The sequence below is a fragment of the Sediminicola sp. 1XM1-17 genome, assembly GCF_037203765.1.
Classification (GTDB): domain Bacteria; phylum Bacteroidota; class Bacteroidia; order Flavobacteriales; family Flavobacteriaceae; genus Sediminicola.
On record NZ_JBBCAS010000005.1, the window covers coordinates 115,343 to 303,782 of the forward strand.

At 42.1% G+C, this 188,440-nt stretch carries 185 protein-coding genes and 2 tRNA genes (1 of these 187 only partly in view); 78 read left to right on the plus strand and 109 right to left on the minus strand.

Annotation, left to right across the window (positions count from 1 at the left end; all coding sequences use genetic code 11):
- From WAA86_RS08985 to WAA86_RS09025, 9 genes are all read right to left on the minus strand, one after another.
- Window positions 1-621: the 5' portion of a hypothetical protein gene (locus WAA86_RS08985; RefSeq protein WP_337300670.1), read on the minus strand. 108 nt of this gene lie to the left of the window's left edge; the window shows 621 of its 729 coding nt (coding positions 1-621); the start codon lies at window positions 619-621; its stop codon lies beyond the left edge, outside the window.
- A 414-nt stretch (window positions 622-1,035) separates the two neighbouring features.
- Entirely contained in the window at window positions 1,036-2,046 is a 1,011-nt protein-coding gene (locus tag WAA86_RS08990; RefSeq protein WP_337300671.1) for a 2-hydroxyacid dehydrogenase, read from the minus strand.
- Window positions 2,027-2,683, minus strand: coding sequence for a hypothetical protein (locus tag WAA86_RS08995; protein ID WP_337300672.1), 657 nt, complete (start codon window positions 2,681-2,683; stop codon window positions 2,027-2,029). Before WAA86_RS08995 ends, WAA86_RS08990 begins: the two co-directional genes overlap by 20 nt.
- A gap of 51 nt (window positions 2,684-2,734) precedes the next feature.
- The gene (locus WAA86_RS09000) at window positions 2,735-3,154 is read right to left on the minus strand and encodes a hypothetical protein (protein ID WP_337300673.1); all 420 of its coding nucleotides are present in this window, start codon (window positions 3,152-3,154) and stop codon (window positions 2,735-2,737) included.
- Window positions 3,155-3,228: 74 nt separating this feature from the next.
- Window positions 3,229-4,599 carry an MBL fold metallo-hydrolase gene (locus WAA86_RS09005; RefSeq protein WP_337300674.1) on the minus strand — a complete coding sequence of 457 codons (1,371 nt, stop codon included), beginning with the start codon at window positions 4,597-4,599 and terminating at the stop codon, window positions 3,229-3,231.
- A gap of 9 nt (window positions 4,600-4,608) precedes the next feature.
- Window positions 4,609-5,436 carry an ATP cone domain-containing protein gene (locus WAA86_RS09010; protein ID WP_337300675.1) on the minus strand — a complete coding sequence of 276 codons (828 nt, stop codon included), beginning with the start codon at window positions 5,434-5,436 and terminating at the stop codon, window positions 4,609-4,611.
- A gap of 12 nt (window positions 5,437-5,448) precedes the next feature.
- Entirely contained in the window at window positions 5,449-6,357 is a 909-nt protein-coding gene (locus tag WAA86_RS09015; protein WP_337300676.1) for a mechanosensitive ion channel family protein, read from the minus strand.
- 36 nt (window positions 6,358-6,393) lie between these two features.
- Window positions 6,394-6,801 carry a hypothetical protein gene (locus WAA86_RS09020; RefSeq protein WP_337300677.1) on the minus strand — a complete coding sequence of 136 codons (408 nt, stop codon included), beginning with the start codon at window positions 6,799-6,801 and terminating at the stop codon, window positions 6,394-6,396.
- 6 nt (window positions 6,802-6,807) lie between these two features.
- On the minus strand, window positions 6,808-7,659 hold the full coding sequence (locus WAA86_RS09025) for a universal stress protein (RefSeq protein WP_337300678.1): 852 nt from the start codon (window positions 7,657-7,659) through the stop codon (window positions 6,808-6,810).
- A gap of 160 nt (window positions 7,660-7,819) precedes the next feature.
- On the opposite strand from WAA86_RS09025, the gene trxA reads away from it, so the two are divergent.
- Window positions 7,820-8,122, plus strand: a complete 303-nt coding sequence (gene trxA / locus WAA86_RS09030; protein WP_337300679.1) for a thioredoxin — start codon at window positions 7,820-7,822, stop codon at window positions 8,120-8,122.
- A gap of 64 nt (window positions 8,123-8,186) precedes the next feature.
- Here trxA and WAA86_RS09035 read toward each other — a convergent pair whose 3' ends face one another.
- The 3 genes from WAA86_RS09035 to WAA86_RS09045 all read right to left on the minus strand — a co-directional run bounded on the left by WAA86_RS09035 (window position 8,187) and on the right by WAA86_RS09045 (window position 11,434).
- On the minus strand, window positions 8,187-9,035 hold the full coding sequence (locus WAA86_RS09035; RefSeq protein WP_337300680.1) for a universal stress protein: 849 nt from the start codon (window positions 9,033-9,035) through the stop codon (window positions 8,187-8,189).
- Between the two features lie 111 nt (window positions 9,036-9,146).
- On the minus strand, window positions 9,147-10,199 hold the full coding sequence (locus WAA86_RS09040; protein ID WP_337300681.1) for a response regulator: 1,053 nt from the start codon (window positions 10,197-10,199) through the stop codon (window positions 9,147-9,149).
- Window positions 10,196-11,434 carry a PAS domain-containing sensor histidine kinase gene (locus WAA86_RS09045; RefSeq protein ID WP_337300682.1) on the minus strand — a complete coding sequence of 413 codons (1,239 nt, stop codon included), beginning with the start codon at window positions 11,432-11,434 and terminating at the stop codon, window positions 10,196-10,198. The genes WAA86_RS09040 and WAA86_RS09045 overlap by 4 nt, the downstream gene beginning before the upstream one ends.
- Window positions 11,435-11,645: 211 nt before the next feature.
- Here WAA86_RS09045 and WAA86_RS09050 point away from each other — a divergent pair, with 211 nt between their 5' ends.
- Window positions 11,646-13,034, plus strand: coding sequence for an exonuclease domain-containing protein (locus WAA86_RS09050; protein ID WP_443217578.1), 1,389 nt, complete (start codon window positions 11,646-11,648; stop codon window positions 13,032-13,034).
- A 595-nt stretch (window positions 13,035-13,629) separates the two neighbouring features.
- Here WAA86_RS09050 and WAA86_RS09055 read toward each other — a convergent pair.
- From WAA86_RS09055 to WAA86_RS09090, 8 genes are all read right to left on the minus strand, one after another.
- Window positions 13,630-13,836, minus strand: coding sequence for a YgaP family membrane protein (locus tag WAA86_RS09055; protein WP_337300683.1), 207 nt, complete (start codon window positions 13,834-13,836; stop codon window positions 13,630-13,632).
- 287 nt (window positions 13,837-14,123) lie between these two features.
- The gene (locus WAA86_RS09060) at window positions 14,124-15,533 is read right to left on the minus strand and encodes an MBL fold metallo-hydrolase (RefSeq protein WP_337300684.1); all 1,410 of its coding nucleotides are present in this window, start codon (window positions 15,531-15,533) and stop codon (window positions 14,124-14,126) included.
- Between the two features lie 105 nt (window positions 15,534-15,638).
- Complete coding sequence (locus WAA86_RS09065; RefSeq protein ID WP_337300685.1) at window positions 15,639-17,369, minus strand: SulP family inorganic anion transporter; 1,731 nt, start codon at window positions 17,367-17,369, stop codon at window positions 15,639-15,641.
- Window positions 17,370-17,435: 66 nt separating this feature from the next.
- Window positions 17,436-17,774, minus strand: a complete 339-nt coding sequence (locus WAA86_RS09070; RefSeq protein ID WP_337300686.1) for a cupin domain-containing protein — start codon at window positions 17,772-17,774, stop codon at window positions 17,436-17,438.
- Between the two features lie 5 nt (window positions 17,775-17,779).
- A complete protein-coding gene (locus tag WAA86_RS09075) occupies window positions 17,780-18,559 on the minus strand; it encodes an aldose epimerase family protein (RefSeq protein ID WP_337300687.1) in 780 nt (259 codons plus the stop codon).
- Between the two features lie 3 nt (window positions 18,560-18,562).
- Window positions 18,563-19,861 carry a M20/M25/M40 family metallo-hydrolase gene (locus tag WAA86_RS09080; protein ID WP_337300688.1) on the minus strand — a complete coding sequence of 433 codons (1,299 nt, stop codon included), beginning with the start codon at window positions 19,859-19,861 and terminating at the stop codon, window positions 18,563-18,565.
- Between the two features lie 28 nt (window positions 19,862-19,889).
- Window positions 19,890-20,870 carry a PLP-dependent cysteine synthase family protein gene (locus WAA86_RS09085; RefSeq protein WP_337300689.1) on the minus strand — a complete coding sequence of 327 codons (981 nt, stop codon included), beginning with the start codon at window positions 20,868-20,870 and terminating at the stop codon, window positions 19,890-19,892.
- 170 nt (window positions 20,871-21,040) lie between these two features.
- Window positions 21,041-22,282: an ABC transporter permease gene (locus tag WAA86_RS09090; protein WP_337300690.1), complete on the minus strand. Its 1,242-nt coding sequence runs from the start codon at window positions 22,280-22,282 to the stop codon at window positions 21,041-21,043.
- Between the two features lie 3 nt (window positions 22,283-22,285).
- On the opposite strand from WAA86_RS09090, the gene WAA86_RS09095 reads away from it, so the two are divergent.
- Window positions 22,286-23,524, plus strand: a complete 1,239-nt coding sequence (locus WAA86_RS09095) for an exo-beta-N-acetylmuramidase NamZ family protein (RefSeq protein WP_337300691.1) — start codon at window positions 22,286-22,288, stop codon at window positions 23,522-23,524.
- Between the two features lie 6 nt (window positions 23,525-23,530).
- Here WAA86_RS09095 and WAA86_RS09100 read toward each other — a convergent pair whose 3' ends face one another.
- Together WAA86_RS09100 and WAA86_RS09105 are read right to left on the minus strand one after the other, a co-directional pair.
- Entirely contained in the window at window positions 23,531-24,382 is an 852-nt protein-coding gene (locus WAA86_RS09100) for a sterol desaturase family protein (protein WP_337300692.1), read from the minus strand.
- A 52-nt stretch (window positions 24,383-24,434) separates the two neighbouring features.
- Entirely contained in the window at window positions 24,435-24,932 is a 498-nt protein-coding gene (locus WAA86_RS09105; protein ID WP_337300693.1) for a YkgJ family cysteine cluster protein, read from the minus strand.
- A gap of 63 nt (window positions 24,933-24,995) precedes the next feature.
- Between WAA86_RS09105 and WAA86_RS09110 the strand changes: the two genes are divergently transcribed.
- Window positions 24,996-25,712 carry a class I SAM-dependent methyltransferase gene (locus WAA86_RS09110; RefSeq protein ID WP_337300694.1) on the plus strand — a complete coding sequence of 239 codons (717 nt, stop codon included), beginning with the start codon at window positions 24,996-24,998 and terminating at the stop codon, window positions 25,710-25,712.
- Window positions 25,713-25,776: 64 nt separating this feature from the next.
- Complete coding sequence (locus tag WAA86_RS09115) at window positions 25,777-26,592, plus strand: hypothetical protein (protein ID WP_337300695.1); 816 nt, start codon at window positions 25,777-25,779, stop codon at window positions 26,590-26,592.
- A 76-nt stretch (window positions 26,593-26,668) separates the two neighbouring features.
- Here the strand turns inward: WAA86_RS09115 and WAA86_RS09120 are convergent, their stop codons facing one another.
- Window positions 26,669-27,301, minus strand: a complete 633-nt coding sequence (locus WAA86_RS09120) for a 7-carboxy-7-deazaguanine synthase QueE (RefSeq protein ID WP_337300842.1) — start codon at window positions 27,299-27,301, stop codon at window positions 26,669-26,671.
- 256 nt (window positions 27,302-27,557) lie between these two features.
- Here WAA86_RS09120 and WAA86_RS09125 point away from each other — a divergent pair, with 256 nt between their 5' ends.
- The 10 genes from WAA86_RS09125 to WAA86_RS09170 all read left to right on the plus strand — a co-directional run bounded on the left by WAA86_RS09125 (window position 27,558) and on the right by WAA86_RS09170 (window position 36,650).
- Window positions 27,558-27,851: an HU family DNA-binding protein gene (locus WAA86_RS09125; RefSeq protein WP_337300696.1), complete on the plus strand. Its 294-nt coding sequence runs from the start codon at window positions 27,558-27,560 to the stop codon at window positions 27,849-27,851.
- Window positions 27,851-28,237, plus strand: coding sequence for a hypothetical protein (locus WAA86_RS09130; RefSeq protein ID WP_337300697.1), 387 nt, complete (start codon window positions 27,851-27,853; stop codon window positions 28,235-28,237). Before WAA86_RS09125 ends, WAA86_RS09130 begins: the two co-directional genes overlap by 1 nt.
- 100 nt (window positions 28,238-28,337) lie before the next feature.
- The gene (locus WAA86_RS09135) at window positions 28,338-30,182 is read left to right on the plus strand and encodes a hypothetical protein (protein WP_337300698.1); all 1,845 of its coding nucleotides are present in this window, start codon (window positions 28,338-28,340) and stop codon (window positions 30,180-30,182) included.
- A 120-nt stretch (window positions 30,183-30,302) separates the two neighbouring features.
- On the plus strand, window positions 30,303-30,977 hold the full coding sequence (locus WAA86_RS09140; protein ID WP_337300699.1) for an SIMPL domain-containing protein: 675 nt from the start codon (window positions 30,303-30,305) through the stop codon (window positions 30,975-30,977).
- Window positions 30,978-31,074: 97 nt separating this feature from the next.
- Window positions 31,075-31,521: a DUF2059 domain-containing protein gene (locus WAA86_RS09145; RefSeq protein WP_337300700.1), complete on the plus strand. Its 447-nt coding sequence runs from the start codon at window positions 31,075-31,077 to the stop codon at window positions 31,519-31,521.
- A gap of 72 nt (window positions 31,522-31,593) precedes the next feature.
- Entirely contained in the window at window positions 31,594-32,415 is an 822-nt protein-coding gene (locus WAA86_RS09150) for a DUF6624 domain-containing protein (RefSeq protein WP_337300701.1), read from the plus strand.
- Window positions 32,416-32,533: 118 nt separating this feature from the next.
- A complete protein-coding gene (locus tag WAA86_RS09155; RefSeq protein ID WP_337300702.1) occupies window positions 32,534-33,100 on the plus strand; it encodes an REP-associated tyrosine transposase in 567 nt (188 codons plus the stop codon).
- A gap of 404 nt (window positions 33,101-33,504) precedes the next feature.
- Entirely contained in the window at window positions 33,505-35,217 is a 1,713-nt protein-coding gene (ggt, locus tag WAA86_RS09160) for a gamma-glutamyltransferase (RefSeq protein WP_337300703.1), read from the plus strand.
- 75 nt (window positions 35,218-35,292) lie between these two features.
- Window positions 35,293-36,135, plus strand: a complete 843-nt coding sequence (locus tag WAA86_RS09165; RefSeq protein WP_337300704.1) for an aldo/keto reductase — start codon at window positions 35,293-35,295, stop codon at window positions 36,133-36,135.
- Window positions 36,136-36,206: 71 nt separating this feature from the next.
- Window positions 36,207-36,650, plus strand: coding sequence for a hypothetical protein (locus WAA86_RS09170; protein WP_337300705.1), 444 nt, complete (start codon window positions 36,207-36,209; stop codon window positions 36,648-36,650).
- Between the two features lie 83 nt (window positions 36,651-36,733).
- On the opposite strand, the gene ypfJ is transcribed toward WAA86_RS09170, so the two are convergent.
- A complete protein-coding gene (gene ypfJ / locus WAA86_RS09175; RefSeq protein ID WP_337300706.1) occupies window positions 36,734-37,633 on the minus strand; it encodes a KPN_02809 family neutral zinc metallopeptidase in 900 nt (299 codons plus the stop codon).
- Window positions 37,634-38,197: 564 nt separating this feature from the next.
- On the opposite strand from ypfJ, the gene WAA86_RS09180 reads away from it, so the two are divergent.
- From WAA86_RS09180 to WAA86_RS09195, 4 genes are all read left to right on the plus strand, one after another.
- Window positions 38,198-40,048 carry a PLP-dependent transferase gene (locus tag WAA86_RS09180; protein WP_337300707.1) on the plus strand — a complete coding sequence of 617 codons (1,851 nt, stop codon included), beginning with the start codon at window positions 38,198-38,200 and terminating at the stop codon, window positions 40,046-40,048.
- 77 nt (window positions 40,049-40,125) lie between these two features.
- The gene (locus WAA86_RS09185) at window positions 40,126-40,695 is read left to right on the plus strand and encodes a hypothetical protein (RefSeq protein WP_337300708.1); all 570 of its coding nucleotides are present in this window, start codon (window positions 40,126-40,128) and stop codon (window positions 40,693-40,695) included.
- Window positions 40,696-41,403: 708 nt separating this feature from the next.
- A complete protein-coding gene (locus WAA86_RS09190) occupies window positions 41,404-42,408 on the plus strand; it encodes an NAD(P)-dependent alcohol dehydrogenase (protein ID WP_337300709.1) in 1,005 nt (334 codons plus the stop codon).
- Window positions 42,409-42,508: 100 nt separating this feature from the next.
- On the plus strand, window positions 42,509-42,772 hold the full coding sequence (locus WAA86_RS09195; RefSeq protein WP_337300710.1) for a hypothetical protein: 264 nt from the start codon (window positions 42,509-42,511) through the stop codon (window positions 42,770-42,772).
- Between the two features lie 196 nt (window positions 42,773-42,968).
- On the opposite strand, the gene WAA86_RS09200 is transcribed toward WAA86_RS09195, so the two are convergent.
- Together WAA86_RS09200 and WAA86_RS09205 are read right to left on the minus strand one after the other, a co-directional pair.
- Window positions 42,969-43,553, minus strand: a complete 585-nt coding sequence (locus tag WAA86_RS09200; RefSeq protein ID WP_337300711.1) for a porin family protein — start codon at window positions 43,551-43,553, stop codon at window positions 42,969-42,971.
- Between the two features lie 231 nt (window positions 43,554-43,784).
- On the minus strand, window positions 43,785-44,333 hold the full coding sequence (locus tag WAA86_RS09205) for a hypothetical protein (protein ID WP_337300712.1): 549 nt from the start codon (window positions 44,331-44,333) through the stop codon (window positions 43,785-43,787).
- A 358-nt stretch (window positions 44,334-44,691) separates the two neighbouring features.
- On the opposite strand from WAA86_RS09205, the gene WAA86_RS09210 reads away from it, so the two are divergent.
- The 10 genes from WAA86_RS09210 to WAA86_RS09255 all read left to right on the plus strand — a co-directional run bounded on the left by WAA86_RS09210 (window position 44,692) and on the right by WAA86_RS09255 (window position 54,037).
- Window positions 44,692-45,153, plus strand: coding sequence for an SRPBCC family protein (locus WAA86_RS09210; RefSeq protein ID WP_337300713.1), 462 nt, complete (start codon window positions 44,692-44,694; stop codon window positions 45,151-45,153).
- A 151-nt stretch (window positions 45,154-45,304) separates the two neighbouring features.
- On the plus strand, window positions 45,305-45,724 hold the full coding sequence (locus tag WAA86_RS09215; protein WP_337300714.1) for a hypothetical protein: 420 nt from the start codon (window positions 45,305-45,307) through the stop codon (window positions 45,722-45,724).
- Window positions 45,725-45,773: 49 nt separating this feature from the next.
- Window positions 45,774-46,328: a VanZ family protein gene (locus WAA86_RS09220; RefSeq protein ID WP_337300715.1), complete on the plus strand. Its 555-nt coding sequence runs from the start codon at window positions 45,774-45,776 to the stop codon at window positions 46,326-46,328.
- A 109-nt stretch (window positions 46,329-46,437) separates the two neighbouring features.
- Complete coding sequence (locus WAA86_RS09225) at window positions 46,438-48,264, plus strand: DUF885 domain-containing protein (protein ID WP_337300716.1); 1,827 nt, start codon at window positions 46,438-46,440, stop codon at window positions 48,262-48,264.
- An 82-nt stretch (window positions 48,265-48,346) separates the two neighbouring features.
- Entirely contained in the window at window positions 48,347-48,613 is a 267-nt protein-coding gene (locus WAA86_RS09230) for a zinc ribbon domain-containing protein (protein ID WP_337300717.1), read from the plus strand.
- A 39-nt stretch (window positions 48,614-48,652) separates the two neighbouring features.
- Entirely contained in the window at window positions 48,653-49,537 is an 885-nt protein-coding gene (locus WAA86_RS09235) for a hypothetical protein (protein WP_337300718.1), read from the plus strand.
- 5 nt (window positions 49,538-49,542) lie between these two features.
- On the plus strand, window positions 49,543-50,085 hold the full coding sequence (locus WAA86_RS09240; protein ID WP_337300719.1) for a DUF4287 domain-containing protein: 543 nt from the start codon (window positions 49,543-49,545) through the stop codon (window positions 50,083-50,085).
- 56 nt (window positions 50,086-50,141) lie between these two features.
- Window positions 50,142-51,068, plus strand: coding sequence for a TolB family protein (locus tag WAA86_RS09245; protein WP_337300720.1), 927 nt, complete (start codon window positions 50,142-50,144; stop codon window positions 51,066-51,068).
- A 46-nt stretch (window positions 51,069-51,114) separates the two neighbouring features.
- Window positions 51,115-51,573, plus strand: coding sequence for an FKBP-type peptidyl-prolyl cis-trans isomerase (locus tag WAA86_RS09250; RefSeq protein ID WP_337300721.1), 459 nt, complete (start codon window positions 51,115-51,117; stop codon window positions 51,571-51,573).
- A 283-nt stretch (window positions 51,574-51,856) separates the two neighbouring features.
- Window positions 51,857-54,037 carry an amino acid permease gene (locus WAA86_RS09255; protein ID WP_337300722.1) on the plus strand — a complete coding sequence of 727 codons (2,181 nt, stop codon included), beginning with the start codon at window positions 51,857-51,859 and terminating at the stop codon, window positions 54,035-54,037.
- Window positions 54,038-54,050: 13 nt separating this feature from the next.
- On the opposite strand, the gene WAA86_RS09260 is transcribed toward WAA86_RS09255, so the two are convergent.
- Both WAA86_RS09260 and WAA86_RS09265 read right to left on the minus strand, forming a co-directional pair.
- Entirely contained in the window at window positions 54,051-56,609 is a 2,559-nt protein-coding gene (locus WAA86_RS09260) for an ABC transporter permease (protein WP_443217579.1), read from the minus strand.
- Entirely contained in the window at window positions 56,606-57,292 is a 687-nt protein-coding gene (locus tag WAA86_RS09265) for an ABC transporter ATP-binding protein (protein ID WP_337300723.1), read from the minus strand. The genes WAA86_RS09260 and WAA86_RS09265 overlap by 4 nt, the downstream gene beginning before the upstream one ends.
- Window positions 57,293-57,365: 73 nt before the next feature.
- Here WAA86_RS09265 and WAA86_RS09270 point away from each other — a divergent pair, with 73 nt between their 5' ends.
- The 5 genes from WAA86_RS09270 to corA all read left to right on the plus strand — a co-directional run bounded on the left by WAA86_RS09270 (window position 57,366) and on the right by corA (window position 61,401).
- Window positions 57,366-58,058, plus strand: a complete 693-nt coding sequence (locus WAA86_RS09270; RefSeq protein WP_337300724.1) for an arylesterase — start codon at window positions 57,366-57,368, stop codon at window positions 58,056-58,058.
- Window positions 58,059-58,130: 72 nt separating this feature from the next.
- The gene (locus WAA86_RS09275; RefSeq protein ID WP_337300725.1) at window positions 58,131-58,601 is read left to right on the plus strand and encodes an SRPBCC family protein; all 471 of its coding nucleotides are present in this window, start codon (window positions 58,131-58,133) and stop codon (window positions 58,599-58,601) included.
- 26 nt (window positions 58,602-58,627) lie between these two features.
- Window positions 58,628-59,404 carry an agmatinase gene (speB, locus tag WAA86_RS09280; RefSeq protein ID WP_337300726.1) on the plus strand — a complete coding sequence of 259 codons (777 nt, stop codon included), beginning with the start codon at window positions 58,628-58,630 and terminating at the stop codon, window positions 59,402-59,404.
- 36 nt (window positions 59,405-59,440) lie between these two features.
- Window positions 59,441-60,247, plus strand: a complete 807-nt coding sequence (locus WAA86_RS09285; RefSeq protein WP_337300727.1) for a hypothetical protein — start codon at window positions 59,441-59,443, stop codon at window positions 60,245-60,247.
- A gap of 89 nt (window positions 60,248-60,336) precedes the next feature.
- Window positions 60,337-61,401 (plus strand): magnesium/cobalt transporter CorA, encoded by a 1,065-nt coding sequence (gene corA, locus WAA86_RS09290; RefSeq protein ID WP_337300728.1) that lies wholly within the window; start codon window positions 60,337-60,339, stop codon window positions 61,399-61,401.
- A 55-nt stretch (window positions 61,402-61,456) separates the two neighbouring features.
- Here corA and WAA86_RS09295 read toward each other — a convergent pair whose 3' ends face one another.
- Window positions 61,457-61,906: a RidA family protein gene (locus WAA86_RS09295; protein WP_337300729.1), complete on the minus strand. Its 450-nt coding sequence runs from the start codon at window positions 61,904-61,906 to the stop codon at window positions 61,457-61,459.
- Window positions 61,907-61,996: 90 nt separating this feature from the next.
- Here WAA86_RS09295 and WAA86_RS09300 point away from each other — a divergent pair, with 90 nt between their 5' ends.
- The 5 genes from WAA86_RS09300 (at window position 61,997) to WAA86_RS09320 (ending at window position 65,855) form a co-directional block, all read left to right on the plus strand.
- Window positions 61,997-63,517: a helicase HerA-like domain-containing protein gene (locus tag WAA86_RS09300; protein WP_337300730.1), complete on the plus strand. Its 1,521-nt coding sequence runs from the start codon at window positions 61,997-61,999 to the stop codon at window positions 63,515-63,517.
- Between the two features lie 6 nt (window positions 63,518-63,523).
- Window positions 63,524-64,075, plus strand: a complete 552-nt coding sequence (locus tag WAA86_RS09305) for a hypothetical protein (protein ID WP_337300731.1) — start codon at window positions 63,524-63,526, stop codon at window positions 64,073-64,075.
- 106 nt (window positions 64,076-64,181) lie between these two features.
- Window positions 64,182-64,544 (plus strand): cupin domain-containing protein, encoded by a 363-nt coding sequence (locus WAA86_RS09310; protein ID WP_337300732.1) that lies wholly within the window; start codon window positions 64,182-64,184, stop codon window positions 64,542-64,544.
- Window positions 64,545-64,558: 14 nt separating this feature from the next.
- Window positions 64,559-65,398, plus strand: a complete 840-nt coding sequence (locus WAA86_RS09315; RefSeq protein WP_337300733.1) for an alpha/beta hydrolase — start codon at window positions 64,559-64,561, stop codon at window positions 65,396-65,398.
- A gap of 31 nt (window positions 65,399-65,429) precedes the next feature.
- Window positions 65,430-65,855: a VOC family protein gene (locus WAA86_RS09320; RefSeq protein WP_337300734.1), complete on the plus strand. Its 426-nt coding sequence runs from the start codon at window positions 65,430-65,432 to the stop codon at window positions 65,853-65,855.
- Window positions 65,856-65,890: 35 nt separating this feature from the next.
- Here WAA86_RS09320 and WAA86_RS09325 read toward each other — a convergent pair whose 3' ends face one another.
- Window positions 65,891-66,346 carry a GNAT family N-acetyltransferase gene (locus WAA86_RS09325; RefSeq protein WP_337300735.1) on the minus strand — a complete coding sequence of 152 codons (456 nt, stop codon included), beginning with the start codon at window positions 66,344-66,346 and terminating at the stop codon, window positions 65,891-65,893.
- A 15-nt stretch (window positions 66,347-66,361) separates the two neighbouring features.
- Entirely contained in the window at window positions 66,362-68,092 is a 1,731-nt protein-coding gene (locus tag WAA86_RS09330) for an alpha/beta hydrolase-fold protein (protein WP_337300736.1), read from the minus strand.
- A gap of 205 nt (window positions 68,093-68,297) precedes the next feature.
- On the opposite strand from WAA86_RS09330, the gene WAA86_RS09335 reads away from it, so the two are divergent.
- Window positions 68,298-68,444 carry a hypothetical protein gene (locus tag WAA86_RS09335; RefSeq protein ID WP_337300737.1) on the plus strand — a complete coding sequence of 49 codons (147 nt, stop codon included), beginning with the start codon at window positions 68,298-68,300 and terminating at the stop codon, window positions 68,442-68,444.
- Window positions 68,445-68,472: 28 nt separating this feature from the next.
- Here the strand turns inward: WAA86_RS09335 and WAA86_RS09340 are convergent, their stop codons facing one another.
- The 3 genes from WAA86_RS09340 to WAA86_RS09350 form a co-directional block, all read right to left on the minus strand.
- Window positions 68,473-69,357 carry a bifunctional 5,10-methylenetetrahydrofolate dehydrogenase/5,10-methenyltetrahydrofolate cyclohydrolase gene (locus WAA86_RS09340; protein ID WP_337300738.1) on the minus strand — a complete coding sequence of 295 codons (885 nt, stop codon included), beginning with the start codon at window positions 69,355-69,357 and terminating at the stop codon, window positions 68,473-68,475.
- 45 nt (window positions 69,358-69,402) lie between these two features.
- Entirely contained in the window at window positions 69,403-70,740 is a 1,338-nt protein-coding gene (gene ffh, locus WAA86_RS09345) for a signal recognition particle protein (RefSeq protein WP_337300739.1), read from the minus strand.
- Between the two features lie 139 nt (window positions 70,741-70,879).
- Window positions 70,880-72,637, minus strand: coding sequence for a hypothetical protein (locus WAA86_RS09350; RefSeq protein ID WP_337300740.1), 1,758 nt, complete (start codon window positions 72,635-72,637; stop codon window positions 70,880-70,882).
- A 108-nt stretch (window positions 72,638-72,745) separates the two neighbouring features.
- Between WAA86_RS09350 and WAA86_RS09355 the strand changes: the two genes are divergently transcribed.
- From WAA86_RS09355 to WAA86_RS09365, 3 genes are all read left to right on the plus strand, one after another.
- The gene (locus WAA86_RS09355; protein WP_337300741.1) at window positions 72,746-73,258 is read left to right on the plus strand and encodes an RNA polymerase sigma factor; all 513 of its coding nucleotides are present in this window, start codon (window positions 72,746-72,748) and stop codon (window positions 73,256-73,258) included.
- Window positions 73,259-73,400: 142 nt separating this feature from the next.
- Window positions 73,401-74,315: a FecR family protein gene (locus tag WAA86_RS09360; RefSeq protein WP_337300742.1), complete on the plus strand. Its 915-nt coding sequence runs from the start codon at window positions 73,401-73,403 to the stop codon at window positions 74,313-74,315.
- Window positions 74,296-76,857: a TonB-dependent receptor gene (locus WAA86_RS09365; RefSeq protein WP_337300743.1), complete on the plus strand. Its 2,562-nt coding sequence runs from the start codon at window positions 74,296-74,298 to the stop codon at window positions 76,855-76,857. The genes WAA86_RS09360 and WAA86_RS09365 overlap by 20 nt, the downstream gene beginning before the upstream one ends.
- Here the strand turns inward: WAA86_RS09365 and WAA86_RS09370 are convergent.
- Window positions 76,841-77,656: a zinc-dependent peptidase gene (locus WAA86_RS09370; protein WP_337300744.1), complete on the minus strand. Its 816-nt coding sequence runs from the start codon at window positions 77,654-77,656 to the stop codon at window positions 76,841-76,843. The two genes, WAA86_RS09365 and WAA86_RS09370, sit on opposite strands and share 17 nt — an antisense overlap.
- 62 nt (window positions 77,657-77,718) lie before the next feature.
- Window positions 77,719-78,618 (minus strand): Brp/Blh family beta-carotene 15,15'-dioxygenase, encoded by a 900-nt coding sequence (locus tag WAA86_RS09375; protein ID WP_337300745.1) that lies wholly within the window; start codon window positions 78,616-78,618, stop codon window positions 77,719-77,721.
- An 87-nt stretch (window positions 78,619-78,705) separates the two neighbouring features.
- On the opposite strand from WAA86_RS09375, the gene WAA86_RS09380 reads away from it, so the two are divergent.
- Window positions 78,706-79,434, plus strand: coding sequence for a bacteriorhodopsin-like (locus WAA86_RS09380; protein WP_337300746.1), 729 nt, complete (start codon window positions 78,706-78,708; stop codon window positions 79,432-79,434).
- Between the two features lie 63 nt (window positions 79,435-79,497).
- On the opposite strand, the gene argS is transcribed toward WAA86_RS09380, so the two are convergent.
- Window positions 79,498-81,288 (minus strand): arginine--tRNA ligase, encoded by a 1,791-nt coding sequence (argS, locus tag WAA86_RS09385; RefSeq protein WP_337300747.1) that lies wholly within the window; start codon window positions 81,286-81,288, stop codon window positions 79,498-79,500.
- A 149-nt stretch (window positions 81,289-81,437) separates the two neighbouring features.
- Between argS and WAA86_RS09390 the strand changes: the two genes are divergently transcribed.
- From WAA86_RS09390 to WAA86_RS09400, 3 genes are all read left to right on the plus strand, one after another.
- On the plus strand, window positions 81,438-81,863 hold the full coding sequence (locus WAA86_RS09390) for a hypothetical protein (protein WP_337300748.1): 426 nt from the start codon (window positions 81,438-81,440) through the stop codon (window positions 81,861-81,863).
- Window positions 81,864-81,930: 67 nt separating this feature from the next.
- The gene (locus tag WAA86_RS09395; protein WP_337300749.1) at window positions 81,931-83,355 is read left to right on the plus strand and encodes an SDR family oxidoreductase; all 1,425 of its coding nucleotides are present in this window, start codon (window positions 81,931-81,933) and stop codon (window positions 83,353-83,355) included.
- A gap of 59 nt (window positions 83,356-83,414) precedes the next feature.
- A complete protein-coding gene (locus tag WAA86_RS09400) occupies window positions 83,415-84,869 on the plus strand; it encodes a BCCT family transporter (RefSeq protein ID WP_337300844.1) in 1,455 nt (484 codons plus the stop codon).
- A 40-nt stretch (window positions 84,870-84,909) separates the two neighbouring features.
- Here WAA86_RS09400 and ctlX read toward each other — a convergent pair whose 3' ends face one another.
- A complete protein-coding gene (gene ctlX, locus WAA86_RS09405; protein ID WP_337300750.1) occupies window positions 84,910-85,842 on the minus strand; it encodes a citrulline utilization hydrolase CtlX in 933 nt (310 codons plus the stop codon).
- A 109-nt stretch (window positions 85,843-85,951) separates the two neighbouring features.
- Between ctlX and WAA86_RS09410 the strand changes: the two genes are divergently transcribed.
- Window positions 85,952-86,209 carry a CBU_0592 family membrane protein gene (locus WAA86_RS09410; protein WP_337300751.1) on the plus strand — a complete coding sequence of 86 codons (258 nt, stop codon included), beginning with the start codon at window positions 85,952-85,954 and terminating at the stop codon, window positions 86,207-86,209.
- On the opposite strand, the gene WAA86_RS09415 is transcribed toward WAA86_RS09410, so the two are convergent.
- From WAA86_RS09415 to rpsL, 37 genes are all read right to left on the minus strand, one after another.
- Window positions 86,199-87,113, minus strand: a complete 915-nt coding sequence (locus tag WAA86_RS09415) for a dimethylarginine dimethylaminohydrolase family protein (RefSeq protein ID WP_337300752.1) — start codon at window positions 87,111-87,113, stop codon at window positions 86,199-86,201. The genes WAA86_RS09410 and WAA86_RS09415 overlap by 11 nt on opposite strands.
- A 94-nt stretch (window positions 87,114-87,207) precedes the next feature.
- On the minus strand, window positions 87,208-88,494 hold the full coding sequence (locus WAA86_RS09420) for a citrate synthase (RefSeq protein WP_337300753.1): 1,287 nt from the start codon (window positions 88,492-88,494) through the stop codon (window positions 87,208-87,210).
- A gap of 145 nt (window positions 88,495-88,639) precedes the next feature.
- Entirely contained in the window at window positions 88,640-90,181 is a 1,542-nt protein-coding gene (locus WAA86_RS09425) for a glycogen synthase (RefSeq protein WP_337300754.1), read from the minus strand.
- Window positions 90,182-90,320: 139 nt separating this feature from the next.
- Entirely contained in the window at window positions 90,321-91,610 is a 1,290-nt protein-coding gene (gene eno, locus WAA86_RS09430; RefSeq protein WP_337300755.1) for a phosphopyruvate hydratase, read from the minus strand.
- Between the two features lie 119 nt (window positions 91,611-91,729).
- On the minus strand, window positions 91,730-92,842 hold the full coding sequence (gene carA / locus WAA86_RS09435; RefSeq protein WP_337300756.1) for a glutamine-hydrolyzing carbamoyl-phosphate synthase small subunit: 1,113 nt from the start codon (window positions 92,840-92,842) through the stop codon (window positions 91,730-91,732).
- A 95-nt stretch (window positions 92,843-92,937) separates the two neighbouring features.
- Window positions 92,938-93,462: a 50S ribosomal protein L17 gene (gene rplQ, locus WAA86_RS09440; RefSeq protein WP_337300757.1), complete on the minus strand. Its 525-nt coding sequence runs from the start codon at window positions 93,460-93,462 to the stop codon at window positions 92,938-92,940.
- A gap of 56 nt (window positions 93,463-93,518) precedes the next feature.
- Complete coding sequence (locus WAA86_RS09445) at window positions 93,519-94,511, minus strand: DNA-directed RNA polymerase subunit alpha (protein WP_337300758.1); 993 nt, start codon at window positions 94,509-94,511, stop codon at window positions 93,519-93,521.
- Window positions 94,512-94,529: 18 nt separating this feature from the next.
- Window positions 94,530-95,135, minus strand: coding sequence for a 30S ribosomal protein S4 (gene rpsD / locus WAA86_RS09450; protein ID WP_337300759.1), 606 nt, complete (start codon window positions 95,133-95,135; stop codon window positions 94,530-94,532).
- A 98-nt stretch (window positions 95,136-95,233) separates the two neighbouring features.
- Entirely contained in the window at window positions 95,234-95,626 is a 393-nt protein-coding gene (gene rpsK / locus WAA86_RS09455; RefSeq protein WP_337300760.1) for a 30S ribosomal protein S11, read from the minus strand.
- A gap of 13 nt (window positions 95,627-95,639) precedes the next feature.
- A complete protein-coding gene (gene rpsM / locus WAA86_RS09460; RefSeq protein ID WP_337300761.1) occupies window positions 95,640-96,014 on the minus strand; it encodes a 30S ribosomal protein S13 in 375 nt (124 codons plus the stop codon).
- 2 nt (window positions 96,015-96,016) lie between these two features.
- Window positions 96,017-96,133 (minus strand): type B 50S ribosomal protein L36, encoded by a 117-nt coding sequence (ykgO, locus tag WAA86_RS09465; RefSeq protein WP_013621733.1) that lies wholly within the window; start codon window positions 96,131-96,133, stop codon window positions 96,017-96,019.
- A gap of 9 nt (window positions 96,134-96,142) precedes the next feature.
- Window positions 96,143-96,358, minus strand: coding sequence for a translation initiation factor IF-1 (gene infA / locus WAA86_RS09470; protein ID WP_013305172.1), 216 nt, complete (start codon window positions 96,356-96,358; stop codon window positions 96,143-96,145).
- Window positions 96,359-96,361: 3 nt separating this feature from the next.
- Window positions 96,362-97,705 carry a preprotein translocase subunit SecY gene (secY, locus tag WAA86_RS09475; RefSeq protein ID WP_337300762.1) on the minus strand — a complete coding sequence of 448 codons (1,344 nt, stop codon included), beginning with the start codon at window positions 97,703-97,705 and terminating at the stop codon, window positions 96,362-96,364.
- A gap of 10 nt (window positions 97,706-97,715) precedes the next feature.
- Window positions 97,716-98,168, minus strand: coding sequence for a 50S ribosomal protein L15 (gene rplO / locus WAA86_RS09480; protein ID WP_337300763.1), 453 nt, complete (start codon window positions 98,166-98,168; stop codon window positions 97,716-97,718).
- Window positions 98,169-98,182: 14 nt separating this feature from the next.
- Entirely contained in the window at window positions 98,183-98,362 is a 180-nt protein-coding gene (gene rpmD / locus WAA86_RS09485) for a 50S ribosomal protein L30 (RefSeq protein WP_062055736.1), read from the minus strand.
- Between the two features lie 12 nt (window positions 98,363-98,374).
- Complete coding sequence (gene rpsE / locus WAA86_RS09490) at window positions 98,375-98,899, minus strand: 30S ribosomal protein S5 (protein WP_337300764.1); 525 nt, start codon at window positions 98,897-98,899, stop codon at window positions 98,375-98,377.
- A 6-nt stretch (window positions 98,900-98,905) separates the two neighbouring features.
- Window positions 98,906-99,262, minus strand: a complete 357-nt coding sequence (gene rplR / locus WAA86_RS09495) for a 50S ribosomal protein L18 (protein WP_337300765.1) — start codon at window positions 99,260-99,262, stop codon at window positions 98,906-98,908.
- A gap of 11 nt (window positions 99,263-99,273) precedes the next feature.
- Window positions 99,274-99,816 carry a 50S ribosomal protein L6 gene (gene rplF, locus WAA86_RS09500; RefSeq protein WP_337300766.1) on the minus strand — a complete coding sequence of 181 codons (543 nt, stop codon included), beginning with the start codon at window positions 99,814-99,816 and terminating at the stop codon, window positions 99,274-99,276.
- A gap of 20 nt (window positions 99,817-99,836) precedes the next feature.
- Window positions 99,837-100,235, minus strand: a complete 399-nt coding sequence (rpsH, locus tag WAA86_RS09505; protein WP_337300767.1) for a 30S ribosomal protein S8 — start codon at window positions 100,233-100,235, stop codon at window positions 99,837-99,839.
- A 70-nt stretch (window positions 100,236-100,305) separates the two neighbouring features.
- A complete protein-coding gene (gene rpsN / locus WAA86_RS09510) occupies window positions 100,306-100,575 on the minus strand; it encodes a 30S ribosomal protein S14 (protein WP_337300768.1) in 270 nt (89 codons plus the stop codon).
- 1 nt (window position 100,576) lies between these two features.
- Window positions 100,577-101,128, minus strand: coding sequence for a 50S ribosomal protein L5 (rplE, locus tag WAA86_RS09515; protein ID WP_337300769.1), 552 nt, complete (start codon window positions 101,126-101,128; stop codon window positions 100,577-100,579).
- A 2-nt stretch (window positions 101,129-101,130) separates the two neighbouring features.
- Window positions 101,131-101,445, minus strand: coding sequence for a 50S ribosomal protein L24 (gene rplX / locus WAA86_RS09520; RefSeq protein ID WP_337300770.1), 315 nt, complete (start codon window positions 101,443-101,445; stop codon window positions 101,131-101,133).
- A 13-nt stretch (window positions 101,446-101,458) separates the two neighbouring features.
- Window positions 101,459-101,827, minus strand: coding sequence for a 50S ribosomal protein L14 (gene rplN / locus WAA86_RS09525; protein ID WP_062055750.1), 369 nt, complete (start codon window positions 101,825-101,827; stop codon window positions 101,459-101,461).
- 2 nt (window positions 101,828-101,829) lie between these two features.
- A complete protein-coding gene (gene rpsQ / locus WAA86_RS09530; RefSeq protein WP_337300771.1) occupies window positions 101,830-102,087 on the minus strand; it encodes a 30S ribosomal protein S17 in 258 nt (85 codons plus the stop codon).
- A gap of 13 nt (window positions 102,088-102,100) precedes the next feature.
- The gene (gene rpmC / locus WAA86_RS09535) at window positions 102,101-102,292 is read right to left on the minus strand and encodes a 50S ribosomal protein L29 (RefSeq protein WP_062055754.1); all 192 of its coding nucleotides are present in this window, start codon (window positions 102,290-102,292) and stop codon (window positions 102,101-102,103) included.
- An 18-nt stretch (window positions 102,293-102,310) separates the two neighbouring features.
- Window positions 102,311-102,730, minus strand: coding sequence for a 50S ribosomal protein L16 (gene rplP, locus WAA86_RS09540; protein WP_337300772.1), 420 nt, complete (start codon window positions 102,728-102,730; stop codon window positions 102,311-102,313).
- A gap of 20 nt (window positions 102,731-102,750) precedes the next feature.
- Complete coding sequence (rpsC, locus tag WAA86_RS09545) at window positions 102,751-103,473, minus strand: 30S ribosomal protein S3 (protein ID WP_337300773.1); 723 nt, start codon at window positions 103,471-103,473, stop codon at window positions 102,751-102,753.
- Between the two features lie 10 nt (window positions 103,474-103,483).
- On the minus strand, window positions 103,484-103,891 hold the full coding sequence (gene rplV, locus WAA86_RS09550) for a 50S ribosomal protein L22 (RefSeq protein ID WP_337300774.1): 408 nt from the start codon (window positions 103,889-103,891) through the stop codon (window positions 103,484-103,486).
- A gap of 3 nt (window positions 103,892-103,894) precedes the next feature.
- Complete coding sequence (gene rpsS, locus WAA86_RS09555; protein WP_337300775.1) at window positions 103,895-104,173, minus strand: 30S ribosomal protein S19; 279 nt, start codon at window positions 104,171-104,173, stop codon at window positions 103,895-103,897.
- A 13-nt stretch (window positions 104,174-104,186) separates the two neighbouring features.
- The gene (gene rplB / locus WAA86_RS09560; RefSeq protein ID WP_337300776.1) at window positions 104,187-105,011 is read right to left on the minus strand and encodes a 50S ribosomal protein L2; all 825 of its coding nucleotides are present in this window, start codon (window positions 105,009-105,011) and stop codon (window positions 104,187-104,189) included.
- 9 nt (window positions 105,012-105,020) lie between these two features.
- Entirely contained in the window at window positions 105,021-105,311 is a 291-nt protein-coding gene (rplW, locus tag WAA86_RS09565; protein WP_337300777.1) for a 50S ribosomal protein L23, read from the minus strand.
- A gap of 7 nt (window positions 105,312-105,318) precedes the next feature.
- Window positions 105,319-105,948, minus strand: coding sequence for a 50S ribosomal protein L4 (gene rplD, locus WAA86_RS09570; protein ID WP_337300778.1), 630 nt, complete (start codon window positions 105,946-105,948; stop codon window positions 105,319-105,321).
- Window positions 105,948-106,565: a 50S ribosomal protein L3 gene (gene rplC / locus WAA86_RS09575; RefSeq protein WP_337300779.1), complete on the minus strand. Its 618-nt coding sequence runs from the start codon at window positions 106,563-106,565 to the stop codon at window positions 105,948-105,950. Before rplC ends, rplD begins: the two co-directional genes overlap by 1 nt.
- A 163-nt stretch (window positions 106,566-106,728) precedes the next feature.
- Window positions 106,729-107,034, minus strand: a complete 306-nt coding sequence (gene rpsJ, locus WAA86_RS09580; protein ID WP_062055772.1) for a 30S ribosomal protein S10 — start codon at window positions 107,032-107,034, stop codon at window positions 106,729-106,731.
- Between the two features lie 11 nt (window positions 107,035-107,045).
- Window positions 107,046-109,172: an elongation factor G gene (gene fusA / locus WAA86_RS09585; RefSeq protein ID WP_337300780.1), complete on the minus strand. Its 2,127-nt coding sequence runs from the start codon at window positions 109,170-109,172 to the stop codon at window positions 107,046-107,048.
- Window positions 109,173-109,183: 11 nt separating this feature from the next.
- Entirely contained in the window at window positions 109,184-109,660 is a 477-nt protein-coding gene (gene rpsG / locus WAA86_RS09590) for a 30S ribosomal protein S7 (protein WP_337300781.1), read from the minus strand.
- A 23-nt stretch (window positions 109,661-109,683) separates the two neighbouring features.
- Window positions 109,684-110,058 carry a 30S ribosomal protein S12 gene (gene rpsL / locus WAA86_RS09595; RefSeq protein WP_013305196.1) on the minus strand — a complete coding sequence of 125 codons (375 nt, stop codon included), beginning with the start codon at window positions 110,056-110,058 and terminating at the stop codon, window positions 109,684-109,686.
- A 410-nt stretch (window positions 110,059-110,468) separates the two neighbouring features.
- On the opposite strand from rpsL, the gene WAA86_RS09600 reads away from it, so the two are divergent.
- The 6 genes from WAA86_RS09600 (at window position 110,469) to rlmB (ending at window position 119,292) form a co-directional block, all read left to right on the plus strand.
- Window positions 110,469-113,723 (plus strand): SusC/RagA family TonB-linked outer membrane protein, encoded by a 3,255-nt coding sequence (locus tag WAA86_RS09600; protein WP_337300782.1) that lies wholly within the window; start codon window positions 110,469-110,471, stop codon window positions 113,721-113,723.
- Between the two features lie 26 nt (window positions 113,724-113,749).
- Window positions 113,750-115,396 (plus strand): SusD/RagB family nutrient-binding outer membrane lipoprotein, encoded by a 1,647-nt coding sequence (locus WAA86_RS09605; RefSeq protein ID WP_337300783.1) that lies wholly within the window; start codon window positions 113,750-113,752, stop codon window positions 115,394-115,396.
- 10 nt (window positions 115,397-115,406) lie between these two features.
- On the plus strand, window positions 115,407-116,390 hold the full coding sequence (locus WAA86_RS09610) for a hypothetical protein (RefSeq protein ID WP_337300784.1): 984 nt from the start codon (window positions 115,407-115,409) through the stop codon (window positions 116,388-116,390).
- Between the two features lie 408 nt (window positions 116,391-116,798).
- Complete coding sequence (locus tag WAA86_RS09615) at window positions 116,799-117,530, plus strand: hypothetical protein (protein ID WP_337300785.1); 732 nt, start codon at window positions 116,799-116,801, stop codon at window positions 117,528-117,530.
- 156 nt (window positions 117,531-117,686) lie between these two features.
- Window positions 117,687-118,490, plus strand: coding sequence for a hypothetical protein (locus WAA86_RS09620; protein WP_337300786.1), 804 nt, complete (start codon window positions 117,687-117,689; stop codon window positions 118,488-118,490).
- Between the two features lie 58 nt (window positions 118,491-118,548).
- The gene (rlmB, locus tag WAA86_RS09625; protein WP_337300787.1) at window positions 118,549-119,292 is read left to right on the plus strand and encodes a 23S rRNA (guanosine(2251)-2'-O)-methyltransferase RlmB; all 744 of its coding nucleotides are present in this window, start codon (window positions 118,549-118,551) and stop codon (window positions 119,290-119,292) included.
- A gap of 2 nt (window positions 119,293-119,294) precedes the next feature.
- Here the strand turns inward: rlmB and WAA86_RS09630 are convergent, their stop codons facing one another.
- Complete coding sequence (locus WAA86_RS09630; protein ID WP_337300788.1) at window positions 119,295-120,047, minus strand: rhomboid family intramembrane serine protease; 753 nt, start codon at window positions 120,045-120,047, stop codon at window positions 119,295-119,297.
- 92 nt (window positions 120,048-120,139) lie between these two features.
- Here WAA86_RS09630 and WAA86_RS09635 point away from each other — a divergent pair, with 92 nt between their 5' ends.
- Window positions 120,140-121,417 (plus strand): replication-associated recombination protein A, encoded by a 1,278-nt coding sequence (locus WAA86_RS09635; protein WP_337300789.1) that lies wholly within the window; start codon window positions 120,140-120,142, stop codon window positions 121,415-121,417.
- Here the strand turns inward: WAA86_RS09635 and WAA86_RS09640 are convergent.
- The 7 genes from WAA86_RS09640 to WAA86_RS09670 form a co-directional block, all read right to left on the minus strand.
- Complete coding sequence (locus tag WAA86_RS09640; RefSeq protein WP_337300790.1) at window positions 121,414-122,271, minus strand: hypothetical protein; 858 nt, start codon at window positions 122,269-122,271, stop codon at window positions 121,414-121,416. The genes WAA86_RS09635 and WAA86_RS09640 overlap by 4 nt on opposite strands.
- 13 nt (window positions 122,272-122,284) lie before the next feature.
- A complete protein-coding gene (locus WAA86_RS09645) occupies window positions 122,285-123,715 on the minus strand; it encodes a DUF5723 family protein (protein ID WP_337300791.1) in 1,431 nt (476 codons plus the stop codon).
- Entirely contained in the window at window positions 123,712-124,251 is a 540-nt protein-coding gene (locus tag WAA86_RS09650) for a hypothetical protein (protein ID WP_337300792.1), read from the minus strand. Before WAA86_RS09650 ends, WAA86_RS09645 begins: the two co-directional genes overlap by 4 nt.
- A 73-nt stretch (window positions 124,252-124,324) precedes the next feature.
- A complete protein-coding gene (locus tag WAA86_RS09655; protein WP_337300793.1) occupies window positions 124,325-125,014 on the minus strand; it encodes a YjjG family noncanonical pyrimidine nucleotidase in 690 nt (229 codons plus the stop codon).
- Window positions 125,007-126,302, minus strand: a complete 1,296-nt coding sequence (locus WAA86_RS09660) for a polysaccharide deacetylase family protein (RefSeq protein WP_337300794.1) — start codon at window positions 126,300-126,302, stop codon at window positions 125,007-125,009. Before WAA86_RS09660 ends, WAA86_RS09655 begins: the two co-directional genes overlap by 8 nt.
- A gap of 51 nt (window positions 126,303-126,353) precedes the next feature.
- On the minus strand, window positions 126,354-127,052 hold the full coding sequence (gene radC, locus WAA86_RS09665) for a RadC family protein (protein WP_337300795.1): 699 nt from the start codon (window positions 127,050-127,052) through the stop codon (window positions 126,354-126,356).
- Between the two features lie 79 nt (window positions 127,053-127,131).
- Window positions 127,132-128,490 (minus strand): UDP-N-acetylmuramate--L-alanine ligase, encoded by a 1,359-nt coding sequence (locus tag WAA86_RS09670; RefSeq protein WP_337300796.1) that lies wholly within the window; start codon window positions 128,488-128,490, stop codon window positions 127,132-127,134.
- A 145-nt stretch (window positions 128,491-128,635) separates the two neighbouring features.
- Here WAA86_RS09670 and WAA86_RS09675 point away from each other — a divergent pair, with 145 nt between their 5' ends.
- The 4 genes from WAA86_RS09675 (at window position 128,636) to WAA86_RS09690 (ending at window position 136,456) form a co-directional block, all read left to right on the plus strand.
- Window positions 128,636-128,953 carry a cupin domain-containing protein gene (locus tag WAA86_RS09675; protein WP_337300797.1) on the plus strand — a complete coding sequence of 106 codons (318 nt, stop codon included), beginning with the start codon at window positions 128,636-128,638 and terminating at the stop codon, window positions 128,951-128,953.
- Window positions 128,954-128,955: 2 nt separating this feature from the next.
- Complete coding sequence (locus WAA86_RS09680; protein ID WP_337300798.1) at window positions 128,956-129,741, plus strand: SDR family oxidoreductase; 786 nt, start codon at window positions 128,956-128,958, stop codon at window positions 129,739-129,741.
- Between the two features lie 197 nt (window positions 129,742-129,938).
- Complete coding sequence (locus WAA86_RS09685) at window positions 129,939-136,010, plus strand: alpha-2-macroglobulin family protein (protein WP_337300799.1); 6,072 nt, start codon at window positions 129,939-129,941, stop codon at window positions 136,008-136,010.
- A gap of 71 nt (window positions 136,011-136,081) precedes the next feature.
- Window positions 136,082-136,456 (plus strand): DoxX family membrane protein, encoded by a 375-nt coding sequence (locus WAA86_RS09690; RefSeq protein ID WP_337300800.1) that lies wholly within the window; start codon window positions 136,082-136,084, stop codon window positions 136,454-136,456.
- A 139-nt stretch (window positions 136,457-136,595) separates the two neighbouring features.
- Here WAA86_RS09690 and WAA86_RS09695 read toward each other — a convergent pair whose 3' ends face one another.
- From WAA86_RS09695 to WAA86_RS09705, 3 genes are all read right to left on the minus strand, one after another.
- The gene (locus tag WAA86_RS09695; RefSeq protein WP_337300801.1) at window positions 136,596-137,117 is read right to left on the minus strand and encodes a DUF4136 domain-containing protein; all 522 of its coding nucleotides are present in this window, start codon (window positions 137,115-137,117) and stop codon (window positions 136,596-136,598) included.
- A 57-nt stretch (window positions 137,118-137,174) separates the two neighbouring features.
- The gene (obgE, locus tag WAA86_RS09700; RefSeq protein WP_337300802.1) at window positions 137,175-138,176 is read right to left on the minus strand and encodes a GTPase ObgE; all 1,002 of its coding nucleotides are present in this window, start codon (window positions 138,174-138,176) and stop codon (window positions 137,175-137,177) included.
- A 75-nt stretch (window positions 138,177-138,251) separates the two neighbouring features.
- Complete coding sequence (locus WAA86_RS09705) at window positions 138,252-139,358, minus strand: adenylate kinase (RefSeq protein WP_337300845.1); 1,107 nt, start codon at window positions 139,356-139,358, stop codon at window positions 138,252-138,254.
- A gap of 136 nt (window positions 139,359-139,494) precedes the next feature.
- Between WAA86_RS09705 and WAA86_RS09710 the strand changes: the two genes are divergently transcribed.
- From WAA86_RS09710 to WAA86_RS09720, 3 genes are all read left to right on the plus strand, one after another.
- The gene (locus tag WAA86_RS09710) at window positions 139,495-140,649 is read left to right on the plus strand and encodes a 5-(carboxyamino)imidazole ribonucleotide synthase (RefSeq protein ID WP_337300803.1); all 1,155 of its coding nucleotides are present in this window, start codon (window positions 139,495-139,497) and stop codon (window positions 140,647-140,649) included.
- A gap of 15 nt (window positions 140,650-140,664) precedes the next feature.
- Entirely contained in the window at window positions 140,665-141,153 is a 489-nt protein-coding gene (gene purE / locus WAA86_RS09715; protein WP_337300804.1) for a 5-(carboxyamino)imidazole ribonucleotide mutase, read from the plus strand.
- A 110-nt stretch (window positions 141,154-141,263) separates the two neighbouring features.
- Window positions 141,264-143,282, plus strand: a complete 2,019-nt coding sequence (locus WAA86_RS09720; protein WP_337300805.1) for a M3 family metallopeptidase — start codon at window positions 141,264-141,266, stop codon at window positions 143,280-143,282.
- Window positions 143,283-143,353: 71 nt separating this feature from the next.
- On the opposite strand, the gene WAA86_RS09725 is transcribed toward WAA86_RS09720, so the two are convergent.
- Complete coding sequence (locus WAA86_RS09725; protein ID WP_337300806.1) at window positions 143,354-143,707, minus strand: rhodanese-like domain-containing protein; 354 nt, start codon at window positions 143,705-143,707, stop codon at window positions 143,354-143,356.
- Between the two features lie 79 nt (window positions 143,708-143,786).
- Between WAA86_RS09725 and WAA86_RS09730 the strand changes: the two genes are divergently transcribed.
- Window positions 143,787-144,341, plus strand: coding sequence for a sigma-70 family RNA polymerase sigma factor (locus WAA86_RS09730; RefSeq protein WP_337300807.1), 555 nt, complete (start codon window positions 143,787-143,789; stop codon window positions 144,339-144,341).
- A gap of 3 nt (window positions 144,342-144,344) precedes the next feature.
- Complete coding sequence (locus WAA86_RS09735) at window positions 144,345-144,581, plus strand: hypothetical protein (RefSeq protein WP_337300808.1); 237 nt, start codon at window positions 144,345-144,347, stop codon at window positions 144,579-144,581.
- Here WAA86_RS09735 and WAA86_RS09740 read toward each other — a convergent pair.
- A complete protein-coding gene (locus WAA86_RS09740) occupies window positions 144,555-145,379 on the minus strand; it encodes a hypothetical protein (RefSeq protein WP_337300809.1) in 825 nt (274 codons plus the stop codon). The genes WAA86_RS09735 and WAA86_RS09740 overlap by 27 nt on opposite strands.
- Before the next feature lie 141 nt (window positions 145,380-145,520).
- Between WAA86_RS09740 and gcvP the strand changes: the two genes are divergently transcribed.
- The 4 genes from gcvP (at window position 145,521) to WAA86_RS09760 (ending at window position 151,009) form a co-directional block, all read left to right on the plus strand.
- A complete protein-coding gene (gene gcvP, locus WAA86_RS09745; protein ID WP_337300810.1) occupies window positions 145,521-148,370 on the plus strand; it encodes an aminomethyl-transferring glycine dehydrogenase in 2,850 nt (949 codons plus the stop codon).
- A gap of 171 nt (window positions 148,371-148,541) precedes the next feature.
- Window positions 148,542-149,597: a 3-oxoacyl-ACP synthase III family protein gene (locus WAA86_RS09750; RefSeq protein ID WP_337300846.1), complete on the plus strand. Its 1,056-nt coding sequence runs from the start codon at window positions 148,542-148,544 to the stop codon at window positions 149,595-149,597.
- Between the two features lies 1 nt (window position 149,598).
- Window positions 149,599-150,135 carry a methyltransferase gene (locus tag WAA86_RS09755; RefSeq protein WP_337300811.1) on the plus strand — a complete coding sequence of 179 codons (537 nt, stop codon included), beginning with the start codon at window positions 149,599-149,601 and terminating at the stop codon, window positions 150,133-150,135.
- 19 nt (window positions 150,136-150,154) lie between these two features.
- On the plus strand, window positions 150,155-151,009 hold the full coding sequence (locus WAA86_RS09760; RefSeq protein ID WP_337300812.1) for a glycosyltransferase family 2 protein: 855 nt from the start codon (window positions 150,155-150,157) through the stop codon (window positions 151,007-151,009).
- A 68-nt stretch (window positions 151,010-151,077) separates the two neighbouring features.
- On the opposite strand, the gene pafA is transcribed toward WAA86_RS09760, so the two are convergent.
- Entirely contained in the window at window positions 151,078-152,754 is a 1,677-nt protein-coding gene (gene pafA, locus WAA86_RS09765; RefSeq protein ID WP_337300813.1) for an alkaline phosphatase PafA, read from the minus strand.
- Between the two features lie 113 nt (window positions 152,755-152,867).
- On the opposite strand from pafA, the gene WAA86_RS09770 reads away from it, so the two are divergent.
- Window positions 152,868-153,605, plus strand: a complete 738-nt coding sequence (locus tag WAA86_RS09770) for an MlaE family ABC transporter permease (RefSeq protein ID WP_337300814.1) — start codon at window positions 152,868-152,870, stop codon at window positions 153,603-153,605.
- Complete coding sequence (locus tag WAA86_RS09775) at window positions 153,605-154,372, plus strand: ABC transporter ATP-binding protein (RefSeq protein ID WP_337300815.1); 768 nt, start codon at window positions 153,605-153,607, stop codon at window positions 154,370-154,372. The genes WAA86_RS09770 and WAA86_RS09775 overlap by 1 nt, the downstream gene beginning before the upstream one ends.
- Here the strand turns inward: WAA86_RS09775 and WAA86_RS09780 are convergent, their stop codons facing one another.
- From WAA86_RS09780 to porV, 9 genes are all read right to left on the minus strand, one after another.
- Entirely contained in the window at window positions 154,373-155,833 is a 1,461-nt protein-coding gene (locus WAA86_RS09780; RefSeq protein ID WP_337300816.1) for a DUF389 domain-containing protein, read from the minus strand.
- A 2-nt stretch (window positions 155,834-155,835) separates the two neighbouring features.
- Window positions 155,836-156,915, minus strand: a complete 1,080-nt coding sequence (locus WAA86_RS09785; protein ID WP_337300817.1) for a mannose-1-phosphate guanylyltransferase — start codon at window positions 156,913-156,915, stop codon at window positions 155,836-155,838.
- Window positions 156,916-156,926: 11 nt separating this feature from the next.
- The gene (locus WAA86_RS09790) at window positions 156,927-157,529 is read right to left on the minus strand and encodes a SprT-like domain-containing protein (protein WP_337300818.1); all 603 of its coding nucleotides are present in this window, start codon (window positions 157,527-157,529) and stop codon (window positions 156,927-156,929) included.
- On the minus strand, window positions 157,530-158,210 hold the full coding sequence (locus tag WAA86_RS09795; protein WP_337300819.1) for an SDR family NAD(P)-dependent oxidoreductase: 681 nt from the start codon (window positions 158,208-158,210) through the stop codon (window positions 157,530-157,532).
- Window positions 158,210-159,244 carry a M28 family metallopeptidase gene (locus WAA86_RS09800; protein WP_337300847.1) on the minus strand — a complete coding sequence of 345 codons (1,035 nt, stop codon included), beginning with the start codon at window positions 159,242-159,244 and terminating at the stop codon, window positions 158,210-158,212. The genes WAA86_RS09795 and WAA86_RS09800 overlap by 1 nt, the downstream gene beginning before the upstream one ends.
- Before the next feature lie 83 nt (window positions 159,245-159,327).
- Window positions 159,328-160,971, minus strand: coding sequence for a pyruvate dehydrogenase complex dihydrolipoamide acetyltransferase (locus WAA86_RS09805; RefSeq protein ID WP_337300820.1), 1,644 nt, complete (start codon window positions 160,969-160,971; stop codon window positions 159,328-159,330).
- 4 nt (window positions 160,972-160,975) lie between these two features.
- Window positions 160,976-161,974, minus strand: coding sequence for a pyruvate dehydrogenase (acetyl-transferring) E1 component subunit alpha (pdhA, locus tag WAA86_RS09810; RefSeq protein WP_337300821.1), 999 nt, complete (start codon window positions 161,972-161,974; stop codon window positions 160,976-160,978).
- A 163-nt stretch (window positions 161,975-162,137) separates the two neighbouring features.
- The gene (gene cdd, locus WAA86_RS09815) at window positions 162,138-162,623 is read right to left on the minus strand and encodes a cytidine deaminase (protein ID WP_337300822.1); all 486 of its coding nucleotides are present in this window, start codon (window positions 162,621-162,623) and stop codon (window positions 162,138-162,140) included.
- 68 nt (window positions 162,624-162,691) lie between these two features.
- Window positions 162,692-163,837 carry a type IX secretion system outer membrane channel protein PorV gene (porV, locus tag WAA86_RS09820; protein ID WP_337300823.1) on the minus strand — a complete coding sequence of 382 codons (1,146 nt, stop codon included), beginning with the start codon at window positions 163,835-163,837 and terminating at the stop codon, window positions 162,692-162,694.
- Window positions 163,838-164,267: 430 nt separating this feature from the next.
- On the opposite strand from porV, the gene gldJ reads away from it, so the two are divergent.
- The 4 genes from gldJ to WAA86_RS09840 all read left to right on the plus strand — a co-directional run bounded on the left by gldJ (window position 164,268) and on the right by WAA86_RS09840 (window position 168,901).
- The gene (gene gldJ, locus WAA86_RS09825) at window positions 164,268-165,929 is read left to right on the plus strand and encodes a gliding motility lipoprotein GldJ (RefSeq protein WP_337300824.1); all 1,662 of its coding nucleotides are present in this window, start codon (window positions 164,268-164,270) and stop codon (window positions 165,927-165,929) included.
- 758 nt (window positions 165,930-166,687) lie between these two features.
- Window positions 166,688-166,858, plus strand: coding sequence for a DUF6747 family protein (locus WAA86_RS09830; RefSeq protein ID WP_337300825.1), 171 nt, complete (start codon window positions 166,688-166,690; stop codon window positions 166,856-166,858).
- A 357-nt stretch (window positions 166,859-167,215) separates the two neighbouring features.
- Window positions 167,216-167,386, plus strand: a complete 171-nt coding sequence (locus tag WAA86_RS09835) for a DUF6747 family protein (protein WP_337300826.1) — start codon at window positions 167,216-167,218, stop codon at window positions 167,384-167,386.
- Window positions 167,387-167,626: 240 nt separating this feature from the next.
- On the plus strand, window positions 167,627-168,901 hold the full coding sequence (locus WAA86_RS09840; RefSeq protein WP_337300827.1) for a UDP-N-acetylmuramoyl-tripeptide--D-alanyl-D-alanine ligase: 1,275 nt from the start codon (window positions 167,627-167,629) through the stop codon (window positions 168,899-168,901).
- A 167-nt stretch (window positions 168,902-169,068) separates the two neighbouring features.
- On the opposite strand, the gene WAA86_RS09845 is transcribed toward WAA86_RS09840, so the two are convergent.
- Window positions 169,069-169,143: transfer RNA gene (locus tag WAA86_RS09845), tRNA-Val, on the minus strand.
- A gap of 385 nt (window positions 169,144-169,528) precedes the next feature.
- Between WAA86_RS09845 and WAA86_RS09850 the strand changes: the two genes are divergently transcribed.
- The gene (locus WAA86_RS09850) at window positions 169,529-170,512 is read left to right on the plus strand and encodes a carbohydrate kinase family protein (protein WP_337300828.1); all 984 of its coding nucleotides are present in this window, start codon (window positions 169,529-169,531) and stop codon (window positions 170,510-170,512) included.
- Window positions 170,513-170,614: 102 nt separating this feature from the next.
- Here WAA86_RS09850 and WAA86_RS09855 read toward each other — a convergent pair whose 3' ends face one another.
- The 9 genes from WAA86_RS09855 to WAA86_RS09895 form a co-directional block, all read right to left on the minus strand.
- Entirely contained in the window at window positions 170,615-172,009 is a 1,395-nt protein-coding gene (locus WAA86_RS09855) for an NAD-dependent succinate-semialdehyde dehydrogenase (RefSeq protein WP_337300829.1), read from the minus strand.
- 42 nt (window positions 172,010-172,051) lie between these two features.
- The gene (locus tag WAA86_RS09860; protein WP_337300830.1) at window positions 172,052-172,792 is read right to left on the minus strand and encodes an SDR family oxidoreductase; all 741 of its coding nucleotides are present in this window, start codon (window positions 172,790-172,792) and stop codon (window positions 172,052-172,054) included.
- A gap of 438 nt (window positions 172,793-173,230) precedes the next feature.
- Window positions 173,231-173,305 (minus strand) — tRNA-Val (locus WAA86_RS09865).
- Window positions 173,306-173,410: 105 nt separating this feature from the next.
- Window positions 173,411-174,622 carry a bifunctional folylpolyglutamate synthase/dihydrofolate synthase gene (locus tag WAA86_RS09870; protein WP_337300831.1) on the minus strand — a complete coding sequence of 404 codons (1,212 nt, stop codon included), beginning with the start codon at window positions 174,620-174,622 and terminating at the stop codon, window positions 173,411-173,413.
- A gap of 3 nt (window positions 174,623-174,625) precedes the next feature.
- Window positions 174,626-175,465 (minus strand): energy transducer TonB, encoded by an 840-nt coding sequence (locus tag WAA86_RS09875; protein WP_337300832.1) that lies wholly within the window; start codon window positions 175,463-175,465, stop codon window positions 174,626-174,628.
- Window positions 175,465-175,851, minus strand: coding sequence for an ExbD/TolR family protein (locus WAA86_RS09880; protein ID WP_337300833.1), 387 nt, complete (start codon window positions 175,849-175,851; stop codon window positions 175,465-175,467). Before WAA86_RS09880 ends, WAA86_RS09875 begins: the two co-directional genes overlap by 1 nt.
- Window positions 175,852-175,860: 9 nt before the next feature.
- On the minus strand, window positions 175,861-176,553 hold the full coding sequence (locus WAA86_RS09885) for a MotA/TolQ/ExbB proton channel family protein (RefSeq protein WP_337300834.1): 693 nt from the start codon (window positions 176,551-176,553) through the stop codon (window positions 175,861-175,863).
- A gap of 49 nt (window positions 176,554-176,602) precedes the next feature.
- Window positions 176,603-177,934: a sodium:proton antiporter NhaD gene (nhaD, locus tag WAA86_RS09890; protein ID WP_337300835.1), complete on the minus strand. Its 1,332-nt coding sequence runs from the start codon at window positions 177,932-177,934 to the stop codon at window positions 176,603-176,605.
- A 16-nt stretch (window positions 177,935-177,950) separates the two neighbouring features.
- A complete protein-coding gene (locus WAA86_RS09895; RefSeq protein WP_337300836.1) occupies window positions 177,951-179,177 on the minus strand; it encodes a Glu/Leu/Phe/Val dehydrogenase dimerization domain-containing protein in 1,227 nt (408 codons plus the stop codon).
- Between the two features lie 319 nt (window positions 179,178-179,496).
- On the opposite strand from WAA86_RS09895, the gene WAA86_RS09900 reads away from it, so the two are divergent.
- The 3 genes from WAA86_RS09900 to WAA86_RS09910 all read left to right on the plus strand — a co-directional run bounded on the left by WAA86_RS09900 (window position 179,497) and on the right by WAA86_RS09910 (window position 186,950).
- On the plus strand, window positions 179,497-180,639 hold the full coding sequence (locus WAA86_RS09900; RefSeq protein WP_337300837.1) for an acyl-CoA dehydrogenase: 1,143 nt from the start codon (window positions 179,497-179,499) through the stop codon (window positions 180,637-180,639).
- Between the two features lie 327 nt (window positions 180,640-180,966).
- Entirely contained in the window at window positions 180,967-185,475 is a 4,509-nt protein-coding gene (gene gltB / locus WAA86_RS09905) for a glutamate synthase large subunit (protein ID WP_337300838.1), read from the plus strand.
- 8 nt (window positions 185,476-185,483) lie between these two features.
- Window positions 185,484-186,950, plus strand: coding sequence for a glutamate synthase subunit beta (locus tag WAA86_RS09910; protein WP_337300839.1), 1,467 nt, complete (start codon window positions 185,484-185,486; stop codon window positions 186,948-186,950).
- A 71-nt stretch (window positions 186,951-187,021) separates the two neighbouring features.
- On the opposite strand, the gene WAA86_RS09915 is transcribed toward WAA86_RS09910, so the two are convergent.
- Window positions 187,022-188,272 (minus strand): MFS transporter, encoded by a 1,251-nt coding sequence (locus tag WAA86_RS09915; protein WP_337300840.1) that lies wholly within the window; start codon window positions 188,270-188,272, stop codon window positions 187,022-187,024.
- Between the last annotated feature and the right edge of the window lie 168 nt (window positions 188,273-188,440).

Genomic DNA, 188,440 nt, shown 5'->3' on the forward strand with positions numbered 1-188,440 from the left:
CATATCTGTGGAACCCCTTCTTTCAGGCAGGTCCAAAGCTCCCTGAACATACGAACTCCAATCGAAAAGTTGGTATCCCAGACCATGGTCTATGCATATAAGATCATTGTTGAAATTTACCTCATCGGCATAGTCATCATTGAGCATTTTAAAAATATTGCCCAACAACTGTGAGGTGTTTTTTGTGGTGTAGGTTGTAATTTGTCCCAATTCACGGCCCATTACCCCTATTTGCGCATTGTAAGGCAAATTCAAGAACAATATGGGTTTGTTTTTTTCTTCTGCTTCCGTGCTAATGGTAACCACATAGGTTCTATTTTCCTTCTTCTTGAACATACTGAAAAATGTGGGCTTTGAAGAAAAAGGAGTCTTGCTTTTACGAAAGCGGAACTCCACTTTCACATCCATTAATTCCGGATAATAGGACAAGGCAGTGGCTACCTGTTCGGTAATTTCGGTTGGTATGTCTTTATTGGTCAGGTATTGGGCGTACATGGTAGCATCCAAGGTGTGCTCTTTGAATTCCTTTGTGGGCACCTGTGCCTGTAAAAAGACGGTACATGACAAGGTTACAAGGCTCAAGGCCCAAAATTTCCTTGATATATTCATTTTTAGTTTCATGTTATGCTGTTTTAAAGGCATCCATGTCAAAAGGGTGTTGAAGCGGATGACCATTTTCATCCATACCCTATTTCACATTGAAGACACCTTCCCGCACACTTCCTCATGGTATCTCAGCTATTACAATAAAGTCTGTTCACTGGTATCACGAGAATGTTGCTTTTAAAACATAACGCTTCAAAGTAATGATTGGTATAAATTACAGGCCCAAATTTCTTCTAGGAGCCAATTAAGGCTGTCATCCAATAGGCTATTCCTGTGATGTTTAGATGCTCCTATAAGAAAATCCGAGGAACATTTTGGCTGTATTCCCAATAGTATATTCCTCAAAATATATGGGGTGTTGAAGGATGCAAAAAACGCTATATTCCTCGATCAGTAGGTTCCAAAAATCAATTCCCGTCAACTTTGGACTTAGGAAATTAACGTTTCGTAACCAAGTTCGTTTTTGGATTCCATCCCTTTTGCCCAACAATCTATATTGTAAAACGTGATATCCGCAATATTGGCCAAGGCCTCTTTGGTGACAAAAGCCTGATGCGGGGTAAGCAATACATTGTCCAACGCAAGAAGCTGTTTCAAGAGTTCATCCTTTATATCTCCAGTTCTGGAATGATCCTTAAAGAACACTCCTTTTTCTTTTTCATAAACATCGGTGGCATACCCCGCAATTTCCTTTTTCTTCAGGGCATTGACCAATGCCTTTGTATTGACCACGGCACCACGGGCGGTATTGATCAAAAGGGCACTTTTTTTCATGACCTTTAACTGCATGGCATCAATCAAATAGTGGGTTTCGTGTGTTAAGGGCACATGCAGACTAACCACGTCCGATTTTTTTAGTAATTCTTCCAAAGCCACATATTTAACCCCATAATCCTTGATCAAAGCGGTATCGTGAACAAGGTCATTGGCCAAAATGGTGCATCCGAAACCATGCATTATTTTTACCATGATTGCACCTATACCCCCCACACCGATAACCCCTACCGTTTTTTTGTTCAGGTCAAAACCCAAAAGGTCATCTTGTAAAAAGTTATATTGGTGCACCTGTGTATTGGCCAAAACAATCTTTCTGTTTATGGCCAACAAAAGGGCCACGGCATGCTCTGCAATCGCATAGGGCGAATAGTCAGGGGCATTGGCCACTTTAAACCCAAACCGTTTGGCGCATTTGATATGGATATTGTTGTAACCTGCAGATCGCAAACTGATGAACTTGACCCCAAAATCCCTTAACTTCTCCAGAACTGTGAGGGAAGCATCGTCCCCGGAAAATATGGAAATTGCCTCAAATCCGACTGCCTGGTGGGCAGTTTCTGAATCCAGGGCATTGTGGGTGAAGACCACATGATGGCTATTTTTGTTTGCCTTTTCCAAAAAAGGAACTTCAAATTCCTTTGCACTATAAACCAGTAATTTCATTTTTTCCTTCCTTTCTAAATATGATATCTTGTTCTTCCAAAGCCAATACGATCAATTTTATATAATCATCAATGGTTTTATTGATGTCCTGAGGATCTGTAATGTCTATAGTGCCCCGCCAGATCAGCTGGCGTTCCTTGCCCACGCAAATACAGTACAGGGAAGTCTCTGCATGGTAAACCATAAAATCATCATAGTAATCGTCCCTGTAATAAATATCCTGATGCTGCAGGTAGTCGTCCCGAAACCTGCCGTAAATTCCATCTACCTCGGACATTCTCTTGCGAAATGTCTTTTTGTTTTCATAGCCGGTTACTTTGGTAAACAGGATAGCGTCGAAATCGCGCTCTATCAGCAGGTCCTCCACAGCATCTATCTCTTCTTCCGATTTTTCGGAGGAGGTGAATTCCACATCAAAAAGGTCCAGACTTCGCATGGCCTCAATATCCCTTTTGGTAAATTCCTTGGTCAATTTGGTCTCAAAATCCACTCTTGCCTTTTCATTCTGTGTCATTCCCACCACCAGTACCTTGTTGGCATCGAAGATGACTATATCCGGACTTTTCCAATTTTCCACCAATTGAATGGAGGAACAACTGGTCAGCACCAATCCTAAAACTATGATTAACTTTTTCATCTGTATTTTTTTATTGGAAACAAAAGCGGCGGAAGCGGGCAGTTCCCTTTCCTAAGGTTTTCTCTTTTTCATAATTCCTCCGGCATAATTGAATATCTCCGATTTAAGCAACTGGAACTTCTCCAAAAAATCCACTACCTCTGCCTTGATGGCCTCGTGTTTTTGAAAATAGCCCAAATCACAGGCGTAATCTGTACACTCCAACATACCGCCCAAATCTTTCTGGTGCCTATCAATGGAATCCATGACCATGATCTTGCGCTCCTTGTTCTTTTCTATCCGGGTCTCATAGTTTTGTAAACGCTCAAATAGATTGGGGGTATTGGGTTCAAAAAGATAGGAATTCAATAGGTTTTCTATAAATGACACCTCGTCACTGACTAGATACAGGGACGATTTCCAATTCAGGGATTCCGTATGCAGTTGCTCTACCTTCTTTTCTTGTTCTGGTCTAATTTTGCTCTTTTCCATGGTTAACATCTAATCTAGAGCCAAGATATTACCCAAGTGTCGTTATAAAAATGACAAAGGTCATGCCCCAAAACTTAGATCACAATTTCCATGACCTCGTTTAATTTGGGGATATGCACATTCCATCCATAGGTGTCCCGTACTTTATTTCTAAAGACATCCAGAGCGGTAGGTTCCCCGTGTACCAAGAAGACTTTTTCTGGAATATTTTTGATATCCTTAAGCCAATCCATCAGTTCCTGCTGATCAGCATGGGCAGAAAGACTTTCCAAATGGGCCACTGTTGCCTTAACGGGATGGTATTTGCCAAAAAACTTAAGTTCATGGGCCCCTTCCAACAACTGTCTTCCCCGGGTTCCCTCTGCCATATAACCTACCAAAAGGACCGTGGTGGAGGGCTCATCTATCAATTGTTTCAAATAGGTCAGAACACGACCTCCCGTGACCATGCCGCTACCGGCGATAACAATCTTAGGCCTGGGGTCATCTATGGTTTTCCAGGTATCCTTATAAGAGGCTATAATGTTCACATGATTGCACATGGCCTTATATTCATTCATGGGCAGTTTATGCCAATGCGGATAACTTTCAAAGACCGAAAGCACGTTGTTACCCATTGGGCTATCCACAAAAATGGGAATATTGGGAATGCGGTTTTTCTTGTACAATGTCCAGAGCAGATGCATCAAGGACTGCAACCTTTCCACGGCAAATGATGGAATAATGAGGGTCCCCTGTTGCTGTATGGTCCTTTCTATGAGTCCCACGATCATATCATCCACATACTCCTGGGGATGCAATCTATTGCCATAGGTACTTTCCATAAAAAGGTAGTCGGCCCAATCCGGTCTTTCAGGGTCTTCCATAATGCTATCCCCTTTTCTTCCGATATCTCCGGAGAAGACAAACATTTTGCCAAAAATTTCCAATTCAATAAAGGTGGCCCCAATGATATGCCCATTGTACCGGAACCTACATCTTATATTTTCGGATAGGGATATCCATTGGTCCCGTTCTTCGGCCTTAAAGAGTTCTATGGCCTTTTCAGCTTCCTCCACGGTATAAAATGGCAATGCCGGATCATGGGTGCTATACCCCAATTTATTGGCCTGTTCGGCCTCTTCCTCATGTATTTTGGCACTGTCCCTCAAGATGATTGCCGTAATGGAAAGTGTCGGTGCAGTTCCTATGATGTTGCCTTTGAACCCTTCTTTGACCAATCTCGGTAGATATCCCGTATGGTCCAGATGTCCGTGTGTAAGCAAAACAGCATTCAATTGATCTGCCCTGATGGGCAAGCGTTCCCAATTGCGCAATCGCAGTTCCTTGATCCCTTGGAACACTCCACAGTCGATCATCAAATTCAACTCTGGGGTTTCCAGATAGTATTTGGAACCGGTCACAGTGCCCGAGGCCCCCAAAAAATGTAGTTTTACAATGGCCATTTTTCCTGATTACGGATTGCACAATAGTTTGATCTCCTTCATGATTCTAACCTTTCGCGACTCGGAAACCCCCAAGTGGTCCAGGAAAAATTTATCGTGTAGTAACTGCTGACAAAGTACCACCTCCCTACTGAGGAGAAACTGCTTTTCGCGTGAACTGAGCAGGGTGGATACGGTAATGGGATAGAGGCCCAATCTGTCTATGCGGTCTTTGAGTCCGTTGTCCTTGGGATAGTCCCAGCTCAACAGATAGAGTCCGGCACATTTACCGTACAGGATGGCATCTTCCGTAAAACGCGTATTGGTGGCCACCCAACCAACATCAAAATCCAATACGTTATCTGCCTTGGTGTCCCAATGTTTTTTTACGTCCACATATCTGGAATGAATGTACAGGGGCACTTTCACGTTACAGTTCCTCCCTTCCTGACTGTGGAACTTGCACTCTATAATGGTAACCTTACCATTTTTTTTGGCAAAGACATCTATTTCATGGTCTACACATATACCGGTCATCACCTTTCCTACCTCGGTATCATATCCCGAGTACCTTAAAATGGCGCTCACGAATTTTTCAAACGGATAGCCCGTTGGACCAAGTTCATAAATGGCCTTCTTCAGTTTGTATTTGGAGGCATAAATAGCTTGTTTCTTTTTTAGGATAGCGAACGCCCTATTGTAAATTTCCTTGGTACTGATGCCCTGGTAGAGCTCATCCCGCACCCTATCTACAATAAGATTGACCAGTTCATCGTCTGCCCCACTGTGTTTCAAGGATTTTCGCAATTTGGACATTGAAAACTTGACCCTTTCCCCAGAAGATTTAACTATTTCCATACCGCCTTGCTTTTATAGGTTATCATGAATCCGAACATCCACCTCAGGTATTTTCAATAACTGTAAGGTGGCCGATGCCAATGTCACTTTTCCATCGGTTTGCAGGATATGCTTTTGGATACTGTCGAATAATTTGTGTTTTGTGCCCCTTCTCAACTTAAAATCTGTGATATATCTCACGTTCAGCACTATCCAGTTATCGGTCAGTTTGATGGCAATGGTAGGTTCCAGAAGGGCATTTTCAATGTAGTAGCGCTCCACCAACTCCGCCCATTTGGACTTGCTGCCCTCCGCATAAGCCGAGAGAAGTTCATTGGAGGTATCCAGGACAATTTTTTTTGCCAGTTCCACATCAGAACTATAGGTGACCAAAATATCCAGCTCGTCCCACACAAAAGGGAAATCCATGGAATAATTTTTTATGGGTCCCTTAAAAACAAAGGCATTGCTGATCTTGACGATCCTACCCGAATAGTTATCGCTACTGACCCATTCCCCCATTTCCATAATGGTGGTATAAATACTGTCAATATCGATGACATCGCCCTTGATCCCGTTAATTTCTATACGGTCACCGGGAGTGTAGACCCTTACCGCAAAGATGTAAAAGGAACCTGCAATGCTCAATATCAGTTCTTGTAAGGTAAAGGTGATGCCCGCGGTGAAGAGCCCAATGATGAGGGAGTAATCTTTAATGTTGCCCGCCGTAAAAAATACCAGGAACAGGATCACGATCATGACATATCCTACTACCTCTATCCCTTTTTGGGTCTTATACCTAAAACCCACATTGTCTATCCTATTTCGGGCAATCTTTCGTAAAAAGCCTATCCCAACAATAATGATCAAAATCCAAAACAACAATCGCAATATGCTCACCAAAAAAGGTTGTTGTTCCAAGAAGTCGTATAGCTGTTGCATCGTTATAATTTGAATGAATGTTGGGCACAGCCTGTTTTAGTTCTTATAAAAGTCCCGAATCAAAGCTTTGATCTGATTGTCGGTCATACTATCTTGTTTGGATACTACTTTTATTTTGGAGGCGAGGGCAGGATACCTGTCGATCAGTTCTTTACCAAATTTCTCTCTGGTGATCGCCGGACCAAAAATGGCTATGGCATCTACCTCCCCAACGATATCCACTAAATTTTTAAAATAATTTCTCAGCTGTTGTTTCTCCCGTTCCATATAGCCACTTTCCCGAACCACGTCCTGTGTACCGCCCCATTTGAAGGGAGCTCTCCCACCCCCTGAAGGATGGAAAAATTCTACCTCTGATTTCAATGTCAGAAATTCTTCCTTTCCATTGGACAGCTTTAATATTTTTGCTTGTTTCTTATCTAACCAAATGCCTACCCTTTCCATATTTTCCTATTTTGAATAATCGTTTAATACCAAAACTGGGATTCTCGCATGATACCCAATTTCCTTTACCAGAGGTTTGGTGAACATGATGCCTAAAAAACTGTGCTTTTTATTCAGAAATGCTATCATATCACTACCTCTACTTTCTATAAATATGCCAATCCCTTTATGGACCTTGGTATCCTCCAGGGTATGGAAACTACATTCGACATTCTCAAAAATAGTTTCCAATAGTTCTTTGTTTGCTTCTTGTGTTTTGGACAATTTGGATTCCTCCATAATATGTAGAACACGAATGGGGGTTCCGTGCATCTTTGAAATATCCAACAAATGGTTTAGCTCCCTTCTCTTGAAGTTGGTCTTATAATCTGTTGGAAATACAATTTCCACAGGGGGGGAGAACCTAAAATCCTGGGGCACGGAAAGCACGGGACAACCGGTCACGGCTTCCATGGCCGCCACGGTATTGGTGCCAAAGATTACACCTTTGGAGCCTGTGGCACCTTTGGTACCCATGACTACGATATCTATATCCTTTTTTGCAACGGTGTCATTGATCGCATCAATAAGCAGGTTATAGGTTGATATGGTGTGGTAGGTATGTTTGGGATTGCCAATGTGGAGTTCCAAAATATCCAACAGTTTCTGAAAACCTTCCTCAGAATGTTTCCTGGCCGCATCATAGGCCTTGTTACCGGGTTCCGGCACCATCATATTATCCAGAGAATACCCATCTACCTGAAACACATTCAACAGGTAAAAATCGCACTGCTGATTCTTGTACATATCCAGCGCATACCGAATGGCATTGAGGGCATTTTTAGAAAAATCTGTGGGCAATAATACTCTTTGATTCATAATGTTGGCTGCTGATTTATTTCATACTAAAAATAGAATCAATGCAAAAAATAATCTATGATATATATCAGTCTTAAAAAAGTGTAAAAAATAAGGGGCAGATGAAAGTCGGTTTTCATTTTTTTGTATTTTACTGACTCCATGGGCAAAAACACAACAGATGAAGCGTAGTTTCAACGACATTATTACCTCGGAGACACCTGTATTGGTCGATTTTTATGCAGACTGGTGCGGCCCTTGCAAAATGTTGGCCCCTATCCTAAAAGAGGTCAAAGATGAATTGGGGGATGCCATCAAGGTGATCAAGATCGATGTGGATAAAAACCAGGCACTAGCGGGCAGATATCAGGTACGTGGCGTACCCACTATGATGTTGTTCAAAAATGGAAAGCAGCTTTGGAGGCAATCCGGGGTACTGCAGAAAAATGAATTGGTAGCAACCATTAAATCGTACGAAAATTAGACGTTAAACCAGCCTAGTGTTCCCTATAGATCAGACGGCATTTTTATTTTGGCCATGGCCTCAATTATTCGTGGATCACCAAAAAAGGAACCTTGGTGTGAAAGCTTATTTTTTCCACTTTGGAGTTGAACAAAATCTGTTGTAGAAAATTTAAGTTTTTGGCCACCATGACCAGTAGGTCTATATTTCTACTTTCCACAAAACACTGAACGGCGGAGGTTACATTTTTATTGGTAATACAGTGGAAACTATTCTTGTCCTCAAAGGTTTCGTTTAAATAATCTTCCAAATATTCCTTGTTCTGCAATTGGGATTCCGTTAGGATCTGCCCTGTTTTTGATGCGTGCATCACCCGCATATAGGATTGGTTATGCTCCAAAAGCTCGGAAATGGCAGAAAGTATGCGGGCCGAATAAAAAATATTGTAATCTGTTGGAAATGCAATTTCTTCCAGCTTTCCGAAAATAGCTTTTGCGGGAACGGCCAAGGTATTGCATTTGACCTTGGTGATCACATCCCCGGTATTGCTACCAATAACATGGCCTAAGGCCCCTGAGGCCCCTTTGGTGCCCATAACTATAAGGTCAATCTTACGTTCTTCCACATGGCGTCTGATACAGTCGATAAAAAATCCTTGATCGTAAATGGGATAAAAATGATGCCCATGGTCAATGCCTATTTTTTCTACTTTTTTAAGAAAAACATGAAGTTTCTTTTTGGCAGAGACGATCACATCCTTTACGATCACTTCGGGCGCCGAGGCATAGCTCAAACCTTGAAAAGCATAACCGCTCATATCATTCACATGGAGCAAATAAAAGTTACAGGGGCTGTTTTTCAACAATTCCAAGGCGTAGGTCACGGCATTCAGAGCATCTTTCGAAAAGTCTGTGGGAACTAATATATTCTTCATTGTGCGCAATTCTTACAACAAAAGTATTGGTACAATGCCTGCCATAAAATGACAATAATCAGTTTTGAAAAACAAGGATCACTATTTTGGGACGAACCTTTTTCAAAGCAATCAGTTCATGCGTTGCAACATATTGATATCCAGTATTTTGATATTTCTACCATCAATATCTATGATCCCTTCTTTTTTAAAACTGGAGAGGGTCCTTATAAGGCTTTCAGTAGCAATGCCGGCCACACTGGCAAGATCACTCCTAGATACCTTGATGGGCTTATCCCCAGATTTGTTCAAGAGATCTGCAAACTGCATCAATGTTTGGGCCGTTTTTTTACGAACGGAACTATAGGCCATCTGCAGTAACTGCTGTTTGATCTCCGAAAGGTTTTTGGAGAGTAGCCCCATCAGCTCCAAGGAAACCTGGTTGTTCTTTTGGAGGATGGATTTCAAAAGATCCTTGGACACCCCTACCAATTCCACATCCTCAACGGCCACGGCCGATTCTTCATAGGGAATGTTGTCCATAAAGGAGGTAAAACCAAGAAAATCGTCGGCTGGGTGCAGGGAGGTGACCAGCTCTTTGCCATCGCTATCCATTTTATAGCACTTGACGGCTCCTTTTAAACTTAGGTATATTTTGTTGGAATGGTCCCCTTCCTTATAAATGGTCTCCCCATTTTTGAAGGTAAATACTTCCCCATGGTCATCAAAAAAATTTTTCAGTTCATTTAGGTTGCGCAGTACCTCATGATCTTCGGCAGTATCCTCGTGCCCGTTGTTTTTAATCTGTGCCAGGATCTGTGCCTTTGCCAATCTACTTTCTATGGCACTGTACAGGTCATCCTCCTCAAAAGGTTTGGTCAGATAATCATCGGCACCCAAATCCATCCCCTTGCGTATTTCCTTGTGTTCGGTCTTGGCAGAAAGAAAAATAAAGGGAATATGGTTGGTCTTTTCATTGGTGGTCAAAGCTTCCAGCACGCCATAGCCATCTATTTCGGGCATCATAATATCACACACCACAATATCCGGTATGTTTTTCAAAGCATATTCTATTCCCAATTTTCCATCTGGGGCAGTTATTACGTTGTAATTGGCAAGCTCCAATAGTTCTTGCGTATTTTCACGTAATGCGAGATCGTCTTCGATTAAAAGTACCGTTTTCATGTCAATTTCATATTTTGTAGTACGGGTAACTGTATGTTAAAGGTGGAGCCCCTATTTTCTTCACTAGTAAAACTAATTGAGCCTCCTAGATTTTCCAAATGGCCTTTCACGATGTTCAGGCCAATTCCCGTTCCCTGGGTGAGCAAGGCATTTTCGGCCCTAAAATACCGATTGAATATATGTTTTTGTTCCGCCTTGGGGATTCCCATGCCCTGGTCTATTACCTTTAAGGTAATCATTTTTTTGTTATGCTCTACCTGAATATCGATAGGGGAATACTCAGGGGAATATTTTATGGCATTATGAATCAAGTTCGACAGAATCAACTCCAGGATCTTCTCATCGAAATCGATGATCACGTCGTCTATATTATCCGGATAATGTATATTCTGACCTGTTTTTAGGAGCATGTTGGCATCATAGATCACTTCGTTCACCAATCTGCTCAAGGGAAAGGTAGTAAACTTGTAATTCACCTTTCCAGATTCCAATCGCTCTACGGAAAGGAAATCGGTCAGGATGGTATCCAGGTATTTGACCTTGTTTTTTATGGTGTCCAAATGTTTGTCCCTTTTGGCCTGTTGTTCGGTTAGTTCGTATTTGGATATCAGGGTAGCGGAGGTAAGGATACTGCTCAAAGGGGTCTTGAATTCATGGGATACCAAAGAAAGGAATTTTGTTTTGAGCTCATTGAGTTCACGTTCTTTCTTCAAGGCCATCTTGGCCTTGCTTTCCGCTTCTTTCCTCAGGGTCACTTCTCCCCTGAGTTCCAGAACGATATCCTTCAATTCTTTGGTACGCTGTTCTATTTTTGCCTCCAATTGTGAATTGAGCTCACCGATCTGGCGCTCCTGTTGTTTTCTTTGGGTAATATCTATGACCAGGGCCATGACATAGATGGCTCCATCTACTTCAAATGGGTTCAACCCGGCCTCCACAGGGAATTCCTCCCCATTTTTCCGCATCCCGTAAAGATCACGGCCCTGCCCCATTTGGCGTTTGCCACTCTTCTCCATAAAGCCGGCAAAATGGTTACCGTGGTTATGGTGGAATTTTTGGGGAATCAAAGTATTCAAGGGCTTTCCAATCAGGGCCCCATTGCTGTACCCAAACATTTCATTGGCAGAATTATTGGTGGCAACAATCAATTGTTCCCTGTTCACCACAATAATCCCTTCGGAAATGGCACTGGAAAGCAGGTTAAAAATATTGCCCTTTTCCTTAAAAAACTTCATATTCCAAAGTTAACTCATTTACAAATTGCTCAACTGAACCTACAGCATATAAACCGCTATGGAAATATACTTCATTCTCCATGAATATCAAATTAATGCTCTGGGATTATTCTTTTCCGACCCAACAAAAGAATTACCCTTTCCGTTTGGCCGCCTTGCCCATTTTCAAGTAAATTTATAGGCTCAAAACTAGCGGGAGGAATTACAGGGCATGTTGTATACGGTAATTGATATAGAGACTACGGGGAATGGCGTAAAAGGGAACAGGATCACAGAAATCGCCATCTTTAAGTACGATGGGGATACCATTGTGGATGAATTCACTTCATTGGTGAACCCGGAGTGTGAGATACCCTTTTTTATCACCGGGTTAACGGGCATTGACAATAGCATGGTCCGCAATGCGCCAAAACTTAGGGAGATCACGGATCAAATATTGGAGATCACCAAGGACACCATTTTTGTGGCCCATAACGTCAATTTTGATTACAATATCATAAAAAACCAGTTCCAGGCCTTGGGAATTGCCTTTTCCAGAAAGAAACTCTGTACCATTCGTCTGTCCCGAAAATTAATTCCGGGGCTCCACTCCTATAGTTTGGGGAAACTCTGTACCGCTCTGGACATTCCCCTCACCGATAGACATAGGGCCAGGGGCGATGCCCATGCCACGGTACTGTTATTGGAACGACTCCTCCATACGGACGGTGCGCAACCCGTAGTGCAGGGTTTTTTAAATTCCCGATCCCAGGAGGCTACCCTGCCCCCCGCCCTGTCCAAGATCAATTTCGATTCATTGCCTACTTCCAGTGGGGTATATTACTTTAAAAACTCCAAAAAGAAGATCATCTATGTAGGCAAGGCCAACAACATCAAAAAAAGGGTATTGGGGCATTTCTACGACAAATCTTCCAAAGAAGTGGTCATGTGCCAGGAAACGGCCCATATAGACTTTGAACTTTCTGGAAGTGAACTGCTAGCCCTTTTAATGGAATCGGCAGCCATTAAACACCACTTTCCCGAATACAACCGTTCCCAGAAGAAAACCACCCAGCAATATGGGATCTTTATCTATGAGGACAGAAACGGTATCATGCATATGGCGTTCAATAAGCTAAAACTGGCCCCCAATGCCATTGTGACCTTCAACACCGTTACCGAATGTAGGGCCTATCTGGAACAGGTATGCATCGATTTTTCTTTATGTCCCAAATACTGCCATCTACAAGAAAACGTGGCCGCCTGCTCCCATTACAAGATCATCACTTGCGAAGGCATCTGTAGGGACAAGGAGCCTGTTGAAGCCTACAATAAGAAAGTACAGGCCGCTGTAACGCACATCATTGCCAAAAGTGATGACATCATCATCAAGGAAAAAGGACGACATACAGACGAAGATGCTATTGTGCTGATAAAAAACGGACAATACGCGGGATATGGGTTTATAGCAAAGGAGCGCAGTATTTCTTCCTTGGAAGATATAGACGCTTTTATCAATCCTCAGAACGATAATCTGGATACGCAGCGCATCCTTAAATCTTATCTAAGTAGAAACACCATGAACGTTATTCCCCTCATGGAGTTGTTTGATGCCAATTAAGGGTGAAATGGGTAGAAAAAAGTCTTGAAATGGACCTATTTGTTCATTTTGGAGTACATCCTCATCACAAAAAGAAGCCAGACAACAAATATGATGCCCACAACAATGGAGTATATATAGATAAAGTCCATTACTTTTTGTGCTTTAAGTAGTTCATAAAACCTAAAATGGTCGGTGCCCAGAAGGCGATAAAAATACCATCTAGTTTGTCCCCGTTAAGGAAATGGTATTCTGAAACAATTATGATGGATAAAACCACTAGGAGCATAATACAATTCATGACCCCTATTCTTTCAATAAAATTTTTTATCATTTTAACAAAAATACTTCAGTTCAATATAAGAAAATACAACAAGCCCCAGACAACGAGCTTAAGATTTTATTAACATTTACAAACCACTCCATGATTGTTACAAATATAACTCAAACAAAGGGTCTCCACTTTACCTGGACCTATTGTTATTTATTATGCTACAATTGTCTATGCTTATGGCAGGTCTCCATTGATTTTCTATGCGAAAAGCGTCACATTAGGGCATAAAAAAATCCAACCATTTCGGCTGGATATCCAAGAGCAATTCTCCTCTAATTCCACTTATCTTTTCTGACTAAAGGTATTCCACCCCAATACGGCGTAAAAGGGACAAAAGCCCACCAGACTGGTAAGGGCAAAAATACCGATGATTGCCAACAAAATATAGGATATGACACCACCAACAACGTCATAATAGATCAGAAGACCCATGACCAAGGCCAACAAAAAGCGTATCATCCTATCCAGATTGCCCATATTTGTTTTCATACCTAACTTTTTATCCGTTCAAATATTGAACGAGATATATGATGAAGTTGATAAGCCCTGCTATGGCCATCAAAAGTAAAAATCCTATCACGAATTTTCCGAGATAAATCGTTTTCATAATATCCTCTTATAATGTTCTCGTGATAAATATACCAAGGCTATTGGGCAAATACCATGATCTAGATCAGGGGAGCTCCATTTTGTGGAAGGTCGGCTATTGAAACACTCTAAAAAAATAAAAAAAACCCCACCGATATGGTGAGGTCTTAAAACTGAATACAATCCTATTATAGGGTTGTCGGACAGACATAATCCGTCACCGGAACTCCCGATTCCTTTAGGGCAGCAAAACCACCTGCAATATCTATCAGGTTGTGAATACCCCTGCTTTTTAATATAGATGCTGCTATCACAGACCTATACCCTCCGGCACAGTGAACGTAAAACGTTTCTTCTTTGGGGAACTCGGCCATATGGTCGTTCAGAAAATCCAGTGGTGTGTTTTCCGCATCCAAGACGTGCTCCGATAGGTATTCACTCTCTTTCCTCACATCATATACCGGTGCTTTTGTAGGAGCTTCCATCCTTTTGAATTCTTCTGCTGGGATAGAGGTAATGGTATCATAGTCCTTTCCTGCTTTTTTCCAAGTTTCAAAGCCGCCTTCCAAATACCCCATGGTACCGTCAAATCCTACTCGCGACAGGCGTGTTACCGTCTCTTCTTCCCTACCCTTGGGGGCAATCAATAATATAGGCTGTTTTACATCGGCAATCAGGGCTCCTACCCAAGGGGCAAAACCACCATCCAGACCAATAAAGATCGATTGTGGGATATGGCCCTTAACAAATTCGTTCTGATGCCTTACATCCAAGACCACTGCCCCTGTCTCATTGGCAGCTTCCTCAAAATCATCGGGGGCAAGGGCAATGGTTCCCCTCTCGATGACCTCTGAAATATCATCGTATCCCTCCTTGTTCATCTTCACGTTCAATGGGAAATATTTCGGCGGTGGCAAGAGTCCGTCCGTAACTTCTTTTATAAACTCTTCCTTGGTCATATCGGCCCTAAGGGCGTAGTTCATACTCTTTTGGTTGCCCAGGGTATCCACGGTCTCCTTCATCATATTCTTGCCACAGGCAGAACCTGCTCCGTGGGCAGGATAAACGATCACATCATCGGCCAAGGGCATAATCTTGTTTCGCAGACTATCGAACAATAGACCGGCAAGATCCTCCTGAGTCATACTAGCTGCCTTCTGAGCCAGATCGGGCCGTCCTACATCCCCTAAAAATAGGGTGTCCCCAGAAAATATGGCATGGTCCTTTCCATTTTCATCCCGCAACAAATAGGTGGTGCTTTCCATGGTGTGCCCTGGCGTATGCAATACCTTAATGGTAATATCCCCCAATTTAAATTCCTGTCCGTCTTTGGCGATAATGGCCTCGAAAGACGGATTCGCATGGGGGCCATAAATAATAGGTGCCCCCGTTTCTTTGGAAAGGGTAACATGGCCACTCACAAAATCGGCATGGAAATGGGTTTCCAGAATATATTTTATTTCGGCCTTATCGGCTTTGGCCCTTTTTAGGTATGGCTCTACCTCCCGTAAGGGATCAATAATGGCTACCTCTCCCTTACTTTCAATATAGTAGGCCCCTTGTGCCAAACATCCTGTATAAATCTGCTCTATGTTCATCTTCAATTATCTTTGGTTATACGTTCTCCCACAACTAAATAGGAGGTTATTTATATTTTAATTCTTTTACAAATTTAGCGCTTAACTTACACATTCACAGTAACATTAGTTACCGATTACCCTATTCTGATAGGCCACATTCTTACCTAAAAGCGATATGTTAGCCGGATCATCAAAATACTTTACAGCTTCCGTGATCCTAACAAAAAGGCATTCCTTGTGCAGCACATCTATAATGCCCGAGGTAAAAATAATATCCCTGGTCGGACCTATGGCGCCCGCGATATAAAATTCTATTTCCCGCTTGTGGATCTCATCTATTACCTGGACCAACATTTTGGCGGCGGTAGAATCTATATAATTGATGGCCTCTGCATTCAAAATGATCAATTTCAGACCTGGACCTTTTGCTTCTATCTGCTTAAAGAGCTGGGTCTTGAAAAAATTGGTGTTCCCAAAATACAATTGGGCATCGAAGCGCACAATCAGGATATCGTCCCTTACGATCACCTCTTTCTCAAAACGGTATATATTCCTATAATAATCGGTACCCCTAATATTTCCCAAAACTGCAAAATGGGGCTTGGAAGTCCTATAGACCATCACTAATAAAGATACCAAAACTCCCACTAATATCCCCTCTTTGATCCCTATGAACAAAGTCACCAAAAAAGTAATGACCAACACCCAAAATTCATCTTTTCTATGTTTCCAAAGATTTTGTGGATAGGGGATATCGATAAGCCCAAAGACCGATACCATGATAATGGAGGCCAGGGCCGCATTGGGCAAAAAGTAGAACAAGGGGGTCAGGAACAACAAGGTGATCACCACCAACAGCACACTGAATACTTGTGCCACTGTAGATTTTGCCCCCGATTCCGCATTGATGGCCGATCTTGAAAAACTTGAGGTTACGGGATAGGATTGAAAAAAGGAGCCCACCATATTGGAGGTTCCCAAGGCCACCAGTTCCTGATTGGCGTCTATGGTTTCCTTATCGCTCTTTTCTTCCAAGGCCTTGCCTATGGAAATGGTCTCCAAATAGCCCACCAAGGCCAAGGCCAGTGCGATGGAAAAAATTTCGGATGCCCTACCCATCCCGAATGCAGGCATGGTAAACGACGGAAGACCCTCCGGTACAACCCCTACCACATTGACTCCATAGCCTTCCAGACCTAAAAAATATACGGCGAAGCCTCCCAAGAGCACTACCAAAAGCACGGACGGGAACTTCTTGTTCCATCGCTTTAAAAGCACAATGATCAGGATCCCCATAATACCAATGGCCAGATCGTACAGGTTGGTTGTTGAAATATTTTGAAAAGCGTTCACGATCATCTGGTGAAACTGGTTGCTATTGGGAATATTGGCCCCCAACAGATGTTTCAGCTGACTGAAGATAATGGTGAGTGCCGCTGCCGAGGTAAACCCGCTGATGACAGGTTTGGACATAAAATTTACGAGAAAGCCCATCCTCAAAAGGCCCAGGGTCAGCTGAATGGCCCCTACCATAAAGGCCAGGAATACGGCCATAATGATGTATTCTTCCATGCTAGTAATGGCCAAAGCCCCCAGTCCGGCCGCTACCAAAAGGGAATCCATGGCCACGGGCCCAATGGCCACCTGCCGGGATGTTCCCATTAGGGCATAGATCAAAATAGGGAAGAGGGAAGCATACAGCCCATAAACGGGTGGCAATCCCGCAATCATGGCATAGGCCATCCCTTGTGGAATCAGGATCACACCCACGGTGAATCCGGCAACGAGGTCACTGCCCAAAAATTTCTTTTGGTATTTTGGCAACCAATCCAGAAAAGGGAAAAATTTACGCATGGGTCAAATTTAACATTTTTAGGATAGGCTTAAAGTAACATTTGCTACAATAGGGTATATTAATGATCAATCCGTGGCAATCCCAAAATATACCCATTCCACATGCTCCCCATAGGGGTTGCTTTGGGAGTGCCATTCTCCTGGTTCAATGGTGATACAGTCCCCAACGCCCAAAACCACCTTTTCCTGGTTCACAACAAATTCTGCCCTTCCCTTCAGGATATAGAAAACCTCGTACATGGTGGGGTGATTATGGGTTTCTACAGCCTGCCCCGGTGCAAAAACCGCCGAACTGAAATTCATCAGTTGCGGGACGGTTCCTTTTTCCAAAAGCACCTTCTTTTTAACGGATGCGTCATGGCTTACCCCTACCTCAGCTACCTCTTGGGAACGGACTAATTTCATACGGCTTATGACGCTGGGATTAGGGTCACGGAACACACTTTGGGGTCCTTGCCCAACAATTGGAATCCGGTTGACAATCGTTGCTGTGTCACTTCGTAGGGATAGAAGGTAATGGGTTCTATACAGACCATATTGGGTACCTCAGTCCATAACATAAAGTTGCCAAAGCCCTCGCTCTTGATGGTAAGTTCTTTTTTATCCTTTAAAGTAATGGAATCGCTGTCCTTCACTTCCAAGGCCCTACTGCCCACGGCCAGTACTTCCTCCAGGGTTATCTTTTTTGTTCCGGTATCAATGATGGGCCCATTGGTATGGAGATAAAAAGCGGGATGGTAGCCCAACATATAGGGCATCCCTTCTTCCCCAACAATGGTAAAAGTAATTTCCAGGGTATCATTAAGCAGTTCGTACTTCTTTTCAAAACCAAAATCATAGGGCCAGGTCAAAAAAGCGGCACTCGATTTTTCAGGGAATTTTGAATTTTTGATCTCCGTACCCGCATTGTATTTTTTTTGATAAACCACTTGGGTATCGGATTGGGATACCAGCTCATAGGCCAGTTCCCGCAATAGCCCATGCTGGTCCTGCACCGCCATCCCCTTAGGGGTTTCTACCATAAAATCGGCCTCATTGGTGGGTCCGATTATGGGAAACATTTCCGTATCCGCATTGCGCCAACCGGGATTGCCCTTTTGGTGGATATACTCATGGCGTCCTACCTTGAAACTTACCAGTTCCCCAGCATCTACCTGCACCTTGGAACGGTCAGAAGTTAATTTTTCCATCGTTTATTGATTGATAAGTCTATATATAAAAATGGCGGTACGTTTGGTAAGGTCCTCAAAGGTATTGAGGTTTACGGTCTCCTGTGGGGTATGTGCCCCACTGCCCATGGTTCCCAGTCCGTCCAAACAATCCACATATTCCGCCACAAAGGAGATATCGGCAGCCCCTCTTTTTCCGGGGTCGTAGCCCAAAACCTCCCCATAGCCCAGATCTTGACTCACTTGGCTCAGTTCTTTCAACAACCTTTCGTTGCCGGGAGTTGGGCCCATGGCCGGATAGCTGTCCGTAAAACTGATGGTTGCCGAGGTCTGTGGCAAATTGTTCGCGACAATGGCCCTCATTTTCTCCCGGGCGCTCTCCTTTTGCTCCTCGGAGATAAAACGCAATCCCCCATGCACCACGGCCGTTTGTGCCACCACATTTGTCTTGCCAAAGGCGGTGCCCTTACTGGTCATATCATCATAGGTCACAAAGGTACCTCCCAACAGGTTACCGGGGTTGAAGGTCAGGAACTCCTCTCCCTTTACCTCGTTATAAAATTCATTAAGGATGCGCGACATTTCAAAAATGGCTCCCGCCCCTGTATTCTCGTTGAAGATCCCTGAAGAATGAGCCCTCTTCCCTGTCGTTTCCACCTTCCATCCGGAAGATCCCCTTCTCGCCACCGTGGCATAGTTAAAACCTGTGGAGGTTTCAAAATTCAGGGCGATATCACTGCGCTTAGCTGCATCTATCAGATCTTTTCTACTGATTTCCAAAGGCTTTCCTGTACTCTCCTCATCCCCCGTAAAGGCCACGATGATCTGTGCATTTTTTAGTAGACCGTTATCATGAAGGGCCTTAAGGGCATACAATACGATAACATCCCCACCTTTCATATCGTTACCACCCGGGGCATGGGCCATACTGTCGTTGACCATTTCAAAGGTCTGGAACGGACTGTCCTCTTCAAAAACCGTATCCAAATGCCCGATAAGCAATAATTTTTTTCCCTTATTGCCAGATGTTTCGGCAAACAAGTGCCCACCCCTGTTCATCTCTTGGGGCATTTCTATCCAATTGGTCTTAAAATTGATCTGATCAAAGGCGTCCTTAAAGACCATGCCTACTTCCTTTACCCCTTTGGCATTGAGGGTACCGCTATTGATATTCACTACCTTTTCCAAAAAGCCTAGGGCATCGGCATTGTTGGCCTTGATGCTCTTGACAATTTTTTGCTCTGTTTTGGAAAGTTTTTGGGCAAGTACTGCCGTGCCGCTAAGGGTACATAGCAGAAAGCTTAAAACGTATTTTAATTTCATGGGAAAGGTTGTTAGGGTTAATACCCTACTAATCTATAAAACCTTTTTCTCGCATCCAATCCTCATTGAACATTTTACCCACATATCTACTACCGTGGTCGTGGAAGAGTACCACCACCACATCGTCCTTGGTGAAATGTTCTTTGAGTTGCAAGAGTCCTTTTACAGCAGCCCCGGCAGAATTCCCCAAGAACATGGCCTCTTCTTTGGCCAAGCGGGCAGTATAGATAGCGGCATCCTTATCGGTCACCTTGGTAAACCCGTCTATGACGCCAAAATTGACATTCTTGGGCAAGATGTCCTCCCCGATCCCTTCGGTGATATACGGGTATATTTCGTTCTTATCAAAGATTCCGGTCTCGTGGTATTTTTTAAATACGGAGCCATAGGTATCAATTCCCCAAACCTTAACGTTCGGGTTTTTCATTTTCAAATAGGATCCAACCCCGGAAATGGTTCCCCCGGTACCCACACCTACCACAAAATGAGTCACTTTCCCATCGGTCTGTTCCCAAATTTCAGGGCCGGTACTCAAAAAGTGCGCCTTGCAGTTGGAAGGATTGTCGTACTGGTTTACATACCAAGAATTGGGAATCTCGGTGGCCAATCTCTTGGCGGTGGAATAATAACTCCTTGGATCCTCGGGCTCAACATCCGTAGGACATACATGGACCTCACTGCCCATGGCCTTTAGGATATCTACCTTTTCCTTGGATTGTTTGTCACTGATCACGCAGATCATCTTATACCCTTTTACCACGGCAGCTAGGGCCAATCCCATTCCGGTATTTCCTGAGGTCCCTTCTATGATGGTGCCTCCCGGTTTTAGGATCCCCGCCTCCTCGGCATCGGTGATCATCTGTAGGGCCATACGGTCCTTGACAGAGTTACCGGGGTTAAAGGTTTCATATTTGGCCAGTACCAAACATGGTAATTCTGCCGTTAATCTGTTCAATTTTACCAATGGGGTGTTCCCAATGGTTCCCAAGATGTTTTCTGCGTATTCCATAGTTGCCGCAAAGATACAATTTTGCCCATGTTTGTGATAATTTTTCCCTACTTCTCTTTTCTTGGAAATAGCGTGTGGCTAGTCCGTTGATAATCAAGCAGACCGGCCAATTTTACTAAAAAGAAAAAGTGGATTATGGTTTTGCCCTACCCTTCCTTTGGCGCCCAAACCTATTCGAACTTAATGGACTTCACCGGAGATATTTTGGTAATGATGTAGGACGGGATCAAGAGCATCAAAAGGCAAAGGACCAATACCCCAAGGTTGAGGACCAGCACGGTGACCACATCAATATGAACCGGGATATAATCGATATAATATTCCTGTGGATTGGGAAATTTGAACATTCTGAACTTCTCCTGTGCCAATAGCAGTCCCAACCCCAAGAGGTTGCCCCAAAAAAGGCCAATGACAATCAGGTAGGTAGCATTGTACAAAAACACTTTTCTGATGCTCCAGTTGTTGGATCCCAACGCCTTTAAGATCCCTATCATTTGGGTACGCTCCAGAATGAGCACCAAAAGGGCGGTAATCATATTGATACCCCCTACGATGACCATGATCCCGATGATCAGAGCGATATTAAAATCGAAGAGCCCTATCCATTCGAAAATCTTATAGTATTTGTTCTTGATATTCTGGGTATCCAAATTGGAGACCGTTTTTCCGTAGATTTCTTTGGTTTTTTGGTCTATATCGTCAAAGCTGTTAAGGAAAACCTCAAAATTACCCGCTTGGTTGTTCTCCCATTTGTTCATCCGTTGGATATGGCGAAGGTCCGTAAAAATATAGTTGCTATCGAACTCTTCAAAACCACTGTCGTAGATCCCCGTGATCTTAAATTTTCGTTGGTTCGGGATTTGGTTGGGATCGTCGTCTTTTAGGAAGAAGGTAAAAAAGGTATCTCCCGTATGGAGCTCCAACCTACTGGCCAGGATCTGTGAGATGAGCACCTCATCATTGAGGTCGCCCGTATAATTGGGCAGGGTGCCCGATACCAGATAATCCCGGAAGGCCCCCCACTGATAGTCCTTGCCTACCCCTTTGGCAATGATGCCCTCAAAGGTATCCTCGGTCCTGATGATCCCCCCTTTGCTGGCCACCGCCTGTATGTGGTTGATACCATCCACATCCTTAAATTCCGGATAGAATTCCTGTTCCAGGGACACGGGAACGACCGATACATCGGAAGCATTGTTATCGTAGTTGTAAATTTGGATATGGCCATTGAAAGCGGCTACTTTTTCCCTGATCTTATGCTTTAGTCCAACCCCCGTGGCAATGGCGATGAGCATCATGATTACCCCCAATGCAATAGCCACAATCGCTATTTTTATAATTGGTGCGGAAATACTACTTTTATGCTCTTTGCCCTTGATGAGTCGCTTGGCAATAAAAAATTCTAAATTCAATCTATGGGGTTTTTATCCATTTTCAAAAGTACATTTTTATTGTGGTTTTTGATACTTTCTTCCTGCGGAAACAAAATCAATTCCAACAAAAATATAACGGACACTGTAATCAATGAAGTACCGCTACCGGTACAGGAACCCGTTATGGTGGCTGCCAACCGCACTGCAGCATACCTGCCCCTGCTCCGTGGCAAGAAGGTGGCCGTAGTGGCCAACCAGACCAGTGTCATCTTCAAAAAGGAAGGGTATACCCATTTGGTAGATTCCCTTTTGTCTCTGGACATCAGTGTAAAAAAGGTCTTCGCCCCCGAACACGGTTTCCGTGGGGAGGCCGACGCCGGAGAGGCCGTCAAGGACGGTATAGATACCAAAACGGGCCTGCCCCTGATTTCCCTATATGGCAAAAACAAAAAACCCTCGGACGAGCAGCTGCAAGGTTTGGATGTGGTCCTCTTTGATATTCAGGATGTGGGGGTACGTTTCTACACCTATATCGCTACCCTACAATTGGTGATGGAAGCCTGTGCCAAAAACAATATCCCGGTCATTGTTCTGGACCGCCCCAATCCCAATGGCAGTTATGTGGACGGCCCCACCATGGAAGCCGAGCATACCAGCTTTTTAGGAATGACCACCATTCCTTTGGTCTATGGGATGACCATAGGCGAATACGCCCATATGATCAATAAAGAAGGGTGGCTGGAAGACGGACGCAAAGCGGATATTACCGTAGTCCCCTTAAAAAACTATACCCATAATACCGAGTACCACCTGCCCATTCGGCCTTCGCCCAATCTGCCCAATGACAAGAGTATCAACCTTTACCCCAGCCTTGGACTTTTTGAAGGCACCAATGTGAATGCTGGACGGGGAACCGAATTCCAGTTCCAGCGTTATGGGGCTTCATTCCTAAAAGCTTCGGCCTATGATTTCAGCTATGTGCCCAAGCCCAATTTTGGTTCCAAATCCCCCAAGGAGGAGGGCAAGACCTGCTATGGCAAGGACCTGTCCAATGCCCCCAAACTGCAACGGGTCACCCTCGCTTGGCTGATAGATGCCTACAAGAACAGTACGGACAAGAGCAAATTCTTCCTCACCGATTCTTTTACCAAACATTCGGGGACGGCAAAACTGCAAAAGCAGATAGAGGACGGACTCACTGAGGAGGCCATTAAAAAAACATGGCAGGCCGATCTGGAAAGCTTCCGGAAAATCAGGATCAACTATTTGATGTACGAGTAGAAAGGCTTACTGCTCCGTTTTTACCGCGGTAGCTTCCACGGTACTTGAGGGCTTTTTCTTAAAGGGAATCCCCAACAGTTTGCCAATATGGTTATTGTGTTCCGCATTGGGGTGGGTATCCACGCCATAGACCAGATCTTCCTTGGAGAGTTTGGTAAAGGTGCCCAGGAGCCGGTCCCAAATGGAAAAAATGTTCCCGTAATTGGAATCCGTGTACGGCAGCACATAATGGTGGTGCACCTTGTGCATATCCGGGGAAACAATGATATAACTCAATAGATCGTCTACCTTTTTTGGGAGGGTAATATTGGCATGGTTGAACTGTGAAAATACCACCGATAGGGACTGGTACAACATAATAATGCCTATGGGCGCCCCTACCAACAACACCCCAAAACAGGTGAACAGAAAACGGATGACGCTCTCCCCCGGATGGTGCCTATTGGCCGTGGTGGCATCCACTTCCTGGTCGGTATGGTGGATTAGATGGAAGCCCCAGAGCACTTTGATTTTGTGCTGTACCCAATGGGCAAACCAAGCGCCAATAAAATCGAGCAGCATTACCCCCAACAGGATCTTTCCCCATAAGGGCATGCCGTCCAACCAATGGAGGATCCCAAAATTGTTCGCCACCGTCCAATCGCTGGTCTTCAACAGCACAAAGGCCAGGGCAAAATTGACGATAATGGTGGTGAGGGTAAAAAAGATATTGAGTCCCCCGTGTTTGAACTTCTTATAATCGAATCGGAACAGGGGCACCGCGTATTCCAACAACCAAAAGAAGGCGATCCCCGATACCAAGATAATACTCCGGTGGGATGATGGGATGGTCTCAAAATAGCTAATGATGCTTTCCATAGCTGCAATATAAACAACCTGCCCCATATTTCAAATGGGGGCAGGCAAGGTGTTATTTTAATTTGACCCTCCTTTTCATCTCCTCCACAATATTGAAGGCTGCGGGGCAGATAGCAACATTTTTTAGGGTGAGGTTACTGATCTGTTGGAATTTCTTGCGGTCTGTATGCGGAAACTCCCGACATGCTTTGGGGCGCACATCGTAGATCATGCAGTAGTTCTCGGCATCCAAAAACGTACAGGGCACGCTCTGCAGCACATAGTCCTTGTCCTCATCGATACGCAGGTAGGTCTCTATAAATTTCTGTGGCTTCAGACGCAGGTGTTTGGCAATCCGCTCCACATCGGGGGTAGTGAACAAGGGACCCGTGGTCTTACAGCAATTGGCGCAGGTAAGGCAATCGGTACGCTGAAACTCCTTTTCGTGCAGCTCCTGCATCACATAATCCAGATCTTTGGGCGGCTTCTGCTTTAATTTGGCAAAGAACTTCTTGTTTTCATTGTGCTTTTCCTTTGCTAATTTTGGGAGGTTGCCTAATACATCGTCCATGGGGCAATAAACTTTTTAAAGTGGGCTAAAAGTCCCACATTTGCATGGAAAATACAAATTAAAATGGAGAAGGACATATTTGGGAATGCCATTCTGGATTACCAGGCGGGCCAGTATACGGAGGATATCAAGACCTACTCCTCTTTGGATGAGGAAGACATTATTCCCGTACCCTATCTCTTTCGCAAGTACAAGGCCATGCCCGCGTTGGAACAACAGGCCCTAAAACGGTGCAAGGGCAGTGTGCTCGATATCGGTTGCGGAGCCGGGAGCCATAGCCTCTACCTTCAGGAAAAGGGAATGGATGTGACCGCTTTGGACGAATCTCCCGGAGCTGTGGAAGCCTGCAAATTGCGGGGCATCAAAAAAGTGGTGCAGACAGACCTTTACGATTTTAAGGGACAACAGTTTGATACGCTCTTGATGCTCATGAACGGCATAGGAATCGTGGGCAAGCTGGACCAACTGGATAAATTCTTTACCCATGTCAAGACCCTGTTGAAACCGGGCGGACAGCTGTTGTTGGATTCCAGTGATATCATCTATATGTTCGAGGAGGACGAGGATGGTGGCTATTGGTTGCCCGATACCGGAAATTACTACGGGGAGGTCACTTTTATCATGGAGTACAAAAAGGAAAAAACGGCCGCCTTCCATTGGCTGTATATCGACTACAATACCTTGCAACGGGCGGCACAGGCATCAAATTTTAGCTGTGAACTTGTAAGTGAGGGCGAACATTACGACTATTTAGCTAAGCTAACCCTAGCGCCACAATAGAACCTTTTTGGTTTCGTTATCGTAAGTAAGGATAGTGAATTAAGAATTAAAGCAAAATGTTCCCATGAAATTGAAATATGCATTCCTGATACTTATAGCCTTTATTACCCTATATAGTTGTTCCAAAGATTCCGCCGATGGCGGTACGGAAGAAACGGTAGAGGTGAACAAGACCCCCAACCTACAGGGTACCGGGGATTCTGCCAATGACCTATTGTCCAACAATACCTATACCAAATTATTGATCGAGATCGGTTATGTGGAAGGCTTTAGGCCTACGGCCCGTACCGAGGCCGATGTGATCGAGTTTTTGAAGGAAATAACCTTTAAGCAAGATGTTCAGGTGATCTACAAGCAATTGGAATCTACCGGAAAATCGTCCTTGACCCTTCAGGAAATTGCCGATGAGGAAAAGGAGAACCGGACGGCCTACAATACGGACGATACCATTGCCGTATACATCTATTTTGCCGATGCCCCAGCAGATTCTGATAGCGCCAACAGCAATTCAGGTACCTTGGGTGCGGTATACCGCAATACTTCCATGGTGATCTATGAGAGTACCGTTCGCAAACTGGCCAATAGCAGTGTGCTGATCTCTCTGGCCACGGCCGAGACTGCTACCATGCACCACGAGTTTGGACATCTGTTCGGACTGGTGGATCTGGGAACCGCTATGGTAAACCCCCACGAATCCCAATCAGAAAATGAGCAGGGACAGTTGGAAGATGACAACCACTGTGCTATTGACGGCTGTCTGATGAATGCCACCTTGGAGTTTGGTTCTGGGATGCGCAAGATGTTGGTGGCCAAGAACGGTGCCGTACCGGAATTGGATGCGGAATGCATGCGCGACCTACAGGCCAATGGTGGTAGGTAATTGATGGTGGATCGATAAAATAAAAAGCTCCTTTTGATGTTTCAGAAGGAGCTTTTTCTATTGATGTATCTTTATCCTAAGGGATATTCAAATATTTGTGTGTCTGTAGGGAGACCTTCCATTTGGGGTTTTTCATCACATAGTCCACGATCAGGGGTACCATTTTATCGCGTACGCTCCATTCTGGCTGTAGGTATAGGATACAGTTGCCGTTTACTTTGGCCGCCTGTTCTTCCGCAAAAATAAAATCGTGCTTGTTAAAGATGATCATTTTCAGCTCATGGGCCTTGTCATAGATGATCCCTTCGGGCAGTTTGTTCTTTTTTGGAGACAGGCAGATCCAGTCCCAATGTCCGGTAAGCGGGTAGGCGCCGGAAGTCTCAATGTGCACCTGCAGGTTTTTGTCCTTTAGGGCGCTGGTGAGGGGGTTCATGTCCCACGTCAGGGGCTCTCCCCCGGTCACTACAATGGTATCGGAGTATTTGGCGGCATTCTCCACTATGGCAGAGATATGCGTTGGCGGATGCGTTTCTGCATTCCAGCTTTCCTTTACATCGCACCAATGGCAGCCCACATCGCAACCCCCTACCCTAATAAAATAGGCGGCGGTGCCCTTGTGGAACCCTTCCCCTTGGATGGTATAGAATTCCTCCATTAAAGGGAGCATTTCCCCTTTGTCTACCAGTGCTAAAACTTCATTTTTTACCATGGCGCAAAGATACGACAACCCAAGTAATATTTAGGTATGGGATTGCAATGATAAAAATAGGCAAGAAAGAGACTATTTTCTTAAAAAATAATGTAGATTTAGGCACAGAATATGATCTACAGTGATGTCATTGTAAAATTAATATTCTAAAAGAAAATCAAAACATTTAAAGTAGATCAGCTCACTCTACTTACACGATAGTGTTCATATAGTGAAGATTTCTAAACATTACAATTATAAAAATATCCAATAAAACATGAATAAATCTGATTTAATTGCTGCAATGGCTGAAGACGCTGGAATTACCAAAGCAGAGGCTAAAAGAGCCTTAGAATCATTTTTGGGTAATATTGAAAAGTCCCTAAAAGAAGGTGAACGAGTTGCATTGGTAGGGTTTGGTTCATGGTCAGTAAGTAAGAGAGTCGCGAGAACTGGCCGAAATCCAAAAACTGGAGAAACCATCAAAATCTCAGCTAAACATGTTGTTAAATTTAAACCTGGTGCAGCCTTAATGGATACGGATGATACTGGACCAATGAAAAATAAATAATGGAATTAAAAGAATATAAACAGAAATCCCATAATTATACTGAAAAAGCTAGCGAGATTGCTCGAAATCTCAATTTTGCTGGTATTGGAATAATATGGGTAGTAAAAACGACATTTCCAGAATTAAAATTAAGTGATTTCCAATTGCTATTCCCATTGATTCTAATAACAATCTCTTTAATATTAGACTTTCTCCAATACCTAATTGGAGGTATTATTTGGATTGCATTTTACAAGAGTAAAGAAAAAGTCGGAGTTGCTAAAACAGCAGATGTAAAATCCCCCGAATGGAGAAATAGGGTATTATATGGGTTTTATTATCTTAAAATTGCCAGTATATTTTTTGCTTACATATTCATAGTAATTACTCTTTTTAACTATTTCTAGAATCTAATTAAAAAAAAACGAAATCCAACAATGGTTATAATTCATTGTGAAATAATTCAAGAAACTATAATAGAAGCCACCAAACACAATATTTAAATCTATGAAATTAGAAAAGATACTAGATAAACTGGGTTCCTTAGAGAAGAACTCCTTCATAAAAATAATTGACAACATCATTTCTAAAAATCCAAAAAATGCCAAGGAAATTGAAAAGATTCTAAGTTCCTCAGACAAGGGCCTTAAATCTGTTGACAACCAAAATGTCTCAAATATCTTTAATTTGATTTCCAGTGAATTTACAGAACATATTAAATGTGAGTTCCAAGAAGCCAATTCTCAATTGGATATCTTGATCGACATCATCATTCGGGATGGAAACTGTATCATGAAGCAAGATTGGTTTTCCAGATTATATGATAAAGAAATTAAAAACTTAAAAGCCAAAATTAAAAATCTGAATACGGAATTAGAGTCCGAAAAATCTGAATTGAGTGAATTAAGAAAAAGAGATTACCGCATCTATAAATCTTGTTTATCTACCGCCTACACCAATGATATTGCCAACAATAGGGATGCCAAAATAACATCAGATGAATTATCGATAATTCTTACACTTTCCAAGCAACTAGGATTATCGCAAGAGGAAGTCAAACTGATAAACTATTCCATACTTCCAATTAAAAAAGTTGATATACAGGGTGTAATCAATAATCTAAAAAATCTTGGGGTTGTATTCTTTTCCAAAAAAGAAAATACCATTTACGTCGCTGATGAAATGGTAAGGTTATTAAGAAAAGTACGAGAGAAAGAAGTTGCCGAAAAGTTTTATCGAAGAACTCTAAAATTGTTGAGAGAACCCATAATCAATCAAATTGCCAAGAATCACAACATTGACCGTAAATTAAGCCATGCCCAAAAAATCGAAGAAATAATTAAGGAAGGAATTGATTTCAATGGCTTGCTTTCAAATGACATCCATAAAGAGGGTATCACACTTACTGAAAAGAAAAAAGCCTTAAATGACCTTTGCGAAAAAGGACTTAACATTCAAAATTTAAAAGGAAGTACTTTAGAGGATAAAATCAATAGTCTCATTGAACATTTTGATAATGTCGAAAAGGATGAAAAAGTTGGCATCTCATTGGATGGTTTTGATAAGTTGCTCACAGAACTCAACCTTTCTCTTCCTAAAATAAACAAAGAACTAAAGGAACAATTTGAGCTCCAAGATGAATTTGTTTTGAATGGAAGTTTCCTTCTTGATTACAATATAAAACCACGTGATATTTTAGACCCTCTTACCAAGCAAGATTTGTCCAAATTCATAAAGGACAATGGTATTAAACAACGAGGTGATGATATTTTGAATATCCTTGAACATTATAAAGACGTTGAAAATCTTTATCTGGAGAATTATGAAAATGTAGCTTATCGCAATCTCAACTTATTAAAAGAAAATGGAATTTCTATTAAAGAAAGTGAAGTAGGTTTGAAATTTGAAGAACTTACAAAAATCATTTTCAAAAGCCTAGCATTTAATGTTGATGATCAATTTAAGAATCAGCTGAACACCCAAAAGGATATGATGGATATTCTTTTAAATTTAGGTAATGATGAAATCATCATAGTAGAATGCAAAACAGCCAAGGAAAGGGGCTATAATAAATTTAGTACTGTTTCACGCCAACTGAAATCCTATCAAAATGTAGCTCTCAAAAATAATTTGAGGATTGTTAAAATACTACTGGTTGCACCCGAATTCAGCGATGATTTTATCTATGATTGTGAAATGGACACGGAAATGAATTTATCCCTATTGACTGCTCCTACTCTATCTAAAATATATGAAGGATTTAAGACCTCAAAATACCAAGAATTCCCACATGTGTTGTTCCGCGATATTGTTATTAACGAGGAGCGTATTTTAAAAGCTTTGAGTAAATAATGTCCCTCCCTCCGCTAGCGCGAGCGTCACGCTCGTGCCTTCAACATTATGAATCGAAATGATTAACTAACAAGCTGAAATAAAATTTAAATATCATAACCGCCATAAAACCAAACATACATGAAAAATAATTTAGCACTTATCTTGACTCTTATTATATGTGGCATCTACAATATTTCAGCTCAAGATAGATTTATAGAAGTTATGGTCAAAGATACCATATCTCTAAAACCAATATCATATGAATACCAAGTCTCTAGTGGACTTAAATTTGAATATGACTATGATAATCCTAACTCTAAAAAAGAATTTTCTGACAAGATTAGACAGTCAGAAGAAAAAATTGTTTCTCTTTTAGAAAAATGGGGATACCAATTTAGATTAAGCGGAAATCCAGAAGTCAACGTTACTCTAGAACCTACAGACAAAAGGAATTACATTGTAAGAATAAAAGATTCTGTTCAAAAAGAAGAATTTAAAACCAGAATGAAAAAGGAGGACATAAATTTTTACATGACGGATATTACGTATGAGGACAAGGAACCCATGATTAAAGAAATGTATTCCAAATTAATAAAGAAATCCAAGGAAAAGGCTGAACTAATAGCTGAATTGAGCAATATGAAAGTTGGTGAAATCGTTCAAATATCGGAATCAAAGTCGGAATTCAGCTTAATTTCCAGCTTTATTGAAAATTTCGCTTATTCCCGATCATACGGTGGGTCATCTACATCGTTTACATTCAATCCAGGCATTTATGAAAAAAGTATTCTTGTGAAATATTCGACTGATTAATTTGCAATACTAAGACTTCTTGCCCGCGCGAGTGCGCGCGTCATGCTCGTGAAAACAATTAACAAGTGTATTAACAAAAACTACTAAATCTAAAACCATGACCAAAGTATTTACCATACTATCATTTGTATTTTTTTGTAGCCTATCCACATATGCACAGGCAGATCAGGAATACAGCAAAACCCTTCAAAAGATGTTCCAGGTATCCGGAACAGAAGAATCCTACCAGGCCGCCATTAAACAGATGTTTGGCATGTTCAGGGAACAGTACTCCGATGTAGAGGCTGAAATCTGGAATGAGCTTGAAAAAGAATTCTCCCAGACCTCCATCAATGACCTGACCAAAGAGTTGGTCCCAGTATATCTAAAATATCTGACCCTTGAAGACCTCAAGGGATTGATCCAGTTCTACCAGACCCCAGTTGGACAGAAATATGCCAAAAGCACGCCCATGATTATGCAAGAATCCATGGAGGTAGGCCAGCAATGGGGCATGAAAATCGGTGAACAGTTCATGAACAAGATGGATGAAAAAGGGTATTAAAACTTAGTGATGCTAGGTCGGGCTTTAAGCTCGTGCCAGAAGAATTTTTTTATTAGAACAAATGATTAATAAATGAGCCGAATCCTTTTACCCGTTTTACTTTTCATTTTGGTTGGTTGCCAAGAGCGTCAACTTCAAAAGATCACAGAAAAAGATCTGATAGATAGAATGGTAAATCAGGAAATACCAGAACTCTCGGAAATTAGTATACTTACTGAAGATGGTGATATCATCAGCGTTGACTCCTTGAGAACTTTAGAAAAAAGCAAAGCATATTTTGGAGACTTCTATGTCAACAAAAAAAACGAAATAGTACAGATTGTTATCAGAGAAAAAACTGGTGAAGACGAAAAATTGATTCATAGATTAAACCAAAAATTGAACGAGGGACCAGAAGTAAAAACGGTAAATATCGACTGCAATAACAAGGTAAATTTGCTACAGCGCGTTTTTGACAGGGACCAGGAAATGAGGCGTGGCAAAAGCCAGATTGACCCAAAAATTGACCATGAGAATTTAGAAATTATTGTCAGTTTTTTGGAAAAATGTGGCATGCCTACCTTAGCAGAAGTAGATGATGTACAAATGGCCGCCATATGGGCCGTACTCCAACATGCACCGGCAAAATATCAGAGCAAATATTTACCTCAACTTGAAAAGTCCGCAACGAAGGGTGACATAAAATGGAGCGTTATTGCGCTAATGAAGGACAGGGCCTTGATGTACGAAGGAAAACCACAGGTCTACGGTAGCCAGATCAATAATGGGGAATTATATCAATTATTTGAACCTGAATATGTGGACCAAAGAAGGCAAGAAATAGGGATGGAAAGTCTAAAGACTTATTTACTAAGGTTCCATATTGAATTCAATGTGGAACAAAAAAGGAAATAAAAAAATCAAAAGAGTTTCATGCCAATGAAGAAAAAAATTTCATTTTCCCCGCTAGCGCGAGCGTCACGCTCGTGCTCGTAACCGCAACAGTTGAGAAAGAAAATATTCAAATAACAAATTGAGCCGAAAATACAAATTCCATAACCCTACCGCAGCTTACTTTGTAAGCTTTGCAACTGTGTACTGGATTGATGTATTTACACGGCAACCTTATTTTTCGATATTGGAACGGGCCATTGCACATTGCAGAAATGAAAAGGGTATGAAGGTGTTCGCATATTGTTTAATGCCCAGTCATGTACATTTAATCTTTAGATCAACGAATGGAGATCCATCTGGCCTTTTAAGGGATTTTAAAGGCTTTACCGCAAAAAAGTTGATAAAAGCAATTGAAGAAAATCCTCAAGAGAGTAGAAAGGAATGGCTGTTGTGGATGATGGAAAGGGCAGGAAAAATGAAAAGTAATGTTTCAAAAAGACAGTTTTGGCAGCATCACAACAAACCTATAGAACTGTGGAGCAATCAGGTTATAAAACAGAAAATAGAGTACATCCACTATAATCCTGTTGAACAAGGTTTTGTTACGGACCCTATAGCATGGAAGTATAGCAGTGCCAGAAATTATGTGGATGACGATACCATATTGAAAATTGACAATGACGGTATTGACTTGGGATTTCTCTGAAACCACAAACGAAACAAAAAATTTTGAAATAAACGATAGTGCACGAGCGAGACGCTCGCGTTAGCTTTGAGAGAAGGACATGAGGGCACGAGCGAGACGCTCGCGCCAGCAGATGATTCGTTAATAGTTATAGTGCAAAGAATATATTTATGAGATGGCCTTTGGACCACGTTTTTGTAACCAAAGAGTTCAAATAAAAAATATGTGAACGCTTTCAAAACATTGGTTCTGATCTTAATCCAATATTTATAGAATTGAAATGATGACTGAAACATTTTATCATTTAAGAAAAAAACTGTGGCTAAACCGATTAATCCATCTCTTTGCACCTATTATACAAGTCAAAACTTTTCGTACTTTTAAAACGCTCCGAATTATAATGCTGATCGTTATAAACAATCCATATGAAAAACACCACACTATTGGTTAGCGCCCTCTTTTTCCTTTTACTGCAGACCAACGATTCATTTTGTCAGACCTATGCCCGTAATGGCATGGTCAGTTCTAGCAGTAAAATAGCTTCCGAAGTAGGGATCGATATCCTAAAAAAAGGAGGGAATGCCATAGATGCCTCTGTGGCCACGGCCTTTGCCTTGGCCGTGACACATCCGGCTGCAGGAAATATCGGTGGCGGTGGATTTTTGGTTTTTATGGATTCCACCGGAACAGCTACCACCATCGACTTTCGGGAAAAAGCTCCTCTAAAGGCATCCCCAAAGATGTTTCTGGATAAAACCGGCAACCTTACACAGGGAAAGAACTTGTACGGGGAGGAATCTACCACCAATCATATCGGGGCAAAATCGGTCGGGGTGCCTGGAACCGTGGCAGGACTTTATATGGCGCATCAAAAATATGGCACCTTGCCATGGGAAGATTTGGTACAGCCGGCCATCGATATTGCAGAAAATGGCTTTCCGCTCACCTGGAGCTTATTTCAAGCTGCCACTTTTTTTGACAGCAATTCACCCATAGTATTTCTGAAAGACTATTTCAAAAAGGACAATGGAGAGCTGATCCAATTTGGGGAATTATGGAAACAGCCCGAATTGGCCCACACCCTAACGGCCATTAGGGATCATGGCCATGACGGGTTCTACAAAGGTGATGTCGCCAAAGAGATTGTACGCTTTATGAAAGAAAATGAAGGTATCATCTCCATGGAAGACCTTAATCGGTATACAGCCGTGGAAAGAAAGCCCATCAAAGGGGCCTTCAAAGATTATGATATTTACTCCATGCCCCCGCCCAGCTCGGGAGGGGTAGCCCTTATTGAAATGATGAACCTTATGGAATTGGCCGTACTGGATAGCATTCCTTTTAACTCTACCGCCTATGTCCATCTGGTAGCCGAGGTGATGCGCAGGGCTTTTGCCGATAGGGCAGAATATTTGGGTGATACAGATTTTAATGTGAATACGCCAATTGCCAAGCTGACGTCCAAAGAATTTGCCAAAAAGCGATTTGAGAATATTGATATGTCCAGAGCCTCTGTGAGCGACTCAACCAAATTTGGACAGCTATATGACGGGAGCAGCACTACACATTTTTCTGTGGCCGATGCTTCCGGCAATGCCGTGTCATTGACCTATACCTTGGAACATAGTTATGGTTCTGGGATGGGTTCAACCAAACTGGGGTTTATCTTTAACAATGAGATGGGCGACTTTAACCCAAAGCCGGGGTATACGACTACTTCTGGACTGATAGGCACAGACCCTAACCTTATACAACCTGAAAAAAGAATGCTCTCCAGCATGACACCTACTATCGTGGCCAAAGATGGCAAACCCTTTCTTATTGTTGGGAGCCCCGGAGGAAGGACTATTATCAATACCGTTTTTCAGACCGTATTGAATGTTTTGGCCTATAACATGCCGGTAGATAAAGCCATTGAGGCCATGAAGATTCATCACCAATGGTTTCCAGATGGTATCCTCTATGAGAAAGGCCTCCTTTCTCCAGATACCGCAAAAGCACTGGAAAAAATGGGCCATATGATGGTACCCATAGATGGATTGGGCGAGCTCATGGGAATACAAATCGATGCTGACAACAAGATTATGATTGGAGCCTCAGATTCTTCAAGTCCGGACGGAGCTGCAATAGGGTACTAGCATCAACCAAGAATAGTACGAGCGACACGCTCCTGCCCATTGAGAACAAGGACTCGTAGACGAAACATATAGATTATGGAACCATATTTTACACTGAACAATAATGTCAAAATCCCATCCGTAGGTTTTGGTACCTGGCAGACCCCTGATGGGGATGCGGCCCTAAATGCCATAAAAACTGCTGTACAAAATGGGTACAGGCATATAGATACCGCAGCCATTTATGCCAATGAAAAAGGCGTGGGCATGGGTATCAAGGCATGTGGCATAGAACGTAAGGAACTTTTTGTAACCAGCAAGGTATGGAATACAGAACGTGGCTATGAAAGCACCTTGAAGGCTTTTGAAAAGTCCTTAAAAGATCTACAACTGGATTATCTTGACCTATATCTTATCCATTGGCCTGCCGCTGCCCATCAATTTGACAATTGGCAGCAGATCAATTCAGATACTTGGAGGGCCATGGAGAAATTGTACACCGAAGGAAAGATCAGGGCCATTGGAGTCAGTAATTTTTTGGAACACCATCTTGAGCCCCTGTTGGCAAAGGCAAAGGTTTCCCCTGCGGTCAACCAGATAGAATACCATCCGGGATGTATGCAGCAGAATTGTGTGCAGTTTTGTGCAGACCACAACATTTTGGTCCAAGGGTGGAGTCCGCTTGGAAGAGGTAAGGTGTTGGACCATAAAATGCTGCAGGAGATTGCCCAAAAGTATCATAAAACTGTGGCACAATTATGTATCCGGTGGGCTTTGCAGAACGATGTACTACCATTACCAAAATCTTCAACACCTCATCGGATTAGGGAAAACTTCGATATTTTTGATTTTGAAATCTCAGCATCCGACATTGCCTCCATCAACCAATTAGAAGATCTTGGCCGCTCCGGTCTACATCCGGATACCATTGAATTTTAACCTATGAACAATCAATCAAATAAAAAAAGGAGCCCCAACAAATTCGTTGCCTCCCTCCTTCCCTTCCAATTATGAAAGTACACCGATTACATTTTTCAATAGATATCAAGGCGGAGAAATCCGAAATATGGAACGCCCTATGGGATGAAAGCTCCTATCGCGCTTGGGCCAGCGTTTTTTTCGATGGTTCCTATGCCATTACCGATCATTGGAAAGAAGGGAGTACGGTGAAATTCCTAGCTCCAGACCAAAGTGGCATCTACAGCATCATAGAAAAGCACATTCCCAATACCATCATGAAATTCAAACATATTGGAAAAGTGGAGCATGGAAAAGAACAGCCCTTGGATGATGAAACCAAAAAATGGTCGGGAACCACAGAAATGTACACCCTTACCGAAGGAAAAGATCACTGTACCCTTACCGTTGATATTGATGTCTTGGAGGAGCATCTCGACTTTATGACCAAGACATTTCCAATGGCACTGGAAAAGATTAAAAACAATTGCAGTTAATATAAAACATACAACCGGGTAACTAGGATCATGATAGTCCCTACTCTGAATTGAAAGGTGGTTGCTGAGCGATTGGTTCTTTATCAAAGAAATTTTGCATTAAAAGTATTTCCTTGAGATATATCCCCAGTTTCAAACCCCTTTCTAAACCATCTGATTCGTTGTTCTGATGTACCGTGGGTAAAGGAATCGGGTACCACCCTTCCGGTAGATTGTTTCTGTAACCTATCATCACCAATAGCATTGGCGGCATTAAGTGCCTCTTCCAAATCACCGCTCTCCATCATTTGTGTCATACGTTGCGAATGATATGCCCATACCCCGGCGTAGAAGTCGGCCTGTAATTCCAATCGCACCGAAATCTTATTGAATTCCGTTTCGCTCAATTGCCCCCTCAAACGATTCACCTCATCCATTGTACCCATTAGTTTTTGAACGTGATGTCCCACCTCATGGGCAATGACATAGGCCTGTGCAAAGTCGCCAGGAGCATTCATTTTGCGTTCCATATCCTCAAAAAAACTGAGATCCAGATATAATTTTTGGTCTCCGGGACAGTAGAAGGGCCCCGTAGCACTAGAGGCAGAACCACAGGCAGAAGAGACATAATCTGTAAAAAGCACTAAGGTGGGTTCTTTGTAGTTATCCAATAGTTTATTCCACACATCTTCAGTACTGGCCAAAATAGTGGCACTGAATTCGGCCTGCATATTTTCCTCGGCAGTACCTTGATAGGATTCTGTGGACAAGGCCTGTTTATCACCCCCTGGAATCAGATTTCCCAAGAAGTTTAATGGGTTAGTTCCTGTAATAAAGGAGAATAACAAAAACACCCCAACAATAATTAAACCGGTTTTGGAAAAAAGAAGCTTAACCAAAGAACCCAATACCATTGGGTTAAATCCGCCTAGGCCCCTACCAGAACCAGACCGACCTCTTCTATCATCCATATTTGAACTTTGACGTTTACCTTGCCATTTCATACTTAAAATTTTTTCTGTACAATTTCATTACACTGTATAATGTGCTCTCAACAAGCTACCTTTTCTATTTCGTAATCAATCGCCTGTCGTCAATTTGTGCTCTAACCACTACCTCCTAAATTGAAAAAGCCCCTCTCCCAGGTGAAATATTGTTCCAGGATAAATTCCATTTTACCTTTCGCACAAAATTCCTACGTAATCCTTGCGGTTCAAAAGCATCTTACCATTCTTTCTAGAAGTGCCTTAAATTTACAAAATTAATGATGTGGTAGTTGCTCAAATGATAATATAACTAATCTCATAAGTAATCATAGAAACGCGGTATAGGAGCATGCGTTTTTTTGATTTGATTTATCCCTGATTCGTCCGTGCATGTAAATTTTAGGACAAAACTTACCTTTTAGGTTTTACACTACATTTCTTCCATACCCATTGGGCAACACAACTAGTTTTTGAATAAATCTGCAGGCAACAACGGTTATTACAAGCAATAAATCGTCCTATAACATTCTTCAAATACATCTAATAATTGTAAGTTAGCGACCTGTCCAAAAAGTGAAAATAATGCAAGACAATAACATGCTGGAGTATATCAAGGAAGTATTGGAACAAATGCCGAATGAATGGGTTGGACTTACCACCCACCGTTTGGATATTTATGATGAAAGCCTGGCCAAGACCCAGTTCTTGGACCAGTTCCAAAACTTATATAAAACCCATAATGCCGATACATCGGCACTAAGTGAATTGCCTACGGCATACGACTACATCAGATTGGGGCATCCGCTGTCCTCTATTTTGGAATGGGCCATAGCCAACCTCAACAACCTGAACCCGGAAAATGTCATCAGTTTTTCCTCTAAGACCATGCCGATCCTGGCGGTTTTGAGAAAAAACCTATTGGACCACAAAAAGACCCGAATCCTGCATACGGGAGCATTGCCCGAATCTTTTGATGCCGATCTTTTGAGAAGCGTGTACGGTTATACCTTCGAGCTAAAGCAGGTGGATGGCCATTTGGACATTTCCACATATGACGGGAGCACTATCTTGATTTCACAACACGAGGAACTGAACAAAGCTGCCCTTACCCTTCCCACGGACAGTGCGGTTGATTTCTTCATCCAAGTGCAACAGAACTTGGGGAGTGTTTTATTGGTGAACGGGAAGCAGAACCAAGATTATATCGGGTCGATCCAGCATGTACGAAGAAGGGAGACCATTGCCATGACCCCCATCAATTCCCTTATAGCATTAAAGTCGCTCGTAGGCCTCCCCTCTCTCGAAAGCCATGTTAACGGAGCCCATAAAACCTCGGTCTTGGATTCCATCAAGGAGATTACGGGTACCACGGCAAAGCCCTTGGTAGCTTCCAGTGGGTTATCCATCCAATATGCCATTATGATGGGACTGGTTCACCATGCCCAAGAACACCATAAGGGGAAGGCCATAAAATTTATTGTGCCCCCCAATTGCTATGGGGGTACCAATGATCAGGCAAGACGGGTTGCCGCTTGTATGGACCATGTGGACATCGTGGACTTACATGTAGATGGTGACAATGATATGGTCCGTAGTATTGATGCAGTACTGGCCAAAATAGCAAACGATGATGCTGTCCCCTATATCATCGCGGAAATCCCTACAAATCCAAGGGTTGAAGTCCCCGATCTTCAGAAACTAAAGTCGGTCTTAAGCACAGCACGCAAAACAGCCAAGGGTGAGGCAGCCATTGATCCGGTCTTTATTTTGGATCAAACTTTTTGCCCCAATTATCAATTTTTGGGGGAAGGTGAAATACTCTCTACCGTTAGGGCCATCTCCTATGCAAGCGGATCCAAATTCCCCAGTGGAGGACAATGTACGGCCGGCTATGTAGTGGCCAACAATAAAGCCGAAGGCTTGATGAATAAGATAGCCTTGCATCTGGAACTTTGCGATAACGAGGCTACGGCCCACCAGTTTGGAATATTGGCCAAGCAGCTGCCGTCCATGAACCAGAGAATCAAGGATGCCTATAACAATACCCGTGAGTTTGTAACCTTTATTCAGGAGACCCTGCCGGGAGCCAAGATCAATTTCGTCTCGGAAGCACTGGCACAACAGGGCTTTACTCCCTCTGTATTTTCTTTGGATCTTCCTACCAAGGGTGCTACGGATGAGGAGCGGGAAACCTACAAAAGGGCGTTGAACTTAAAATTGATCAATATGATGATCACAGAGATACCCCATGAAAGCAAGTATTGCGTGAGTTACGGTCAGTTGCACGGATGTTACTGGACAATCCCCGCAACTTCTACCCAAGGAACGACCAAAGAGGGCGATAAGGATTATATTGCCCGAGTATCCTGTTCCCCTGATATGGACATGGAACTCCATAAAAAGGTGTTTTTGGAATTCGTCAGCAGTATTTAAAGGCATCAAAAGTTGGAATGATGATTACCCAAAAACCTAAAAACAAGGAATAACTAACTTTTACCAACATCTTTATCATGATGAAAAAAACATTCTTTTATATTCTATTGTTTGCGTTTCAGTTTGCTTTTTCCCAATCAGAACTGGGGTCCCAACAATTTTGGGAAAAATTAAGGTCATATTGCGGTCAATCTTTTGAAGGGGAAATAACTGCAGGAGCTTCAGCAGACGATTCTTTTGCGGGTAAAAAATTGATCATGCATGTAAAAAGTTGTGAAGAAAACCGAATTCGAATTCCTTTCTTTGTTGGAGAAGATAAATCAAGAACTTGGGTTCTGACCTCAAAGGACAATATCCTCACACTGAAGCACGACCATCGACATGAAGATGGAAGTCCGGACAAAATAACCCAATATGGGGGCACCTCCACCAATTCCGGATTATCAACTATTCAGGTATTCCCTGCCGATCAAGAGACATGTAATTTGATCCCTTATGCCTCAACTAATGTTTGGTGGGTTACCATAGATGATAATTCCTTTACCTACAATCTGAGACGAATTGGCTCGGGAAGAGTTTTTACCGTGCGTTTTGACACTACCAATGCGGTGGATACTCCTGCAGCACCTTGGGGTTGGAAAGACTAACACCTCTAGAACATATAAGATAAAATAATAGATCAGGAGGTAGATCGCCCCCTCCCATTGGTCTTGTGCCAAGGTAGGCGCAGCGTTTTAGGGATACCAATGATGTAAAGCATTTTAACCAGCATCTAGACCCAATTTCCAGTCTTGAAATCCATGCCTATTCTGTATGCTAGCGGTGAACCACAGGATTGTTAAGATTTTGGGAATGTGGGATGAATTTCTTCCTCCCTACAAAGAAACCAATGCACAATTAAATTGCATAGGCCTATAAACCGTTTAAGAATCCAAACATGGGTAGGACAAAGAGGTCTGGGTTTCCAGACACCAACAATATTGTTTTGGGAATATGATGATTCTGATTCAGTTTTCCGTTGGCATACCTTTTAACATGAAATCCTGGAAGTATTACTTCCATTGATCAACGGTTAAGTTGGATATCCTTGAAGCGCCATCGGGGTATTTTTAAAAAATAACACAACTAATGGGACCAGGATTATCAGGTCTTTAGACCGCTCTCTAGAAACACAGCGTACTTAAAATGAAAAGGTGTCCGATACTGCGGAAAACCCAATTAAGACCTATTTAAAGATTTTGTACATTTAACACAACTTCCTGTTAGCGAGTGTGGTACCTTAACGGGATGGAAAGTTTCGAAACGATTTATCGTGTTACATCAGAATATTCCAACGCCATGTTGTTTTAGGATTTATGAAAGCGTATCAAATTAAAAACTACGGATCGCCCAATAAGGTGCTGATGCTCACAGAAATTGCAAGACCCCAACCCAAAAACACCGAGGTCCTGATCAAAGTCCGCGCCACAACCATCAATGATTACGATTGGTGCATTACCAAAGGAAAGCCCCTTGCCTATCGCCTGCTCTTTGGAATCTTTGGTCCCAAGAAAAAAATGATGATTCCGGGAATGGAGGTATCTGGTATTGTGGAGCAGGTTGGCCACGATGTTTCCAAGTTCCAAGTGGGCGATGCCGTTTACGGGGATATCTCACAATATGGATTTGGCAGCTTTGCTGAATTTCTTTGTATAGATGAAAAGGCACTTAGCCAAAAACCAGATGGGATGGGTTTTGAAGAGGCATCCAGTATTCCACACGCCTCAATGCTTGCCCTACAAGCCCTAAGGGATGTGGGACAATTACAAGATGACCAGAAAATCTTGATCAATGGTGGCGGTGGCGGTATAGGTTCGTTTGGCGTTCAACTTGCAAAACTTTACAACGCAGAAGTTACCGGAGTAGACACCGGTGAAAAATTGAACGCCATGAAAATTCAGGGGTTTGATCATGTAATCGACTACAAAAAAGTAGATTTTACCAAAAGAAATGAGCAGTACGACCTCATACTTGATTGCAAGACCAATAGATCGCTCTGGACGTTTCTAAAAGTTCTTCGGCCCAAAGGGAAATATGTTACCATAGGCGGCAGATCTGGCAATCTGTTACAAATGCTTTTTATGAACCCCTTACTAAAATTATTGAGCAAGAAACGCATGCATCTGGTCATGTTAAACCCCAATAGCGACTTGGAGTATATCAATGGACTTTATAAGGATAACAAGCTAAAATGTATAATTGATGGTCCCTATACTTTTGACAAGATACCTTGGGCCGTGCAACGGTTTGGGGACGGGCTGCACCATGGCAAAATTGTTATATCAGTAAACCAAAAAACAGGCCAAGGATCGCACAATTGATTTAAGTGATATGCCTTTGAGCGGCTTTTATGCAATATCTAAGGCACTATTCAGTTCCTCTTTTATAAGCATACTTATAAAATAGAAACCTTATAGTGATATGGGAATAATTATCAAAGAAAAAAAACACTATCTAACCCGATTTCCAATCGGGTTGTTCATTATTATCCTGATAGGGTTGGCCCCTATGATCATAGGAGCTATTGGGCTTATTATGACCGATGGCTTCGGTCATGGCGGCGACAACTATTGGATGGCATTTCATTGGTACGTATATTTTACGGTACCCGTGGCCGGGATTCTTTTTCTGATCTATTCCCTGATCATTGTAATAGACACTATTGCCCTTTGGCTAAGGAATTAAGGAGGAAAAGCAGCAAAAGACAAATTCTTTTCATGCCATGGTTGCAAATCGTGTGGTTTTCCACTGTGATGTCTGCCACCGTATTTGGGTGTGCAATACATTTGTTCCATGAAGGATAAAAAAAAATGTCGCCCACAAGAACTGGGCGACATTGAACAATGGCAAATTGTTTGACTAATATAAACTGTAGGTTAATTTAGGATTTGTGTTTGAACAAATAAAAGATGCCTACTTGAAATCCTCTGTTGTAATTTTTGGAAGCATCATCTTCATTGATATTGCTTAGTCCCAAGTTATAACGTGCGTCTACTCCAAAACCGGATGGAGGGTGCACATAACTGGCACCAACACTAAATCCAAAATCGATAGTATTGAATGAATCATCAAGATCTACGGTTACACCATCGGCTTTGGCTTTTGCACTGGTTAAAAATCCAATTTGTGGTCCTGCTTGAATTCTAAAACCATTGTCGTACATATACTGGAAAAGAACAGGCACATTAATATAATCCAGAGATATTTTTACGTCTCCACTGCCATCATTGGCTTTTGCCCCTTGGGTAGAATATACGATCTCAGGCTGTAGACCAAACCTCTCTGATAAATGGATATGGCCCAAAAGTCCAACATTGTACCCTAATTTACCATCAATGTCCTCGGTGTCATCACCGCCAATGGTATAGGAATTCAGTCCCCCTTTGATACCAATGTTTACCGCTTGGGCATTTAAAGCACTGCCCGCTACTACTAAAAATGCAAAAATTGCAAGATACTTTCTCATACGTTAAAATTTAGATTAATGATTAGCTTAACTATTATTCGAGCGCTAAATTACAATTGGGGCCATTTGTTGATTTCTGTCAAGAATAAATTTTTAACCCAAATGAAAAAACTTAAAAGTACCTGCTGACCCCAGTGTGGGCTCTATTACCTTAAAACCAGGGGAATAAGTGTGAAACAAAAAAAAGTCCTGATCAGATCAGGACTTTTAAACTAATATCGTTAGACTTTTCTAGTTTTTCTTATAGACTTTAACTTCCACTTGCTTGGTATCATTATTATAGTATTCTACCACAAAATAACCATTGGCATTGAAATGGCCAATACCGGCATGTGTTTCTCCATCTACAATATAGTAGCCTTCATTACTGGAAACCCAAGAATTTCCAATGGCTACAGATTCCTCATTTTCTGGGGTAAAAGTCATACCAAAGCCCTGTTTGTTGGGAGAGAAAGCATAGTTACCACCTTCGGAAACATAAAAAGTTTCTTTATTTAAAAAATTATATCCGTTGGCATCACCATTGTCCACATACACCTCTTTTTCAACTTTGGCAGTCGATTCTACGCGACTCTGGTCAATTTTGTCCTTGTCGTTTTCATCCAACTCCACATTGGCCGTTGATTTGGTCACTACCTTTACACTTTTCTTTGAAACCTTGTCCCCATGGTTGGTCTTAACCGTTTTTACTTCGGTCTCCTTTTTAACTTCTGTCGGCTCTACCTGTGCCAATAGCGTTCCCGATAAAATAAATGCTGCAATTAAAAATAAATTTTTCATCTGTTTGTTCTTTAAAGTTATATGTCTTTATGGTTTTTAAATGTCACGCCACAAATTTCGGCATTGACCTCAGCTTTTGCGTTACATGATTTTGATGAAGAATTATATAATTCACATATGGCCAGATACTTGCCCATTGAATATGTTGTAGTGTTGATGTCATTAGAAACTCACAAATTAAAAAGAGAGCCATGAAGATAAAGCCATGGCAAGTCCTATAAATGTAGAAGGAATATAGAAGCTCATATATAAAATGAAAAGATTTGGCCTTTCCTGGAAAGCAGAAATTAAAATGGCCGCAACTGCTGACCATTTGGTAAAAATCAGTACAATTTCTTACCTTTAATCGGTCAACCAAATGACAAACAACACCGCCATGAACAAACAACCCAGAGATATTCCCGTAATTGTAGAACAGCTATATAACGTCCCTGTAAATGCACTGTGGGACGCCATAACCCAAGTGGACCAGATGAAACAATGGTTCTTTGACAATATCCCGGATTTTAAACCAGAGGTTGGCTTCCAAACCACATTTGTAGTGGATGCGGGCGAACGCAACTATACCCACCAATGGAAAATTTTAAAGGCCGTGCCCAACAAAAAAATTACCTACGATTGGACTTATGCCGAATGTGAGGGTGAAGGTGTGGTGACCTTTGAACTTTTCGATGAAGGGACTAAAAGTTCCCTCCGACTTACCAGTGTAGGACTGGAAACCTTCCCCGATGACCTGCCAGAATTTACCCGAGAAAGTGGTGAAGCCGGATGGGATTACTTTATCCGTCAAAACCTAAAGAAATATCTGGACGGTAAATAGTCTTGCCCTAATTGTCCCATTCTTTTCTTGTAGCATCATCCCTTACACTCCACAACGATCTGTAGAAAAGCGAAATATTGTACCTTTATGAGAGCAACGGCTGTTCCTTGAACAGAAATAGCTCCTTTGTTTAATATTAACAAACCTCACCATGTTACGCCAATTAAAACAGATTTTTATCGGAGCTTTGGTCGGACTGGTCTCGGGAGCCCTCATTTTGGGGTTGGGCGGACGTATGGTAATGAGACTTATAGCCATTCTTGGTGATTTGCAAGGTGGTTTTAGCTGGGACGGCTCCATGGAAGTTATTGCTCTGGGAATGCTCATTGGTCTTATTTCTGGAACTATTTTCGCCTTGGTGCTACAATTTGGACACAAAAAAAGGCCTTGGACAGGTCTGGTGTACGGTATATTGGTATTTGGGAGTATCCTCATCTTGCCCATTGGTGGCAAAGGGGCAGCTGCAGGTTTTCCAAAGCTGGTGTACGCCATATATCTCTTATTCGGTTTCTTGTTCCTACTTTTCGGCTGGACCATGGCCACCTTGTTTGATCGTTGGGGCCATAAATAGAAAATAGCATAAAACGGCATATCAAAATAAGAATGGCTATCTTAAGGCTATGGGACACTTTAGATCTTCGCGTGAAAAAAAACTTTGGCTGTGGGCCTTGGTGGTCCTTTTGGGAATTTACGCCACCCTCCTGATTGGCAAGCCCATGATAGACCATATGCGGCAGAGTGGCGTAACCATTATCGGCTTCTTGGCCGTGATGTTCCTTGTAGCCCTTACGGTAGTCCTCCACGGACTCAAAGTAAAAATGGGGAGGACCGAAATTGTCGTATGGATAGGCATAGCGGCCGTTTATATCATGGTACTCCTGCGGATCACCGTTCTGGAGGAACGCAGTCACCTCATGGAATACAGTGTCTTGGCAGTACTCATCCACGAAGCCCTTTTGGAGCGCAACATCCATGGGGGAACGGTCCGTTTTCCGGCCCTGCTAGCCATTGGCCTCACCATTATTTTTGGGACTATCGACGAAGGCATTCAGTTTTTTCTGCCCCACCGGGTTTTCGATATCCAAGATATCACCTTCAACTCCATGGCTGCCATAATGGCCATGGGCTCCAGCAAGGCCCTGACCTGGGCCCGGAAAAAGATAAGAAAATCCTGATCTCACGCCATTGGAACAAACTCCTGCGCCCGCAAAAATTTGTGGCCTTGTTTTAACTTCCCATCAAAATCGATATATTTAAAGACCAAACCAAATAGCCAATAGCAACATGAGAATACCCTCCATTGCCCTTTTGCTGTGTATCGTCCTCACAGTATCTTGTAAAGAACAAAAACCAACCCCACCACGTGACGATTCGGCTTCCTTGGACAGCCTGTTCCAAGAGTACTACCAGTTCAAGCTGCGCATCAACCCCATTGAAGCCAGTAAGGGAGGGGAAAACAAATACAACGACCATATTGCCAATTATATTTCCGATCCTTATCAGCAGGATCTTCTCAGCAACTATAGCCAATTTTTAGAGGCCTCCATTAAGTACGATTCTACTGCCGTCTCCCCAGCACAATGGATGAGCCTCAAGGTCATGCAGTGGGACTGTAAGATAAAATTGGAGGGACTCAACAACAGAATGGTGACCATTGCGTCCCCCATTTACGATATGCCCAGTTTTGAGCTGATGCCCCTGGCACAGATCTCCTCCCTTCAATTGTATGTGGCACAATTGGCTGCGGGAAAAAGTGTACAGCCCTTCCATACCGTACAGGATTACGACAATTGGCTGAGACGGGTAGACGACTATCTGGTATTTTTGGATACCTGCATGGTAAAAATGGAGAAAGGAATGAAAAAGGGCATCGTCTTGCCCAAGGTTCTCACAAAAAAGATGATCCCACAATTGGAGCCTTTTATCACTGCCCCCGTAAAGGACCATTTGTTTTATACCCCCATTGCCCTGATGCCCAACGATTTTCCCGAAGTGGAGCGCGAGCGACTCACCACGGCATATTCCAGCATGATCACGGACAAACTAAAACCCAAATACAGTGCCCTACAACAATTCTTGAACAACAAATACCTGCCCGCCTGTAGGGAAACCTCGGGCTTGGGAGCCCTACCGAACGGGCCGGAAACCTATAATTACCTTATAAAATACCATACCACCACCAATATGACCGTGGATGAGATCCACGAATTGGGAAAGAGCGAGGTTACCCGTATCCTCATTGAAATGGAAAAAGCCAAGAAAAAAATTGGTTTCCAAGGGGATATCAAGGCCTTTTTTGACCATATCCGATCTAGGAAAGACCAAATGCCCTTTACCCAACCTGAGGAGGTGATTGCCAATTTCAACAGCATCAAGGACAAGATCGGACTTAGACTGAACGAGGTCTTCGATATTAGTCCCAAGGCCGATTTTGAGGTGAGGCGCACCGAAGCCTTTCGCGAAGCTTCGGCCAGTGCAGAATACGTTCCCGGTAGTAAGGACGCTACCAGGGCCGGTATTTTTTATGTGCCCATCCCAGAGGTGGCCTCCTATAACAAATATGCCGACGAGGCCCTATTTTTACACGAGGCCATCCCAGGACATCACTACCAACTGTCCCTACAACAAGAAAATAAGCAGCTGCCAGAATTTCTTCATCCGGAGAGCATGGGGGTATTTGTGGAAGGATGGGCCCTGTACGCAGAATCCTTGGGCAATGAACTGGGGCTTTATGACGATCCGATCCAATATTTCGGAATGCTGAGCATGGAAATGCACCGGGCAATCCGTCTGGTAGTAGATACCGGGATCCATGGCAAAGGATGGACCAGGGAACAGGCCATCCAGTATTCCCTGGAAAACGAAGCCGAATCCGAAGATGCCGTAATAGCTGAGATAGAACGTTATATGGCCACGCCGGGACAGGCCTTGTCCTACAAGATAGGCCAACTGAAGATCAGGGAACTTAGGACTAGGGCAGAATCGGTCCTGGGAGAAGGTTTTGACGTCAAGGAATTCCATAACCAGGTACTGAACTCCGGGAGTTTGCCCCTGGTACTTTTGGAAGAGAAGATCAATACTTGGATAAAAAACGGGGGCAAGAAAAGTTGATCCCCTTTGGCAGGGTTCTAAAATTTTCAATTGCGATTCAGCTGAAAATCCGTAACTTAAGGGTGATTTTTTAATCCCCTGAATGATGAAAACATACAAGAATTGTCAGAGTTGCGGTATGCCGATTCGCAAGGACCCCAAAAAGGGCGGTTCCAATGCGGACGGCTCCAGAAATTTAATGTACTGCAGCTACTGTTTTGAGGATGGCGCTTTTAACCAACCCGACTTTACGGTGGACGACATGAAAAAATATTGTGTGGGCAAAATGAAGGAGATGGGCTTTCCAGGCATGGTAGCACGACTCTTCGCTGCCGGCCTCCCCAGATTGGAACGCTGGAAAAACAAATAGCACTGATCAATAGTAGTTGATTAATAAATCTTACTTGCTATGAATATTAAGTCCTTGAAAATAGTCATATCCTTTTTCCTGATCTTCATAGTCACTCAGGTATACCCCCAATCCTACGATATCTATGTGAGCGATGCGGGGAATTTTGACAAGCCGCCATGGCAGATCCTAAAATTCGATCAGGACGGGAAAAACGCTACTATTTTTATTGATACCCATTTGAACTGGCCCCAGGACATTCTTTTTTTGGAAGAAAGCAATACAGTCTTGATCTCCAATCTGGGCAGTGGCAACATTACAGAACACCATGCCACCACCGGTGCCTATATTTCTGATTTCGCCCAGGATATTTCCGGTCCCACCCGGACAAAAATTGGGCCTGACGGACTTTTATATGTACTACAATGGACAGGGAACGGTACCGTATTGCGTTTTGATCTGGAAGGAAAAAATTTGGGTGAGTTCACCAAGGTGGGCGTACCCCAAAGCATAGGCTTGGATTGGGACGCACAGGGCAACCTCTATGTTTCTTCCTACAAGGAGAAAACCGTTCGAAAATTTGATGCCGAAGGCAATGATATGGGGATATTTATCGACTCCAATCTGGTGGGACCAACGAATATATGGTTCGATTTCAATGGGGACCTATTGGTGTCCGATTACAACGGCACCGCCATCAAACGCTTCGATGCCAAAGGGAACTACAAAAATGAATTCATTACCGGATTGAAGAATTCCGAGGGCATCGCTTATACCCCGGAAGGCCATATCCTCGTTGGTAACGGCCATACCCACTCCGTAAAATTATTTGACAAAAACGGATCTTATATCAAAGACATTATCGCCAATGGCTCGGGCAAGCTGCTCACCCCAAATGCTGTGGTGATCAGGCCCAAGGAACAGGAAGCATCACTTAAAAATTAAAAACGATGGACAAAGCGCTACAGACCATGATTGACAATATGCCCGAAAAAACGGGCAAATCCCTACAGGAATGGAAAAAACTACTCAAGGCCAAAGCCTATGCCAAACATTCCGAAGCCATGAATTTTTTAAAAAAGGAACACGGGGTCACCCATGGCTTTGCCAATACCATAGTACTCCTGTCCAAGGACGAAGGGGATTCTCCAGAGGATTTGGTCGCCACCCAGTACCAGGGGAAGGAATCTCTCCTCCCGATCTATGAAAAGCTTATAGCCACGGTCAAAAAATTTGGTTCCGATGTGGTCATCACTCCCAAAAAAAGCACGGTCAGCCTGATTCGAAAAAAACAATTCGCCCTGATAAAACCGGCCACCAAAACAAGGATAGACCTTGGATTGAAACTGGTGGGCAAAGAAGAGACGGACCGCTTGGGCAACTCCGGTCCCTTTGGCAGCATGTGCACCCACCGGGTACAGCTCACCGAAAGCAGTGAAGTGGACGAGCAGCTCGAAGGCTGGCTGAAAGAAGCCTATGAAAAGGCAACCTAACACCAAAATCCTTCAAAACCTTAACTCTTCTCTACTATATATCAAATCGAGGCCATATGAAAATTACACCTTTAATCATCAGCATCGCCATCACCACAATATTATGGTCCTGTAAGGCCAAAAACACCCACCAAGCAATTTCCAAAACACGCTCGGAGCCTATCGGCACCATAGCTTTTACCAGTAGCAGGGATGGGAATGCGGAAGTATATTCCATGAATGCCGATGGAAGCCAATTAAAAAATTGGACCAATAACCCTGCCTTGGAATATGGATCTTCCTGGTCCCCCGATGGCAAACAGTTGGCCACCTATTCCAAACGCGATGGAAATACCGAAATATACCTCATCAATAGTGATGGTTCGGAACCCATCCGCCTGACCAACGATCCATCCGATGACGTTCTTCCGGTCATATCCCCAAATGGGAAGGAAATTGCCTTTATGAGCAATAGAAACTCCAGCAAAAGGAACCTGTACCTGATGAACATGGACGGTACCAATATCAGGACCCTTACCCTAAACGAACATTACGAAGAGAGTCCGTCCTGGTCCCCTGATGGATCCAAAATCCTGTTCACCAGAGAACTCAGGGACCCCAATGAAAAGGGACATGCGGGGAATGGAGAAATATTTGTGATGGACAAAGATGGCAGTAACCTAAAACAACTGACCAATAAAGAAGGATTCGATTCCGGTGCTGTCTTTTCCCCTAATGGAAAACAAATAGCTTTTTATGGCCTTGAGAACGATAAATGGGATTTATTTGTGATGGATGCCAATGGCGAAAACCTGTACAACCTAACCCAAGATTCCACGGAATGCTATTCCCCCTCTTGGTCACCCGACGGTAAATGGCTGGCCTATACCGGAGGGAGTTCTGAAAACTACGATATCTGGATCATTCATTTGGACAGCAAGGAACGCAGGCGGCTGACGACCACGAAAGAAAGGGACGAACATCCTTCATGGAGCGCAAATTAGCATGGGGTATTTTGCTATATTTGTGCCTTCAAAAAAAGCGCTCCCTATGAAATATTCCTTCTTGGCCTTGGTCTTTACCATCCTTACCTCCTGTGATTCCGATAAAAAATCGGAGAACATCGATTACGTTGCCAAAAACGAACAGGATATTGCCGCCTATATCGCCGAGAACAATCTGGAGGCCCAAAGAAGTGATTCCGGTTTGTACTATGTGATTGATAAGGAAGGAACAGGAGCACAACCAACGGCGACCTCCAATGTAACGGTAGCCTATAAAGGATACTACCTCAGCGGAAGGGTATTTGACCAGAGTGATGCCGAAGGAATTTCTTTCGGCCTGAATCAGGTCATCAAAGGCTGGACGGAAGGCATCCCTTATTTTAAGGAAGGTGGCAATGGTATCCTCTTGGTGCCTGCACATTTAGGCTATGGCAACTACGACTATCGAGGCATTCCCGGTGGTTCCGTGCTAATTTTTGAAGTAAGCCTCATTTCCGTCAATTAATTACCGCCTCCCTATTCGCTGACCCGAAGACCATTATTTGGGTGCGCCCATATTTCTAACACGGCCATAAACCTTTTTGGCTGTGTACTTTACATTAAAAAATTACTTAACTTTAAGAGAAGTAACCCATCGACCTTGTTGCGTAGACGGCTGTACGTGTGTATATCCTTCTGCCCTCCCCAAAATATCAAGGTCCGTAACCAACCGTGGGATCCAAAGGCCATATGGAACCAACCCTTTGGCGACCCCTATAAACTGACTTAATTTCAGTAATTAAAAACTGATGATGACCAAAAATACCTTCGGAACCTTCGCTGGCGTTTTTACGCCCACAACCCTTACCATCCTTGGGGTCATCATGTACATCCGTCAGCCATGGGTTGTTGGTAATGCCGGTGTGTTAGGGGCTGTTGCCATTGTTCTGTTGGCAGTGGCCATAACCCTGACCACGGCCCTGAGCCTTTCTTCCATTACCACCAATGTGCGTATAGGCAGTGGGGGTGCCTTTAGCCTGATCTCCCAATCCTTGGGTCTGGAAATTGGTGGTGCCATAGGGATCCCCTTCTATTTTGCCCAATCCATAGCAGTGGCCATGTATATTTTTGGTTTTCGGGAAGGCCTGCAGACCCTTGTCCCTGGGGCCAATCCCATCATTCTGGATGTCCTTATTTTTGCCCTGGTCATGGGCATCGCCTTTATCAGCACAAGTTTTGCTTTTAAGATTCAATATGTCATTCTGGGGATCATTGTGCTCTCCCTCATCTCCATTTATGGTTCCCTGTTCGTGAACGAACTGAATTTCAATTATGAATGGTTCGGGACCTATCCAGGTTCTATAGAAAATGATTTTGGGGGATCTTCCTTTTGGATTGTATTTGCGGTCTTTTTCCCTGCCGTAACTGGGGTCATGGCCGGGGCAAATATGTCGGGAGACCTTACCAATCCACGTAAGAGTATACCCTTGGGGACCATTTCCTCGGTGATCATCACTACGGTAATATACATAAGTTTGATCTTTGTTGCCGCCATGATCGCCACACCGGAAGAATTGGCAAAAAACTACAACGTTTTTATAGACAAGGCGCTATTTGGCCCCATAGTCCTTGCCGGACTCTTGGGAGCCACCCTTTCCTCTGCCCTTGGCTCTTTTGTAGGAGCACCAAGGATATTATTGGCCCTGGGCGAAAAGAATATCCTGCCCAAAAGTCAGAAATTGGCCAAGCTCTCCAAAAAAGGGGAACCGGTAACCGCCATGTTGGTGACCGCTTTTATTGTACTGTTCGGGATTTCCCTGCGGAACCTGAATACCATTGCCCCCTTGCTCACCATGTTCTTTATGATCACCTATGCCATGGTGAACGTGGTAGCGCTGGTAGAGCAGACCTTGGGACTGCCCAGTTATAGGCCCACCTTAAAAATACCCTTGATCATTCCGGCCATTGGGGCCTTTGGTTCCATCGCCATCATGTTTATCCTAAACGTGCTGGTAGCCTTGTTTTCCTTGATCTTTATCCTGATCTTTTACATGTATTTGGTGCGGATGAACATTAAATCTGCTGCAGGCGATTCCAGAAGTGGCCTTTTCACCGCCTTGGCCGAATGGGCCACCAAAAAGACCAACGCCCTAAGACCGCAGCGGGAAGTAAGGTCATGGCGTCCGGACCTGCTGATTCCCATGACGATGACCAAGGAGCTCAGGAGTTCCTACAAACTTATCCACTCCATTATCTACCCCAAGGGATCCATTAAAATATTGGCCCTGAGGAACGAAAATGAAACGGAACAAAGAAATATAGAGAGCTTTCTTAGAAATGCCATTCAGAAATTTAAGGAAAATGAACTGTCGGCCTCGTTTACCGTGATAGACAATACCGATTTCAATACCACCATCAATGTGAGCATGCAATCCCTGAACGCCGCATTTTTTAAACCCAACATCGTATTTGTTAGCGTGGACTCCTTGGGAACCAATTTCTCTTATTATGACCGACTCCTTTTGGACGCCAAAAAGAACAGTTTTGGAACCATTATCTATATCCCATTTTCCACGGCCAGTTTGGCCATTGAAAAGAGCATCAATCTATGGATGACCAACATTCCCATTGATTGGAAGGAAACCTTTAGTGTAAGGAACAACAACCTTTCTACCCTGATAGCCCTATTGATCCGCAGGAACTGGAAGGGGTCCATTGAAGTAAACATTTTGAACAACAACCCCAATATGACCATCACACCCTCCGATATTGAAGATTTGAGGACTATGGTCCGTTTTCCCAAGCATACCAATATCTCCATTAGACAAGGAGATCTTTTGGAAAATGTAAAAAAAGAGCGCAATACCGATGTGAACATTTTTAGTATTGAGAATGGAATGGACATAGAGACCATGGTAAGCATGGTGAACCAGTCCCGGATCTCCGCCATCTTCTGCGCGGATTCGGAATTTGAAAATGTACTGGTCTAACCTATTTATGCCTTTACCTACCCTCCTTTCGCAATACTTCCAGAGGTGGACTTTGGATAACACTCCGGCTGTTGAGCAACCCTATGACCAAAACCAAAAGGGTAATCCCTGGGAACAGTACCAAAAACGGAAACATGGAAGGCACAAAGGATGTTTTGAATACCAACAACGCCAACAATTGACTCCCTATCAACGACAATAGAATCCCAGACAAACCGCCCAACACTCCTAAATAGGCATATTCCAAGGCCGTAATTTTAAGAATCTGATTGCTTTTGGCCCCGATGGTGCGCAAGAGTACGCTTTCCTTGATCCGCTGGTATTTACTGGTACGAACCGCTCCCAATAGCACGATGACCCCAGTAAGGATGCTGAAAAAGGCCATAAAATTGATGATCCATGATATCTTTTCCAAGAGTCGTTCTATGACCGAGAGTACTTGCCTAAGATCCAAGATGGAAACATTGGGAAACTGTTTCACCAGCTCCTTCTGTAAAAGTGCCGATTGCCTTTCATTGGGTACTTTGGTGGTCAGTACCCTGAACTGTGGTGCATCCTCCAAAACTCCTTTAGGGAAGACTATGGAAAAGTTCAATTGCATCCTGCTCCAATCTACTGTACGAATACTACCGATAACGGTATTTAACAAAACCCCCTGCACGTTAAAGGTAAGCTTATCCCCTACCTGCACTTTTGCGTCTTCCGCAAAGTTATCGCTCACGGAGATGGGAACAAGGTCCCTTGAGGCAACCTCACTGGTCCATTCCCCAGCCTCCAAATCCTCTGAAGCGATCAGGGAATCCCTATAGGTCACCCTAAATTCATGGTTCAATACCCATTGGTTGATGGTGGAGGTAGTATCCTTACGGATGTCATTGGCCATGACCCCTTTGATACTCTCCACCCGCATGGTAATAATAGGGATATCGGCCAAGACGGGCAGATTGCTATTTTCTATGGTCTTTGCCACTGCCGTTTGCTGTCCGGCCTGTACATCCAATAAGATCATATTGGGACTGTCGGCATTGGATTCTATAGAAGCCTGGTCCAGCAAAATATCCTTAGAAAAATACAAAGTACTGATCAGAAAGGTTCCTACACCTATGGCGAGGACCAACGTCAATGTCTGATTCTGTGGCCTAAAGAGGTTTAATAAACTTTGCCTGGCGGTAAAGCCCCAAGAGGTTGGAAAGTATTTTTTTATCCCTTTCATAAATATACTGGCTACCCCGCCCAAAATGGAGAAGGTCACCAAAATGGCACCTACAAAGGCCAAGGAATAGCGCCAATCCTTTAAGAGCCATAGGGCGAAAAGGAATACAAACAAGGAAATACCCAAGGAAACTAAGAGCAAAGCCTTTCTTGGTTTTTTGGCTCCTTCTGCCCCTACCCTTAAGGTCTGCAACGGAGATACATACAAGGTTCCGATAAGTGGATATAAGGCAAAAAGTAGCGACATCAGTACCCCCAACAATAAGCCCATGGCAATCGCCTGGAAGGAGAATGATATTTGGATTTCTATGGGAATCAGACCTTGCAACAACAATGGGAATAATTGCTGAAGTAAAATTCCGGCTACGGTCCCAACAATCCCGCCCAAAAGGCCCATGGCGGCAATTTGTATCAGGTAGATGGAAAAGGTTTGTTTGCGTGTGGCGCCCAAACATTTAAGAACGGCCACGGCACGCAGTTTTTCCTTGATGTAAATGTTGATGGCACTGGCAATGCCCACACATCCCAATAAGAGGGATATAAAGGCTACCAGGTTCAGGAACTTTCCAAAATTATCGTACCTACGGCCCAGACGTTCACTGGTAGAGGTATGGGTATCCAGATCGGCATCTTCCGCATCTAATTGAGGATCCAGAACTTTGTCCAGCTCTTCCATATCCGCCCCTTCCTTGGCGACAAAATAATACTCATAATCTACCCTACTCCCCTGTTGTATCAAACCGGTCCCTTCTATAAAACGGTACGGGATCAATATGGGCGGAGCTACAGAGCTAAAGATGGCGGTACTTCCGGGTACCGATTTTAGGGATCCAGCAATAGGTAAGGTTATATTCCCCACTTTAATACTATCCCCTGGTTTTACTCCCAACTGCAGCATTACCGTGGCATCAACCAAGGCAGCTCCCTGTGTTTGGTATTCTTTGGCCGCGCCTACAGGTACGGTCTCCAATTCCCCATAAAAGGGAAACCCTCCTTCTATTCCCCGGACCTGCACCAGTTTGGCGGCACCGTTCTTGGGAAAGGCTGCCATGGAGGCAAAATTGATTTCCTTCGCATGGGCACCACCCAATGAATCCATGATGGCGGTTACCCGTTCATTGGGCGGCTTCCCACTGTCAATAATATAATCAGCCCCCATTAGGGCTTTTGATTGTAATTGTATGTTATCTTTCAGATTTTCCCCAAAAGATTGTATGGAAACAACGGCGGCAATGCCCAAAATGATAGAGGCCATAAATAGGACCAGCTTGCCCCCACTTGCCCGTCCATCGCGCCAAGCCATTTTTAAGAGCCATGAAAGTCCCGCTTTGGCATACGGTGTTTTCGAGTTTTCCATCATCCTGCGACTGTTTGATTTTCGATGATCCTTCCTCCTTTTAAACGCAAGATCCTTTGGGTCTTCTGAGCCAATTCCAGGTCATGGGTCACAATAACCAGGGTAGTTCCCAATTCTTTGTTCAGTTCAAAAAGTAGTTGCACCACTTTTTCCCCAGTTTCGGCATCCAAATTACCCGTAGGCTCATCAGCAAACAAAATGGAAGGATTGTTACAAAAGGCCCGGGCCAGGGCAACCCTTTGTTGCTCCCCACCGGAAAGTTGTGAGGGATAATGGTGGATACGATCGGCCAAGCCAACCTTGCCCAAAAGTTCTACCGCCCTTTTGGAAGCGCTCCTGTCCCCCCTTAGCTCCAAGGGTACAGCCACATTTTCCAATGCCGTTAAGGTAGGCAACAGTTGAAAATCCTGAAAAATAAATCCGACATGCTGGTTTCTCAAGAGGGCACGCTCGTCTTCATTGAGATTGCCCAAATCGGTTCCACATAGGGCAATGGTGCCAGAATCTGCTTTGTCCAACCCTGCACATAGCCCCAAAAGGGTCGTCTTGCCACTTCCCGAAGGCCCTACAATAGAGAAGGTCTCTCCTGTTTCAATATCAAAACTGATATCTTGTAGTACGGTTAATTCTTTGGAACCACTGGAATAGGTTTTCCCTAGGTTATGTATGTTTAATATCTTTGTCATTTCCCTACTTTTATATCCACTATCCGAAAGGAAGCAAAATAAAGAAATGATTTTGATTAAAATCCATATGCCTATGAGAACGCTGTTAACCTTTTGTTATTTTTTTCTATTCATTCTTACTGTTTCCTGCGGCGATAAAGCGGCCAAAAAGGAGTCTCAAGAAGTAACTGAAGAAGTAAAGCAAGAGGACAATAAGTCCAATGAAGCTTCTGAAAAGGTGATCCTATTTTTTGGCAATAGCCTAACGGCCGGAATGGGACTGGACCCCAATGAAGCCTTTCCTGCCGTGATCCAACAACGGTTGGACTCACTTGATATGCCGTATACCGTTGTAAATGCCGGACTCAGTGGAGAGACAACGGCAGCTGGAAAGAACCGGATCAATTGGGTGCTGAACCAAAAGGTGGATATCTTCGTTCTGGAACTGGGTGCCAATGACGGACTTCGTGGAATTCCATTGGAGGAGACGCGCAGTAATCTTCAGACCATCATTGATAAAGTACTCGCAAAAAATCCAGAGACGAAAATAGTTTTGGCCGGGATGCAGATTCCACCAAATATGGGACAGGAATATACCACAGGGTTCAGGAAAATATTTCCGGAATTGGCTGACAAGAACAATGCTGCCCTGATCCCATTCTTATTGGAGGGTGTTGCAGGAATTCCAACATTGAACCAAGCCGATGGGATTCATCCCACCGTGGAGGGACAAAAAATTGTGGCCTACAAAAACGTATGGCCCGTATTGGAACCATTCCTAAACTAGTTTATGTACATTTAACCGGCATAACCAGTACTATGAATAAATTACAAAGTCCATCAATATAAAATAAACATCATGACCGATACCAATAATTTTGCACATGCTGCCATGCTGATCAGAAAGCCTGTGGAACAGGTTTTTATGGCCTTTACGAATCCTGAGATCACTACCAAATTTTGGTTTACGAAAAGTACAGGGCTTTTGGAAAAAGGAAGAACTGTGGATTGGACCTGGGAGATGTACAACCATACGGTCCCGGTACATGTTCTGAAAGTGGTTACCAATGAACTGTTGATTGTTGAATGGGGCTCAGGTGACAACAAACAGTTGATAGAGTGGGAATTTAAGGCTTTGGACGATTACCGGACTTTTGTTTCCATCACGAACACAGGTTTTAAGGGCACCCCGGATGAAATATTGTCGGGCGTCAGGGATTCCACAGGTGGATTTTCTTGGGTCTTGGCCGGATTGAAAGCTTATTTGGAGCATGGGATAGAACTGAACCTCGTTGCCGATAGATACCCAAAAGAATTGGGCGAGCATTAAAATTATAACTACCATAACCATATAGCATGTCCAATATCATCATCCAAGGCATTCAGTACGATGAAAAGTCGTCCTTCCAAAAAGGTCCAGGTCTTGCCCCTAAATTGATCAGGAAAGCCCTTCACTCGGGTTCCATGAATTATTTCGCCGAAGATGGCACCACCATTGAAACTGACCACATTGTGGATAAGGGAGATTTTGGGATTTCCTCCTATTTTGAAATAGAGGAGATCACCAAAAACCATTTGGACAAACATCCCAAAATATTGACCTTGGGTGGCGACCACTCCATAACCTTTCCCCTGATCAAGGCCCTACATGAAAAATATCCGGTGCTGGATATCCTACATATCGATGCCCATGCCGATCTGTATGACCATTATGAAGGTGATCCCTACTCCCATGCCTGTCCTTTTGCCAGAATCATGGAAAATGGATTTGCAGTCCGATTGGTACAAGTGGGTATCCGTACCCTGAATACCCATCAGGCCGAGCAGGCAAAAAAGTACGGGGTAGAAATTCACCCTATGAACAACTTGGACCTGTCCAGTATTTCTAAATTTAAGAATCCGGTGTACATATCATTGGACATGGATGGTTTTGATCCCGCCTTTGCACCCGGGGTATCCCATCATGAACCTGGGGGACTCACCTCCAGACAGGTCATTGACCTTATCCAGAATCTGGATGCCGAGGTGGTGGGTGCCGACATCGTGGAGTACAATCCTACACGAGATTTTCAGGATATGACCGCCTTTCTGGCCGCAAAAATGATGAAGGAGATCTTGGCCAAAATGCTTTAGACAGCACTAAAAACTATCAACCTCTACGATATTTTGATGAAGACCATTTTATACGTAACCGATTTCTATTACGAGGCCAAGGGCAGAAAATATTATGAGGAGGACCTGTATATCACCTCCCATCTTAAAGAGCATTTTAACATCCTTATAGGCCACCCCCATCAGGTTTTGTCCTATTTGGATATTGCCGATGTGCTCGTATTCAGAAATACCGGTTCCGTACTTGGCTATCAGCAGTATTTTGAAAAGTTCGTGGCCCAAGCCAAGGAGCAGCAAATCATCACCTTCAATTCCTTAGATGGAAAGGCCGACATCAAGGGGAAACAATATTTATTGGATTTGACAGAAATGCAATATCCCGTAATCCCCACCGTAGACAATCTAAAGGACTTAATAAAGCTCGGAGCGCCTGAGAAGTATGTCATAAAACTGAAGAATGGGGCCGACTCCATTGGAATGGAATTCCTTTCCAAGGAAGAAATATTAAAAATTGATTTAAAAGGAAGGCTGATTCAACCTTATCTCGATTTTGAATACGAGGTTTCTTTCTATTACCTCAACCATAAATTCCAGTATGCGCTGTATGCCCCAAACAAGGAAAAACGGTGGGATTTACAGGAATATACGACCACTGACAAGGATTTGGCATTTGCCGAAAAATTTGTGCAATGGAACGCTATGGAACGGGGTATAGTACGCATCGATGGCTGCAGGCTGAAAGACAATACCCTCCTATTGGTAGAAGTGGAAGACCTAAATCCGTTCCTCTCCCTAGATGCCCTCAATGAATCCAAAAGAAAGGATTTCCTTGAAAATTTCATTTACGCCCTAGGGCAATTATAGGCAAGGCTTGGCCACTACCATCTAACACCAGATTCTAAAAAAAATGGTACCTTAACATAGCACAGCAGTGAATCTTAAGGCAGAACCATATGGCTAGAATTGTTAAAAAAAAGAAGGAAGAGATAGGGCTGGCGCCGGATGCCCTATATTTTAGGGGCAAAAAGAAGGCGGAGAAAGTTTTTTTGAGGTTGATTGATTTTGATGCCGACAATTTGCAGGAAAGTGCCGTTCAGACGGTCAAGGAGGTATTGGAATATCAGGAAAAACCAACGGTCACCTGGTTCAATGTAGATGGCCTGCACAATATTGCGGTCATGGAAGAAATTTCCAAGGGCTTCCAGATAGAAAGGCTTATCCTGGCCGATGTCATGGATACGCAAGCCAGGCCCAAGGTACACGAATATGCCAACTGCATCTACCTGTCCATCAAGATGCTGCAGCAGGATGAAAAGACCCAGGAAATCACCGTAGAAAATTTGAGCCTCATCTTAACGGACAAGGTCCTGATATCCTTTCAGGAAAAAAAAGGGGATGTCTTTGATCCGGTACGGGAAAGGATCAGGAACAATAAAAAGAGGATCCGTAATTCGGGAGTTGACTATTTGGCCTTTGCCCTTTTGGATATTGTGGTGGACAACTACATCTACATCATCAGTGTACTGGGGGACAAAATTGAAGGATTGGAAGAAAAGTTACTGCAAGATCCCAACCAGAGCGTCATTGATGAGATAAACGCTTATAAGCGCGAGCTGAACTTCCTGCGGAAAAACATCAACCCTTCCCGGGAAATGATCTTGGCACTTTCCAAAATGGAATCGGAATTCATTGAAGAGACCACCTATGTGCATTACAAGGAATTATTGGCGAATGCCAACCAGGCAGCAGAATCTTCGGACAGTTATCGGGAAATATTATCAGATCAGCTAAACATCTACCATACCATGATCAGCAGTAAATTGAACGACATCATGAAGTTCCTGACCGTTTTCTCCGTTATTTTTATACCACTGACCTTTATCGCAGGAATCTATGGGACCAATTTTGATGTAGTGCCTGAGCTTCATTACCAATACAGCTATTTTATCATGTGGGGGGTCATGATCATAGTGGCCATTGGCATGTTGATCTATTTTAGAAAAAGGAAATGGCTTTGAGCAACCGGTAAGAAAATATTGAAAAGAAGCTTCAAAGTCTATTCCCTGTGGATCATTATTTAACTGCCACCACTTCTATCTCTATCTTGGCATTGGCGGCCAGACCACTGGCGGCAAAAGTGGTCCGTGCCGGTTTTTTGGTGAAGTATTGGGAATACACCTCATTGAAGGCAGCAAAATCATCCATGGTACTGAGGATCACCGTACATTTCACTACCCGATCCAAGTCCATCCCGTGATGCTGCAAAACGGCTGCAATGTTCTTGATGGTCTGTTCCGTTTCGGCCTTGATCCCTCCTGAAATCAGTGTTCTAGTGGAATGGTCCATACCAATTTGCCCAGCCAAAAAAAACAGATTCCCAACTTCAACGGCATCGCTGAACGGTGCCGATTGCTTTTTCTCTTCATGGGAAGCGTGGAAAATAAGTGGAGATTTCTCTTGGGCTTTAAGAATTGCTATAGGTACTAAAATCAAAGTGATAAGAAGAACTAGACTATTTTTCATATTGCAAAGTAATTAATTGGCTACCTTATTGGTGGGAGCTCCCTTTTATGTTGTTTAAAATTAGCCTATTTTTATCAAAAATATACCACCATGAGTACCAAAGACGATTTCTTTGCTCACATTGAAGAGGGATATGCCACCAAAGGCGACTTCATCACTATGGGTTCTGCCATTTTGGATGGGGAAACGGTTACCAATGCCTTTGTAAAGATCCCATTGAAAACCTTGAACAGGCACGGCTTGATTGCCGGAGCCACTGGAACAGGAAAAACCAAGACATTACAGGTCATTGCTGAAAATTTATCCGACAAAGGAATTCCCGTACTTCTGATGGATCTTAAAGGAGATCTGAGCGGACTTGCCCAGCCGAGTCCCGGACATCCCAAAATTGATGAACGCCATGCAAAAATTGGGCTCCCCTTTGAAGCAAAAGGATTTCCCGTAGAAATATTATCCCTCTCCGAACAGGACGGGGTAAAATTAAGGGCTACGGTTTCCGAATTTGGACCCGTACTGCTTTCCAGAATATTGGACCTTTCCGAGGTCCAAGAAGGTATTGTGGCTGTGGTGTTCAAGTATTGTGACGACAACAAATTGCCTTTGTTGGATCTAAAAGATTTCAAAAAGGTATTACAATATGCCACTGGTGAAGGAAAAAAAGAATTCCAGGATAGTTACGGTAGAATTTCTACCAGCTCTACAGGAACCATATTGCGGAAAATTATTGAATTGGAGCAGCAAGGTGCCGAACTGTTCTTTGGTGAAAAATCCTTTGATGTTGAAGACCTCGTTCGGATCGATGACACAGGTAGGGGATATATCAATATTCTACGGCTAACAGATATACAGGACCGACCAAAACTGTTCTCAACGTTTATGTTGAGCCTATTGGCAGAAATATATGCCACCTTCCCGGAACAAGGGGATAGCGATAGACCGGAATTAATATTATTTATTGATGAGGCCCATTTAATTTTCAAGGAAGCTTCCAAAGCCCTAATGGACCAAATTGAGAGCATCGTTAAACTGATCCGCTCCAAAGGAATCGGACTTTACTTTGTTACCCAAAATCCAACCGATGTGCCCGATGATGTATTGGCACAGTTGGGCCTAAAAGTACAGCATGCCCTTAGGGCCTTTACCGCCAAGGACAGAAAAGCAATTAAACTGACCGCGGAAAACTATCCGGACTCGGAGTTTTACGACACCAAAGAGGTGTTGACCTCCTTGGGGATTGGAGAGGCATTGATTTCTGCCCTTGATGAGAAAGGAAGACCTACGCCTTTGGCTGCTACTATGTTACGGGCACCGATGAGCCGTATGGATGTGCTAACGGAAAGTGAATTGAAGGAAGTCGTAAACAACTCCAAATTGGTCAGAAAATACAATGATACTGTAGACCGTGAAAGTGCCTATGAAATTCTGAACCAGAAAATTGAAAGGGCGGAATTGGCAGCAGAAAAGGCCAAGGAAATAGACGAAAAAGAAACTTTAAGCAGAAGAACAACCACAAGACGAACAAGTACCCGCCAAGATCCTTTGGTAAAAGTACTCACCAGTGCCACTTTTATTAGGGGCGTTTTGGGAATACTAAAAAAAGTAATGCGTTAACCATTTATGAAAAACAGAAATAGCATAGCATTGGCCTTAGTGGCCATCACCTTTTTACAATGTCAAAAAACAGATAAGGATTTTTTGATCACCCAAGACAATGTTGGCAAAGTAAGTCGGACCACCAAGGTATCCGACTTGGAGGCTATTTACGAGAAGGACTCCATTGTTTTGGATACAAATATTTCCAAATTGACCTCGGCCCAAGAAAAAATACAGGTTTTTGAAAAAGGCGGAGTGCACCTTCTCACTTTGACCCCGACTACGGATAGTATTCCGACCATTGAGAATATTAGGATTTTCGATCCCCGTTTCGTATCCGATAAAGGCCTGGGGCTCCAAAGTACGTTCAAGGACATTAAGGACAACTACACCATAGACAAGATTGTGACCTCCATGAACAATGTGGTCATTTTTTTAAGGGATAGTGATATGTACATCACTATAGACAAAGAGGAATTGCCCGAAAGTCTGCGTTATCCTACTGCCGGAAATATTGAAGCGGTACAGATTCCCGATGCTGCCAAAATAAAATACATCATGGTAGGGTGGGATTGATCAGACCCACTCCAAAGATTGCCTAGAAGGCAGTTGAGAATTCAATATTCCATGTATTAAAAACAGTCCCTCGAGCGGAATCGAGAGGTCAACTACCATACGTACTATGAAAAAATATACCGTGCAGAAAGCACCTTTTGTGGTCCCTACCACGGACGGAAAGCTTATAGAAGAACATTTTGGAAGGGCTACGGATGGCAACTCCCAAGTAAGCATTGCCCATATGGTTGCACCTCCGGGATGGAGCGAACCGTTCCAGACCCCAGAATTTGATGAGTATACTTATGTCATCAGTGGCAAAAAACAATTTATCATTGATGGTGAGAAGGTAGTCCTAGAAGCGGGACAGTCCATAAAAATTGAGAAGAATACCCGAATCCAATATTCCAATCCCTTTGATGGACCCTGTGAATATATCGCTATTTGCCTTCCGGCATTTTCCATGGAAAGTGTCCATAGGGAGGACTAGCACAATTGGACAACATGGAAAAATTGATCTATAAATATTTGGCGCTGGCCTACGGGCAGTATTTTAATTCGTTGGCTCTGATTTCCAAAAGAAAGGCAGCCGAAAAGGCCTTCAACCTCTTTTGCTCTCCAAGGAAGGGCAAGGTACTGCCGCATCAGCAGGAATATCTCAACGCGGCAAAAGATCAAGTACTTCAGATGGATAGCATCAATATCCAGACCTATCAATGGTCTGGTTCCAAGGAAACTGTGCTTTTGCTGCATGGTTGGGAAAGCAATGTGTACCGCTGGAAAAACCTGATCGAAAAATTACAGGAGGCCCAATTCAATATCATCGCCATTGATGCCCCCGGCCACGGCAATTCCTCAGGAAATATGTTGAATGTTCCCCTGTACACAGAATGTACCAATGTGGTGATAAGCACCTATAATCCATCTTTTGTCATTGGTCATTCCATGGGTGGCATGACCACCATATACAACCAGTATAAATACCCCAATCCCGATATAAAAAAATTGGTTTCCTTGGGTTCCCCATCCGAATTATCGGAACTGATGGACCACTATCAAAATTTATTGAGCTTCAACGATGTTGTCCTTTCAGAACTGGAAAGATATATTTACGAACGTTATGAGGTTGAAGTGCATGAATTTTCGGCAGCAAAATTTTCTCAGAAAATTGACAAAGAAGGATTTATTGTCCATGATGAACTGGATACTATAGCGCCTTTTTCAGCGGCGGAACGAATCCACGGCCAATGGAAAAAGAGTTCCCTATTAAAAACATCAGGTTTGGGCCATTCCTTACATCAGGAAGAAGTAAACCAGAAAATTATTGACTTCCTCAATTCATAAAAATCATTTATTTTTATCAAAAATCAAAGCTATGTCCAAAGTAAACCCATTCCACATTGCCATACCAGTCCATAACTTGGATGAATGCCGAACCTTTTACAGGGACGTCCTTAATTGCGAGGAAGGGCGTAGCAGTGATCATTGGGTAGATTTTAGCCTTTTTGGACATCAGTTGGTGATACACTACAAGCCGAAATCCAAAGAAGAGTCTCTCCACACCAATCCTGTGGATGGCAAGGATGTGCCCGTACCACACTATGGGGTGGTTCTGGATTGGGAGCAATTTGAAAACTTTGCCGAAGACTTGAAATCCAAAAACGTAAAGTTTGTGATAGAACCCTATATCAGGTTTGCAGGACAGGTAGGCGAACAGGCCACCATGTTCTTTTATGACCCTGCCGGCAATGCACTGGAGTTTAAATCCTTCAAGGATATGAGCCAGTTATTTGCAAAATAACCACCTATAACCTGATTACCACAGCATTTTCGAAATTATCCTAACAGGTGTTTTTCAAAACAAACACTGTTTTCAATACCGGCATACTGCCCGTAATTCGGAATCACCGTATATCCATTTTTAGTGTACAGGGCTATGGCTTCTGGTTGCCGCTTGCCGGTCTCCAGGACACAGGTCTTCTGACCCAGTTCACGGGCCCAGTCTTCCAATTCGGAAAGGACCATGGTAGCGAAACCCATACCCCTTTTTTCCGGTGTTACATACATACGCTTTACCTCCATGACATTTGGCTCCAATTGTTTTATGGCCCCACATGCAATGGGAACTCCCTCTTCATAGGCCACTAGGGCATATTTAATCAAAGCTATCTTATTGAATTGATCGTAAAACGAATGTTCGTCCCCATCCCTTTGGGCCAGGTCCGCATCAAGCTTGGCCACAAGCATCTTAAAATCGGGGTGTTTGGCATCGGTCCTAAAAATCCGTATCATTCATACATACTTTTTCTATTTGTACCTCCAACTGGTCAAATCGGCACCTTTGGGGGCACTTTCCGCAATCCGTTTCATAATTTTGGGCACGTACATGGTATTGTACCGCATCCGAGTGATATGATTGGGCTGGTCAGGGTCACCGTTCCAACAGTGCTCTGCCCTATCCCCATAGGCCACTTCCCCATCGTAATAGGGGTCTGTGGTACCTTCCAAAAATTCTTCCATCAGGTAGACGGCATTGTTCAAATAGTAATTATCCATATCCCCACAATAAATATGGATTTTTCCCTTCAATTTTTCCCCCAACTTATCCCAATCGCGCTCCATGATGTAGCGTAGGTCATAATTTTCCTGCCAGTACTTGGCCACTTCTTGATTGATATCCCCACTCATTTTATCCCAAAGGCGCACGGGGTATCCGTCTTTCCCCTGTGGTGAATAGGTAGCCTCCCAGATGTCCCACTGTTGGCCAGACCTAGATTTGTCGCCCAGCACCAATTCCAGGTGGTTGCCTTCCCTAAGGGTAGATTGAATCTGGCCCAAATTATCGCGATGGGCGGGGACCTCCAACTTCTTATAATCGCTCTCATAGTAATAGGCATTCTTGTCCTCGTAAATATTGGTGAGGCAATAGGCCCTAAAATCTATGGGGTCCGGACAAGCGGCAAAACACCCATTGTATTCCTCTGGATATTTCACCTGTACCGCCAAGGCCTCCCAACCTCCAGTAGAGCCACCATAAAGAAAACGTGACCATCCTTCACCCATGCCCCTGAACTGCTTTTCAATATGTGGGATAAGCTCATAAGTAATGGCATCGCCATACGGTCCTTGGCTCGCAGAATTTACAGCATAGGAATCGTCATAATAAGGTGTCGGATGTTGGATCTGTATGATGATGAACCTGGGAAAATCGGGCTCGTTCCATCGCTTATAGAAGTCGTAGGCCTCCTGCTCCTGAATAATATTATAACCTTCCACGTTGAACCGTGAAGAATATTCGGGTTTCATATTGGGGTCCGGTGGCGTGGTCCTAAAACCTCCAAAATCATTGGGAAAATGTCCATGGAAGACCATCAGTGGGTATTTGGCCTCTGGGTGTTCCATAAAGCCCTTGGGTAATAATACGTGGGCACCCAAGTACATATCCCTCCCCCAAAACTCAGAGAGTTTTTCAGATTTAATCTTGATGTGCTTGATCCATTCCGTATCCTTGGGCTCCTCAATTGGGGGAATGACCTGATCCATCTGAATATCAATCTCGGGAAACCCATTTTCGGTAATGGTAACCTTTACGGGCTTGCTGTAGATATTGCCTGGGGAACGGTTCCATTGCTGGCCTTCCCCATTGTCCATGGGAAGTTTTACGGTCTGCCCGGTAGACAAATTAAAAGTCTCATACGTATGCAAAAGCGCCTGTACGTAGTAATCTCCAGGCAGTATATCGGCCATACTTGCAATGGGGAAGCCAAAATCGTCCCCATTAAAAACCACTTTGTCGTTGGGCGCCATACCATCCACATTTTTGCCGTAGATCAGCTGGGCGTTTAGACCATCATTGATCTGGAAACGAGGTTCAGTTTTGTCGTTGTTGGCAAACATCAACAATAATCTCCCGTCCAGCTTTTCTGAACCTAGGGTCTCCGAGAATGAAACAGTCAGGGTTACGGTATCGGATGGCTCCTTATTGGATTGACAGCCTACAAACAAAATGACGGCAAGGAAGGTCAAAAGTCTTTTCATGGTTTGGTATGGATTTGATCAGAGAAAAGATACTCATTTCCCTAAAATTATCAAACAACCCAATTATCCCATGTATCCATGTGCAATTCAACGAAAATGGATTCTTTATCGGCAATCAGGGGCAGCGATCATATAAGAAAAAGCAAAAAAAATCGTTATGTTAATCAATAGGACTAGGTTTTGATACCTACTAAATTGCTGGTCTATGAAAAAAGTTTTGGCTGTATTCTTGGTATTTGGCGCCATTATCGCCATGGGCAGTTGTGATTATGACGATAGCAATGATATTGATGTACTGAATCCCAACGATAGTATTAAGGGGGTTGCCTATAAATCAAAAATGCCCCAATAATTGGGGCATTTTTTGATCCGTATTTAATTTATTTTCTTCCTCTGTGACGCTCCCTGGCCAATAAGGTATTTTTTAATAGCATGGCAATGGTCATAGGTCCTACCCCACCTGGAACAGGAGTAATGAAGGAAGCTTTTTTACTGACGTTTTCAAAATCAACATCTCCAGTGATATAATACCCTTTCTCTTTGGTATCGTCCGCAACACGGGTAATTCCGACATCGATGACCACGGCATCGTCTTTCACCATTTCCGCCTTTAAAAAATTGGGTACTCCAAGGGCCGAGATAATAATATCTGCCTGTGAGGTGATTTGGGTGATATTTTTGGTATGGCTATGGGTCAAGGTTACCGTAGAGTTCCCAGGCCATCCCTTACGGCCCATTAGGATACTCATGGGGCGTCCAACAATATGGCTCCTACCAATGACAACCGTATGCTTCCCTTTGGTATCCACGTTGTAGCGCTCCAATAATTCCAAGATCCCAAATGGGGTAGCCGGAATAAAGGTGCTCATATCCAAGGCCATTTTTCCAAAGTTCATGGGGTGGAAACCATCCACATCCTTATCGGGATCTACTGCCAATAAAACTTTTTGTGTATCTATCTGAGGGGGTAACGGAAGTTGTACGATAAAGCCGTCTATGTCGTCATTTTCATTGAGCTCTTTAATCTTTTTCAGCAACTCCAATTCCGAGGTGGTACTTGGCATTTTGACCAAAGTGGATTCAAAACCAACTTTCTCACAAGAACGCACTTTACTGCCTACATAGGTAAGGCTGGCCCCATCATTACCAACAATGATAGCTGCCAAATGGGGAACCTTCTCCCCTCGTTCTTTCATTTTGGAAACCTCAACGGCAATTTCCTCTTTAATCTGATTGGAAACTTTCTTTCCGTCCAATAGCTCCATAGTATCTTTTTTAATTGGTAATTTTTTCTTTGATGTGGGGCCTAATTAACGCATGCCCTTCATGGCACCCATCATTTGCATCATCTTTTTGCCACCACCACCTTGCATCATCTTCATCATCTTGCTCATTTGGTTGAACTGCTTCAATAATTGGTTCACCTCCTGTACGGTTCTACCACTACCTTTGGCCACACGTACTTTTCTACTGGCATTCAATACTGTTGGATTGGAACGTTCTTCCGGGGTCATGGAATGTATGATGGCCTCTATGTGCTTGAAAGCGTCATCATCAATGTCCAATCCTTTTAGGGCCTTACCTGCACCCGGGATCATTCCCATCAGGTCCTTAAGGCTACCCATCTTTTTTATTTGCTGGATCTGTCCCAAGAAATCATCGAAACCAAAGGTGTTCTTGGCAATCTTCTTTTGGATTTTTCTGGCCTCCTCCTCATCAAACTGCTCTTGGGCACGTTCTACCAAGGAAACAACATCTCCCATCCCAAGGATACGATCGGCCATACGGGAAGGATGGAATACATCTATGGCATCCATTTTTTCCCCTGTTCCTATGAATTTTATAGGCTTGTCTACCACCGATTTAATGGAAATAGCGGCACCACCGCGGGTATCACCATCCAATTTGGTTAGGATCACCCCGTCGAAATTCAAAATATCATTAAAGGCCTTGGCGGTGTTTACCGCATCCTGACCGGTCATGGCATCAACAACAAATAGGGTTTCTTGTGGTTCTATCGCTTTATGGATATTGGAGATCTCCTTCATCATGGCGTCGTCCACTGCCAAACGTCCTGCCGTATCTATGATCACCACATTGTGTCCGTTTGCCTTGGCATGGGCAATACCCGCTTTGGCAATGGCCACAGGATCACTGTTGCCCTTATCGGAATACACTTCAATACCCAACTGGTCCCCGACCACGTGCAATTGGTCTATTGCCGCTGGACGATAAACGTCACAGGCCACCAGTAATGGCTTTTTAGTTTTTTTGGTCTTTAGGAAATTGGCCAGTTTCCCAGAGAATGTGGTCTTACCAGATCCTTGGAGACCTGACATTAATATGATGGAGGGGTTGCCCGATAGGTTGATTCCTTCGGTTTCACCGCCCATAAGCTCAATCAGCTCATCTTTCACCAATTTTACCATCAACTGCCCTGGTTGTAGGGAAGTCAGTACGTTCTGACCCAAGGCTTTTTCTTTGACCTTGTTGGTAAATTCTTTTGCAATCTTAAAATTGACATCGGCGTCCAACAAAGCCCGTCTTACCTCTTTTAGGGTTTCGGCAACATTTATTTCCGTGATCTGTCCGTGCCCTTTGAGGACGTGAAGCGCCTTATCTAGCTTTTCGCTTAAATTATCAAACATAGTCTTGCAGTATTAAGAATTGCAAATTTAAGAATAACAATGGGAAGTGGGAAGTTTGACCTTAAAAATATAAACGCAAAAAGGGCAACTTCGTTAAGAAGTTACCCTTTTCAAAATATTTGGGGCAAAAAAGTGGTTCTTATTTCTCGAAGACCAGAATATTCTCCGTTCCTCCGGTAGTTTCCTTTCTCAATTCTATACGTGTGCTGCTGACCGCTACAATCCTCCAATCGTTGGTCAATACGATAAAATTGTTGTTCTCACCATAGTTCAGGTAACATCTTAGCTTCCCATCACTATCCCGGATGATTCTCCACAAACCATTGTCAACGATAGGATCTGCGTTTACAGAAATAGTAGCTACATTATTGGATGAGAAGAAGAAATCAAATTCTGCATAAGAACTGGCGGTATTGCTACCGTTTACCGTGTACTGTGCAATTTTCCAGGCACCGCCCATCAGATAGTTCCTAATTTCCATTACATCGCCATCTTCATTGTTATCATTACAGTGACGTTCCAAAATCAGTTCATACGCTGTATCCTCTATCTCAAACTTCAATCTTTTGTTGGTCAAATCCCTCAACAACCATTCAAAGCTTACGCCTGGCTCATCACCCATGGTAACCGCCATGACCAATTGACCCTGGGCATTGGTGGTGATTCCCCAAGTTCCGGTAGAAGTATTCACTCCGTTGCTCAAGGTAACTTCTGCATTGGCGCCAAAAGTGAACTTATAACCCAACAGTCGGTCTATCTCCTCTCCATTGTTCTTCACCTTCTTGATTACCCAGCTACATTCTTTCAATATTTCCCTAAGGGTATCTGGGGTATCGTTTACAATATCGCAGGCTTTTTTCATGATAATCTTATTGCCTTCTCCTGCATATAGTTTAATGGTACCTTCTTCAATTTCATATACAAACCATTCCAGCGTAAAATCTACCAAAACATCAAACTCCAATTTCAATAGGACACGGTTTTCCCCGACTCTAGTGGACCAGGTTCCCTCAAGGGCTGCACCGGTTCTGTTCTTTACGATGACCGTACCATTCTCCTTAAAATTCATTATGTATTCGAAATATTGATCGGTCTGGTTGATCCCATTCCTTTTTACTTCATGAACCAACATTGGACAGGATACCAAATACTCATCCAAACGTTCTTTGTTGAAATCATCGTCATTATAGTCATCATCATCATCCTCATCGCAGGCATCCTTGACATTTTCAATGGCATTGGCCAATTCTGCGTTACTGTTTACGGATATTTCCGTTCCATCATAAAGGGCAAGACTTAATGGGAAATCAAAACTTACCAGATCATTATCATCCAAACCTTTAAAGAATCTTCTCAATTCCATATCACTGTTCACCACTACACTACCGGTCTGTTGTAGGTTGGCACTAAAGGTGTACAATTTAACAGGGTAAACAAAATCTATACATTCAATATCGTCATCATCTCCACCCTCTTTACAATCGGCAGCCAATTCACGTAAATCTTCCTTGTTGTTGATCACCACTTCCGTATAATCGGCAAGGGTAATGGTAATTGGAAATAAAATTTCCAAGAAAACTTCATTTCCGTCCATGGAATCGAATATTTCTTCGATCAGTTGGAGATCAGCTCTGGAATCTATGGTCAATTGAATTCCTGCCACCTCAACGGTATATGGGAATTGCACAGCTATACAGCTAGATCCATCTACAATATTATCAAAGGAACCATCATTGGATGAAGTACGTTCCACAAGGTTGGCAGTAGCAGAACTCGCTGCAATTGCTTCCTGTTGGTTTCCATTTGGCAATTCTTCAAACTCATCTTGACATGAGGTAAAGTTCATAGCAAATACCAGTAGGCCGGCATACATTAGATAACTCAAAAACTTTTTCATAATGTTTTGGATTTAATTTGGTTTTATGACTATAGAACAACCCAGTTATAAAAAACCCTACCCAATTTTTAATTTTTTTTAAAATATCTTTGAAAAAAATTTTTGAGCTTGGATACGGACAACAAAAACAACGTTTGCAAAGAAGAGGTCTATAGCGCCCTCTTTAACACCAATTCTAAAACGGTTTTTAATTATATATATTATAAGTTCGGAAATGAGGAGAAAGCATATGATGTTGTGCAGGAAGCATTTATAAAGCTTTGGGAAAATTGTGCAAAGGTTGCTCCCGAGAAAGCAAAATCTTTTGTCTATACCGTTGCCAATAATCTTTACCTGAATGTGATCAAGGCAGAAAAGGTACGCCTTAAATATGCCGATAAGAGTTTGGAGGTGTCCCATGAGTCCCCTGAATTTTTGTTGGAAGAAAAACAATATCAGGAAAAGTTGGACCGTGCATTGAACAATCTTCCAGAAAATCAGCGCACTACTTTTTTATTGAACAGAATAGACGGAAAAAAATACGCCGAAATTGCAGAATTGGAAAATGTTAGCGTCAAGGCCATTGAAAAACGGATGCATTTGGCCCTGAAAACATTGCGCGAACAAATAGAAGGTATTTAAACCTCTACCTGTTTATAAGGATAGATAGTAACGAAAAGATGATCCATACCGTTATACTTTATCCTTTTGAAGACAAAATATTTCAATGGAAAAGTAGGGTATTTACTTTTTTGATTGTTACACTTATGAAAAGAACAGTAAGATGCAAGAAAATTACTTAGCAAAATGGCTCAATAACGAGCTCTCTGAGATGGAGTTGGCCGAATTTAAAAAATCTGCCGAATATGCTTCCTATCAGCGATTGAAGGATGTTTCCAGTACATTGGAGGCTCCTAAGTTCGATGCTGACAAGGCATGGGCATCCCTCAAAGAACAAAGGGGAGCTTCCCAACCAAAGGTCATCAAAATGCGCCCTTTTACAAAATTGATGCGGGTTGCGGCGGCCATTGCGGTAATTGCCATTGCATCCATATTTTATTTCAATTCCTTGGAGGAAACTATTTCCACCCAATACGCTGAACGTGCCGAAGTAATATTGCCCGATGCCTCGGAAATTGTACTGAATGCAGATTCTGAAGTTTCCTACAGCAAAAAGAAATGGGACAAACAACGAAATATATCCTTAAAAGGAGAGGCTTTCTTTAAAGTGGCCAAAGGGAAACGATTTACCGTAACTACCGATGGAGGAACGGTTGCTGTATTGGGAACCCAATTTAATGTAGAGAACAGAAAAGGCTTATTTGAAGTGACCTGTTACGAAGGTTTGGTTAGTGTTACTTATAACAACCAAGAGATCAAAGTACCAGCTGGATCCTCGTTTTTGGCCATCAACGGTGAAATGAAGCCCACTGTTGCCCCAACATCCACTATGCCCTACTGGATGAACAACGAAAGTAACTTTAAGAGCATCCCGTTATCCTATGTCCTGGATGAGTTTGAAAGACAATACAATGTAACTGTAACGGTGAGGGATATCGATATTAACCAATTATTTACCGGTACATTTAGCAACACAAATATAGATTTAGCGTTAGAAAGTATAAGCGTTCCTACCAATATCAAGTTCAAAAAACTAGATGGGAATAAAGTCGTGTTCTATGCTGAAGAGACACCATAAAATTCTACATACCACTTTTTTGCTCCTGCTGTTTTTCTCCTTGGGTACCAAGGCGCAAAACAGCAAGGTTGTTTCTATACCCCTCATAGCATATATCCAATCTCTGGAGGCCACCTTTAAGGTAAAGTTTTCCTATGTGGACGAGGATTTGGAAAATTTGAAGATCAACCCTATTGAAGGCGAGTATTTGTCGGTTATTTTAAGCGGCATCCAAAACCAAACCCAACTTCAGATCAAAAAACTGAGTGACCGGTATTATACCCTGTACAAAAACACCACTGTGGATATCTGTGCCCAAGTACTGGATAATTATGAATCGAACACTATCCCTGGTGCTACTGTAGAAGTATTGGGCAGCAGCATTGCACTGGTCACCAATTTTGAAGGAACTTTTTCCCTGAAGAATATTCCACGACAGGCTACCTTAAGGATACGCTTCCTTGGCTACAAAACCAGATATATCAGGGCGGAAGAATTGGTTGATCCATCACCCTGTCTTCAAATATTATTGGTGCCCAATTATGAGGAATTGGATGAGGTGATCCTTTTTAAGCTTCTGACCACGGGCCTTAGCCAACAAAGGGACGGTAGCATTCTTTTGACCATAGACGATTTTGGAATCCTTCCTGGACTAATTGAACCAGACGTACTGCAGACGGTACAAGCGCTTCCCGGGATCAAAAGTATCGATGAAACTGTATCGGACATTAATGTGAGGGGTGGTACAAATGATCAGAACCTGATTTTATGGGACGGTATTAAAATGTACCAATCTGGCCATTTTTTCGGGCTGATTTCGGCCTTTAATCCTTATCTAACGGATAAGGTCACCATTATCAAAAATGGTACCAGTGCCCAATATGGAGAAGGGGTCAGTAGTATCATCAATATGGAATCCCAGAACAACATTAACGGCACCTTTTTTGGGGGCGCAGGATTTAACCTCATCAGTGGCGATGCTTACGCCCATGTGCCCTTGGGCCAAAAACTGGCATTCCAGTTTTCCGCAAGACGTTCGGTCACCGATTTTTTGAATACACCGACCTATAACCGATTTTTTGAAAAGGCTTTTCAGGATAGTGAGATCAAAGATAGCAATGACCAATCCATTGATGACGGCATAGTACGAGAGGAAGACTTTTATTTCTACGACATTTCAGGTAAGATCCTTTACGATCTCAATGAAAACCAAAAAGTAAGGTTGAGTTTTATCAATATTAAAAATGATCTGGCATATACAGAAACGGCACAGGACAGTTCTAGATCTTCCCGAAGTGGACTTGATCAGAACAATATTTCCTTTGGAGGCCAACTGGAAAGTACTTGGACATCCAATTTTACTACCCATCTGAATATGTATTATACCAGGTATAATTTGGATGCCCGGAACAGCTCGGACAACGGGAGCCAGCAACTCTTCCAGAACAATCAGGTATTGGAAACCGCTGTAAAGTTCAACACCAATTACGAGTTCTCCAATACGCTTGGTATGCTCAACGGATATGCCTTTACAGAAACAGGCATCATCAACTTTACCAATGTGACCCAGCCTGCTTTTAAAAGCAACATCAAAGGGGTTTTAAGGCAGCATTCCTTGTTTTCTGAACTCAATTACACCTCCTCGGACAAAAAATTACACGCGAGGGCCGGCACAAGATTAAATTACCTGGAAAACCTAAACACCTTTAAAGAGTGGATCTTGGAACCGCGCTTGAGTTTGGCCTATAACTTCACCAAGCATTTCAATGGAGAACTATTGGGAGAGTTCAAGAACCAGGCCACCAACCAGATCATAGATCTGGAGCAAAATTTTCTAGGGATTGAAAAGCAACGATGGATCCTCTCCGACAACGATAAACTCCCGATTACCAAAAGCAAGCAAGGTTCCTTGGGCTTCAATTACGATGACAAAAGTTGGTATTTGGGCATTCAAGGATTTTATAAAGAGGTCAACGGAATCAGCACTTCTACCCAAGGTTTCCAAAACCAAAACCAGTTCAATGGTGAAATAGGAAAATACGACGTAAAGGGCATTGAATTTTTGATCAATAAAAAAACAACCACCTTCAGTACCTGGTTAAGCTATGCCTATAACCTCAACAACTACACTTTTGAAGATGTTACCCCAAATACATTTCCCAATAATCTGGACATACGACATACGGTTACCTTTGCCGGTACGTATACCTATGAGGGACTCAAATTGGGCGTTGGATTGAATTACAGGACCGGTAAGCCCTATACAGAGCCCCAGGAGGGTAGTAATGGTATTGACCGTACGACTTTCCCAAATACCATTAATTACCAAGAAAACAATAGTAGCAGACTGCCAGACTATTTACGGGCGGATGCCTCTGCCATCTATGATTTTGAAATGGGCAATAGGATAAAGTCATCTATTGGTGTTTCTTTTCTGAATCTTCTGAACAAAAGAAATGTATTGAATACGTATTACAGATTAAATGACGATGATCAGATAGAAACCATAGAAAGTGTTTCTTTGGGAATAACGCCTAATGTAAGTTTTAGGCTGACCTTTTGACCCGCTTTACAGGCTGTTGATAATCAAAATTCAACATCCGTCCTATAATCTGGTACAGCACTGGAAATTCCTTTTGGAAAGTGGCCGGGGTTTCCACATAATTCTCTACGGCCACGGCAAAAAACTCATGGATATTTTCCATTCCATATTCTCTAAAATAGGCCGTGTTTTCCATTTGGGTCAAAAAATGGTTATCCAAATGCAATTGTTGAATTTTTTTCAATCCCAAGGTAAAGATTTGGGCCTCCCGATTGCGTTTAGAGAGGGCATTAAAACTTATCGCATGGGCAAATTCATGAAATCCCAGATTTAAATTATCATCCATAGATTCAAAACCAGCCCTAAAGTGTTCTGCGGACAGCACCAATGTTTTGAGCCCAGGATTATATTCCCCAATGTGACTTTGCCTATTAATTCTGGAAAAATAATGGGAAGGATAAATAATAATTCTATGGATGGAAGAAATCATATAATCTTTAACGCCCATGGTCAGCATTATAGCGGTTGCGCAGATCAACAATACCATTTCTTCCTGATGGGGTACCAGTCCGTGGAACACAAATTGCTTCCGACTTCTAAATCGGAGCAAACGCAGCTCGAACTTTTGTTTCTGGAGGGTGGAAAACTTGTTGTACACCGGAAAATTTTGGGCAATGCGTTGTTTTTCCCGAGCCGTTAAACGTTTGAGTTTGACCAATGGGTTGATGTGGTACAATCCCAGCGCGTAATAAAAAATATACAGGAAATAGCACACAATGTAGGTGACGGTCAAAGTTCCTGCTATTTCTGGTAAGCTCATCCCCCAAACATACTAATTATAAGGCAGGCATTGTGGGTTATTTAAAAAACTACCCTTAAAAATTATTTATTCAATTTGGTCATCACCAAAACGTGAGGAAAGGTAATTGCTGCAAGAAAGGAGAAAAAGAAAGATAGGAAGGTCTCACTGTCGCTACCAAAGAACAAATATAACAATCCCAATCCCAGCACCGAAATAGCCCAATAAACAAAGGAAGTCTTTAGGTATCGGATCATATTTTTTTTGTTGACACCACCGTACAAAAAATTTATCTGGTCTACCAAGGAGGGCAATGAGTGCCACAGGATAAAGTAAATGGCAAAGGACCACAAAAGGGAGGCTGTTTTGTAAACTATCAAGAAAATAATCAAATAGAATACTTCCTTGACCCAATTACTGTCCAACTTCCCCAACCGTGATAGCCAAATATAGAATGCCGTAAACAACCCTATACTAAAAAGCAGCAGATATGTAAAATAATACGGAGCTATATATAGATCCGCAATATTTTCAATAACGTCACATACTTCCCCAGAATGGGATACAAATAGCAGGGAAAGAACAATAAGCCCATAGCTCGTATAGAACCATATGGCTGTATTGGAATGCTCCTTGAATTTTGATTCCCAATGCTGCTCTCCAAAATGATATCCACTAAACAAGATAAAAGCAAGCAGTGCCAGACTGGGTAGGACGTAAAATAGCGCGGCACAAAATATAATGAACAACACGTAATACGAAGCGACCCTTAAAAAATGGTATTTCTTTTTAGCATTGGAATTGGAAGATCTTATCAGCTTAAGATCATTGGCTCCATGTAGGATACCAAAAGTCAGGATTAAAAAATAGGCAACCATGTCTTCCACCTCATCCCCAAAATTGATGGCAAACCAAAGGAATAGAAACGTGGTCACAATTATAAAACCATCCAGATTCTTAAAAATCACATCCTCTTTTTTCATTTTTCACAAAATTATAACAATAATTTCAAACAATTCTGTTTAATTTTATAGCAAATTAATTAAACAAAACTATTAATACTATTTTTTATGGAAAACTTTTTAGCATCACTTCCGTTAGTAGCAAAGCTCACTCCGGATGATTACGTAGGTTTTACTTTTTTCGTAGGCTGTATGGCCATGATGGCTGCTTCTGCTTTTTTCTTTTTGTCCATGGGCAGTTTTGACAAGAAATGGCGAACTTCTATCTTGGTTTCGGGATTAATTACATTTATCGCAGCCGTACACTATTGGTATATGCGCGACTACTGGGCAGCCTTTGAGGAATCCCCAACCTTCTTCCGTTATGTGGACTGGGTACTGACAGTACCGCTTATGTGTGTTGAATTCTTTTTAATATTGAAAGTGGCAGGAGCCAAAAAATCCCTGATGTGGAGGTTGATCTTCCTTTCCGTGATCATGTTGGTTACCGGATACTTAGGGGAAGCGGTATATAGGGACCAAGCATGGCTATGGGGACTTATTTCAGGTATTGCTTACTTTGTCATTGTTTATGACATTTGGTTGGGCCAAGCAAAAAAGCTGGCAGAATCAGCAGGTGGTGCCGTATTAAAAGCCCACAAAACGTTGTGTTGGTTTGTTTTAGTAGGATGGGCCATCTATCCAATAGGTTATATGGCTGGAACACCTGGATGGTATGAAGGCCTTTTTGGCGGACTCGATCTAGATGTAGTCTATAACATTGGTGATGCCATCAACAAAATTGGTTTTGGTCTTGTAGTGTATGGTTTGGCTGTTTCCAAATCATCCGAGGCTTAAAAATTTAAATTCCAAAATGAAAAAGACCGCATCTAGCGGTCTTTTTTATATACTTTTTTGAAACTACATTCTTTCCGGTACTTCAATGCCCAATAGCCTGAATGCCGATTGGATCACATCTCCTACTTTCTTGGACAATTGTACTCTTAGAATCTTTTTTTGTTCAACATCTTCGCCCAAAATTGATACATTCTGATAAAACGAATTGAACTCCTTAACAAGGTCGTAAGTATAGTTGGCAATAAGGGCCGGACTAAAATTGGATGCCGCCAATTGAATGGTATCCGGAAACAGTTGCAATTGCTTCAACAATTCTTTTTCCTTCTCGTGCAGTTCCATTTTTGAAGTATCCAATGCTTTTGAAACGTCCACCTTGGTATCCGCAGCCTTTCTCAGGATAGATTGAATCCTGGCATAGGTATATTGTATGAATGGACCTGTATTACCCTGAAAATCTACAGATTCCTCTGGATTAAAGAGGATCCGCTTTTTGGGGTCCACCTTTAATATGTAATACTTTAAGGCACCAAGGCCTATAACTTTATATAATTCTTGTTTTTCGGCTTCGGAATAATCCTCCAGCTTTCCTAGCTCCTCGGAGATCTCCGCAGCTGTTCTGGTCATATCGGACATCAGGTCATCAGCATCCACAACGGTTCCTTCCCTACTTTTCATTTTTCCACTGGGAAGATCCACCATTCCATAACTTAAATGGAACAGGTTCTCGGCCCAATCAAATCCTAATTTCTTTAAAATAAGGAAGAGCACCTTAAAATGATAATCCTGCTCGTTCCCAACGGTATAGACCATCCCTTTCACATCTGGATTGTCCTTGACCCTTTGGATTGCCGTGCCGATATCCTGTGTCATATACACCGCAGTTCCATCGGAACGCAATACTATTTTTTCGTCCAGCCCTTCATCGGTAAGGTCTATCCAAACACTGCTATCTTTTTTCCTATAAAACACACCTTTTTTAAGTCCGTCTTCAACAACATCCTTGCCCAAAAGATAGGTGTCACTTTCATAATAGTATTGGTCAAAATCTACTCCCAAGTTCTTATAGGTAACTTCAAACCCTTTGTAAACCCATTGGTTCATGGTTTTCCATAGGTTGACGACATCCTCGTCCCCAGCTTCCCATTTGCGCAGCATATCTTGGGCCTCCAAAAGGATCGGGGCCTCCTTTTCTGCCACCTTTTTGTCTATCCCCTCGGCAACCATAGCTGCAACCTGTTCCTTATAGGCCTTATCAAAGGCCACATAGTAGTTCCCTACCAACTTATCCCCTTTGAGTTTTGTACTTTCCGGTGTTTCACCGTTACCATACCGCTGCCACGCCAACATGCTCTTGCAAATATGGATACCCCTATCATTGATAATTTGAGTCTTGTATACTTTTTTTCCCGAAGCCTTTATGATCTCGGCCACGGAATATCCCAATAAGTTATTTCTGATATGCCCAAGGTGCAGCGGTTTGTTGGTATTGGGAGACGAATATTCTACCATGACCGCATCCGATTCACTTTGGGCAACACGACCATAATTTTGATCATCCTTTATTTCATTAAAGAAATCCAGATAGTAACTATCGCCAATGGTTATGTTCAAGAAACCCTTAACCACATTGAAATCTTCCACGGATGCAACGTGCTCCTTTAAAAACTGACCAATCTGCTCCCCAATTTGAACAGGATTACCTTTTATGGTGCGCAACATAGGAAAAATAACAACCGTAATATCCCCTGCAAAATCCTTGCGGGTTGGTTGAAATTCTACATCAGGCAGATCCATACCATATATGGATTTGACGGCTTCCTTTACCTTTAAGGTTAAGACTTCTTGAATGTTCATTACATCTCGGCTTTTAAAGCTGCAAAACTACGCATTTTTATTCTTTCACACTGATTATAACACCAACCAAGCCGGTATAATTGAAGTTTTCCTTAACTTTATAGGTAACTATGAAAAGTTCGTTAAAATAAAAAATTGCTCGTAATGCCATGCTTGTAAATGTATCGTATAACAATAAAGAAATCACAAGAAAAGTAGATGAAGAAGTTGGGAAACCATTTACCCTAAAAGAGCGTTTTGCCTTAAAAGGGATAGGTTCCCCAAAATTATTTATTACCGAGGCCAGCACCGGAATCAGGGATCTCCTGTTATTGGACAACAATTTGGACAGTTGCAACATTGAAATGAGACCTAAAGGAATCATTGTAAGGTTTCGGTCCCTTTTGGAGACTTTTGCCCTGGTCATACCCTATTACAAACTCACTATTTACAAAGGTGATTTTGCGGTGTATTCCATATTCAGGGACCACTATTTTATTAAAGTCAGATCGGATACCAAGGCTATTCAAAAATTCTTTCGGAAAATATTGGATTACAAGGCGGACAATGCGCCTACCTCCATTGAAGATCTTTAAACATCCCATCTTCCAATTAGTGCAATATATCCGTATTGAAGGTCTGTACGCATAAACAATAATAACTATGAAGATTTTACTTACTGGAGCGAACGGGTACATAGGCATGAGATTGCTACCGCAACTGTTGGACAAAGGTCATGAGGTGGTTTGTGCCGTACGTGACAGAAAACGGTTGTCCGTGGATCCGGAAACGCTTTCCAGGGTCAGTATAGTGGAGGTAGATTTTTTGGATGATTACAAGCCAAACTTGATGCCTGCCGATATTGAGGCAGCATACTACCTCATCCATTCCATGAGTTCTTCTACTACAGATTTTGATGAAAAAGAGGCGGTTTCCGCCCAAACCTTCAATCGCTATATGAAGGATACCCAAGTGCAGCAGGTCATTTATCTGAGCGGTATTGTAAACGATAAAGACCTCTCCAAACATTTACGTTCGAGAAAAAATGTGGAGGACATTTTGTATCAGGGCGACTTCAATGTTACTGTACTTCGGGCCGGAATCATTGTAGGCTCCGGTAGTTCCTCCTTTGAAATCATCAGGGACCTGTGCGAGAAACTTCCGATAATGATAACCCCAAAATGGGTATTGACCAAAACCCAGCCCATTGCCATTAGGGATGTGATCAATTTCTTGACGGGTGTCCTGGGAAATGAAAAGACCTATAACGATTCCTTTGATATTGGTGGTCCAGAAGTACTTACCTATAAGGCCATGCTGGAACAATATGCGAAGGTCCGCGGCTTTAAGGTGGCCATATATACGGTACCTGTTATGACCCCAAAGCTTTCCTCCTATTGGCTTTATTTTGTTACCTCCACTTCCTATAAACTGGCCATGAATTTAGTGGACAGCATGAAGATGGAGGTGGTTGCCAAAGACAATCGCCTGCAACAGATTTTGGGCATTGCACCCCACACCTATACGGAGGCCATTAAAATGGCATTTGTCAAAATTGAGCAAAATCTGGTCATCAGTAGCTGGAAGGACAGCATGGTGAGCGGACGTATGAGCAAGAACCTAAAAAAATTCATCCAAGTCCCGAAGTACGGGGTACTCAAAGACGAACAACAGATAAAGGTGGACGATCCCGACAGGGTATTGGAAAGAATTTGGAAAATAGGTGGGGATACAGGTTGGTACTATGCCAATTGGTTATGGAAAATCAGAGGCATACTGGATAAGTTTACCGGTGGCGTGGGACTGAGGAGAGGGCGCACCCACCCCGACAGGATTTACGCGGGAGATTCGCTTGATTTTTGGCGTGTGTTATTGGCCGATAAGAAGAACAAACGACTCTTGTTATTTGCGGAGATGAAATTACCTGGAGAGGCTTGGTTGGAATTTAAAATAGATGAGAATAATGTCTTGCACCAAACAGCCACTTTTAGACCACGAGGTTTAAAAGGGCGCTTGTATTGGTACAGCATTGTACCTTTCCACTTTTTTATATTTGGAGGGATGATCAGAAATATTGCTAAAACTTAAATCACTGCCTTATCGCTATTCTTAAATACCTCAGAAAAAATATTCTGCTTACCGTATCCATCGGAATCATATTTTTACTTTCCCTTATTGTTTATGGTTTCACCAAAGAATCTTACAATACCATAGAATCCACTTCCATTTGGGTTCGGAACTATTTTGGGTATTTTTACCTCTATCTAGGGCTTGCATGTGTGCTTTTGCTCATTGGTATTGCCTTTTCACCTCTGGGCAAGATAAAATTGGGCAAGAAGGACCAAAAACCGGTTCATACCCTATGGGCATGGACCGCCATGCTCTACAGTGCAGGTATGGGTGCCGGAATTTTATTGAGGGCGGTACAGGAACCCGTTTTTATGCAACAAAACCCACCATTTCCTTCCTCCAACACACCTAACATTCTAGCCTTGGAATTCACCTTCTATCAATGGGGTTTAACCGCTTGGGCCTTTTATGGCCTTTTTGCCATGATTGTAGGTTATGCCCTATTTGTAAAAAAGAAAAAGGTCTTGGTGAGTTCTACCATTGAAGATACCATTACTTACAAACCTGCCAGAATGGGTATTGATGTCATGACCATCATTACAACGGTATTTGGACTAATTGCAGCAATAGGCCTTGGCACCACACAGATAAATGGCGGACTAACCCATGTATTTGAGCGAAATTTTGATATTTCCACCACTTTACTGTTGGCCATAGTTATTTCTTCCATAGCCTTTGTATCGGTTTGGAAGGGCGTTAACAAAGGGATCAAAATCTTGTCCAAATTGAATATTCTACTGACCCTCGCACTTTTGGTCTTCATCTTTGTCACCAGTGACATGGGCAATATTCTCTGGTCCTTTGCCAAGGCAAGCCTGCAATATCTTATAGACTTCATTCCCATGAGCATTGCTATTGGCTCCTACGATCCCGGTATTGAATTCTTGACAGACTGGACCTTTTACTATTGGGCTTTTTGGCTGGCATGGGCTCCCTTTACAGGAATTTTTATTGCCCGGATCTCCAAGGGCAGAACACTGCGCCAGTTGTTGTTAGGGGTTTTGATCATTCCGTCCTTGGGTACGTTCTTTTGGTTCTCAGTTTTTGGCAGCTCGGCATTTCAACTCATAGAGTCCTGGGGAAATTATCAAAATGAATTTGACAACGTATTTAGTTCCATTTTCAAATTTTTCGAACATTATCCATTATCCACTGTTTTAAACCTGACCACCATCCTATTATTGATCAGTTTTTTGGTGACCTCTGTGGATTCTGCCGTTTTTGTATTGAGCATGTTCAGTGATAAGGGCAAAAAAGAACCCAGTAAAATGCATCGTTTACTCTGGTCCGTTTTTATTCTTTTGGGAGCATTGGCCATTATTTTATTGGGGAATGCCAAACCTGAAATTAATGTCTTGATCGCCGTCCAAAAATTGCTGATCATCACCTCCTTGCCCTTTGCCTTTTTTATGGTGGCCATGGCCACTATTTTCCTCCGTGAATTGATCAACGACAAAAAAGCCCCTCTTTAATCGTAAAAGAGAGGCTTTATGTAAAGATGTTCCAGATATGTTAACTCTTTGGAAGAAATACTTCCGCCATCATACAACGGGCACTACCACCTCCACACGTTTCTATGGTCTCCAAAGAACTGTGTATTATGGGACAATGTTTTTCTATGGCCTTGACCTGATCGGCGGTCAAGCTATGGTAGGCAGTAGAACTCATCACTAGGTAGGTCTGACCTCCCATGCCCTGCACCTGTAGCATATTCCCCGCGAATTGGTGCATCTGGGATTCTGAAATAGTTATGATTTCCTTTCCATCCTGTTTCAAGTGCTCTACAACATTTTTCTTTTCCTTTTTATCGTCAATGGTATCCAGGCAGATCACTGCAAAATCATCGGCCACACACATCATAACATTGGTATGGTAAATGGGCAAACGCTTACCATCCACAGTTTGATTGGCCGTAAATACCACGGGCGTATATTCAAAATCCTCACAAAATTCTATGAACAATTCCTCATCGGCACGGGCAGACAGGGCACAGTAGGCCTTTTTGTTCACTCGGTCCAAAATGATACTTCCCGTACCTTCCAAGAACAACTCCTCTGCTTCTGCAGAAGTATAGTCCACAATATTCTCGATCAGGAATCCTTTTTCTTCCAAGATTTCCAAAATATCTTCCCGTCGTTCATTTCTTCTGTTTTCTGCAAACATCGGGTAGATCCCAACATTGCCATTTTCATGGAAAGAAACCCAATTGTTTGGAAAGATGGAGTCTGGGGTATCGGGATCCAAGGTATCCTCTACAACAACAACATTTACCCCTTTCTCCCTTAGTTTAGCCGCAAAGGCATCAAATTCATTCTGGGCCTTGACATTGATGTCGTGGTTCACCATATCCAATTTCTCCTGGAAGTAATTGTTCACAGCCGTTTGCTCATTCATTCGAAAGTTGACTGGGCGAACCATTAAAATGGTATTTGTTGCTTGTTTCATGACTTGTACTATCTATTTTTATAAATATTTTATCCTGCGCTGATCAGCACAAAATTAGTTTATTAAATTGCCAATCTAAATACCTTAAAGGTTAAAAAATACTTACTGGATGACAACTACAGATTGGATCGGAGCTATTGGCGTTTTTTTAATATTAATGGGTTATTTTCTTAATCTAAGACAGCTTATAAAACCCACGGACCTATCCTATATCCTGTTAAATCTTTCTGGAGCAAGCATAGCCTGCTTTGCCTCCCTTCTATTGGAATATATTCCCTTTATCATCTTGGAAGGGATCTGGGCCCTCGTTTCTTTTATGGCCCTGATCAATTATATTCGAAAACGAACTTTAAGCGTTAATCCCTGATCAGGGGCATGGTGCTGCATCTTAACAATCCCTCCTGTTTGGATATTTCGGCATATGGGATTTCCTCTACTGTAAATCCGTGTTCCCTCAGCCAATTGTTCAGTCGTGTAAAATTACGTTCCGACACCACAACATCTGGGGCTATGGAGAATACATTGCTGAACATGTGGTACATTTCGTCCTTGGTAATTTCAAACACATTTTCCTTTCCGAAAAAGTTGACCAACCATTGGTATTCCTCTTCTACAAGGAAACCGTTCTTATGTATGATCGCCTTGTCCTTACCAACAGGTTGAAAGCAACAATCCAAATGAAGGGCATTCTCATTGGCTATGGTGTTCGACTTCCGTAACTCAAAGGATTTTACCGTTTTATTGGGGAACAGGGATTGTATGAATTCCACCCCGGCCTTATTGGTCCTTGCCGTAATATAATCCGCATAATCTGCTCCGGTATAGGTGCCTATAAAGATATAATCCCCATAGGGCATAACATCTCCACCTTCTATATGTACGTTCGCTGGAGGTGTAATAATATTCTCTTTCGGAATATCTGCCAGAACGTGTTTAATGGCTTCAATCTCAATCTCCCGGTCTGGAAGAATATTGGCTTTGATCAATTTATCTTCTATAACAAAGGTGATGTCCCTCGAAAATATCTGGTTGACATCCTTGAAGACTTTAGGTCTATATACTTTAACCCCATATTTTTCAAAAACAGCGGCAAAGGCCTCCATTTCTTTGACCATATCCTCCTCTTTGGGATAGGTACCGGCCAATATATGTTCCAGAGATTTTGGATCATAAGCCTCCTCTGGAGAAGGAACAGGACCACAGCTCTCTGCAGTACCCAAAATAACTGCCCGTAAACGAGAAGTTTCGTCTGTAACATTTAGATGTAACATAGTTAAATTTTAAGCAAATATAGAATACTTGTTCATGTAAAAAAAAACCGCCCCTTAAAAAAGGGGCAGTTTATGTATACACTTTTGAAAAGATTTATTTTCTTTTATCTACTGGAACGAATGGTCTCACATTTTCTCCAATATAAATCTGTCTTGGTCTTCCAATAGGTTCATTTTTCAATCTCATTTCTCTCCATTGGGCTATCCAACCAGGAAGCCTACCCAAGGCAAACATCACGGTGAACATTTCTGTTGGGATTCCCAACGCCCTATATATAATTCCGGAATAGAAATCCACATTCGGATATAATTTTCTATCCACGAAGTATTTGTCTTCCAGAGCTTCTTTTTCCAATCCTTTGGCAATATCCAAGATAGGATCCTCTATTCCAAGGTCTCCCAATACGTCATCAGCAGCTTTTTTAATGATCTTTGCCCTTGGATCAAAATTCTTGTATACTCTATGTCCAAAGCCCATTAATCTAAATGGATCATCTTTATCCTTCGCCTTGGCCATATATTTTTTAGTATCGCCACCGTCTTTTTCTATGGACTCCAACATCTCCAATACAGCCTGGTTGGCTCCTCCATGCAAAGGTCCCCATAAGGCAGAGATACCTGCAGACAGGGAAGCGAACAGTCCCGCATGTGAAGAACCTACGATTCGCACCGTTGACGTGGAACAGTTCTGTTCGTGATCGGCATGGAGAATCAACAATTTATCCAAGGCCTCGATCACCAATTTATTCTTCTTGTATTCTTGGTTTGGTTTCTTGAACATCATCTTGTGGATGTTCTCAACATATCCAAGGCTATCATCGCCATAATCCAATGGCAAACCTTTCTTTTTACGTAGGGTCCAGGCTACCAATACCGGGAATTTTGCCAATATCCTAACTATGGCCCAGTACATTTCCTTTTCAGAGGTAACATTTACCGAGGAAGGGTTAAAGGCAATAAGGGCACTGGTCAGTGAAGAAAGCACCCCCATTGGGTGCGCCGATTTTGGAAAACCGTCCAAAATCTTTTTCATTTCCTCATCTACATGGGATTCCCCTTTAATGTCGTTATGGAAATTGGTCAATTGCTGTTGGTTCGGCAATTCTCCAAAAATCAATAGGTAGGCCACCTCTAGGAAGTCGGCCTTCTCGGCCAACTCTTCAATGGAGTACCCCCTATATCTTAAAATACCTTTTTCTCCATCTAAAAAAGTAATGGCACTTTCACAGGATCCGGTGTTTTTAAATCCTGGATCAATGGTAATTATTCCTGTAGTTGCTCGTAATGTTTTTATATCAATGGCGAGTTCGTTCTCAGAACCCTCAATCACTGGAAAATCATATTTTTTTCCCTGATATTCTAAAGTAGCTTTATCGGACATTTTTGGTTTTTACTATTTATATAATCGTAAAGTTATGAAAAACGTTGTTGCTTAACAATTCCCTAATTTCTTTTGTATTTTAATTAACAATACTTTTTTTAATGTATATAAATTCAACAAAATTTAGCAAATTATCAAGCGTAATTTAACCATTAATGGAATAAAGAAGCGTATAATATTCATCGACTGATTTTTTCCAGGTGAATCTCATTTCCTTGGCGTTCTCTTCTATCTTTTTCCAAGTGGGCTTATCATTTAAAAAGATGTTGAGCACTTCGTCAAAAGCGCTTTCCATATTCCGCATTTTTTGATCATAGGTACCCCCATCAAAACTAAAACCTGTCCTCATATGCTCCACAGTATCTTTTAATCCCCCAGTATGATGAACCAAACAAGGGTGACCGTTTCGCATGGCCAACATCTGGCTTATCCCACAGGGCTCAAAAAGACTGGGCATAAAATAGAGATCGGACTCCAGGTAAATGGAATCTATGACATCTTCCGATTGTCCATTGACAAAGATGAAATTTTTATGGGTATGGCTTATTTCCCTGAATAATTTCTCATAGCCGGGATCTCCCGTTCCCAAGATCAACATAATCCCATTGACTTTTGACAATTTTTCCAATATGGCCATAAGCACATCCGGCGAACGCTTGAAGAAATAAAATTTTTGCTCGGTCAACCTGGCAACACTGGAACATACAAAAGCAGGGGGTTCGGTAAGAAACTTTACAATCTTTTCCCCAGTGTGGGCCAAGAAGTCCGACTTATATTTCTTGGATTCTTCCTGTAACCACTGAAAGATGGCGGTAATGGTATTGCGGTACAGATTGCCTTTTTCAGCCTCCCGTATATTCTGATAATTACTTCCATTAAGTATCCCGAACAACCTGCCTTCGTTATCGGCTATCTGGAGATCCCTTTCCAATCCTTCCCCTCCAATAAATTCGGGTGGGGAACTGGGCAGAAGAATGTCCTCTTTATAGGAAGGGGATACCGTATGAACGGCATCGGCCAAACGAATTCCGATAGCCATGAGATTGATACAATCCTGATACCTGTAATCCATTAAGGCTTTATAATCCAAATTGATCTCTGGGAACCAATTTTTGACGGAAGCAAAGTTACCATCGAAAGGACGGATACCCTGTATGGCCAAATTATGTATACTGTATACAAAGCGCATTTGGTTCAAGGACTTGTATCCTGGATGGTAAGACCTTAAGAACAACAATAAACTGGTGTGCCAATCATGGATATGAACCACATCCAATTTTCCAAAGCATTCCTTTTTAATGGCCTCCGCAACGGCGGTACAAAAAATCACGTATTTAATAAAGTCGGTATAAAAGGGCTCCGTGGGGTCGTCGTGATAAATATGTGCTATCCCACCTGCTTCTATCTCTGGATGATGGATCACATAATGGTGTACATTCGCAAATTCTTTTTTTGGAATTACCTCGTATAGCTCGGCTGTATAGGTAAGCCCTCTAAGCTTAAAATTCAAAAGCGTCCTTAAGGTACCATTTTGATGTAGGCGTGAATAGGAAGGCACAATAATATTGGCCTTGTCCCCCCGTTCAGAAATCTGTCTGGGAACATCCCTTACCACATCACCCATTCCACCTGCCTTACATTTGGCAATTCCGTCATTCTCTGCTGCAACAAAAAGAAAGTTGTTCATGTAATCCTAAATATTCATTAATGCATTATAACCATAAAAGGTAATTATTTATTTTCTATAAGCCCGTTATTTATAAAAAAAACATAAAAAAAGCCCTTCTTTTAGAGAAGGGCTTTAAAATATGGTTAAGAAAAGGATACTATTTTATCTTGAATGCGTTCTGACCCGGATAATAAGCCACACTCCCCAATTCTTCTTCTATGCGCAACAATTGGTTGTATTTGGCCATCCTGTCCGATCTGGAAGCTGAACCGGTCTTGATCTGACCTGTATTCAAAGCAACAGCCAAATCAGCAATGGTATTATCTTCGGTTTCTCCAGATCTGTGGGACATAACTGAGGTATATCCAGCATTGTGCGCCATGTTCACAGCGGCAATGGTTTCTGTTAGGGTCCCTATTTGGTTCACCTTGATCAAAATTGAATTGGCTATACCATTTTTGATTCCTTTGGACAACCGCTCCACATTGGTAACGAAAAGGTCATCACCTACCAATTGTACTTTGTCCCCAATCTTGTCGGTTAGGTATTTCCAACCCTCCCAGTCGTTTTCATCCATTCCGTCCTCAATGGAAATGATCGGGTAATTTGCAGCCAACTCCGCCAAATAATCGGCTTGTTGTTCACTGGTCCTAACTACTCCTTTATCACCTTCAAATTTTGTGTAATCGTATTTTCCGTCCACATAGAACTCCGCTGCAGCACAATCAAGGGCAACCATTACCTCGTCGCCAAATTTGTAACCCGCTTTTTCCACGGCCAACTTGATACTGTCCAAAGCATCCTCGGTACCGTCCAATGTTGGTGCAAAACCACCCTCATCGCCCACTGCCGTGCTCAAACCTCTATCGTGCAATACCTTTTTAAGGTTGTGGAATATCTCCGTTCCCATTTGCATGGCCTGGGAAAAATCTTTTGCCTTTACGGGCATCACCATAAATTCTTGGAATGCGATCGGCGCATCGGAATGAGAACCTCCATTGATGATGTTCATCATTGGAACCGGCAATGTATTGGCACTAACTCCACCAACATATCTGTACAATGGCATACCCAATTCATTGGCCGCAGCCTTGGCTACCGCCAAAGACACTCCCAAAATGGCATTTGCCCCAAGTTTTGATTTATTTGGAGTACCGTCCAAATCGATCATGGTCTGATCAATAAGGTTTTGCTCAAATACAGACATTCCAACGATTTCTTCAAAGATGGTGGTATTGACATTTTTAACAGCTTGGGCCACTCCCTTGCCCATAAACGCCTTTCCTCCATCACGAAGCTCAACCGCTTCATGCTCACCAGTAGAAGCTCCAGATGGGACCGCAGCCCTTCCTAAAATGCCACTCTCTGTATGTACATCTACTTCTATGGTTGGGTTCCCCCTAGAATCTAAAATTTGCCTTGCATGGACGTTGATTATAATACTCATAATTATTCTTTGTTTCTGGTTATTTTACTCGTACACAAATATACAAAACAGAGCTATCAATAATTGTCTATATCTTGTGATATTCCTTGTGTTTTAAGGATTTTATCAACTATAACGATTTAGTTTGACTCCTTCTTTATCATTTCAAAAAAATCGTCGAACAGATAGCTGGCATCATGAGGTCCCGGACTGGCTTCTGGATGGTATTGGACCGAAAACACATTCTTGCCTTTCATCCTCATCCCGGCAACTGTTTTATCATTCAGGTGCACATGCGTAATTTCCAGGTCTGTATTGGCTTCGGTCTCTTCCCTATTGACAGCGAAACCGTGGTTTTGGGAAGTAATCTCACCTTTTCCAGTAGTGAGGTTCATAACTGGATGGTTGATCCCCCTATGCCCATTGTGCATTTTGTAGGTGGAAACTCCATTGGCCAGGGCAAGTACCTGATGGCCCAGACAAATTCCGAACAACGGCTTGTTGGAAGCTATCATCTTTTTTGCGGCGGCTATGGCATCCGTCAATGGTTCTGGATCCCCAGGACCATTGGAGATAAAATAGGCATCCGGATTCCAAGAACTCATTTCTTCGAAAGAACTATTGTAAGGGAAAACTTTTATATACGCATCCCTTTGGGACAGGTTTCTTAAAATATTTTTCTTTATTCCAATATCCAGTGCTGCTATTTTGTAGGTGGCGTTTTCATCCCCATAAAAATAGGGCTCCTTGGTAGATACTTTAGAAGACAGTTCAAGTCCAGCCATACTGGGTACTTTGGCCAACGCTGCCTTTAGGGTCTCTATATTGTCAACATCGGTGGTCATTACGGCATTCATGGCGCCATGATCCCTGATATAACTTACCAAGGCACGCGTATCCACATCGGAGATAGCAAACAAATTATTTTTATCCATGAAGTCCATCAGGCTCGTATCGGCACTGACCCTAGAATAATTGTAACTGAAATTTTTACAGATCAACCCGGATATTTTGATGGAATCGGACTCAACCTCTTCCACATTGGTACCATAATTTCCTATATGGGCATTTGTGGTAACCATCAATTGTCCAAAATACGAAGGATCGGTAAATATTTCCTGATAACCCGTCATACCGGTATTAAAGCAGACTTCCCCATATGCGGTCCCATCTTTATCCCCTACGGACTTTCCGTAAAAAATGGTCCCATCCGCCAACAATAACAATGCTTTCTTTTTTGTTTGATACTTCATCTGATTATACTACTTAATTATTTGACAAATAAACATAAAAAAAAGGATAAGCTTTTAGGCCTATCCTTTTCATATATCAAAAATGTAATGATATTTTATTTTTCTGATTCATCAGCTTTGTTTTCAGCATCTGCTGCTGGTGCTTTAGTCTCAGTTTCGGCAGCCGGTGCACTTTCTACTTTTTTGGATTTACCCCTTCTTGTAGATTTCTTTGCTTTAGGCTTACCTGCATTGTACAATTCGTTAAAATCTACAAGTTCGATAATTGCCATATCAGCGTTATCTCCAAGACGATTACCCAATTTGATAATCCTTGTGTATCCACCTGGTCTGTCAGCAACCTTTTCTGCAACACCACTGAACAATTCTGTTACAGCATTCTTGTCTCTAAGGTTTTTGAAAACGATACGTCTGTTGTGCGTACCTTTTTCAACTGTCTGATTGTTTTCAGCTTTGGACTTTGTGATCAAAGGCTCAACAAACTGCTTAAGGGCTTTTGCCTTGGCAACAGTTGTATTGATTCTCTTGTGCTCTATCAAAGAACAAGCCATATTAGCCAACATAGCTTTTCTATGTGCTGTCTTTCTTCCTAAATGATTAACTTTTTTTCCGTGTCTCATTACTATAACTATATGCTTCTTTCAGAATGATTCTCACCATTCATATGGGAAGTCAATTAATCCTTATCCAATTTATATTTTGACAAATCCATACCAAAACTCAACCCTTTGTTGATAACCAACTCTTCAAGTTCTGTTAGGGACTTTTTACCGAAGTTTCTAAACTTCATCAAGTCGTTCTTGTTAAAAGAAACCAAATCTCCCAATGTATCCACTTCTGCTGCTTTCAAACAATTCAAAGCACGAACGGATAAATCCATATCCACTAATTTAGTTTTCAATAACTGACGCATGTGAAGGGATTCTTCATCATAAGTTTCAGTCTGTGCAATCTCATCTGCCTCCAAAGTAATTCTCTCATCGGAGAACAACATAAAGTGATGGATAAGTACCTTAGCAGCTTCGGTCAAGGCATCCTTTGGATGAATGGATCCGTCACTGGATATTTCAAAAACTAATTTTTCGTAATCGGTCTTTTGCTCTACACGGAAGTTTTCGATACTGTATTTTACATTCTTTATCGGAGTAAAGATAGAATCTACAGCAATGCTTCCCAATGGAGCACCAGACTTCTTATTTTCCTCAGCCGGCACATAACCTCTTCCTTTTTCAATGATTATCTCCATGTTGATGCTTACCTTGGGATCCATGTTGCAGATCACCAAATCAGGATTAAGCACCTGAAAACCGGAAATAAACTTTTGAAAATCACCCGCAGTCAATTGTTCCTTGCCGCTTACTGAAATAGAAACAGTTTCACTTTCAACGTCCTCTATTTGTCTCTTAAAACGAACTTGTTTTAAGTTAAGGATGATTTCTGTAACATCTTCAACAACACCAGAAATCAATGAGAACTCATGCTCTACTTTGTCTATTCTAACAGAAGTTATAGCAAAACCTTCCAAAGATGAAAGCAATACTCTTCTTAATGCGTTCCCAACAGTCAATCCATAACCAGGTTCCAAAGGGCGGAATTCAAACTTCCCTTCAAAATCTGTAGAATCGATCATTATAACTTTATCGGGCTTCTGAAAATTAAATAATGCCATAATTGGATCAGTCTTGTTTTATTTAGAGTATAACTCCACGATTAATTGTTCCTTGATGTTTTCTGGAATCTGCAATCTTTCTGGGATAGAAACATAAGTTCCTTCCTTCTTTTCAGTATTCCATGTAATCCATTCGTAGACATTGCTACTTGCAGAAAGAGAATCCTGAATGGACTGTAAAGATTTAGATTTTTCCCTTACACCAACAACATCACCAGCTTTCAATGAATAAGATGGTATGTTTACCAACTCACCATTCACTGTAATATGTCTATGGGAAACTAATTGTCTTGCAGCTCTTCTGGAATTGGCGATGCCCATCCTGTAAACTACGTTGTCCAATCTAGACTCACAAAGTTGTAGTAATACCTCACCGGTAACTCCTTTGCTACTATTTGCTTTTGCAAAAATGTTTCTAAACTGACGCTCCAAAATACCGTAGGTGTATTTTGCTTTCTGCTTCTCCATCAACTGGATTGCATATTCAGATTTTTTTCCACGACGTCTTGCGTTACCGTGTTGTCCTGGAGGATAATTTCTTTTTTCAAAAGATTTATCATCTCCGAAAATCGCTTCACCGAATTTACGGGCGATCTTAGTTTTTGGTCCTGTATATCTTGCCATCTTCTTTAAATTGGGAAATGTGATTATGAATTAAGGCTAATCCTTCGATAATCGTAACTACACTTCCTGTGAAAACCCTTTTTGGGCCATATTAATAATTATACTCTTCTTCTCTTTGGAGGTCTACATCCGTTGTGAGGCATTGGAGTGATATCGATGATCTCTGTAACTTCAATACCTGAATTGTGGATTGAACGTATTGCAGATTCTCTACCGTTTCCTGGTCCTTTAACGTAAACCTTTGCTTTTCTCAATCCAGCTTCATGAGCAACTTTCGCACAATCTTCTGCAGCAATCTGGGCTGCATAAGGAGTGTTCTTTTTAGAACCTCTAAAGCCCATTTTACCAGCGGAAGACCAAGAAATTACGTCACCTTTTTTGTTGGTCAAAGCGATGATAATATTATTGAAAGAGGCAGTTACGTGTGCTTCACCTACTGACTCAACAATAACCTTACGTTTCTTTACTGTTTTTGTATTTGCCTTTGCCATAATACGCTACTTATTATTTAGTTGCTTTTTTCTTGTTGGCAACTGTTTTTCTTTTTCCTTTACGAGTCCTAGAGTTATTCTTTGTTCTCTGACCTCTTAATGGCAAACCAGATCTGTGACGAATACCTCTGTAACATCCGATATCCATTAAACGCTTAATGTTCAATTGGATTTCTGAACGAAGCTCTCCTTCAATTTTGAAAGAGGAAACGGCGTCACGAATACGACCGATCTCATCATCGTTCCAATCAGATACTTTAGTATCCTCACTTACTTGGGCTTTCTCTAAAATTTCTTTAGCCCTACTTCTACCAACACCAAAAATATAAGTAAGAGCGATAACTCCTCTTTTCTGTTTTGGTATATCTACACCTGCAATTCTTGCCATAATTACCCTTGTCTTTGTTTAAATCTAGGATTCTTTTTATTAATTACGTACAATCTGCCTTTTCTACGCACAATTTTGCACTCGGCACTTCTCTTTTTTATTGATGCTCTAACTTTCATCCTATTTACTTAATATCTATATGTAATTCTCGCCTTAGTCAAATCATAAGGGCTCATTTCTAATTTCACCTTATCACCTGGAAGCAACTTAATGTAATGCATACGCATCTTTCCAGAGATATGAGCCGTCACAACATGTCCGTTTTCCAGTTCCACACGGAACATGGCATTGGACAATGCCTCAATTATGCTCCCATCTTGCTCTATTGCTGCCTGTTTAGCCATAATTTAAGCTACTTTTCTATTTTTACCGGTTTTCATAAGACCATCATAATGTCTATTAAGCAAATATGAATTCACTTGTTGCACTGTATCAATAGCCACACCGACCATGATTAACAGTGATGTTCCTCCATAAAACAAGGCCCATCCGGGTTGTACATCCATTAACTTTACCACCAAGGCTGGTAAAACAGCCAGCAAAGCTAAGAAAATTGAACCGGGTAACGTAATCAAAGACATAATTTTATCAAGAAAATCACCAGTTTCTTTTCCAGGCCTGATTCCCGGTATAAAACCACCGCTCCTTTTCAGGTCATCGGCCATCTTATTGGTAGGAACAGTGATCGCTGTGTAGAAGTATGTGAACACGATGATCAAGAAAGCAAACAACAAGTTGTAAGCCAACCCGAATATATCGGCGAACTGTACTTCCATCCATTGACCCACTGCTGTATTGTTGAAGGTCTTACCCAACAATCCAGGAGCGAACATAATAGCCTGGGCAAAGATTATCGGCATAACTCCTGAAGCGTTCAACTTCAATGGAATATACTGTCTTGATCCCATGATATTCTTTTCATAACCACCAGAAGCAGTCCTTCTAGCATATTGAACCGGTATCTGCCTGGTCGCCATGACCAATAATACACTGGCAAGGATGACTAGGAACCAAAGGATGACCTCGATCAACATAAACATCAAACCTCCGTTGTTGTTGGCAGTTCTGGAGATGAATTCTTGTACAAAAGATTGTGGCAATGTAGCTATGATACCGATCATAATCAACAAGGAAATACCATTTCCAATCCCTTTGTCCGTAATTTTCTCACCCAACCACATGGCAAAAACAGTACCTGTAACCAAAATGATTACAGACGGCACAATAAAGTTCAGTCCTTTACCCAACACAAATGCACTGTCCGGAACACCCAAAGCACCCAAACTGTACAAATAAGCAGGAGCCTGAACGATACAGATACCGATGGTCAACCATCTCGTGATCTGATTGATCGTCTTCCTTCCACTTTCACCTTCTTTCTGTAGTTTCTGCAGATAAGGAATTGCTATTCCCATCAGCTGAACCACAATGGAGGCAGAAATGTAAGGCATGATTCCCAATGCAAAAACAGAAGCATTGGCAAAAGCCCCTCCTGTAAATGCGTTCAAAATACCTAAAATTCCACTTTCCGTGTTGGAAGACAACTCTGCCAACTGTGCGGTATCAATACCAGGAAGAACTATTTGGGCACCAAAACGATAAACCAAAAGCAAACCAAGGGTAACAACAATCCTTCCCTTAAGTTCATCTATCTTCCAAATATTGGATAATGTCTCAAAAAATTTCTTCATAGTGATATGCTTATAAACTTATTACCTCACCACCCGCAGCCTCAATAGCCGCTTTGGCACTGGCAGTAAATTTATGTACAGATACTTTTAGAGGGGCTTTCAATTCACCTCCACCTAAAATCTTGATCAAATCGTTTTTTCCGGCCAACCTGTTCTCAACAAGAGTTTCAATAGTAACAGTATCCTTAACGATTCCGTTATCTACCAATTCCTGAAGTTTGTTTAAGTTAACACCAGTAAAATCTTTTCTATTGATGTTGGTAAAACCAAACTTAGGCACACGACGTTGCAAAGGCATTTGACCACCTTCGAAACCAATCTTCTTGGAGTATCCAGATCTGGATTTAGCTCCTTTGTGTCCTCTTGTGGCAGTACCACCTTTTCCAGACCCTTGACCTCTACCAACAGTTTTCCCCTCTTTGTGAGTAGATCCCTCTGCCGGTTTTAAATTGTTTAAATTCATAACACCTTATTGTTTTAAGCTTCTTCAGTAGAAACTAAGTGTTCAACTTTATTTATCATACCAAGAATATTAGGCGTTGCTTCATGCTCTACTACCTGGCCTAATTTTCGTAATCCAAGCGCCTCCAAAGTCCTTTTCTGGTTCTGTGGCTTTTTGATACTACTCTTTACTTGCTTAACTTTAATCTTTGCCATAATATCCTTGATTTATCCTTTAAAAACTTTTTCCAAAGAAACTCCTCTTTGAGTTGCAACGGTCTTTGCATCCCTAAGTTGCAACAAAGCATCAAAAGTAGCTTTTACAACGTTGTGCGGGTTAGAAGAACCTTGTGACTTGGAAAGTACATCATGTACCCCTACAGCCTCCAATACGGCTCTTACAGCTCCACCAGCAATAACTCCGGTACCATGGGAAGCAGGCTGTATATAAACACGTGCTCCACCAAATTTACCTTTTTGCTCATGAGGCAAAGTTCCCTTGTTTAAAGGAATTCGTATTAAATTTTTCTTTGCATCTTCGATTGCTTTGGCAATTGCAGTGGCAACTTCTTTGGATTTCCCCAAACCGTGACCAACAACACCATTTTCATCTCCAACAACAACTATTGCAGAGAAACCGAATGCTCTACCACCTTTAGTAACTTTCGTTACCCTTTGAACACCTACCAAACGATCTTTTAATTCTAGACCTCCTGGCTTAACGGTTTCTGCGTTTTTATATTTTTGAAACATAATATATTAGAATTTTAGTCCGGCTTCCCTAGCTCCTTCAGCCAATGATTTTACTCTACCGTGGTACAAGTTACCACCTCTATCAAAAGCTACAGTTTCAATTCCTATCTTCTGCGCTTTTTCAGCAATAGTCTTACCAACAAGGGTAGCTATTTCCGATTTAGTTCCTTTTGAAGAGCTAAGGTCTTTATCTCTAGATGATGCAGCAGCTAAACTAACTCCTTTAGTATCGTCTATCAATTGAACATAAATTTCCTTATTGCTCCTAAAAACAGACAACCTCGGCCTTGTGGACGTTCCAAAGGAAACCTTTCTAATTCTTCTCCTAATGCGTTGTCTTCTCTCAGTTTTCGATAATCCCATAATGCTAATTATTAAGCTGACTTACCAGCTTTTCTTCTTAATTGTTCACCAACAAACTTGATTCCTTTTCCTTTGTAAGGCTCTGGCTTACGGAAACCTCTGATCTTGGCAGCAATCTGTCCTACCAATTGTTTATCAAAAGACGTTAATTTTATGATTGGGTTCTTTCCTTTTTCAGAAATAGTCTCCAACTTAACCTCTTCGGCCAAATCCATAACTATGTTGTGTGAAAAGCCCAATGCCAAATCTAACTTCTGTCCTTGATTGCTTGCACGGTATCCTACACCTACCAGTTCCAATTCCTTGGTCCATCCTGTAGATACGCCTTTAACCATATTCAAAACAAGGGCTCTGTAAAGACCATGCTTAGCTTTGTGTTCTTTTGAATCAGAAGGCCTGGTTACCCATACCTTACCGTCTTCTATCTTTATTGCTACCGCAGAAAATTCCTGGGTAAGTTCACCTAATTTACCTTTTACAGTAATGATGTTCTCCTTTACCTCTATGGAAACTCCCTCCGGGATCGCTATTGGATTATTACCTATTCTAGACATTATTCTAACTCTTTATAGTATTAATAAACGTAACACAAAACCTCTCCACCAACTTTCTCCAACTTGGCTTGCTTACTGGTCATTACTCCATGGGAAGTAGATACAATCGCAATTCCCAAACCATTCAATACTCTAGGAAGATCTGTAGTACCCGCATACTTACGTAGACCAGGCTTACTTACACGCTGTAATTTTTTAATGACAGGCTCTTTTGAAACCTTATCGTATTTCAAAGCTATCTTGATATTGCCCTGAACGGCGTTATCTTCGAATTTGTAGCTTAAAATGTACCCTTGATCAAACAAGATCTTGGTCATTTCTTTTTTCAAATTAGAAGCAGGGATTTCAACTACCCTGTGACCAGCTCTACTGGCATTTCTAATTCTTGTCAAATAATCCGAAATTGGATCTGTAAACATAATTATCTATTTGCGGTAACGGTTTTCAGCACTATTGCTAAACCTGAGACCAGTTTATACTCTAAATTTTTTACCAACTAGCTTTCTTAACGCCAGGAATCAAACCGTTGTTTGCCATTTCCCTGAACAAAACTCTAGAAACACCAAAGGTTCTCATGTAACCTCTTGGTCTACCAGTCAACTTACATCTGTTATGCATACGAACAGGAGAAGCATTTCTTGGTAATTTCTGTAGCGCTTCGTAGTCACCAGCTTCTTTCAAAGCTTTTCTCTTTTCTGCGTATTTTGCTACAGTTTTTGCTCTCTTGACTTCGCGGGCCTTCATTGATTCTTTAGCCATACTAATTCTTTTTAAAAGGTAGTCCTAATTCAGTTAATAATGATTTTGCTTCCTTATCGGTATTAGCCGTGGTCACAAAAGTGATATCCATACCATTGATTCTATTGATCTTGTCAATGTTCATCTCCGGGAAGATAATCTGCTCAGTGATACCCAAGTTGTAATTGCCCCTACCGTCAAAACCGGTAGCTTTAATTCCTTGGAAATCCCTTACACGTGGTAAAGCACTAGTGATCAACCTGTCCAAAAATTCGTACATTCTTTCTCCACGCAAGGTAACTTTTGCACCAATTGGCATACCCTTACGCAATTTGAAAGCTGCAACATCCTTCTTAGAGATAGTTGATACCGCTTTTTGACCGGTAATAGCTGTAAGTTCATCAACAGCATGGTCAATTAATTTTTTATCCGCCACAGCTGCTCCAACACCCCTGCTAAGAACTATCTTTTCCAGCTTAGGAACCTGCATTACATTTTTGTAACCAAATTCTTCCTGAAGCGCTTTCATGACGCGCTCTTTGTACTCTTGTTTTAATCTTGGAATGTAAGCCATAACTAAATTACTTCATTAGATTTCTTGGAAAACCTTACTTTCTTGCCATCCCTTTCTTCAAATCCTACTCGTGTTGCATCGCCCGATTTTGGATCGATCAAAGATAGGTTGGAAATATGAACGGGAGCCTCTTTCTTTACTATTCCTCCCTGAGGATTCTTAGCGCTCGGTTTCTCATGTTTGGATACCATATTGGCACCTTCTACAATCGCTTTATTTTTTTCACGGTCAACACTGACAACCTTGCCCTCGGTACCTTTATGGTCCCCAGCAATGATTCTTACAGTGTCTCCAGCTTTTATTTTAAGTTTCATCATCTTACTGTATATATTAAAGCACCTCTGGAGCTAATGATACAATCTTCATGAATTGTTTATCACGAAGCTCTCTTGCCACGGGACCAAATACACGTGTACCTCTCATTTCTCCCGTAGGATTCAATAAAACACAGGCATTGTCATCAAAACGAATGTATGAACCATCCTGTCTTCTAACTTCTTTTGTAGTCCTTACAACAACCGCAGTAGAAACTGCACCTTTCTTGATAGTACCATTTGGTGCGGCTTCCTTAACCGTAACCACTATTTTGTCACCTACTGAAGCATACCTTCTTTTTGTACCACCCAAAACACGAATGGTCAATACTTCTTTTGCTCCTGTATTATCGGCTACCTTTAGTCTAGATTCTTGCTGTAACATAATTATTTAGCTCTTTCAATGATTTCAACTAATCTCCAACACTTGGTCTTACTCAATGGACGGGTCTCCATGATCTTCACAGTATCCCCAACATTGCAGTCGTTCTTCTCGTCGTGCGCAACATATTTCTTAGTCTTTAACACGAACTTTCCGTACATAGGGTGCTTTACACGTTTAACTTCGGAAACCACAATTGATTTCTCCATTTTATCGCTTGTTACAACGCCTATTCTTTCTTTTCTTAAATTTCTATTTTCCATAAAGCAGAACCAATTATTGTAATTCCCTTTTTGTTAACTCTGTCGCAATTCTTGCCACTGTTCTTCTCACTTTTCTTATCTGAAGAGGATTTTCCAATGGAGTAACAAAATGGGCCATTTTTAAATCCGCATGTTGTTTTTTGTACTCAGCTAGTTTTTCCTTCAACCCTTCTACTGATAATTCCTTTATTTCCGATTGTTTCATGATTTCTTGAAATTAAAATTAAGCTGAATAATCTCTAGCAACAACAAACTTAGTCTTAACAGGTAGTTTTTGTGCCGCCAAGCGCATAGCTTCTTTAGCAATGTCTATAGACACTCCACCTACCTCAAACATAATTCTTCCTGGTTTTACAACGGCAACCCAGTACTCAACTGCACCTTTACCTTTACCCATACGTACCTCTAGAGGCTTCTTCGTAATAGGCTTGTCCGGGAATATTTTGATCCATAACTGACCTTCTCTCTTCATGTACCTTGTAGCTGCAATACGCGCCGCTTCAATTTGACGTGAAGTAATAAAATCAGAATCCAAGGATTTTATACCAAACATACCGTTAGAAAGTTGGTGACCTCTTCCCGAGATCCCTTTCATGCGACCCTTCTGCGCTTTACGATATTTGGTTCTTTTTGGCTGTAACATTTCTTTCTTTCTTTAAAAAATTACTTTCTACGACGTGGTTTCTTTCCTCCTTCTGGTTTTCCACCTTTGCCTGGGGTTTGTCCTTTAGACATACCTACCAAAGGAGAAAGCTCTCTCTTACCATAAACCTCACCCTTCATGATCCACACTTTAATACCCAATCTTCCATAGGTTGTATGTGCCTCATGTAATGCATAGTCTATATCAGCTCTAAAAGTAGACAATGGAATTCTACCATCTTTGTAAGATTCTGAACGCGCCATTTCTGCACCGTTCAAACGACCTGATATCTGTATTTTGATACCTTCAGCGTTCATCCTCATGGCAGCTGCGATAGCCATTTTTATAGCTCTTCTGAAAGAAATTCTACTTTCAATCTGACGAGCAACACTTGCAGCAACCAAATTGGCATCCAACTCTGGTCTCTTGATCTCAAAGATGTTTATCTGAACCTCTTTGTCCGTAATTTTCTTAAGCTCTTCTTTCAACTTATCTACTTCCTGACCACCTTTTCCGATAATGATACCAGGTCTAGCAGTGGTGATGGTTATAGTTACAAGTTTAAGAGTACGCTCAATAATAACCCTAGAAACACTAGCTTTCGCCAAACGTGCATGAACATATTTTCTTATCTTATCGTCTTCGGCCAACTTATCTCCGTAGTCGTTTCCACCGTACCAGTTAGATTCCCATCCTCTGATAATACCTAGACGATTCCCGATTGGATTTGTTTTCTGTCCCATACTAAATGCTCTAGCTTTGTGTGTTATTGTTAGACTCCAATACCATTGTTACGTGGTTGGAACGTTTTCTAATTCGATGCGCTCTTCCTTGTGGTGCAGGTCTAAGTCTTTTCAACATACTTCCTCCATCAACTCTTACCTCCTTAATAATAAGGTCAGCATCTTCTATACTCGCCTCTTCGTTCTTGGCTTGCCAGTTTGCAATTGCAGATAGCAATAATGTCTCCAATCTCTTAGAAGCTTCCTTCTGGTTGAACTTTAATATAGCTAGAGCTTTTTCAACTTGAACTCCCCTTACCAAATCAGCTACCAAACGCATCTTCCTTGGCGATGTAGGGCAATTGTTCAATTTCGCAAATGCAACTTGCTTTTTCTCTGCCTTAATTCTTTCGGCCATTTGTCTTTTTCGAACTCCCATAGCTTACTTTTTACCTTTATTCTTAGTACCACCGTGACCTCTAAAAGATCTTGTCGGTGAAAATTCTCCCAATTTGTGACCAACCATGTTCTCAGTTACAAAAACAGGAACAAATTGCTTCCCATTGTGAACTGCTACGGTTTGACCAACGAAATCCGGTGTTATCATTGAAGCTCTAGACCAAGTCTTGATAACAGACTTCTTTCCAGAAGCAACATTATCTTGGATCTTCTTGTCTAAACTATAGTGAACGTAAGGTCCTTTCTTTAGTGAACGTGCCATTTCTTTCTACTTTTTATTTCTTTCTACGTTCTATTATATACTTATTGGTACTCTTGGTTTTAGAACGAGTTCTATATCCTTTTGCTGGAATACCATTTCTAGATCTTGGGTGACCTCCTGAAGCTCTACCTTCACCACCACCCATTGGGTGATCGACAGGGTTCATCGCTACCGGTCTAGTTCTTGGTCTTCTACCCAACCATCTACTTCTACCAGCCTTACCTGATACCAATAACTGGTGATCAGAGTTGGACACGGCACCAACAGTAGCCAAACAATCGGCAAGAATCAATCTTGACTCCCCAGAAGGCAATTTAACAGTAACAAACTTACCGTCTTTCGCCATCAACTGAGCAAATGTTCCTGCAGACCTAGCCATAACAGCTCCTTGACCTGGACGTAATTCTATACAAGAAATAATAGTACCTAAAGGAATAGCCTTCAAAGGAAGTGTGTTTCCAATTTCTGGAGCCACATCGCTACCTGAAGCAACTTCTTGACCTACTTGCAACCCGTTTTGGGCAACCACATACCTTTTTTCACCATCTGCATAATTCAACAATGCGATAAAGGCTGTTCTGTTAGGATCGTACTGAATAGAATCAACGGTAGCAACAACTCCTTGTTTCTCCCTTTTGAAATCGATCACACGATACCTTCTCTTATGACCTCCACCTTTCTGGCGCATGGTCATTTTTCCTTGACTGTTTCTACCTCCGGACTTTTTTAACGGAGCGAGCAAGCTCTTCTCCGGCTTATCAGTAGTAATGGCGTCAAACCCATTTACTACTCTAAATCGCTGTCCTGGAGTGATTGGTTTTAATTTTCTAACTGACATTTTTTGTCTTTATAGATTATTGTAAAAATCAATTGCCTCTCCATCCGCTACATCAACAATCGCCTTTTTAAAGGCATTTGTCTTACCGTGCTGCACGCCGGTCTTAGTGTAACGAGTTTTACGTTTTGGACCGTAATTCATTGTACGAACCTTTTCCACAGAAACCCCATAAGTAGTTTCAACAGCTTCTTTGATCTGAAGCTTATTGGCACTAGGGTCAACAATGAAACCATAACGATTGTACAACTCGCTGTCTGCGGTCATTTTTTCCGTAATTATTGGCTTTATCAACACACTCATGACTCTCTTATTTAGTTAAGTTCGATTCAATTCCTTCCAAAGCACCTTCCATCAAGACAATGCTACCAGCATTTAAAATTTTGTAAGTGCTTAATTCTGAGTTGATTACGACCTCTGAACGCTTTAAATTGCGTGACGACAAATATACGTTATTATTTGAATCGCCCAACACAAATAAAGATTTTTTATTTTCCAATCCCAGTGACTTCAAGACTTGCTTGAATTCTTTGGTTTTTGGAGCCTCAAAATTGAAATCTTCAACCACTACGATCGCTTGCTCTTTTGACTTCATACTCAAAGCCGATTTTCTAGCAAGACGCTTAAGGTTTTTGTTCAATTTCTGGGTGTAATCTTTAGGTCTTGGTCCAAAAATACGTCCACCTCCCTTGAAAACAGGAGATTTAATACTTCCCGCACGAGCGGTACCAGTACCTTTTTGTTTCTTTATCTTTCTAGTACTACCAGCTATCTCAGCTCTTTCCTTTGATTTGTGGGTACCTTGCCTCTGATGCGCTAAATACTGCTTTACATCCAAGTATACAGCATGGTTATTAGGCTCTATTCCGAAAACACTGTCAGAAAGTTCAACTTTCCTCCCTGTTTCTTTTCCTGTGATATCTAAAACTGCTACTTTCATTACTTCTGAATCGTTACGTAAGCGTTCTTATGACCAGGAACTGCACCTTTTATTACAATAAGGTTTTTCTCTGGAACTATTTTAACAACTCTAAGGTTTTCAACTGTCACCCTATCATTACCCATTCTACCTGCCATTTTCATTCCCTTGAATACTCTCGCTGGGTATGAAGCCGCACCAATAGAACCTGGAGCTCTTAGTCTGTTATGCTGACCGTGAGTTGCCTGACCAACACCTCCAAAGCCATGTCTTTTAACAACACCTTGGAATCCTTTTCCTTTAGATGTACCAATTACATCTACAAATTCTCCTTCTACAAAATGATCAACACCAATAGTGTCTCCCAATTTGTAATCTCCTCCAAAATCTCGGAACTCAACGACTTTCTTTTTAGGAGTAGAACCTGCTTTTTTGAAATGGCCCATTTCAGCCTTGTTAGCACGTTTTTCCGCCTTGTCATCGAAACCAAGCTGAAGGGAACTGTACCCGTCAACCTCTAAGGTTCTGACTTGGGTAACTACGCATGGTCCAGCTTCGATTACTGTACATGGAATGTTCTTTCCATTTTCGTCGAAAATGCTGGTCATGCCGATTTTTCTACCTATTAACCCAGACATATTTACTAATTATTAATTATTAACTTATTTGTGTTTTGCCAAAATATTCAGCAAAAAAACAGGGTCAAAAATAATTCAACCCTGAATTTATTTTTTTCCATTTTTCCTTTGCACGAAGCGCCGGACATGTAACCCACTTCTAACCGAAGGGGGATTGGATAAATTATACCTTTATCTCCACTTCAACACCACTTGGAAGCTCTAACTTCATCAAGGCGTCGATAGTTTTGGAAGAAGAACTATAGATATCCAAAAGTCTTTTGTAAGAACTTAACTGGAACTGCTCTCTAGACTTCTTATTTACGTGCGGAGAACGCAATACGGTAAATATCTTCTTGTGTGTTGGCAAAGGAATTGGCCCTGTAATAACAGCTCCTGTGGTCTTTACCGTCTTAACGATCTTCTCAGCAGACTTGTCCACCAAGTTATAGTCGTAAGATTTCAATTTTATCCTGATTTTCTGACTCATTTTACTATTATTTAAGCGGTTACCCCTTTAGCTTTTTTAATTACCTCTTCTGCAATATTCGATGGAGTCTCTGCGTAGTGAGAGAATTCCATGGTAGATGTAGCCCTACCAGAGGACAATGTCCTAAGTGAAGTTACATATCCGAACATTTCTGAAAGTGGAACCGTACCTTTAACAACCTTTGCTCCAGCCCTATCATCCATATTGGTAATAGTTCCTCTTCTACGGTTAAGGTCACCTACGATATCACCCATATTTTCTTCTGGGGTCAATACTTCCAATTTCATGATTGGCTCCATTAGTACGGCACGTGCAGCTTTTGCAGCAGCTTTATACCCCATTTTTGCAGCCAATTCAAAAGATAGTGAATCCGAATCCACAGGGTGGAAAGATCCATCTTTCAAGGTAACTTTCATGGCATCCATTTCGAAACCGGCCAATGGTCCGTTTCTCATGGCATCCTTAAATCCTTTTTCAACAGCAGGAACATATTCCCTTGGAACGTTTCCACCTTTGATTACGTTGATGAACTCAAGACCTGTCTTACCTTCTTCAGCAGGCTCCATAGTAAACACGATATCCGCAAATTTACCACGTCCACCAGACTGCTTCTTGTAGACCTCTCTATGATCTGCACTTGCAGTAAGAGCTTCTTTGTACTCAACCTGAGGCTGACCTTGATCTACCTCTACTTTGAATTCACGTCTTAGACGGTCTACAATAATATCCAAGTGAAGCTCACCCATACCAGAAATAATAGTCTGTCCAGATGCTTCATCTGTTTTTACTTGGAACGTTGGATCCTCTTCGGCCAATTTAGCCAAAGCCATACCCAATTTATCAACATCCGCTTTGGTTTTAGGCTCTACCGCAATACCGATAACCGGATCAGGGAAGTTCATACTTTCCAAAACAATTGGATGTTTCTCATCAGACATGGTATCACCAGTCTTAATGTCCTTAAATCCTACAGCCGCTCCAATATCTCCTGCTTCAATAAAATCGATGGCATTTTGTTTGTTGGAGTGCATTTGGTAGATACGGGAAATACGTTCTTTCTTACCAGACCTGTTGTTCAAGATATAAGAACCAGCGTCCAAACGACCTGAGTACACTCTAAAGAATGCCAAACGACCTACGAAAGGATCGGTAGCAATTTTAAAGGCCAAAGCAGCGAAAGGCTCCTTTACAGATGGCTTACGAGAAACTTCTTTCTCGGTATCCGGGTTCATACCTACGATATCATCCTTATCCAATGGAGAAGGCAAATACCTACATACAGCATCCAATAAGAACTGTACACCTTTATTTTTAAACGAGGAACCACAAATCATTGGTATGATACTCATGTCCATAACAGCAGCCCTTAGAGCAGCATGTACTTCTTCCTCAGTAATAGAATCCTCATCTTCGAAGAACTTCTCCATCAAGGTTTCGTCATATTCAGCTACCGCTTCAATCAAAGCAGCCCTGAATTCCCTAACCTCTTCCTTCATGTCTTCCGGAATAGCAACAACATCAAAGGTTGCTCCGAAATTCTCATCATGCCATACGATAGCCCTGTTCTTCACCAAATCCACAATACCTTTAAAGTCAGCCTCGTCTCCGATCGGCAAAACAATAGGCACAGCGTTGGATCCCAACATCTCCTTTACTTGTTTGTTAACATTCAAGAAGTTAGCCCCCTGACGGTCCATTTTATTAACGAAACCAATACGTGGAACTTTGTAATTATCGGCCAATCTCCAGTTCGTTTCAGACTGTGGCTCAACACCATCAACTGCACTGAACAAGAAGACCAAACCATCCAATACACGCAACGAACGGTTAACTTCAACCGTAAAATCCACGTGACCTGGAGTATCAATAATGTTAAAGTGATACGATTGGGCATCTTCTGTTGGCTGCGCATTCTCCATTGGGAAAATCCACTCACATGTAGTAGCAGCAGAGGTAATTGTAATACCACGCTCCTGCTCTTGCTCCATCCAGTCCATCGTGGCAGCGCCATCATGAACCTCACCTATTTTATGACTCACACCAGTATAAAACAAAATACGTTCGGTCGTAGTTGTCTTACCCGCATCAATATGAGCAGCAATACCTATATTTCTTGTTAATTTTAAATCTCTAGCCATTTCTCTATTAATTAAAATCTAAAGTGGGAGAATGCTTTGTTTGCCTCTGCCATTTTATGGGTATCTGTTCTTTTCTTCACTGCAGCACCCTCTTCCTTAGCAGCAGCTAAAATCTCGCCGGCTAATTTTTGGGACATTGCTTTTTCATTACGCTTACGAGCATAAAGAATCAACCACTTCATTGCGGTAGAAATCTTACGGTCCGGTCTAATTTGCATAGGGATCTGGAAAGTTGCCCCTCCTACCCTTCTACTTCTAACCTCTACGTGAGGCATTACGTTGGACAACGCGTCTTTCCATAATTCCAATGCAGATTTTTCTTCGTCTGTCTTCTTTTCCTCTACGATATCAATGGCATCGTAAAATACTTTAAAGGCGATAGACTTTTTACCATCCCACATCATCATGTTCACGAACCTAGTCACTAACTGGTCGTTAAACCTTGGATCCGGCAATAACGGTCTCTTTTTGGCCTGTTTTTTTCTCATGTCTTCTCTTTAAAAAGATTTAATTACTTCTTAGGTCGTTTAGCTCCGTACTTAGATCTACGTTGGGTTCTTCCAGCAACACCTGCTGTATCCAAAGCACCTCTAACGATGTGGTATCTAACACCTGGCAAATCCTTTACTCTTCCGCCTCTTACTAATACTATCGAGTGCTCTTGAAGATTGTGTCCTTCTCCAGGGATGTAAGCGTTCACCTCTTTACCATTGGTCAACCTAACCCTTGCAACTTTACGCATTGCCGAGTTTGGTTTCTTTGGTGTTGTAGTGTAAACACGAGTACAAACCCCTCTTCTCTGTGGACACGAATCCAAAGCAGCCGATTTACTCTTCTTAGTAATTGTGGCCCTTCCTTTTCGTACTAATTGTGAAATTGTTGGCATACTATATTTTATATGTATAAAACTTACCCTCTTTTAAGGGCTGGCAAATGTAGTAATTATTACCAATAATTCAAATTCTAATGCATTAATTTCCAATGTTTTTTAAAAAAAGATGAAATAGCATTCTTTCAACGACCAAAAAGACAGATAAACATACCTTATTATAGACCCCCTGAAACTCCTGGTGACAATCACATCAAAATACCCAACACCCCAAAGACAATTCACACGCACCCTTTAACAACACAGAAAGAAGGCGTTAACCTTGTCAATTCAGCAAAAAAAATAGTCGATTATAGATTTAAAACTATAAACCGTCCTAAAAAATTCCTAAATAATTATTAAAATTAGTTTGGTTTATTAACATGAAATTATGATTTTAGCGGTCAGCTAATTCAAATAATTTAAAAATGAGAACAAAACTAAATGGAATCTTAACGCTACTATTAGCGTTTGTTGTGCATTTGACTTTTGCACAGGAAAAAACGATTTCAGGTACGGTGACCGATCAAGACGGCCTGCCACTACCTGGGGTCAACATTGTTGTATTAGGAACCACTAACGGGACCCAAACAGATTTTGATGGGAACTACTCCATTCAAGGAGCTGCGGGCCAAACCCTTTTGTTTACCTATATAGGTCAAAAGGAAGTTAGAATGACCATTGGTGCCAGCAACACCATTAACGTTCAAATGACCGAAGATGCCCAAGCCTTGGAAGAGGTAGTTGTTACCGCACAAGGTATCAAAAGGGAGAAGCAGGCATTGGGATATGCCGTTGCCTCGGTTGGGGCAGAAGATCTTGAGCAGAAAACTGAAGGTGATGTAGGACGTGTTCTTAGAGGTAAAGCCTCTGGGGTAAACATTACAGCTCAAAGTGGTATCTCTGGATCAGGAACAAGCATCGTTATTCGAGGCTTTCAGTCTTTTTCACAAAACAACCAACCATTATTCATTGTAGATGGTGTGCCTTTTAGTAGTGACACCAACGCTGGTGGATCTTTCGTAGATGGTAACAACGGTTCTAGCCGTTTCTTGGATTTGGATCCAAACAGTATTGCCAGCGTAAGTGTTTTGAAAGGTTTATCTGCAGCAACCCTGTATGGGGAGCAAGGTAAGAACGGTGTGATCTTGATCACCACCAAAAATGGTTCTACCGGAGCTACAAAATCCAAGTCAGAAATTACCGTAACTACTTCCTATTTCTTCAACGAAATTGCTTCCATGCCTGATTATCAGGACGACTATGGTAACGGTTTTGACCAAAGATTTGGATGGTTCTTCAGTAACTGGGGACCAAGCTTTAGAAAAGATGGTGTTACCGGATTTGGAAACCCAGCGAACTTTCCTGGTATTTACGACCTGGATACAAATGATGGTACAATTAGACATCCATATGCAACTGCAAGTAGCGCAACTGGAATTCCTCAGGCATTCCCAGAACTGGCCAATGCAAGATACAAATGGCAGCCTTACAACAGCGTACAGGACTTTTTTAGAGTTGGTGGTGTTTCCAACGTTTCTGTAAATGCAACAGGCGCTTCTGATGATGGAAAATTATCATACAACGCCAGTTTTGGTCATTTGGACGATGAAGGATTTACCCCAGGGAACAACCTTACCAGAAACAACATCGGTATTGGTGGTAGAGCTCAGTTGAGCAATAAGTTCACCATAACCGGTACTATGAACTACTCAAGAACAGATTTCAAGAGTCCACCGGTAGCTGCAAGTACAGGTAACGGATCATTTGGTTCCGGATCTTCTGTTTTTGGAAACTTGTTCTTTACACCTCGTTCCGTAGATTTAATTGGTCTTCCTTTTGAAAACCCTATTACTGGAGCTAGTACTTACTACCGTCAGAACAACAGTATACAGCATCCACTTTGGACTGTTGCAAATGCTCGTAACGAACAGGTTACAAACAGAGCATTTGGTAACTTGACTACAGTGTACGATATCAACGACAACCTAAATCTAACCTATAGATTTGGTTATGATGTTTACAACGAACGTAATATCAATTACCAAAACAAAGGTGGTGTTGATGGTAGTGCTGCAACCTTAAGTGGAATCTACCAAACTTGGGACAACAACAATACCATCTGGGATCACTCTATCATTTTAAGTGGTAGTTATGACCTAACAGAAAAATTGGATGTTAACGTAACCGCGGGTGGTACTACAAGAAGCACCAACTATGACAGACAAGGTGTTGCCAGTAGTGGTCAGAATGTTTTTGGAGTGTTGAGACATTTCAACTTTGACCTTCAGGATGAAATCCAATTTACTACTTACCAAAACATTGCTGGTCTTTATGCCCAGGCCGATTTTGGTTATGACAGAATGTTCTATGCTACGTTTAACGCAAGAAATGACTGGGTTTCTAACCAGTCCAAAGAAAACAGATCATTGTTGTACAAAGGAGGAAGTTTCTCTTTTATTCCAACACAGGCGATCGAAGGACTTTCTAGCCAAGGTGGATTGAACTACTTAAAAATTAGAGGTGGTTACGGAGAATCTGCAGGTTTCGCTCAAGGATTCCCAACTTCCGTAGATTTAAATATTGATACGCAAGCCTTCTTGAATGGAGACGGACAAACAGTGGTTACCAACTCGGTTTCCAACACTGTGGCAAACCCAGATATTTTGCCAGAACGTTATACTGAATATGAAGTAGGTCTAGAATCAAGATTGTTCAACAGTAGATTGACTCTTGACGTATCTGCCTATAAGCGTATTACAAAAGACTTGATCGTGAACAGACCATTGGATCCTAGTACAGGAGGTACTTCTACTCAAACAAACGTTGGTGAGATTGAAGGAGAAGGTTTGGAAATTGATCTAGGTTTGGACATTTTTAGAAGTGAAAAAGATGGCTTCAACTGGAGCGTTAACTCTAACTTTAACACAAACAGAGCTGAAGTAACAGATTTGGGTGCAGATACGGATTTAATTGTTTATTCTGGTTTTTCAAACTTAGGTAATGCCGCTATTGTAGGAGAACAATTAGGTGTAATTGTAGGTAGTAGAATTGCTAGAAACGCCGACGGAGAATTCTTGGTAAGTGGATCTGGTAACTATATTGAGGAAGAGGTTGATGAAAATGGATTGTTGCCTGTAATTGGTAATCCTACTCCAGACTGGACGTTGAACGTTACCAACAACATGTCTTTCAAAAACTTTAACTTCAGTTTCCTATTGAACCACGTTCAAGGTGGTGATATCTACACAAGTACTGTAGCTACCTTATTGGGTAGAGGTTTGACCACTGATACTGCCGACAGGGAGAATGTTTATGTTGTACCTGGAATTGCTCCAGATGGCAACCCTAACTCTGTTCAGATCAACAACTCGGATTACTACTTCAGTAACGTATTGTTCGGACCATCTGAATTACAGGTTTACGACGCTACTACTTTGAGGTTACAAGAAATATCCCTTGGATATGCTGTGCCTAAAAAACATTTGGACAATACTCCATTTGGATCGGTAAGCTTTACTGTAACAGGATTCAACCTGTGGTACAAGGCCTTCAACATGCCTGACGGAACCAACTTTGACCCTAACGTTGCGGGTGTTGGTGTAGGTAATGGAATTGGATTCGATTTCTTAAACGGACCTAGTTCCAAGAGATATGGATTTAGTGTAAAGGCTACCTTTTAATTATAACAAAACAAAGTATCGAAATTATGAAACAATTATTTAAAATATTTTGTATCGCAACGGTTCTTGGAGCTTCTTTACTTCAATCTTGCGAAACAACAGAACTGGACCTTAGGAAGAATCCTAATGCCCTTTCAGCAGACCAAGGAAACCCCGACTTTTTATTGAATGGCATTCAATTATCGTTTGCCTCTTTTGTAGAAAGTTTAAGTAGAAATGGTGCAGAAATGACCCGAATTGATTATATGTTCGGTAGAGACTATAGAAACGTTTATTCACCTGCTTCACTTGACGGAGAATGGACACTTGCTTACACACAGATTAGAACGGACATCAATGCCCTTACGCCTTTGGCAGAAGAAGCAGAATTGAACTATCATTTGGGAATGGCCCAATTTATGGAGGCTTACACCATTACAGAGTTGGTAGATTATTTTGGTGATGTTCCTTATTCAGAGGCGAATTTAGGATCTGAGAATTTCAATCCAAAATTAGACTCAGGTGAAGAGGTATATGCAGCCGCTATTGTTCTATTAAACAAAGCAATTGCCAATTTCCAAGATGGAGGTGCTGCTGATCCACAAAACGATTTCTTTTATGATGGAGACGCTAGCAAGTGGATCAAAGCTTGTAACACCCTTAAATTGAAATTGTACATGACCAGTAGATTGGCAGATAGCGGTGCTATTGCTAGTTTCAATGCAATCATTGCATCTAACAACTACATTTCCTCAACTGCAGATGATTTCCAGTTCCAGTGGGGAGTTAATGAAGTACAACCAGATACTAGACATCCTAGATATACTGCTAGTTATACTGCTCAAGGTGGAACGGATTACATGTCCAATCACCAGATGAACTACATGATTCAGAATGATGATCCAAGGATCCGTTACTACTATTACAGACAAAACGAAGAGACCCCAGGTGCAGAAGCTCCTCCGGCTTTGGAAGTTTTGCAGTGTTCTTTACAATCTGCACCATCCCACTATACAGGCTTCCCGTTCTGCTGGTTGCCAAACGGTTACTGGGGTAGGGATCACGGAAGTGATGAGGGTACTCCTCCAGATGGATTCCTTAGAACTTTAACTGGTGTTTATCCTTCTGGTGGTGCTTTTGACGACAGTACATTTGAAGGTAGAGGCCAAGGTGAAGGTGCAGGAGGAAATGGAATTACTCCTATATTGTTAGCCTCTTGGGTAGATTTTTGGAGAGCAGAAGCTGCCATGGTCAACAACAACCCAGTAGGTGCTAGAACTTTCCTTCTTGCTGGTCTAGCCAAATCTGTTGCTAAGGTTCAATCATTTGGTTCCTTGGATGCAGATGCTGATCTTTCAACTGCTCCTACTGCTGCCGATGTTGCTGCTCACAGTGCTTCTATTGCTGCTGCATTTGATGCCGACAGTACTGGTGGATGGAATGTTTTGGGACAAGAGTTCTTTACCGCTTTGTACGGTAACGGAGTTGATGCTTACAACTTCTACAGAAGAACTGGTTTTCCAAATAACCTACAACCAAGTTTAGAACCACAGCCAGGTGCTTTCATCAGGTCTGTATTCTATTCGGCAAACTTTGTGAACAACAACTCAAATGTGACACAAAAAGCAGATCAGACCCAACAAGTTTTTTGGGATACCAATCCTGCTTCACCAGCATTTCCATTATCTAACTAAATAAAAGAAAATGAAAAAAATATTATTAAAAATATCGACTGTTGCTCTAGCTTTAATAACCTTAGGTTGTTCAAGTGATGATAACGTAATTGATATAGTTGGCGCAAATCTAAGTACGGACCTCCCTTTTCTTAGAATAACAAGCCAAACCGGGAGGAGTTTAAACTTGTTCGATACTGATTCAAAATACACTGTAAATTTTGAATATCAAGAAGTTGAGAACACAAGCGCCATGGAAAAATTTGAGCGCGTTGATTTTAGTATCAACTTCATTGACAACTTTGAAGATGGGGTTGACAACTCCAAAGCAGCGGTTGCCATTGGTAGTATGGATAAAAGTGATTTTTCAGCATTAAGTCAATTTGGTATGCCAATTGGTTCTTTTGACTACACTTTTGGTGAAGCCTTAACTGCACTAGGACTGTCTGTTGCACAAGTAAATGGTGGTGACCAGTTCCAGTTGAACTGGGAGTTGTTTTTAACCGATGGTAGTTCCATTAACAGTTCTGATGTTAGTGGTAACATTAGCGCGGTAGGAGGTTACTATTCTGCACCTTACCAATCTAGAGCTTCCATGGTATGTTTGTTCGATGCACCAGATTTCTTCGTGGGAGACTATCAGGTTGAGCAATTGACTGGATCAGATCCTTTCTTTGGTTCCGAAACTTTCGGTACTCAAGTGGTGACTTTAACTGCTTCAGGACCTACACAAAGAAAATTCAATTTCCTTTATTACCCTGGGATTTTTGATTCTGATTATAGCTTCACAATGAATTTTGTTTGTGACAGAATCAGTATGGTAGGCGCCATTAACACTGGAGGTTTAGGTTGTGGTGGCGGAAACATTGGCCAAACTACCGGCGAAACACCAACCTTTTTCGATCAAAACCTTGTTGATGACGATGAAATCATCTTGAACATCTCGGATTTCGATGGTGATGGTGGATGCGACACAGGATCATACCAGATCACTGTAAGGCTTACAAAAATTTAAAATTAGCTAAACATAATTCGGAAAGGCCACTCCCATGAAAATGGACAGTGGCCTTTCCATTTTTAATTTCATATTTACACTAATTGGAATGGTTTCCAGCGAAAAATGCTCTTTAATAGTGATACCGGAATATTGCAGTAAATCCATCCGGTACTGATGTGTGCCAATTTAAAGCTCCTAGTCTTTTCAGGAACTCCTACCCTTACATAAATGATTCTCCTATGGCTCCTTCTTTGAACTTAGACTAAAAAAACCTATTTTTAGGGCCCCATACGGGTGATTATTTTCTCTATTTCCAAATGGTAAAGTTTTAACAACCTTAGATGTAACAAATAATCACAAATGGCAACTAATGCACGGCCAATACTTTTTGTTGGTCCAACGCTTAAATAATAATTAATTAAAGAAATGAAAAAAACAATTGTACTACCCTTGGCTATGCTCTTTTTTTACGCAGGTTCATTTGCCCAAGGAGCAACCAGCACTAAATTGGACAACTTTACAGGAAATGGATATGCCGGTGCTGCGTTCTCAGAAATGCGTAAAAAATTGAACACTCCGTCAGACTTGGAAACAGTTGGATCTGTTTACATTGATGAACGCTTTGTTCCTTGCAAAGTTTATTACAACGATGAAGTGATTGGTAATTTTTATTACAGACACAATGCTTTTAACGATGAAGTTGAAATAAAGGACTCCCAGTTTGGGGAAGAACCAGAGAGTTCCCTTGCAACAATCAAAGAATTAAGACTCGTAGATGAATTGGATAACAAAGAATTGGCTCTAAAGGCCTATAAAAATAAAAAGGACATTGTTAGAAATGGATATCTGTACCAATTGAATGAAGGCGAAAAATACGACCTATTTTTTAAGAACAGCGTGAAGTTTACCGAAGGTACCAAACCTGTAAATTCCATGGTCCGGGCCACACCCAATAAATTTTCACATTTCACTGAATATTATTTTATGAAAGACGGAGACAATCTGGCTTACCATATTGGCCATAGGAAAAGTGAATTTTTGAGGGAATTTGACAAGGAGAAACGAGATTCCCTTGCCGCCTATATCAAGGAAGAAAAAATAAACCTTAAGAAAGAGGAAGACTTGATGAAGGTTTTCAATTATCTCAATTCTATCTAAGAATTTCGGTACATATTACAGAACTACATTCAAAAAACCTTCAGGCCCACCTGAAGGTTTTTTTTGTCACAAATCAAGGTACGATTCACTAATTTAACATCATACTTCTATGACACTGATCTGATATTTAGTAATTTAACAGGATAAAATCAAATTATGAATACCCGGTCTCTCCATGCACATATATTAAAGTCTGGTTCTATCCTTTTATTGGTCTTTATGGTCAATCTACCCATACTGGCCCAAAACACCATTAACTACAACAACGCTACCAGACCATCCAGTGACGCCGCCATGGAAGCAGCTGCCAATATGATGACCCGTAGAAATCCTTCCAATGATTTCCTGTTCAACAATGTCCGTAATTCAGAGGTAGCCGTCGATTGGAAAAACGCAATTGGTTCTCCATATATGAACGATCGTTTTTCTTTGGGATCGCTTTATTCCAATGGTGAACAAATAGCACAGTTTTACTATCGCTACAACGCTTACAATGACGAAATAGAGTTAAAAGAAAGCCTGTCGGAGACGCAAATCTCCTCCCTGGTCAAGGATGTGCAATTTTCCTTAAAGGATGGCTCCAACACCTATACCTACCATACTATGGTGTCCAAAAAGAATGAACATTCCAAGGGATACCTCAACCTACTCGTGGAAGGAGACCGATATAGCCTTTTGCGCAAAGATCTTGTCAAATTTAAAAAAGGAGCACCCGCACCAAACTCTATGGTAAAACCCACACCTGACAAATTTACCAACTTCACCGAATATTATTATGTGGACAAAAATACCCCCGGTTCATATGCCCTTTTTCTGGACAGGAATCTAAAGAGCTTTATGGCTTCCTTAAAAAAATCAGAAAAGGAGCGCCTTAAATCCATCATTAAAGTCCAAAAGCTCAACACAAAAAAAGAAGTAGATCTCGTCTCCCTTTTTAAGTTGCTCAATCAACAGTATTAATCCATTATTTAATTTTGCCTGCAAATTTTAAAATGGTTTTTTATCCTACCTTTGCCCCATGAAAAATGAGGACTACCAAATATTTGGAATACGCGCAATTATAGAAGCTATAAACGCAGATAAAACATTGGATAAGGTATTTATCCAAAAAGGCCTGAAAGGCGATCTAATCAAGGAAATGGAAACCTTGGTGCGTAAAAACGGCATAGGGTTTTCCTATGTTCCCATTGAAAAGTTAAATCGACTCACCAAAGGAAACCACCAAGGGGTCGTTGCAACCATCTCCCCTATCTCATTCCATGAAATGGAAGACCTTGTTGAAAAGGTGTTGGCCAAGGAACAAAAAACACCCCTGTTTCTTTTATTGGACCAATTGTCCGATGTGCGCAATTTTGGGGCCATTATCAGGACTGCTGAATGTACCGGAGTAGATGGTATTATCATACAAAAGAAAGGTGCTGCCCCGGTGACCGCTGATACCATAAAGACTTCTGCAGGGGCCGCCTTCAAAGTGCCCATTGCCAAGGTGGACCACTTAAAGGACGCCGTTTTTTACCTACAATCCTCTGGGGTGAGGGTCATATCCGCTACGGAAAAGACCGAAAATACCATCTATGATGTTTCCTTTGATGGTCCGTGTGCCATTGTGATGGGTGCCGAAGATGTCGGGATATCCCCCTCTATACTCAAGGCTTCGGACGATACTGCAAAATTACCGTTATTGGGTGAAATAGGATCCCTGAACGTTTCTGTGGCATGTGGCGTATTCCTATACGAAGTCGTAAGACAACGCATAAAATAAGATCAATCCCCGCCCTCCTCGGGCGGGTTTTTTTTGTAGTGATAGGTAATCTTTACCGAGGTCGCCCCTGTTTGTTTCTGTTCTTCTTCCTCAACCTTTTCAATAAAATTACCATCGGCATCAAAGTGCCTGAGGAACGGATCGTCCTCTTCGTTAAAATCTTCCCGCTCCCATTCATATTTCTTTAGGGGCGGTGTCCTGACCTTCATCAGAATGGCCAAAAGTAATCCAGCTATAAAACCGCCCAAATGCCCTTCCCAAGAAATACCATCCTCAATAGGGAATATGTACCACAACAATCCACCATAGATAAACACAACCACCAGGGATAAGGCCACAAGCCGATAATGTTTCGTGAAAATCCCTTTAAAAAAAATAAAGCTTGCCAGTACATAGATCAACCCACTGATTCCAATGTGGTATGAGGGCCTCCCTATTGCCCAGGTAACCAACCCCGATATAAGAATTCCCCAAAGCAACACCTTCAAATAAATATCCTTGTAGAAATAGACCAGTGCCCCCAAAAGAATCGCAATGGGAATGGTATTGTTGTACAAATGCTCTACCGAACCATGAATAAAAGGACTGAGCACAACACCTTTCAACCCACTCAGGGTCCTTGGAAAGACCCCTAAATGGCTCCAATTCACCTGTAATCTCAATTCCAACAAAAAAACCATCCATATGGTCAAGACGGCCACGAAAGGCACTACCAATACCGCATTTGAAAATTTGAAATATCTATCGTCGGACATGCCTATAATTTAAAGCTATAACATCAATTAAACGACCAAAAATGTAAAACCTGATAAATTGTCATCAAGATAATTGTTATACTTTTGAAGCCATGAACGAACCATTAGCAGAGCGTGTACGCCCCAAAACCTTGGAAGATTATGTCAGCCAACATCATTTGGTCGGTGAAAAAGGAACCCTAACGCAACACATAAAGAAAGGCATACTGCCTTCCCTAATTTTATGGGGACCTCCCGGTACAGGCAAAACTACCTTGGCCAATATTATAGCCACCACCAGTGGACGTCCTTTTTATACGCTCAGTGCCATTAGTAGCGGTGTAAAGGACATTAGGGAGGTCATAGACAAGGCCAAACAAAGCGGGGGTTTGTTTACTACCAAAAACCCTATCCTGTTTATTGATGAGATACATCGATTCAGCAAATCACAACAAGACTCTCTTCTGGGAGCGGTAGAAAAAGGGTGGGTAACCCTGATTGGTGCCACCACCGAAAATCCTAGTTTTGAGGTTATTCCCGCCTTGCTCTCGAGATGCCAGGTGTATATCTTAAATCCTTTTGGGAAGGAGGATCTAGAAGCATTATTGCACAGGGCGATGCAACAGGACGATTATTTGAAGAACAAAAATATTACACTCAAAGAAACTGAGGCCCTTCTGAAATTATCCGGTGGCGATGGGAGAAAATTATTGAATATTTTTGAATTGGTGATTTCCTCTGAAAGTGGGGACCAGATAACGATTACCAATGATATGGTATTGGGCAAGGTTCAAAAGAATACGGTCCTATACGACAAGACCGGAGAACAGCACTATGATATTATCTCGGCTTTTATTAAATCGATAAGGGGGAGTGATCCCAATGGAGCCGTCTATTGGCTTGCAAGGATGATAGAAGGTGGAGAGGATGTGAAATTTATCGCAAGAAGGATGTTGATCGCTGCTTCCGAGGATATCGGGAATGCCAACCCCACTGCATTGGTCATGGCCAATACGACCTTCCAGGCCGTGACTACCATTGGTTATCCGGAAGCACGGATTTTATTGAGCCAATGTGCCATTTATCTAGCAACGTCTCCCAAGAGCAATGCCAGTTATATGGCCATCAACAGGGCCCAGAAACTAGTCCAGGAAACTGGAGACCTTTCCGTGCCCATTGGGTTAAGAAATGCCCCGACCAAATTGATGAAAGACTTGGGATACGGGCAGGAATACAAATACGCCCATGATTACCAAAATAATTTTGTGGAGGAAGAATTTCTTCCGGATAGCATCAAGGGAACTTCATTCTATACACCTGGCAACAACCAGCGGGAAAATGCGCTGAAGGAATTCCTAAAGAACAGATGGAAAAGCAAATATGATTTCTAGAATCTGATCTGCAGTTCTTCCACCATCACCTTACCGTTGGAAGTATATTCAAAGTACCATTTTCCGTCCTTTCGGTAGACCAGGCCATCTTGATCCCCAGCTTCTGCAATGAAAACATCGGCCATACTGCTCTTGAGCATTTTGAGTACTATCTTTGGGGTTTTGTCCACCAACTGATATCCGTTGGTCAGTTCCTGGGCATATAATACCAATTTGGAAAGAAAACCAACCTTGTTGCCTTCCAAAGAGGGAGCCTCCTCCGCTTGGGCCGATGTTTCGTTCACGCCTGCATTTGCAGGTTGGTAATCCGCGACGGCCCCTGCCCCTTGTTCCAAATCCTTATTTTCCGACATGTTGGTGCCCTTCTCGTTCAACTGCTTTACATCATTATTAAAACTGACCTTGACGGTACCTTTTTGATCATCGCTGGGAGCATAGGCATAATTTGTTCCCTGCAATGAAATAAAGGCATCTCTTATAGCCTCATCATATGCTGTAATATAGTCCTTCTCTTTACTTATGCCCTCACGGGTCTGCATAACCACTTTGGAATTACAATCGCTTAAAATAAGGGAAAGCTTGGTGGTGAACATTCCGGATTCGTCTTTTAAACCAACCAATAAACCTAAACAACGATTCCTGTTCAGGTCGTCTGGAAGGGCGTCCTCATATACGGGGTTAAAACCGTTTTCTGTAAAAAGATATTTGATCAGGGTACTGGTCTTGTACTGATTTTCATTCCTAAAGCCATCAAACTTTTTAGGGACAATGATATACTTGTATTGGTTGAGATCTGTCTGTGCGTTTCCGAGGAACAGTGCAAAAAGAAATAAGGTAAAAACTGAGATTTTCATATATGGGTTGCCATCATTTTCTGCCCCAAGATATAATATTTAATCCAAATTGGAAAGAGGCATAATGGCTGGCATAGACATTCCTATATCCCAACAAATTATCCGCCATGGCATAAAGCTCTACTGGGCCTGCCTGCATACTCATACCAAGTCCAATATTGGAAAAAGAGAATTTATCAACCGTATAGGTGGTTTTGAGCGCTAGAAAATTTCCAAATTTATGCATATAGAAAGCAGTTATGGCTGCTTGGGGGCCCCTAGGCCTATTGATTACGAACAATTGTCCCCCAACACTATTGGTATATTCCGGCAGCCCACCCTTTAACCCGCTGCCATCTATGGTACACTCGCAATCCTCCTGCGAAGCCAGAGCTTCTCCAAAATTATACCGCACCGAAGCATTCAGTTTGGTGGGCCTAAAATTGATATAGCTATCCCTATTGTCTTCGAAGGGGACGAGTCCTTCTATCTCATCGACCAGATCTTGCCAAAAATCCCTGTTGGGATCGGCTAGGGCCTCCGGTAGGATAATGGAGATGCCCTCATTGGTAGCACTGCCTTTAAGCGTATAATTTTTTACATCCTTGGTGTGCCTTATAAAGCCAACATCGAGCAAACTTGCAGTAACCAGGGTTTTGCTATTCAACCTGTAGGTAAACCCTACATCAAATCCCAACCCTAAATCACCTCCAAACAGGGCCCTTTTTATAAAAGTTTGGGAAACATCTTGGTCCCCCTGCGCCAAAGCATCGATACCCGAAGTTCTAACCTCGAGATCAGCCACCAGAGTATTGGCCAAAAGATTGTTCTGTCCTGGATTGGTTACGAAATAACCTGAATTATTGGTAGAACTGACATCAAAGATACCTGAATACAATTTCCCCCTAACCCCAACCCTAAGGGTATTGTTCAATTTACGGTTGAGGCCAAAATGGAAAACGTTGACCACTTCTCCCCTTGCCTTCAGATGTTCCAAACTAAACCTTCGCCCTATATAATTGGCATTGCCCTCAAATCCCAATATGGCCAGATCTTGAGGCCAATAGGAAACCATATCTTCCTCCAAATACATCCCAAAGGAATAAAAATCATTGGGTCTATTTTTCCTTCTAAATCCTACATTCAAGATTTCCACCTGTGCACTTTCACTGATCTCATCCCTAAAATCCATTCCAAAAACGGCCCTGTCCCTTATTTTGGTTGTGATGTCCAATCCATCATTGGCAAAAATATCATTTACAGCTATCCCGTTGGTTCCTGCATAGGCAGAAAGCCCTGAAAGCAAAGGTACCCCGCTATACCATTGATAGGTAGCCCTTGCACCTGGATTGAGTATTAAGGCTTGGGGCACTTCCGTAAAATCGTAAAGCAGCTGCTTGTTTTGGGCCAGCACCGAAGAAGACCACAAAAGAATAAAACCTACCATTAGATTTTTTAATCTCATGAAAGATCAACCTTAAAAGCTCCACTGGAGCGCAGAATTAATCTGGGATTCTCTTCACTGGATGTACTGGTATCATCCCCAAGATTTTGGGCGCTCACCCTAATGGCAGAAGTATTTTTGATGATGTCAATGCTACGACCCCCTGGCCCATAGGCAATTTCCACCCTTTTGACAAAAACAGGAGGGGCAGGTTCTACCGCTATTTGTTCTGCATCCAATACATTTCCATTTTCATCCAGCAATTCAATAAGAATGTCTATGCGCTTACTGGTAGAGTTCTCCAATTCGTAGGTAAGAACACCGCTAAGTACGCCTTCGGAAAAAAAGTCTTCCGTAAAAGCGTCAAAATTAAATTCTTCCGAATAGAAGTCGCCCGGCACAACGGTATTGATAAGTTGTTCCGTAGCTTCCATATAGAGGATACTGGAAGTAATGGTCGGAGTGATATTCAGGTCGTCCAATTGGTTGAAATCCTGTTCTTGCATACATGAACAGCAAAAGATCATCATCAGAAAAAGGGATGCGAAGTGTTTCATTGCAACAATGATTTAAAAAATCATTAGTTACCACATATCGTGGCAGTTATCTAATGATACTACATCTACAACTCTATAAATAGGATTTTATTTCATTGAGATCATGAATCATATCACAATAATTGTGTTTCTCATCATTATGCACATTAAAATGCAGGGCATGAAGTCCCATGGCCCTGGCCCCCATGATATCGGCTTCCAGGCTATCTCCTATCATAATTGATTTCTCTGGGGTTACCCTTGCTTTCTGTAGCGCCAGTTGATAAATTATGGGGTTAGGCTTTTTTACCCCAGCCATTTCTGAATCTATTATCTGATCAAAATAGCTGTGTATGTTGGAATTTTTTAGTTTCTTTTCCTGAATTTCCTGAAAACCATTGGTTATGATATGCAACTTATAGTTGGGTTTCAAATAATCCAAGACTTCCACAGTATTGGGGAACAAATGTGTAAAGGACGACAAATGTTCTATGTATTGCTCAGAAAGAACATGGATGGTTTCATCTGATACTGTAAAGCCAAGGGAGTCAAAGGTCCTTTTCAGCCTTTGGTACCGTAAATCTTCCTTGATTATCTTCCCATCCCTGTATAGTTTCCAGAATTCCAAATTGAGGGGAATATAGACCTTCAAAAAATCATTTAAATCTACTCCTACCCTATTGGCCTGTAATATCCTATCAAAGGTAAGTGCTGAGTTCCTTTCAAAATCCCATAATGTATGGTCCAGATCAAAAAAAACGTCGGTGACAATATTTCTAAACATAAAAATTCTTTAAAACTGTGCTGTACAAATCAATCCAATCTATTTTGCCCTCACCTCCCAAAAGCTCATTGGAAAACACACTGATAAATTCGCCATGGACTTCTTTGGTTTCTTTATAAAGAAACGAAATCTTCTCCAAAATTTCATCCTTGTCCCTGTATTTTGTCAAGGCGTAATCATGAACTGCAAAGGGATGCACCTTAATGGGCTGTTGTACCTCCAAAGGAATATCATAAAAGAAAAAAGGTGTACAGGTTCCGGCGCGGAATCCTATTTCATGGGTGTATCCCATGGTGTAGTCATCGGTGAACTCCGTTTCAACAAGGTTCCTATAGGTTGTTGGGATATCCACCCTATTGTATCGCATCCTGGAAGCGTTGATCGGTCTATTGATCACCTGTGACAATTGTTTTTTTTCCTCTTTTAGGAGCGCATTGTTATCAAAAGAACTGTAAGAGGCACCCAAAGATACCACACTATAATCGGCAACAGATTTGATTAGGTGTCTAAATCTATTGTTGTTGGGAGATACATTTTTGTCATAGGTAGAATATTCCGCAAATTGAAAAAAGAACATACTACCCACACCATAATTTTTATGGAGTTCTATAAGGCTGGAGAAGTTGTTGTAGGGATCCAGCCCAGGGTTGAGCCAAACCAAAAATCGTTCTACAACGCGCTTGAACTTTAGGGAACCCACATCTAGGAACAGACCTGCAAGGCTTCTTACAAAACCTCTATGCGCATAACAGTGGGAGGTAGTTACATCGATGATGGAGGTATAGGCAAACTTCCTGTTTTTTACTTCCATGGCAGGGAAACGTTCCTGCAATTCCCTAAGCAATTGAAATGCCCATAGATCTACAACGGGCCGTTCCAGAAACTGGTGCTGATAGGCGAGACTCTCGGTCGGTGGAAATCTACCATGTACGTCCTTGACATGGGGCAGATATTCCTCATACCTGGAAACCAAATAAAAACTGGCTGCAAAAATATCAAATGGAATATTGCTCCTATCACCCGTGGCAAAAAAACAGGGAATGCCATTCCAGTCACCCATTTTAATTTGTAGGTCGTTGATGCCCTGTTCAAAAAGCAGATCATTGCTCCGAACAAAAAATTCATTTTGCAAGGGCTGCTTGGTATATGTTATTTTTGGCCCGGTGTGTTTAATAAAGTCTTCTACTTTTGTAGTAAAAACAACCTCAATTCCCAGTATTCGGGTAAAAATGTGCTTCATGATATAGGTGAAGCGGGAGGTAATCTTATGGGTATATATCAACAACATAGGTTCCTAAATATTCCAAGAGTAAGGCAATTCCTTTTCGCAAAGGATTCATTACAACATGACATTATCCGCAAAGCTAAAATAATCTTGTTGGGTAATGATCACATGATCCAAAACTTTTATGTCCAAAGCCTCAGCGGCCACTTGTAGCTTACGGGTCACCTGCTTGTCCGCCTCACTTGGTATCAAGGTGCCCGAAGGATGGTTGTGCGCCAATATAAGCCCTACAGCACCAAGTTCCAATGCGCGTTTCAATACTAGGCGCACATCGACCAAAGTTCCCGTGATACCCCCTTTGCTCAAAAGAGCCGAGTGCACAACCTTGTTCGCATTGTTCAGGTAAACGATCCAAAATTCCTCATGGGGAAGCTCTCCCATAAAAGGTTGCAGAAGCTCAAATACACAATTACTGCTTGTTATTTTGGTAATCTTCTGAGCCGTCTCTCCCCTTCTTCGCCTTCCCATTTCCAGGGCAGCGGCAATGGTGACGGCCTTGGCCTCTCCAATTCCCTTAAACTGCATCAATTGTTTGATGGTCAGCTTTCCCAACTCGTTAAGGTTGTTGTTTACCGATGCCAATATCCTTTTTGCAAGCTCCACGGCACTTTCATTTCTACTGCCAGAGCCTATCAAAATAGCAATCAACTCCGCATCCGTCAGTATGGACCTACCTTTATGGACCAATTTTTCCCTAGGCTTGTCATCATTGGACCAATGTTTGATAGAGAAAGGAATCGATTTTTCTTGCATCTGTTAAAGATAACAAACAAAAGAATTTAAATTATGTTTCTAGAAAAAAATCGATTTTTCTTAACGCTCAGCCTATTGTTCATTTGGCCAAAAGACCCTTCACCTCATCAAAATTAAGTCCCCCGTAATTTCCGGAACTCATGAGCAATAGTACGGAATCATCAAAATTTTGTTCGAACAGGAATTCTTTGAACGAAAGGGCATCCGTATATATTTTTAGGTCACTTCTTTCGAAAGCACCTGCAATTTGGTCCTTGGTCACCTCTTCCAATTGTTTAATCCTTACCGATTCCGGAGAATAGAAGACCACGGCTTCATCCGCGTGCTCCAGAGCTCCTTTGTATTCCTTTAAGAATTCGGCATTCAAACTGCTATAGGTGTGCAGTTCCAGGCAGGCCAAAAGCTTTCTTCCCTGATACTGCTCCTTGACAGCCCTTGTTGTTGCAGCCACCTTGCTTGGAGAGTGTGCAAAATCTTTATAGGCTATGCTATTTTTGCCCTCCCCTATCTTTTCCAATCGTTTGGAAGCCCCTTTAAATGTAGCAATGGCCTCATAGAAGTCGGCCTCATCCACCCCCATATTTTGGCAGATCCATTTGGCCCCTGCCAAATTGCTTAGATTGTGCTTTCCAAATACCTCAATCGGCATAGGGCCTTCCTCAGTCTCCAGAAGGGTCTGCCCATCTTCCACGGAATAGGCCGGTGTTTCGTAAGCCAATTTCCGAATGGGATTCTCTGAAGCCTCCACTACCTTCTTTACTTCGGCATCCTCAGTATTATAGGTAATGCTTCCTCCTTTCACTATACTATCCACAAAAATCCGGAACTGTTCCACATAGTTCTCATAGGTAGGAAATACATTGATATGATCCCATGCAATCCCGCTCAACAGGGCAATATTGGGTTTGTACAGATGAAATTTGGGTCTCCTGTCTATCGGCGATGACAAATATTCATCACCTTCCAGAACAATAAAGTCATTTTCCTCCGTTAAATGCACCATTCGATCAAAACCCTCCAATTGGGCGCCCACCATATAATCAACAGGTCTATCATGGTAATCCAGGACATGGAGGATCATGGAGGTAATGGTAGTTTTTCCATGACTGCCGCCTATGACCACCCTAGTCTTGTTTTTAGATTGCTCGTAAAGGAACTCTGGATAGGAATATATCTTCAATCCCAATTCCTGGGCCCTGAGCAATTCGGGATTGTTGGGTTTGGCATGCATTCCCAAAATAACGGCATCAAGACCGGTGTGGATATTTTCGGGAAACCAACCAAAAGATGTGGGCAAGAGGCCTTTAGTCTCCAATCGGCCCTTGGATGGTTCAAATATTACATCGTCACTCCCTGTAATCGTATAGCCCTTATGGTGTAGGGCCAATGCCAAATTGTGCATGGCACTTCCGCCAATAGCTATAAAATGAATGTGCATCAAATCAATTTTAAAAAGGTAAAGATAATGATTGCGACAGCCTAATAAAATTTTATATGGGCTGATTTTAGACTAGCACCATGCCCTCTTTTTGGCCTTCCCAAGTATTGAATATTGTTTATATTCGTAGAAATGACAATAACATATGCATATTAAGTTAAAAGATGTAACCCCAAAGGAAATTATGCCTGGGTACAACGGCAAATTAATACATACCGAAAACATGAGCTTGGCCTTTTGGGAGGTAGAAAAAGGGGCAGAAGTCCCACAACATTCCCATATGAACGAACAGGTAATGCATGTACTGGAGGGAAGTTTTGAATTTACCCTGGATGGTGACACCAAAGTTTATGAGCCGGGGGATTTGGTGGTCATTGCACCCCACATGACCCATAGTGGCAAAGCCCTTACCAATTGCAAACTAATGGATGTCTTTAGTCCGACCAGAGAAGAATATAAATAACCATGGAAATATCATTACGCGGTAAGAAGGCCTTGGTTGGCGGCAGTAGCCAGGGAATTGGCAAAGCAATTGGGCAGCAATTGGCAGCGAGTGGCGCCAGTGTTACCCTCATGGCCCGGAGTGGCAACAAAATGAAGGATATTATATCCGAATTGCCAACAGACCAAGGGCAAAAGCACCAATTTCTGGAAGTGGACTTTACCAACTTTAACTCCTATCAAGAAATTATTGGAGGTTATTTCAGGGATAATTCAGTGGATATCCTAGTGAACAACACCCAGGGCCCTGCCTCCGGTGGTGCCATGGATAAGCATGTGGAGGACTATCAGACGGCCTTTGACCTACTGTTCAAAACCGTGGTTTTCACCACTGAGCTAGCCTTAAAGGGCATGATAGCGCAAAAATATGGGAGGATCATCAACATCGCATCCGTATCCGTCAAAGAGCCTTTGTCCTATTTGACCTTGAGCAATTCCATAAGAGCAGCAGTGACCACTTGGGCCAAAACCCTGGCGGCTGATGTTGGCCACTACGGTATAACCGTGAACAGCACCTTGACGGGATATTTTGATACCGAAAGACTAAAGGGCCTCAATGGGGCCAAAGCCAAATCTTTTGGCATCCCTATCGAAGAAGTGAACCAGCAAATGCTTGCCAATGTTCCCGTGTGTAGGTTTGGGGATCCCAAGGAGTATGGCTATTTGGTAGCATTTCTGGCCTCAGAACAAGCATCCTTCATTACAGGAACCAATATCCCCATTGATGGCGGGATGTTAAAATCCCTGTAAAAGGAAACCTCCCAAAATTGAAGCAAACAACAAGTCCCAAAATGCCATTGGGACTTATTGTTTTTTAAACATTCGTTTTTTGGTATTCTTTTTGCTTTTGAGGTAAGTGGAACCAATTTTGAATTGTTTTTTTGTTGTTCAAGCCCCTTTAAACCTATTCCATTAAAAAATTCATTTTTGTCTTTAACTTTATACAGATGAAAAACCTTGTCCTTTTACTTGTAGTCCTTATTTCCTGTGTAATGGGAACAGCCCAACAAACAGGAGAAAATTCATATGAAGCCCTTTGGAAAAAAGTGGCACAATTGGAAAATGAATCCTTGACTACCTCGGCTCTGGAACTGGTCAGGACCATATCTCAAAAAGCAGAAAAAGAGAAAAATTCAACCCAGACCATCAAAGCCCTACTCTACTCTTCCAAATACATCATGATATTGGAGGAAGATTCACAATTGACCATTGTCAATGAATTCAATCGAGAGATAGCCAAAGCATCCCCTCCCACAAAAAATATCTTGGAGAGCTATTTGGCAAACCTTTTTTGGCAATACTTTCAACAGAACCGGTACACGTATTACAATAGGACCAGGACGCTGGAGAAAGTAGATCCTGTAGACTTCAGGACGTGGGATCTGAACACCTTATTTGCGGAAATAAACCTTCATTTCGAGCGCTCCCTTGAAAATCCCGAAGCCCTGCAAAGCATGGAGATATCCCTTTTTGCAGCTATTCTACATCATCAAAAAGGATCTCATCAATACAGGCCCACATTATACGATGTTTTGGCACACACGGCACTAGATTTTTACAAGTCAAGTGAAAACAGCATCACAAGTCCTGCCTATAGGTTTGAATTGGACCAGCCGGAATATTTGTCAACCGGAGAAAAATTCAGCACCCTACAACTTAGCGCAAAAGACAGTAGCTCCCTACAACTAAAAGCCTTGAAGCTTTATCAGCAGCTATTGATGTCCCACCAGAAGGACAATTCCCTACTACCCTATATCGATGTTGATATTGAACGTTTACATTTTGTAAGGCAAAATGGGACCTTCGATGGGGTGGACCAACATTATCTAACTTCTTTGAAAAATGCAGCCAAATCCCTTGACAATGATCTGGCCGGACTTTATAAATATGAGATTGCAGCATTATACGACCAATGGGCAAATAACTACCTGCCCGAATCCAATGTGGAACATCAATGGAAGCGAAAAGAGGCCTTGGATATCTGCAACACCATCATGGAAAAATATCCCGAAAGTCCCGCAGCTGATAAATGTTCCTATTTAAAAACTCAAATACTATCGAAGAGCCTTCAGCTAAGGGCTGAGGAACATATACCGATAAATCTGCCCTCCCGTATCTTGGTCCACTATAAAAATAGGGATAGTTTACATCTTACCGCCTATCGCATTTCAAGCGAGCAAAAGGCCCAGTTGGAAAAAGCCTACCCCATTGAAAAACAACTGGCTTTTATCAAAGAATTGCATGCTGGGAAGCAATGGAAAGCTACCTTAAAGAATGTAGGTGACCATCTACTGCACGGTACGGAAATTTTACTTCCCCCATTACCCAATGGCCATTATGCAATACTTGCCGTAAACGACAGTTCGTACGCCTTCCAGACCCTTCAGGTAACGAATATTGCCGTAATTGAAACCAAAGGACCAAATGAACAAAAATATCAGGTCGTTAATCGCATTAATGGATTTCCAGTTTCAAAGGCACAAATTACAGTAAGCCATCAAAGAAATTACGATGGGCAGGTACAAAAACAATCGTTCTTAACAGACAAACAAGGCTTCATCAACATCCCGCTTACCAACGAAAGATGGACCAATGTTTCCCTGGAAATCAACACCGGAGATGAACGTGCTTATTTTGGCAGCTATTTTATTTCACAGGATTCCGATGAAGGTCTACCTACCGAAACCAATTATTTCACTTCCATCTTTACGGATCGAAGTATCTACAGACCAGGTCAGACCGTATTCTTTAAGGGAATCGCTATGGAAAGAAACAATCTCACCACAGCGTTATTAAAAAACACCAAAGCCATAGCAGTGCTTCTTGATGCCAATAACCAAGAAATTGGTAGACAAGAATATAAAACCAACGACTACGGCTCCTTTCAAGGTCAGTTTATTTTGCCGAGTAACGGGCTTACTGGCGAATATTCCATCAGAATCAGCTCCGACAAGCTTAATTTAAGTGGCTATTCCAATTTTTCGGTAGAGGAATACAAACGGCCAAAATTTGAAACCTCGCTCGATCAAGTTACAGAAAGTTATAAGGTCAATGATAGCATTGCGATCCAAGGTAACGCAACCGCTTTTGCCGGAAGTCCAGTTACCAATGCAAAGGTTTCCTACTCTGTTCGAAGGATAGTTCAATATCCGGAATGGTATTATTGGAGCCGCCCTCATATCAGTGGCACCTCCCAAGAGATTGCCCATGGGGAGACCATGACCGATGAAGCAGGCAAATATGAAGTCAACTTCAAAGCACTACCCGATGTCAGTATCCCAGAGCAAGATCTCCCTATTTTCTCCTATGAGATCACTGCGGATGTAACCGATATCAATGGTGAAACCCATAGCACCACCACAGTGGTTCGCGTGGGATACCATTCACTGATGGCAAACATTAATATGCCCAATACTTTGGACAAAGATAAGGATGACCATTCCTTTGAAATCACCACTACCAATTTAAATGGCCAAAAAATTTCCGCTATGGGCACCATTAAAATTTATAAACTTAAAGGCCCTAAAAGCGTACTGAGAGAAAGACCATGGCCCGCACCGGAATTTTCAGCTTTTGAAAAAGAAGAGTTCCAGAGACTATTTCCACACGATTCCTATGCTAAGGAGGAAAATCCGGAATCCTGGGAAAAAGGAGCTTTGGTGTGGCAATCAGCTTTTGACACTGCCACTTTGGACAAATTCTACTTGGGAAAAATCAATTTCTGGGTATCGGGAAGGTATGCCATAGTAATTGAAAGTGAGGATAAATTTGGCAGGGAGGTAAAAGTTATCAAACATGCCACCCTATTCTCCAATAAGGATAAGCGCTTGGCAGACAATCAGCTGTTCGATATTAGAACAAACAAGGAGACCTATGCCGTTGGCGAGGCAGTAAAACTTACCTTGGCCACCAATGCCGCTAAATTAAAGGTCACCTTATTCATTGAAAAAGATAACAAGGTCACCAAAACCATCGTCCTTCCCTTGTCCCGTAATACCAAGACCTTAACTATCCCCACCGGCGAAGGTGATTTGGGCGGTTTTACCATCGGGTACAGTTTTTCTGCTTTTAACGGGTTTGTACACGGGAACAAAAGCATTGTGCTGCCTTATCCCGACAATAATCTAAAAATGGAAACCATTACGTTCAGGGACAAATTGGCACCAGGTGCAGAAGAAACCTGGAGCTTTAGATTCAAAGGTGCTGAAGGTGATAAAGTGACCGCCGAAGTACTGGCCGGTATGTATGATGCCTCTCTGGATACCTTTAGGAACCATCAATGGAACTTTGATCCGAAGGCGCAACAAACTTACTACTCCACATACTATACCAATGCCAACCAAAGTTTTGGAACGGCATATTTCAATACCCGTATTGACCAGATGGAAAGTCCTGATTATAGTCCACAGGGATACGACACCTTTAATTGGTTCGACTTCTATTTTGGGACTGGGAATAGATTGTACAGGAACCAAATGATGATTAAAAATTCCGGACCTATCGTTGTGGAAGCTATGTATGACACACAAGAATTGGCCGAAGAAGTTATTGCGCCCCCGACACCTGCAAGTTCCAGTAAAACCAATGGTGAAATGGACCATAGTGCCACTGGGAAAGAATCAGCTCCGCAACCTGTCCAAATCCGTAAAAACCTTCAGGAAACCGCTTTTTTCTTTCCACATTTAAAAACCGATAAGGAAGGAAACGTTTCCTTTAGTTTCAAGACCCCTGAAGCCCTTACCTCATGGAAGCTCCAGGTATTGGCCCATACATCGGCCTTGGAAAGTACAGTGAAGACCTTTAAGACCGTGACCCAAAAGGAGCTTATGGTCACCCCTAATGTTCCCAGGTTCCTGAGGGAGGGCGATACAATAACCATCAGCAGTAAAATCAGCAATCTTACCGAGGACATTCTTAAGGGTGAGGCCACCATTATGGTAAGGGATGCCCTTAGCGGTAAGGACATTACACAGGACATACTATCAATACCAACTGCTGAAATGATGAGCGAAAACAAAAAGGATTTTGAGATAGCTTCCATGAACAACACACAGGTATCATGGTCCCTGGCAATCCCCAAAAACATTCAGGCGGTTGAACTTACGGTCATGGCAAAAGCTGGCGATTTTAGCGATGGCGAACAAAATACGCTACCGGTGCTTACCAATAGAATGCTGGTCACCGAAACTTTGCCCATGTGGGTCCATAAAAATCAGACCAAAACGTTTACACTGGATAAATTAAAGGAAACCACCTCAACTACCAGAAGCAACCATAAACTTACCTTGGAGATCACTTCCAATCCAACTTGGTATGCCATACAGGCCCTGCCCTATCTTATGGAATACCCTTATGACTGCAACGAGCAGATCTTCGGTAGGCTCTACGCCAATACGCTGGCCAATCATATCACAAAGTCGAATCCCAACATTGAAGCTGTTTTCAATCAGTGGGCAAGAACTGGAGCCTTGGAGAGCAATCTGGAAAAGAATCAGGATCTCAAATCTATTTTAATTCAAGAAACACCATGGTTGAGGGACGCGCAAACGGAAACCGAACAGAAAAAAAGAATCGCTCTGTTGTTCAACCAAGGCCACATGCAGCAAGAACAGCAAATGGCGCTGCATAAACTTACAAACAACCAAATGTCCTCAGGGGCATGGGCCTGGTTCCCCGGGGGGCCTGCCAATAGGTTCATTACCCAACATATCTTGGCTGGCATAGGACATTTAAAAAATTTGGATGCCGCACCCATTGGAGAGAAGGTCAGCTTACTGCAAGAAAAAGGCCTGGGATACCTGGATGAAGCTTTTGTGACCGAGTACAAGGAGGCAATGAAACACAAGGATTACAAGAATAATGATCACCTTAGTTCGATGCAGATCCACTACTTATATGTTAGGAGTTTTTATGGTGACCAACCTATCTCTACCATAGCCGAAGGGGCAATGAACTATTACCTGGATCAGGCATCCAAGTATTGGCCTAGAAAAAGTTTATATGAAAAAGCCCTATTGGCACTTGTTTTTCAAAGAAAGGGTATGGTTTCAGAAGCACAAAAAATAGTACGGTCCTTAAAGGAAAACAGCATATCAAGCGATGAATTAGGAATGTATTGGAAAGAAAATACCAGTTCTTGGCATTGGCAACATTCTCCCATTGAAACACAGGCCTTGCTGATTGAAGCATTTACCGAGGTTGGAGCAACAGACGCCAACAACAAGCAAGATATAAACCTTTTAAAGACCTGGTTGTTAAAGAACAAACAGACCAACCACTGGCCAACCACAAAGGCCACTACAGATGCCATATATGCCATATTGCTCGGCGGCCGCGAGTGGCTTTCCATAACAGATGCAGTTACTGTAAAAGTAGGGGGAAATAACATTGGCCCATGGCACATTGATCATCCTAAAAAGCGAGATACCCCTATTGAAGCTGGTAGCGGCTATTACAAAACCACATGGAACGGCAGTGAGATAAATTCCCAAATGGCAGACGTCCAGCTGGGCAATCAAGGGGAAGGCATTGCTTGGGGTGCGCTGTATTGGCAGTATTTTGAGGATTTGGATAAAATATCCCCTGCAAAAACCCCATTGCAACTTGAAAAAAAACTGTTCCTGAAAAAGAACACCGATTACGGGGAGGAACTCAAAGAACTGACAGGGGACACTCAGGTAAAAGTTGGTGATCTTGTTCGGGTTCACGTTGTTGTCAGGGCAGATCGCACCATGGAATACATACATCTCAAAGATATGAGAGCAGCCGGTTTGGAACCGGTAAATACAATCTCACATTATAAATGGCAAGATGGTCTGGGGTATTACGAAAGTACCAAAGATGCCAGCACCAATTTCTTTTTTGATACCCTACCAAAAGGTATCTATGTATTTGAGTATGACCTAAGGGTCAACAATCCAGGGGATTTCAGTAATGGCATTACTACCATTCAAAGTATGTACGCTCCTGAATTTAGTAGCCATAGCAAAGGAAACAGGATACACGTCATGGAGAAATAATTATACTTTTGGTAATTAGTTATCGATTTTTTTCATAAATTAACAGATAACTAATACATAAACAGCCAATTATGAATCCAAAAGTTTTTATGGTCCTAAGAATTGCCTTTGGACTTTTCTTAATTGTTTTCGGATCGAATAAGTTGATTCATTTTATGCCCATGGGACAAATGTCCGAGGCGGCAATGAACTATTTCTCCGCATTGATGAGTACCAATACCCTTAACATGGTGGCATTGGTGGAAATTGTTGCCGGTCTTTCCTTATTGGCCAACAAATTTGGGGCATTGATGATGATCATTCTAATGACCATCTCGGTAAATGCCATACTGTTTAATGCGTTTCTGGAGCCCACCTCCATTGGCCCCGCATTAATTTTACTGCTACTGAATATTGTGATGTTATACTTTTATAAGGATCGATATCAGGACATACTAAGACCTTAATCAAATTCACAAAATGAAAAAAAGGTAGAATCATCGTTGGTGATCTACCTTTTTCATTTACTATCATTTATTATTTTATGGGAACAGTCCGTTTCATTTATGCCCATTGGGAATTCGCATCAATAGAGTTTTGGAACTTTTAGGATCCCGGGGGATATTTGGAAAACACCTTATCCACTACCTCTCTTAATTTTGCCTCCCGGGCCTGTGGGGTCAGGTTCTCCTTAAAGGAGCTCTCACTAACGGCCTGCCAGAACAGCTCGTCATTCTGACTGTCCACAAGATCAAATTGTATAATCCGCTCCAAATCTGGCTGTCCGATGGGCAATCCAATGGAGATCCCCCCTCCCACATTCCGACCAGTTCCTCCAACACCAACACCCACGGAATTGTTTCTCGGGGCTCTCACGGAACTACTGGTCACGTTGATTAGAAAATCTGGTTCCTCTGCCAATAACATCCCCTTGACCTGCATGGTGGAATCTATGGCATCCAATAGGCGTTTCGTATCCAACTGAGTAAGCCCGGTTTCCATATCCGGATAGTAATTATAGGTAGAATAATTGGAATAATCGGTTGCCTTGTCATAATCGTAGTTGACCCTTACAGTGGAGCAAGAGACAAAAAACAAGACAACCCACATGGCAATGAAATATCTCATTATTAGGTTTTTCATAAAAATACTCAAAAATGGAAATGAAATTGAATGATCACTTGATTAATCGTTCAACATCGCCCAGAGCCTATCCTTAAGTTCCACAATACCTTTTTGTGCCACTGAGGAAATGAACATATATGGAGTGCCTTTAAGGTCCTTATCCAGTTCCAAGCGCATTTCATCCATAAGCTCCTGATCCAACATATCGCTTTTGGAAATGACAACCAACCTTTCCTTGTCCAAAAGCTCCTCATTATACCTGCGAAGTTCGTCCAACAAAATTTCGTATTCCCTACTGATGTCCTTGCTATCTGCAGGAATCAGGAACAACAAGGTAGCGTTCCTTTCAATATGCCTCAAGAAATAATGCCCTAGACCTTTCCCTTCTGCTGCCCCTTCTATAATCCCTGGAATATCGGCCATTACAAAACTTTGGAAGTCTCTGTATTCCACGATTCCCAAATTGGGCTTCAGTGTGGTAAATTCGTAATCGGCGATCTTTGGTTTTGCAGAGGTGATAACCGACAATAACGTAGATTTACCGGCATTGGGAAAACCAACAAGGCCCACATCGGCCAAGACCTTCATTTCCAAGGTTATTTGCCTATCCACTCCTGGTTTGCCCGGTTGCGCATATCTTGGGGTCTGATTGGTAGAAGACCTAAAGTGCCAGTTTCCCAATCCGCCCATACCACCTTCCACAATGATCTTTTCTTCTCCGTGTTCCGTAATTTCAAATAAGATCTCATTGGTTTCCGTATCCCTAATCACGGTTCCCAAAGGAACATCCACATAAACATCCTCCCCATCGGCACCAAAACTTCTGTTCTTGCTTCCGTGCTCACCGTGACCGGCCTTGAAATGTTTTTTGAATTTAAAGTGAACCAACGTCCAAAGGTTTTTATTTCCCCTAAGGATCACATGTCCACCTCTACCTCCATCACCACCATCGGGACCTCCCTTGGTTATAAATTTTTCTCTATGTAAGTGCGCAGAACCCTTGCCCCCATTTCCGGAAGAAACATACGCCTTAACATAGTCAACAAAATTACCTTCAGTCATTTTTATCGTTTATTGGTTTGCAGAAGATCCATGGGGATATTTCCGATCATTGGTAACACCTATAGGAAGCAAACCTTATAATTTATCTATTACCGCTTTTAAGCGTTCGGTAATATCCGCTATGGCCCCAATACCGTTCACACTATGGAACTTTTTTCTGGCCTCGTAATATTCTTTTAGGGGAGCAGTCTTCTCATTGTATTCCTCAAACCTGTTTCTGATCTTTTCTTCATCCTGATCGTCCGGTCTTCCGCTCACCTTGCCCCTTTCCAACAAACGCTGTATCAAAACCTCATCATTGGCTTCCAGTGCAATGGTCGCATTAATTTTCATATCCTTGGTCGCCAAAAAATCATCCAAGGCATCTGCCTGTGCCGTTGTCCTTGGAAATCCGTCAAATATGAAACCGGAAGCGTCTGGATTTTTCTCAACCTCATCCTGCAACATTTTTATGGTTACCTCATCCGGCACCAGGTCACCTTTATCCATATACGATTTGGCAAGTTGCCCCAATGGCGTATCATTTTTAATATTGTAACGGAATACATCTCCCGTGGAAATATGTTTTAGATTATAGGTATCCCTTAAGAATTCTGCTTGGGTACCCTTCCCGGCCCCAGGTTTACCGAATAATACTAGGTTGATCATATATTTTTGGTTTAATTGGTATACTTCTTTTAAATTTCTTCCCAGTTCATTGTAATCCAATCCGTACCCAACAATAAATTTATCGGGAATTTCCATTCCAACGTAATCAATGAAATATTCCCCATTGTAGACGGATGGCTTATAAAACAATGTGGCTATCTTAAATTCCTTAACATTGGCATTGGCGAACAGATGAACCAACTTCTGCAAAGTACGACCGGTATCAATAATGTCCTCTAAAATGACAACTACCCTACCTTCTATGTTCTCGGGAACATCCAATAAGGTTTCAACAATACCCGTGGAGGTGAGTCCGCTATAGGAACTCAACTTAACAAATGATACTTCACACTGGTGTTCGTAATTTTTCAGGACATCGGAGACAAACATAAAAGACCCGTTGAGCACCCCTACAAAAATAGGAACCTGATCCTTATAATCGGCTGCAACGGCATGGGCCACTTTTTTAACGGCAGCTTCTATTTCTGCTTCGCTAAGAAATGGTTTGAAAAATTTGTCGTGGAGCTTTATCACCGCCATATATTTAATGAGAAGGCAAAGATAACATTTTGATTTCTCTTTTTAAGATGCGCAAGGCTGTTTTAAGATTTAAATGTATTTTTGTTGCACTAATTGTATTCTATTATCCATTAAGACTAAAGAATATTCCATGAACTATTTTTCTTCCGATTTTAAACTGGGTATCCTGGGCGGTGGCCAATTAGGAAAAATGATGCTCTATGAGACCCGAAAGTTCGATATCCGAACCAAGGTCATGGACCCCTCGGAGGAGGCACCCTGCAAGATAGCCTGCAATGAATTTCTTCAGGGAGACCTGATGGATTATGATAGGGTCTACAATTTTGGTAAAGATGTGGATGTCCTTACCATTGAGATAGAGAACATCAATTTGGATGCGCTGGAGCGATTGGAAGATGAAGGCGTAAAAGTATATCCGCCATCGAACACCTTGCGCACCATCCAGAACAAGGCCAAACAGAAGCTCTTCTATGTGGACCATGGTATTCCCACGGCTCCATTCAACAGATTTGCTTACACCAGTGAAATAGAGGACAGCATTAGCAATGGGGGATTAAAATTTCCTTTTGTTTGGAAATGCACCCAGTTCGGTTATGATGGTCAGGGGGTAAAAGTGGTTCGCAGTTTAAAGGACCTGCAGGGCTTGCCCAATGTGGAGTGCATAGCGGAAGAAATGATACCTTTTAAAAATGAACTTGCCGTTATTGTGGTGAGAAACCCCAGTGGGCAGGTAGTCACTTACCCAGTGGTTGAAATGGAATTTCATCCAGAAGCAAACCAGGTGGAATATGTGATATGCCCAGCAAGAATTGATCAAAAAGTAGCCGAGAAGGCCAATGCCATTGCCTTGAAAGTTTCAGAAAAAATGGAACATATAGGGGTCTTGGCCGTAGAAATGTTCCAAACCAACGAAGACCAGATCCTGGTAAACGAAGTGGCACCACGACCACATAATAGTGGCCATTACAGTATTGAAGCCAGTTATACCAACCAATTTGAACAGCATATAAGGGCTATCTTGAATCTTCCCTTGGGAAAAACAGATAGCAAGGTAGCTGGCATAATGGTGAATTTGGTAGGGGCCGAGGGCCATAATGGCAATGTGGTCTACGATAATATAGATAAAATCTTGGGAATGGAAGGGGTAACCCCTCATATCTATGGAAAAAGACAGACCCGTCCATTCAGGAAAATGGGGCATGTGACCATCGTGGACCAAGATATAGCAAAGGCTAGAAAAATTGCCGAAGAGGTGAAAAGCACCATTAAAGTAATCAGTGAATAAGAAAACAATACAACTATGAGCAAAGTGGCAGTAGTTATGGGAAGCACAAGTGATCTTCCCGTTATGCAGGAAGCAGTGGATATATTAAAGGGGTTTGACATAGAGGTTGATGTGGATATTGTTTCTGCCCACCGTACTCCGGAAAAATTGTTCGACTTCAGTATGAATGCCCACAAAAATGGCTACTCGGTTATTATTGCCGGTGCTGGTGGCGCTGCACATTTACCCGGGATGGTAGCCTCCATGTCGCCCTTGCCCGTTATTGGGGTCCCCGTTAAAAGCAGCAATTCCATTGACGGATGGGATTCCATTTTGTCCATATTACAGATGCCCGGAGGCGTACCCGTAGCAACGGTAGCTCTGAACGGCGCCAAAAACGCAGGAATCCTTGCCGCACAAATTATCGGGAGCAACGACAAATGTGTCTTGGACAAAATTATCTTCTATAAGGAAGGCCTTAAGCAAAAAGTAATACAGGGAGCCGAGGAAGTACGTAAAAAGTAATTCCCGGTAGCGGATAAAATCCAAGATTCATTAGATGAAGTTCCGATGAACCATACCCCCTACCCTTGATTCAGCTTTACATAAATTATAAATTTGAACTAAAATATACTATGGACAACCCTTTATTGATACCCTTCGATACAGCACCATTTTCCAAAATAAAGAACGAACATTTCAAACCTGCATTCTTGGAGACCATGGCCCAGGCCAGAAAGGAGATAGATGCCATTGCACATGCGACCTCATCTCCCACTTTTGAAAATACCATCGCGGCCCTGGATTTTGCAGGCCAGCAATTGGATCGTGTTTCCAGTGTCTTCTTCAACCTGAATTCTGCGGAGACCAATCCCGAAATTCAGAAGATAGCCCAGGAGGTATCCCCCCTCTTATCGGAATTCAGCAATGATATCATGCTCAATGAAAAACTATTCAAAAGGGTGAAAGCTGTTTTTGAGAAAAGAGACGAGCTGGAGCTGACCAAGGAAGAATATACCTTATTGGACAAGAAATACAAAAGCTTCAGTAGAAATGGGGCCAATTTGCCCGAGGACAAAAAAAAACGACTCAGGGAAATTGATGCGGAGCTCTCCAAACTCAAATTGCAATTTGGGGAAAACGTGCTCGCCGAGACCAATAAATACGAAATGCACCTGACGGATGAGTCCGACTTGGAAGGCTTGCCGGACGGTGAGAAAGAGGCTGCGGAACAATTGGCTAAATCAAAGGACAAAGAAGGCTGGCTGATCACCTTGGATTACCCCAGTTATATTCCATTTATGAAATATGCCAAAAACAGGGCCTTGAGAAAAGAGTTGTCCATATCCTTTGGCAGCAAAGGTTTTCACAATGACGAACTGGACAACCAGGAAAATATAATCAAGATCGCCAGGTTGCGTTTCGAACGTGCTAGTCTATTGGGGTACAAGTCCCACGCCCATTTTGTTCTTGAGGAGCGGATGGCGGAAACTCCGGAGAAGGTCCATGAGTTTTTAAATGAACTATTGGAAAAGGCCAAGCCCGCAGCAGAAAGGGAATTCCAAGAATTGGAAGCCTTTGCCAAAGAGCTGGACCATATTGACCGGTTGGAGAAATGGGACAGCGCCTATTACTCTGAAAAATTGAAACAGAAGTTGTTCAATTTGGACGATGAGAAACTGAAACCCTATTTTAAACTGGAAAATGTTATAGCCGGCGTTTTTAAGGTAGCAGAGAAACTATACGGATTGCAATTTGAAGAAGCTTTTGATATCGACAAATACCATGCAGACGTCAAAACCTATCGCATATATGATGAACAAAAAAATTTGGTGTCCCTGTTTTATGCCGATTTTCATCCTAGATCTGGAAAACGCGGGGGAGCATGGATGACCTCCTTCAAATCACAATATGTGCAAAATGGAATCAATGTGAGACCACATATATCCAATGTCTGCAATTTCACCAAACCAACAGCAAGCAAACCTTCCCTACTGACTTTTAATGAAGTAACGACATTGTTCCATGAATTTGGTCATGGCCTGCACGGGATGCTGGCAGATACGGTATACCCTGGACTATCGGGCACTTCTGTATATTGGGATTTTGTGGAGCTGCCAAGTCAGATACTGGAAAATTGGTGTTATGAAAAAGAAGCCTTGGAACTTTTTGCCACCCACTATGATACCGGGGAAATGATCCCGATGGAGATGGTGGAAAAAATCAAAGAATCATCAACCTTCCAGGAAGGTATGGCCACATTGCGGCAATTGAGTTTTGGCCTTCTGGACATGTCATGGCACGGATCCGACCCTTCCCATATTACCGATGTAAAAGCGCAGGAAAAAGAGGCCTTTAAGGATACCGACCTATATCCCGATATGCCCGAGACCTGTATGAGTACGTCGTTCGCCCATATTTTTCAAGGAGGCTATTCCTCAGGCTATTATAGCTATAAATGGGCAGAAGTACTGGATGCCGATGCCTTTGCCTACTTCAAGGAAAAAGGTATTTTCAATAAGGAAGTGGCCACTAAATTCAAAGAAAATATACTTTCGAAAGGTGGCACGGAAAATCCAATGGATCTTTACAAGCGCTTCAGGGGAGCCGAACCGAAAATAGAACCTCTTTTGGAACGAGCAGGATTGATCTAAAGAACAACAAAAAAACCTGTAAGCTATTGAAAGCCTACAGGTTTTTTATTTTTGTATTTCCTGAAACCGGATCATTTCTTTTTTCCATAGGCATCATATCCCCCGGTAAGGTTGGTCACATCTTTATAACCATTGGCCAACAACCATTCGGCAGCCTTGTAACTTCTGCCTCCTACTTTACAGTATACATATACGGGCCTGTCCTTGGACACATCTTTGAACTGTTGGGCAAACGAATCTCCCAACCAATCTATGTTCTTTGCATTCTTCAAATGCCCTGCCTTAAATTCTGAAGGGGTCCTGACATCGACCAAAACAACCGATTTTAATTGATCTTCCGACAAGGAAGTAATGGGTTTTGATTTCATTTGGGCCATTCCCAATTGAACAATCAATAAAAAAAGTAGTGAAAAAGTGGATTTCATAGGGCAAAACTGTTTAAACAAAAATAATACTTAATGTTCAAAAAAAAATAAATTACATTTGGTACGAGCAAAAATTAATATGACAACTCACGTCTTACAACCCGAGTTCTGGGTGGATCAATATGCCGATTACCTCTTTAATTATGCTGTTTCCCGCGTTAGCGATTCAGAAATAGCTAAGGACCTGGTACAGGAAACCTTTTTTGCCGGATTGAAATCGGCCAAAAATTATAAGGGTGATGCCGCCGAACGCACGTGGTTGATTGCAATTTTAAAGCGAAAGGTCATAGACCACTACCGCAAGATAAACTCAAACAAAGGAAAAGCCGAGGTACGCATGTCCTACAATACAAATGCGGAATCCGAAGGGGATTGGCTGGAAGAACAGGTAGCCGACCCGGGGAGCATGTTGGAAATTAGCGACATTGAAAATGAGGAACTGGGTATGGCCATACAGGAATGCATTTCCAAATTACCAAAAAAACAGGCCATGGTCTTTACCATGAAAACCGTGCAGGGGATGAGTACGGAAGATATTTGTAATGAGTTGGATATTAATCCGTCTAACCTTTGGGTGATGATACACAGGGCCAGAACAACCTTGATGGATTGCCTTAATCAAAATTGGTTTTAAATTATGATTTCTTGCCAAGAAGCAGCAGTTATTTGCAACAAAGCACAGTATAAAGAAGCTAAGTTTATGGAGATCCTAAGACTTAAATTCCATATTTTGATGTGCAAGACTTGTTCCAAGTATACCAAAAAGAACACGAAACTCACCTCCCTATGTGAACAGGCCGGCTTGCACACCTTATCCGAAAAAGATAAGTCGGAAATGCAGGAAAAACTATATCCAAAAAGCGAACAACCCTAAGAAAATCCACCAAAAAATAGGCAGTGCCTCTACCCAAAAGGAGGAAAAATATGCAGTTTGCCTTCTTTGGGTAAACAACATCAACAACCCTAGCATAAACAGTCCAAAACCTTTGGACAGGGCATCCAAATTGGAGATATGATCCTTTAAAAAAAGGAGCCAAAAAAACAGAAAAGCCCCCAAAGTACCAATCATCTTTGTCCTTATAAAGCCTATGAGCTGGGGCAAGGTCCGCAGGTCTGGCTCATCGTACTTTAAATCCCTAATCTCAAAAGGAACCATCAGGACCAGGACGAACAAAAATCGCTGTATCGCCTCTACCCAAACATCCCAGGTCAGGTCCCCAGAATTTGCAAGTACCGGCAAATGCACCGTGGCACCTGCCCAAACAATGGCTACCACCACAATTTTGAACCCTCCAAGACTTCTGAGGTTTCTCGCCTTGGGCAGAAAAGGAATGGCATACATTGCGGTCAACAAAACCAAGACACCAATGCACCTCCACGCGTCATAGTTCAAAAACCAGAAATGATATATCGCCACAAAAAAGGCCACAAAACTAAATAGCTGTATATTTTTGTGGTAGCTGTTTGCCACCAGTAGATACTTTTTGGCCTCAACCCCATATTTCACAAAGTTATACCCCACTATAGTTCCAAAAAACAGGAAATAGGACAGGTTATGGTCCATGGGAATGTTTAAGATCAAACAACTCACCTTCAGCATGGCAAAAACAGCTAATGCCACATGAATACTGGCATCCAAATAAAAGTCGAAAAATCGCTTAAGCCATTTCATTGAACAAAATTAAATAAACTGTTCACAAGATTGATTTTTAGTTAAAAACTTTATGTTTTACCTAACATAATTTGTCGATTTTGAAATAAGAAATCAGTAATTTTGCACATCTTTTTATTTAAGAAAAAAAACGCCCAAAATATGAGGACAGACGTATTTGCATTGCGCCACATCGGTATAAGAGAAGAAGACCTTCCGGAAATGTTAAAAACGGTTCAAGTGGACAATTTGGAACAATTGATCTATGAGACCATTCCGGATGACATTAGGTTAAAAACGCCCTTGGATCTACCTAAGGCCATGAGCGAGCACGAATTCCTTACCCATCTTCAAAAACTTTCTGAAAAAAATAAGGTCTTCAAGTCCTACATTGGTCTTGGATATCACGAAAGCCTTACCCCATCTCCTATCAAGAGAAATATTCTTGAAAATCCAGGGTGGTATACAGCATACACGCCATATCAGGCAGAAATAGCTCAAGGACGTCTGGAAGCCTTGCTTAATTTCCAGACCATGATCTGCGATCTTACCGGAATGGAGCTGGCCAATGCCTCCCTATTGGATGAGAGTACGGCAGCTGCCGAAGCCATGACCATGCTCTATGAAGTAAGGAGTAGGGACCAAAAGAAAAACAATACGGTTAAATTCTTTATTTCGGAAGAAGTTCTTCCACAGACGGTATCCCTGTTAAAAACCAGGGCTATTCCATTGGGAATAGAATTGGTCATTGGAGACCACAGTACTTTTGAACACAACAATGATTTCTACGGGGCATTGTTGCAATATCCAGGAAAGTACGGACAGGTAAACGATTACGCCTCTTTCGTGGCAAAAGCAAAAGAAAATGACATCAAAGTGGCGGTTGCCGCAGATATCCTTAGCTTGGTATTATTGACGCCACCTGGGGAATTTGGAGCTGATGTTGTAGTGGGCACCACCCAAAGATTTGGGATTCCATTAGGTTACGGAGGACCACATGCAGCATTTTTTGCAACCAAGGAAGAATATAAAAGAAGCATCCCGGGACGTATCATTGGTGTCACCAAGGATACCGATGGCAAACCCGCCCTGCGTATGGCACTTCAGACCAGGGAACAACATATTAAAAGGGACAAAGCCACGTCCAATATCTGTACCGCACAGGTTCTTTTGGCCGTTATGGCGGGTATGTACGCGGTATACCACGGCCCCAAAGGATTAAAATACATTGCCGATAAGGTACATGCGTCTACGGCAACCTTGGCAGATGCCTTGGAAAAAATGGGCTTGTTCCAGACCAATGGTACTTTCTTTGATACCATCACCGTTAAGGCAGATGCCAAATTGGTAACACCGGTAGCAGAGAAAAATGAAGTAAACTTTTTCTACCCGGATGCAAATACGGTAAGCATTGCACTCAATGAAGCCACCTCTTTGAAGGACTTACAGCAAATCGTTGATATTTTTGCAACGGCCCTTTCCAAAGAAGCCGTGAACATTGATGGTTTATTGGACAAGAGTGCCATTACAGGATCCGTAAAAAGGACCTCTACATTCTTGGAAAATGCGGTATTCAATTCCTATCATTCTGAAACCCAGTTGATGCGTTACATTAAAAAATTGGAACGCAAGGATTTGGCCCTGAACCATTCCATGATCTCATTGGGGTCTTGTACCATGAAATTGAATGCAGCTTCAGAGATGCTTCCTTTAAGCTCTCCGCAATGGGGCAACATTCATCCTTTTGTACCTGTTGAACAGGCAGAAGGCTATCAGACCGTGTTGAAGGAATTGGAACAAAATCTAAATGTCATAACCGGTTTTGCCGGCACGTCTTTACAGCCCAATTCAGGTGCCCAAGGTGAATATGCAGGGTTAATGACCATTAGGGCCTATCACGAGTCCAATGGCGACCATAACCGGGACATCTGCCTTATCCCTGCTTCAGCTCACGGAACCAATCCAGCTTCAGCAGTGATGGCCGGAATGAAAGTTGTCGTAACAAAAACAGATGAAAAAGGAAATATTGATGTAGCTGATCTTGAGGCAAAAGTAGCTCAGCATAAAGACAATCTCGCTGCGCTGATGGTCACTTATCCTTCAACACACGGGGTATTTGAATCTTCTATAAAGCACATTACAAAATTGATCCATGACCATGGAGGACAGGTATATATGGACGGTGCCAATATGAATGCCCAGGTTGGACTTACCAACCCAGCGGCCATCGGGGCAGATGTATGTCACTTAAACCTACATAAGACATTCGCTATCCCCCATGGTGGAGGTGGACCAGGAGTTGGTCCCATCTGTGTTGCTGAACAACTTGTACCATTCCTACCGGGCAACCCATTGATAAAAACAGGGGGAGAAAAGGCAATTACAGCTATTTCGGCAGCACCTTGGGGAAGTTCCCTAGTTTGTTTGATTTCTTATGGCTATATCAAGATGTTGGGAGAAAAAGGGCTAACCCATTCCACCAAAATCGCCATTTTAAATGCGAATTATATCAAACATAGACTTAGCGGGAAGTTCGACGTTCTTTATACAGGAGAAATGGGACGTGCAGCCCATGAGATGATCATAGACTGTAGACCCTTCAAAGAAAATGGTATAGAGGTAACGGATATCGCCAAACGATTGATGGACTACGGCTTCCATTCCCCAACAGTATCCTTTCCCGTGGCAGGTACAATGATGATTGAACCAACGGAAAGCGAAGGACTGGCAGAACTAAACCGTTTTTGTGATTCCATGCTTTCTATCAGAGCAGAAATAGACGAGGCCACTTTGGAAAATAGTGACAACGTCCTTAAGAATGCTCCGCATACCTTGGATATGGTCACCAATGACCATTGGAAATTTCCTTACAGTAGACATAAAGCAGCCTTTCCATTACCGTTTGTTTCGGAAAACAAATTCTGGCCAAGCATAAGAAGGGTAGATGAAGCATATGGAGACCGTAATTTAATATGCACCTGCGCACCTATTGAGGCTTACGCGGAAGCATAACAAATTCAATAAAAATCAATATCTATAGGCCTCCCCTAACATTTGGGGAGGCTTTTTGTTGATAGGCAATCAGTAATCCTTGGGAATTGAACATCGTAGTATTCCTTATGCATGCATAATATTATTTATTAATTTGCACTATATTGTGCCTATTATATGAAGACTACTCCTATGACCATTGGTATTACAGGCACAGGTTGCTACCTGCCAACTATTATAACCTCAAATGATGATTTCGGCGATCATGAATTCCTCAATTCGGATGGCACAGCATTCGATAGCCCAAACCTGGTTATCATTGAGAAATTCAAAGGTATTACAGGCATAGAACAGAGACGATATGCAGAACCCAACCTCAATACATCACATTTAGCTTTTCTTGCCGCCGAAAAGGCTATTGCTGACGCCGGCATTGACAAGGAGGAATTGGACTATATCATATTTGCCCACAATTTTGGGGATGTCGCCCACGGACAATCACAAGGAGATACCCTTCCCAGTTTGGCAACAAGGGTTAAGCACCAGTTGAATATAAAAAATCCAAAATGTGTTGCCTATGATCTTCTTTTTGGTTGCCCTGGCTGGATAGAAGGGGTTATCCAGGCATATGCCTTCATAAAAAGTGGCATCGCAAAAAAGTGTCTCGTTATCGGGGCAGAAACATTATCCCGCATTGTTGATAAGTTCGATAGGGATTCCATGATCTATTCCGATGGAGCAGGAGCAACCATAATCGAGGCCAATGCTGAAGGGGAGATTCTATCACATGCTTCAGCAACCTACGCCAATGACGAGGCCTATTATTTGTTCTATGGGGATTCCTATTCCCAAAACGAGTCTTCCAAAACCAAGTATATCAAAATGCACGGTAGGAAAATCTACGAGTTTGCCGTGACCCATGTTCCCAATGCTATGCGTGAATGTCTGGACCAAAGTGGTGTTGGCATCGAAGAAGTCAAAAAGATCTTTATCCATCAGGCCAATGAAAAGATGGATGAGGCCATCGTAAAACGGTTTTATAAATCCTATGGTCTGGAAATGCCCAAGGATGTTATGCCCATGGTCATCAATCAGTTGGGAAACAGCTCTGTAGCCACTATCCCTACGCTATACGATATGGTCCGTAAGGGAAAAGTTGAAAATCAGGAAATAAAAAAAGGAGATGTTGCTATATTTGCAAGCGTTGGCGCGGGAATGAACATAAACGCCTTCGTTTATAGATATTAACATGTACGAAACCAATTTTCCAAATAAAAGATTCAAACACACCGCATCCTTTTTAAAAAAGCACATTGGCACGGACCAATCTATTTTAGATCTTGGGGTAGATAATCCATTTTCTAAAATCATGAGGGAGCATGGTTATTCTGTGGAAAATACCCATGGTGAAGATTTGGATATCGATTTTTCTTCCGTACAGAATTCCAACGCTGATGTAGTAACGGCTTTTGAAATTTTCGAACATCTGGTTGCCCCTTTCAATGTACTTCGAGAAATTAAGGCCAATAAATTAGTAGCCAGCATTCCTTTACAATTATGGTTTGCCAGCGCCTACAAAAGCAAAACGGATCCCTGGGACCGACATTACCACGAGTTTGAGGACTGGCAATTTGATTGGCTTCTGGAAAAGTCCGGATGGAAAATAAAAGACCGTGCCAAATGGACAAATCCCGTGAAAAAAATGGGTATAAGACCACTATTGCGCAGTATGACACCGCGCTACTATATCGTCTATGCGGAAAGAAGCACCCAAGAGAAGATATAAGTAAGTCAAAATAACCTCTATGAAATATAGCATCATCATTCCCGCACATAACGAGGAGGTACATTTAAAGAATGCGTTGTCCTCCGTACGGAGACAAACCCATCAGCCTATTTCCGTTATTGTGGTCAATGACAATTCTGATGACGCCACGGAAAGCATCATAGATGAGTTTGCAGCAACAGATTCCAACATCCATAAACTGAATATTGTTTCCTCCCATCTCCATATGCCGGGCAGCAAAGTGGTAAATGCTTTTAATAGTGGACTGGAGCAACTTAGGGCAGATTACGATTTTATTGTTAAAATGGATGCCGACATTATTCTGCCGGACGACTACTTTGAGAAGATTGCAACTATTTTTAAAAATCACCCCAATGTAGGGATCGCTGGTGGATTTGCCTACGAACAAGATGAGACCGGCATATGGAAAAGAAACCATCCGATGGATAATGACCATGTCCGGGGGGCATTTAAATCCTATAGAAAAAACTGCTTCCACGCCATGGCAGGACTAAGAAATGCCATGGGATGGGACACCGTGGATGAACTGCTTGCCAAATTTCATGGCTTTGATATCCATACCGATGAGAGCCTCAAAGTGAAACATTTGAGACCCATCGGAAAAGCATACAATAAAAAAGCGAAGCTACTACAGGGAAAAGCCATGTACACCATGCGCTATGGATTTGCCATAACCCTAATCGCCTCTTCCAAGATGGCTTGGAAACAGGGCAAATTCAAGTCGCTCTTGGACAATCTCAGAGGTTATTTCTCCGCTAAAAAAGAGCGCGCCCCCTTCTTGGTCACAGAAACTGAAGGTGAGTTTATTAGGGCATTAAGATGGAAAAACATCAAAAACAAACTCCTGAAATAACCCACCTCCGTCTTCTCTAAAACGGTGATTGCGAAAAGATTATAGACCTAAAATTAGACACTATAAACCTAATCCAAAACCTCCACTATAGGTTGACCGGTGGCTCCATTGGGATAAGAAATACCCAACAATGAGGCTATCGTAGGGGCAATATCCGGAATTTCAGTTTTGGCACTAGTACTTCCTTTTTTGATTCCCTTTCCATAGAACAACAAGGGTACATGAGTATCATAGGGATAGGTGGATCCGTGCGTAGATCCCGTAATGGAATATTGAACCGTGGCGGGTTTCAATACCAAAAGGACATCTCCGGAACGTTTTTGGTTATAGCCATTTTGAAGTATATAAGGTATTCCCTGTCGGTACTCATTTTGCCACATTTGATATGCCGTATACGTCCGTTCCACCCCTTCATACCCGAGCAATTCATGCGCTATGGTTTGTTGGACTTTCTCTAAGTTTAGATCTAACCCTTTGATTACACCATGGTCCAAAAATATTTGATTATTGGATATGTTCTTGATCAGATCGTTGGTTCCAAAGGTATATTCAACAAATTCATTGAGCTTACCCTGCATTACACCCACTTGAACATATCCTGCGGGAATTTTTTGATCCTTCAGGTAAGCAGGCACTTCATTTGCCCCATGATCTGAAGTGAGAAAAACGGTATACTCCCCTTTCCCTACTTTCTTGTCCAACGCCTTCAATAGCCTTTCCAGATCCATATCCAACCGCATATAAGTATCCTGCACCTCTTTGGAATCAACACCGTACATATGGCCTACATAATCCGTACTGGAAAAGCTAACCGCCAAAAAATCGGTGATATCATCCTTCCCCAAATCTTCCCCATCCAATGCTGATAGGGCAAAATCTGTTGTTATGCTATTTCCGAAGGGCGTAGACTTTAGCAAGGTAAACTTTCCATTGGCATCCCATAGCGTGGGCAGATCATGTGGAAAGGTGGATGCAGACTCCCCCTTGAACGTTCCTTCATAAACATTGTCATCAGCTCCACTTTCCATGTAAGAGGATATATCCTTTAAGGTATTCCAGGGCTTTTTATATGCTTCAACTATGTTCGACGCGTTAAAATCGGTCACCCATTTTGGCAACTTATCCATATAATAGGTGCTGCTTATCCAATTCCCCTCATCACCACCTTGCAGCCAATAAGCTCCATTGGCAGTATGCCCCCCGGGCAATACCGCTCCCCTATCCTTTAGGGAAATTGCGATTACCTTTCCCCTCATTTGGGTATGCAGTCGCAATTCATCGGTGATGGTGGTTGTGTTCATCCTATGGGGCGACATTTTCCCTGCATCGCTCGTAGTGCCCACAGAGGCATAGGTCATATCCCCAGCACAATAAACACTGGTACCAGATTCTTTATCATACCAATCATTACCAATTACACCGTGTACGGAAGGCGTAGTTCCGGTATACACAGATGCATGTCCTGGACCGGTGTACGTAGGGGCATAATTGAAGTGATTGTTCTTGCAATTGAACCCTTCATTTGCGAGGCGCTTAAAGCCCCCATCCCCAAAATGATCCCAAAAGCGGGTCAAATAATCATATCGCATCTGATCCACTACAAGCCCCACAACCAGTTTAGGCTTTACCTGTAGGGAAACGGACTTTTGATTATCTGAATCATTTCTTTTTTGTGCTTTGATGGCAGTGGGAGTACTGCCCATTAGTAAAAATAAAACGAATGGTAAAAATTTAATTTTGATCATGCTTAAATTCTTAAAGAGGCAAAATTAAATAAATAAATACCTTTAAAGGTCAATTGAAGCTTAAATGAAAGCTAATATTCCTATTTTTACACCTAGAAGACTATTAATTATACATGAACTACATAGCATCTATTGGCAGTTATTTTATAATGATTCGGGAGGTTTTCAAAAAGCCGACAAAGTGGCCCATAATGAAATCCCTCATCCTTAAGGAGATAGACGAATTGATTTTTGGATCTTTAGGAATCATCATTTTCATTTCATTTTTCATCGGCGGGGTGGTAGCCATTCAAACAGCCCTAAACATTACGAACCCTTTGATACCACGAAATTTAATCGGTTTTGCCACAAGACAATCTGTAATCCTGGAATTTGCCCCCACCTTCACCTCCATTATCATGGCGGGTAAAGTTGGTTCTTATATCACCTCCAGTATAGGTACGATGAGGGTAACGGAACAGATTGATGCACTGGAAGTCATGGGTGTCAATTCCCTAAACTATTTGGTATTCCCTAAAATCATTGCCTTATTGCTCTATCCTTTTGCCATAGCCATTGCCATGTACGTAGGTATTTTTGGAGGATGGGTCGCCGGTGTTTTTACAGGATTCAGCTCCAGCGCTGATTTTGTTGAGGGACTGCAATTGGATTTTATTCCTTATCACGTAGCCTATTCCTTTATCAAAACTATTGTCTTTGCCTTTATAATTGCCACTATCCCATCGTTTCATGGGTATTATATGAAGGGTGGGGCCCTTGAAGTTGGAAAAGCCAGTACTACGGCCTTCGTGTGGACCAGTGTTACCATAATCATTGTAAACTACATGCTAACCCAATTACTACTAAGCTAATGATAGAAGTAAACGATATATACAAGTCATTCGGGGATTCTGAAGTCCTAAAAGGAATTACCACTAGCTTTGAAAAAGGCAAGACCAATTTGGTCATTGGTCAGTCTGGTTCCGGCAAGACTGTTTTCTTAAAATGTCTCTTGGGGCTGTTTATGCCAGACAAAGGAACAATAAGTTATAACGGCAAAGTTTATTCCAAACTATCTGGAGACCAGCAGCGGGATCTAAGGCAAGAAATGGGAATGGTTTTCCAAGGAAGTGCCCTTTTCGATTCCATGACGGTAGAAGGCAATGTAATGTTTCCATTGGACATGTTCACCAAACAATCCAAATCTGAAATGAAGGATAGGGTAGATATGGTCCTAAAGCGTGTAAACCTCATCGATGCCCATCATAAATTTCCATCAGAAATATCAGGAGGGATGCAAAAAAGGGTTGCAATTGCCAGGGCCATTGTCATGAACCCCAAATACCTGTTCTGTGATGAGCCCAATTCCGGACTAGATCCCAAAACGGCCATCATGATAGACAACCTTATCCTGGAAATCACGGAAGAATATGATATCACCACCGTGATCAATACCCATGACATGAACTCTGTAATGGAAATTGGCAAGAAAATTTTATTCCTTAAAAATGGCTACAAGGAATGGGAAGGGACCAACAAAGAGATCTTCAAGACCGACAATGAGGCCGTGACCGACTTTGTATATTCCTCCGAATTATTTAAAAAGGTAAGACAGATGTATGTGGAGGAACGCAACTAATTAGTCAATCGCTTTCTTCACCTGTATTTTGGAGTTGTTCAACCTCAGTTTCAGCCATTCGTTCAGTTTTTTCATATCGATCTCCACTTGGGCTGATTTGGCCCCCGCTTTCCACTTGACTTCAAAAATAGGAATGGTATCCACTTTGCTAAAATCAGTACTGATGGTATAACTGAAACCCATACTTGCCAAGTTTTCATAATTGGCCTTTGCCTCTGCACTGATTTCCTTAAAAGGGATCTGTTGCGAGGCCAGCTTGCTAACTTTCATTAGCTCGCCCTCCAAAACCTTTATTTGCTCATCTTTGTTGAGCAGCTCATTTTTCTTGGACTCATAAAGTTCACTGATGTATTTCATTTGGTCCTGTACCTCGTTGTTCCCTTGAACAACTTTTAGCTGGGTATTCTTGAGCTTGGGATAATCTTTCATCTGGGCCGCCCAAGTAGCAATTACGTTATCGGGAACCGACTCATTTCCCATAAAAACCACCTCAATCTTGGGGTCCTTTCCTTGATCGTATTCCATGGTAGTCAGGTTATCCAAAAACCTGCCCTCACCTTGAAACCTATACGGTGCAATTTTATCTGCGACAAATTGACTGGCATCCTTCCTGAACAAGGATTTCTGCAAGGCATTATAAAAGGTGAAACTCGCAGGGATCATGACCAAAATAGCTACAACGGAAGCCATCCTTGCTATGAACCTTCTTCGTTTGGAATTTACATAACGCACCATGGGAAAGCGCAACAAGCGAATGACCAAAAATGTGGCCAACCCTATAAATATGGTATTGATGGTAAACAGGTACATGGCACCATAGGCGAAGGCAAAATTTCCTATTGCCAGACCAAATCCAACGGTACACAATGGCGGCATAAGGGCTGTGGCAATAGCCACCCCGAAAATCACACTGGCGATGGTACCCTTTTTAGCTCTAGCGATCACAAGGGCCAATCCACCAAAAAAGGCAATGAGTACATCCCTGATATCCGGTTCTGTACGCGCCAAGAGTTCGGAGGACTGATCCTTTAACGGGAAAAAATAGAAAAACAGAAAAGCCGTGATGACACTGAGCACTACCATTACCCCAAAATTTTTCAGAGACCTTCTCAGGGTATCAATGTCATTGATGGCCAACGACAGCCCCATACCCAAAATAGGGCCCATAAGCGGGGATATTAACATGGCGCCAATCACCACAGCCGTTGAATTGGCATTCAAACCCACAGAAGCTATAAAAATTGAGCATATTAAGATCCAAGACGTATGCCCTTTAAATGGAATATCGGCAATAATGGAATCTTTGGTAGCTTCCTGGTCTGTATTGTTACGGATATCCAAAAGTTCTGATAAAAACTTTTTGGAACTATCCAACAGCCCTTGAAAATCCTTTTTTACATCCTTGCTACTATCCTCACCACCGGTAGGGGTAATATTATCCTGATTTAAGTTCTCACTCATAATTAAGCATGCTGGTCGCCAAACTTTTCTTTGACAGTATTCAATACTTTTTTGATGTCCTGTTCTTTCGCTTTGGGATAAATAAGAAGGACCTCCTCCTTATCAACAATAATATAATCCTTTAAGCCATCTACTACAACGATCTTATCTTTTGGGGAGCGTATCATATTTCCATGGGCATCCTCGGCAATGACCTTACTGTTCACAACAGCATTGTTATTGGCGTCTTTATCCAACTTATCATAGAGCGAGCCCCATGTTCCCAAATCATTCCAATCAAAAGTAGCAGGCAATACGTAAATGGACCTGGATTGTTCTAAGATAGCATAATCTATTGAGATGTTTTCCGCATTGGGATAATTCTCCTGTATAAAAGAGCGCTCATTTTCTGTATTATAGGTATTTAATCCGTCTGCGAACAAGGTATATTGCGAGGGCTGGTAGGTTTTAAATGCATTGACTATTGTGGAAACACTCCACATAAAAATCCCTGCATTCCATAGAAAATTACCCTGCGCCAAAAACTCCTTAGCTGTCTCGTAATCCGGTTTCTCCCGGAATTGGGCCACTTTCTTAAGGGCATCATTATTTCCTTTTTGATACTCAATATACCCAAATCCTGTATTGGGAAAGGTCGGTTTGATCCCCAAGGTACAAAGCACATCCTCTTGTTCACATTTGTCGAAGCACATTTTCACATCTCTTGCAAATGCATCTTCATCCTCTATCCAATGATCACTTGGAGCCACGATCATGACCGCATTGGGATTCATCTTTTGGATCTTAAGGGATGCATACAAAATGCAAGGGGCCGTATTTCTCATGGCCGGTTCCAGAACCACTTGGTCCTGCTTCACCATGGGCAATTGCTCCAAAACGAGGTCATTATAACGCTCATTGGTCAATATCAAAATGTTTTCCGTAGGCACAAATTTGTTCAGCCTTTTGAATGTCTTTTGGATAAGGGTATCTCCCGTGCCCAACATATCGTGAAACTGTTTTGGATAATCGGAGGTGCTGATGGGCCAAAATCTCGATCCCACTCCTCCTGCCATAAGAATGGCATAATAATTCTTGTTCATTTGCTATATTTTTAATCGCTGATCAATTCAACCTCTGCATTGGGTTGAAATATATATACTTTTCCGGTGGCTATTTCAATACATTCATATCGTTTCACCCGTTTGTTGCCTTTTTTGAACAACTTGCCATTATAGATCCTGAATACACTGCCATAAGGTAGTTCAAAGATATAGGAACTTTCTTTATTCTGGACATCAAACTGCTTGAGTGCTATAGATAATTTGGCATCCGTATCACTGCTCGCTTTCGGATTTTTAAAATGGGTGGCCAATAGCGGCAATAGTTTGGAAGGAAATATTTCTGGTCTAATAAAGGGCAACATTAGATACTGAAATGTACGTTTCCATTCTATTCCGTGCGGCAATATACGCCTGCCATATTTTTCAAATGCCACCAAATGGGCAATCTCATGGACCAAAGTAATAAGAAAGCGGTATTTGTTCAGGGATGAATTTACGGTTATATGGTGAAGCCCATTGGGCAACCTCCGGTAATCTCCATGCCTGGTAACGCGCTCATTAACAATTTTGAGGTGCACCCCGTTTTCTTTGATCAAAGCCAAACAAGGCTCAATCGCTCTTTCAGGGAGGTATTTTTTTAAAATTTCATTCATTTAGGGGGTACTATTGGATACCTGAAGCATTTTTCCGTTGTACAACTTTTGTCCCGTTAAAGCAAAATCTTTGATATAGGCAGCCATCTCAAGCGCTGTTACTGGTGCTTGGTAACCCGGAAATGCTTCTTCCAACATTTCAGTCTGTACGGCACCCAATGCCAATACGTTAAACGAAGGTCCGTTTTCCTTAAATTCCTCCGCCCATAACTCTGTCAAGGTAATTACAGCCCCTTTACTGGAGCTATAGGCAGACAAGCCTGGAAATTTTGCACTTCCCTGCACCCCACCCATGGAGCTAATGGTTACTACGTGTCCACCCTTGGACATAAACGGAATGACACTTTTGGTGATATGTGCTACGCCAAAAACATTTACTTTGTAGACCTCCTCAAATTCATCCATCCCCGATTCCAGGAACGGTTTGTTCAGCAGCTTTCCCGCATTATTTATAAGGACATCCACTGAGGACCAGTGTTCGGAGATAAATGCCTCCATTTTATCAATATCTGCCTTACTGGCTATATCAAAGGAAAAGCTTGTGATGTTTTGGTGCCGTAGATCGCTTATCGGCTTCTCGTTTCTTGAAAGAGCCAATACCTGATGGCCTTCATCGGCAAATAGCCGGGCCATTTCAAAGCCGATGCCCCTACTGGAACCCGTAATGATAATATTTGACATTAATTGTATTTTATTTCTTTAACAGGTGCATTGATGATTCTTTCCAATACCGGATACATTTTATTTACAAATGTAGCCATATGTTCATAATCCATGAGTTCTGGCTCATCCCCCACCTTGTGATAAAAGTCAAAATTAGTAAAATCAAAGGTACAATAGGTCTGGGAAGGCACCCCAAATTCCATATCGAACGGGTAATTGTCAGATCTCTGGAAAAGGTTGTATTCTTTGGCCGTTGGCAAAAAACCAACCAAATTCTCGTTGGCATAGCCATTGCTGATAGCTGCCAAGTTAGACTTCTCATAACCGGTAACATATACGAAGTAATCCTTTTCTACCAAAGGAACACCCACCATTTCAAAGTTGAGCATGGTATATAGATCAAGGTTTTGCGACTTTAACCTTTTTGCAAGATGGACAGACCCCAGAAGTCCTTTCTCCTCTGCACTGAACAGGGCAAATATAATGCTGCGCTTATTGGATTTTTTGTTCCCAAAATACCTTGCCAGTTCCAATACCGTGGTTGTACCCGAAGCATTGTCATTGGCTCCATTGGCTATAGCATCCCCATTTACTGGAGCTATTAGACCAATGTGGTCATAATGGGCCCCAATTACAACAAATTCATTCTTGAGGCTATCGTCTGTTCCCTCCAAAACACCAACAATATTATAGGCCTTGGAATCAATATTGGTAAGGGTATCCTTGTAACCCACAAAATATGGTTCAATATTGTTCTTGGCGAATATTCCTTCGATAAAGTTTGCGGCCTTATCTATCCCCTCACTCCCAGTTTCCCTTCCCTGTAGCTCATCGGAGGCCAAATAATCCATAATATCCTTGATCCTGTCTTTATCGGTAAAGTTGGTGGCCATGGCTCCGTTATCGGAAGAGCCATAGGAGTCTGCTGGTTGAACAATTTTCCCCTGAACACCTTCGGGTCCACCCACCACTCCGGTCTGGGTATCCATATTTTGCGAGGAACCACAACCAACCAGTAGCGCCAAAAAAACAAGTCTAAAAATTTTATTCATCATTTTAATTTTGGATTTAAAGATAAAAAAAAGCATCCCAAAATCATTGGGATGCTCTAATATATAATAATTGGTTACCGCTGTTATGCCAACATGGTAACTGGGTTCTCTAAATAAGCCCTTAAAGTTTGCATAAACTGTGCTCCAGTTGCTCCATCCACAGTCCTATGATCACAGGCCAAGGTAACGGTCATGGTATTCCCTACTACAATTTGTCCATTTTTGACCACTGGTTTTTCAACAATGGCTCCAACGGATAAAATCGCAGAATTGGGCTGATTGATAATGGACGTGAATTCCAGGATTCCGAACATACCGAGGTTGGATACTGTAAAGGTGCTTCCTTCCATTTCGGCCGGGGTCAACTTTTTGTTCCTGGCCTTCCCAGCCAAATCACGAACGGATGCTCCTATTTGAGAAAGCCCCATCTGATCGGTAAACTTCAATACCGGAACCACAAGACCGTCCTCTACGGCAACGGCAACCCCAACACTGACATGGTGGTTGTAACGCGTGGTATCCCCATTCCATGAAGTATTTACCTGAGGGTGTTTTTTCAAGGCCATCGCACATGCCTTAACAACCATATCGTTAAACGACACCTTGGTATCCGGCAGGCTATTTATCTGCTCTCTGGAAGCCTTGGCATTGTCCATATCCACTTCTATGGTAAGGTAATAATGCGGTGCACTGAATTTGGATTCCCCCAATCTTTTGGCGATTACTTTTCGCATTTGGGAGTTTTTCACCTCTTCACTACTCTCCTCACCAACAGGGGCGCTAAAGGCAGCACTTTGAACTGGTGTAGACGGAGCTGCAGCCTGTGCAGGGGCAGCAGCTTTTTGAGCTGGCTGATAGTTCTCAATATCCTTTTTCACGATCCTTCCGTGATCTCCACTTCCGGTAACGGTGGAAAGATCTATGCCCTTTTCATCCGCTATCTTTTTTGCCAAAGGAGAAACAAAGATTCGCTTTCCGTCACTGGTAGCTGCAGGGGCTGTGGTCTCGGCAGATTTCTCCTCCACCTTTGCCTCCTCCTTCTTTTCAGTCTTGGGAGCGGACTCCTTGGAGCCAGAAGTTTTTCCACTTAACACAGCATCAACATTGGTTCCTTTTGGACCAATGATCGCCAATACGGCATCTACAGGTGAAGATTCGCCTTCCTTGATACCTATATACAATAAGGTTCCGGAATAGAAAGACTCAAATTCCATGGTAGCCTTGTCCGTTTCTATTTCGGCCAAAATATCCCCTTCAGAAACCTCATCACCCACTTGTTTCAACCAGGTAGCAACTGTTCCTTCTTCCATGGTATCACTAAGGCGAGGCATTTTGATAATTTCTACGCCTTCAGGAATTTCAGATGATCCTCCAGCATCGTCAGCTGTAGTTTCCTCTGATTTGGACGGTTCTGCAGATTCTTCCTTTTTTGTTTCTGTAGCTTCCGAAGATTTTGAATCCCCACTCAATAATGCGGAAATATCTTCCCCTTCTTCACCTATAATGGCCAAAAGAGAATCAACAGGAGCACCATCCCCCTCTTCAATACCAATATGGAGCAATGTACCTTGATGAAAGGATTCAAACTCCATGGTGGCCTTATCGGTCTCTATTTCGGCTAAAATATCACCTTCCTCTATTTTGTCCCCTACTTTTTTAAGCCACTTAGCTACCGTACCCTCTTCCATGGTATCGCTAAGTCTTGGCATATTAATTACTTCTGCCATCTACTTATAATTTATGTGGTAAAAATGGATAATCCTTTTGCTCGTATACCATATCGTACAATTGCTGTACTGGCGGATAGTCCGATTCGTCTGCAAATTTCTCGCATTCGGTAACCAAGTCCTTTACGCGCTTATTGATTTTCTTGATCTCATCATCGGAAGCGTATTTGTTTTCCTTAATGATTTCGAGAACTTGATTTATCGGGTCAATTTTCTTGTATTCCTCAACCTCATCCTTTGTCCTGTAATGCTGGGCATCGGACATGGAATGACCTCTATATCTGTAGGTCTTCATTTCCAAAAATGTTGGTCCACCACCACTTCTGGCTCTTTCCACTGCCTTACTTACTTCCTTTGCCACAGTTTCAGGATCCATTCCGTCTACCGGACCGCAAGGCATTTCATAGCCCAAGCCCAATTTCCAGATGTCGGTTGAAAAAGAGGTTCTGGCCACTGAGGTACCCATGGCATAACCGTTGTTTTCACAGATGAAGACAACCGGTAATTTCCATAGCATGGCAAGGTTAAAACTTTCGTGCAAAGATCCCTGTCTTACCGCACCATCACCCATATAACAAAGGGTCACGGCATCTCTCTTAAAATATTTATCCGCAAAAGCCATCCCAGCTCCCAAAGGAATCTGGCCGCCAACAATTCCGTGGCCACCATAAAATCCTTTTTCTTTGGAGAAGATATGCATTGATCCTCCCATTCCTTTAGAGGTACCTGTCACCTTACCGTACAATTCCGCCATCACATTCCTTGGGTCTACACCCATTCCTATCGGTTGTACGTGGTTCCGGTAAGCCGTGATCATCTTATCCTTGGAAAGGTCCATGGCATGCAGGGAACCGGCCAAAACTGCCTCTTGCCCATTGTACAAGTGCAAAAAGCCCCTAACTTTTTGTTGAATATAGACGGCGGCAAGTTTATCCTCAAATTTTCTCCAGAACAACATGTCCTCATACCACTTAAGGTAGACTTCTTTGGTTATTTTTTTCATTAATTCAGTATTTATTGAAGCTTATGTATCAAACAAGAAACAAAAATACACATAAAAACAATAGAGAAAAAAAATTGAAGAAAAAGCTAACAAGAAACCACAAAAAGATTGCAAAAATCGATTTGAAGTTGGTTAAATCCACGCTATGGCACCTAATTTGGGATCAACCCAAAAAAGACTTGCCAAATGCCAAGGGTAGAATATCCCCAATGGAATTGCATTTTATGACCTCACCGGTCTCGCCCATCAGCATGAGCTGTATGGGAGTCTCTTGTTTCTGTTCATATTCGGAAATGGCCTGCCTACAATTGCCACAAGGCGCTGCTGGCTCATTGACAACATACTTTACCGAAGTTGCCGTTATGGCTATGGCCTTGATGGACACACCAGGATATTTTGCTCCTGCATAGAATACAGCAACTCTCTCCGCACAAAGACCGGATGGATAAGAGGCATTTTCCTGGTTGTTGCCAATTACAATCTCACCATTGTCCAACAAAACAGCCGCACCCACCAAAAAATTGGAATATGGCGCATAAGCATTGCTTCTGGACGAAATTGCCGCTTTCATGAGTTTTTGGTCTTCCAATGACAAATCATCGAAGTTATCAAAAACGGTCATCTCAAAGGAAATGGTTTGTTGTCTCAACGAAATATATTATAAGGATTGATGTGTGGTTCCAAAGATACTATAACCAAATAGAACCCTTTATTGGATTAATCGTTAAAAAATTCCTCCCCTAAATTAAACGTAAGGGAAAATCGAAGCGTATTCTCCAATGGGTTTTTCACCTTCGAAGAAGAGAACAGGTAAGAAAGGTCTATTTGGGTAGCCTTAAATTGGAATCCTGCTCCTAACGTGAAGAATTTTCTGGATCCCTTATCCTCGCTCTCATTAAAATAACCGGTACGCAACATAAAGGAATTTTGGTATACGTATTCCAAGCCCAAGGCCCAGGTAACCTCTTTTAGTTCCTCGCTGAATCCATCGGGTGCATCCCCAAAGGATTCGAACACTCCACTGAAGAAACCTATTTTTTGATATTCTTCATTATCGGCTGAATCAACATCCCCATCACCATCAAAGTCCCTAGGGGTCGGTACCAATAATTTATTGAATTCTGAAGTAATCCCCAATACGTTGTCTTGATCTAAAATAAAATCAAATCCAGCTCCAAACTTCAGGTTGGTCGGCAAAAAGTTGCCTTGCCCGCCTTGGTCATAAGCTATTTTACCCCCGAGATTGGACACATTGAAACCAGCCCTCCATCTACCATCAAAATTATTATAGGCAATTTCCCTAGAACGATAATAACCGGCCACATCAACAGCAAAGGAACTTGCTGCTTGGGAGTCTGCCCCCGCTTCGTCCTGAAATTTCAAATTTGAACTGATGAATCTACCGCCCACGGCCATAGAGAAAGTCTGACTCAACTTAAGGGAATAAGAACCGTCCAATGCTACTTCGTTTGGTTTGGCGGTTGTACCGGGATCATTGGCAAACTGTCGCAGCTCTATTTCACCCAAGGTAAAATAGCGCAAGCTCAAGGCAAAAGCACTTCTATCGTTCAACTTATTGTAATAGCCTGCATTCAAAAGGGCTATGTCGGTAATTATGCTCTCTAGATATGGGGTATAGCTCAACCCTATTCCCATTTTTCGTTCTGCAAAGGCAAACTTGGCAGGGTTCCATTGCTGGGAAAAGGCATCTGTAGAAGTTGCAACACCCATATCTCCCATACCGGCTGCACGTGCGTCTGCGGCAATAGTCAAAAAGGGTACCGCAGTGGTGATTACCCTATCTTCTTGGGCAGATATTTTACATACCAATGCCAGTAACGTAAGCGTCAAAATTTTTTTCATTTTCTACTTTTGATTAAGCTAGTTCTCAAAAATGCTCAATTTATTCGAATAACTAAAATAAATTAGTTGTATTACAACTTAACGAACATTTCGACGATATCTTATGTCCTTTTAAAAAAAGATTGGTAATAATTGATTATTATCAATTAACCAGCCCACATATTTCTATTTTTGCATCCCAAAAAAACTGCAATTTTCACAAAAAGAATAGGGATCATTCATACTATTCCTGGCTTTATGCCGTTATGAATTTTGAAAACATTCGTCATAGGCAATGGAATGGTCAGAATTAATGAAAAAAAATGGAAATGCGTAAAATATTATACGCTTATCATCGTTCTTATAGCCAAATGCGAATCATTTTAATTAATAATACGAATCCCAAACTACTTTATAGCAGTTTATATTTTTTTGAACTCAAGTCCTAATTATGAAAAAACAATTTATCAAAGTTGTACTCTCTTGTATCGTTGTAGCAGGAAGTTTTACCAGTTGTAGTAAAAGTTCCTCATCAAAGAATACGTCCAGAGCCACAGGCTGGAAAATCAATGACAAAGAAGGTGGTTTCCAGTTCAATTCAGACTTTAAGGAGCAGGAAACGGCCCCTGGTCTTGTTTTTGTTGAAGGTGGAACTTTTACCAAGGGTAAAGTACAAGATGATGTGATGCACGATTGGAACAATACGGCTACCTCACAACATGTCCAGTCTTTCTATATGGATGAGACCGAGGTTACCAATGTCATGTATCTGGAATATTTGGACTATCTAAAAAGTGTTTACCCTCCAGACAACCCTCAATATGCACACATTTATACCGGCGCATTGCCAGATACCCTAGTGTGGAGAAACAGATTGGGTTTCAATGAGACCATGACCAATAACTACCTGCGTCATCCTGCATATGCGGAATACCCAGTGGTAGGTGTAAATTGGGTACAGGCCACACAATTTGCCGAATGGAGAACTGACCGTGTCAACGAAGTTATGTTGGAGCGCGAAGGTTACTTGGCCGAGGAAGCCAAATATAAGGCCCTTGAGGGGGAAGGTGATGGCACCTTCAGTACAGAGGCGTATTTGATGAGACCAGAGTCTGTTTACAACGGCAGCATTGATTCTCTTCAAGGAAAAAAGCAAAAAGATTCTGTGAATGTATTTGCCAAAAGAAGTAGCGGTATTATTTTACCAGAATATAGGTTACCTACGGAAACTGAATGGGAATATGCTGCACAGGCACAGATAGGATCTAGGGAATACAACAATTATAGAGGAAGAAAAAAATATCCTTGGGAGGGTGATTACACCAGAAACGGACAAAGAGTAGGTAGAGGTGACCAATTGGCCAACTTTAAACAAGGAAAAGGTGATTACGGCGGAATTGCCGGATGGTCAGATGACGGTGCGGATATTACTGCGGAAGTGAAATCGTACAAAGCCAATGATTTTGGACTATATGACATGGCAGGTAACGTTTCCGAATGGGTTGCTGACGTCTATAGACCTATTGTGGATGACGAAGTAAGTGACTTCAACTACTACAGAGGTAACGTTTATATGAAGTCTGCCATAGGCGAAGACGGAAAAGTCAATGTCCTTAGGGATGAAATAGTATACGATACGTTGCCCAATGGAAAAATTGTAGCGGTAAACCTACCAGGCGAAGTTAAAATGGTTCCGGTTGATGAGCAGGAAACATATTTAAGAACCAATTTCTCCTCCAGTGACAACAGAGGCTATAGGGACGGTGAACCGGGCTCTACAAGATACTACGACCAGTTCAGTGACGACGATGAGGATGCGAACAAAAAGAAAATGTACAATTCCCCTAAGCACAAGATTGAAGTTGATTCTATCGGAAAATTAGTCGGAAAATACGATAAATCCAATGACAGAAACACTTTGATAAACGATGAAGTACGCGTTTTCAAAGGAGGATCTTGGAGAGATAGAGCTTACTGGTTGGATCCTGCCCAGCGCAGATACATGCCACAGTACATGGCAACCGATTATATCGGTTTCAGATGCGCCATGTCTAGAGTAGGTTCCAAATCGAAGGACAAAAACAAAACGGTAAGAGCTAAAAAAGCAAAGTAAACTTATTGCCACATAAAATAAAAAGCCCTGTTCACAGGGCTTTTTTTATGCCCCAAATTTAATGAACGTTGATGTACATATGAACTCTCCCATACAATACAAGCCCTTTCCCTACGCCATCCTGTTCTTTATGAACCAGAGGTGCTCAATATTAGCGATCCATACAACAGATTAAGCTGCTGTTCCCTAGTTAGATTCTCACTTTACCCTACCAAATTTAATGAGCGAAGTGCACCATGTTGTTCGTATCATATTGCCTTGCTTCCCGCATCAACACATGCCACCTATTTCCCGTAAAGAACACCAATAGAATCATTTAGCGCTTAATGCCATCCTCTTCATCTGCAAACCTCCCGTACGTGGTCCCCGCCCTATCCCTATTACCAAAACAGCACTCACGACTATAAAGGTCTTTTAAACCGACCTCTGTTGGTACATAATCCTTAAAATTGGTCACAAAAAATATTTAGAGGTGAAATTCCAATGTATATGCTTCCATCCCGAGAATCAAAAACCATCGAAAACTAAAATTTCAACATTCTGGTCATCAACAAATTAACCCGAATCTTATCGATGTAATTCGCACTTTATCCGGTCAGAAACCATCACAGAATTGCATTTCGTCTAAATAAACCTGCATTTCGTCGAATATTACCAATATTATGTAGGAATCCCCTTTATAGTAAAAGCAACAATAATGAACAAGCGTTCACTTTTATATTAACAAACTAAGTTTAACATTTAAATATCCCCAAGTCATGAAAAACGTATTATTGATCAGAGAAATTTATTCGGAAGCTTTTAGAAATTTAGGAAGCAAGTTCACAAAACATTCATTTAAAGCTCTAGCAGTTTTGTTTGCTTCCAGTTATTTAATTGCATTATACGCATTGGTTTTTAGGATTTCCACGGGTTTTGCTTTTGAGTAGGATTAAAAGCAAAGGGTTTTGTAGAAACGTCCCCACTGGGGACGTTTTTTTATTTATAAGAAACTCATCCCCATTTTGCACATGGATGATTAATTAAGTTGCCAACTGCCCAAACCTACCCTACAAAGTGCTTTATTGACTTCCTGCCCAGGGTTAACAAACGTATTATCAGTCATTTATGATTCCCCCTCAACGATATAAATCACCGATTAACCGTAGGGTTTTCGTATTTCAACCCCCATAAAGTGCATTTCATCGAAATTATCCAATAATATGTAAGAATCGCCCTTCTATATACAGGACAACATGTTAACAACTGTTCATCTAAATATTAACATAACTAAATATCCCCATATTATGAAAAACGTATTATTAATTAAAGAGATTTATTTTGAAGCTTTCAAAAATTTGGGAAGCAAGATTGCAAAACATTCTTTTAAGGCTTTGGCATTGTTTTGTGCATCTACTTACTTCATAGCACTTTATGCATTCGCCTTTAGGGTTTCTACAGGTTTTGCTTTTGATTAGGGTACAAAAGCAATAGGTTTCGGTAAAAGAACACTCCATCTGGGGTGTTCTTTTTATTTACGGCCAAGTCAAAGGCAGGTGGCGAAAGAATACTTCTGAGAAGATCGGTTTCAAAGCCTACACCTTTCTAGCATGGTCAATCTAAGAAATTGAATAAATTTACTATCCAAAAAAAGCATGGTTTTTCCTTTTTGGTTTTATCTTGCCTTGGATTTACAAACACACTATTACGGCCACCAAATGAGCATACAAGAACTACATAGGATATTCATGGAATATCCAACAGTAAGCACAGATACCCGAAAAATAACAGATCGATGTCTCTTTTTTGCACTGAAGGGAGATAATTTCGACGGAAATAAATATGCAAAAGAAGCCATAACCAAAGGCGCTCGTTATGCCATTGTGGACAATAGCGATTATCATGTTCCTGGGGAAACCATATTGGTAGAGGACGTTTTGAAAACCCTGCAGGAACTTGGGAACTATCATCGGAATTATTGTCCGGCAAAAATCATAGCCCTTACAGGCAGCAATGGCAAAACCACCACAAAAGAATTGATCAATGCCGTGCTTTCAAAAGGATACAAAACCGTGGCTACCAAAGGCAACCTTAATAATCCCATAGGAGTTCCTTTGACACTTTTGAGTATCACACCGGAAACTGAATTGGCCATTATTGAAATGGGTGCCAACCATATATTGGAAATACAATTTTTGTGTAGTTTGGCGGAGCCCGATTTTGGTTATATCACCAACTTTGGCAAAGCACATATTGAAGGATTTGGAAGTGCGGAAGGGGTTATTATAGGGAAAAGTGAACTTTACCAATTTCTGATGGGGCATATGGGCACTATTTTTTTCAATGGCGATGATCCCATCCAAAGGGAAAAACTAAAGGATTATTCCAAAAAATCCGGTTTCAGCCAAGTAAATACTGAATTGTATCGCATAATTAATTTGGGGGCCAATCCCTTTGTGGAACTGGAAGTCAATGGTACCAAAATAAAATCCAATCTAATAGGCAGCTATAACTTCACCAATTGCAGCGTTGCAGTTCTGATAGGTCATTATTTTAAAATACCCCTGTCAGAAATTAAAAATGCCATAGAAGGTTACCAACCGCAGAACAACAGGTCACAGATCATCCATAAAAACGAAAACCAAATTATTCTTGATGCCTATAACGCCAATCCTACCAGTATGAAAGCAGCTTTGGAAAACTTCGATGTCATGGAAGCCCACCATAAAATTGTTTTTATAGGGGATATGTTCGAACTTGGAGAAACCGCTGCCAAAGAACACCAGTTCATTGCCGACCTGGCGGCGTCATCGAAATTTGAAAAAGTATACCTGATCGGGGAGAATTTTTACAAGACCGAAAGCGACCTGCAAAAATTCAGAACTTTTGATGAATTAGCCAAGCACCTAAAAAACAATCCCCCAAAACAAGCCAGCATCCTTATCAAAGGATCCAGGGGAATGGCACTGGAGCGAATATTGGATATCATATAGCTTCATCAAATTTGGAAATACCTTCGGACAGCACATCCATGATGTTATATTGTCTCTATCCGCAACCTAGGAACCGAAAACATTGACCTTTCCACGTCCATGGGAAAAACAAACTTGTCAAAAAACAAAAAATCCATCCCAAAGCTCTGGGATGGATTTTTTTGAAGTGGGACATACTGGATTCGAACCAGTGACCTCTGCCCTGTCAAGGCAGCGCTCTAAACCAACTGAGCTAATACCCCCTTTATTGAGACTGCTAAAGTAAAACTTATTTTAGTTTTGAAAAACTATAAAATGCAGAACTTTGATTTAGTTTATCGTTCTGCCTACCGCATTCAACCTTCGCAAAATAAAAGCATTTCCATATTTTATCCCCTGTACCATATACGAGACACAAATCTCCAAAAACTTACCGATACAAGGATTTACTGATCCGAGCCCATACCATTTTGGCCAGTCAACATGTAAAGAATAACCCTTATGACCATTCACAGATATCATTATAAACTGACGGCATCAGGTTTTCTTCCCATACCACTGCCAAATTTAATCGTTGGAAAATCCAAAAAATTCGTATATTTTAGGATGAACTTTATACAAGTTTCACAACTAATCGACAAATAAGGCATGGCAAAGTATAATATCGCGGTTCTTGGCCCAATTCCAAGAGATCATATTACAACCCACCGAGGAGAGATCATAGAAAAGTACGGTTGTGCCACGCATACTGCCATAGGATTAGCCCAATTGTTGGGAAATGAAGGAACCGTTCACCTAGTGTCCCATGTCCGTAAAAAGGATGAGGGACCCATAAAGGAAATATTGTCGGACTACTCCAATATCAATACAGACCACATCACTTCAGATTTGGATCAGGGAGATGTGATAAGCCTCAAGTTTATTGATCAGAACAACCGATTGGAAAAACAAACGGGATTCATGAATCCGATTGTACCCGAGGACCTAAAAAGTCTTATGCATTGCGATGTGTTCGTTTGTGTTCCCATAACAGATTATGAAGTACCACTTGAAACCCTAAAGTATATTAAACAGAACAGCCAAGGCACTATCATTTTTGATGCCCATGGCCCCACCAATACGGTAACCATGACAGGAGACCGACTTGTAAAATTTTGGATCGATCGGGATCAATGGCTGCCATACATCGACGTTTTAAAAATGAACTTGGAAGAATCCAAATGCTGTTGGTTTGAAAAAGAATACGAACTGGAAAATTTGAAACATGTCAATGATGAAAGCACAGACCATTTGGCTTCCTTTGCAGAATACACCTTAAACCATGGTGTAAAATCCCTAATAGTAACCTTGGACTCCAAGGGAGGTGCGGTATTCTTCAAAAAAGACAACCAGATCCACCAAGAAATTGTACCCTCCATAAGGGTTAGCAATGTGGTGGACACCACGGGGTGCGGTGATTCTTTTGCGGGAGGACTTGGTTATGGACTCCTAAAGGACAAAACCAATTATATAAGGGCTGCCAAATACGCCAATGCCTTGGGGGCCCAAAGGACACAAGGCCGTGACTTTAATGTATTTAAAAATATAGATGAGACCAATAAGATCATATTGGCAACCTATGGCATGGTATAATAGGGAGCTTATTTTTATTGACAAAAAAAAACCTGTTCATGAACGGAACAGGTTTTTTTATACCAACTATCAAGTTTTGAAACATTCTAAAATGCCTAGGGCTTAGCCTCCGATGGTTATCCCCTTTACATTGACAAATTCTTTCATTCCAAATCCGCCGTGTTCCCTTCCAAAACCCGAGTTTTTGACGCCCCCAAAAGGCATTGATGGAGAAGCCAGACCGAAGGTATTGATAAATACCATGCCAGTATCAAAGTGCTTTTCTGCAAGCTCTGTGGCCCTTTTTATGTTTTTGGCAAATATACCACCTCCAAGGCCAAATCTACTGTCATTGGCAATACGCATGGCATCTTTTTCATCCTTGGCCTTGATCAATGATGCGACAGGCCCAAAAAGTTCGTCATCATAAGCCGGCTGTCCAGGCATTACATTCCCCAGCACGGTTGCTGGATAGTAGTAACCTTCACCCTCTGGTATTTGTCCTCCACATAAGATTTCAGCACCCTTTTCTACACTTTCTTCAACTTGTTCATGCAAGGTCTTACGGAGATCCTCCCGTGCAATCGGACCAATATCATTTTCCCTGGACATAGGATCACCAACCTTCAACGCTTTCATGGCAGAGACAAATGAAGACTTAAATCTGTCATATATGGCATCCACAACAATGAACCTCTTTGCTGCAATACAGGTTTCCCCATTATTATAAATACGTCCTTTAACGCAACTTTCCACCGCCAATTCCAAATCAGCATCTTCCAAAACAATATACGCATCGTTGCTTCCCAGCTCCAACACCGTTTTTTTCAATTCCTCACCGGCTTTCTTACCAATATCCTTTCCCGCTCCAGAACTTCCGGTCAAGGTAACGCCACAAACATAATCATTTTTGATAACGGCATCTGATTGCTCATGGTTAATGACCAGTACACTAAAAAGAGATTCTGGCAATCCTGCGGCCGCAAACACCTTTTCCAATAATTTTCCGGAACCGGTAACATTGGAAGCATGCTTTAATAGAATTCCATTTCCTGCCATCAAATTTGCTATGGCATATCGTACTACTTGATAGGAAGGGTAGTTCCAGGGTTGTATCCCGTAAATCACACCAATGGGCGAATAGGCTACAATTCCTTTACCACCATCGGAAAGTGTTCTGGTTTCACTCTTAAGCTCTTTGGGGCCATTCTCCGCGGTGTATTCACATATGGCTATACAAAGATCTACCTCACGCTCGCTTTGCGAGAGCAGCTTCCCCATCTCACGGGTCATCAGTTCAGCAATTTCTGCTTTGTGCTTCTGAAGACTCTTCCCCACTGCCTTAATTTTGTCTGCCCGCTCTTCAAGCGAAACATGTTTCCATGCTTTAAAGGCATTGTGACAATTTTCAATAGTTTTTTCAGCTTCCTGATTCGACATGAATTCATGATTCGAAATCTCTTTTCCTGTTGCCGGATTAACGGTTGTTATTACTTTATCTGTGCTTGATGCTTCCATGTTGCTTTCCTTTATTACTATTATTCTATTAATACCCCTCCTTTATTGTTGTTCACTCGGCATAATATAAACATCATTGATGTTTACCCGCTTAGGCTGGGTTACGGCATAATAGATTGCCTCTGCAATATCCTCTGCTTCCAGGGTGGTCATATTTTTCATTCCCGAAAGCTGCTCTAGTATATCCTTATCGGTAATGGTATCGAGAAGTTCTGTAGAAACAGCTCCCGGTTCAATCGAAGTAATATTGATCCCATATTTCGGGGACAATTCCTGCCGTAATCCTTCAGAGAACATTTTTACAGCTGCTTTGGTTGCACAATACACAGATCCTCCCGGAAAATATTTATAGGCCGCCGTGGAGGAAATATTTACTATATGTCCACTTTTATTTTTGGTTAAAGTTGGCAGAACCGCTGCCACCCCGTTTAACACACCTTTGATGTTCACATCAATCATTTTGTCCCATTCCTCCGTTTTTAGCTTTTCTGCATAGGACAGGGGCATGAGTCCGGCATTATTGACCAGGACATCAATAGTCCCGTATGCCTCCAGAGTTTTGGAAACAACCTCTTCAAAATCTTTCTTTTGGGTGACATCTGCGGTTACCACCATGGCTTCACCACCATTTTTGACAATGGCCTTCTTCACCTCCTGAAGTTTGTCCTGCCTTCGAGCGGACAATACCACCCTTGCTCCGTTTTCTGCAAGTTTAATTGCTGTAGCCTCTCCAATGCCACTCGATGCACCAGTAATTATGACAACTTTATCTTTCATTTTCATAGCGTTTTTTTTGATTTAAAGTAAAGTTGAATCTTTTTACGGTCAATACTTTGCTCATATCAAGGCAACATTGACGCTAAACCTATTGTTATGAATAGTTTAACGTTTTAGGTCCACACGTAGACCATTCACCAGGAACATAGTCCACGTGCCAAAAGCCAATACTGTTCACAACGCACCTCTTGCCAAACGAACGGTTTAGGGAAATGAAGTGTTCCAGGAACCAACATAGCAGCATAGGAAATGGCAACGGACAAAGCCTATGTTGAACATCCGAAACTTGGCATAAAAACCATCGCCTTTAGAAAAAATGTTGGCATGAATTCCCAAAGAAACCCTTGGATTGGATTTTGATTGCGGGAATAGAAGAGATTGAAATATGTGGTTAATGCTATAAACGAAAAAATCCCGTTCACAAAGTGAACAGGATTTTTTTTGTGGGCCCTACTGGGTTCGAACCAGTGACCCCCTGCTTGTAAGGCAGGTGCTCTGAACCAGCTGAGCTAAGAGCCCGTACTTAAAAACCAATCTTTCAATTAATTTCCGCTTCTCATTTCCAGAAGCGAGTGCAAATATAATATAGTTTTTGAATCCCCAAAAGAAAAATTGAAAAAATAATTAAACTACTTCTGCTACCACAAAATTACTCCCACCAACGAATATGAAATCTGAGCTTTTTGCCCCGTTCTTCGCCGCTTCAAATGCCTCAACCACAGATTTGTACACATCTCCAAAAAGTCCATAGGCCCCAGCCCGCTCCTTTAAGATATTCTCGTCCAATTTTCTTTCAATTTGTGGAGCACAAAAATAGTAGGTAGCTTCTTTAGGAAAAAGGGGCAAGATAGCCTCCAAATTCTTCTCTTTTACAAAGCCCAAAACCAAATGTAGGGTTTTGAACTTCTGTTGATGGATCTGTTGTATAACTACTGAAAGACCTTCACCATTATGGGCCGTATCACAAACCGTCAATGGTTCTTCTCCCAATATCTGCCATCTTCCCATCAACCCGGTATTTTCCACTACCTTTAAAAGTCCGGCTATTATATGCTCCTCGGTTACGTGATAACCCTTGAGCTGTTTCAAGGTGGCCAACACCCCTTTAACGTTCATTTTTTGATAATTTCCCAATAGGGAGGTCTTATAATCCGGAAGGGATTCATGTGCAGCAAAGACAATGACTGCATTTCGTTCCTGAGCAGCCCTTAAAAAGACTTCTGCTACTTCTTGCTGGTACTCACTGATCACCACGGGGATATTGGGCTTGATGACCCCGGCCTTTTCAGATGCAATTTCCGGGAGGGTGGTGCCCAACATATCCATATGGTCCAAACCAATGTTGGTAATCAGGGAAACCTCGGGTATGATAATATTTGTTGAATCGAGCCTTCCCCCCAACCCTACTTCTATAATGGCAATATCTACTTGCTCCATGGCAAAGAAATCAAAAGCCATACCTACGGTCATTTCGAAAAAAGAAAGCTTGTTCAGGGTCAGAAACTCCCTGTTTTTATCAATAAAATTGATCACATACTCCTCCCCTACATGGGCTCCATTTATTTTTATTCGTTCCCTAAAATCCTTTAAATGAGGGGAAGTATAAAGTCCCACCTTATATCCTGCCTCTTGAAGTACAGAGGCCAACATATGACTACTTGAACCTTTACCATTGGTACCGGCTACATGTATGGTCTTGAATTTTTTTTCGGGATGGTTTAGATGATTTGCGAGCTTAAGGATATTATCCAACTTACCGTTAAAGGCCGACTTTCCCTTTAGTTGGTACATTGGAAGCTGTGCAAACATCCAATCCAAGGTTTCCTGATAAGTCATGAATTATTCGCCCAATTTAAAATTGACGACAACGAATCCAATTTGCTGACTGGGTGCGTTGGAATCCAAATTCCATTTATGCATAAAGGCAGTTCTTTTGGCGGGATCCAAGAGACATGGGCTGTTATTTGTGGTTCCTTTTACTCCTGGGGTGGCACTTACCACCTTTCCATTTCTATCTACCACTATTTTTACAACGACCCTTCCTTCTTCATTACATTCCTGTTGAACCTTGCCTTGGCTTACCAAGGATCTTCCATTAAGTCCATAACCCCCCGTTCCGGAACCAGAGCCCGCACTACCATAATAACTTGTGGCGTACGGATCACCATCAGGCTGTCCTTTATCTCCGGCCCTGTTATCGTTACCTTCGCTACCAGAAGCGGTACCGTCATTCTTAGGTCCGTTTATAATACTGGACAGTGCATCGGTAGTTGATTTGGAAGGCTTGGGCTTTTCAACAGGCTTCTTTACCTCTTCTTTAGGCTTGGAGTCTACCTTGGGTGTGTTTTTAACCTCCTTCTTCTTTGGAGGGATCACCGGGGCGTCCGTATCTTCACTTGTCAGCACCTCTTCCATTTTCTCTTTAGGCGTTTCTGTCACCGTGGCCTCAACCTTTTGCTGAGGCTGTACTTCTTGTTTCGGTGCGGTCTTTATCAGTTCCTTGGGCTGAACATTTCCAGAGCCAAATTCTGTGGTACCAAAATTAACAGAAATTCCATTTTCTATGGGCGGATCCATGTAGGTAAGACCTATATAAAAAAGCAATAGCAGTAGTGCACTTAACAAAACTGTTGTAAGTGTGAAGGATTTTTTCTTGTGTTTTGTATCTAAAAAAAACATTAATTGGGTCGCACGGCCAAGATGACCTTATAATTGTTCCTGTTAGCGATTTCCATAACGTTGACCGCCTCTTTGATGGCAACATTTTCTTCCGCCCTCAGTATAATTGTAGGCTTATCCTGTCCTTCCAGTGCCTTTTTTAATTCTACTTCAACATATGCACCATTGATCCTCTCGTTGTTCACGTAGTACTCCAAGTCCTTGGTAATACTCACGGAAACATTTTGGGTATTGGTGGATTTCCCCTTTGCTTTGGGCAACAACAAATCCAAGGCATTTGGCGAATTTGCTGTTAGCATGAAGAAAATCAGCAACAGAAATACGATGTCCGTCATGGAGGACATACTAAAATCTGGACTGACCTTATTTCTTCCTTTTAGTTTCATACCTGTAGATTAAAGGGGTTCGTTCAACAGATCCAAAAATTCCACGGCATTGGCCTCCATCTTATGTACTACCTTATCCGTTCTGTTGACCAAATGGTTATATCCTATATACGCAATAATACCAACAATTAGACCCGCAACGGTCGTAGTCATTGCAGTATAGATCCCCGAAGCCAAGGACCCCATTTCCGCCTGGCCCCCGTTACTTGCCATTTGATGGAAGGCAAGAATCATACCAATAACGGTTCCCAAAAATCCAATCATGGGCGCAGCACCGGCAACGGTCGCAAGAACACTTACGTTCTTCTCCAATTTGTATACTTCCAAGGTACCGGCATTTTCAATTGCCGTGTTGATATCATCCAGGGGCTTCCCGATTCTGGAAATTCCTTTTTCCGTTAATCTGGCCACCGGAGAATCAGTCTGGGCACATAACAACTTTGCCGCTTCCAACTTTCCGTTGGACACATGGTCCCTGATCTGGTTCATAAAGTTACTATCTATCTTTGAGGCCGCCTTAATGGCAAAGATGCGCTCAAAATAGATATACAACGCTACAAACAACATGACAAACAATACCGAAATGATAAGGATACTTCCCGTACCACCATCGACGATCAAATCGATGATTGAAAGTGTTTTTTCCTCTGATACAACGGCGTCAAGAGCCGGATCTTGGACAAGATCTTGAAATATTAACATAGGTTCTCTTAATTAGTGTTGCCGTTATAACGGTAATTTGTCATTTAAATTATGCGTTCAATATTAAATCTCTCAACAAAATAAATGATACTGCCCCAGCCAAGAATCCAACCAGTGCCAACCATGCTATTTTCTTAAGGTACCAGAAGAAATCTATCTTTTCCATTCCCATGGCAACCACCCCTGCGGCAGAACCTATAATAAGCATACTACCCCCGGTTCCAGCGGAATAAGCAATAAAATGCCATAGCGGGCTATCCATTCCTTCGGAGAACATACCAATACTGGCAGCAACCAACGGAACGTTATCTATTACGGCAGATCCCGCACCCAATAACATCACTACAATATCCGTATTGGGAATGGCAGAATTTAATCCCTCTGCAAAATGGAACAGCATACCCAAAGATTCAAGGGCGGCTACAGCCAATAAGATTCCCAAGAAGAACAAGATACTGGGAAGTTCAATTTTGGAAAGCGAAGAATGTACCGGGCTATGGTGCGCAGCAGCGTCACTCTCCCCGTCCACTGTAGAAAGACTGAATTTGGAACTACTGTAGATTTCCGCAAATGTAGCTACAATCGCCAAAGACAACATCATCCCCACATATGGAGGAAGATGGGTGATTGTTTTAAAGAACGGAACAAAAACAATGGCCCCAAGTCCCAAATACAACATAGTAGATCCAAATTTTGATTTTGGCGCTTCATCATCAAATTCACCATCTATGTTTCCTTGAAATGCCTTAAATCTACTGGCTATTATCGTTGGAATCACCATACATACAATAGAAGGCAATAATACGTGCTCTACCAATTGTAAGGCCGAAACCTTGTTGGCTATCCACAACATAGTAGTTGTAACATCGCCAATGGGAGACCAGGCTCCACCGGCATTGGCAGCTATGATGACCATACCCGCGAACCACAATCTGGTTTCCCTGTCCCTGATTACTTTTTGCAAAATTGTGATCAATACAATGGTAGCCGTGAGGTTATCAATGATCGCCGACAGAATAAAGGCAAGAATAGAGAACAACCACAACAGTTTCTTTTTGCTCCTAGTCTTTATAAACCCTTTAATGGTAGCGAATCCATCAAAATAATCAATGATCTCAACTATGGTCATGGCCCCTAGAAGGAATACCAATATTTCTGCTGTCTTTCCCAGGTGGTGCAGCAATATTTCATCGATATGAGTAGGCTCCAATTCCCTTAACTCTGCATTGACCTCAAAAACGGGCAAGTGCGTCAAGGCAATAATGGCCCATAGCAATGCCATCATGGCCAAAGCGGGTATCAGCTTATCAATCTTTAGGTTGTGCTCTAGGGTTATTGCCAAATAACCCACAATAAATACAATAATAATAATGCTCTCCATATTCGGTTGGTTTAATTTATACTAATTGTTTCAATGCAATCTCAAAGGCGGTTTTGCTCAAATTCACTTTGGATGCATTTTGTTTAAAAATATTCAAAATTGCTTTACGGATCGTTTCGGAAGTGTCCTGAAAAATCAATTCATCATCCATGGGAACCCTGCGCTCCATAAAATAAGCAAATACCCTGGCCATACCACAATTGGATATGAAATCTGGTATCAGACTCACCTTTTCGTCTGTATACTCCATGATAGGCCCAAAAAATATCTCCTTATCCGCAAAGGGAACGTTGGCCCCACAGCTGATAACCTCAAGACCCGAATCGATCATTTTACCGATCTGTTCCTTGGTAATCAGACGTGATGCCGCGCAAGGTGCAAATATCTCTGTTTGAATATTCCAAATTTTACTGTTGATTTCCTCAAAGGACATCATCCCATCGGCAACCAGGGTATTCCCCTTTTTATGCAGATAAAATTCTTTTATTTCCTCAAAAGTGAATCCCTCCTCTTTTATTACTCCACCATCACGGTCTATGATACCCACGACTTTTGCACCCATCTGTGCAAAATAGAATGCGGCAGCGGCCCCTACATTTCCAAAACCTTGGACTACAGCTCTTTTTCCTTTTACCGTACCGCCAAAAATATCGTAATAATGCCTTACTGCCTCTGCCACACCATAACCGGTTATCATATCGGCTACCGTATATTTCCTTGCCGTTGACGGCGAATATTTACTGCTCTCCAAAACCTTGATCACTCCCAGTCTCAATTGGCCGATCCTATTGATCTTATCCGCTTCCGTTGGTTTAAAGTGACCGTTAAAAACACCTTCTTGAGGGTGCCACACCCCTGAATCCTCCGTAATGGGGATAACCTCGTGAATTTCGTCAACGTTTAGATCCCCTCCGGTTCCGTAATAACTCTTTAACAAAGGGGATACGGCACGGTACCATCTTTCCAGGACACCTTTCTTCCTAGGGTCGTTCGGATTGAAATTAATACCCGATTTTGCACCACCTATGGACGGACCTGAAACAGTGAACTTCACCTCCATGGTCTTTGCCAATGACAATACCTCGTTCATATCCAATCCTTCCCGCATCCTGGTACCACCTCCAGCAGCCCCTCCCCTAAGGGAGTTTATTACGGTCCAGCCTTCAGCTTCGGTTTCTGGATCCTTCCAATTAAATACAATTTCAGGGGCCTTATTTTCGTAAATACTAAGTAGTTCTTTCATTAAAATCGATCAATTATTTTCTTTTATACACTAACAGTTCTATCATACTTCCTTCAAAATCATTTAGTTATCCGCCCTCAAGGGAGCTAATGCTGTCTCATAAATTTTATGTTTAAATCAATCGATCTTGTCACACTGCAACAAATATAAAAATATTGAGTTGGTTTTACGTTTTTTAACCTTTGCTAATGAAAAATAATTTCATCTCTGTTAAATTATATTTAGATCCTAAAAATACGTTATAATGCACAAAACATAATTGAATATTTGTCAACATAGACGTATATTTGAGCCACATTTTTAATCATATCGCATATTTATGGACTTTACATTATCAGAAGAGCAACAAATGATCCAACAAGCAGCTAGGGATTTTGCTCAAAACGAACTACTTCCCGGTGTAATAGAGAGGGATGAAGCTCAAAGATTTCCCACGGAAGAGGTAAAAAAAATGGGGGAATTGGGATTTTTGGGAATGATGGTGGACCCAAAATATGGCGGTAGCGGTCTTGACACCTTGTCATATGCCATAGCCGTAGAAGAATTATCCAAGATAGACGCCTCTGCTTCCGTTATAGTTTCGGTCAACAATTCCTTAGTATGTTGGGGACTGGAAACCTTCGGTAGCGAAGCTCAAAAAGAAAAATATCTGCCTAGATTGGCATCAGGAGAAATCATTGGCGCTTTTTGCTTATCAGAACCGGAGGCCGGAAGTGACGCTACTTCCCAAAAAACCACAGCCATAGACCATGGGGACCACTACGTGTTGAACGGGACCAAAAACTGGATCACCAATGGAAATTCTGCAGAAGTTTATTTGGTCATTGCCCAAACCAATGTGGAGAAAGGCCACAAGGGAATCAATGCCCTAATAGTGGAGAAGGGCACCCCGGGATTTGAAATCGGCCCCAAGGAAAACAAACTTGGAATTAGAGGCAGTGATACGCATTCCATTATGTTCAATGACGTCAAAGTACCTAAGGAGAATAGGATTGGAGCAGACGGTTTTGGCTTTAAATTCGCCATGAAGACTTTAGCCGGAGGCCGTATAGGCATAGCCGCCCAAGCATTGGGTATTGCTGCCGGAGCCTACGAATTGGCCAAGAAATATTCTAAGGAAAGAAAGGCATTTGGAACAGAGATCATGAACCACCAGGCCATTGCATTTAAATTGGCCGATATGCATACACAAATTGAAGCCGCACGCCATTTGGTCTACAAGGCCGCTTGGGACAAGGACAATGGCAATGATTATGACCTTTCTGGGGCCATGGCCAAACTTTACGCATCCCAAGTAGCGATGGAAACAACCGTAGAGGCCGTTCAGGTCCATGGCGGAAATGGTTTCGTAAAAGATTACCATGTAGAAAGACTAATGCGCGATGCTAAAATAACCCAGATTTATGAGGGTACTTCAGAGATCCAAAAGATTGTTATCTCAAGAAGTATTTTACGGGATTAGGCATCATTAACATCACACATTCACAAAAGACCCCCTTCTATTTAGGGGGTCTTTTGCATTTAATGACTAATTTTCATCAAACAGCCCCCAATTAATTGATTATTTGATTCTGATAAATAGGATTAAACTTAATCACACCCCTTTTTTGTCAGATTTGGCACTATTTCACGTTCCAATTTATCAATTTCACAAATAATCCATCTCATAAAATTAAATCTGAATATTTTTCAATGTTATATTCAAAACCCTGCTTTTTTTATTACATTATAATGAAATAGATGCATTTTATGCATCGAATATGATATTTTTGAAGAAATACCATAATTTATGAAGTTGATTAAGCAAGGGTTGTACCTACCGGAATTTGAGCATGATAACTGTGGAGCAGGATTTATTTGTAGCCTAAAGGGCAATAAGTCCAACGACATCATCCACAAGGCCTTGGAGATATTGGAAAAATTGGAGCATAGGGGAGCCGTAAGTTCAGACGGAAAAACAGGTGACGGAGCTGGTATTCTGATAGATATACCACATGATTTCTTTACCGAAGTATGTGATTTTGAACTTACAAGCCCAGGAAATTATGCTGTGGGCAATATCTTTTTGCCCCAAAAACAGAATCAAAGGGAATATTGCATTTCCATTTTTGAGAAAAACATTGCCAAACAGGGCTTAAAACTATTGGGTTGGCGGGATGTACCTGTAAATAAGGGTGTTCCCGGTAGAATAGCTGCCGAAACGGAACCTTTTGTCAAACAGGTATTTATTGCCAAGCAAAACGAAGAGCAATCCTATTTCGATTTCAATTTAAAACTGTTCATTGCCCGTAAGACTACGGAACATACCATCATAGCATCAAAACTTTCGGAAAGCAATTTCTTTTATGTTCCCAGTTTATCAACCAAAATAATCATTTTCAAAGGGCTATTGATGCCTGAAGATATCAGTCTTTACTACAAAGACCTTATGGACCCACGTGTGGTTACACGATTGGCCTTGGTCCACCAGAGATTCTCCACGAACACCTTCCCTACCTGGGATTTGGCCCAACCTTTTAGGTACATGTGCCACAATGGTGAAATAAACACGCTCAGGGGGAATGTTACCAGAATGCGTTCTAGAGAGGAACTGATGAAAAGCGACTGGTTTGGTGAGGAAATAAAAAACGTACTTCCCGTAATCCTTCCCGGAAAGTCGGATTCGGCCACGATGGATATGGTCGTGGAACTATTGTTGATGACCGGCAGATCACTACCTGAGGTCATGATGATATTGGTCCCTGAAGCTTGGGAAAAGAATCCGGAAATGTCAGAGGCCAAAAGGGCATTTTACGAATACCATTCCTGTTTGATGGAACCATGGGACGGCCCTGCTTCCATACCTTTTACGGATGGGAACTATATAGGGGCCGTATTGGATAGGAATGGCTTGCGTCCTTCCAGATATTCCGTAACCAAAGACGGCTATGTGATCATGTCCTCAGAAGTAGGAGTTTTGGATATAGCCCCTGAGAATATTGAGATGCACGGTAGATTGGAACCCGGAAAAATGTTCTTGGTGAATATGGAAGAAGGCAGGATCATCAATGACGAAGAAATCAAGGAAGATATAGCACAAAGGCATCCGTATAAAAAATGGCTCAACAACAATTTGGTCCACCTAAGGGATATCCCGTACAACGATTGTCCTTTATTCTTGAACGAAGCTTCGGTAGCGAAAAGAAAATCGGTTTTTGGTTATACCCAAGAAGACATCAATACCATCATACTTCCCATGGGGAAGACTTCGAAAGAGCCTTTGGGTTCTATGGGTTCTGACACCCCTATTGCCGTTCTATCAGAACAGCCCCAATTGATCTATAATTATTTCAAGCAATTATTTGCCCAGGTCACCAACCCTCCGCTGGATGGGATTCGTGAGGAACTGATCACCGATATCAGTCTGACTTTGGGCAGTGACCGCAATATTTTTGAATATACTGAAGAACATTGTAGGAAATTAAAGATCCAGAATCCGGTTATTTCCAAGGAAGATCTGGACAAGATCAAGAATTACGATGCCAGTCCAGATTACAAAGTTGTTTCCATACCTATTTTATACGAAATCGCAAAAGGACTCAATGGCCTGGAGGATGCATTGACATCCATATTAAAACAAGCGGAAGCAGCCATTGACGAAGGTGCCAATATCATTATACTATCGGACAGGAACGTCAGTAAGAATCTTGCTCCCATTCCTGCACTATTGGCGTGTTCCTCTGTAAATAGCGGCCTACAGAAAATTAGAAAACGCTCTCAGTTGAGCGTGATCATAGAATCTGCAGAACCAAGGGAAGTACATCATTTTGCATTGTTGTTCGGCTTTGGTGCCAGTGCCATCAACCCTTATCTGGTCAACGAAATTATTGCAGAACAAATTGAAGAGCACGATATTACGGAGTATTCCTTTGAAGAGGCCATTAAAAATTACAACAAGGCCATTGGAAAAGGAATTCTAAAGGTCATGAACAAAATAGGAATATCTACCTTAAACTCATACAGGGGCTCCCAATTATTTGAATGCATCGGCCTGAATACCAAGGTCGTGGACAAATACTTTCCCAATACACCCACAAGGATACAGGGAATTGGACTCTATGAAATTGAAAAGGAGATTGCAAAGCGTCACCAAAGGGCATATAAGGTACAGGAGGTTGCGGCTGACCTCGATTTGGAAATCGGTGGTGCCTACAGATGGAGAAGGGATGGTGAAAAGCATGCCTTCAATCCACTGACCATTGCCAAATTACAAAAATCTGTCCGCAACAATGAACCAGAATCCTTTAAGGAGTTTTCTGAATTGGTCAACGAACAGTCCAAGGGACTCATGACCATCCGGGGACTTTTTGAGTTTTCGAACTTTGATCCTGTTCCTTTGGAGGAGGTAGAACCTTGGACAGAGATTGTAAAAAGATTTAAGACCGGTGCCATGTCCTATGGCTCCATTAGTAAGGAGGCCCATGAAAACTTGGCTGTGGCCATGAACAGGATTGGTGGAAAAAGCAATTCCGGTGAAGGTGGTGAGGATGCCGAACGTTTTTACAAAAACCAAACTGGAGATTGGAAAAACAGTGCCATCAAACAAGTAGCTTCTGGAAGGTTTGGGGTTACCTCCAACTACCTATCCAGTGCACAGGAGATACAGATTAAAATGGCCCAAGGGGCCAAACCAGGGGAAGGCGGGCAATTGCCCGGTCCGAAGGTGAACCCTTCCATTGCCAAAACCAGGAACTCCACTCCTTATGTAGGACTAATTTCGCCTCCTCCACACCACGATATTTATTCCATTGAGGATCTATCCCAATTGATATACGATTTAAAATCGGCCAACCGAGAAGCTCGGATCAACGTTAAATTGGTTTCTGAGATCGGTGTTGGTACGGTTGCAGCGGGTGTTTCCAAAGCGAAAGCAGATGTTATCCTGATTTCTGGGCATGACGGTGGTACTGGGGCATCTCCCCTAACCTCCCTAAAACACGCCGGACTACCCTGGGAACTTGGAATTGCGGAAGCGCAACAGACCTTGGTTATGAACGACCTTAGGAACAGGGTGATCTTGGAATGTGACGGGCAATTGAAGACAGGAAGGGATGTTGCCATCGCCTGCTTGCTTGGAGCAGAAGAATTTGGATTTGCAACTGCACCATTGGTTGCATCGGGATGCATCATGATGCGGGTATGTCATTTGAATACCTGTCCTGTTGGGATAGCCACACAGAATCCGGAATTGCGCAAGAAGTTTGAAGGCAAACCAGAACACGTGGTAAACTATATGTATTTTGTTGCTCAGGAATTAAGGGAAATAATGGCGAAATTGGGCTTTAGGACCGTAAATGAAATGGTCGGTCAAGTTCAAAAATTGGATCGCAACAAAGCTATAGAGCATTACAAGGCAGAAGGGATAGATCTTACCCCAATCCTGCACCAGGTCAATGTTCCTAAAGGCACAAAATTCCATAACACACAAAAACAGGAACACCTAGTTGACAAATCCATTGAGTTTGAAATCATTGGCAAAGCGCATCCTGCACTCTTCAGAAAAGAAAAAATCACCTTAGATTTCCCAATAAGAAACACAGATAGAGCAGTAGGTGCCATTATCAGCAACGAAATATCCAAAATCTATGGTGCTGAAGGTCTTCCCGAAAACACATTGAAACTGAATTTCACAGGATCTGCGGGCCAGAGTTTTGGGGCTTTTGCCACCAAGGGCCTTACCATGATCGTGAATGGAAATACCAATGATTATTTGGGCAAAGGTCTTTCTGGAGCTAAATTGGTCATCAAGGTGCCTTATAAATCCACTCTTAAACCTGAAGAAAACGTCATTACAGGCAACGTAACCTTATATGGTGCCACTTCGGGTGAAGCTTATATCAATGGAAAAGCCGGAGAACGATTTTGCGTACGTAATTCAGGGGCCCATGCTGTTGTAGAGGGAATTGGAGATCACGGTTGTGAATATATGACAGGTGGGGTTGCGGTTATCCTCGGACAAGTAGGAAGAAACTTTGGCGCCGGAATGAGCGGCGGGATAGCCTACGTTCTGGATGAAAAAGGAACATTCGATAAAAATTGCAATAAGGAAGCTTTGAATCTATTAACGGTAAATGAAAGCGAGGATATCGCCCAATTGAAAACGTTGGTAGAAAACCATTACAATGCCACGCTTAGTCCGATAGCACAGCGTGTCTTGGAAAATTGGGAGGAAATTCTACCAAAATTCATTAAAGTCTTCCCGGAAGAATACAAACAGGCATTGATTCGCCTAGAAGAGGAAAAATTAAAAACAATATAATCGGAGATATGGGAAAGATAACTGGATTTTTGGAATTCGATAGAAAAATAGAAGCATATGCTCCTGTTGAGGAGCGCATAAAAAACTACAAAGAGTTTACGGTACCATTAAAGGAAAGTGAGCTGAAGAAACAAGGGGCCAGATGTATGGATTGCGGTATTCCTTTTTGCCATAGTGGCTGCCCATTGGGCAATTTGATACCCGATTTTAATGATGCCGTGTACAAGGGCAAATGGGAAAAGGCCGCCAAAATATTACACTCAACCAATAACTTCCCTGAGTTTACGGGCAGGCTATGTCCGGCTCCCTGCGAGGAGGCATGCGTACTGGGTATCAATGAGGACCCGGTTTCCATTGAAAACATTGAAAAAAATATTGTAGAAACAGCCTTCTCAAAAGGTTGGATCACTCCCGAACCGCCCACCAATAGAACGGGCAAATCCATTGCAGTCATTGGCTCAGGACCTGCAGGCCTTGCCACGGCACAACAATTGAACAGGGCCGGCCATTCGGTAACTGTATTTGAAAGGGACGAAAAAATAGGAGGTTTGCTACGTTATGGGATTCCGGATTTTAAGATGGAAAAACATGTCATCGATAGACGGTTGGAAGTATTGAAGGCGGAAGGTATTGTATTTAAAACTGGAGTCCATGTAGGGGTGGACGTTTCTGCGGAAGAGCTTCAATCGTCCTTTGACGCCTTGGTGCTTTCTGGTGGGGCAACTATAAGAAGAGGCCTGCCCACCAAGGGATCGGACCTAAAAGGAGTGGTTCAAGCCATGGATTTCCTCAAACAGAACAATAAACGTGTGGATGGTATTGAGGATCTTGGAGAAGAAATAAAAGCTACAGGCAAGGATGTCATTGTTATTGGTGGTGGAGATACGGGATCTGACTGTATAGGGACCTCCATTAGACATGGTGCGTTATCCGTCACCAATTTTGAGATCATGGAAAAAGCTACACTGGAACGCCCCATAGACCAGCCATGGCCGTTTTGGCCCATGAGGCTTAGGACAAGCTCTTCCCACAAAGAAGGGGCAGAACGTTTTTTCAGTATTTCCACCAAGGAATTTATTGGTGACAAAGATGGGAATTTAACAGGGCTGATTACGGCAGAGGTAGAATGGACCCATAAACCTGGGGAGCGACCTAACCTGAAGGAGGTCCCCGGGACAGAAAAAGAATGGAAATGTGAATTGGCACTTTTGGCCATGGGCTTTACCGGTTCGGAAACAACGATAGCTGACCAACTAGGTCTTGAAATGGACTCCAGGACCAATGTAAAGGCCTCCATAAACAATTATATGACCAATGTCCCGGGAGTATTTGTCGCTGGTGACCAACGCCGCGGGCAGTCGCTTATCGTATGGGCCATTTCTGAAGGCAGACAGGCCGCACACCATGTAGATGCTTATTTAATGGGATCCTCAAACCTACCTTTAAAAGGTGATGGGGACCTACCAAGAGTTTAACAAATAAAAATAAGGCAAAAGCCGTAACTGAAGAGTTGCGGCTTTTTTTTTATGATCAGGGAAGTAGTTTCTTATGCTGAATTCTTCTTGAATCGTATCGTTTTATTGCTGATCAGTGGTTTTGCCCAAAAGCCTATGCTAAAAATATAGCCTAGAGCCATAAACACGAGGAGCATACCAAATTTCAAGGAAACCAAATCACTGATAAATCCGATCAATAACTGCACCACGGCACCCCCCATTATTCCCGTCATCAAAATACCTGCCATGGAGCCATGGTATTCACTAACTGAATTCAAAGCCAGGGAAACTATGATGGGAAACATCACAGAAAGAAAAAAACCACTAGATTGAAATCCGTAAAGTGAAAGGGCAGAATCGCCGAACAGTCCGGCAGACAAACAGATCATGGCCAGGCCGGAAAAGATGCGCAACACCAATCTACTGTCTAAAATCCTTAGCAATACAAGACCCAAGATCCCACCAACGGTCATTAAACCCCAGAAATTTGCTACTGCGCCAGCACCTACAGTCTCAAAATTAAGTCCATGGTAGACCAAAAGAAACTTGGACATCCAATAGGATATACCCTGTTCCGCCCCTACATAGGCAAATATGCCGAGGAAATATAGAATGACGGTCTTTCTTCTGAAAAGTAGCCTATAACTATTCTTGGTACCCGCCTGTTCCTCCTTTGACAGTGTAATAGGAGGTAGGGCCATTGCACCCACAAGAATTATTAAGCACAAGCTCAATAGGGCGAAGATGACATACATGGACACCCATGACATATCTTGGGGCACCAATGTGGTCAGCACCTCTAAAAACCAGGATGATTTTTCCTTTTGGCCTACATGAAGCACTAGATAAGTATACACCAAGGGACTAATAAAGGAGGCCATTCCAAATATCAACTGACCCAACACCGAGGTAAACGCAAAGTTTTCCTCACCCCCGGCAACCCTGAGCAAGGGATTGATTACCACCTGCAATACCGCCATACCGGTACCAATTACAAATAGGCTGACCAAGAATATAAGAAACGTTGGGAAAAGCGTAAATACTAGGGAACCCAGGAATGCCAAAAGGAATCCACCCAACAATAGGCTTTTTTCCCCATACTTTTCCAATAGAAATCCGGCGGGGATAGACATAATACCATAGGCAATAAAAAAAGAAAAGGGCAAGAAGCCGGCCATGGTTTCTGTGAGGCCATAACTTATGGACACACTTGGATTGAGGGCTCCTAAAATATTGGTCAGAAAAGAAATTACAAAGAATGTAAAAAGGATCAGGGCTACAACGCCATACTGCTTTCTCATAGTACAGGATAAAATATCCTACAAGATACCTAAAAGGAATAGTACTCTTTCAACATTTCACCATAGCGCATAAAAAAACCCCTCATCGTTGGATGAAGGGTTCTTCGAAAAAAGGCGGCGACCTACTCTCCCACTTGGTATAGCAGTACCATCGGCGCTGATGGGCTT

Coding starts and splice junctions, on each gene's coding strand:
- WAA86_RS09035 (WP_337300680.1), bottom strand. CDS start 9,035: ATGAAGAATATATTAGTTCCCACAGACTTTTCGAAAGATGCTCTGAAT.
- WAA86_RS09240 (WP_337300719.1), top strand. CDS start 49,543: ATGGACAAAGCGCTACAGACCATGATTGACAATATGCCCGAAAAAACG.
- gldJ (WP_337300824.1), top strand. CDS start 164,268: ATGAAAAAACAATTTATCAAAGTTGTACTCTCTTGTATCGTTGTAGCA.
- WAA86_RS09390 (WP_337300748.1), top strand. CDS start 81,438: ATGCTTGTAAATGTATCGTATAACAATAAAGAAATCACAAGAAAAGTA.
- WAA86_RS09050 (WP_443217578.1), top strand. CDS start 11,646: ATGTTGTATACGGTAATTGATATAGAGACTACGGGGAATGGCGTAAAA.
- WAA86_RS09300 (WP_337300730.1), top strand. CDS start 61,997: ATGAGTACCAAAGACGATTTCTTTGCTCACATTGAAGAGGGATATGCC.
- WAA86_RS09830 (WP_337300825.1), top strand. CDS start 166,688: ATGAAAAACGTATTATTGATCAGAGAAATTTATTCGGAAGCTTTTAGA.
- ggt (WP_337300703.1), top strand. CDS start 33,505: ATGAAAAACACCACACTATTGGTTAGCGCCCTCTTTTTCCTTTTACTG.
- rplC (WP_337300779.1), bottom strand. CDS start 106,565: ATGTCTGGGTTAATAGGTAGAAAAATCGGCATGACCAGCATTTTCGAC.
- ypfJ (WP_337300706.1), bottom strand. CDS start 37,633: ATGAAATGGCAAGGTAAACGTCAAAGTTCAAATATGGATGATAGAAGA.
- rplE (WP_337300769.1), bottom strand. CDS start 101,128: ATGGCTTACATTCCAAGATTAAAACAAGAGTACAAAGAGCGCGTCATG.
- WAA86_RS08995 (WP_337300672.1), bottom strand. CDS start 2,683: ATGAAAAAGTTAATCATAGTTTTAGGATTGGTGCTGACCAGTTGTTCC.
- WAA86_RS09600 (WP_337300782.1), top strand. CDS start 110,469: ATGAGAACAAAACTAAATGGAATCTTAACGCTACTATTAGCGTTTGTT.
- WAA86_RS09695 (WP_337300801.1), bottom strand. CDS start 137,117: ATGAGATATTTCATTGCCATGTGGGTTGTCTTGTTTTTTGTCTCTTGC.
- WAA86_RS09740 (WP_337300809.1), bottom strand. CDS start 145,379: ATGAAATGGCTTAAGCGATTTTTCGACTTTTATTTGGATGCCAGTATT.
- WAA86_RS09315 (WP_337300733.1), top strand. CDS start 64,559: ATGGAAAAATTGATCTATAAATATTTGGCGCTGGCCTACGGGCAGTAT.
- WAA86_RS09225 (WP_337300716.1), top strand. CDS start 46,438: ATGAGAATACCCTCCATTGCCCTTTTGCTGTGTATCGTCCTCACAGTA.
- WAA86_RS09185 (WP_337300708.1), top strand. CDS start 40,126: ATGATGAAAAAAACATTCTTTTATATTCTATTGTTTGCGTTTCAGTTT.
- WAA86_RS09770 (WP_337300814.1), top strand. CDS start 152,868: ATGAACTACATAGCATCTATTGGCAGTTATTTTATAATGATTCGGGAG.
- WAA86_RS09130 (WP_337300697.1), top strand. CDS start 27,851: ATGGAATTAAAAGAATATAAACAGAAATCCCATAATTATACTGAAAAA.
- WAA86_RS09420 (WP_337300753.1), bottom strand. CDS start 88,494: ATGTCCGATAAAGCTACTTTAGAATATCAGGGAAAAAAATATGATTTT.
- WAA86_RS09335 (WP_337300737.1), top strand. CDS start 68,298: ATGAAAAAAGTTTTGGCTGTATTCTTGGTATTTGGCGCCATTATCGCC.
- rplQ (WP_337300757.1), bottom strand. CDS start 93,462: ATGAGACACGGAAAAAAAGTTAATCATTTAGGAAGAAAGACAGCACAT.
- rpsJ (WP_062055772.1), bottom strand. CDS start 107,034: ATGAGTCAGAAAATCAGGATAAAATTGAAATCTTACGACTATAACTTG.
- WAA86_RS09195 (WP_337300710.1), top strand. CDS start 42,509: ATGGGAATAATTATCAAAGAAAAAAAACACTATCTAACCCGATTTCCA.
- trxA (WP_337300679.1), top strand. CDS start 7,820: ATGAAGCGTAGTTTCAACGACATTATTACCTCGGAGACACCTGTATTG.
- nhaD (WP_337300835.1), bottom strand. CDS start 177,934: ATGGAGAGCATTATTATTATTGTATTTATTGTGGGTTATTTGGCAATA.
- WAA86_RS09670 (WP_337300796.1), bottom strand. CDS start 128,490: ATGCACATTCATTTTATAGCTATTGGCGGAAGTGCCATGCACAATTTG.
- WAA86_RS09725 (WP_337300806.1), bottom strand. CDS start 143,707: ATGAAATCCACTTTTTCACTACTTTTTTTATTGATTGTTCAATTGGGA.
- ffh (WP_337300739.1), bottom strand. CDS start 70,740: ATGTTTGATAATTTAAGCGAAAAGCTAGATAAGGCGCTTCACGTCCTC.
- WAA86_RS09620 (WP_337300786.1), top strand. CDS start 117,687: ATGAATACCCGGTCTCTCCATGCACATATATTAAAGTCTGGTTCTATC.
- rpsD (WP_337300759.1), bottom strand. CDS start 95,135: ATGGCAAGATATACAGGACCAAAAACTAAGATCGCCCGTAAATTCGGT.
- WAA86_RS09305 (WP_337300731.1), top strand. CDS start 63,524: ATGAAAAACAGAAATAGCATAGCATTGGCCTTAGTGGCCATCACCTTT.
- WAA86_RS09120 (WP_337300842.1), bottom strand. CDS start 27,301: ATGGTAAAAAATGAAGTTTTAGCACTGGTAGACAAAGGGGAAATGCTC.
- rpsC (WP_337300773.1), bottom strand. CDS start 103,473: ATGGGACAGAAAACAAATCCAATCGGGAATCGTCTAGGTATTATCAGA.
- WAA86_RS09380 (WP_337300746.1), top strand. CDS start 78,706: ATGGAAAACTTTTTAGCATCACTTCCGTTAGTAGCAAAGCTCACTCCG.
- WAA86_RS09645 (WP_337300791.1), bottom strand. CDS start 123,715: ATGAGATTAAAAAATCTAATGGTAGGTTTTATTCTTTTGTGGTCTTCT.
- WAA86_RS09660 (WP_337300794.1), bottom strand. CDS start 126,302: ATGTTGTTGATATATACCCATAAGATTACCTCCCGCTTCACCTATATC.
- WAA86_RS09190 (WP_337300709.1), top strand. CDS start 41,404: ATGAAAGCGTATCAAATTAAAAACTACGGATCGCCCAATAAGGTGCTG.
- WAA86_RS09915 (WP_337300840.1), bottom strand. CDS start 188,272: ATGAGAAAGCAGTATGGCGTTGTAGCCCTGATCCTTTTTACATTCTTT.
- WAA86_RS09410 (WP_337300751.1), top strand. CDS start 85,952: ATGACAACTACAGATTGGATCGGAGCTATTGGCGTTTTTTTAATATTA.
- WAA86_RS09615 (WP_337300785.1), top strand. CDS start 116,799: ATGAAAAAAACAATTGTACTACCCTTGGCTATGCTCTTTTTTTACGCA.
- rplP (WP_337300772.1), bottom strand. CDS start 102,730: ATGTTACAGCCAAAAAGAACCAAATATCGTAAAGCGCAGAAGGGTCGC.
- WAA86_RS09655 (WP_337300793.1), bottom strand. CDS start 125,014: ATGTTTAGAAATATTGTCACCGACGTTTTTTTTGATCTGGACCATACA.
- rpsH (WP_337300767.1), bottom strand. CDS start 100,235: ATGTTTACAGATCCAATTTCGGATTATTTGACAAGAATTAGAAATGCC.
- WAA86_RS09870 (WP_337300831.1), bottom strand. CDS start 174,622: ATGACTTATCAGGAAACCTTGGATTGGATGTTTGCACAGCTTCCAATG.
- WAA86_RS09785 (WP_337300817.1), bottom strand. CDS start 156,915: ATGAACAAGAATTATTATGCCATTCTTATGGCAGGAGGAGTGGGATCG.
- WAA86_RS09795 (WP_337300819.1), bottom strand. CDS start 158,210: ATGTCAAATATTATCATTACGGGTTCCAGTAGGGGCATCGGCTTTGAA.
- WAA86_RS09170 (WP_337300705.1), top strand. CDS start 36,207: ATGAAAGTACACCGATTACATTTTTCAATAGATATCAAGGCGGAGAAA.
- WAA86_RS09135 (WP_337300698.1), top strand. CDS start 28,338: ATGAAATTAGAAAAGATACTAGATAAACTGGGTTCCTTAGAGAAGAAC.
- WAA86_RS09325 (WP_337300735.1), bottom strand. CDS start 66,346: ATGATACGGATTTTTAGGACCGATGCCAAACACCCCGATTTTAAGATG.
- ykgO (WP_013621733.1), bottom strand. CDS start 96,133: ATGAAAGTTAGAGCATCAATAAAAAAGAGAAGTGCCGAGTGCAAAATT.
- gltB (WP_337300838.1), top strand. CDS start 180,967: ATGAAGTTGATTAAGCAAGGGTTGTACCTACCGGAATTTGAGCATGAT.
- WAA86_RS09260 (WP_443217579.1), bottom strand. CDS start 56,609: ATGATGGAAAACTCGAAAACACCGTATGCCAAAGCGGGACTTTCATGG.
- WAA86_RS09005 (WP_337300674.1), bottom strand. CDS start 4,599: ATGGCCATTGTAAAACTACATTTTTTGGGGGCCTCGGGCACTGTGACC.
- WAA86_RS09365 (WP_337300743.1), top strand. CDS start 74,296: ATGCTGAAGAGACACCATAAAATTCTACATACCACTTTTTTGCTCCTG.
- WAA86_RS09895 (WP_337300836.1), bottom strand. CDS start 179,177: ATGAAAGAACTACTTAGTATTTACGAAAATAAGGCCCCTGAAATTGTA.
- WAA86_RS09065 (WP_337300685.1), bottom strand. CDS start 17,369: ATGCGTAAATTTTTCCCTTTTCTGGATTGGTTGCCAAAATACCAAAAG.
- WAA86_RS09370 (WP_337300744.1), bottom strand. CDS start 77,656: ATGAGCTTACCAGAAATAGCAGGAACTTTGACCGTCACCTACATTGTG.
- rplN (WP_062055750.1), bottom strand. CDS start 101,827: ATGTTACAGCAAGAATCTAGACTAAAGGTAGCCGATAATACAGGAGCA.
- WAA86_RS09805 (WP_337300820.1), bottom strand. CDS start 160,971: ATGGCAGAAGTAATTAATATGCCAAGACTTAGCGATACCATGGAAGAG.
- WAA86_RS09340 (WP_337300738.1), bottom strand. CDS start 69,357: ATGGAGCTATTGGACGGAAAGAAAGTTTCCAATCAGATTAAAGAGGAA.
- WAA86_RS09835 (WP_337300826.1), top strand. CDS start 167,216: ATGAAAAACGTATTATTAATTAAAGAGATTTATTTTGAAGCTTTCAAA.
- WAA86_RS09735 (WP_337300808.1), top strand. CDS start 144,345: ATGATTTCTTGCCAAGAAGCAGCAGTTATTTGCAACAAAGCACAGTAT.
- rpsK (WP_337300760.1), bottom strand. CDS start 95,626: ATGGCAAAGGCAAATACAAAAACAGTAAAGAAACGTAAGGTTATTGTT.
- WAA86_RS09360 (WP_337300742.1), top strand. CDS start 73,401: ATGCAAGAAAATTACTTAGCAAAATGGCTCAATAACGAGCTCTCTGAG.
- purE (WP_337300804.1), top strand. CDS start 140,665: ATGAGCAAAGTGGCAGTAGTTATGGGAAGCACAAGTGATCTTCCCGTT.
- WAA86_RS09445 (WP_337300758.1), bottom strand. CDS start 94,511: ATGGCATTATTTAATTTTCAGAAGCCCGATAAAGTTATAATGATCGAT.
- rpmD (WP_062055736.1), bottom strand. CDS start 98,362: ATGGCAAAGATTAAAGTTAAGCAAGTAAAGAGTAGTATCAAAAAGCCA.
- gcvP (WP_337300810.1), top strand. CDS start 145,521: ATGAGGACAGACGTATTTGCATTGCGCCACATCGGTATAAGAGAAGAA.
- WAA86_RS09320 (WP_337300734.1), top strand. CDS start 65,430: ATGTCCAAAGTAAACCCATTCCACATTGCCATACCAGTCCATAACTTG.
- rplW (WP_337300777.1), bottom strand. CDS start 105,311: ATGAGTGTGTTGATAAAGCCAATAATTACGGAAAAAATGACCGCAGAC.
- rpsQ (WP_337300771.1), bottom strand. CDS start 102,087: ATGGAAAATAGAAATTTAAGAAAAGAAAGAATAGGCGTTGTAACAAGC.
- WAA86_RS09125 (WP_337300696.1), top strand. CDS start 27,558: ATGAATAAATCTGATTTAATTGCTGCAATGGCTGAAGACGCTGGAATT.
- WAA86_RS09630 (WP_337300788.1), bottom strand. CDS start 120,047: ATGTCCGACGATAGATATTTCAAATTTTCAAATGCGGTATTGGTAGTG.
- WAA86_RS09055 (WP_337300683.1), bottom strand. CDS start 13,836: ATGAAAACAAATATGGGCAATCTGGATAGGATGATACGCTTTTTGTTG.
- WAA86_RS09215 (WP_337300714.1), top strand. CDS start 45,305: ATGTTACGCCAATTAAAACAGATTTTTATCGGAGCTTTGGTCGGACTG.
- WAA86_RS09140 (WP_337300699.1), top strand. CDS start 30,303: ATGAAAAATAATTTAGCACTTATCTTGACTCTTATTATATGTGGCATC.
- WAA86_RS09635 (WP_337300789.1), top strand. CDS start 120,140: ATGAACGAACCATTAGCAGAGCGTGTACGCCCCAAAACCTTGGAAGAT.
- rplF (WP_337300766.1), bottom strand. CDS start 99,816: ATGTCTAGAATAGGTAATAATCCAATAGCGATCCCGGAGGGAGTTTCC.
- porV (WP_337300823.1), bottom strand. CDS start 163,837: ATGAAAAAAATTTTGACGCTTACGTTACTGGCATTGGTATGTAAAATA.
- WAA86_RS09235 (WP_337300718.1), top strand. CDS start 48,653: ATGAATATTAAGTCCTTGAAAATAGTCATATCCTTTTTCCTGATCTTC.
- WAA86_RS09220 (WP_337300715.1), top strand. CDS start 45,774: ATGGGACACTTTAGATCTTCGCGTGAAAAAAAACTTTGGCTGTGGGCC.
- WAA86_RS09395 (WP_337300749.1), top strand. CDS start 81,931: ATGAAGATTTTACTTACTGGAGCGAACGGGTACATAGGCATGAGATTG.
- WAA86_RS09790 (WP_337300818.1), bottom strand. CDS start 157,529: ATGAATGAAATTTTAAAAAAATACCTCCCTGAAAGAGCGATTGAGCCT.
- infA (WP_013305172.1), bottom strand. CDS start 96,358: ATGGCTAAACAGGCAGCAATAGAGCAAGATGGGAGCATAATTGAGGCA.
- WAA86_RS09610 (WP_337300784.1), top strand. CDS start 115,407: ATGAAAAAAATATTATTAAAAATATCGACTGTTGCTCTAGCTTTAATA.
- WAA86_RS09150 (WP_337300701.1), top strand. CDS start 31,594: ATGAGCCGAATCCTTTTACCCGTTTTACTTTTCATTTTGGTTGGTTGC.
- WAA86_RS09010 (WP_337300675.1), bottom strand. CDS start 5,436: ATGGAAATAGTTAAATCTTCTGGGGAAAGGGTCAAGTTTTCAATGTCC.
- WAA86_RS09250 (WP_337300721.1), top strand. CDS start 51,115: ATGAAATATTCCTTCTTGGCCTTGGTCTTTACCATCCTTACCTCCTGT.
- rpsE (WP_337300764.1), bottom strand. CDS start 98,899: ATGTTTCAAAAATATAAAAACGCAGAAACCGTTAAGCCAGGAGGTCTA.
- WAA86_RS09720 (WP_337300805.1), top strand. CDS start 141,264: ATGGACAACCCTTTATTGATACCCTTCGATACAGCACCATTTTCCAAA.
- argS (WP_337300747.1), bottom strand. CDS start 81,288: ATGAACATTCAAGAAGTCTTAACCTTAAAGGTAAAGGAAGCCGTCAAA.
- WAA86_RS09760 (WP_337300812.1), top strand. CDS start 150,155: ATGAAATATAGCATCATCATTCCCGCACATAACGAGGAGGTACATTTA.
- WAA86_RS09375 (WP_337300745.1), bottom strand. CDS start 78,618: ATGAAAAAAGAGGATGTGATTTTTAAGAATCTGGATGGTTTTATAATT.
- WAA86_RS09275 (WP_337300725.1), top strand. CDS start 58,131: ATGACCGATACCAATAATTTTGCACATGCTGCCATGCTGATCAGAAAG.
- WAA86_RS09855 (WP_337300829.1), bottom strand. CDS start 172,009: ATGGAAGCATCAAGCACAGATAAAGTAATAACAACCGTTAATCCGGCA.
- WAA86_RS09680 (WP_337300798.1), top strand. CDS start 128,956: ATGGAAATATCATTACGCGGTAAGAAGGCCTTGGTTGGCGGCAGTAGC.
- WAA86_RS09415 (WP_337300752.1), bottom strand. CDS start 87,113: ATGTTACATCTAAATGTTACAGACGAAACTTCTCGTTTACGGGCAGTT.
- WAA86_RS09900 (WP_337300837.1), top strand. CDS start 179,497: ATGGACTTTACATTATCAGAAGAGCAACAAATGATCCAACAAGCAGCT.
- WAA86_RS09200 (WP_337300711.1), bottom strand. CDS start 43,553: ATGAGAAAGTATCTTGCAATTTTTGCATTTTTAGTAGTAGCGGGCAGT.
- carA (WP_337300756.1), bottom strand. CDS start 92,842: ATGAAGTATCAAACAAAAAAGAAAGCATTGTTATTGTTGGCGGATGGG.
- rpsN (WP_337300768.1), bottom strand. CDS start 100,575: ATGGCTAAAGAATCAATGAAGGCCCGCGAAGTCAAGAGAGCAAAAACT.
- WAA86_RS09640 (WP_337300790.1), bottom strand. CDS start 122,271: ATGAAAATCTCAGTTTTTACCTTATTTCTTTTTGCACTGTTCCTCGGA.
- rpsL (WP_013305196.1), bottom strand. CDS start 110,058: ATGCCAACAATTTCACAATTAGTACGAAAAGGAAGGGCCACAATTACT.
- WAA86_RS08990 (WP_337300671.1), bottom strand. CDS start 2,046: ATGAAATTACTGGTTTATAGTGCAAAGGAATTTGAAGTTCCTTTTTTG.
- WAA86_RS09910 (WP_337300839.1), top strand. CDS start 185,484: ATGGGAAAGATAACTGGATTTTTGGAATTCGATAGAAAAATAGAAGCA.
- WAA86_RS09330 (WP_337300736.1), bottom strand. CDS start 68,092: ATGAAAAGACTTTTGACCTTCCTTGCCGTCATTTTGTTTGTAGGCTGT.
- WAA86_RS09110 (WP_337300694.1), top strand. CDS start 24,996: ATGGAGAAGGACATATTTGGGAATGCCATTCTGGATTACCAGGCGGGC.
- WAA86_RS09650 (WP_337300792.1), bottom strand. CDS start 124,251: ATGAAACACTTCGCATCCCTTTTTCTGATGATGATCTTTTGCTGTTCA.
- WAA86_RS09115 (WP_337300695.1), top strand. CDS start 25,777: ATGAAATTGAAATATGCATTCCTGATACTTATAGCCTTTATTACCCTA.
- rpsM (WP_337300761.1), bottom strand. CDS start 96,014: ATGGCAAGAATTGCAGGTGTAGATATACCAAAACAGAAAAGAGGAGTT.
- WAA86_RS09265 (WP_337300723.1), bottom strand. CDS start 57,292: ATGACAAAGATATTAAACATACATAACCTAGGGAAAACCTATTCCAGT.
- ctlX (WP_337300750.1), bottom strand. CDS start 85,842: ATGAAACAAGCAACAAATACCATTTTAATGGTTCGCCCAGTCAACTTT.
- fusA (WP_337300780.1), bottom strand. CDS start 109,172: ATGGCTAGAGATTTAAAATTAACAAGAAATATAGGTATTGCTGCTCAT.
- WAA86_RS09045 (WP_337300682.1), bottom strand. CDS start 11,434: ATGAAGTTTTTTAAGGAAAAGGGCAATATTTTTAACCTGCTTTCCAGT.
- WAA86_RS09245 (WP_337300720.1), top strand. CDS start 50,142: ATGAAAATTACACCTTTAATCATCAGCATCGCCATCACCACAATATTA.
- rpsG (WP_337300781.1), bottom strand. CDS start 109,660: ATGAGAAAAAAACAGGCCAAAAAGAGACCGTTATTGCCGGATCCAAGG.
- WAA86_RS09755 (WP_337300811.1), top strand. CDS start 149,599: ATGTACGAAACCAATTTTCCAAATAAAAGATTCAAACACACCGCATCC.
- eno (WP_337300755.1), bottom strand. CDS start 91,610: ATGAGTATTATAATCAACGTCCATGCAAGGCAAATTTTAGATTCTAGG.
- rplO (WP_337300763.1), bottom strand. CDS start 98,168: ATGAATTTAAACAATTTAAAACCGGCAGAGGGATCTACTCACAAAGAG.
- WAA86_RS09100 (WP_337300692.1), bottom strand. CDS start 24,382: ATGGAAAGCATCATTAGCTATTTTGAGACCATCCCATCATCCCACCGG.
- rplX (WP_337300770.1), bottom strand. CDS start 101,445: ATGATGAAACTTAAAATAAAAGCTGGAGACACTGTAAGAATCATTGCT.
- WAA86_RS09040 (WP_337300681.1), bottom strand. CDS start 10,199: ATGAAAACGGTACTTTTAATCGAAGACGATCTCGCATTACGTGAAAAT.
- WAA86_RS09270 (WP_337300724.1), top strand. CDS start 57,366: ATGAGAACGCTGTTAACCTTTTGTTATTTTTTTCTATTCATTCTTACT.
- WAA86_RS09880 (WP_337300833.1), bottom strand. CDS start 175,851: ATGAAACTAAAAGGAAGAAATAAGGTCAGTCCAGATTTTAGTATGTCC.
- WAA86_RS09295 (WP_337300729.1), bottom strand. CDS start 61,906: ATGAAAAATAGTCTAGTTCTTCTTATCACTTTGATTTTAGTACCTATA.
- rplB (WP_337300776.1), bottom strand. CDS start 105,011: ATGTCAGTTAGAAAATTAAAACCAATCACTCCAGGACAGCGATTTAGA.
- WAA86_RS09710 (WP_337300803.1), top strand. CDS start 139,495: ATGAACTATTTTTCTTCCGATTTTAAACTGGGTATCCTGGGCGGTGGC.
- WAA86_RS09350 (WP_337300740.1), bottom strand. CDS start 72,637: ATGAAAAAGTTTTTGAGTTATCTAATGTATGCCGGCCTACTGGTATTT.
- WAA86_RS09105 (WP_337300693.1), bottom strand. CDS start 24,932: ATGGACGATGTATTAGGCAACCTCCCAAAATTAGCAAAGGAAAAGCAC.
- WAA86_RS09850 (WP_337300828.1), top strand. CDS start 169,529: ATGGCAAAGTATAATATCGCGGTTCTTGGCCCAATTCCAAGAGATCAT.
- WAA86_RS09775 (WP_337300815.1), top strand. CDS start 153,605: ATGATAGAAGTAAACGATATATACAAGTCATTCGGGGATTCTGAAGTC.
- WAA86_RS09085 (WP_337300689.1), bottom strand. CDS start 20,870: ATGGAATACGCAGAAAACATCTTGGGAACCATTGGGAACACCCCATTG.
- rpmC (WP_062055754.1), bottom strand. CDS start 102,292: ATGAAACAATCGGAAATAAAGGAATTATCAGTAGAAGGGTTGAAGGAA.
- WAA86_RS09075 (WP_337300687.1), bottom strand. CDS start 18,559: ATGGAAAAATTAACTTCTGACCGTTCCAAGGTGCAGGTAGATGCTGGG.
- WAA86_RS09310 (WP_337300732.1), top strand. CDS start 64,182: ATGAAAAAATATACCGTGCAGAAAGCACCTTTTGTGGTCCCTACCACG.
- rplV (WP_337300774.1), bottom strand. CDS start 103,891: ATGGGAGTTCGAAAAAGACAAATGGCCGAAAGAATTAAGGCAGAGAAA.
- WAA86_RS09070 (WP_337300686.1), bottom strand. CDS start 17,774: ATGAAATTAGTCCGTTCCCAAGAGGTAGCTGAGGTAGGGGTAAGCCAT.
- WAA86_RS09165 (WP_337300704.1), top strand. CDS start 35,293: ATGGAACCATATTTTACACTGAACAATAATGTCAAAATCCCATCCGTA.
- WAA86_RS09255 (WP_337300722.1), top strand. CDS start 51,857: ATGATGACCAAAAATACCTTCGGAACCTTCGCTGGCGTTTTTACGCCC.
- WAA86_RS09860 (WP_337300830.1), bottom strand. CDS start 172,792: ATGAAAATGAAAGATAAAGTTGTCATAATTACTGGTGCATCGAGTGGC.
- WAA86_RS09800 (WP_337300847.1), bottom strand. CDS start 159,244: ATGAATAAAATTTTTAGACTTGTTTTTTTGGCGCTACTGGTTGGTTGT.
- rlmB (WP_337300787.1), top strand. CDS start 118,549: ATGAAAAATGAGGACTACCAAATATTTGGAATACGCGCAATTATAGAA.
- pafA (WP_337300813.1), bottom strand. CDS start 152,754: ATGATCAAAATTAAATTTTTACCATTCGTTTTATTTTTACTAATGGGC.
- WAA86_RS09425 (WP_337300754.1), bottom strand. CDS start 90,181: ATGAACAACTTTCTTTTTGTTGCAGCAGAGAATGACGGAATTGCCAAA.
- WAA86_RS09730 (WP_337300807.1), top strand. CDS start 143,787: ATGACAACTCACGTCTTACAACCCGAGTTCTGGGTGGATCAATATGCC.
- WAA86_RS09025 (WP_337300678.1), bottom strand. CDS start 7,659: ATGAATCAAAGAGTATTATTGCCCACAGATTTTTCTAAAAATGCCCTC.
- WAA86_RS09060 (WP_337300684.1), bottom strand. CDS start 15,533: ATGAACATAGAGCAGATTTATACAGGATGTTTGGCACAAGGGGCCTAC.
- WAA86_RS09095 (WP_337300691.1), top strand. CDS start 22,286: ATGGGGTTTTTATCCATTTTCAAAAGTACATTTTTATTGTGGTTTTTG.
- WAA86_RS09750 (WP_337300846.1), top strand. CDS start 148,542: ATGACCATTGGTATTACAGGCACAGGTTGCTACCTGCCAACTATTATA.
- WAA86_RS09230 (WP_337300717.1), top strand. CDS start 48,347: ATGATGAAAACATACAAGAATTGTCAGAGTTGCGGTATGCCGATTCGC.
- WAA86_RS09000 (WP_337300673.1), bottom strand. CDS start 3,154: ATGGAAAAGAGCAAAATTAGACCAGAACAAGAAAAGAAGGTAGAGCAA.
- radC (WP_337300795.1), bottom strand. CDS start 127,052: ATGCAAGAAAAATCGATTCCTTTCTCTATCAAACATTGGTCCAATGAT.
- WAA86_RS09205 (WP_337300712.1), bottom strand. CDS start 44,333: ATGAAAAATTTATTTTTAATTGCAGCATTTATTTTATCGGGAACGCTA.
- WAA86_RS09210 (WP_337300713.1), top strand. CDS start 44,692: ATGACAAACAACACCGCCATGAACAAACAACCCAGAGATATTCCCGTA.
- WAA86_RS09080 (WP_337300688.1), bottom strand. CDS start 19,861: ATGAAATTAAAATACGTTTTAAGCTTTCTGCTATGTACCCTTAGCGGC.
- obgE (WP_337300802.1), bottom strand. CDS start 138,176: ATGACTGAAGGTAATTTTGTTGACTATGTTAAGGCGTATGTTTCTTCC.
- rpsS (WP_337300775.1), bottom strand. CDS start 104,173: ATGGCACGTTCACTAAAGAAAGGACCTTACGTTCACTATAGTTTAGAC.
- WAA86_RS09780 (WP_337300816.1), bottom strand. CDS start 155,833: ATGAGTGAGAACTTAAATCAGGATAATATTACCCCTACCGGTGGTGAG.
- WAA86_RS09685 (WP_337300799.1), top strand. CDS start 129,939: ATGAAAAACCTTGTCCTTTTACTTGTAGTCCTTATTTCCTGTGTAATG.
- pdhA (WP_337300821.1), bottom strand. CDS start 161,974: ATGAAAAAAATAACCAAAGAAGTCTACCTTAAGTGGTATGAGGACATG.
- WAA86_RS09180 (WP_337300707.1), top strand. CDS start 38,198: ATGCAAGACAATAACATGCTGGAGTATATCAAGGAAGTATTGGAACAA.
- WAA86_RS09690 (WP_337300800.1), top strand. CDS start 136,082: ATGAATCCAAAAGTTTTTATGGTCCTAAGAATTGCCTTTGGACTTTTC.
- WAA86_RS09020 (WP_337300677.1), bottom strand. CDS start 6,801: ATGGAAAGGGTAGGCATTTGGTTAGATAAGAAACAAGCAAAAATATTA.
- secY (WP_337300762.1), bottom strand. CDS start 97,705: ATGAAGAAATTTTTTGAGACATTATCCAATATTTGGAAGATAGATGAA.
- WAA86_RS09605 (WP_337300783.1), top strand. CDS start 113,750: ATGAAACAATTATTTAAAATATTTTGTATCGCAACGGTTCTTGGAGCT.
- rplD (WP_337300778.1), bottom strand. CDS start 105,948: ATGAAAGTAGCAGTTTTAGATATCACAGGAAAAGAAACAGGGAGGAAA.
- rplR (WP_337300765.1), bottom strand. CDS start 99,262: ATGGGATTATCGAAAACTGAGAGAAGACAACGCATTAGGAGAAGAATT.
- WAA86_RS09015 (WP_337300676.1), bottom strand. CDS start 6,357: ATGCAACAGCTATACGACTTCTTGGAACAACAACCTTTTTTGGTGAGC.
- WAA86_RS09285 (WP_337300727.1), top strand. CDS start 59,441: ATGAAGACCATTTTATACGTAACCGATTTCTATTACGAGGCCAAGGGC.
- corA (WP_337300728.1), top strand. CDS start 60,337: ATGGCTAGAATTGTTAAAAAAAAGAAGGAAGAGATAGGGCTGGCGCCG.
- WAA86_RS09840 (WP_337300827.1), top strand. CDS start 167,627: ATGAGCATACAAGAACTACATAGGATATTCATGGAATATCCAACAGTA.
- WAA86_RS09875 (WP_337300832.1), bottom strand. CDS start 175,465: ATGTTTTTTTTAGATACAAAACACAAGAAAAAATCCTTCACACTTACA.
- WAA86_RS09675 (WP_337300797.1), top strand. CDS start 128,636: ATGCATATTAAGTTAAAAGATGTAACCCCAAAGGAAATTATGCCTGGG.
- WAA86_RS09145 (WP_337300700.1), top strand. CDS start 31,075: ATGACCAAAGTATTTACCATACTATCATTTGTATTTTTTTGTAGCCTA.
- WAA86_RS09885 (WP_337300834.1), bottom strand. CDS start 176,553: ATGTTAATATTTCAAGATCTTGTCCAAGATCCGGCTCTTGACGCCGTT.
- speB (WP_337300726.1), top strand. CDS start 58,628: ATGTCCAATATCATCATCCAAGGCATTCAGTACGATGAAAAGTCGTCC.